Source organism: Brevibacillus fluminis (assembly GCF_052072235.1).
GTDB classification, from domain to species: domain Bacteria; phylum Bacillota; class Bacilli; order Brevibacillales; family Brevibacillaceae; genus Brevibacillus_D; species Brevibacillus_D fluminis_A.
In genome coordinates this window covers 2,365,344-2,596,029 of sequence record NZ_CM125436.1, presented here as the reverse complement: position 1 = coordinate 2,596,029, position 230,686 = coordinate 2,365,344, and the positions used below count along the sequence as shown (strand labels likewise).

The 230,686-nt window shown below is 52.6% G+C and carries 236 protein-coding genes, 1 other RNA gene, 1 pseudogene and 4 riboswitches (2 of these 242 only partly in view); of the genes and pseudogenes, 57 read left to right on the top strand and 181 right to left on the bottom strand.

The window, feature by feature from the left end; all coding sequences use genetic code 11:
* The 27 genes from recN to ACTID9_RS12720 form a co-directional block, all read right to left on the bottom strand.
* Positions 1–1,192, bottom strand: the 5' portion of a protein-coding gene (gene recN / locus ACTID9_RS12850; RefSeq protein ID WP_441071708.1) for a DNA repair protein RecN. 539 nt of this gene lie to the left of the window's left edge; only the first 1,192 of its 1,731 coding nucleotides appear in the window; it begins with the start codon at positions 1,190–1,192; its stop codon lies off the left edge, out of view.
* 18 nt (positions 1,193–1,210) lie between these two features.
* A complete protein-coding gene (gene ahrC / locus ACTID9_RS12845) occupies positions 1,211–1,660 on the bottom strand; it encodes a transcriptional regulator AhrC/ArgR (protein ID WP_441071706.1) in 450 nt (149 codons plus the stop codon).
* A 3-nt stretch (positions 1,661–1,663) separates the two neighbouring features.
* The gene (locus ACTID9_RS12840) at positions 1,664–2,521 is read right to left on the bottom strand and encodes an NAD(+)/NADH kinase (RefSeq protein ID WP_441071705.1); all 858 of its coding nucleotides are present in this window, start codon (positions 2,519–2,521) and stop codon (positions 1,664–1,666) included.
* 231 nt (positions 2,522–2,752) lie between these two features.
* Positions 2,753–3,565: a TlyA family RNA methyltransferase gene (locus ACTID9_RS12835; protein ID WP_441071703.1), complete on the bottom strand. Its 813-nt coding sequence runs from the start codon at positions 3,563–3,565 to the stop codon at positions 2,753–2,755.
* Between the two features lie 7 nt (positions 3,566–3,572).
* A complete protein-coding gene (dxs, locus tag ACTID9_RS12830; protein WP_441071701.1) occupies positions 3,573–5,456 on the bottom strand; it encodes a 1-deoxy-D-xylulose-5-phosphate synthase in 1,884 nt (627 codons plus the stop codon).
* Positions 5,457–5,631: 175 nt separating this feature from the next.
* Positions 5,632–6,528, bottom strand: a complete 897-nt coding sequence (locus ACTID9_RS12825) for a polyprenyl synthetase family protein (RefSeq protein WP_441072573.1) — start codon at positions 6,526–6,528, stop codon at positions 5,632–5,634.
* Complete coding sequence (gene xseB, locus ACTID9_RS12820; protein WP_441071699.1) at positions 6,528–6,782, bottom strand: exodeoxyribonuclease VII small subunit; 255 nt, start codon at positions 6,780–6,782, stop codon at positions 6,528–6,530. Before xseB ends, ACTID9_RS12825 begins: the two co-directional genes overlap by 1 nt.
* The gene (gene xseA / locus ACTID9_RS12815; protein WP_441071697.1) at positions 6,763–8,127 is read right to left on the bottom strand and encodes an exodeoxyribonuclease VII large subunit; all 1,365 of its coding nucleotides are present in this window, start codon (positions 8,125–8,127) and stop codon (positions 6,763–6,765) included. Before xseA ends, xseB begins: the two co-directional genes overlap by 20 nt.
* Before the next feature lie 18 nt (positions 8,128–8,145).
* Positions 8,146–9,003, bottom strand: coding sequence for a bifunctional methylenetetrahydrofolate dehydrogenase/methenyltetrahydrofolate cyclohydrolase FolD (gene folD, locus ACTID9_RS12810; RefSeq protein WP_441071695.1), 858 nt, complete (start codon positions 9,001–9,003; stop codon positions 8,146–8,148).
* Between the two features lie 90 nt (positions 9,004–9,093).
* Positions 9,094–10,056 (bottom strand): Kae1-like domain-containing protein, encoded by a 963-nt coding sequence (locus ACTID9_RS12805; protein ID WP_441071693.1) that lies wholly within the window; start codon positions 10,054–10,056, stop codon positions 9,094–9,096.
* Positions 10,057–10,074: 18 nt separating this feature from the next.
* A complete protein-coding gene (gene nusB / locus ACTID9_RS12800) occupies positions 10,075–10,473 on the bottom strand; it encodes a transcription antitermination factor NusB (protein ID WP_441071691.1) in 399 nt (132 codons plus the stop codon).
* A 16-nt stretch (positions 10,474–10,489) separates the two neighbouring features.
* Positions 10,490–10,702: a DUF2273 domain-containing protein gene (locus ACTID9_RS12795; RefSeq protein ID WP_441071689.1), complete on the bottom strand. Its 213-nt coding sequence runs from the start codon at positions 10,700–10,702 to the stop codon at positions 10,490–10,492.
* Positions 10,703–10,714: 12 nt separating this feature from the next.
* A complete protein-coding gene (gene amaP / locus ACTID9_RS12790) occupies positions 10,715–11,284 on the bottom strand; it encodes an alkaline shock response membrane anchor protein AmaP (protein ID WP_441071687.1) in 570 nt (189 codons plus the stop codon).
* Positions 11,285–11,338: 54 nt separating this feature from the next.
* Complete coding sequence (locus ACTID9_RS12785) at positions 11,339–11,764, bottom strand: Asp23/Gls24 family envelope stress response protein (protein ID WP_441071685.1); 426 nt, start codon at positions 11,762–11,764, stop codon at positions 11,339–11,341.
* A 62-nt stretch (positions 11,765–11,826) separates the two neighbouring features.
* Entirely contained in the window at positions 11,827–13,185 is a 1,359-nt protein-coding gene (gene accC / locus ACTID9_RS12780) for an acetyl-CoA carboxylase biotin carboxylase subunit (RefSeq protein ID WP_441071683.1), read from the bottom strand.
* A 22-nt stretch (positions 13,186–13,207) separates the two neighbouring features.
* Complete coding sequence (gene accB / locus ACTID9_RS12775; RefSeq protein ID WP_441071681.1) at positions 13,208–13,723, bottom strand: acetyl-CoA carboxylase biotin carboxyl carrier protein; 516 nt, start codon at positions 13,721–13,723, stop codon at positions 13,208–13,210.
* 245 nt (positions 13,724–13,968) lie between these two features.
* Complete coding sequence (locus tag ACTID9_RS12770; RefSeq protein ID WP_441071679.1) at positions 13,969–14,700, bottom strand: SpoIIIAH-like family protein; 732 nt, start codon at positions 14,698–14,700, stop codon at positions 13,969–13,971.
* 13 nt (positions 14,701–14,713) lie between these two features.
* Positions 14,714–15,322, bottom strand: a complete 609-nt coding sequence (gene spoIIIAG / locus ACTID9_RS12765) for a stage III sporulation protein AG (RefSeq protein WP_441071677.1) — start codon at positions 15,320–15,322, stop codon at positions 14,714–14,716.
* A 52-nt stretch (positions 15,323–15,374) separates the two neighbouring features.
* Positions 15,375–16,043, bottom strand: a complete 669-nt coding sequence (gene spoIIIAF, locus ACTID9_RS12760) for a stage III sporulation protein AF (RefSeq protein WP_441071675.1) — start codon at positions 16,041–16,043, stop codon at positions 15,375–15,377.
* 10 nt (positions 16,044–16,053) lie between these two features.
* The gene (gene spoIIIAE / locus ACTID9_RS12755) at positions 16,054–17,247 is read right to left on the bottom strand and encodes a stage III sporulation protein AE (protein ID WP_441071673.1); all 1,194 of its coding nucleotides are present in this window, start codon (positions 17,245–17,247) and stop codon (positions 16,054–16,056) included.
* Between the two features lie 21 nt (positions 17,248–17,268).
* Positions 17,269–17,658 carry a stage III sporulation protein AD gene (gene spoIIIAD / locus ACTID9_RS12750; protein ID WP_122920831.1) on the bottom strand — a complete coding sequence of 130 codons (390 nt, stop codon included), beginning with the start codon at positions 17,656–17,658 and terminating at the stop codon, positions 17,269–17,271.
* 18 nt (positions 17,659–17,676) lie between these two features.
* The gene (gene spoIIIAC, locus ACTID9_RS12745) at positions 17,677–17,880 is read right to left on the bottom strand and encodes a stage III sporulation protein AC (RefSeq protein WP_122920832.1); all 204 of its coding nucleotides are present in this window, start codon (positions 17,878–17,880) and stop codon (positions 17,677–17,679) included.
* Positions 17,881–17,895: 15 nt separating this feature from the next.
* Positions 17,896–18,417, bottom strand: a complete 522-nt coding sequence (gene spoIIIAB / locus ACTID9_RS12740; protein ID WP_441071669.1) for a stage III sporulation protein SpoIIIAB — start codon at positions 18,415–18,417, stop codon at positions 17,896–17,898.
* Entirely contained in the window at positions 18,405–19,367 is a 963-nt protein-coding gene (gene spoIIIAA, locus ACTID9_RS12735) for a stage III sporulation protein AA (protein WP_441071667.1), read from the bottom strand. The genes spoIIIAB and spoIIIAA overlap by 13 nt, the downstream gene beginning before the upstream one ends.
* Before the next feature lie 180 nt (positions 19,368–19,547).
* Positions 19,548–19,913 carry a CD1247 N-terminal domain-containing protein gene (locus ACTID9_RS12730; protein WP_441071665.1) on the bottom strand — a complete coding sequence of 122 codons (366 nt, stop codon included), beginning with the start codon at positions 19,911–19,913 and terminating at the stop codon, positions 19,548–19,550.
* Positions 19,914–19,977: 64 nt separating this feature from the next.
* Positions 19,978–20,319, bottom strand: a complete 342-nt coding sequence (locus ACTID9_RS12725; RefSeq protein ID WP_441071663.1) for an oxidoreductase — start codon at positions 20,317–20,319, stop codon at positions 19,978–19,980.
* A 90-nt stretch (positions 20,320–20,409) separates the two neighbouring features.
* Positions 20,410–20,673 carry a YqhV family protein gene (locus ACTID9_RS12720; protein ID WP_441071661.1) on the bottom strand — a complete coding sequence of 88 codons (264 nt, stop codon included), beginning with the start codon at positions 20,671–20,673 and terminating at the stop codon, positions 20,410–20,412.
* 149 nt (positions 20,674–20,822) lie between these two features.
* Here ACTID9_RS12720 and ACTID9_RS12715 point away from each other — a divergent pair, with 149 nt between their 5' ends.
* Genes ACTID9_RS12715 through ACTID9_RS12705 form a run of 3 tightly spaced genes read left to right on the top strand, consistent with a single transcriptional unit; the run spans position 20,823 to position 22,851 of the window.
* Positions 20,823–21,632 carry a phosphosulfolactate synthase gene (locus ACTID9_RS12715; RefSeq protein WP_441071659.1) on the top strand — a complete coding sequence of 270 codons (810 nt, stop codon included), beginning with the start codon at positions 20,823–20,825 and terminating at the stop codon, positions 21,630–21,632.
* 5 nt (positions 21,633–21,637) lie between these two features.
* Complete coding sequence (locus tag ACTID9_RS12710) at positions 21,638–22,354, top strand: 2-phosphosulfolactate phosphatase (protein WP_441071657.1); 717 nt, start codon at positions 21,638–21,640, stop codon at positions 22,352–22,354.
* Positions 22,355–22,389: 35 nt separating this feature from the next.
* A complete protein-coding gene (locus ACTID9_RS12705; RefSeq protein ID WP_441071655.1) occupies positions 22,390–22,851 on the top strand; it encodes a DUF441 domain-containing protein in 462 nt (153 codons plus the stop codon).
* Between the two features lie 43 nt (positions 22,852–22,894).
* On the opposite strand, the gene efp is transcribed toward ACTID9_RS12705, so the two are convergent.
* The 4 genes from efp to ACTID9_RS12685 form a co-directional block, all read right to left on the bottom strand.
* Positions 22,895–23,452, bottom strand: a complete 558-nt coding sequence (efp, locus tag ACTID9_RS12700) for an elongation factor P (protein WP_441071653.1) — start codon at positions 23,450–23,452, stop codon at positions 22,895–22,897.
* A 39-nt stretch (positions 23,453–23,491) separates the two neighbouring features.
* A complete protein-coding gene (locus ACTID9_RS12695) occupies positions 23,492–24,565 on the bottom strand; it encodes a M24 family metallopeptidase (protein WP_441071650.1) in 1,074 nt (357 codons plus the stop codon).
* Between the two features lie 14 nt (positions 24,566–24,579).
* Entirely contained in the window at positions 24,580–25,029 is a 450-nt protein-coding gene (gene aroQ / locus ACTID9_RS12690) for a type II 3-dehydroquinate dehydratase (protein ID WP_354092230.1), read from the bottom strand.
* Positions 25,030–25,098: 69 nt separating this feature from the next.
* Positions 25,099–25,533 carry a YqhR family membrane protein gene (locus ACTID9_RS12685; protein WP_441071648.1) on the bottom strand — a complete coding sequence of 145 codons (435 nt, stop codon included), beginning with the start codon at positions 25,531–25,533 and terminating at the stop codon, positions 25,099–25,101.
* 162 nt (positions 25,534–25,695) lie between these two features.
* Between ACTID9_RS12685 and ACTID9_RS12680 the strand changes: the two genes are divergently transcribed.
* Entirely contained in the window at positions 25,696–26,634 is a 939-nt protein-coding gene (locus ACTID9_RS12680) for a DUF1385 domain-containing protein (protein ID WP_441072571.1), read from the top strand.
* Positions 26,635–26,662: 28 nt separating this feature from the next.
* Positions 26,663–26,998 carry a hypothetical protein gene (locus tag ACTID9_RS12675; RefSeq protein WP_441071646.1) on the top strand — a complete coding sequence of 112 codons (336 nt, stop codon included), beginning with the start codon at positions 26,663–26,665 and terminating at the stop codon, positions 26,996–26,998.
* 125 nt (positions 26,999–27,123) lie between these two features.
* Here ACTID9_RS12675 and ACTID9_RS12670 read toward each other — a convergent pair whose 3' ends face one another.
* Both ACTID9_RS12670 and mntR read right to left on the bottom strand, forming a co-directional pair.
* The gene (locus tag ACTID9_RS12670; RefSeq protein WP_441071644.1) at positions 27,124–28,038 is read right to left on the bottom strand and encodes a patatin-like phospholipase family protein; all 915 of its coding nucleotides are present in this window, start codon (positions 28,036–28,038) and stop codon (positions 27,124–27,126) included.
* Between the two features lie 188 nt (positions 28,039–28,226).
* Positions 28,227–28,661: a transcriptional regulator MntR gene (gene mntR, locus ACTID9_RS12665; RefSeq protein ID WP_441071642.1), complete on the bottom strand. Its 435-nt coding sequence runs from the start codon at positions 28,659–28,661 to the stop codon at positions 28,227–28,229.
* Between the two features lie 163 nt (positions 28,662–28,824).
* Between mntR and ACTID9_RS12660 the strand changes: the two genes are divergently transcribed.
* On the top strand, positions 28,825–29,859 hold the full coding sequence (locus ACTID9_RS12660; protein ID WP_441071640.1) for a hypothetical protein: 1,035 nt from the start codon (positions 28,825–28,827) through the stop codon (positions 29,857–29,859).
* 48 nt (positions 29,860–29,907) lie between these two features.
* On the opposite strand, the gene ACTID9_RS12655 is transcribed toward ACTID9_RS12660, so the two are convergent.
* The 9 genes from ACTID9_RS12655 to ACTID9_RS12615 all read right to left on the bottom strand — a co-directional run bounded on the left by ACTID9_RS12655 (position 29,908) and on the right by ACTID9_RS12615 (position 39,390).
* Complete coding sequence (locus tag ACTID9_RS12655; protein WP_441071638.1) at positions 29,908–30,699, bottom strand: aminoglycoside adenylyltransferase domain-containing protein; 792 nt, start codon at positions 30,697–30,699, stop codon at positions 29,908–29,910.
* A 109-nt stretch (positions 30,700–30,808) separates the two neighbouring features.
* On the bottom strand, positions 30,809–32,143 hold the full coding sequence (locus ACTID9_RS12650; protein ID WP_441072569.1) for an Nramp family divalent metal transporter: 1,335 nt from the start codon (positions 32,141–32,143) through the stop codon (positions 30,809–30,811).
* 302 nt (positions 32,144–32,445) lie between these two features.
* Positions 32,446–34,110: an AMP-binding protein gene (locus ACTID9_RS12645; protein ID WP_441071636.1), complete on the bottom strand. Its 1,665-nt coding sequence runs from the start codon at positions 34,108–34,110 to the stop codon at positions 32,446–32,448.
* Positions 34,111–34,322: 212 nt separating this feature from the next.
* Complete coding sequence (locus ACTID9_RS12640; RefSeq protein WP_441071634.1) at positions 34,323–34,748, bottom strand: RDD family protein; 426 nt, start codon at positions 34,746–34,748, stop codon at positions 34,323–34,325.
* A gap of 40 nt (positions 34,749–34,788) precedes the next feature.
* On the bottom strand, positions 34,789–35,580 hold the full coding sequence (locus ACTID9_RS12635) for a M48 family metallopeptidase (protein WP_441071632.1): 792 nt from the start codon (positions 35,578–35,580) through the stop codon (positions 34,789–34,791).
* A 170-nt stretch (positions 35,581–35,750) separates the two neighbouring features.
* On the bottom strand, positions 35,751–36,053 hold the full coding sequence (locus ACTID9_RS12630; protein WP_441071630.1) for a DUF4870 domain-containing protein: 303 nt from the start codon (positions 36,051–36,053) through the stop codon (positions 35,751–35,753).
* Between the two features lie 125 nt (positions 36,054–36,178).
* Positions 36,179–36,379 (bottom strand): hypothetical protein, encoded by a 201-nt coding sequence (locus ACTID9_RS12625; RefSeq protein ID WP_441071629.1) that lies wholly within the window; start codon positions 36,377–36,379, stop codon positions 36,179–36,181.
* Positions 36,380–36,542: 163 nt separating this feature from the next.
* On the bottom strand, positions 36,543–37,373 hold the full coding sequence (locus ACTID9_RS12620) for a VanW family protein (RefSeq protein ID WP_441071627.1): 831 nt from the start codon (positions 37,371–37,373) through the stop codon (positions 36,543–36,545).
* Positions 37,374–37,572: 199 nt separating this feature from the next.
* Positions 37,573–39,390 carry an APC family permease gene (locus ACTID9_RS12615; protein WP_441071625.1) on the bottom strand — a complete coding sequence of 606 codons (1,818 nt, stop codon included), beginning with the start codon at positions 39,388–39,390 and terminating at the stop codon, positions 37,573–37,575.
* A gap of 98 nt (positions 39,391–39,488) precedes the next feature.
* Positions 39,489–39,614: riboswitch (cyclic di-AMP (ydaO/yuaA leader) on the bottom strand.
* Between the two features lie 255 nt (positions 39,615–39,869).
* On the opposite strand from ACTID9_RS12615, the gene ACTID9_RS12610 reads away from it, so the two are divergent.
* The 3 genes from ACTID9_RS12610 to ACTID9_RS12600 all read left to right on the top strand — a co-directional run bounded on the left by ACTID9_RS12610 (position 39,870) and on the right by ACTID9_RS12600 (position 41,268).
* Positions 39,870–40,304, top strand: coding sequence for a hypothetical protein (locus tag ACTID9_RS12610; RefSeq protein ID WP_441071623.1), 435 nt, complete (start codon positions 39,870–39,872; stop codon positions 40,302–40,304).
* A complete protein-coding gene (locus tag ACTID9_RS12605) occupies positions 40,292–40,588 on the top strand; it encodes a YxcD family protein (RefSeq protein WP_441071621.1) in 297 nt (98 codons plus the stop codon). The genes ACTID9_RS12610 and ACTID9_RS12605 overlap by 13 nt, the downstream gene beginning before the upstream one ends.
* A 146-nt stretch (positions 40,589–40,734) precedes the next feature.
* Positions 40,735–41,268, top strand: coding sequence for a peroxiredoxin (locus ACTID9_RS12600; RefSeq protein WP_441071620.1), 534 nt, complete (start codon positions 40,735–40,737; stop codon positions 41,266–41,268).
* A gap of 63 nt (positions 41,269–41,331) precedes the next feature.
* On the opposite strand, the gene ACTID9_RS12595 is transcribed toward ACTID9_RS12600, so the two are convergent.
* From ACTID9_RS12595 to ACTID9_RS12560, 8 genes are all read right to left on the bottom strand, one after another.
* Positions 41,332–42,282: a D-2-hydroxyacid dehydrogenase gene (locus tag ACTID9_RS12595; protein ID WP_441071618.1), complete on the bottom strand. Its 951-nt coding sequence runs from the start codon at positions 42,280–42,282 to the stop codon at positions 41,332–41,334.
* Between the two features lie 135 nt (positions 42,283–42,417).
* Complete coding sequence (locus ACTID9_RS12590) at positions 42,418–43,581, bottom strand: aminotransferase A (RefSeq protein ID WP_441072567.1); 1,164 nt, start codon at positions 43,579–43,581, stop codon at positions 42,418–42,420.
* A gap of 142 nt (positions 43,582–43,723) precedes the next feature.
* Positions 43,724–44,179 (bottom strand): hypothetical protein, encoded by a 456-nt coding sequence (locus tag ACTID9_RS12585; RefSeq protein ID WP_441071616.1) that lies wholly within the window; start codon positions 44,177–44,179, stop codon positions 43,724–43,726.
* A 95-nt stretch (positions 44,180–44,274) separates the two neighbouring features.
* Positions 44,275–44,601: a GlpM family protein gene (locus ACTID9_RS12580; protein ID WP_441071614.1), complete on the bottom strand. Its 327-nt coding sequence runs from the start codon at positions 44,599–44,601 to the stop codon at positions 44,275–44,277.
* A gap of 166 nt (positions 44,602–44,767) precedes the next feature.
* Positions 44,768–45,742 carry an aldo/keto reductase gene (locus tag ACTID9_RS12575; RefSeq protein WP_441071612.1) on the bottom strand — a complete coding sequence of 325 codons (975 nt, stop codon included), beginning with the start codon at positions 45,740–45,742 and terminating at the stop codon, positions 44,768–44,770.
* A gap of 86 nt (positions 45,743–45,828) precedes the next feature.
* A complete protein-coding gene (locus ACTID9_RS12570) occupies positions 45,829–47,328 on the bottom strand; it encodes a long-chain-fatty-acid--CoA ligase (protein ID WP_441071610.1) in 1,500 nt (499 codons plus the stop codon).
* A gap of 115 nt (positions 47,329–47,443) precedes the next feature.
* Positions 47,444–48,058 (bottom strand): PadR family transcriptional regulator, encoded by a 615-nt coding sequence (locus tag ACTID9_RS12565; protein WP_441071609.1) that lies wholly within the window; start codon positions 48,056–48,058, stop codon positions 47,444–47,446.
* Between the two features lie 143 nt (positions 48,059–48,201).
* Positions 48,202–49,074, bottom strand: a complete 873-nt coding sequence (locus ACTID9_RS12560; protein WP_441071606.1) for a deoxyribonuclease IV — start codon at positions 49,072–49,074, stop codon at positions 48,202–48,204.
* A gap of 149 nt (positions 49,075–49,223) precedes the next feature.
* Between ACTID9_RS12560 and ACTID9_RS12555 the strand changes: the two genes are divergently transcribed.
* A complete protein-coding gene (locus ACTID9_RS12555) occupies positions 49,224–50,150 on the top strand; it encodes an aldo/keto reductase (RefSeq protein ID WP_441071604.1) in 927 nt (308 codons plus the stop codon).
* A 94-nt stretch (positions 50,151–50,244) separates the two neighbouring features.
* On the opposite strand, the gene ACTID9_RS12550 is transcribed toward ACTID9_RS12555, so the two are convergent.
* A complete protein-coding gene (locus tag ACTID9_RS12550; protein ID WP_441071602.1) occupies positions 50,245–51,336 on the bottom strand; it encodes a LuxR C-terminal-related transcriptional regulator in 1,092 nt (363 codons plus the stop codon).
* A gap of 153 nt (positions 51,337–51,489) precedes the next feature.
* On the opposite strand from ACTID9_RS12550, the gene ACTID9_RS12545 reads away from it, so the two are divergent.
* Positions 51,490–52,962 carry an amidase gene (locus tag ACTID9_RS12545; protein WP_441071600.1) on the top strand — a complete coding sequence of 491 codons (1,473 nt, stop codon included), beginning with the start codon at positions 51,490–51,492 and terminating at the stop codon, positions 52,960–52,962.
* Between the two features lie 67 nt (positions 52,963–53,029).
* Here ACTID9_RS12545 and ACTID9_RS12540 read toward each other — a convergent pair whose 3' ends face one another.
* The 8 genes from ACTID9_RS12540 to ACTID9_RS12505 form a co-directional block, all read right to left on the bottom strand.
* On the bottom strand, positions 53,030–54,193 hold the full coding sequence (locus ACTID9_RS12540; RefSeq protein WP_441071598.1) for a sulfite reductase subunit alpha: 1,164 nt from the start codon (positions 54,191–54,193) through the stop codon (positions 53,030–53,032).
* Positions 54,194–54,351: 158 nt separating this feature from the next.
* The gene (locus ACTID9_RS12535) at positions 54,352–54,867 is read right to left on the bottom strand and encodes a pyridoxamine 5'-phosphate oxidase (RefSeq protein WP_441071597.1); all 516 of its coding nucleotides are present in this window, start codon (positions 54,865–54,867) and stop codon (positions 54,352–54,354) included.
* A gap of 62 nt (positions 54,868–54,929) precedes the next feature.
* A complete protein-coding gene (locus tag ACTID9_RS12530) occupies positions 54,930–56,501 on the bottom strand; it encodes a phytoene desaturase family protein (RefSeq protein WP_441071595.1) in 1,572 nt (523 codons plus the stop codon).
* A gap of 32 nt (positions 56,502–56,533) precedes the next feature.
* Complete coding sequence (locus ACTID9_RS12525; protein ID WP_441071594.1) at positions 56,534–58,111, bottom strand: phytoene desaturase family protein; 1,578 nt, start codon at positions 58,109–58,111, stop codon at positions 56,534–56,536.
* A gap of 96 nt (positions 58,112–58,207) precedes the next feature.
* Entirely contained in the window at positions 58,208–58,840 is a 633-nt protein-coding gene (locus ACTID9_RS12520; protein WP_441071592.1) for a Crp/Fnr family transcriptional regulator, read from the bottom strand.
* A 40-nt stretch (positions 58,841–58,880) separates the two neighbouring features.
* A complete protein-coding gene (locus ACTID9_RS12515) occupies positions 58,881–59,285 on the bottom strand; it encodes a hypothetical protein (protein WP_441071590.1) in 405 nt (134 codons plus the stop codon).
* Positions 59,286–59,387: 102 nt separating this feature from the next.
* Positions 59,388–60,437 (bottom strand): LLM class flavin-dependent oxidoreductase, encoded by a 1,050-nt coding sequence (locus tag ACTID9_RS12510; protein WP_441071588.1) that lies wholly within the window; start codon positions 60,435–60,437, stop codon positions 59,388–59,390.
* A gap of 206 nt (positions 60,438–60,643) precedes the next feature.
* Complete coding sequence (locus tag ACTID9_RS12505) at positions 60,644–61,303, bottom strand: response regulator (protein WP_441071586.1); 660 nt, start codon at positions 61,301–61,303, stop codon at positions 60,644–60,646.
* Between the two features lie 60 nt (positions 61,304–61,363).
* On the opposite strand from ACTID9_RS12505, the gene ACTID9_RS12500 reads away from it, so the two are divergent.
* The gene (locus tag ACTID9_RS12500) at positions 61,364–63,715 is read left to right on the top strand and encodes an ATP-binding protein (RefSeq protein WP_441071585.1); all 2,352 of its coding nucleotides are present in this window, start codon (positions 61,364–61,366) and stop codon (positions 63,713–63,715) included.
* A 78-nt stretch (positions 63,716–63,793) separates the two neighbouring features.
* Here the strand turns inward: ACTID9_RS12500 and ACTID9_RS12495 are convergent, their stop codons facing one another.
* The 8 genes from ACTID9_RS12495 to ACTID9_RS12460 form a co-directional block, all read right to left on the bottom strand.
* Positions 63,794–64,294, bottom strand: a complete 501-nt coding sequence (locus tag ACTID9_RS12495; RefSeq protein WP_441071583.1) for a flavin reductase family protein — start codon at positions 64,292–64,294, stop codon at positions 63,794–63,796.
* 80 nt (positions 64,295–64,374) lie between these two features.
* Entirely contained in the window at positions 64,375–65,823 is a 1,449-nt protein-coding gene (locus tag ACTID9_RS12490; protein ID WP_441071581.1) for a purine-cytosine permease family protein, read from the bottom strand.
* A 36-nt stretch (positions 65,824–65,859) separates the two neighbouring features.
* Positions 65,860–66,657: a cyclase family protein gene (locus ACTID9_RS12485; protein WP_441071579.1), complete on the bottom strand. Its 798-nt coding sequence runs from the start codon at positions 66,655–66,657 to the stop codon at positions 65,860–65,862.
* 1 nt (position 66,658) lies between these two features.
* On the bottom strand, positions 66,659–66,949 hold the full coding sequence (locus ACTID9_RS12480) for a hypothetical protein (protein WP_441071578.1): 291 nt from the start codon (positions 66,947–66,949) through the stop codon (positions 66,659–66,661).
* Positions 66,934–67,959, bottom strand: a complete 1,026-nt coding sequence (locus ACTID9_RS12475) for a thiamine pyrophosphate-dependent enzyme (protein WP_441072565.1) — start codon at positions 67,957–67,959, stop codon at positions 66,934–66,936. The genes ACTID9_RS12480 and ACTID9_RS12475 overlap by 16 nt, the downstream gene beginning before the upstream one ends.
* Positions 67,959–69,212, bottom strand: a complete 1,254-nt coding sequence (locus ACTID9_RS12470; protein WP_441071577.1) for a phenylglyoxylate dehydrogenase — start codon at positions 69,210–69,212, stop codon at positions 67,959–67,961. Before ACTID9_RS12470 ends, ACTID9_RS12475 begins: the two co-directional genes overlap by 1 nt.
* A complete protein-coding gene (locus ACTID9_RS12465; RefSeq protein WP_441071575.1) occupies positions 69,212–69,505 on the bottom strand; it encodes a 4Fe-4S binding protein in 294 nt (97 codons plus the stop codon). The genes ACTID9_RS12470 and ACTID9_RS12465 overlap by 1 nt, the downstream gene beginning before the upstream one ends.
* A 3-nt stretch (positions 69,506–69,508) precedes the next feature.
* Positions 69,509–70,087: a 2-oxoacid:acceptor oxidoreductase family protein gene (locus ACTID9_RS12460; protein WP_441071573.1), complete on the bottom strand. Its 579-nt coding sequence runs from the start codon at positions 70,085–70,087 to the stop codon at positions 69,509–69,511.
* 259 nt (positions 70,088–70,346) lie between these two features.
* Here ACTID9_RS12460 and ACTID9_RS12455 point away from each other — a divergent pair, with 259 nt between their 5' ends.
* The gene (locus ACTID9_RS12455) at positions 70,347–70,988 is read left to right on the top strand and encodes a Crp/Fnr family transcriptional regulator (protein WP_441071571.1); all 642 of its coding nucleotides are present in this window, start codon (positions 70,347–70,349) and stop codon (positions 70,986–70,988) included.
* A 90-nt stretch (positions 70,989–71,078) separates the two neighbouring features.
* On the opposite strand, the gene ACTID9_RS12450 is transcribed toward ACTID9_RS12455, so the two are convergent.
* From ACTID9_RS12450 to ACTID9_RS12405, 10 genes are all read right to left on the bottom strand, one after another.
* Entirely contained in the window at positions 71,079–71,504 is a 426-nt protein-coding gene (locus ACTID9_RS12450) for an acyl-CoA thioesterase (protein WP_441071569.1), read from the bottom strand.
* An 88-nt stretch (positions 71,505–71,592) separates the two neighbouring features.
* Positions 71,593–73,071, bottom strand: coding sequence for a 4-hydroxyphenylacetate 3-hydroxylase family protein (locus tag ACTID9_RS12445; protein WP_441071567.1), 1,479 nt, complete (start codon positions 73,069–73,071; stop codon positions 71,593–71,595).
* A 441-nt stretch (positions 73,072–73,512) separates the two neighbouring features.
* Positions 73,513–74,511 carry a succinylglutamate desuccinylase/aspartoacylase family protein gene (locus ACTID9_RS12440; RefSeq protein ID WP_441071566.1) on the bottom strand — a complete coding sequence of 333 codons (999 nt, stop codon included), beginning with the start codon at positions 74,509–74,511 and terminating at the stop codon, positions 73,513–73,515.
* A 38-nt stretch (positions 74,512–74,549) separates the two neighbouring features.
* Positions 74,550–75,983, bottom strand: coding sequence for a sodium:solute symporter family protein (locus ACTID9_RS12435; protein WP_441071564.1), 1,434 nt, complete (start codon positions 75,981–75,983; stop codon positions 74,550–74,552).
* 265 nt (positions 75,984–76,248) lie between these two features.
* A complete protein-coding gene (locus ACTID9_RS12430) occupies positions 76,249–77,100 on the bottom strand; it encodes an ABC transporter substrate-binding protein (RefSeq protein ID WP_441071562.1) in 852 nt (283 codons plus the stop codon).
* A 134-nt stretch (positions 77,101–77,234) separates the two neighbouring features.
* Complete coding sequence (locus ACTID9_RS12425; protein ID WP_441071560.1) at positions 77,235–78,620, bottom strand: sigma-54-dependent transcriptional regulator; 1,386 nt, start codon at positions 78,618–78,620, stop codon at positions 77,235–77,237.
* The gene (locus ACTID9_RS12420) at positions 78,589–80,787 is read right to left on the bottom strand and encodes a sensor histidine kinase (RefSeq protein ID WP_441071557.1); all 2,199 of its coding nucleotides are present in this window, start codon (positions 80,785–80,787) and stop codon (positions 78,589–78,591) included. The genes ACTID9_RS12425 and ACTID9_RS12420 overlap by 32 nt, the downstream gene beginning before the upstream one ends.
* Positions 80,788–81,242: 455 nt before the next feature.
* Positions 81,243–81,611 carry a VOC family protein gene (locus ACTID9_RS12415; RefSeq protein WP_441071555.1) on the bottom strand — a complete coding sequence of 123 codons (369 nt, stop codon included), beginning with the start codon at positions 81,609–81,611 and terminating at the stop codon, positions 81,243–81,245.
* A 71-nt stretch (positions 81,612–81,682) separates the two neighbouring features.
* Complete coding sequence (locus ACTID9_RS12410; protein ID WP_441071554.1) at positions 81,683–82,666, bottom strand: sigma-70 family RNA polymerase sigma factor; 984 nt, start codon at positions 82,664–82,666, stop codon at positions 81,683–81,685.
* Positions 82,667–82,853: 187 nt separating this feature from the next.
* Entirely contained in the window at positions 82,854–85,409 is a 2,556-nt protein-coding gene (locus ACTID9_RS12405; protein ID WP_441071552.1) for an adenosylcobalamin-dependent ribonucleoside-diphosphate reductase, read from the bottom strand.
* 362 nt (positions 85,410–85,771) lie between these two features.
* On the opposite strand from ACTID9_RS12405, the gene ACTID9_RS12400 reads away from it, so the two are divergent.
* Positions 85,772–86,275 (top strand): DinB family protein, encoded by a 504-nt coding sequence (locus ACTID9_RS12400; RefSeq protein ID WP_441071550.1) that lies wholly within the window; start codon positions 85,772–85,774, stop codon positions 86,273–86,275.
* A gap of 78 nt (positions 86,276–86,353) precedes the next feature.
* Here ACTID9_RS12400 and ACTID9_RS12395 read toward each other — a convergent pair whose 3' ends face one another.
* Positions 86,354–86,938 (bottom strand): LysE family translocator, encoded by a 585-nt coding sequence (locus ACTID9_RS12395; protein WP_441071549.1) that lies wholly within the window; start codon positions 86,936–86,938, stop codon positions 86,354–86,356.
* A gap of 110 nt (positions 86,939–87,048) precedes the next feature.
* On the opposite strand from ACTID9_RS12395, the gene ACTID9_RS12390 reads away from it, so the two are divergent.
* Positions 87,049–87,603: a helix-turn-helix domain-containing protein gene (locus ACTID9_RS12390; protein ID WP_441071548.1), complete on the top strand. Its 555-nt coding sequence runs from the start codon at positions 87,049–87,051 to the stop codon at positions 87,601–87,603.
* 196 nt (positions 87,604–87,799) lie between these two features.
* Here ACTID9_RS12390 and ACTID9_RS12385 read toward each other — a convergent pair whose 3' ends face one another.
* The 4 genes from ACTID9_RS12385 to gcvT form a co-directional block, all read right to left on the bottom strand.
* Positions 87,800–88,630, bottom strand: a complete 831-nt coding sequence (locus ACTID9_RS12385) for a lipoate--protein ligase family protein (protein ID WP_441071547.1) — start codon at positions 88,628–88,630, stop codon at positions 87,800–87,802.
* 121 nt (positions 88,631–88,751) lie between these two features.
* Positions 88,752–90,215 carry an aminomethyl-transferring glycine dehydrogenase subunit GcvPB gene (gene gcvPB / locus ACTID9_RS12380; protein ID WP_441071546.1) on the bottom strand — a complete coding sequence of 488 codons (1,464 nt, stop codon included), beginning with the start codon at positions 90,213–90,215 and terminating at the stop codon, positions 88,752–88,754.
* Positions 90,208–91,563: an aminomethyl-transferring glycine dehydrogenase subunit GcvPA gene (gene gcvPA, locus ACTID9_RS12375; protein WP_441071545.1), complete on the bottom strand. Its 1,356-nt coding sequence runs from the start codon at positions 91,561–91,563 to the stop codon at positions 90,208–90,210. The genes gcvPB and gcvPA overlap by 8 nt, the downstream gene beginning before the upstream one ends.
* Before the next feature lie 14 nt (positions 91,564–91,577).
* Entirely contained in the window at positions 91,578–92,678 is a 1,101-nt protein-coding gene (gene gcvT / locus ACTID9_RS12370) for a glycine cleavage system aminomethyltransferase GcvT (protein WP_441071544.1), read from the bottom strand.
* Positions 92,679–92,852: 174 nt separating this feature from the next.
* A riboswitch (glycine riboswitch) is annotated at positions 92,853–92,941 on the bottom strand.
* A riboswitch (glycine riboswitch) is annotated at positions 92,942–93,034 on the bottom strand.
* 225 nt (positions 93,035–93,259) lie between these two features.
* Between gcvT and ACTID9_RS12365 the strand changes: the two genes are divergently transcribed.
* The 3 genes from ACTID9_RS12365 to ACTID9_RS12355 all read left to right on the top strand — a co-directional run bounded on the left by ACTID9_RS12365 (position 93,260) and on the right by ACTID9_RS12355 (position 97,071).
* Positions 93,260–94,960, top strand: coding sequence for a DEAD/DEAH box helicase (locus ACTID9_RS12365; protein ID WP_441071543.1), 1,701 nt, complete (start codon positions 93,260–93,262; stop codon positions 94,958–94,960).
* 24 nt (positions 94,961–94,984) lie between these two features.
* Positions 94,985–96,079: a YqhG family protein gene (locus tag ACTID9_RS12360; RefSeq protein ID WP_441071542.1), complete on the top strand. Its 1,095-nt coding sequence runs from the start codon at positions 94,985–94,987 to the stop codon at positions 96,077–96,079.
* A 119-nt stretch (positions 96,080–96,198) separates the two neighbouring features.
* Positions 96,199–97,071 carry a hypothetical protein gene (locus ACTID9_RS12355; protein ID WP_441071541.1) on the top strand — a complete coding sequence of 291 codons (873 nt, stop codon included), beginning with the start codon at positions 96,199–96,201 and terminating at the stop codon, positions 97,069–97,071.
* A gap of 28 nt (positions 97,072–97,099) precedes the next feature.
* On the opposite strand, the gene ACTID9_RS12350 is transcribed toward ACTID9_RS12355, so the two are convergent.
* The 8 genes from ACTID9_RS12350 to ACTID9_RS12315 all read right to left on the bottom strand — a co-directional run bounded on the left by ACTID9_RS12350 (position 97,100) and on the right by ACTID9_RS12315 (position 103,987).
* Entirely contained in the window at positions 97,100–97,354 is a 255-nt protein-coding gene (locus ACTID9_RS12350; RefSeq protein ID WP_441071540.1) for a YkuS family protein, read from the bottom strand.
* 23 nt (positions 97,355–97,377) lie between these two features.
* Positions 97,378–97,545, bottom strand: coding sequence for a YqzE family protein (locus tag ACTID9_RS12345; RefSeq protein WP_441071539.1), 168 nt, complete (start codon positions 97,543–97,545; stop codon positions 97,378–97,380).
* Between the two features lie 39 nt (positions 97,546–97,584).
* Complete coding sequence (locus ACTID9_RS12340) at positions 97,585–98,106, bottom strand: shikimate kinase (protein WP_441071538.1); 522 nt, start codon at positions 98,104–98,106, stop codon at positions 97,585–97,587.
* Positions 98,107–98,124: 18 nt separating this feature from the next.
* Positions 98,125–99,972, bottom strand: coding sequence for a stalk domain-containing protein (locus ACTID9_RS12335; RefSeq protein ID WP_441071537.1), 1,848 nt, complete (start codon positions 99,970–99,972; stop codon positions 98,125–98,127).
* A gap of 93 nt (positions 99,973–100,065) precedes the next feature.
* Positions 100,066–100,824, bottom strand: a complete 759-nt coding sequence (locus ACTID9_RS12330; RefSeq protein ID WP_441071536.1) for a 5-oxoprolinase subunit PxpA — start codon at positions 100,822–100,824, stop codon at positions 100,066–100,068.
* A 104-nt stretch (positions 100,825–100,928) separates the two neighbouring features.
* Positions 100,929–101,303 (bottom strand): YlbG family protein, encoded by a 375-nt coding sequence (locus ACTID9_RS12325; RefSeq protein WP_122921563.1) that lies wholly within the window; start codon positions 101,301–101,303, stop codon positions 100,929–100,931.
* Between the two features lie 211 nt (positions 101,304–101,514).
* Positions 101,515–101,970, bottom strand: coding sequence for a YlbF family regulator (locus ACTID9_RS12320; RefSeq protein WP_441072563.1), 456 nt, complete (start codon positions 101,968–101,970; stop codon positions 101,515–101,517).
* A gap of 109 nt (positions 101,971–102,079) precedes the next feature.
* Positions 102,080–103,987, bottom strand: a complete 1,908-nt coding sequence (locus ACTID9_RS12315; RefSeq protein ID WP_441071535.1) for a hypothetical protein — start codon at positions 103,985–103,987, stop codon at positions 102,080–102,082.
* Positions 103,988–104,122: 135 nt separating this feature from the next.
* On the opposite strand from ACTID9_RS12315, the gene ACTID9_RS12310 reads away from it, so the two are divergent.
* On the top strand, positions 104,123–104,491 hold the full coding sequence (locus ACTID9_RS12310) for a protease complex subunit PrcB family protein (RefSeq protein WP_441071534.1): 369 nt from the start codon (positions 104,123–104,125) through the stop codon (positions 104,489–104,491).
* Positions 104,492–104,561: 70 nt separating this feature from the next.
* Here ACTID9_RS12310 and ACTID9_RS12305 read toward each other — a convergent pair whose 3' ends face one another.
* Positions 104,562–105,002 (bottom strand): hypothetical protein, encoded by a 441-nt coding sequence (locus tag ACTID9_RS12305; protein ID WP_441071533.1) that lies wholly within the window; start codon positions 105,000–105,002, stop codon positions 104,562–104,564.
* 469 nt (positions 105,003–105,471) lie between these two features.
* On the bottom strand, positions 105,472–105,915 hold the full coding sequence (locus ACTID9_RS12300) for a CBS domain-containing protein (protein WP_441071532.1): 444 nt from the start codon (positions 105,913–105,915) through the stop codon (positions 105,472–105,474).
* 183 nt (positions 105,916–106,098) lie between these two features.
* Between ACTID9_RS12300 and ACTID9_RS12295 the strand changes: the two genes are divergently transcribed.
* Both ACTID9_RS12295 and ftsW read left to right on the top strand, forming a co-directional pair.
* Positions 106,099–106,443: a YugN family protein gene (locus ACTID9_RS12295; protein WP_441071531.1), complete on the top strand. Its 345-nt coding sequence runs from the start codon at positions 106,099–106,101 to the stop codon at positions 106,441–106,443.
* Between the two features lie 81 nt (positions 106,444–106,524).
* Entirely contained in the window at positions 106,525–107,679 is a 1,155-nt protein-coding gene (ftsW, locus tag ACTID9_RS12290; RefSeq protein ID WP_441071530.1) for a putative lipid II flippase FtsW, read from the top strand.
* Positions 107,680–107,894: 215 nt separating this feature from the next.
* Here the strand turns inward: ftsW and ACTID9_RS12285 are convergent, their stop codons facing one another.
* Both ACTID9_RS12285 and ACTID9_RS12280 read right to left on the bottom strand, forming a co-directional pair.
* Positions 107,895–108,239: an Asp23/Gls24 family envelope stress response protein gene (locus tag ACTID9_RS12285; protein WP_441071529.1), complete on the bottom strand. Its 345-nt coding sequence runs from the start codon at positions 108,237–108,239 to the stop codon at positions 107,895–107,897.
* 39 nt (positions 108,240–108,278) lie between these two features.
* A complete protein-coding gene (locus tag ACTID9_RS12280; protein ID WP_441071528.1) occupies positions 108,279–109,940 on the bottom strand; it encodes a thiamine pyrophosphate-binding protein in 1,662 nt (553 codons plus the stop codon).
* A gap of 146 nt (positions 109,941–110,086) precedes the next feature.
* Between ACTID9_RS12280 and sleB the strand changes: the two genes are divergently transcribed.
* Entirely contained in the window at positions 110,087–110,872 is a 786-nt protein-coding gene (sleB, locus tag ACTID9_RS12275; RefSeq protein ID WP_441071527.1) for a spore cortex-lytic enzyme, read from the top strand.
* Between the two features lie 51 nt (positions 110,873–110,923).
* On the opposite strand, the gene ACTID9_RS12270 is transcribed toward sleB, so the two are convergent.
* On the bottom strand, positions 110,924–111,175 hold the full coding sequence (locus tag ACTID9_RS12270) for a hypothetical protein (RefSeq protein WP_441071526.1): 252 nt from the start codon (positions 111,173–111,175) through the stop codon (positions 110,924–110,926).
* Positions 111,176–111,337: 162 nt separating this feature from the next.
* On the opposite strand from ACTID9_RS12270, the gene cax reads away from it, so the two are divergent.
* Positions 111,338–112,381, top strand: coding sequence for a calcium/proton exchanger (gene cax, locus ACTID9_RS12265; protein ID WP_441071525.1), 1,044 nt, complete (start codon positions 111,338–111,340; stop codon positions 112,379–112,381).
* A gap of 40 nt (positions 112,382–112,421) precedes the next feature.
* Here cax and ACTID9_RS12260 read toward each other — a convergent pair whose 3' ends face one another.
* The gene (locus tag ACTID9_RS12260; protein WP_441071524.1) at positions 112,422–112,706 is read right to left on the bottom strand and encodes a DUF1507 family protein; all 285 of its coding nucleotides are present in this window, start codon (positions 112,704–112,706) and stop codon (positions 112,422–112,424) included.
* Between the two features lie 177 nt (positions 112,707–112,883).
* Between ACTID9_RS12260 and ACTID9_RS12255 the strand changes: the two genes are divergently transcribed.
* On the top strand, positions 112,884–113,381 hold the full coding sequence (locus tag ACTID9_RS12255) for a hypothetical protein (protein ID WP_441071523.1): 498 nt from the start codon (positions 112,884–112,886) through the stop codon (positions 113,379–113,381).
* 75 nt (positions 113,382–113,456) lie between these two features.
* On the opposite strand, the gene ACTID9_RS12250 is transcribed toward ACTID9_RS12255, so the two are convergent.
* Together ACTID9_RS12250 and ACTID9_RS12245 are read right to left on the bottom strand one after the other, a co-directional pair.
* The gene (locus ACTID9_RS12250) at positions 113,457–113,594 is read right to left on the bottom strand and encodes a sporulation histidine kinase inhibitor Sda (protein ID WP_441071522.1); all 138 of its coding nucleotides are present in this window, start codon (positions 113,592–113,594) and stop codon (positions 113,457–113,459) included.
* Between the two features lie 492 nt (positions 113,595–114,086).
* Positions 114,087–115,289 carry an MDR family MFS transporter gene (locus ACTID9_RS12245; protein WP_441071521.1) on the bottom strand — a complete coding sequence of 401 codons (1,203 nt, stop codon included), beginning with the start codon at positions 115,287–115,289 and terminating at the stop codon, positions 114,087–114,089.
* 124 nt (positions 115,290–115,413) lie between these two features.
* Here ACTID9_RS12245 and ACTID9_RS12240 point away from each other — a divergent pair, with 124 nt between their 5' ends.
* Positions 115,414–116,295: a LysR family transcriptional regulator gene (locus tag ACTID9_RS12240; protein ID WP_441071520.1), complete on the top strand. Its 882-nt coding sequence runs from the start codon at positions 115,414–115,416 to the stop codon at positions 116,293–116,295.
* On the opposite strand, the gene ACTID9_RS12235 is transcribed toward ACTID9_RS12240, so the two are convergent.
* A complete protein-coding gene (locus ACTID9_RS12235; RefSeq protein WP_441071519.1) occupies positions 116,279–116,956 on the bottom strand; it encodes a phosphatase PAP2 family protein in 678 nt (225 codons plus the stop codon). The two genes, ACTID9_RS12240 and ACTID9_RS12235, sit on opposite strands and share 17 nt — an antisense overlap.
* A gap of 3 nt (positions 116,957–116,959) precedes the next feature.
* Positions 116,960–117,412, bottom strand: a complete 453-nt coding sequence (locus ACTID9_RS12230; RefSeq protein WP_441071518.1) for a YaiI/YqxD family protein — start codon at positions 117,410–117,412, stop codon at positions 116,960–116,962.
* 94 nt (positions 117,413–117,506) lie between these two features.
* Here ACTID9_RS12230 and ACTID9_RS12225 point away from each other — a divergent pair, with 94 nt between their 5' ends.
* Entirely contained in the window at positions 117,507–117,824 is a 318-nt protein-coding gene (locus ACTID9_RS12225; protein WP_441071517.1) for a hypothetical protein, read from the top strand.
* 2 nt (positions 117,825–117,826) lie between these two features.
* Here ACTID9_RS12225 and ACTID9_RS12220 read toward each other — a convergent pair whose 3' ends face one another.
* From ACTID9_RS12220 to rnz, 3 genes are all read right to left on the bottom strand, one after another.
* Positions 117,827–118,483 carry a YczE/YyaS/YitT family protein gene (locus tag ACTID9_RS12220; RefSeq protein ID WP_441071516.1) on the bottom strand — a complete coding sequence of 219 codons (657 nt, stop codon included), beginning with the start codon at positions 118,481–118,483 and terminating at the stop codon, positions 117,827–117,829.
* Positions 118,484–118,586: 103 nt separating this feature from the next.
* Complete coding sequence (locus ACTID9_RS12215; protein WP_441071515.1) at positions 118,587–118,820, bottom strand: hypothetical protein; 234 nt, start codon at positions 118,818–118,820, stop codon at positions 118,587–118,589.
* On the bottom strand, positions 118,817–119,794 hold the full coding sequence (rnz, locus tag ACTID9_RS12210) for a ribonuclease Z (protein ID WP_441071514.1): 978 nt from the start codon (positions 119,792–119,794) through the stop codon (positions 118,817–118,819). Before rnz ends, ACTID9_RS12215 begins: the two co-directional genes overlap by 4 nt.
* Positions 119,795–119,936: 142 nt before the next feature.
* On the opposite strand from rnz, the gene ACTID9_RS12205 reads away from it, so the two are divergent.
* From ACTID9_RS12205 to ACTID9_RS12195, 3 genes are read left to right on the top strand one after another with little or no spacing between them, the layout of a single operon-like run.
* Complete coding sequence (locus ACTID9_RS12205) at positions 119,937–121,025, top strand: GerAB/ArcD/ProY family transporter (RefSeq protein ID WP_441071513.1); 1,089 nt, start codon at positions 119,937–119,939, stop codon at positions 121,023–121,025.
* A complete protein-coding gene (locus ACTID9_RS12200; RefSeq protein ID WP_441071512.1) occupies positions 121,022–122,500 on the top strand; it encodes a spore germination protein in 1,479 nt (492 codons plus the stop codon). The genes ACTID9_RS12205 and ACTID9_RS12200 overlap by 4 nt, the downstream gene beginning before the upstream one ends.
* Entirely contained in the window at positions 122,497–123,663 is a 1,167-nt protein-coding gene (locus ACTID9_RS12195) for a Ger(x)C family spore germination protein (protein ID WP_441071511.1), read from the top strand. The genes ACTID9_RS12200 and ACTID9_RS12195 overlap by 4 nt, the downstream gene beginning before the upstream one ends.
* 37 nt (positions 123,664–123,700) lie before the next feature.
* Here ACTID9_RS12195 and ACTID9_RS12190 read toward each other — a convergent pair whose 3' ends face one another.
* The 3 genes from ACTID9_RS12190 to ACTID9_RS12180 form a co-directional block, all read right to left on the bottom strand.
* Positions 123,701–125,572, bottom strand: coding sequence for an ABC transporter ATP-binding protein (locus ACTID9_RS12190; RefSeq protein WP_441071510.1), 1,872 nt, complete (start codon positions 125,570–125,572; stop codon positions 123,701–123,703).
* A gap of 1 nt (position 125,573) precedes the next feature.
* Positions 125,574–127,310 (bottom strand): ABC transporter ATP-binding protein, encoded by a 1,737-nt coding sequence (locus ACTID9_RS12185; protein WP_441071509.1) that lies wholly within the window; start codon positions 127,308–127,310, stop codon positions 125,574–125,576.
* A 113-nt stretch (positions 127,311–127,423) separates the two neighbouring features.
* On the bottom strand, positions 127,424–128,890 hold the full coding sequence (locus ACTID9_RS12180; protein WP_441071508.1) for a PLP-dependent aminotransferase family protein: 1,467 nt from the start codon (positions 128,888–128,890) through the stop codon (positions 127,424–127,426).
* Between the two features lie 210 nt (positions 128,891–129,100).
* Here ACTID9_RS12180 and ACTID9_RS12175 point away from each other — a divergent pair, with 210 nt between their 5' ends.
* On the top strand, positions 129,101–129,715 hold the full coding sequence (locus ACTID9_RS12175; protein WP_441071507.1) for a LysE/ArgO family amino acid transporter: 615 nt from the start codon (positions 129,101–129,103) through the stop codon (positions 129,713–129,715).
* 58 nt (positions 129,716–129,773) lie between these two features.
* Here ACTID9_RS12175 and ACTID9_RS12170 read toward each other — a convergent pair whose 3' ends face one another.
* Complete coding sequence (locus ACTID9_RS12170) at positions 129,774–130,934, bottom strand: iron-containing alcohol dehydrogenase (RefSeq protein ID WP_441071506.1); 1,161 nt, start codon at positions 130,932–130,934, stop codon at positions 129,774–129,776.
* Positions 130,935–130,974: 40 nt separating this feature from the next.
* Positions 130,975–131,718, bottom strand: coding sequence for an oxygen-insensitive NADPH nitroreductase (gene nfsA / locus ACTID9_RS12165; RefSeq protein ID WP_441071505.1), 744 nt, complete (start codon positions 131,716–131,718; stop codon positions 130,975–130,977).
* A gap of 174 nt (positions 131,719–131,892) precedes the next feature.
* On the opposite strand from nfsA, the gene ACTID9_RS12160 reads away from it, so the two are divergent.
* On the top strand, positions 131,893–132,606 hold the full coding sequence (locus tag ACTID9_RS12160) for a DUF421 domain-containing protein (protein ID WP_441071504.1): 714 nt from the start codon (positions 131,893–131,895) through the stop codon (positions 132,604–132,606).
* A gap of 90 nt (positions 132,607–132,696) precedes the next feature.
* On the opposite strand, the gene ACTID9_RS12155 is transcribed toward ACTID9_RS12160, so the two are convergent.
* Positions 132,697–134,976: a heavy metal translocating P-type ATPase gene (locus tag ACTID9_RS12155; protein WP_441071503.1), complete on the bottom strand. Its 2,280-nt coding sequence runs from the start codon at positions 134,974–134,976 to the stop codon at positions 132,697–132,699.
* 348 nt (positions 134,977–135,324) lie between these two features.
* Here ACTID9_RS12155 and ACTID9_RS12150 point away from each other — a divergent pair, with 348 nt between their 5' ends.
* Positions 135,325–135,684, top strand: coding sequence for an ArsR/SmtB family transcription factor (locus ACTID9_RS12150; protein WP_441071502.1), 360 nt, complete (start codon positions 135,325–135,327; stop codon positions 135,682–135,684).
* A 143-nt stretch (positions 135,685–135,827) separates the two neighbouring features.
* On the opposite strand, the gene ACTID9_RS12145 is transcribed toward ACTID9_RS12150, so the two are convergent.
* From ACTID9_RS12145 to ACTID9_RS12090, 12 genes and pseudogenes are all read right to left on the bottom strand, one after another.
* Positions 135,828–136,091 carry an HPr family phosphocarrier protein gene (locus ACTID9_RS12145; protein WP_441071501.1) on the bottom strand — a complete coding sequence of 88 codons (264 nt, stop codon included), beginning with the start codon at positions 136,089–136,091 and terminating at the stop codon, positions 135,828–135,830.
* 233 nt (positions 136,092–136,324) lie between these two features.
* Complete coding sequence (gene spoIIP / locus ACTID9_RS12140) at positions 136,325–138,025, bottom strand: stage II sporulation protein P (protein WP_441071500.1); 1,701 nt, start codon at positions 138,023–138,025, stop codon at positions 136,325–136,327.
* Positions 138,026–138,519: 494 nt separating this feature from the next.
* Positions 138,520–139,257, bottom strand: a complete 738-nt coding sequence (locus ACTID9_RS12135; protein ID WP_441071499.1) for a hypothetical protein — start codon at positions 139,255–139,257, stop codon at positions 138,520–138,522.
* Between the two features lie 236 nt (positions 139,258–139,493).
* Positions 139,494–139,871, bottom strand: a complete 378-nt coding sequence (locus tag ACTID9_RS12130; protein ID WP_441071498.1) for an epimerase — start codon at positions 139,869–139,871, stop codon at positions 139,494–139,496.
* A gap of 22 nt (positions 139,872–139,893) precedes the next feature.
* Complete coding sequence (locus ACTID9_RS12125) at positions 139,894–140,439, bottom strand: hypothetical protein (RefSeq protein WP_441071497.1); 546 nt, start codon at positions 140,437–140,439, stop codon at positions 139,894–139,896.
* Between the two features lie 278 nt (positions 140,440–140,717).
* Positions 140,718–141,065: a hypothetical protein gene (locus ACTID9_RS12120; protein ID WP_441071496.1), complete on the bottom strand. Its 348-nt coding sequence runs from the start codon at positions 141,063–141,065 to the stop codon at positions 140,718–140,720.
* 1,051 nt (positions 141,066–142,116) lie between these two features.
* Positions 142,117–142,236: pseudogene (locus ACTID9_RS12115) on the bottom strand (RHS repeat-associated core domain-containing protein); the annotation flags it as partial.
* A gap of 236 nt (positions 142,237–142,472) precedes the next feature.
* Positions 142,473–142,844 carry a hypothetical protein gene (locus tag ACTID9_RS12110; RefSeq protein WP_441071495.1) on the bottom strand — a complete coding sequence of 124 codons (372 nt, stop codon included), beginning with the start codon at positions 142,842–142,844 and terminating at the stop codon, positions 142,473–142,475.
* A gap of 19 nt (positions 142,845–142,863) precedes the next feature.
* Positions 142,864–144,219 carry an RHS repeat-associated core domain-containing protein gene (locus tag ACTID9_RS12105; protein ID WP_441071494.1) on the bottom strand — a complete coding sequence of 452 codons (1,356 nt, stop codon included), beginning with the start codon at positions 144,217–144,219 and terminating at the stop codon, positions 142,864–142,866.
* Positions 144,220–144,249: 30 nt separating this feature from the next.
* A complete protein-coding gene (locus tag ACTID9_RS12100) occupies positions 144,250–145,725 on the bottom strand; it encodes a hypothetical protein (RefSeq protein WP_441071493.1) in 1,476 nt (491 codons plus the stop codon).
* A 145-nt stretch (positions 145,726–145,870) separates the two neighbouring features.
* The gene (locus ACTID9_RS12095; RefSeq protein WP_441071492.1) at positions 145,871–146,428 is read right to left on the bottom strand and encodes a DUF2062 domain-containing protein; all 558 of its coding nucleotides are present in this window, start codon (positions 146,426–146,428) and stop codon (positions 145,871–145,873) included.
* Between the two features lie 139 nt (positions 146,429–146,567).
* Positions 146,568–148,277 (bottom strand): PAS domain-containing sensor histidine kinase, encoded by a 1,710-nt coding sequence (locus tag ACTID9_RS12090; protein ID WP_441071491.1) that lies wholly within the window; start codon positions 148,275–148,277, stop codon positions 146,568–146,570.
* Positions 148,278–148,570: 293 nt separating this feature from the next.
* On the opposite strand from ACTID9_RS12090, the gene ACTID9_RS12085 reads away from it, so the two are divergent.
* Positions 148,571–150,094: an HD-GYP domain-containing protein gene (locus tag ACTID9_RS12085; protein WP_441071490.1), complete on the top strand. Its 1,524-nt coding sequence runs from the start codon at positions 148,571–148,573 to the stop codon at positions 150,092–150,094.
* Between the two features lie 118 nt (positions 150,095–150,212).
* On the opposite strand, the gene kynB is transcribed toward ACTID9_RS12085, so the two are convergent.
* The 6 genes from kynB to ACTID9_RS12055 all read right to left on the bottom strand — a co-directional run bounded on the left by kynB (position 150,213) and on the right by ACTID9_RS12055 (position 155,014).
* On the bottom strand, positions 150,213–150,848 hold the full coding sequence (gene kynB / locus ACTID9_RS12080; RefSeq protein WP_441071489.1) for an arylformamidase: 636 nt from the start codon (positions 150,846–150,848) through the stop codon (positions 150,213–150,215).
* Between the two features lie 14 nt (positions 150,849–150,862).
* Positions 150,863–151,726 carry a tryptophan 2,3-dioxygenase gene (kynA, locus tag ACTID9_RS12075; RefSeq protein ID WP_441071488.1) on the bottom strand — a complete coding sequence of 288 codons (864 nt, stop codon included), beginning with the start codon at positions 151,724–151,726 and terminating at the stop codon, positions 150,863–150,865.
* 29 nt (positions 151,727–151,755) lie between these two features.
* A complete protein-coding gene (kynU, locus tag ACTID9_RS12070; protein ID WP_441071487.1) occupies positions 151,756–153,042 on the bottom strand; it encodes a kynureninase in 1,287 nt (428 codons plus the stop codon).
* A gap of 247 nt (positions 153,043–153,289) precedes the next feature.
* The gene (locus ACTID9_RS12065; RefSeq protein WP_441071486.1) at positions 153,290–154,072 is read right to left on the bottom strand and encodes a YhfC family intramembrane metalloprotease; all 783 of its coding nucleotides are present in this window, start codon (positions 154,070–154,072) and stop codon (positions 153,290–153,292) included.
* 28 nt (positions 154,073–154,100) lie between these two features.
* Positions 154,101–154,739 (bottom strand): SdpI family protein, encoded by a 639-nt coding sequence (locus ACTID9_RS12060; protein ID WP_441071485.1) that lies wholly within the window; start codon positions 154,737–154,739, stop codon positions 154,101–154,103.
* Positions 154,736–155,014, bottom strand: coding sequence for an autorepressor SdpR family transcription factor (locus ACTID9_RS12055; protein ID WP_441071484.1), 279 nt, complete (start codon positions 155,012–155,014; stop codon positions 154,736–154,738). Before ACTID9_RS12055 ends, ACTID9_RS12060 begins: the two co-directional genes overlap by 4 nt.
* A gap of 182 nt (positions 155,015–155,196) precedes the next feature.
* Between ACTID9_RS12055 and ACTID9_RS12050 the strand changes: the two genes are divergently transcribed.
* The 3 genes from ACTID9_RS12050 to ACTID9_RS12040 are packed head-to-tail and all read left to right on the top strand — an operon-like array spanning position 155,197 to position 157,800.
* Positions 155,197–156,192 carry an ABC transporter substrate-binding protein gene (locus ACTID9_RS12050; RefSeq protein ID WP_441071483.1) on the top strand — a complete coding sequence of 332 codons (996 nt, stop codon included), beginning with the start codon at positions 155,197–155,199 and terminating at the stop codon, positions 156,190–156,192.
* A 5-nt stretch (positions 156,193–156,197) separates the two neighbouring features.
* Positions 156,198–156,995 (top strand): ABC transporter ATP-binding protein, encoded by a 798-nt coding sequence (locus tag ACTID9_RS12045; RefSeq protein WP_441071482.1) that lies wholly within the window; start codon positions 156,198–156,200, stop codon positions 156,993–156,995.
* 55 nt (positions 156,996–157,050) lie between these two features.
* Positions 157,051–157,800 carry an ABC transporter permease gene (locus ACTID9_RS12040; protein ID WP_441072561.1) on the top strand — a complete coding sequence of 250 codons (750 nt, stop codon included), beginning with the start codon at positions 157,051–157,053 and terminating at the stop codon, positions 157,798–157,800.
* Between the two features lie 91 nt (positions 157,801–157,891).
* Here ACTID9_RS12040 and ACTID9_RS12035 read toward each other — a convergent pair whose 3' ends face one another.
* From ACTID9_RS12035 to ACTID9_RS12000, 8 genes are all read right to left on the bottom strand, one after another.
* A complete protein-coding gene (locus ACTID9_RS12035; protein WP_441071481.1) occupies positions 157,892–159,070 on the bottom strand; it encodes a CaiB/BaiF CoA transferase family protein in 1,179 nt (392 codons plus the stop codon).
* A gap of 227 nt (positions 159,071–159,297) precedes the next feature.
* The gene (locus ACTID9_RS12030) at positions 159,298–160,851 is read right to left on the bottom strand and encodes a DHA2 family efflux MFS transporter permease subunit (protein WP_441071480.1); all 1,554 of its coding nucleotides are present in this window, start codon (positions 160,849–160,851) and stop codon (positions 159,298–159,300) included.
* On the bottom strand, positions 160,838–161,494 hold the full coding sequence (locus ACTID9_RS12025; protein ID WP_441071479.1) for an HlyD family secretion protein: 657 nt from the start codon (positions 161,492–161,494) through the stop codon (positions 160,838–160,840). The genes ACTID9_RS12030 and ACTID9_RS12025 overlap by 14 nt, the downstream gene beginning before the upstream one ends.
* A 4-nt stretch (positions 161,495–161,498) precedes the next feature.
* The gene (locus ACTID9_RS12020) at positions 161,499–162,152 is read right to left on the bottom strand and encodes an HlyD family secretion protein (protein ID WP_441071478.1); all 654 of its coding nucleotides are present in this window, start codon (positions 162,150–162,152) and stop codon (positions 161,499–161,501) included.
* Positions 162,149–163,411: an efflux RND transporter periplasmic adaptor subunit gene (locus tag ACTID9_RS12015; protein WP_441072559.1), complete on the bottom strand. Its 1,263-nt coding sequence runs from the start codon at positions 163,409–163,411 to the stop codon at positions 162,149–162,151. The genes ACTID9_RS12020 and ACTID9_RS12015 overlap by 4 nt, the downstream gene beginning before the upstream one ends.
* 2 nt (positions 163,412–163,413) lie before the next feature.
* Entirely contained in the window at positions 163,414–164,013 is a 600-nt protein-coding gene (locus ACTID9_RS12010; protein WP_441071477.1) for a TetR/AcrR family transcriptional regulator, read from the bottom strand.
* A 182-nt stretch (positions 164,014–164,195) separates the two neighbouring features.
* Positions 164,196–165,158: a tetratricopeptide repeat protein gene (locus ACTID9_RS12005; RefSeq protein ID WP_441071476.1), complete on the bottom strand. Its 963-nt coding sequence runs from the start codon at positions 165,156–165,158 to the stop codon at positions 164,196–164,198.
* A gap of 171 nt (positions 165,159–165,329) precedes the next feature.
* The gene (locus ACTID9_RS12000; protein WP_441071475.1) at positions 165,330–165,707 is read right to left on the bottom strand and encodes an ATPase; all 378 of its coding nucleotides are present in this window, start codon (positions 165,705–165,707) and stop codon (positions 165,330–165,332) included.
* A 184-nt stretch (positions 165,708–165,891) separates the two neighbouring features.
* On the opposite strand from ACTID9_RS12000, the gene ACTID9_RS11995 reads away from it, so the two are divergent.
* Positions 165,892–166,320, top strand: a complete 429-nt coding sequence (locus ACTID9_RS11995) for a DUF2621 family protein (protein WP_441071474.1) — start codon at positions 165,892–165,894, stop codon at positions 166,318–166,320.
* A gap of 71 nt (positions 166,321–166,391) precedes the next feature.
* A complete protein-coding gene (locus ACTID9_RS11990) occupies positions 166,392–166,613 on the top strand; it encodes a hypothetical protein (protein ID WP_441071473.1) in 222 nt (73 codons plus the stop codon).
* Between the two features lie 77 nt (positions 166,614–166,690).
* Here ACTID9_RS11990 and ACTID9_RS11985 read toward each other — a convergent pair whose 3' ends face one another.
* The gene (locus tag ACTID9_RS11985) at positions 166,691–167,233 is read right to left on the bottom strand and encodes a DUF502 domain-containing protein (RefSeq protein WP_441071472.1); all 543 of its coding nucleotides are present in this window, start codon (positions 167,231–167,233) and stop codon (positions 166,691–166,693) included.
* Between the two features lie 114 nt (positions 167,234–167,347).
* Between ACTID9_RS11985 and ACTID9_RS11980 the strand changes: the two genes are divergently transcribed.
* A complete protein-coding gene (locus ACTID9_RS11980; RefSeq protein ID WP_441071471.1) occupies positions 167,348–168,187 on the top strand; it encodes a sulfurtransferase in 840 nt (279 codons plus the stop codon).
* Between the two features lie 98 nt (positions 168,188–168,285).
* Here ACTID9_RS11980 and ACTID9_RS11975 read toward each other — a convergent pair whose 3' ends face one another.
* A complete protein-coding gene (locus ACTID9_RS11975) occupies positions 168,286–168,804 on the bottom strand; it encodes an NUDIX domain-containing protein (RefSeq protein ID WP_441071470.1) in 519 nt (172 codons plus the stop codon).
* Between the two features lie 167 nt (positions 168,805–168,971).
* Between ACTID9_RS11975 and ACTID9_RS11970 the strand changes: the two genes are divergently transcribed.
* The 3 genes from ACTID9_RS11970 (at position 168,972) to ACTID9_RS11960 (ending at position 170,467) form a co-directional block, all read left to right on the top strand.
* A complete protein-coding gene (locus ACTID9_RS11970) occupies positions 168,972–169,448 on the top strand; it encodes an NUDIX hydrolase (RefSeq protein ID WP_441071469.1) in 477 nt (158 codons plus the stop codon).
* Positions 169,449–169,472: 24 nt separating this feature from the next.
* On the top strand, positions 169,473–169,916 hold the full coding sequence (locus ACTID9_RS11965; protein WP_441071468.1) for a hypothetical protein: 444 nt from the start codon (positions 169,473–169,475) through the stop codon (positions 169,914–169,916).
* Between the two features lie 203 nt (positions 169,917–170,119).
* Entirely contained in the window at positions 170,120–170,467 is a 348-nt protein-coding gene (locus ACTID9_RS11960) for a VOC family protein (RefSeq protein WP_441071467.1), read from the top strand.
* A 93-nt stretch (positions 170,468–170,560) separates the two neighbouring features.
* On the opposite strand, the gene ACTID9_RS11955 is transcribed toward ACTID9_RS11960, so the two are convergent.
* On the bottom strand, positions 170,561–171,103 hold the full coding sequence (locus ACTID9_RS11955) for a hypothetical protein (protein WP_441071466.1): 543 nt from the start codon (positions 171,101–171,103) through the stop codon (positions 170,561–170,563).
* A gap of 176 nt (positions 171,104–171,279) precedes the next feature.
* Here ACTID9_RS11955 and ACTID9_RS11950 point away from each other — a divergent pair, with 176 nt between their 5' ends.
* Positions 171,280–172,080: a DUF817 domain-containing protein gene (locus tag ACTID9_RS11950; protein WP_441071465.1), complete on the top strand. Its 801-nt coding sequence runs from the start codon at positions 171,280–171,282 to the stop codon at positions 172,078–172,080.
* Here the strand turns inward: ACTID9_RS11950 and ACTID9_RS11945 are convergent.
* The 6 genes from ACTID9_RS11945 to ACTID9_RS11920 all read right to left on the bottom strand — a co-directional run bounded on the left by ACTID9_RS11945 (position 172,067) and on the right by ACTID9_RS11920 (position 177,410).
* Positions 172,067–173,023, bottom strand: coding sequence for a LiaI-LiaF-like domain-containing protein (locus ACTID9_RS11945; RefSeq protein WP_441071464.1), 957 nt, complete (start codon positions 173,021–173,023; stop codon positions 172,067–172,069). The genes ACTID9_RS11950 and ACTID9_RS11945 overlap by 14 nt on opposite strands.
* A 3-nt stretch (positions 173,024–173,026) precedes the next feature.
* Positions 173,027–174,106 (bottom strand): hypothetical protein, encoded by a 1,080-nt coding sequence (locus tag ACTID9_RS11940; RefSeq protein ID WP_441071463.1) that lies wholly within the window; start codon positions 174,104–174,106, stop codon positions 173,027–173,029.
* Positions 174,099–174,539, bottom strand: coding sequence for a hypothetical protein (locus tag ACTID9_RS11935; protein WP_441071462.1), 441 nt, complete (start codon positions 174,537–174,539; stop codon positions 174,099–174,101). The genes ACTID9_RS11940 and ACTID9_RS11935 overlap by 8 nt, the downstream gene beginning before the upstream one ends.
* Positions 174,536–175,099: an RNA polymerase sigma factor gene (locus ACTID9_RS11930; protein WP_441071461.1), complete on the bottom strand. Its 564-nt coding sequence runs from the start codon at positions 175,097–175,099 to the stop codon at positions 174,536–174,538. The genes ACTID9_RS11935 and ACTID9_RS11930 overlap by 4 nt, the downstream gene beginning before the upstream one ends.
* 519 nt (positions 175,100–175,618) lie before the next feature.
* On the bottom strand, positions 175,619–176,455 hold the full coding sequence (locus tag ACTID9_RS11925) for a DUF421 domain-containing protein (RefSeq protein ID WP_441071460.1): 837 nt from the start codon (positions 176,453–176,455) through the stop codon (positions 175,619–175,621).
* A complete protein-coding gene (locus tag ACTID9_RS11920) occupies positions 176,448–177,410 on the bottom strand; it encodes a proline dehydrogenase family protein (RefSeq protein WP_441071459.1) in 963 nt (320 codons plus the stop codon). The genes ACTID9_RS11925 and ACTID9_RS11920 overlap by 8 nt, the downstream gene beginning before the upstream one ends.
* Positions 177,411–177,523: 113 nt before the next feature.
* Here ACTID9_RS11920 and pdxR point away from each other — a divergent pair, with 113 nt between their 5' ends.
* Positions 177,524–178,921, top strand: coding sequence for a MocR-like pyridoxine biosynthesis transcription factor PdxR (pdxR, locus tag ACTID9_RS11915; RefSeq protein ID WP_441071458.1), 1,398 nt, complete (start codon positions 177,524–177,526; stop codon positions 178,919–178,921).
* 64 nt (positions 178,922–178,985) lie between these two features.
* On the opposite strand, the gene ACTID9_RS11910 is transcribed toward pdxR, so the two are convergent.
* Positions 178,986–180,074: a quinone-dependent dihydroorotate dehydrogenase gene (locus ACTID9_RS11910; protein WP_441071457.1), complete on the bottom strand. Its 1,089-nt coding sequence runs from the start codon at positions 180,072–180,074 to the stop codon at positions 178,986–178,988.
* A gap of 129 nt (positions 180,075–180,203) precedes the next feature.
* Positions 180,204–181,808, bottom strand: a complete 1,605-nt coding sequence (locus ACTID9_RS11905) for a peptide chain release factor 3 (RefSeq protein WP_441071456.1) — start codon at positions 181,806–181,808, stop codon at positions 180,204–180,206.
* 158 nt (positions 181,809–181,966) lie between these two features.
* On the opposite strand from ACTID9_RS11905, the gene ACTID9_RS11900 reads away from it, so the two are divergent.
* The gene (locus tag ACTID9_RS11900) at positions 181,967–183,484 is read left to right on the top strand and encodes a carboxypeptidase M32 (protein ID WP_441071455.1); all 1,518 of its coding nucleotides are present in this window, start codon (positions 181,967–181,969) and stop codon (positions 183,482–183,484) included.
* A 127-nt stretch (positions 183,485–183,611) separates the two neighbouring features.
* The gene (locus tag ACTID9_RS11895) at positions 183,612–184,109 is read left to right on the top strand and encodes an N-acetyltransferase family protein (RefSeq protein ID WP_441071454.1); all 498 of its coding nucleotides are present in this window, start codon (positions 183,612–183,614) and stop codon (positions 184,107–184,109) included.
* Between the two features lie 66 nt (positions 184,110–184,175).
* Here the strand turns inward: ACTID9_RS11895 and yunB are convergent, their stop codons facing one another.
* Both yunB and ACTID9_RS11885 read right to left on the bottom strand, forming a co-directional pair.
* Entirely contained in the window at positions 184,176–184,889 is a 714-nt protein-coding gene (yunB, locus tag ACTID9_RS11890; RefSeq protein WP_441071453.1) for a sporulation protein YunB, read from the bottom strand.
* 79 nt (positions 184,890–184,968) lie between these two features.
* Complete coding sequence (locus ACTID9_RS11885; RefSeq protein WP_441071452.1) at positions 184,969–185,463, bottom strand: DinB family protein; 495 nt, start codon at positions 185,461–185,463, stop codon at positions 184,969–184,971.
* Between the two features lie 161 nt (positions 185,464–185,624).
* On the opposite strand from ACTID9_RS11885, the gene ACTID9_RS11880 reads away from it, so the two are divergent.
* Positions 185,625–186,164, top strand: a complete 540-nt coding sequence (locus ACTID9_RS11880) for a CGNR zinc finger domain-containing protein (RefSeq protein WP_441071451.1) — start codon at positions 185,625–185,627, stop codon at positions 186,162–186,164.
* A 110-nt stretch (positions 186,165–186,274) separates the two neighbouring features.
* On the opposite strand, the gene ACTID9_RS11875 is transcribed toward ACTID9_RS11880, so the two are convergent.
* On the bottom strand, positions 186,275–188,125 hold the full coding sequence (locus ACTID9_RS11875) for a bifunctional homocysteine S-methyltransferase/methylenetetrahydrofolate reductase (protein WP_441071450.1): 1,851 nt from the start codon (positions 188,123–188,125) through the stop codon (positions 186,275–186,277).
* A gap of 30 nt (positions 188,126–188,155) precedes the next feature.
* Complete coding sequence (metH, locus tag ACTID9_RS11870; RefSeq protein ID WP_441071449.1) at positions 188,156–191,611, bottom strand: methionine synthase; 3,456 nt, start codon at positions 191,609–191,611, stop codon at positions 188,156–188,158.
* 95 nt (positions 191,612–191,706) lie between these two features.
* Positions 191,707–191,812: riboswitch (SAM riboswitch) on the bottom strand.
* 226 nt (positions 191,813–192,038) lie between these two features.
* Between metH and ACTID9_RS11865 the strand changes: the two genes are divergently transcribed.
* The 4 genes from ACTID9_RS11865 to argS all read left to right on the top strand — a co-directional run bounded on the left by ACTID9_RS11865 (position 192,039) and on the right by argS (position 194,899).
* Positions 192,039–192,137, top strand: a complete 99-nt coding sequence (locus tag ACTID9_RS11865; protein WP_354092433.1) for a YjcZ family sporulation protein — start codon at positions 192,039–192,041, stop codon at positions 192,135–192,137.
* A 184-nt stretch (positions 192,138–192,321) separates the two neighbouring features.
* On the top strand, positions 192,322–192,795 hold the full coding sequence (locus ACTID9_RS11860; RefSeq protein WP_441071448.1) for a hypothetical protein: 474 nt from the start codon (positions 192,322–192,324) through the stop codon (positions 192,793–192,795).
* Between the two features lie 79 nt (positions 192,796–192,874).
* Positions 192,875–193,075 carry a hypothetical protein gene (locus ACTID9_RS11855; RefSeq protein WP_441071447.1) on the top strand — a complete coding sequence of 67 codons (201 nt, stop codon included), beginning with the start codon at positions 192,875–192,877 and terminating at the stop codon, positions 193,073–193,075.
* Positions 193,076–193,183: 108 nt separating this feature from the next.
* A complete protein-coding gene (gene argS, locus ACTID9_RS11850) occupies positions 193,184–194,899 on the top strand; it encodes an arginine--tRNA ligase (RefSeq protein WP_441071446.1) in 1,716 nt (571 codons plus the stop codon).
* Positions 194,900–194,966: 67 nt separating this feature from the next.
* Here the strand turns inward: argS and ACTID9_RS11845 are convergent, their stop codons facing one another.
* From ACTID9_RS11845 to ACTID9_RS11760, 18 genes are all read right to left on the bottom strand, one after another.
* Positions 194,967–195,365 carry a hypothetical protein gene (locus ACTID9_RS11845; protein ID WP_441071445.1) on the bottom strand — a complete coding sequence of 133 codons (399 nt, stop codon included), beginning with the start codon at positions 195,363–195,365 and terminating at the stop codon, positions 194,967–194,969.
* A 113-nt stretch (positions 195,366–195,478) separates the two neighbouring features.
* Positions 195,479–196,636: a Ger(x)C family spore germination protein gene (locus ACTID9_RS11840; protein WP_441071444.1), complete on the bottom strand. Its 1,158-nt coding sequence runs from the start codon at positions 196,634–196,636 to the stop codon at positions 195,479–195,481.
* Entirely contained in the window at positions 196,617–197,723 is a 1,107-nt protein-coding gene (locus ACTID9_RS11835) for a GerAB/ArcD/ProY family transporter (protein WP_441071443.1), read from the bottom strand. The genes ACTID9_RS11840 and ACTID9_RS11835 overlap by 20 nt, the downstream gene beginning before the upstream one ends.
* Positions 197,723–199,201, bottom strand: a complete 1,479-nt coding sequence (locus tag ACTID9_RS11830) for a spore germination protein (RefSeq protein ID WP_441071442.1) — start codon at positions 199,199–199,201, stop codon at positions 197,723–197,725. Before ACTID9_RS11830 ends, ACTID9_RS11835 begins: the two co-directional genes overlap by 1 nt.
* A gap of 245 nt (positions 199,202–199,446) precedes the next feature.
* A complete protein-coding gene (locus tag ACTID9_RS11825) occupies positions 199,447–199,932 on the bottom strand; it encodes a hypothetical protein (RefSeq protein ID WP_441071441.1) in 486 nt (161 codons plus the stop codon).
* A gap of 105 nt (positions 199,933–200,037) precedes the next feature.
* The gene (locus ACTID9_RS11820; protein ID WP_441071440.1) at positions 200,038–200,340 is read right to left on the bottom strand and encodes a hypothetical protein; all 303 of its coding nucleotides are present in this window, start codon (positions 200,338–200,340) and stop codon (positions 200,038–200,040) included.
* A gap of 30 nt (positions 200,341–200,370) precedes the next feature.
* A complete protein-coding gene (locus tag ACTID9_RS11815; RefSeq protein ID WP_441071439.1) occupies positions 200,371–200,805 on the bottom strand; it encodes a hypothetical protein in 435 nt (144 codons plus the stop codon).
* A gap of 57 nt (positions 200,806–200,862) precedes the next feature.
* On the bottom strand, positions 200,863–201,183 hold the full coding sequence (locus ACTID9_RS11810; protein WP_441071438.1) for a hypothetical protein: 321 nt from the start codon (positions 201,181–201,183) through the stop codon (positions 200,863–200,865).
* A 135-nt stretch (positions 201,184–201,318) separates the two neighbouring features.
* Positions 201,319–202,308: a CotS family spore coat protein gene (locus tag ACTID9_RS11805; RefSeq protein WP_441071437.1), complete on the bottom strand. Its 990-nt coding sequence runs from the start codon at positions 202,306–202,308 to the stop codon at positions 201,319–201,321.
* Between the two features lie 79 nt (positions 202,309–202,387).
* Positions 202,388–203,080, bottom strand: a complete 693-nt coding sequence (locus tag ACTID9_RS11800; protein WP_441071436.1) for a hypothetical protein — start codon at positions 203,078–203,080, stop codon at positions 202,388–202,390.
* 114 nt (positions 203,081–203,194) lie between these two features.
* A complete protein-coding gene (locus ACTID9_RS11795; RefSeq protein WP_441071435.1) occupies positions 203,195–204,736 on the bottom strand; it encodes a solute symporter family protein in 1,542 nt (513 codons plus the stop codon).
* A gap of 109 nt (positions 204,737–204,845) precedes the next feature.
* The gene (locus ACTID9_RS11790) at positions 204,846–206,387 is read right to left on the bottom strand and encodes a solute symporter family protein (protein ID WP_441071434.1); all 1,542 of its coding nucleotides are present in this window, start codon (positions 206,385–206,387) and stop codon (positions 204,846–204,848) included.
* Entirely contained in the window at positions 206,384–206,746 is a 363-nt protein-coding gene (locus tag ACTID9_RS11785; protein ID WP_441071433.1) for a DUF485 domain-containing protein, read from the bottom strand. The genes ACTID9_RS11790 and ACTID9_RS11785 overlap by 4 nt, the downstream gene beginning before the upstream one ends.
* A 141-nt stretch (positions 206,747–206,887) precedes the next feature.
* The gene (locus tag ACTID9_RS11780; protein WP_441071432.1) at positions 206,888–207,640 is read right to left on the bottom strand and encodes a LytR/AlgR family response regulator transcription factor; all 753 of its coding nucleotides are present in this window, start codon (positions 207,638–207,640) and stop codon (positions 206,888–206,890) included.
* Positions 207,641–207,642: 2 nt separating this feature from the next.
* Complete coding sequence (locus ACTID9_RS11775) at positions 207,643–209,397, bottom strand: LytS/YhcK type 5TM receptor domain-containing protein (RefSeq protein WP_441071431.1); 1,755 nt, start codon at positions 209,395–209,397, stop codon at positions 207,643–207,645.
* Positions 209,398–209,790: 393 nt separating this feature from the next.
* Entirely contained in the window at positions 209,791–210,801 is a 1,011-nt protein-coding gene (locus tag ACTID9_RS11770) for an aliphatic sulfonate ABC transporter substrate-binding protein (RefSeq protein WP_441071430.1), read from the bottom strand.
* Positions 210,802–210,826: 25 nt separating this feature from the next.
* Positions 210,827–211,609: an ABC transporter permease gene (locus ACTID9_RS11765; protein WP_441071429.1), complete on the bottom strand. Its 783-nt coding sequence runs from the start codon at positions 211,607–211,609 to the stop codon at positions 210,827–210,829.
* Entirely contained in the window at positions 211,542–212,384 is an 843-nt protein-coding gene (locus ACTID9_RS11760) for an ABC transporter ATP-binding protein (RefSeq protein WP_441071428.1), read from the bottom strand. Before ACTID9_RS11760 ends, ACTID9_RS11765 begins: the two co-directional genes overlap by 68 nt.
* Before the next feature lie 218 nt (positions 212,385–212,602).
* On the opposite strand from ACTID9_RS11760, the gene asnB reads away from it, so the two are divergent.
* Positions 212,603–214,450: an asparagine synthase (glutamine-hydrolyzing) gene (gene asnB / locus ACTID9_RS11755; protein WP_441071427.1), complete on the top strand. Its 1,848-nt coding sequence runs from the start codon at positions 212,603–212,605 to the stop codon at positions 214,448–214,450.
* A gap of 43 nt (positions 214,451–214,493) precedes the next feature.
* On the opposite strand, the gene ACTID9_RS11750 is transcribed toward asnB, so the two are convergent.
* From ACTID9_RS11750 to rnpB, 7 genes are all read right to left on the bottom strand, one after another.
* Complete coding sequence (locus tag ACTID9_RS11750; RefSeq protein WP_441071426.1) at positions 214,494–215,009, bottom strand: GDYXXLXY domain-containing protein; 516 nt, start codon at positions 215,007–215,009, stop codon at positions 214,494–214,496.
* Entirely contained in the window at positions 215,006–216,259 is a 1,254-nt protein-coding gene (locus ACTID9_RS11745) for a DUF2157 domain-containing protein (protein ID WP_441071425.1), read from the bottom strand. The genes ACTID9_RS11750 and ACTID9_RS11745 overlap by 4 nt, the downstream gene beginning before the upstream one ends.
* 241 nt (positions 216,260–216,500) lie before the next feature.
* Positions 216,501–218,117 (bottom strand): amidohydrolase, encoded by a 1,617-nt coding sequence (locus tag ACTID9_RS11740; RefSeq protein ID WP_441071424.1) that lies wholly within the window; start codon positions 218,115–218,117, stop codon positions 216,501–216,503.
* An 18-nt stretch (positions 218,118–218,135) separates the two neighbouring features.
* On the bottom strand, positions 218,136–219,506 hold the full coding sequence (locus tag ACTID9_RS11735; protein WP_441071423.1) for an APC family permease: 1,371 nt from the start codon (positions 219,504–219,506) through the stop codon (positions 218,136–218,138).
* A gap of 273 nt (positions 219,507–219,779) precedes the next feature.
* Positions 219,780–220,376 (bottom strand): TetR/AcrR family transcriptional regulator, encoded by a 597-nt coding sequence (locus tag ACTID9_RS11730; RefSeq protein WP_441071422.1) that lies wholly within the window; start codon positions 220,374–220,376, stop codon positions 219,780–219,782.
* A 179-nt stretch (positions 220,377–220,555) separates the two neighbouring features.
* Positions 220,556–220,639, bottom strand: a complete 84-nt coding sequence (locus tag ACTID9_RS11725; protein ID WP_122919582.1) for a YjcZ family sporulation protein — start codon at positions 220,637–220,639, stop codon at positions 220,556–220,558.
* A gap of 158 nt (positions 220,640–220,797) precedes the next feature.
* Positions 220,798–221,184: RNase P RNA component class B (gene rnpB / locus ACTID9_RS11720), an RNA gene on the bottom strand.
* A 181-nt stretch (positions 221,185–221,365) separates the two neighbouring features.
* Between rnpB and ACTID9_RS11715 the strand changes: the two genes are divergently transcribed.
* Both ACTID9_RS11715 and ACTID9_RS11710 read left to right on the top strand, forming a co-directional pair.
* A complete protein-coding gene (locus ACTID9_RS11715) occupies positions 221,366–221,671 on the top strand; it encodes a HesB/IscA family protein (protein ID WP_441071421.1) in 306 nt (101 codons plus the stop codon).
* 47 nt (positions 221,672–221,718) lie between these two features.
* Positions 221,719–222,264, top strand: a complete 546-nt coding sequence (locus ACTID9_RS11710; protein ID WP_441071420.1) for a gamma carbonic anhydrase — start codon at positions 221,719–221,721, stop codon at positions 222,262–222,264.
* A 129-nt stretch (positions 222,265–222,393) separates the two neighbouring features.
* On the opposite strand, the gene ACTID9_RS11705 is transcribed toward ACTID9_RS11710, so the two are convergent.
* The gene (locus ACTID9_RS11705; protein WP_441071419.1) at positions 222,394–223,065 is read right to left on the bottom strand and encodes a DUF1385 domain-containing protein; all 672 of its coding nucleotides are present in this window, start codon (positions 223,063–223,065) and stop codon (positions 222,394–222,396) included.
* Positions 223,066–223,139: 74 nt separating this feature from the next.
* On the opposite strand from ACTID9_RS11705, the gene yfkAB reads away from it, so the two are divergent.
* Positions 223,140–224,255 carry a radical SAM/CxCxxxxC motif protein YfkAB gene (yfkAB, locus tag ACTID9_RS11700; RefSeq protein ID WP_441071418.1) on the top strand — a complete coding sequence of 372 codons (1,116 nt, stop codon included), beginning with the start codon at positions 223,140–223,142 and terminating at the stop codon, positions 224,253–224,255.
* Positions 224,256–224,342: 87 nt separating this feature from the next.
* On the opposite strand, the gene ACTID9_RS11695 is transcribed toward yfkAB, so the two are convergent.
* The 5 genes from ACTID9_RS11695 to ACTID9_RS11675 all read right to left on the bottom strand — a co-directional run bounded on the left by ACTID9_RS11695 (position 224,343) and on the right by ACTID9_RS11675 (position 228,649).
* Entirely contained in the window at positions 224,343–225,587 is a 1,245-nt protein-coding gene (locus ACTID9_RS11695) for an MFS transporter (RefSeq protein WP_441071417.1), read from the bottom strand.
* The gene (locus ACTID9_RS11690; protein WP_441071416.1) at positions 225,584–225,976 is read right to left on the bottom strand and encodes a GIY-YIG nuclease family protein; all 393 of its coding nucleotides are present in this window, start codon (positions 225,974–225,976) and stop codon (positions 225,584–225,586) included. The genes ACTID9_RS11695 and ACTID9_RS11690 overlap by 4 nt, the downstream gene beginning before the upstream one ends.
* Positions 225,977–226,004: 28 nt before the next feature.
* Complete coding sequence (locus ACTID9_RS11685) at positions 226,005–226,766, bottom strand: DUF2087 domain-containing protein (protein ID WP_441071415.1); 762 nt, start codon at positions 226,764–226,766, stop codon at positions 226,005–226,007.
* A gap of 229 nt (positions 226,767–226,995) precedes the next feature.
* A complete protein-coding gene (locus ACTID9_RS11680) occupies positions 226,996–227,181 on the bottom strand; it encodes a hypothetical protein (protein ID WP_441071414.1) in 186 nt (61 codons plus the stop codon).
* A gap of 94 nt (positions 227,182–227,275) precedes the next feature.
* A complete protein-coding gene (locus tag ACTID9_RS11675) occupies positions 227,276–228,649 on the bottom strand; it encodes a sigma-54 interaction domain-containing protein (protein WP_441071413.1) in 1,374 nt (457 codons plus the stop codon).
* 253 nt (positions 228,650–228,902) lie between these two features.
* Here ACTID9_RS11675 and ahlS point away from each other — a divergent pair, with 253 nt between their 5' ends.
* Together ahlS and ACTID9_RS11665 are read left to right on the top strand one after the other, a co-directional pair.
* Positions 228,903–229,751: an AhlS family quorum-quenching N-acyl homoserine lactonase gene (gene ahlS / locus ACTID9_RS11670; RefSeq protein WP_441071412.1), complete on the top strand. Its 849-nt coding sequence runs from the start codon at positions 228,903–228,905 to the stop codon at positions 229,749–229,751.
* 18 nt (positions 229,752–229,769) lie between these two features.
* A protein-coding gene (locus ACTID9_RS11665; protein WP_441071411.1) for an iron-containing alcohol dehydrogenase crosses the window boundary here: on the top strand, positions 229,770–230,686 show its 5' portion. 265 nt of this gene lie beyond the right edge of the window; 917 of the gene's 1,182 nt are visible here — the first part of the coding sequence; its start codon is at positions 229,770–229,772; the stop codon falls past the right edge of the window.

Genomic DNA, 230,686 nt, shown 5'->3' with positions numbered 1-230,686 from the left:
CAATCGCGAATCGCGCCCGATCCATGAACAGCTCCTTGAGCTGCTGTTCGATCTCGCAAGCCAGCTTGGCAGCGCATTCACGGCGGACCATGGACAGCTCCATCGCTTCGATCGACAGATCAGCCTCCAGCTCCTGCAGCCGTTTGCCGAGCTGCGACAAACGCTCCTCGTAATGCTGCATTTCATCCAGTTCGTCGGAAATGGTTGCGGCATATTCCAGAATCTCATCGACGTTTTTGCCATACTTGCGCTTCAGCATTTGCAAAAGGTCCAATCGCTGCTCCAATTCCTCGAGCTGACGCGGATCGAAATCGAGATGATTCCCGAATTGCCGCAAGAGTCCAACCGCATCTTCCACCTGGTAGTAAGCGGCTTGCACCGCCTCGATAATCGGACCGAGCGATTCGTCATACTGCTGCAGCCGCTCCAGCTCGCCCATCGCATGACCGAGCCAGTCCATGCCCCTCTGATCGCCAGAGAGCGCTGTATAAGCCGACTGGACGCCTTTGGAGACCTTTTCGACATGAAGCCACTTCTTGCGCTGTGCGGCAAGCTTTTCATCCTCTCCCGGCTGCAGGGAGGCGTTCTCAATCTCGCTCAGCTGATAGCTCAGCAAATCGATGCGCTGCACCAGCTCGCGTTCGTTCTTGGCCATTCGCTCCATATCCTGCTTGAGCTTGCGGTAGGACGAATAGAGCGTCCCGTATTCCTTCTTTACACTGGCAAGCGCCTGCTCACCGTATGCATCGAGCCAATTGATATGCTTTTCTGCATGCATCAGGTCATGCGTATCGTGCTGGCCGTGAACGGTGACCAGCCACGGCCCCAGCTCGCGCAGCATCGCAAGCGTAATCAGCTGTCCATTGACGCGGATAATGCTTTTTCCCTGCGCGGAAATATCGCGCCGCACCACCAGCATGCCATCGGCTTCAATGTAAACGCCAAAACTTTCGCAAATGGCGATAGCCGGATGGTTCGCGGGCAGTTCAAACAGCCCTTCCACCTCTGCCCGTTTTTCGCCGTAGCGGACGAAATCGGCAGAAGCGCGCTCACCCAGCAACAAGCCGAGTGAATCAATGATGATCGATTTACCGGCACCCGTCTCGCCCGTCAAGATGTTCAAGCCTTTCCGGAACGAAATGGCCACCTGTTTGATGATCGCAAAATTACGAATGGTGAGTTCGAGCAGCATAATGGTTACAACCTCACTTTAAAGCATTTCCAGCAGTCGCTCTGTCACGTCTTGGCTGAATTGTTTGGAACGGCAAATGATCAAAATCGTGTCATCGCCGCAGATCGTGCCCATCACTTCAGGCCACTGGATGTTGTCGATCAACACCGCAACCGCATTGGCATTGCCTGGCATCGTCTTCATGACGACGAAATGGTCCGCATGGTCGATGTTGATGAAGCACTCCGTCAACACGCGCTTCAGCTTTTGCAGCGGATTGAACTTTTGATCTGCCGGCAGCGAGTATTTGTACCGTCCATCCATCAGCGGCACTTTTACCAGATGCAGCTCTTTGATGTCGCGGGAAACAGTCGCCTGCGTCACATTGAAGCCAGCCTCGCACAGACGGTCAACCAATTCGTCCTGTGTCTCTATTTCATAATTCGTAATGATTTCGCGAATTCGAATATGCCTTTGTCCTTTGTTCATACATTACTCCCATTCACCGTGTAATTTCCGTCGAATTGTCTCAAAAAAGTTACCTGTCTTCCATTTCACCAGCGGCGTAATGTACGGTGATTTTTTGACAAAAATCTGATCGCCGCCCTCAAGCTCATAGCCGAGCTGTCCATCAATGGAAAGTCCCATGTCCTTGTGCTTGGCGTCCACCTCGATGCGGATCAGCTGATCTCCCGAGCAAACGATCGGTCGTGCAGTCAACGAATGCGGCGCCACCGGCGTCAAAAGCAGCATGTTGACATTCGGCGCAACGATCGGCCCCCCTGCTGCGAGGGAATAGGCGGTAGAGCCGGTTGGACTCGATACGATCAGACCGTCCCCATTGAAAGTAACGACATAATGCTCGTCCACAAAGACGGCGCATTGGATAATGCGGCAAAAAGCGCCTTTGGCGATGCCGATATCGTTCATCGCGGTGAACGTGGCCAATACCTCGCCATCGCGCACCAGCTTAGCTTCCAGCATGCTTCTCTCTTCAATATCATATCTCCCGGATAAAAGGTTATCCACGGCAAGCGGAAGATCATCCGGCTCCGCTTCGGACAAAAAGCCGAGCGTCCCCAGGTTGATCCCCAAAATCGGCAGCGAATGGCCTGCCAGCATCCGAGCGATGCCGAGCAACGTGCCGTCTCCGCCCAAAACGCAAACCAGCTCTACCCGATCCGCAAACGCGCTTACAGGCAATGCCGATTCCGGACGTCCCATCTTTTTGGCGATGCTTTCCTCCAAAAATACATGGATGCCCCTCTGTTCAAGCAAATAAACCAAATCGCGCGCTACGATGAGCGCTTCCGGTTTTCCTTTGATAGCAACGATCCCTATTGTGTTCATCTGCCACCCCGAAACGGTTGAAATCCTTATACAATTATACAATGTTTCATACATAAAAGACAGCAAGCCGTCTGTTCATTGGGACAAAAAAGAAAAACTCCCGTTGCAAAAAGCCCATGTCAAACTCTGGTGCTTCTGCAACGGGATGCTTCTTTTTTGTGCATATACACGACATGAAGCGAAAAGGAGCCGACGGCGTCTGTCACGCGCAAGCTCCCTTTCGCCTGGTGCTTATTTCAAACTGGCGTGAGCCTGCTCCACAATCCGTTCGATCTCGGGGAACCATGCCGTCAGATCGTCGGCTTGCGCGGTTTTGCGCAGATGGAGCAAAAATTCGATATTGCCTTCTCCGCCTGTGATCGGCGAGAAATGGAGACCTTTCGCGGCAAATCCGATCGACTGGGCAAACTGGATGATCGTCTGCAGCACCTCGCGATGAATGCCCGGGTCGCGCACGATGCCGTTCTTTCCGACATTCTCCCGCCCTGCCTCAAACTGCGGTTTGACCAGCGCGAGCACGTCCCCCTCTTCCTTCAAGAAGCGGTACAGGACAGGCAGGATGATTTTCAGCGAAATGAAGGAGACATCGATGGAGGCGATATCCGGCTTTTCGTGCGCAAACGCATCGGGGTCCAAATGTCGGAAATTGGTTCGCTCCATGACCACGACACGCTCGTCCTTTCTCAGCGACCAGTCGAGCTGTCCATAGCCTACGTCGATGGCATACACTTTTCGCGCGCCTTTTTGCAAGGCACAGTCGGTGAAGCCACCGGTAGAGGCACCGATGTCCATCATCACCCGGTCCGTCATGTCGATCCCGAATACCTCGATCGCTTTTTCCAGCTTCAGGCCGCCCCGGCTGACGTACGGATGCAGGTCCCCTTTCACGGTAAAGACCGCATCGACCGGCACTTTGGTTCCCGCCTTGTCGCATCGTTCCTGACCGACCAGTACCAGTCCGGCCATGATCGCCGCTTTTGCTTTTTCCCGGGTGGCAAAATACCCTTGCTCGACCAACAGGATGTCCAAACGTTCTTTCTTCATATGGTTGTTATGCCCTTTGCTTGTGTAGTGGAATAAGTGAACGGACACGGGAAACGATCGCTTCCGCCGTCAACCCGATTTCCTGGCGTTGCTCTTTTACCGTGCCATGTTCCACGAAATAATCAGGCACGCCCATGATCGTCACATTGATGTCATGGTAGCCTTCTGCTGCATAAAATTCCTGAACCGCACTGCCGAATCCGCCCATGGCGCATCCTTCTTCCACCGTGATGATGTCATACCCTTCGTTGCCCAGACGGCGCAGAAGATCTTCATCGAGCGGCTTGCAGAAGCGCGCGTTGACCAGCATCGGCGCGATCCCGTCGCGACCCAGCTGTGCCACAGCCTGCTCGGCAATTTCAAAAATATGCCCGAACGATAAAATCGCGACATTTTTGCCTTCCTGCACGATTTCCGCTTTGCCGATCGGCAGGACGTGCATCTCTTCATCCATTTTCACGCCGCGCACATTCAAGCGCGGGTAACGGTACGAAATCGGCCCATCGTCGTAAACGGCCGCTGTTTTCATCATGTGGCGCAGCTCGTTTTCATCCTTCGGCGCCATGATCACCATGTTGGGAATCGCGCGCATGAAGGCGATGTCATAGACGCCCTGGTGGGTTTCCCCGTCTGCTCCGACAAGACCTGCACGGTCAACGGCAAAAATCACGTTTGCCTTCTGGCGTGCAATATCGTGGATCAGCTGGTCATAGGCGCGCTGCAAAAATGTCGAATAGACCGCATACACCGGCTTCAAGCCTTGCAGCGCAAGCCCGGCGCAAAATGTGGCCGCATGCTGCTCGGCGATCCCCACATCAAACATCCGTTTCGGGAAAACCTGTGCGAACTTGAGCAGCCCCGAGCCAGCCGGCATCGCTGGCGTTACGGCCACAAGCCGATTTTCTTCGCGCGCCAGCTCGATCATCGTGTCCGCGAACACCGATGTGTACGTCGCTGCCGATTTCGATGCGGATTCGCCGGACTCGATTTTGTACGTACCGACGCCGTGCCAGGTGACGGAGTCCGCTTCAGCCGGTGCATAGCCTTTTCCTTTTTTCGTAATCGCGTGAACCAGGACGGGCCCTTTCGTATTGGCTGCCGTTTTCAGCGTCTCCAGCAGCAAATCGAGATTATGTCCGTCGATCGGTCCGATATAGGTAAAGCCGAGCTCTTCAAACAAAACGCCGGAGACCAGCAAATACTTCATGCTGTCCTTGACTCGTTCGGCCAGCTGTGCAAGCTTGCCGCCGACAGCCGGAATCGATTTGAGCAAATGCTCCATCTCGTCTTTTGCCCATCTGTAGCTCGAGTCGGTGCGCAGCTTGCCCAAATAATTGTGGAGCGCCCCCACGTTAGGAGCAATCGACATTTCGTTGTCGTTGAGCACGACGATTACATTTTTCTTTTCATGGCCAATATGATTGAGCGCCTCGAAGGCCATGCCGCCGGTCAGCGCGCCATCACCGATGACGGCAACCACATGGTTTTTTTCGCCCTTGAGATCGCGCGCGCAAGCCATGCCCATCGCACCGGAAAGAGACGTGCTGCTATGGCCTGTCTCCCAGACATCATGCGGGCTCTCCGCCATTTTCGGGAATCCGCACAAGCCTTTGTACTGCCGCAGCGTCGGAAATTGATCCCGACGACCCGTCAACATCTTATGCACATAGGCTTGATGCCCTACGTCCCAAATCAGTTTATCGGTAGGACTGTTAAACAGGTAGTGCAGCGCTAACGTCAACTCCACTACGCCTAGATTCGGGGCAAGATGCCCGCCTGTTTTCGCCAGATTTTCTATCAGAAACGTCCGGATTTCTTCAGCCAATCTTGATAACTGCGGGATTGTAAGTTTTTTCAGGTCCTTCGGGCTATTTATGTTGTCGAGTAACATATAACCCCTCACTTTCAAGATGAATACCAGGTAAATACTTGCTTCATTATAATCGTTTTGTCGAGAAAACTCCACTTTGTTAGGAAAAATCGCCCGGAAACGCATCGGAACGAACGTATATTCCCTAAAAAACAAAAAGACCTTAACGATGTGCTAAGGTCTTCTCCTGCCATCCCTATTTGTTGCGTGACACGACGTAATCTGCGAGCAAATGCAAAGCCGAGTTCGCCATCCCTGCACGGGTGAGCGCATCTTTCGCGTCCGCTACCAAGCGGTGCAGACGCTCGCGCGAAGCGTCCATGCCGAGCAAGGAAGGGTAGGTGGCTTTTTGCTTTTGTGCATCCGATCCGACAGCTTTGCCGAGCGTAGCCGCGTCGCCTTCCACATTCAAAATGTCGTCCTGGATCTGGAACGCGAGCCCGATCGATACGCCATAGGTGTGCAAGGCTGCAAGCTGCTCTTCATTCGCTTCCGCCAAATACCCGCCGCCGAGCAACGCCGCCACAAGCAAATCACCTGTCTTGTGGTGATGAATGTACTCAAGCTCGTCTAGCGTCAACTGCCGTCCTTCCCCTTGCATATCCGCCATTTGCCCGCCTACCATCCCCGTCGCCCCTGCGCGCTTGCCCAGCTCGGCGATCAGCTTGACCGCAGTGACAGCGCTCACGTCGGAGTGAGACAGGTACGACTGTGCGATATGGGCAAATGCGCGCGTCAACAGCGCGTCGCCTGCCAAAATGGCTGTCGCCTCGTCAAACATTTTATGGTTTGTCGGTTTGCCGCGGCGCAAATCGTCATCGTCCATTGCCGGCAAATCGTCGTGAATCAGCGAATACGTGTGGATCATTTCCAGCGCAACCGCATACGGAACCCCACGCTCGGCTGGTTTGCCCAACGCTTCGAGCACGGCCAACACCAGGATCGGACGAAGCCGTTTTCCACCTGCCATCAATGAATATTTCATCGATTCATACAAACGTGCCGGTACGCCCGCTTCTTCCAAAGCCAGCGGCAGCTGTTGCTCGACAAGGGTGATTTTTTCTTCGAGGTAAGAAGTGAGCGTCACCGTCATCATGCTTCACCTTCCAGCATAAACGGCTTTTCCTTCAGCTCCCCGTTCTCTTCCAGCAAAAGCGTGATTTGCGCTTCGATGAGATCAAGCTTTCTGCCGCAAAGACGAGCCAGCTGAACGCCCTCCTGATAAAGACCGATCGCCTCTTCCAGCGGGACGTCCCCTTCCTCCAGCCGGCGAACGACATCTTCTAACCGTTTCATCGCTTCTTCGTACGGTACTTCCAATTCCTGCTCAACTTTCTTGCGAGCCATCCGTTTTCCCCTCCTCGATTGTCAGCGCTTCCGCCAAAATCGTTCCATCCGTTAATCGTATCATGAGCTTGTCCCCGCTTGCAATTTGCTGTACCGATTTCACCAGCTGCTCTTCCTTGTACAGGAGCGAAAAGCCGCGCGACATGACTTTCAGCGGGCTGAGCGCATCAAGCTGGGCCACGGAAGAGGACCAGGCGAGCCGCGACTCCGCCACCTTTCGCCCGATCAATTGGGCAAGCTGGTTTTGCAAATGGGCGACCGTTTTCCGTTCTTTTTGCACAGTCTGCGTGATCGGACTGCGAGCGAGCAGCTGTTCTTGATGTGTCAGCCGGTTTTGCTCGCGTTTCAACTGCTGTTTCATCGCGCTGGTCGCACGCATCTGCGCATCGGCGAGCCGCTGTCTCGCATCATCGAGCCTGCGCTGCGGCCGTCGCAGTGCGTAGGAATTTTGCAGCTGTTCCAACCGTTTGCGGTGATCCGCAAGCTTGATGCGCAGGAGTCGATGCAGACGCTGCTCCTGCTTTTGCAGACGCTCCCGCCACTCCAGATGATGCGGCACCGCCAATTCTGCCGCAGCCGTCGGCGTTGCCGCCCGCATATCGGCGACGAAATCCGCGATCGTCACATCGGTCTCGTGACCAACAGCCGAGATGACAGGAATGCGTGAACCAACGATGGCACGCGCCACGCCTTCATCGTTGAACGCCCACAGCTCTTCGATCGAACCGCCGCCGCGGCCGACGATGAGCACATCGACATCATCCCGCCGATTGATTCGCGCGATTGCCGCCACGATCGAGGCTGGCGCTTCCGTCCCCTGAACCGTCGCAGGAACGATCAGGATCTGTGTCTGCGGGAAGCGGCGCCGGATGGTCGTGCAAATATCGCGGACAGCCGCACCCGTAGGCGAGGTGACAACGCCAACGGTGCGGGGAAAAGCGGGCAGCGGGCGCTTCCGTTCCGGTGCAAACAGTCCTTCTTGCGCCAGTTTCGCTTTCAGCTGCTCAAACGCCAAATAAAGCGAGCCCAGTCCGTCCGGCTGCATCTCGCGGGCATACAGCTGATAGGCGCCGTCCCGTTCATAGACAGAAATGGAACCACGGACGAGTGCCTTGGTTCCATCCTTCGGGACGAATTTGAGGAATCGGTTATAGCCTTGAAACATGACAGCCTTGATGCGGCTTTCCCCATCTTTTAAGGTGAAGTACATGTGTCCGCTGGAGTGGCGGGTAAAATTGGAGATTTCTCCGCGTATCCAGATGTCGGACACAATTTCGTCGCGCTCCAGCTTTTGCTTGATGTAGCGATTCACATCGCTGACCGACCAGATTTCCTGTCCTCTCATTTGCATCCCTTCATTTCATTAACGGCGTTCCAGCTCTCTTTCTGCCGAACGCACGGTATTTTTCAACAGCATGGTGATGGTCATCGGGCCAACGCCGCCTGGGACTGGCGTAATGTAGCTGGCGATTTCCTTCACTTCATCAAATTTGACGTCGCCGACCAGTTTTCCTGTCTCGATCCGGTTTACGCCGACGTCGATGACGACCGTACCCGGCTTCACATGCTCTGCCCCGATCATATGGGCTTTGCCTACCGCCACGACCAAAATGTCCGCTTGCTTTGTGATCGCAGCGAGGTCAGGGGTGCGCGAGTGGCAAATCGTCACGGTCGCGTTTTCTTGCAAGAGCAGCATCGCGACCGGCTTGCCGACGATATTGCTCCGCCCCACAACAACCGCGTGCTTGCCGGAGATTTCCGTCCCGGTCCGTTTGATCAGCTCGATTACGCCATGCGGGGTGCAAGGCAAAAACGTTTCATTCCCGATCAGCATGTTGCCGACGCTAATCGGGTGGAAGCCGTCCACGTCTTTTTCAGGGCTGATCGCATCGATCACCGCGCTCTCCGCAATATGCTTCGGCAGCGGAAGCTGGACCAAAATGCCGTGAACGTTCGGATTTTGGTTCAATTTCTCGATTTCGGCCAAAAGCTCTTCCTGCGTGACGGTCGGTTCCATGCGAATCAACTCCGAATGGATGCCCACCTCGGCACAGCCTTTGATTTTCCCTTTTACATACGACTCGGAAGCCGGATCATTTCCGACCAAAATAACCGTCAAACCTGGAACAATCCCTTTTTCCGCCAACGCTTTTGCTTCTATCGCCAGTTCTTCACGAATCGTCTTTGCTGTTTCTTTTCCGTCAATCACCATAGCTGTCATCAGTGTAGCCTCCTCTTCCAATTCAACTACTCATAGTTTATCCAGAGAAGGAAGTTATGTAAAGGCGAATTTTCAATTGCTACAAAACCTTCATCGTTCGGATTTTAGCATTTTCCAACCGATTTGTGCGACCCCGTACGCGTTATCGCCCGAATAAACCGGATCGCAAAAAAACAGCTTCGCCTTGACCGACGGATGCTCCAGCCGTTTGATCAGCCGTTCGCGCACGTATTGATTGGCAGCCACGCCGCCAACGATCAGGATTTCGCGCGGGTAGCCTTCTTCAACTGCGGTACGCAGCACCTTTTCCAGCGTATTGGCGACGCACTGTTCGGTCGCCCGGGCGATTTCGGCATGCGCGACATCCCCCTGCTCAATCGCGCGCAGCAAAGCCGCCTCCGCTCCGGAAAAATGAAACGTGAAGCCATTTACGGTCGATGGCACGCGAAACGTCCCTTCGGCTTGCCTGGCTACCTGCTCAAGGCTCGGTCCCGCCGGAAACGGCAATCCGAGCGCGACCCCGATGCGATCCACCAGCTGCCCTGCGTGAAGGTCAACCGTACCGCCGAGCTTGTCGATCTGGTAGCCGGTCGCGGTCCGCGTGCAATCCAACAGCTCGCTCGTTCCGCCCGATAAGTGCACCGCAAGAAACCGCTCCTGTGTCGGCCGCTCGTCTGACGTGTACTCTCCTGCAGCAATGTGCCCTTCCTGGTGACTGGTCATATAGATCGGCACATTGTGAAAGATCGCCAAGGATTTGCCCAAGCCTTCCCCGACCTTGAACACAGGCATATAGCTGCCTTCTACAGAACGCGGTCGTGAGCTTACGCAAATCCCAATCAATTGCTGATCGGACAGCCCCAGCTGCTCACTTAATTCAGGCAGGTTCATCACATGCTGAAAGACGGCTTCCGATTGCTGCAGCCCGCGCTCCCCCGCTTTCACTTTGAGGAGCCGCTTCGCCTCTGCAACAATCTCGCCGTCTTCACCAACCAAACAAAGTGACGTACGGTAATTGCTCGTATCGATCCCAAGAAGTACCTGCTTGCTCATTGTTTTCACCTGTCTTTATTACGCGAACTGGCGCGATTGCAAATAAGCGGACAAAACGCCGTTAATGAACTTGCTCGACTGCTCATCGCTAAACGTTTTCGCCAGCTCAATCGCTTCGTTCAGCACGACTCTTGGCGGTGTTTCGGTTTCAAACATCAATTCATAAAATGCCAGTCGCAAAACAGCACGGTCCACGTTGGCGATCCGATCCAGCTGCCATCCTCGCAAATACTTTTTAATTTCCTCGTCAATCGCATCCTGGTTGGATAGCGTCGCTTCCACCAAATGGCGGAGATATGTCGGGTCTTCCGCTGTGTTTTCCAGCACAAATGCATACGCATCGCCGAGATTTGTTTCTGCCATATCGATTTGAAACAAACATTGTACTGCCTTTTCCCTTGCTGTTCTACGTTTCATCACTTTCGTTCACCTACTATTTAAATTTCCCCGGTAAAATCTTGTCCAAAATGTCGCGCAGGTCTTCCTTTTGATCAAGCTTCCGGCCAATGTAATAACCCGTACCGACAAACACGATGAAGACGAGCGTATTCCAAAAACCAACGATCAAGTAAATGCAGCCAAACAGTAACCCCGCAAGAACGCCAAGCGCTTTCCCCTTATGCTCCCACAACAGCTCCCATAACATCAAAATCACCCTCTACTCTATCCGCCTTGTGCGCAGCGGGAGGTTTTCTTGCGTCAGCACCTCGGCTACCGTTACCCGTACTTCCGTGATCTCCACACCGGCGATCGCTTCCACCGTCGTTTTCACATCGGTTTGCAGCTTTTGGGTAATGTCGGGAATCGGCGTTTCGCCGTCAATGGAGACGCGCAGCTCAATCAAGTTGCCGCTTTCGAGCGATTTGACATATGTTTTCAGATCGCGCACGCCTTTTACCTTGCGCGCTGCACGCTCCGCGATCGTCTGGATCGTCACCATGGAGATCGTCACATCACCGAACTCGCCGCGCTGGCGAATGCCGCGCTCCTGCTTCGTCGGTTTGCCGAATACAAAGCTGCCGATGAAAAAACGAACGCTGATGATCAAAAAGATCAGCGCTACGATGAGATAAGGCAGCGCGCCCAGCGGATTGCCATACAGCGCAACCAGCGGCTCCTGTACCAGCTCAAGCGGCACAAGCCCGACGAACAAGCCGATGGTGAATATCGAGACGACGATCAGCGCCAGGCTGTAAATGGTCAAAATAAAGCGATCAAACAAGTTCACGAGCTTCCCTCCTTGGGTGAAGAAAATGCCTCCGCAATGGAGGCATAAGTCGTGTTATCGAACCCTGTGATATTCGTCGGCGACACCCGGGGTCGGAACCGGCTGCGCTTTCTCTTCGGATTTCAATTCAACATCCACGATATGTACGTTAACCTCAACTACGGATAGCCCTGTCATGGTTTCGATCGCATTGCGGACGCTGTCTTGAATCAGGCGGGCAACCTCCGGAATGCGGTGTCCGTACTTCACGATAATGGAGACATCTACCGCAGCTTCTCTGGTTCCAACCTCGACGCGCACCCCGCGCGCGATGTTTTTGCGTCCCAGTCTTTCAGCGATATCGCCAACCAAGCCACCGCTCATTTGGGCAACGCCTTCGACTTCCGATGCGGCCATGCCTGCGATTACTTCCAAAACCTCGGGAGCGATCTGAATTTTTCCAAGTTCAGTTCTGTCTGTATCTGTCAGAAACTCTTCCATATTTCGCACCTCCCCTAATTTACCTTTCATTATAGCAACAAAGCCCAGTATTTACAAATTGATTACTCCTGGTCTTCCAGGTGCAGATCGTACGTTTCCAGGAATTTCGTATCGAAATGACCGCTGCGGAACACTTCGTGATCCATCATTTTCAGATGGAACGGAATCGTGGAATGAATCCCTTCCACCATGAACTCGGAGAGCGCGCGCTTCATCCGCTCGATCGCTTCTTCCCGCGTTTTTCCCCAGACGATCAGCTTGGCGATCATCGAATCGTAGTAAGGCGGAATTTGGTAGCCGCTGTAAGCTGCGCTGTCCACCCGTACGCCATAGCCGCCTGGAGGCAGGTAGTTGACGATGCGGCCTGGCGACGGCATGAAGTTTTTCACCGGATTTTCTGCGTTGATCCGGCACTCGATCGACCAGCCGTTCAGTTTCACATCAGCTTGCGTAAAGGAGAGCTTTTCGCCGCTTGCCACCAGGATTTGCTCCTTGATCAGATCAAAGCCTGTGACCATCTCCGTTACCGGATGTTCCACCTGGATGCGCGTGTTCATTTCCATGAAATAAAACTTTCCGTGCTTGTCGAGCAAAAACTCGACCGTTCCGGCGCCATGGTAATTCACCGCTTTCGCAGCCGCGACAGCCGCTTCCCCCATCTCCTGGCGCAGCTTTTTGCCAAGCGCCGGCGATGGCGCTTCCTCGATCAGTTTTTGGTGGCGACGCTGGATCGAGCAGTCGCGTTCGCCCAAGTACACGACATTGCCGTGCTTGTCGGCCATGACCTGAATCTCGACATGGCGCGGGCCTTCCACGAATTTTTCCAGATAGACGCCCGGATTGCCGAACGCGGTTTTGGCTTCATTTTGCGCAAGCCCGATCGCTTTTTCCAGCTCTTCGGCGCTGTTGGCCACGCGCATGCCGCGGCCGCCTCCGCCCGCCGTCGCCTTGACGATGACCGGATAACCGATTTGGGAGGCGATCGCAAGCGCCTCCTCGATGCTTTCAATCAGGCCGTCCGTACCTGGGACCGTCGGTACGCCCGCTTTTTTCATCGTATCCTTCGCAGTCGACTTGTCACCCATTTTGGTGATTGCTTCCGGGTCCGGACCGATGAATGTGATGTTGCAGGCCGCACAGATTTCGGCAAAGTCCGCATTCTCCGCCAAAAAGCCGTAGCCAGGGTGAATCGCGTCCGCCCCGACTTTCGTCGCCACGCTCATGATGCTCGCCATGTTCAGGTAGCTGTCCTTCGAGGCGGTCGGCCCGATGCAGTACGCCTCATCCGCCATCTTGACATGCAGCGATTCGCGGTCGGCCTCGGAATAAACGGCAACGGTCGCGATGCCCATCTCATGGCAGGCGCGAATGATCCGGACGGCGATTTCTCCACGGTTGGCAATAACGATTTTTTGAAACATGGTACTCCTCCTTTGAGCCTTCCTACGGTTTCACCAGGAAAAGCGGTTGTCCGTATTCCACGAGCTGGCCATCTTCCACCAGAACTTTCACGATCTCGCCGCTCACTTCCGCTTCGATTTCGTTGAACAGCTTCATCGCTTCCACGATGCATACCACTTTGCTCGGAGTTACTTGATCACCCACTTGGACATAGGCAGGCTTGCCCGGTTCAGAAGCGCGGTAAAACGTCCCAACCATTGGCGAAACCACTTGCAGCAAGGAAGCTTCGTCCACTGCCGCTGCGGATGCCGCAGGCTTTTCCACCGCAACCGGTGCCGGTGCAGCTTGTGCTGCTGTGACAGGTGCCGCTTCAACCACAGGTGCCGCGACTGCTGCTGGCGCTTGCGCAGGCTGCGCATATACAACGGGTGCTGCTTGCACGGCCGCACCTGTTTTTTTGATGCTCACCTTCGTTCCTTCGCTTTCCAACTCAAACTCCTGGATGGTGGACTGATCCACCAGCTTGATGATTTCTCTTATTTCATGCATTTTAAACACGCATACCACTCCTTTACAATATCAATTCCATGAGACACCGTTTCGTATCCTCAATGATTCTGTCGACTTTTCCAGTTCGCGGGTATGTACAGTCACATGTATCATGGTAGCTTTTCACATGGACAACGTCAAGAAAAAACCCACCCGGCATCAGCTTTTGCCATGCCTGGCGGGCGGGTTTTATGAAGCGGCCGGAACTGCCCCAAAAGAGAGGTTTCGGATTCGCACAACTGCGAATTGTCCGATTATGGTTTGGACTGGACGATCACGTTGTTGCCGGATACATTCATTTGCGTCTTCACGGTCGCGATGATGTCGACCACTTCTTTATTTGTCAGTTTGTCCGCCTGGACGATGACTTGCACTTTATCATTTTGCGGCAATACGACCGCATCTTTGTAGCCGCTGCCTTTCAGCAATTCTTCCAATGCGGCGGTATTGCTTTCCAGCGTGGAGAGTTCCTCATGCTTTTTCTTCGCGTCTGCATACGCTTGCGGGGACGATTTGTCGCTGCTCATGATGCTGAACTGCTCATCTTTCTGTTTAGACAGCATCGCATCGCGCTGCATTTTGTAGCCTTGGAAGAAATCGCTGGTCGTCACGCCTTGCTGCTGTGCGGCTGTCGGAGTGGAGGAAGAATCCGGCTGTGTCGCATCAGGTGTTGCTTGCGCATTCGGTGCAGTATTTCCGTTTTGCGTCGCTGTCGCGTCAGGTGCAGTCGCATCCGGCGTCGGCAGGGCAGCTGCGCCCGCGCCCGAGGCATCGATTGTCGTCGGGAGCTGGGCAGGCGTTGTTTGCGGATCTGCCGTTTGGGTATTTACATCCACGCCGAGCATCGCATCAGGCGATGTCGTCTTTTGCTCGTTCCCAAGCGCTGGCAGCTGCTCATTTGGCCCTTTCACCAAGTAATACCCGGAGAGAACCACCATCACTGCAAGCATCGTCAACAGCCATACGGTTTGTTTGCGCAACATCATTTTTCATGACCCCCTATCCCTTTTTGGGCAAAATTGAAATTTTGTATGCGGGTACATCTAGCACCTTCTGGACCGCTTCCAGAATCCAGGCCTTGATCTGGACGTTTTCTGCTCCTTTTGCAACCACCAGCACCCCCCTTACCTTAGGCTTCAATGTTTTGAGCACTACTGGCTGCTCCTGCTTGGAGTCCTTCACAACGAGGGCCTGCTCTTGCAGCGTTTGCTCGCTTTGGTTACGTGTCGCACGTTCTTTGTCGGTTTCTTGGGTTGAGGTTGTGCGGGAATCCCGGTTTTTTTCGATGACGATTTCAGGTGTCGAATCCAGATTGACCATGACCTGTACCTGGCCTACTCCGATCACCGTTTCCAAAATTTCGGCGAGCTGTGTCTCGTAGTTGTTCTCGTATTCTTTGATCCAGTCATTGCTGGCTGAACTGCCTGCTGCGACGCTCCCGGCGTGATCCTGGCCCGCTGCCGGAAGTGTTTCTTGCTGCTGCATGCTCCCCAGCCCGAGCGGTTTGTCTTTATCTGAGCCGAGAAAATCGGTGAGAATCATCAATACAGCACCGACGCCCAGCAAAATAAACAGATAGCGCATCGACGGTTTCCATTTGGCAAACATCCGGCTCCACCCCCTTTCTTCTTCTGTTTCGCCTCTATGCTGGACCCAGTCGTTACTTTTCCTCGCGGGCTTGTTCGCCTGTCACCTCCACCTGCTTGGGTGCCAGTGCCCACGACTGGGCAACGGTATCGCGAATCTGGAGGTAAAGCGGATTGGTTTGCGGTTCGGCTGCCTCTGTTTTCGGCGTCTGTGCGGCTGTAGCCGCCTGCTCTTTTCCGACCTCGATGCGCACCGGTTCGATCGGCTTGATGACCGGCGTCGACCGTTCGGCCGAGGGCTTCTCGCCTTGTTCGGCCACCACGAGATCGATGCTTGCGATCCGCGCGGCCTGGTCCTTTTTCTCGATGTTGACGGTCACTTGCGCCAGCTCGACGCCGTAGCTTTCTTTCACTTGTTCCCGGATCATGGCTTCCATCTGCTCCTGCACGTAGTGATGGGCTTGTTCATCCTGCGTGGACAAGATCCGGTTTGTCAGTCCCTTTATGTCCGAATCCGTCGCGTTGGTCATCTCCTGCTGATACCGGCTCATTTTAAGAGCGAGCTGGTCTTGTGACAGGTTGAAGATGGTAAACAGCGGAGACATGATCGTAAGCAAAATGATCAAGCCCATCACCATTTTGACGTATCGCTGCAGGTTGGTATTCGGCAGAATCAAATCCAGGAAGGCGGCGAGCAAAACGAGCAGAATGATTTTTTTCAACCAAAGCGAGAGCCACTCCACGTTTGTTCACCTACCGTATCATCATGGAAATGTTGCCTGCCGCAATCATGATCGTGATCGCCAGAAAAAACATCAGACAGACGGTTGCCAATGCGGCAAAGACAAAGAGCAAGCTTTTGCCGATCGTGCCGAGCGCCGTGATGATCGGACTGTTGCCCAGCGGCTGCAAAACCGCGGACGAAATGTTGTAAATGATCGCCAGCACCAGTATTTTCAAGGCGGGGAATGCGCAGATGATCAAGAGGATGATGACCCCGGCTAGTCCAACCGCATTTTTTACCAAAAGCGATGCGCTGATGACGGTATCGGCGGCATCCGAGAACATCCGGCCGACGACCGGGATGAAGTTGCCGGTGACGTACTTGGCCGTACGGATCGTCACGCCGTCCGTGATGGCGGAGGTTGCTCCCTGGATGCTGATCACGGCCAGAAAGATGGTCAAAAAGGAACCGAGCGCGCCCATCGCGATGTTGCGCAGCAGCGTCGCCAGCTGTGTGACCTTGTACCTGTCGGAGAACAGGCTGGCGATCGAGAGGAGCGCGGAAAAGAACAACAGCGGAAAAATGACCGTCGAGATGATCGTGCCGCTGATGTTGACCATGAAGATGATCAGCGGGTGGAACATCGCGGCAGACGCGATGTTTCCCATCGATGCGAGCAGCGCGATCACAAGCGGGATCATCGCCAGCATGAAGCCGGACATGTCGGTGATGGCGTCTTTTGCGTAGCTGATCGCGACATGGAAGCTGTTGATGGCGAGCACCATGAGCACCAAATAAGCGATCGCATAGGCGACGGTGGTGACCGTGTTGCGCTCGAAGGCATTTTGCATCGTCTCCAGTATCATCGCGAATACCGTGATGATGATGATCGAGGAGAGCAATTTGCCATTCATCAAAATTTCGTGGAAGACAAACTTGAGCATCCCTTTGGCGATGCCGGAGAAGGAGATTTGCCCATCCTGCATCAGCAGCTGGACCAAGCCTGGCGATTTGATGTCTGGCAAATAGCCCTGGTATTCCTGCAGCGTTTTTTGCCAAAACTGCTCGATTTTCTCTGTCTGGAGGTGGTCTACCTGCTCGCGAACGAGGTTCTCGACGGGATTGGCTGTGAGTGGAGCTGCAAGAGCTAGATTGCTGGGCAAGAAGAGCAAGAACAGCAAGAAGAGCAACTGGAAGATGAGAAGCCTCCCCCAACGAGACACACGTATTCCTCCTTTCGCGGGTTATGCAGGCAAGAGGCCGACAACGGTTTCGATGATGATTTGGATGATCGGAACCGCCATGACCAGAATGAGAATTTTGCCAGCCAGCTCGATCTTGGAAGCGATCGCCCCTTGTCCGGCATCGCGCGTCATCTGGGCGCCGAATTCAGCGATATAGGCGATTCCGATGATTTTGAGAATCGTTTCAAGGAATACCATGTTGAGATCGGCCTGTACGGCCAACCGTTCCAGAATGCGGATCACCACCGAAATCTTGTCGATCAGGAAGTAAAAGATGATGACGCCGCTTGCAACCGCGAGCAGAAAGGCAAACATGGGCTTCTGTTCTTTTATGACCAGCGACAGGACCGTTGCAACAAGCCCCAGTCCGACAATTTGGACGATTTCCATCCGGGCGTCCTCCTTATGCTAATTGAACAGGAATACGCGTTTGACCTCAGAGAACAGATCCCCCAGATAGTGAGCGACCATATACAGCACAATGATGAACCCGACCAGCGTCGCCCAGTGGGCAATCTCTTCCTTTCCGGACGCTTTGAGCACCGTATGGATGATCGCCGCGATAAATCCGACTCCGGCAATTTGAAAGACGGGAGTCAAGTCGAAATCCACGCTTACGCACCTCGCTTACAGCATCAAGATGACTACCAAGAGCCCGCCCAAAAAGCCAAGGCTTTTGTACATTTTTTCATACCGTTCCTTATCGCTGCGCGCCTCCTCTTCCAGCCCCTGCAAGTGGGTGATGGCCAATCGCAGATGCTTTTGCTGATCGTCGCGGTCCGAGTTGCCAAGGACCATGCCCAGTGTCAGCAAAACGTCTTTTTCCGACTTGCGCATCGCGGTCTGGCTCCAGTTTTTTTCGATGGCCTGACGCCACGATTCACTCGTGCTTTGCGGCTCATCCTCTTGCATGAGCAGCTCGGATGCGGTCAGGAACATGCGGCCGATTCCCGCGCGCATCCGCTCGCCGATCTTGGCCATCGCGCGGTGCAGCGGAGTGGCGCCATAGACGATCTCCGTCTCGAGCATCTGCAAGGAAATGATCATGGTGCGAATATCCAGCGGACGAAACGCGTAATAGCGCCCCATCTGCCAGCCTACCATCGAGCAGGAAAAGAGAATGACAGCGGCTCCAATCAGCTTGAGCATACCAGTTTCTCCTTGCTGATTTTTTCCAGGTCCCGGTTGTAGATGCCTTTGACCGTACCGGCGCCATTCGAGCGATCGAGCACGATGTAGCGGGAGAAGGCACGGTGTGTGATCAGCTTGCCGATCGTCGGCCGCTGCGCCGCTTCGGCTACGTCATGACCATGGGCCGAGCAGACGACAGCGACGCCCGCGTGAATCGCTTCCCAAATGGCTTCCGCATCTTCCGCCCTGCCGATCTCGTCGACGACCAGCACATCCGGAGACATCGAGCGGATCATCATCATCATGCCGATCGCCTTCGGGCACGCATCCAGCACATCGGTTCGCGGCCCGACATCGCGCTGCGGAATCCCTTGCAGGCAACCGGCCAGCTCCGAACGCTCGTCCACGATGCCGACTTTGCGGCTCGATGCCCATTCGCTCCCGTAGCTGAAGGCCCGGGCCAAATCACGCAAGAGCGTGGTCTTTCCGCATTGCGGCGGCGAGAGGATCAACGTGTTCTGGATTTGCCCTCCCTCAAACAAAAACGGCAGCAGCTTCTGCGAGATCCCCTTCTTCTCCCGGGCAATCCGAATATTGAAGCTGGTGATCTCCTTGATGGCCTTCACTTCCCCGTGATCCAGCACCACCTTGCCCGCGATGCCGACCCGATGCCCGCCCGTAACCGTGATGTAGCCGCGTCTAAGCTCCTCTTCCAATGCATATAGCGAGTGCTGGGTCAGCTGGTTCATCAGCTTCACGACCAGCTCTTCTGTCACGAGAAACCCGTGCCGCGAATTGGCTGTAAGCTGACCTGCCGGCGTGATATAGCTGGCCTGCTGCCCAAAGCGAATTTCCAGCGGCTGCTGCTGTCGCAATCGTATCTCTTCCAGGTGTTCACGGACGGCAGGGGGCAGAGAAGACAAGAGTGTACGGATGGGACCTGGCATGAGCCCTACGATTTCTTTCATAGATTCACCCCTTTGTCCACTTTGACTTACCACAATCCTATGCTCGGCCTATTCTGTTTTATGCCAAAAAAGAAGAGATGGGACGCAGCCGCTTTTGCTAGGGAACAGAGGGGGAGGAAATGAAAAAACGCCTGGCCGCACCGGATGCGATTCCGGTGAAACCAGGCGTGCTGTGTAACGTTAAGACGGGTTGATTGCGGGAGCTTGGCGCATATTTTGCGCGTATATGTAGGAATCCTCGCTATCATCGAGATCATAGTAGTCTTGGTCGCGTCCCTCTATGACAAAATCATCGTCATCGACATCCTCATACAAGTCTTCATCATCGTAGACGAACCATTCCAGATTGCCCAAATCGCAATCGACAGCCTCGACATAGGATTCCGCTTCTTCCATTCGCAGCTGCAAGGTTTTCAGCTCGACGTGAAGCTCATCGAGAAGCGTAACCATCTCGCTGATAATGCGCCCCTCCTTGCTGTTCTCTCCAACCTCCAGCCCATCTGTCAAGCCTTGAAGATACGCAATGCGTTTTGCCAACGACTCCATCGTGATCCTCCTTCCATGCTGTCTTTCGTAGTGTGTCCGTTTCAGGAAGGAATATCATCGCAAATCAGGTAAACGCACGAGCATATTGCACCAAGACCGGTTGCTCAGCCCGCAGCGTTTTCGCCGCATGAAGCGGCCAGTACGGATTGCGCAGCAGCTCCCGTCCGAGAAAGACCAAATCCGCCTGCTCCAGGCTGACGACCGCTTCCGCAAGCTCCGGCGTGGTGATTTTGCCGACAGCGCCGGTCGCGATGCCGGCCTCCTTGCGAATCCGCGCCGCCAAAGGAACCTGGTAGCCGGGAAAATCGCGAATCGGGAAGGGGACGACCGCTCCGGAAGACGCGTCAACCAGTGTGACGCATCCGGCTTGTGCAGCGCGCTCGCCCGCTTCCCGAAATTTGTCCACGATTCCCTGCAGCTCTGGAACCGAGAGTGCGCGCGGCTGGGCGTATTTTTCCGAAAGGAGCATTTGCAAAGCCGAAGCATGGTCGAAGCGTCATTTTCGCACGCCGACGAAGATGAGGGTAATTCCTGCAAAAATCCACACCATTTTCCACAGATTCAATCGATCCGCCATGCCAAGCAAGCCGATGGCCGTCGTCGAAAGCAGGATGAGCGGCCCGACGATCGCCAAACCGGAATTGATCACCAGCGCTTTTTCCACCTGGTTTACCTTTAAGATGAGCAAGGCTGCCACGATTTCGATCGATCCCGATAAGATCCGCAGTGCCGCCATCCCGAGAACGGCTTTTTCCCACATGCGCGTCCCTCCTTTAGGACAACTCTATGACCAGGGATCACGTAATAGTCCTTTCTGCTGTTGGGCAAAGGCCCACCCTGCCGTTCTTCACTCCCAAGGCTCGTTCGGCATAGACTAAAGCGAATGCCTAGCAGAAATGGGGAGACCGCATGAAAGGAAACGAAACACCATTCTGGCCAGCCAGCTGGCTTGACCCCTCGGGGATTCGCGCTGATAAGCCGCGCACAACCGGCATTACGATGGTGATTGACAAAGGACTAGGGCTCCGGGCTGCGCATGACTGCATCCAAACCGCAAGTCCCTATATGGATGTGTATAAAATCGGCTTTGGCACCTCGGTGCTGTATCCGTTTGAACAGCTTCAGCAAAAAGTGGAGCTGGCGAAAGCAAACCAGCTCCACGTCATGCCCGGCGGCACTTTTTTTGAAATATGCTGCGCGCAGGCGCCGCTGGAAAGCTACCTGGCCCGCATGAAAGCGATCGGCTTCAACGCGCTGGAAATATCGGACGGTACCCTTCCGCTCACCAAAGACCAGCGCCACCGCGCCATCTCATTTGCCGCGGAGGCAGGCTTCACCGTATATTCCGAATTCGGTAAAAAAACGAGCGATTACAAAGCCGACATCAATCAACTGCTGGAGACATTGGAAGCCGATCTGTATGCAGGCGCTTCCTACGTGATCGTCGAAGCGCGCGAAAGCGGCAATGTCGGCGTTTTTTCCGAATCGGGCGAAATGGACACGGATTTTTTGCACCAAGTGACCGGACTTGCGGGAGAACAAGCGAAGCGGCTCATTTGGGAAGCGCCGCAAAAACATCAGCAAGTCGCCATGCTGCAAGAACTCGGTCTGGATGTGAATCTGGGAAACATCGCCCCTGCTGAAATTCTGTCGCTGGAGGCTCTGCGCCGTGGACTGCGCGGTGATACGACGGTCTGCGTATTGACTGGGAGGAGATGAATTCCATGAAGCTTGAGGTGGTCAGCACCGTAGAAGAAATCCGCAGCGACCAGATCAACAATCGAACGGTGATTGTCATCGATGTCTTGCGGGCGTCCACGACAATCGTCACGGCGTTGGCGAACGGTTTCCCTTCTGTGATCCCTGTCGAGACGATCGGTCAGGCGAATTTGCTGAAAGGCAGCCGGACGATCTTGGTCGGCGAACGCCATTGCAAAAAAATCGCGGACTTCGATTATAACAACTCCCCTACCGCCCTTTGCCAAGCGGAGAAAAAAGACGCCGATGTCATTCTGACCACCACGAACGGCACGAGGGCCATCCAGAAAGCGGAACGGGCACAGCCGCTGTTGATCGGATGCTTCCTCAATGCAACGGCTTGCATCCGCCACGCACTATCCTTCCATCAAGACATCACGCTGTTTTGTGCCGGCACTCGCCAGGAATTCGCGCTAGAAGACGGGCTGGCCGCAGGATTGATGGCGCATTTGGCCAAACGCATCACCCCGGCGCTGCACACGAACGATCTCGCCGAATTGATGCACCTCGCCTATTTGCAGACTGCCCCCGCGCTCGCGCAGTGTCTGCGAACCACCACGACCGGCAAACGGCTGGTGCAGCACAACTTTGCCAATGACATCGACTTCTGCGCACAGGTCGACCACTATCAATTGGTACCCATTGTCAAGGAGGGGCGCATACTTCCGTACCTTGTCTCATAAAAATGATAGAAAAACGGGACAGGGGTTTGATGCACATGCAGTGGTTGTCGGGTGAAATCATGCTCGTGATCTTAATAATCGTGGGACTGATCGGGCGTTCACCCATTATCGCCACGGCCGCCAGCATCCTGCTTGTGATGAAGCTCACCTCATTGGAACGATTCTTTCCAACCATGGAACGGCGCGGACTTGAGCTGGGTCTGTTGTTTCTGACGGTGGCCGTACTGGTTCCATTCGCCTCGGAAAAGATCAGCTGGAAAGACATCACGCCGCTGTTCACGACGGTTGTCGGGATTCTTGCATTGGCAGGAGGGGCGCTCGCCACCTATATGAATGGCAAAGGGCTGGATATGCTGCGGAGCGAGCCGCACCTCATCGTCGGTTTGGTGATCGGCTCGATCATCGGGATTGTTTTTTTTCGGGGCATACCGGTGGGGCCACTGATGGCAGCTGGAATTACCGCTTTTCTGTTTAAGCTGTTTTATTTGTTCAAGTAAAAACCCCGGCTGATCGCCAGGGTTTTTTTGCTGCCATGTTGAATTATGCGCGAGAAACGTAAGCTTCTGTACGGGTATCGATGATCAGGACGTCGTCGATTTCCACGAAGAGCGGAACGTTGACAACGAAGCCGGTTTCCAATGTCGCTTTTTTGGTTGCGCCTGTTGCTGTATCGCCTTTAATGCCTGGCTCACATTCAACAACTTTCAACTCAACGCTGTTTGGCAATTGAATCCCGATCACTTCGCCATTGTAGGACATGATTTGCACGTTCATGTTTTCTTTCAGGAACTGCAATTCACGCTCGATTTGCTTGCGGGTAAACGTGATTTGCTCATACGTTTCCGTGTTCATGAACGTATATTCGTCGCCGCTGCCATACAGGTATTGCATCTTATCGTTCTCAATACGCGCCGGGCTAACTTTTTCGCCGCCGCGGAAAGTCATTTCCGTCACGTTGCCGTTACGCATGTTGCGCAGTTTGGAACGCACGAACGCTGCGCCCTTACCAGGTTTTACATGCTGAAATTCCAGAACTTGGAAAATGTTGCCTTCCACTTCAATTGTCAAACCGGTGCGAAAATCGTTTACAGAAATCATCGTAGGCCCCCTAACAATCTATAACACAAGTATTATAAATTACACTGGTAAAATGAGCAACTCTTTCGTGGACTTGGTGATGATTTCACAACCAGTCTCCGTAATCAGCACATCATCCTCGATGCGGACGCCGCCCAGATCGGACACATAGATGCCCGGTTCCACCGTCACCATCATGCCTGGCTTCAGCACCATGTCGCTTACTTTCGACAGCGAAGGCTGCTCATGTACCTCAAGGCCAATGCCATGGCCGGTCGAGTGTCCGTACGCTTCACCGTATCCAGCCGCTTCGATAATATCGCGCGTCAACGCATCCGCTTCTTTTCCGGTCATGCCGGCGCGAATGTTCTGCACGCCGTTGAGCTGTGCGCGCAGGACGATCTCATAGATTTCCTTCATTTTATCGCTCGGCTCGCCAACGGCAAGCGTGCGTGTAATGTCGGACACATAGCCTTTGTACAGCGCGCCGAAATCGAGCGTGACCATATCGCCCTTCTCGATCACTTTGGAACTCGCGACGCCATGCGGCAGGGCGCCGCGCACGCCGGATGCGACGATGATGTCAAACGACGAGGAGGTGGCACCCTGCTTGCGCATGTAGAACTCCAGCTCCATCGCAACCTGCAGCTCGCTGATGCCCGGCTTGATGAACGTGGCGATGTGCGCGTAAGCATCATCTGCAATGCACGCAGCGGTGCGGATCATGGACACTTCCTGCTCGGTTTTGATCATGCGCATTTCTTCGACAATCCCTGCTGTCGGTACAAGCTCGACGCCTTCCAGCGCCTTGGACCAGTCATCAAACGTCCCGTACGAAACGTGTTGCTTTTCAAAGCCCAGCCGCTTGATGCCAAGCTCCTTGACTTGCGCGGCAATCGCCTTGATCATCGAACGATCGTTGTTGACGATCTCAAAGCCTGCAGCCTGCTCTGTCGCTTGATCGATGTAGCGGAAATCGGTGATGAATTTGGCTGCTTTGCCCGAAACGAGCACGGTTCCGGTCGATCCGGTAAATCCGCTGAGATAGCGGCGGTTTGCTGTATGATCGGTGAGGAAACCATCGATGTGATGCTTGGAAAACGATTCACGCAATTGTTCAAGACGCTGTGTCATTCGTGCCCTCTCCCTTATTTCTTTTTATTTTTTTCTAAACGGCGGACCATCGCGCGCAGCGCCCACTCGTATCCGTCGCTTCCCAGACCGACGATTTGGCCAACCGTTACAGCGGAAATAACGGAATGATGGCGAAATTCTTCTCTGGCATGAACGTTTGAAATATGTACCTCAATCGTCGGGAGCTGCACCGTAGCGATCGCATCGCGGATTGCATAACTATAATGTGTGAACGCCCCCGGATTGATGATGATTCCGTCATGGACGCCCCAAGCGGAATGAATCGCGTCAATGATAACGCCTTCATGATTGGACTGGACATGTGTAAGCGTCCCCCCCAACTCAGCCATCACCTTTTCCGCGTGCCCCACAATGTCGGATAGTGTCTCGCTGCCGTATATATGCGGCTCACGCTTGCCCAGCATGTTCAAGTTGGGCCCGTTAATCAGCAGAACGGATGCCATAATGCCCCTCCAATAAAAAGTTTTTATTGGGGTTTATTTTACCATAGCCAGGAAACCATTGAACAGGCTTCATTCCATATCCAGTTTTTCTGCTGATACGCTCATCCCGATGAACATGCCCAGCGATAAAAACCATGTCAGCTCCGTGCTGAGCGTGTTGACGGTCCAATGCGCCAGATGAAAGAAAAAACCGAACAAAATGAACCAGAGAAGTCCGTACAGGATTCCGCCCCACCACAAATGCACGCGGGAAAACACCACCGCATACAACAGCGTGGCAACCAGAGAAAACACGACCAAGACGATAAAGCCGACCAGTATGCCTGGCAACGAATTTTCGGACCCCATGCCGACAATCACGCGGGAAAAAGCGCGTACACCATATGGCGTGAAGGAAAAATAGTTGGCGACCATGCGGGCGAATCCCCAGATGACGGCGCCCCAGAAGGCAATCTCCGCCATTTTTAGCCACCCAATCGGTTTTGTTTCCACATGCTGTCTCAAATCATCCACCTCCGTAACGAATCAGGGGCTGTTACGTTAGTAGTATGTTCCTCCTTTTCCCTTTCAAAACCACAAAACCGCCTTTCTGGGTTCACTGGCATCTGTCGGTAGCAGGCGGCGCAAATTTGCGCTACAATAGGAAGAGAAGGAAGGTGAATGTTCTTGTCCCAACAAAACGTCCCCAGCTACGGAGGCCAAGCCGTCATCGAAGGTGTCATGTTCGGCGGGAAAAGCATTACGGTCACGGCTGTCCGTAAAAAGAACCAGGAGATTGAGTATTTTGAAGCACCTCGCACATCGAAAGCGTGGCTAACCCCTCTGAAAAAAATCCCGTTTATTCGCGGCATCGTCGGATTGATTGAAGCCAGCGCAAACGGTGCAAAGCATATGAACTTTGCCTCCGAGCGCTACAGCATGGAATCGGATGAACCCCAGGAGAATAAAGGCCCTTCCAAGCTGACTCTGATTCTTGGCGTAGCGGTCGTCGGCGTCCTGTCGTTTCTATTTGGCAAACTGGCCTTTACGGTCTTGCCCGCGATCATCGCCGACTTTTTGTTCGGCAAGTGGGTGCCTTCCGGATTTTATCAAAACCTCGTGGAAGGCGGCATCAAGATCGTTCTGCTGCTTGGCTATATCCTCGCCATCGCGCAAGCTCCTTTGATCAAACGGCTGTTTCAATATCACGGTGCTGAGCATAAAGTGATTAACGCGTTTGAAGCCGGGGTAGAATTGACAGTAAAAAACGTACAAAAATTTTCCGCCCTGCACTATCGTTGCGGAAGCAGCTTTCTTATCTTTACGGTGCTGGTCGGGGTGGTCGTTTACTCGCTATTCGACTACACAACACTATGGGAACGCGTGATTCAGCGGATCATCCTTTTGCCGGCAGTAATCGGCCTTTCCTATGAGGTGCTGCAGCTGACCAACAAGGTGAGAGACATCCCGGTTTTGCGTTTCCTTGGTTACCCGGGGCTGTGGCTGCAAAAAATCACAACCCGCGAGCCGGATGACAGCCAGGTCGAGGTGGCCATCGCCGCCTTTGACGCGATGCGTGAACGTGACCAGCAAGTTGCTTCAGGAAATGTAGCCACGACTGGTTAAATCGATATTACACATTGAGGTGAAGCCCATGCCGAAGCGTTTTCTCCCATATTCTCTTATGGTAGTGCTGCTGTTGCTTGCAGCGTTTGGATTTGCTTTCAGGCTGTATACAAACCCGATCAACACGCTTCTCGTCATCGGGTTGGCCGCGATCGTCCTGTTCTTTGTGAATCAGTATCTCAAGACAGGCCGTTTTCTGCCGAACGCACGTACGCCCAAAAAACCGGCTGAAAAAGCAGCATCGAAAACAGCAAAACGGCATTCGCACACCCCTAGAAAACAATATCCTTTCCAAGTGATTGAAGGACAAAAAGGCAAGGCGAAAAACAAAGAGAAAGTAAAGGATGGCAACTTTCCTCAATAAACGTTAGAAAACCTGGCTACGCCAAGCTTTTTGGCGGGGCCGCGGTTGCACTTATACTGGATAAGAATTTTATAAATTCTTATCTGTATAAAAAAAGAGCTACCTCGACGATCGGGGTAGCTCTTTTACTGATGGTTGCGATACTGTTTGCAATACTCTTCGAAATCCCATGTCAGAAAAAACGCTTTCGTCGCGGCCTTTCCCGACTCGTACAGCAGTTCCTTCTGTTCCTGGCTAATCTGGAACTGGGTGGCCTTGATCTTGAAGGTGGGGATGAAAATCGTCCGTACCGCGTCCGGCTTTTTTACGTACACCTGGTCTTGCGCATCGAGCATGGTGGTCACCACCGCTTTCGTATAGCTGATCAACCCCCTGATCGGCTGCGGATCAGCGAGTGACTGCTCATCGCCAAAGCGGAAGCCGAACGTGGGCCAGCGCGGCGTACCCGGCACGTCGAACAACCAGATCGGGTAATTGCTGAGCAGACCGCCGTCTACGATATAGTGGGTCACGCCTTCTGCAGCCAGCTTCACCGGCTCGAAATAATACGGGATGCTGCAGCTCATCTGCACGGCTTTGGCAATCGGCAGCTTCTGGGGTTCGATGCCAAACTGGGCGATATCGTCGGGAAATATTAGCATCTTGCCGGAAGTGACGTCCGAAGCGATAATTCGCAGCTTGTCGCGCGGCAAATCGCCAAACGTTTGCATGCCTTTTAGCTTGAGCAGCTGTCCGATGAACGCTTCGATCCGGCTGCTTGGATGCATCCCTTTTGTCAATAGCAGCTGAAGACCAGCCCCAACCAACGGAATTTTGGCCAATCCCCTTCGAGCGACGAGCATCAGGTAATTCAGCTTGAAGAAAATCGGCACCATTTCTTCACTTCGGTATCCGGCGGCAAGCAATGCGGCCACTATGGAACCCGCAGAGGTGCCGGCAAGCTTTTCCCAACTGTATCCCCTTGCTTCCATCTCCGCGATCGCGCCGAGAAACCCAAGCGCCTTGACGCCTCCCCCTTCAAAAACACCATCGGCTTTCATGACGGCGCCCCCTCCCTTTCCTACATATATAGAAGGAGGACATTTTGTTTTAGAACAAAAACCATGTCGTTCGCAGCCATCGTTTCCGCGAAAAGCAAAATCCCCTCCGACCGCCGTATCAAGTGCACGCACCATGTTTCCATGAATGCGTCTTGCAACAGCAGCGTGAGGGGAAATCCGTCCTGCTTTTACGCTTCCTCTTCTTTTTGCTCATCTTCTTGTTTAATGCGCAGCAGCTCAACCGATCGCTGCGGGTCCTGATCGAAATACGCCATCAAATATTCAATGCAGGTGATCGATTCCCAGCTGAGATGGTGCTCGATTCCTTCAACATCTTTATAGATGTGCTCTTCATCAACGCCGATCAGGCGCAAAAATTCTTCCAAGAGCGTATGGCGATGAACCAGACGCTTCCCGATCTTTTTCCCTTTTGGCGTTAAGACAAGTCCACGATATTTCTCATAAACCGAATATTTATCTTTGTCCAGTTTTTGGACCATTTTAGTAACCGATGAGGGGTGTACGGCCAAGGCTTCCGCAATGTCTGAAACACGAGCATAGCCTTTTTCTTCAATTAAACTGTATATTTTCTCTAAATAATCTTCCATGCTTGGAGTTGGCACATTAAATCCCTCGTTTCAGCCTTCAAAATGCAGACAAATCCATAATACCGTGAAAAAAGAAAAAGATGCAAGGAAAACTCCAAATTTTTCTTTCTCGCATCGGTTCTGAAAAGCGATCGCTGCCACATAGATTGGTACTAGCTCTTGTGAAGGATGATGCCAAATGAACCGAACGGCTTGGCAGATCGCCGTCATTTCTGCTGCCTCTGCACTAGGGGGAACCTACCTGTTCGGCGGAGAGTGGCTGCGATTTTTTTCCTATTTCGGATCGTGGGGGACGATCGGCATCGTGCTTGTCACCCTCGGATTCGTCTGGTTGACAGCAAAAATAGTCCTGCTCATTCGCGATACAGGCTTGCAATCCCATCGACAGTTTTTGTTCCATCTGTTTGGCGAACGAGCGGCACCGGCGCTTTCGTCCACGCTGGCGCTCTTGCTCCTCCTCTACGTTGGATCGCTCATGCAGGAATACGCAAAGGCTGCGCAAGGTACCCTGTCTCTTCCGATGCAGGCAGGAATTGTGGTCTGTGCCGCACTATCGTTCGTTTTCCTTCGCTCAAAAGGGGCTACCGTGTTTGCCGGTTCAATCATTGCGCTTGCCGCGAGCGTTCTTTTGCTCGGTCTCGTCTTTTCCTTACAGCACTATGTACCGCTTCCCCCGCTCAGCTATCAATTGAATATTTCCTGGCTTTGGCATGCGATGTTCTTTGTTTGCCTGCATGCGCTGCTCCTCTTCTCGGCTTTCCTTCCCAACCATGCGACCGAGGATACAAGCGTCAGCACCCCGGTCGTTTATTTGGGGGCAGCGTTCGGGGGGATGATCATTCTCACCATCAGCCTGATCGGGCACTTTGCTATTTTGGCTCATTGGCATGACGCGCATTCCTTGGAAAATCCGCTGCTCGAAATTTTGACCAACCGTTCCCCCTTGCTGTTGTACCCGTACCTGCTTGTGGCGCTTTGGCAAGTGAGTCTGGTGGCTTCCATGCTGATCCGTTCGGTTTGCGAACCGCTTCTGGAGTCTTCTGAACTGCGTCCGTTACCGTTCCAGCTGCTCTTTTTGGGACTGGTGGTCCTGATCGCCTTTGGCGGCAGCATCGTCCCGCATTTTTCGGTGTACATCGAGTTCGTGCTGCGACTGATCGGATTCACCGTCCTGGTCCGGCTCATTCAACAAAAATTCGTAAAACGCCCATGACCACTCCGCTTGGTCGTCGGGCGTTTTGCATGTTTTCTTTTTGGAAGGTTATACAAGCCGTGACTGGCAGATCGGGATCAACTCACGGATAAACGCACATGTTTCCATGGCACGCTCCATCCGATTCATGGGCGCCTGGCTTCCTTCATACGAATGGCGCAGCCTCAGCGCCTCTTTGATCAACGGATGCCAGCGCTGCGGAAGTGCCGCCAAAGCTTCCTCCGCCGCCTTCGTTTTGGTGACGATACGCTGACGGGTGATTGTATCGTAAATGCGGCACATCGTCAGCACAGCGAATTCCACCCATTCGTCCTCGAGAAACAGCTGCAGCTGGCTTGATTTGTGCGCCCAATACCGTGTCAAGTTGTCCTGCATCGTCGCCATGACATCACCCCAGCTACCCCCGATCGCAAGCGCCGCGCGGTCTTTCCCTGCGATGGTCAGCCCGTGATGATGAAGCAGCCACCATGTCACATGATTGAGATCCCAATGGCCTGAAGCATGGAACACCCCTTCCGCACAGTACGGGTACGGCCGCAGCTCCGCATTTGTTTTCCCCACATCCGCTTCCGTCACATAAACGCCGTCAAGCTTCGCAGCCAGCGGCAGTTCATCTGTCAACTTGCGATGAAGCTCTCCGATCGCAAGACACTCCGCCGTTGCAAGCTCCATCGTCAGGATCGCCACAAAATCAATGTCACTCTTCCCTTCCTCATACCCGCCCAGTGAAATGGAGCCATATAAATAGACGCCCACGAGCTTTTGGGGCAAAAGCTCCCGCAGCTGTTCCGCGTATGTCTGCACAACATGGGAAATGGATTTCGGCAATTCGTTTTTCATCGCTACCTCGTCATGTGTTTATTGGGTAAGACGCAGCCTGTACCGATTTGGTTACCGCACCAAAACAAAAAAAGCGGCCCCATTGCGCAAATGGTAACCGCTTTTTTGCTTAACCGAAAATGGTCTGGAACAGGAGGTACGCATTCAGCACCATGATGATGCCCGCTACGATCCATGCAAGGATTTTCAACCACAGCGGGTTGACGAACTCGCCCATTTTGTTTTTGTCGTTCGTAAATTTGACGAGTGGCACGACCGCGAACGAAAGCTGCAGGGACAAAATGACTTGGCTCAAAATCAGCAGCTGCGCGGTTCCGCTTTCCCCGTACATCGCCGTCACGATCACGGCCGGAATGATCGCGATCAAGCGGGTGAGCAAGCGGCGAATCCACGGCTTCATGCGGATATTGAGGAAGCCTTCCATGACGATCTGCCCTGCCAGCGTACCCGTCAGCGTGGAGTTTTGCCCCGATGCTAAGAGCGCCACCCCGAAAAGGATGCTGCCTAACGTCGTGCCCAAAAGCGGTGTGAGCAGGTGATACGCGTCATTGATATCCGCGACATCCGTCATCCCGGCCCGATGGAACGTAGCCGCCGAGAGAATCAAAATTCCCGCATTGATGAAGAGCGCAAACAAGAGCGCGATGGTCGAATCCATCGTGGCATAGCGGATCGCCTCACGTTTGCCACGGCTGGTCAAGCTGAACTGGCGGGTTTGGACGATCGATGAATGCAAATACAGATTGTGCGGCATTACCGTTGCGCCTAATATCCCGATCGCGATATAAAGCATTTCGGGGTTGCTCAAAATTTCCGCATTCGGAACAAACCCTTTGGCGATCCCGAGCATATCCGGTTTGGACAAAAACATCTCGACCGCAAAGCAGCCGCCGATCGTGACGATCAGAATGATGACCAATGCTTCGATGTAACGGAAGCCTTTGTTTTGCAAGAACAGAATCAGCACAACGTCAATCGCGGTCAAAATCACGCCGTACAACAGCGGGATTCCAAACAGCAGGTTGAGCGCGACCGCCGCCCCGATCACTTCAGCCAAATCGCATGCTGCGATAGCAAGCTCGCATAAAAACCAAAGCCCCAGATTGACCGGCTTGCTGTAGTGATCCCGGCACGCTTGCGCGAGGTCTCTTCCGGTGGCAATGCCCAATTTTCCCGCCAACGCTTGCAGCAGGATGGCCATCAGGTTGGACAGCATCACGACGGACAAGAGCGTGTAGCCAAACAGCGATCCGCCCGCGATGTCGGTCGCCCAGTTGCCCGGGTCCATATAGCCGACCGCGACCAGGTAGCCCGGACCGACAAATGCCAGAAACTTGCGAAACCAGGAGCCGGTCGTTGGCACCTTCAGCGAACGATGCACCTCTTGCAAGGACGGCTGCTTCCGATCCTGCTTCCAGCCGTCCGAACGTTCTTCTATCGGCATTGCTTTTGCATATTCTTTTGCCATATTGTTCACCACTCTCTTTATGTCATCTCTATTATGTGGAATGGACTAATTTTTTTGCCTATAGGCAACATATGCATAAAAAAAATTTATGTGATCGATTTGTTGTGGATAGCAACATTTTTTGCACCAGGGAAACTTTCTGACTTCAGTATACAAAGATCAGTTCTGAATGTAAATAGCAATTGCTTGAATTGTGGCAATAAATGGGCCGATTCCACGCTGTTTTGATCTGCACAACGAAAAAAGCATCCGCGATGGATGCTTTTTCTCAAGGAACGTTACGCCGTCGTGCCGGCATCGGCTTTTGCCAGCCCATACTGGGCAACCGCCATTTCCCGCAGCTTGTATTTCTGGATTTTGCCGGATGCGGTCATCGGATATTCGGTCACGATCGCGACGTAATGAGGGATTTTGTAACGGGCAATTTTCCCTTCGCAGTACGCCTTGACTTCCTCCGGTGTAATGGTGTGGCCTTCCTTCACCTTCACGTATGCTGCCACTTGCTCGCCGTATTTTTCATCCGGGACGCCAAAGACTTGCACGTCAAAAATGCTCGGGTGCGTATACAGGAATTGCTCGACTTCCAGCGGGTAAATGTTTTCTCCGCCGCGAATGATCATGTCCTTGAGCCTTCCGGTAATTTTCACATAGCCTTCCTCATCCATCGTCGCAAGGTCGCCGGTGTGCAGCCATCCTTCTGCGTCGATCGCTTTCGCGGTTGCCTCAGGCATTTTGTAATATCCTTTCATCGTATGGATGCCGCGCGAGCACAATTCGCCTTGCACATCCGGCCCAACCTCGTCGCCGGTCACAGGATCGATGATTTTTACCTCTGTATTGGCAAGCACTCTGCCGACTGTCGTCACGCGCCGCTCAATGCTGTCGTCCACACGCGTTTGGGTAATGACGGGCGATGATTCCGTCTGGCCATAGGCGATCGTGATTTCGCGAATGCCCATGCTGTCCACCACTTTTTTCATGACTTCAATCGGGCAAGGGGAACCGGCCATGATTCCCGTCCGCAGCGAGGTCAGGTCAAACTCGGCAAACCTCGGATGATTCAATTCGGCGATGAACATGGTCGGCACTCCATACAATGCGGTGCATTTTTCTTGCTGCACCGCCTCCAGCACTCGCAGCGGGTCAAAGGTAATCAGCGGCACCATCGCAGCGCCGGTGGCGACTGCGGCCAACGTTCCCATCGAGCAGCCGAAGCAATGGAAAAACGGCACCGGGATGCAAATTTTATCGTCATTCGTGATGTTTTGCGCGCCCGCGACATTCACGGCGTTATTCACGAGGTTTTGGTGTGTGAGCATGACGCCCTTCGGGAAACCGGTGGTTCCGGATGTGTACTGCATGTTGATGACTTCATCAGGTGTCAAGCTGCGCTGTCTTGCCAGCAGCTCTTCATCGGACACGGCATCGCCCAGCCGAATCAAATCTTGCCAGCTGAGCATGCCCGCACGCGGCTGATCGCCGATATAGATGACATTTTTCAATAGCGGCAGCCGTTCGGCACAGAGCTTGCCCGGTTCCGCTTCCGAAAGCTCCGGACAAATTTCTTGCAGCATGTCCACATAGTTGGCATCGCGATACCCTTCAATCAAAAGGATCGTCGTTGCATCGGAATTGCGCAGCAAATACTCCAGCTCGTGCGTGCGGTAATTGGTATTGACCGTCACAAGCACGGCACCCATTTTGGCCGATGCGAATTGAGCGATGACCCATTCCGGTACGTTGGTCGCCCAAATCGCGATGTTTTCGCCTTTTTGGATTCCCAGCTGCATGAGCCCTTTTGCCGCCTGGTCGCATTCAGCCTGAAATTGCTTGTACGTATACCGCAGGTTGCGCTCAGGATAAATGACCGCTTCTTTCTCCGGGTACAGCCGGGTCGTTTCGTCGAGCAGATCGCCTATTGTCGAGGTAATGATTGTTGCCATACACGTCCTCCTGTCACCATGATCTTGGGGAAAACCTTTTGCATGACTCACCGGGATGCACTGGATGAAAACGTTATGATTACAAATATTCTGCGAAAAAGGAGTCTCCCCCTTCTTTTTAGAATAATCTGACAAGGTTACAAATTCGTTTCGAAAACGCGGAAAAGCCCTCATGGGAACGTCCCACAGGGCTTTGTCTCCAGGCCATGCGATTATGGTTTGTCGCTCGTTACATACGTTCCTGCGATGAAATCGTGGATCGACCGTTTATCCTGGCGCACGCCTACCATGATCGCGCTGACGATCAACCCGATCCCGAGCGTAATCACGTACACGAGCGAGGCCACAAGCAAGCGAAGCAGCATCGTGCCGACCCCGACCTTTTCACCATTCATCTTCGCGATCCGGATGCCCGCAATCCTTTTGCCGATGGTGTATCCGCTCCACAGCACAGGGATGAGCAACGAATATAAGAACGAGAGCGCATTCGTGAACGGTTCATCCTTCTGCCAATCGCCTGTAATCAGGTACGAGATAAGTGAAAGCGGAACACCAATGATGATCCCGTCTAACAAATTCGCGCCGAGTCGACGCCAGAATCCAACCGGGTTGCTCGGAATCTGAGGCAAGCTTTCCATATGATGATCACTCTCCACTCATCTGATTTGAAGCCCTCTACTATCCATTTAATGGATAAGCGGTTTTGGATATGACTTGTTCACGGAATAAAAAGTGAATTTCTTGCATCCGGTTCGGTAAAGCGGGATGCGTGGACAGCTTTTCCGCCAGCCACACAAAGAAACCGCGTTCTTGCTGCGTCTGATGCAAATACTCCTCCCGATCCACTTGCCGGTAGAGCGCCTTGCCGATCGCCAAAATGGTCAAACCATTGATCGCAGCTTCAGGATTTCCTGTATAATAGGCTGCCATCCGGTCGCACGTATATTCGCATGCGCGAGAATACGCCTCCCCGACAAACGGAATCCACATGGCCGGTAAAATGAAGAGGTGCTTGCCGATATGGTTTCGTTTGATGTGCGCCAGCTCGTGTGCGATCACATAATCGAGTTCATCGTCTCCACCCGAATTGATCAAGTCGAACATATCCGAATAGAGCACGACCATGTTTCTCCCGAAAAAGCGCGTGGCGAATGCGTTGAGCTGACCACCCGACTCCAGCACATACACATCGGGCATGACGGTTAGCCCCATGCGCGCTGCCAGATTTTTCGTCCGCTCATAGACCTCGGGAAACTGGCGCGCTGTGAGTCGTACGCCATTTTTGCGGATCGTTGCCATACTGATCGCATGGTAAAACAATGGCAGCAAAAACAAAACCGCCAGCACCGCGATCCCGACGATGGAAATGATCAGATACAAATAACCGATGACGCTCACGATCGCACAGAGGATGAAATAACTTTTTTCATTTCGGTGCATGAGCCGTTTTTCTTTTTCCGCTCCATTCACTTGGTACTGACACCTCCTTTCACGTAAACAGGCCTTTACATACATGTAACTTCACGCCAAGCACGATCTATTTTCCGTTTATTTCCGAATCTTGTCAATCTCTTATCCGACAAATGAAAAAACCCGTCTGCACATGCAGACAGGCTTTTGCCGCTTTCGCTTGCCGTTCCTTACACGCCGCCGAGGAACGGGTAGTGGAAACGTCGTCCCGACAACGAATAAATGATCCCTTTGATCGGATAGTAAATTCCCATCAAGCCGAAAACGATCAAGAACGGAATTCCGATGATAATATAGGAAAACATCACCGAAATCCCAATCAATACGCTCATGATAATGTGGAACAGCAGCGCTTGCAGTGCCATGCTTTTCACCGTACGATCGCTCATCAACAACCAGACGATCAGCGGAACCAGGATTGGCGCAAAAAATGCACTCGCATGCGTAATCGCCTTCACCCCGTTATGATCCATAAAACTTCCTCCTTGGCTAACTCAATCTGTTGGTACAATCATAGCATGCCATTCTGTATGGAGCATACCGACAATCGATTGATTGCAAGCTCCGTCTTGAGGAGGAGAGCGATCGGCCCATGCACCTAGAAATACCAGCGATTGACGAAATAATAGCTAACGAAAAAAACGACGACCGAAACGCTCATGAGCGTCACGCCCATACGCACACGCCCTTGGAAAATCCGCATGAAGCCTAAGCAAAAGACAGAACCAAGTCCAAGAAAAATGAATACGCCGTACAAAAACAACTCCCAGGGAAGTACCTTAAAGTCAACCTCTCCCACGATTCCTTGCTCCTTTCCGATTGCGGCGCTAGTGGGCAAGCATGGGCAAAACCTGCTTGTACCAACAATGAAACCGCTTCCTGCCAACTTTTTGCAACAAGGTAATCATACACGAATCAGGCCCTTTTCATCTACCTATCCTTGATTTTGTCACATTCTTCGCTTACGTGCGCCCGCTATCCTCCGCCAGATTTGCATGTTCCTCAAAAAGAACCGGGTACTTGACCTCCGCCTTGTTTTTCATCAGATGCTCCACCTTGACGGTTTTTCCCGTCCGTTTATCCACCATGTGTCGCCACAGCTCATTTGTCCGGTACGTTTTATCCTGTTCCCGCAAAAAATGGTGATTCCGCTCTTCGATGTGGTACGCATACGGCCACTCGCGGTCGGAAACAATTCTTCCTTTTAAATGCTGATCCGTCATCCAGACCACAAGCTGGAATGTTTGATCGGTCGGATTGTAGAAACGCAAGTCTACATAATTATAGAAGACACTAGCCCCACTTCCGAATGGCAGCACACGCTGATCGTCGGGGAACGGGTCAAAGTGGTGATGATGGCGCTCGCTGATCTGCAATGGCGTATGCAACGCCATCCAGTACAGCAAATTGGCCATCTGGCAGAGTCCGCCGCCAACTCCGGTGATGACCTTGCCTTGGGACAAAAGCATTCCTTCGATAAACCCTCTTCGTCTGGTCGGCTTCCCGACGCGCCGCCAGAAGGAAAACGTCTCTCCCGGCCTGATGAGCAGCCCGTCGAGCCGCTCGATCGCCAGCTTGAGGTTGACGATCTTGTTTTCCTGCAATTGTGGATCGGCATTGCCCAGCTTGCGGCGCAACAGCGACTGATGTTTTTTGCAGGAATGCGGAAGCAGCGCGTGCGAGACGCTTTCGGCAAATTTGGTCCGGCGCACCAGGTCGCTGCATCTGCGCGCAAGCTGCTTTTGTTTGATGCGAGCGTGATAAAAAATGGGATGGACTTGCGATAGTTTCAATGGGACTCCCGCCTTTACCAAATAAATGGCTTCTCACCTACATAGACGTTTTCAAAATTCCACACGTTTCGCGAATGGGTCCACTTTCTTCTCCATCCTTTTTACACGTCTGCAAGCAATCTCCTGCTACCGGTACTGCCTTGCACAGGTAGCGCAAAAGAGGCATCCGCCCATCGCGAATGCCTCCGGTTTCCATTCTTTATTTTTCCAGTCGATAAGGTACCGTCGCGATGGTGATGTCGCGGCGAGCGAACAAATACGCCCGGATTTGCAAGCTGGTCTGGTTGTGCAGGAAGTGGTGCCACCATTTTTTCACGATGAATTGCGGGATCATGATCGTGACATGATCGGTGGCCGCCCGTTTCCATTCGACGGTGTCGATGAACTTGACCAACGGGCGGATGATGCTGCGGTAGCGCGAGCGCAATACGATCAGACGTACACCCGGATTCCACTCTTCCCATCGCTGCTCCATCTTTTCGACAGATTCATCGTCAAAGCCGACATAGACGGCCACAACGTTATTGGTGAGCGATTTGGCATACCCGATGGTTTCCGACACGACCTTCGTGATCCCTGCCACCGGAATCACGATCACGCTGCCGCCCACGACCGGCTTCTCCGTCGCGATATCGAGCTTGAGTTGCTGCGCAATGTCCTGGTAGTGCCGGTTGATTTTAAGGAAAATGAAGATGACGGCAGGCAGAAAAAGAAAGACCATCCACACCTGCGAAAACTTCGTCACGATGAAAATCAGCGTGATCGTGAGCGTCGTCAGCATGCCCAGCGTGTTGATGCAGAATGGCAGCACCCAGCCCGCCGGCTTTTTCGTAAACCACCGTTTCATCATCCCGGCCTGTGACAGCGTAAACGGAATGAACACGCCGACGGCATAGAGCGGAATCAAATTCTCCGTATCCCCTTCAAACAGGATGATCAAGATCGCGGAGAAAATGCCCAGGACAATGATGCCGTTGGAAAAGCCCAGACGGTCGCCGCGCACTTTGAACATGTGCGGCATGAACTTGTCTTTTGCCAGCATGAACGAAAGGAGCGGAAACGCGGCAAACGCCGTGTTGGCCGCCAAAAAGAGAATCAAGGCCGTCACGCCCTGGATCGCGTAGTAGGCGAACCCTCTGCCGAACGTGGCCTCGGCGATTTTGGATACCACCGTCTCTTTTGGATCAGGGGCGATGCCGAAATAATAGGCCATCAAACTGATTCCGATAAACATCGCACCCAGGATCAAGCCCATCATCACCAGCGTCCGCGCGGCATTTTTTTCAGCAGGCGCCTTGAAATTCGGGATCGCGTTGGAAACCGCTTCGACCCCTGTCAATGCGGAACAGCCGGAGCTAAACGCCTTTAGGAGCATGAACAGACCGATGCCGTGAACAGACAGGCCGTACGTTGGGGCCGCCGCCGGGACAGAACCGGTGAGAATCCGATACGTGCCGCCGATGATCAAAACGAAAATAGCAAATACAAACAGATAGACAGGCAGCGCCAAAATCGAAGCCGATTCCGTAATCCCGCGCAAATTCAGCAACGTGAGACCCGCAATCATCAATAGCGCGATGAGGACGCGGTCGTCATGCAATACGGGAAAAGCAGATGTGATCGCATCCGTCCCCGCTGACGAACTGACGGCAACGGTCAAAATGTAATCGACCAAAAGCGAACCGCCAGCCACGAGCCCGACTGGTGTGCCGAGATTTTCTTTTGCGACGATATAGGCGCCGCCCCCTGTTGGATACGTATAGATCGTTTGCCGGTACGACAAGACGAGGACGGTCAGCAGTCCCAACACCGCCAGTGAAATCGGAATCGAATACCACAGCGCGGAAAACCCTGCTGCCATCAGCACAATCAAAATTTGTTCGGTACCGTACGCTACGGACGAAAGCGCGTCAGACGATAGCACAGCCAACGCCTTTAATTTGGTAAGCTTTTCTTCAGCCAACTCTGTCGACTTCATTGGTCGTCCGATGAAAATGCGCTTTAATTTTGCAACCACTCGAATCTTTCCCCACTTCATCTTCATGTTGTCTATTTACAAGGCAAATCGAGACATGAGCACGAATGAGAGGATCAAGTCGTATTACAGCACATGATAAACCTCCTCACCTACGCTTACGAGGTTAGCTGTCGGATTCGGACGGACGAGTCGCCCTACTCATTGCTGAGATTCACCCCGATCAATTGGTTCCCCCGCTCTTTACGATTCAGCGTTAACAACGACATCAGAACGATAATACGCTACTCCTCTTTTCCCAAAACTGCAACGGTTGCAAACTACCAAAAAAGCGCTTACATTTTATACGATCTGATGCGCACGCACTCGCGCTACACGGCTTGTGGCAGGGCATTTTCCGGTTTAGCAGATACTTGCTGGAATATCGCGGGTAAATGTGACGTTTCTGTCATTTGCTTTTCATTCACACGTATATTAGAATATGATTATATAATCAAAAATAAAGGTAGGATCTGACGACTATGAAAAAACTGATTATGTTGGTAATTGCGTTCGTCCTTGTGCTCGCCCCAGCTGGTCTCGGCTACGATTCTGTCGATGCAAAAGGCTACAAATCGGGGAAAAAGTCGTTTAACTCCAACACGACAACCACGACACCGAACAAAACGGTCACCAATGAAAATTCGACCGTGAACAAAAGCAACACCACGACGCCGACGAATTCCCCTTCCGTCGCACAGCCAAGCAAAGGCGGCTTCATGAAAGGCTTGTTGGTCGGTGGTCTGGCAGGTATGCTGTTTGGCAGCCTGTTTGGAAATATGGGTGCAATGGGTGCCATCTTTGGCTTCCTGATCAACATGATGGCGATCGTGGCGGTTCTCTTCCTGATCCGCAAAGCGTTCCTGTACTTCAAGGCGAAGCAAGTCAAGCGAGAGGTTAACCCATGGAGAAAATAAAGTTTTCCGAGCAGGATGTCATCAATGCGATCTGCCTGCATGTCGCATCCAAAAAAGGACTGCAGCCAACGGACGTCAGCGTCGAATTGATGTGGGATGAAGACCACGGCTTTTCCGCTGAAGTGGAAGCCCACTCCCGGCAGCAAATCTTCATCGAAGCGAACATGATTGAGGCGATCCGCTTTTGGCTGGAGTCCCGCATGCAGCGCAATCCGTATGCGGCGGCGATCGAACTGGTCCTCGATGATGAGGAAGGCATTATCGCTTTCGCAACCTATCAGTAAAGAAACAGCAAGCAACCGCTCTCGCATTTTGCAGACGGTTGCTTTTTTCTATCATCCCCAGCTAGTTTATAATTATTTTAAAAAGATATTGATTTTAACAATTCTGCATGCTATTTTAGTACCATAATGTTCTAGGAGGGGTTCCCATGACAGCTCGGATCGGACTTCCGGCACCTTCATTCACACTTGATACGATCACGTATGACAGCGGTTTTCCCGTTCCCAAAAGCCTCGATGATTACCTTGGGAAATGGCTGCTGCTGTTCTTTTACCCGTTTGATTTTTCCCGCGTCTGCCCGACGGAGATCGTGAGTCTGAATCGGCGGATCGGCGAATTTTCCGACTTGAATGTGGAAATACTCGGCGTCAGCACGGACAGCATACATACCCACAAAGCATGGCTGCGTACAGGAGACGGCATCGGCCCGCTTTCGTTCCCGCTTGCCTCCGATTTCAGCAAAGAAGTGACGACGCTGTACGGCGTGCTGGATGAAGCGACCAAAGCTCCGCTTCGGGCCAGCTTTTTGATCGATCCCCAAGGGATTGTCCAATATTATGTCGTCTCCAATTCCAAGGTGGGCCGCAGCGTAGATGAAACGCTGCGCGTCCTCGGAGCTTTGCAATCCGGCGGCTTGTGCCCGATGGATTGGAAGCCGGGCGAAAAAACGATTTCGTCTTGATCAATGGTTGCAAAAGAGCGAGCCCTGCATGGTGGGCTCGCTCTTTTGGCATTTTTGGCATGTTTAATAACCGAGCTGGCGATCAACCGCTCCCATTAGCGGCTCGTTTTGCACATATCGCTTGAGGTTTTCGGAAAAATACCGGCAAATCCGCTCGTCGGTATTCATTCCGGACAGATGCGGCGTTACCCGCACCTGCGGCAACTTCCAAAGCTCGCTGTCCGCTGGGAGCGGTTCATGTTCGAACACATCGAGAACAGCCGCCCGCAAATGGCCCTCGCGCAGCACGTCGATGAGGTCGTGCTCGACGATCAGCTTGCCGCGCCCTACGTTGACAAGGCAGGCGTCCGGCTTCATGGCACGCAGCAGCTCACGGTTGACGACCTGTGCGGTCGCGGCCGTAAGCGGCAATACCAGCACCAGACAATCCAGCGGCCGGACAAACGCGTCCCACTCTGACGGACCGTAATGGCGATCGACCAGGTGCGCCTGCTTGCCCGAATAGCTGAGGCCATGCACCGTCATGTCAAATGCACGCGCCTTGCGAACCATTTCGCTGCCGATCGAGCCGAGACCGGCGATGCCGATCGTTTTACCAGCCAAAAGCTCCGGCACGAATGGGCGCCATTCTTTGTTTTGCTGGGACTTCTTCATCTGGTTCAGATTTTGATACTCGGCCAGCAGGTGGGCGAACACATACTCGGCCATCGGTGCGCTGTATTGACCGACGACGCGGGAAATCCGAACATGCGGGGCGATGTGCGGGGATCGGACCAGATCATCAACGCCAGCTCCCATCGATTGAATCCAGCGCACGGAAGCCGCAGCAGGGCTGGCCAACAGCTCCAGCGGGATTTTCCAGCCGAGGATCACCTCTGTCCCGTCCAGCTTTTCTGCCGCTTCCTCGGGGGTGGATGCTGCGTGCACATGTACCACGCCGAGCTGATTGCCCAGCATATCAGCGTACACTGCAGCATCGTTCGGGCTGTATATCATGATTTTCGGTTGCCGCATGTCGATCGACACTTCCTTTTTTTTCTGAAAATGATAATCGGGTACTGGCTAGGAGTCAACCCTTGTGCCGTCTGAGCCCAACTGGTTTCGCACGAAAAAAAGCACCACCTTCACAAACCCTGTGGTGCTGGTTCGTTATGCTCGCTGGCATGTTTGCACAAACCGCTCAAGCCGGTTCAAGCCTTCTTCCAGCTGCTCCATCGATGCTGCATACGATAGCCGGATATAGCCTTCCCCAAACCGGGAAAACGCCTCGCCGGGCACGACCGCGACTTTTTCATCATCGATCAGGTTCATGACGAAATCACTTGCTGGCATGCCCAGATGCGCAATGGAGGCAAACGCGTAAAAAGCCCCTTCCGGCTTCGTGCAGGCAAGCCCCATGGCCGTGAGCCGCGCGTATACGTAATCTCGGCGTTTGCGGTATTCCGCTTTCATCGCTTCCTCGTCATCCAGACAGGAAGTCACTGCTTCTAATGCGGCGTACTGGCTGATCGTGCTGGCACAGACCGTCTGATACAGATGCAGCTTGAGCATTTCGGCGGTAATGGGCGCGGGGGCAAGTGTGAAGCCGATGCGCCAGCCCGTCATCGCATGCGATTTCGACAGCCCGTTGATCACGATGCTTTTTTCTTTCATGCCGGGAATCGCAGCGATGGAGAAATGGTCGCCATCATAGGTCAGGCGGCTGTAAATCTCATCGGACACGACAAAAATCTCCTTGTCTACAAGCAAGTCGGCGATTTCGCGCACCTCTTTTTCGTCCAGCGTGCAGCCGATCGGGTTGGACGGATACGGCAGCACGACACATCGGGTGTTTTCGGTGATGGCTGCCGCAATCATCGCTGCGTTCACTTTAAAGCCGGTTTCACGCGTATCAATCAGGACAGGCACGCCGCCGCACAACCGGATCAATGGCTCATACCCCGGATAAATCGGGGCGGGCAAAATGACTTCAACCCCCGGCTCCAAAATCGTTTGAAACGTGATCGCAAGCGCTTCGCTGGCGCCATTCGTCACGATGATTTCATCTTCCGCACGATAGGACAGCCCGTACAGCTTGTCCATATAGGCGCTGATCGCTTCGCGCAGCGCTAGCATGCCCGCATTGTGCGTATAGGACGATTTATTTTCCGCGATCGCCTGCTGGGCCGCCCGCTTGATTTTATCCGGCGTGGGAAAATCCGGCTGTCCCAGCGTCAAGTTTATAATTGCAGGGTCGTTCATGATGCGGTTGCTGATTTTGCGGATGCCGGAGATTTGCAAGTCTTTCACCTGGCTGTTCAACAGATGGTACAATGGTTTCACCTTCCCGTACATGGTTGACGCTGCGGCCGCGATGCCGTTGCGCTCTTTTCGTGTGGGTCCATTATAATACAAGACACCCCTGCGAAAAACAGGGGTGTCTTTCTTGATCGGCTGCGCACGCGATGTCACCGCGTCATTGTGCTTTTTGTTCAGCAGCGTCCTCCGCTTTTTTCAATTGCTCCTGAAAGAGGTGCCCCAGCTGCCCGATGTCTACGTCCCACTTCTCCTCTTTGTAGTACACGGTTGCCTTTGATTCACCTTTTTTGCCGGTAATCCGGATGCTCGCTGTCTTCATTTCATAGCTGCCATCCGGCTGGAACGTAATGTCGGCGTCCTTTAATTCGTTATGTAACAGTGGCGTGATCGTCTGCTGCACGACTTTCTCGGTGTTTTTCACTGCCGTACGCCCCATGTTGATCACTTGATCCGAACTGAATTGGAAAAACACGACCAGGATGACGCCCACAACGGCCAGAATCGCTACCAGGCGAAACAGGCTGCGAACGATCCATTGAAACGCGACTATGACCAGCAAGCCGACCAGCGCGATCGGCCAGTAATCTTTTGCGAGTTGCACAATCTGCTCCATCTTCAACACTCCTTTCCCACTCATTCTAGCCAATAAAATGAAATCTCTAACCTTAGTACGTTACGGGAATGAGATCGTTGCAAAAAAGCAAATCCTTACGCAAAAAAATACTTGCATCCGGCCATATAAAGAATATAGATGACAACTGCACTGATCACAGCTTCGGAAGGCTTCATCCATTTTGTCAGCAAATAGATGCTGCTAATGAAAATCACAGCCCCAAAAGCTCCCATGATCGCATTTTTTTGCGTGATGCGAAAATCGGCCATGCTCATGTTTTTGCTCTGCAAGCTAACGTTGATCAAAGTCATGATCGGGAGCAATGTGATGACGCCCGACAAAAACAAGTATTTCGATTTGCTTAAAAGCGATGCGCACACCAAAATGGTCCCGCCAATGATAAACTGTACAATATACCCCACTTTTTCTCCCACCTGACCGATGACAATCTGTTGCTGTAAGTCCCCTCTTTTTTATAGTCTAATTAAACTTATGTGTAAAGAGTTTCATACAAGGAAAATGGAATCAGCAGATTAGGGAAAAAGCAAAAAGCGGCTGTGCGAGTGTTTCTCTGCACAGCCGCCCTGATTACGGCAACCGGTAAAAGGCGAATGGCTCCCCGTACCGGAATGGATCACTGATCTCATCCAATGTGTTGATGACGTCCGCATCGAGCGTAATCGATGCGCTCCGCAAATTATCCTCCAGCTGCTCAACGCGCGTCGCCCCGACGATGACCGTCGACACGGCCGGACGCTCCATCAGCCACGCGAGCGAAAGCACGCTTGGGGTATAGCCGCATTCCGCAGCGATTTTGCTGACTTTTTCGCCGAGCGACACGTTGCGCTCACCGAGGAACCGCTGGAACCCTGGGTCGGTATTGGCTCTCGACTCGGCCGGAGCTTCGTTGGTCAGACTGTATTTCCCGCTCAAAATGCCGCCGGCCAGCGGAAAATACGGGATGATGCCCACGCCCTGGTCAAGGCACATCGGCACCAGCTCCGCCTCTGGCGTACGGTCGGCAAGCGAATAGCTGATCTGTGTGGAAACATAGCGGACGTATCCTTTGTTGTCGCTGATCCCTAACGCTTTCATGATCTCCCAGGCTACATAGTTGGACGCCCCGATATAGCGCACCTTCCCTGCGCGCACCAGATCATCGAGCGCCCGCAGCGTCTCATCAAGCGGGGTATGCGGATCAAACGTATGGATCTGGAAAAGATCGACATAATCGGTTTTCAGGCGGCGCAGGCTGTTTTCCAGCTCTTGCATCACATGGTAGCGGGAAGAGCCTCTCGCATTCGGCCCTTGCCCGCGTACCAAACCGGCTTTTGTCGCCAGCACCACTTCATGCCGTCGTCCTTCCAGCGCTTGTCCGATGATCCGTTCCGATTCCGTGCCTGCATAAATGTTCGCAGTGTCGATGAAGTTGATTCCATTGTCCAGCGCATGATGGATAATGCGCGTCGAGGTGGCTTCGTCCGCGCGTTTGCCAAACGAATTCGTGCCAAGGCCCAAAGCCGACACGTGCAGGCCACTGTTCCCAAGGCGATGATAGTTCAACTGCTTCCTCTCCTTTGCGGCGGTATGTCCGCTTCCATTATAGCCGCTCTTGCCAAAGGCTGCCAGCCCGCTCACAGCCTGCCGCTCTAGCTCCGCAATGCTCGGCGCAAAATTTTCCCCGTCCGATTTTTGGGCAGCTCGGGCAAAAACTCGATTTGTCTCGGCAGCTTGTATTTGGCCAGCTTGTCTTGGCAAAATTCCATGATCTCGCGGTCCGTCAGCTGTTCATCCTGCTTCACGATGAACGCCTTGACAATCTCGCCATACTCCTGATCCGGCAGGCCGATCACAGCCGCTTCCACCACAGCGGGATGCTGATACAAAACCTCCTCCACCTCACGCGGGTACACGTTATAGCCGCCGACCAAAATGATGTCTTTTTTCCGGTCGACGATAAACAGGAACCCGTCCTCATCCATCGTCGCCATATCGCCTGTGTACAGCCAGCCATCCTTGATCGCCGCTGCCGTCGCTTCCGGCATTCCCAAGTATCCTTTCATCACGCCAGGGCCGTAGATGATCAGTTCGCCGACCTCACCCGTCGGGACGTCGCGGCCATCCTGATCGACGACGCGGATTTTGACGCCGGGTATTGCCACTCCGATCGAACCTGGCTTGCGCACCCCGGTCAGCGTATGGAATGCGGCCACCGGTGACGACTCGGACAGCCCGTACCCTTCCAGAATCGGCGTCTTGTACTTGTCTTCAAATTTTTTCAGAAGCTCGACCGGCATCGCCGCTCCTCCGGACACACACAGGCGCAGCGAACGGAAATCATCGGCCGTCGCCTGCGGGAGCTGCAGCATAAAGCTGTACATCGTGGGAACGCCGCAAAAGACCGTCGCCTTTTCATCGCGGATCATGTCCACGACGGCCGCCGGGCTGAACCTGGGCAGCATCAGCATCGTGGCACCGCATGCAATGGATGCGTTCATGCAGGTTGTCATGCTGAATACATGAAAAACGGGCAGAACCACCACAACCCGATCCGTATGCGTCAAATCGAACAGCTGGCAAACTGCCTCCGCATTCGAAGCCAAGTTCCGGTGCGTCAGCATCGCGCCTTTTGGATCGCCCGTCGTGCCGGATGTATACAAAATAACCGCGAGATCGTCCTCCGTAGCGGAAGCGCTTTCAAACGATTCGCTTCCTTCCTGCATGAACTGCTCGAATGACCATTCGCCTTGGGCGGCCTCCGTCTCTATCACCAGCTCCAGCGTACCGCTCTGCTGCTTCCAGTCAGCCAAAATTTTGCTTGCGGCCGGGCCTGCAATTGCGGCTTTTGCCTGGCTGTTCGTGAGGATATAGGCGATCTCCCTCGCCGTATAGATCGGGTTCATCGGAACCACCGCTGCGCCTGTGCGGAGGATGCCGTAGTAAGCGATGACGAATTGTAAGCAGTTATCGAGCAGCAGCGCCACTGTGTCGCCTTTTCCAATTCCTTGTTTGGCGAGTGCGGAGGCGAACCGATCGGCAAAGAGATCAAGCTGTTCATACGAGGTACGCTGGCCGTCAAACAGACAGGCTGTCTGCTGCGGGTATTGTTTCGCGGCGTTTTTGAGATTCTCATTCAAAATCCAAGCCATGTGCCAATTCCTCCTCATCATACGGTACGATTTGTGCGGCAAACAACCGCGCACACTATGTAATCAGTGCTGTTTCAATCGTGCTGCCTTCCGGAAAGGGTGCATCTTGACGGTATCACTCGGTTGATTTTGAAATTTCAGAATACAGCGTGCGTTTGCAACCAGCTTCGCCCTGTCTATCTTCCATCCGTTTCAGCTCGGTAATCGTCTCCTCACACCATGCCAACAGCGCTTCGCTGTAATAGAGCCCAAACCGGATGGCCATCCGTTGATAGCGCGCGCGTTCGCCCCCCTCCTTCATCAGCGCTTCCCCTTCCCGCTCCTGGGCTTTATAATCTGCAAACGTTTTTTCCATTTCCTGTTGAAACCGTTTCACATGCTGGATGCTGATGGCTGGATCGGCATGATGGGCAAAAAACAGCTTGAGCAGCACCTCGATGCGCATCGGATACTGGCCGATCGGTTCGGTCAGCCATCGCATGAATACCGCTCTGCCTGTTTCGGTGATGGTGTACACTTTGCGATCCGGCTTCCCTTCCTGCCGCTCCACTTCACAGATCGCCAGCCCTTCTTCCTCCAGCTGCTTTAAAATCGGATAAATTTGCGCATAGCCTTCACTCCAGAAGTTGCCGATCCCTTTTTCGATTTGCTTCTTAATGTCATAGCCGGACATCGAATGGACGCTCAACATCCCCAGCACCGCGTACCGGCTCTTGTTCTCCCTCGGCATTCGCTCCCCCCTTATATCGAAACTATATATATCTTTTTTATGTATTGTAGATGTCGAATGACGCGGTGTCAATGTGTGATTTTGGTGAAAATTCAAATAAAATAAACGAGCAGCCGTCACATCTGGCTGATGATCGCACCACCCTACCGCCGCTGCCTTCCCTTTTTGGCACTACCCTCGTTTTTCGCTTCTGCCAGTGCCTGGACGTAGGCAATCTCCTCTTGATGCGTATACGAAGCCGAACTGGGCGTCTCCAAAATCACCGGCAGCTCCCGGATCACCGGTGATTGCAAAAACTCCCGCATGCTCGCTTCCCCGATGTACCCTTTGCCGACGTTCGCGTGGCGATCGCGGTACGAGCTGGTCTCATGCATGGAATCGTTCAAATGCACCGCCTTCAAGTGGGGGAAGTAGTCCAACTCCGTCCCTTTTTCCACGAGCGCCGGCCAATTGCTTCCGTTCCATAGCCCGCTGACAAATGCGTGGCACGTATCGAGGCAAAACCCGATCTTCTCCGGATACGCGGAAAGCTTGCGGATTTGGACAAGCTCTTCGAACGTGATCCCCATTTTTGCGCCTTGCCCGGCATTGTTTTCAAGCAACACGAGGGCGGAGCCTTCCCAATCGCGTAACAGTTGATTCAACATATTGATCATCAGCGTATACCCTGCCAGCGGGTCGGCCCCTTTGTATTTGCCAAAATGAACGACAACCCCGATCGATCCGCACGCTTCCGCAATCTCCAGATCGTTCGCGATGGATGCCATCATCACGCGCCGCATCGCCTCGTCAGCCTCCGATAAATTGGTAGGGTAAGCCGAGTGGGCGATCGAGACCAGACCATGCTCTCGGCAAAAACGAGCGCAGTTGTTCGCATCCTGGTGATCAAACGGCTTCACCGTCAAGCTGCGCGGGTTTTTGGGGAAATACTGAAACGACTTCCCCCCCAGACGGACAGTCTGCTGGGCTGCCCCCAAATACCCGTTTCTCGTGCTCACATGGCTGCCAATTTTCATCTTTCATCCCCCTACCCAATCGTGCAGCTGTTTGGTTCATTTTTCCCTCCCCTGTTGCAAGTATGCGGGGCGAACGTTTTCTCCCTATTAACATGGGCAGGCGCCCGGTGTTATTCTACTGATAACGATGCGCAGAGGAGGAATTCCGATTGAAATACTTCCGATTGAACCATACCGACCTTACTGTTTCCAACCTGATTATGGGCAACATGCGGCTCGTCCAACTTTCACGGCGTGAAGCAGAAACGCTGATTCGCACCGCCATGGACGAAGGGATCAATTTCTTCGATCATGCCGACATTTACGGCCAAGGCCGGTGTGAGGAGCTGTTTGCAGAAGCGGTCCAAATGAATCCGGGCATTCGCGAAAAGATGATATTGCAAAGCAAATGCGGGATTCGGTCGAAAGAAAACTACTACGACTTTTCAAAAGAACATATTGTTCGATCGGTCGACGGCATTTTGCAGCGACTCAACACCGACTATCTGGATATTCTTCTCCTCCATCGCCCCGATCCATTGGTGGAGCCAACAGAGGTTGCAGAGGCGTTCGATGTCCTCCATCGCAGCGGAAAAGTGCGGTATTTTGGCGTATCCAACCACAATCCGGCGCAAATCGAGCTTTTGCAAAAATACATCCCCCACAAAATCGTCGCGAACCAATTCCAATTCAGCATCGCGCATACGCCCGCCATCGACTCTGGCATCGCATTGAACATGGGGATCGACCAGTCGATCAACCGCGACAGCAGCCTGCTGGATTACTGCCGTCTGCATGACATATCGATGCAAGCATGGTCGCCGTTTCAGCATGGAAGCTTTGAAGGACCTTTTCTCGGGAATTTCGAAAAATTCCCGGAGCTGAACCAAGCGATTCAAAGCATCGCCGAAACGTATGCCGTCGCGGACACGGCCATCGCGACCGCATGGATCACGCGCCATCCGGCCAATATCCACGTGGTGCTCGGCACGACAAATCCGCAGCGGATAAAAGATGCCTGCAAAGGTTCCGAACTGCCGTTGACCCGAGAGGAATGGTATCGGCTTTATAAGGCGGCAGGGAATATTGTGCCATAGACAACGAAAAAGACCCCGTGGCGAGTTATCCAAGCTTCACCGGAACCCATTGAAAGAGTCATGATAAAAAGAGCGGAGAGAATTCCGCTCTTTTTCATGTGGTCGTATAGCTTTTTAGTTGATAACATAATTGCGTTCGATTCGTTACCCCTATTTTCCGGTAAATGCTTTGCAAGTGCCGTTTAACCGTATTAACGCTGATAAACAATTCATTTGCAATTTCCGGATTGGTAAGGCCTTTGGAGACGCATGCCAAGACTTCTCTTTCTTTTTGCGTTAATGACTTTGCCTCTACCATCTCTTCCGTCCATTTCGGTTTCAGAAAGTGTGGTTTCATTTGAGCAATATACAGGTTTGGATGGAGAGCATTTGCTTCCATTCCGATATATGGTGCAATCTGCAAAGAGAGGGCACGGTTACATGGAAGTTCGATCGTCTTCTCAATTCCACACTCCCAATCCATTCCTTGTACGACACATTGAATGAAACGGCCAACGGAATCGCCTCCTTTTTCAGTCGTACTTGCCAGCCACTCCTCAGAAAGCTGCGTTGCGGCTGGATTGGCGTAATGGATATGAAAGCTCGTGTCAAAAAACACGATTCCATGTGTGGACCGATCTACGAATGATGCCAACAGTTTTTGCTTATGTACGATTTCTGCATGAAGAGAATGTTGAACGAACGCGCTGGAAATATATCTCGAAATGGTTTCCAGGCGAAGAATATCGAGAGCGCTGAAATCCTTCTCGCCTTTTGATCGCGTTAAACCGATTACGCCAACCGTTTTGTTTCCATCCGTAAGGTAAACGCCCAGTTCATGGTACATTTCAAATGGCTGCATCAAACATTTATAATATTCCGTCTTCTCATAGTCTTTTCTGGCGATGACGTCTTTTGTCCGAAGCACCTTATGGTGGGAACAACGGTGTGGAATGCGATTGGGGGACAAAATGTCACGTTGACGGAAATGCAGCAAATAAAGCTCAATCGCTCGATGATCGATGTTCAATGCGGCAGGCTGGTTCAGTCGTCCGCTCTCATCGACTTTCCAAAAAACACATTTGTGGTAGCCAAAAATAGTGGACAGCGAATGTAACACACGATCGCGTGAGAATTCGGCGGTAGCGGTAATTTCCGCAATAAATCGTTGGACATTCCGGTAATCTGCGAGGGAAAGCGCACACATCGTTTCCACCTCCACTTGCACACGGGCGATGTTTTTGATTTGACATGATTATAGTATATTTGTTCTCTACAAACCATCTGTAGAATGATGAAAAATGACCCGATTGGGTAATTTACGGCATTCTGCTTCTTCTGGAATAATGGAGCCATCACGATGGTAGAGGAGGAAATACACATGTTATTAACCGAATATTCAAACTACGATGGGCTGGGTCTCGCTGAATTAGTCAGGAAAAAAGAGGTTTCTCCCAAAGAACTGCTGCAGGCTGCCATCCAGGCGATCGAACTGGTAAACCCTTCTTTGCATGCCGTGCATACGCTCCTATCCAAGGAAGCCGAACAAGAAATCGACCGCTTGCCGGACGGTCCTTTTACAGGGGTTCCGTTTCTGATCAAGGAAATGGCACTCCACGCCGCCAATATTCCGTCCAATTACGGAAGCCGTCTCGCAGAGGGCATGGTCGTGCCGTATGATACCGAGCTAATGGCACGCTTTCGCAAGGCTGGATTGGTCACCGTCGGCACAACCACAACGCCAGAATTCGGTTATAACGCAACGACAGAGTCTATCTTTTTTGGCCCAACGAGAAATCCATGGAATCCGGAAAGAAGCCCAGGTGGTTCCAGTGGAGGTTCATCTGCGGCGATTGCATCGGGCATGGTCCCTCTTGCCCACGGCAATGATGGGGGCGGGTCTTTGCGGATCCCGGCGTCGTGCTGCGGACTTGTCGGACTGAAACCAACTCGAGGAAGGATTCCTACCGGCCCCGATTATGGAGAACTCTTAAGCGGTTTGGCGATTGAATTTGCCATCACGCGTACCGTGCGAGATACCGCCGCTTTACTGGATGCTGTATCCGGTCCTGATGCAGGTTGTTATGCTTGGGCTGAAAGACCGGGCCGGCCATACGCTGAAGACTCCCTTAGACCTCCCGGGAAGCTACGGATCGCTTGGATGGAAAAGCCCTTTTCGGGAGCCGCGATTGATCCAGAATGCAAGCGAGTGCTTCAGGATACCGTGAAGCTATGCGAAGAGTTTGGCCATGAAGTCGTGGAAGCTTCCCCTCAAGTCAACCATGAGCTTCACGCATTGGCTACCCTCCGTTTTTGGACCGCAGGGCTTGCCAATATGATGGATGGGATCGCAAAATATATGAACCGTACGCCTTCAAAGGACAACCTGGAAACATCAAGCTGGGCTTGCTATCAATACGGCAAATCCATGACAGCTACCGAGTATTTGGAAGCTGTCGATATCAGAACAATGATTTCGCGAGCAGTTGGAAGCTTTTTCGAGGAATATGATGTTTTGCTCACGCCGACTCTTTCTCAACCCCCACTGCCGCTTGGTATCCTGAATGCAAATGCCCCCGGGATCGATGCACGCCAATGGACGGAACAAATTTTTACGTATGCACCATTCACCAATATCTGCAACACGACCGGCCAACCTGCTATTTCCCTCCCGTTAGGCTGGAGTACCGACAATATGCCGATTGGAATGCAATTCATCGGCCGATTTGCAGATGAAGCCACACTGTTACAACTAGCTGCTCAATTGGAGGAAGCACGTCCATGGAAAATCAAACGTCCTTCTATTCATGTTCAATCTTGTAGTCAAGCATGAAACTGCATTTGCATCTGCCAAAAAAGGATGAGAGCGTTCGTACGCCCTCATCCTTTCCGCACTCGGATTAATACACATCACGTTGGTAACGCCCTTGCTCTTGCAAATCGTTGAGATAGGCTTCAGCTGCTTCGCGCGTCATTCCGCCTTCTTTTTCAATGATGTCAATCAACGCGTTATGGACATCCTTCGCCATATATTGCTTGTCTCCGCAAACGTAGAAGTACGCTCCCTTTTCGAGCCAGTCAAACAATTCTTTGCTGTTTTCCAGCATTTTGTGTTGTACATATACTTTTTGGGCCGTATCACGGGAGAACGCAGTCGTTACTCGGGTCAGTCCCCCATCTTTTTGATATTGTTCGAATTCGTCCTGATAAAGGAAATCGGTAGCGGAATGCTGGTCGCCAAAGAAGAGCCATGATCTGCCAGCTGCATTAGTCGCGACACGCTCCTGGATAAAGGAACGGAATGGCGCAATGCCTGTCCCTGGACCAACCATGATGATATCTTTGTCCTGCGACTCTGGCAAACGAAAATGTTTGTTGGGCTGAATAAAGACGGGAATCGTGTCCCCTTCAGGCAGTCGTTCCGCACATAAAATGGAACATACCCCTTTGCGTGCGCGTCCGTGTGATTCGTATCGAACAGCACCGATGGTCAAATGTACTTCGTCAGGATGAGCAGTCAGGCTGCTTGCAATGGAATAGAGGCGTGGTGGCATTTTTCTTAATAAAGAGACGATTTCTTGTGCGGATGCTTTCCACGGACCAAAATCACGCAATAAATCCAACAAATCTCGTCCATCGATATATTCTTTCAGTTGATTTACGTTCTCTTCTGATGCAAGCTTGCGCAGCTCCTCGTTTTCTGACAATTCCGCCGCCTGCACGACAATTTTTTTCGTCAGTAACGTGATTTCAAAGTGTGTTGTGAGGGCTTCCTTCAGCGGGAGGGTATCGCCCTGTTTCGAGATGATAACGGGAACTTCCGGATCCCAGTTCATTTCTTCCAGCAAAGCAGCAACTAATTCGGGGTCATTTTCAGGGATCATCCCAAGGGCATCACCAGGAACATAGGAGAGGCCTGATCCTTGCAAGGATAACTCGATATGTCTTGTTTCTTTGTTCGATCCAGCTCCATTTAAATTCACATTTTTAAGAACTTTCGCTTGAAACGGATGTAATCGTGAAAAAGTTGGTTGCACCTTATTGTCGACAGTCGTACTTTGCACAAATATTCACCTCAAATTGTAGTATATCCCTATTATAATACAGTCATCCTAAAAACTCGAATTCCTGTGCTAAAATACTCCAGCGGGCATTTCCTTTTCATTTTGAAGATCAAAATGCTCTGGCCGCCATAACGGTCAGAGCATCCATTCCTCTTTCCCTATTCTTGCTTCTCATTTCCTCGCTCAACGGTTTCCCGCGAATCACTTCTCGTACAGGCTTCCCTCTCATGCGTATGTAACAACTCATACACTTCTTGATCTAATTTTTTTGCCAGATTCGCATCATAATTTTTTTCGAATTCAGGCAATACGGTAAGTTTTCCTCCATAAAAAATAACGTCTTCCACTTCTTCAACATCCACCGTAATGATTCTGTATTTCATCGTACCGGCAAATATATCTGAAACCGAAGCCTGTCCCTTGATGGAATAACAGGTTTCAGGGCCGATCGTACCCAACACAACATTTGGATTGGCTTTGATATTATCAATGGAACTGCCTTTGTGACCTGTAGCAATTTTCACCTGTTTTCCATCATCCGTAGCCCATACCCAAGACACTACGCTTAGTTTCGGCAAGTTTGTTTCTGCATCAGACGTAATTAATGAAACGATGCACTCGTTTCTTAACCATTCAACAATTTCCGGTTTGAGTTTGGTTTCCAATTTCGCCATTATTTCGTTTCCCCCTTTGTCATTTCAACCTTTGTACCTGGTTTTGCATTCTATTCCCTCGATCAGCCCTTCATCGCTTTCACCGCCAAATAGCCGGAGGTTCCGCCAAGACCTGCCCCCGGATGCGTGGAGGCACCGATGTGATACAGGTTTTTGATCGGTGTCTCATGTCGCTTGTAGCCTGTACCTGGTCTCCAGAACAGGAATTGATCCACGGACGACGAGCCAGAGTATGGATCTCCACCTACAAGATTGGGGTTGTATCGCTCCAATTCCACAGGCGATATGGCGACACGCTTCAAAATCGATTCCTTGAAATGCGTGACATGCCGGCTGATTCGTTCCTCGATCCGCTCTACATAAGCATTGACCACCTGATCGGTATAACCGCCCGCTGTATCGATCTGTCCTGCGGCATCCCCTGCCAGATTGCGCGGCATCTCCTGCAATTGAATCCACAGCGTATGTTGTCCTTGCGGCGCACGGCTCGGATCATAGGAAGTGTGCTGACCCAGCACGATCGTTCCCGCTTTTGGCAGCAAACCATTGGCGGCTTCTGTGACGGATTGGCTGACTCCATTCATTCCGCCCGTCAGGTGAATGATTGCTGCCCGCCTCAATTCCTCGTCCTTCCAGTCGAGCGGTCGGTCCAATGCGTAGTGGATTTGCATATCAGCCCGCCCGTACTGATAATTTTGCGCGTTCTTGCGCACCTGTGCCGGTACCTGATCCGGTGTGAGCAGCTTGTCGTAGAGCTGCTGCGGCGTCACATTTGCCAGCACGTACTGCGCGTGATAGTCGGTCTTGTCCAGTGTGCGAACCCCTTTGACCCGTCCGTTTTCTACCAGGATTTGTTCCACCTGTGCCTTGGTGAAAAATTCTCCGCCGTTGTCCGTGACGATTTTCATGATCGCCTTGACCAGCTCGCTTCCCCCACCTTTGGGAATCGGCATACTCGCGGCTTCCAGCGTAAAGACGATCAGCTGGGCCATGATGCTGCCCGCCGCGTCGTCCGGTCCGATTCCCGTATGCAAAATCCACGGTGCGATCAGCGCTTTAATGGCATCGCTTTGAAAATGCAGGTCCAGCCATTTTCGCGCAGGGGCAACCATGCTGCCCACGTGGCGGGTAAATTCCGTTATCCCTTTGCTGCGAAAGGATGTAAACACGGACTGGATCGCGGCCCAGGACATTGGCTCGTTGCCGAACAGCGTAAAGATCATTTCGGAGTTGGCTTCAAAATATTTCATCGCCTCGTGATACCGATCACCATCACCTGGCATCAGGCGGTTGAAATGCTCGATGTTCTTCTGGCGATTATTGTAGAGCACGGCGCTGCGCTGATCAGGCAGGATCACACCTGTTGGCACATCCGTATTCACGTACTCCAGCCCGTTTTTGTGAAGCTCGTCCTTTAGCTCGCCGTAAGCAGGCCCGGTCACAAACAGCGGATGCCACCCGGAGAACACATCATGCTTAAAGCCAGGCAGCGTGATCTCGTCCGTGCGAATGCAGCCGCCAATCCAGGAGTTTCTCTCCAGCACCGCTACCTTTTGGCCTCTTTTCGCCAGCATCGCCGCTGCCGTCAGCGAGTTGATCCCGCTGCCAATTATCACTGAATCATATCGTTTCATCCATTGCCCCCCACGCATACGTTGCTGCCCAATCAAGCTTTTTTCAATAATTGCTTTGCCAGCAGATAGCCGGAAGTTGCATTCAAGCCTCCACCCGGCCAGGTCGATGCCCCGATGAGAAACAGCCCGTCCACTGGCGTTTTGTAACGCGACCAGCCTGGCACGGGTCGGAACAAAAAGTTTTGATCCAGATGGTGGCTTCCCGACACACTGTCCCCGCCCACCAGATTAGGGTTGGCGACTTCCAGATCGCGTGGGGAATAGACGGTGCGGCCGATGATCTGCCGGGTCACATTTGGCGCATAGACCTCCAGCTTTTTCAGCACGCGATCCGCATAGGCTTCCTTCATCTGATCCCAGGTGCCGATTCCGATTTCATGTAAAGAATCTCGCCGCGGCTTGGCCGGGAGGGCGCGCACCTGTACCCACAAGGTGTGCTTCCCTGCTGGCGCTCGTGTCTGATCAAAGGCGCTTTGCTGCCCGACTACCAACAAGGGACTGGCAGGAAGCTCTCCGTTCAAGGCATCTGAATACGTACGTGCTACATCTTCCACGTACGGTCCGATATGCACATAGGCAAACTTGGCATAGTCTTCACCCGCATTCCAAGAGAGCGGGCCATCCAGTGCCAAATGAATCATCATCGTCCCGGGTCCATAGCGGAACTTTCGGTACCGCTCCACATATGCCGAAGGAAGGGTCTCTCGATCGAGCAGCCTGGTGATCAGCTGTGTCGGTGTAATGTTTCCAATCACGGCTTTTCTCGCATGCAGCTTGTTTCCGTTCGCCAGTTGCACCCCGACTGCCCGATTGTTTTGGACCAGCACTTTTTCTACCGGATGCCGGGTCAGCACCTGCCCTCCCCGCATTTCCAATGTCTTGACCATGCTTTGAATGAGGTTGCTGATCCCGCCCTTGGCAATCGCCATGCCATTCCGATGATCCAAAGGCGGTTCTACAAACGGAAATTGCGCCCCTCCAGACACATCGGGCCCAAAGTCCAGGTGGAACGCCCAAGGGATGAACAGCGATTGCACCTTCTCGTTCTCAAACCAATACTCCGCAAATTGTCGCGGACTTTTGAGGATCATGCTGCCTAGCTCCACTGTCTTGGCAAATCCGAGGGCTCTCCACATCCGGTAGAGCTGACGCGCAGCGGGCCAGGACGGCAGCGGCATTTGCAGCAGCGGCAAGAAATGTGGGGCTGTTTCATCAAAAAATTTCAGCAGCGCCTGCCAGGAATCGGCATCGTTGCCAGAATGGCGTTGAAACTGCGCGATCGTTTTTTGTGCATCTGTATACACGCCGATTCCATCCCCATCTGGAAACACGCTGGCAAACGGCTGGTCGCTCACAGCAATAGCAAAACCGTTCTGCTGAAATTCTGTCTTCATCTCCTGGTAGATCTGCGAACCGAGAAACAGGCCGATATTCGTTGCGTACAAGTCATGCGTGAAGCCTGGCAACGTTACTTCTCCACTTTTCGACGCTCCGCCCGCTTGATCCGCCTGTTCCAGCACGAGTACCTTGTGGCCGGCCTGCGCCAGCTTCAATGCACAAGTCAGCCCGTTATGACCTGAACCAATGACGATATAATCTGAATCATTCATAGCATCACCTCATCGACAATTACGTACTGCGCATATTTCAACCGGTACAGAACCATAGAAGGTAACTGCGGTTTATAACCAAAAAATCCGTTTGGTTCAGACATACAACCTGCTTAGCTTCTCGCGTTCCTTGATCACGATCATGCGATTTTGGATATCGATCAGATCATCCTCTTTCCATTTTTTCAGGATCTTGTACACCGTAATGCGCGTCAATCCCGTACAGTTTGCAATGTCCTGCTGCGTGATGGAGATTCTGTCAGAGCGGTACGTCCTGCAAAACTTGGCGAGCGAATACGCGATATACTGCTCGGATGTAAACGCTTTCAAAAGAATGTCTTCGCTTAATATCCTCATTTTTTGAGCAATGGAATCGATAAAACAGGAAAGGAAATCCGGACAGGCCTGCACCATCTCCCTGAACGCTTCTCTTGAAAAATAGTAGAGGACCGTGTTCTCGACAGCTACCGCCGTGGAGAAGTAAGCCAGCTGATCGATTGCCTGCTCCCCAAACAGTTTGCCTTCTCCATGAATATCGAGTATTTTCCGGTTTCCTTCCGGCTTCACCGTCATGATTTTGACAAGCCCTGAATGCAAGTAGTAAAAACCGTTTCCTACCTCGCCTTGTGAATAAATAATCGCCTTCTGTTTCTTGAACTGTCTTTCTCCATATTTGAGGTAGGGCTGCCAGGATACACTCTGTTCTTGGTGCTTGTGGTTTAAAATCATTGATAAGATGCCCCCCTAATTTAGAAAGAATGAAGAAATGCTAGTATTTCTTGCACATGCTCGTAAATGCGTCCAGCTTCTTCACCAGACCCCCGTGACCGAACTTGAAGCTCGATTTTTTGTTCAGGTTGGCCTGACTGGTCCCGATCGATTGCAGAAAAGAGAGGATCATTTGGCGTCGGGCAACGATATCCTTGTTTCCCTTTTGATAGAAGTAAGAATCAATGGTGTTGTAGATCCCCCGATTTACCCCGTACACGGTTTCGCATACCTTGCAGAACGAAATGTCAGGCAAATGGATTTTTTCTTCAACTGCATTCGCCATTTCAACTCCTCCGTTGCTGACACCTTGGTACTCACCATAGAGAACGGTTTCGGTAAAGAGTACCACGATTTCGCTTGCGGGGATGTTAACTGCTTCACAATTTTGCCATATTTTCATCATGCTTCCCCCGAAAAATTTGGTAAAGAACGTGGACGAAAAGGGGTAATCCCTGAATTCAGAAATTACCCCTTTCGCTTTGTTGCCATGTACGGGAGCCTGCGCTTATTTGAAGTTCGGCATCACCTGCTTGCTGATCAGCTCTTGCTGCTTGATCACTTTCCAATGATCCATTCCGCCGTAATTGGTCAAGAAATCGATCTCCGTCAAGCCTTCTACCTCACGCTTCACGCGTTCCACTTTTTCACAGATTTCTTCTGGCGTCCCGATCCAAACCACATCGCCCTCGGTGATTTCCTCATACGTCATGCTTGCCAATTTCTCCAGAATGCCTTTGGTGTAGAAGTTGAAGCCGCCATTGATCATGCGGTCACGGTTTGGCAAGGCGATGGTTGGCGCACTGTTTCCCGCGAGGAAGTTTTTGAAGTGCTGTTCGGATTCCTTGCGAATTTGCGCTGCGTCATCGTCCATGTAGACCGCATGCAGCCAGACAACCTGCGGCTGATTGCCATGCTTGTAGCAAGCGTCGCGATAAATATTGAGCTGTTCCTTGAGATTTTCCAATGGCAGCAATGGCGGTACAAAAATGCCCCAGCCCTTGATACCAGCTTGTTCGTAAGTATGGTTGCTGGTCCCACCTGTGTAGTAAGGCATTTTGTCTTGCAATGGGCCTGGTACGATATCGACGTTTTTTGCTGTATAGTATTTGCCTTCGAAATTGACGCAACCTTTGCTCAATCCCTGCTCCAGAATCGCCAATGCCTCTTCAAATCTCGGTTTGGCTTCTTCGATCGGCACGATGCCCTCGTCCGGAAATACCCAAGCGTGGCCGCGCCCTACTCCGACCTCGATCCGGCCATTCGTCAAAATGTCTGCAACGGCAATTTCTCCAGCCATGCGCAGCGGGTTTACTTGTGGCAAAATGTGCAAGGCTGTGCGGAAGCGAATATGCTGTGTCTGATGCGCCACAGCCGTATAGACCGCCAGCGGATTGGCAGAGATGGAGAACCTGGAGAAATGATGGTGATCGATCAGTGAGTATACATCAAAGCCTGCCTGATCCGCATGAATAATCTGCTTGATCACTTCATCGTACAATTGCTTTTCGGTTTTGCCGTTTGACAGCTGCATTTCGGAATAAAGTCCAAATTTCATTCGTCAACTCTCCTTTGTACATGCAATAGCGAATATTTGGTATATTCAGTTTACTTCTCTACTATATTTGACATATCCCCGAAATGTATATGTGTAGTCCCGTAACTTCGGGATTCCCCCCACTACTGGATCGGGTTCTCTACGATTTCCACGCGGCATTGCTTGCTCCCACGCGTTCTGTACACCATCATCCAACGTAAGCTTTGCTATGTATCCGTGTGCGCTGCACCGATTTTCCCGTACTTCTCGATCGCCTCTGCTCTTGATTTCACATCCAGTTTTTGATAAATATGAGTTAAATAATATTCGATCGAACGTGTGGTCATGTACAGCTCTTTGGCGATCTGCTTGTTGGTAAACCCTTGCCCCACTCGCGTTAAAATATAGCTTTCCTTTTCCGTAAGCGGCTGATCTTTTGGACTGGCCTTGCTCTTGGTCTTCTGAAAATCGATCTGGCGAAACAGGCTGAGCGGGATGACCGTTTCGCCGCCCTGTACAGCCGCAATCATGCGAATCACCTGTTCCGGTGTAGCTTCCTTGGTTAGAACGCCACTGATCCCGATGGCAATCAGTTTTTGCAGGATGGGAAGATAATTCATCCCGGTGAAAATAACGATGTGGACATCAGGGTTGTGTTCCTTCATTCTTTTCGCTACTTCGATTCCTTCCATATCGGGAAGCATCAAATCCAGGAGAACGACGTGCGGGTTACATTGCCGAAACATTTCGACCGCTAATGCTCCCCGGTCAGCGACCCCGACTACCTCATATTTCTCGACGCCTTCCAAAATCAATCTTGTCCCGAAGCTCACCGTAGGATGATCATCCACAATTAACACTTTGCATCGGTTGGATGTACAGCTCATTTCATTCATCCTTTCTTTTTTGCACACTTGTTCATAAAACATGCAAGGTGGTCATGATGCTTGAAGAACAGACAAATGCAATCTGATACCCTGTCATCACAAGTCCAGAACAAAATGAGACAAACCTTACAAAACCTGCAAAACGTAGTCTTCACTTATACCAAGCGGGAAGATGGCGTTTTCATCTATACCTTGTATGAGGGCAAAATTGCAGAAGAGCTTGGTTTGACTACAGATACGATCTTCGGAAAAACGCTGCACCAGGTCTTCACTGCTAAGAAAGCGGACTACCTGACCCGATTTTACAAGGAAGCGTACAAAGGGATACCCGTTACCTATGAATTCGAGTATGCCGGAAAGATGTTTCACAACGTCCTCTCCCCGATCATCGAGCATGGAGAGGTTGTAGAAGTCGTAGGCTCTGCCATTGACATCTCCGACCGCAAAAAGATGGAGCTGCAATTGGCAAAAGCCAGAGACCAGGCGTTGTTGTCTTCCCAGCTGAAGTCGGAATTTTTGTCTACGATGAGTCACGAGATCCGCACGCCCATGAATGGCATTATCGGGATGATCGATCTCCTGTTACAATCGCCGCTGAACGACGAACAGCAACGGTACGCCAACATCGTCAAGACATCGGCCCACTCCCTTCTGGCCATCATCAATGACATCCTGGATTTCTCCAAAATGGAAGCGGGTAAAATGCAGTTGGAAATCATCGATTTTGACCTCCAGGCATTGATGGAGGACACCGTAGAGCTGATGGCGGCCAAAGCATCCGCCAAACAACTCCCGCTCTATTTGTATGTGGACCCGTCCCTCCCACCTGTTTGGCGGGGAGATAGCGGACGAATCCGTCAAGTGCTGCTCAATCTGATCGGAAACGCGATCAAGTTCACCCATTCAGGGGAAATCGCCATTCGAGTGACAGCCAATCCCGATACTGCCCAGACATCGACTCTCTCCTTTTCGGTGCGAGACACGGGAATTGGCATTCCGAAAGAAGAAGCACATCGCCTGTTTCAGCCTTTTACCCAGATTGATGGCTCCGCTTCACGCCAATTCGCCGGCACAGGCCTGGGCTTGTCGATTTGCAAACACATCGCGCAATTGATGGATGGCGAGATCTCGTTTGAGAGTGAGGTCAACAAAGGGGCTACCTTTACGTTTACAATCCCGCTTGAAAGGGTGCAGGATCAGGATCAGCAGGCAGCGTCCAGACAGGTGTTTGCCCTCCCACCCGAGCTGCGAATTTTATGTATCCTACATAATCCAAGAGATTACGAGCATATCCGCGAGTATCTCTCCAGCCTGGGGGTGCAGAGCAACTATGCGCAAAACGTGGAGCAAACCGCCAGCTTGTTTTTGCCAAGCAAGCGCATGCCTTATGATTTCCTTATCGTCGATTGTGAAGAGAATGATCTTCTTCCATTATACGCAACGATCAATCGTTCGAAAAATTTGAAAATAATAAAAATTCATCCCTCTCTTCCTTTTGCAAAAGAGACCAAGCCCGCTTCTGCCCAACCGATTCTCTTTGACAGCTATTTATCCAGACCGATCAAACAGTCTCAGCTGCTCTACCTGCTGAGTGACCAAAAGAAGCAGACACACCAGCTCCCGCATTGGCCGGAAGAACCGCAGCCAGGGAATGCATGGGCGGACAAAGCCAATTTTCAACTATTACTCACGGAAGATAACGAAATCAATGCGGAAATCGTCACGCTCCAATTAAAACAGCTTGGCCTCCACCCTCATCTGGCTAAAAACGGTCTGGAAGCTCTCGGATACGCAGCCAAGCACCGTTACGACCTGATTTTTATGGACTGCCAGATGCCCGAGATGAACGGCTTTGAGGCGACCCGGCGAATCCGGCAAAGCGAACTGAGCACAGGTCTGCACGTCCCGATTATCGCACTGACAGCCAATGCCATGCGCGAGGATCGTGACTTGTGCCTCGAGGCAGGGATGGATGATTACCTGAGCAAGCCGTTTACCTTCGAACAGCTCCAGGCCATACTGGAAAAATGGTTGCCGGGTACGATTCCGCACAAGGTTCCGTTCGACGAGCAAAAAGTGATTCATCTGTTTCGCCGTGGTGCGCATCCAGATGGACAGGAAAAATGGCATGCCTTTCTCCAAACCTTTGAGCGGCAAAATACGAAAGCCCTGGCCCAGCTGAAAGAGGCCATCTTACAAAAGGACCAGCCATTCTTTACCCGAATCCTTCATTCTACCAAATCAGGTTGCGCATTTATCGGAGCCATCAGTCTCGTTGAACTCCTTGCCCAAATGGAGGAAATGCACTGCAAGCCCAATTATCGTCAAACAGAGGTTCTCGCCCATCTATCGGTCGTTCAGCGAGAGTTTGGGAGAGTCCATGAATATTTGCGGGGGCTTCAACCCTCCTAATTCATAAGCAAGGGGGAAAAAGCCAGAATTCTGTGCGACGGAGAATTCTGGCTTTCATGTATGGCATTCTGGAGTAAACTAGGTAAACCAACGATCCGGGATGCTGCCGACCTTGCGTTTGAAGTACAGTAAGGGCCCCTTGTCCGCTTTTTCAATATGCATCACTTCACCAATAAAGATCGTATGATCCCCGGCTTCCACAACCTGGACTGTTCTGCACTCCATCAGCCCCAGCGGTTCAGGCAGAACAGGAAGTCTTCCTATCGACCAGCTCCACTCGACGTCGTCAAACTTGTTGGGCTCTCTGCTTGCAAAGCGCCAGCAAACCTCGTTCTGATCCTCTGCCAAAATGTGTATGGCGAACTTGCCAGCCTGTTTAAAAGCAGGCAAGGAGCCCGCCTTGCTGTCTGCACAGAAGAGTACCAGAAGATGGTTGATGGAGACGGATACGAAGGAGTTCGTCGTCAGACCAACCGGATTCCCTTCGGCATCCTCTGTCGTAATAATGGTTACACCGGTTGGATAGCTGCCCATGATCGCCTTGAACGTATCGACGTTCGTGTTCACAAGTGTTTGCATTCGTGTGACTCCCCTTCTCCTATCCGTTGTTTCTGTTCTCTCTTTTGATGATGCGGGAACGGCGATTTGCTTTTCATGAATCATTTCATGTGCAAGGTACGCAAATTCGGTTCTTCCACCGCATGCTTGGACTTGAATACATACAAACGAAGAATCGGATAGACGACACCAGACACGACCAGTGATGTAAAGAACTCAATCGGCACGACGGTATTCAGGACGTAGTGCGCCAGGGTTACCCCAACGATTGTAGACACGACGCCTGACCAGTTGACTTCCTCTGCTCCGAATTTGGCTGTATCCTGCTGGCCCAGCTTTGGACGAACAATGAAATAGTCTGCGATCATGATACCGGCAAAACAGGTCGTAATCACGCCCAGAATCGTGATCCAGGCGTTGACCAAGGCGAGTATTTGCCCGTACAGCATGATCAGACCGATGACGTTCCCCATCACGACAAAGACAAAGCGTCCCGGCTTCCAGTTCAGACTGGAGAAGAGATTGGACAAGGCGAGCGAGCCGCTGTACGTATTGAGCACCTGTCCCTTGAACTGCGCCAGTACCATTAAAATAAAGCCGATCACTCCACCGAAAATGATAAAGGCGGCTGCAATACTATCCGGGCTTTGCAATGCCGTCTGAGCTGCTGTCGCCGCATCCATGCCCTGTACTTTCATATAGTAGTCCGTAATCGTCTGCATCCCGGCAAACATCACCAGTCCGCCAATGGTCAGCATGAAAATATCCATCGCGATGTTCCCCAGGAATGCTGCGATCCCGATATCCCGCGATCGTTTCGCATAGCGCCCAAAGTCTGCATCGACCAGCGCCAAAGCTCCCGCAGACCCGATCAGCACGTTGATCCCGAAGATCAGCTTGTCCGTCTCGCTCGTCACGCCCATCGAAGCGAGAACCTCCGGCGGGAATTGCGCTCCGAATGTGAGGACGGCGCTCCAGGACTGCCCCGACACCGCGATAATGTCAAAGAGCATGTACAGTAATACGGCAAAAAACGCGATCAGGGTATAGGAAGATACCTTCGCTACCAATTTGAAGCCGAATGTCGTAATCACAATCCATAATATCGTTAAGATGCCGTAAATCACGATCTTCGCTGTCAGCGTATCCTCGATCGCAAGGAAGAACAGAAAGCCCTTGTACAACAACGCGTTCTCAATCGCTAGAAAACCAAGTATCATAAAGCCATAAATCGCTGAAGCAATGATCGAGCCTTTGATGCCGAAGCCGTATATTCGTGACATGACCGTACTTGAAAGGCCCGATTTAAAGGCGATGTGCCCAACGGCCCAACCTAGCGCTCCGCCCACGACCGTCACGATCAGCCCCGCGATGATTCCGATTTTAATCCCTGCCACAAATGTGACCAGCGCCCCGAAAAACAGCTGAATGAGTGTAGTTGCGATCCCCGCCGTATTCCAGGAGAGACTCAGCCAGCCTTGTCGCTCTGACTCCGGAACGCTCTCCAGCGCATGGTCTTCAATGACAGACTGCATATCTTTTTCGCTCATACTCACAACCACCCTTTATGGATAAAATGAATAATCTTACTTAGCAGTTGGAACCAATGCGATCGGACGAATCGGACTGCCGCTGCCGTCGGTAATTTTCAGTGGTGTCGCGATGATAATCGCACCTCTTGGCGGCAATTTGTCGACGTTCGCCAAGGAAGCCATGCCGTAGCGATTGGCCTCGTGCATGTAGTAATGACTGGGGAAAGCAGGCTCAAACGTCGCTGCGATTCCTGCGTCTGTTCCTACCGTCTCTACCCCAACCCCCAGGATTTTCCTCTCCTTGGCCAAAAACTCGGAAGCTTCCGGGGCAAAGCCAGGAGTATGCGGCATACCATCTGCTCCCACGTTGAAGAATTTTTCATGATTGTCGTTGTATGCCGCCCAGCCCGTATGCAGAATCAGGTAGGCGTGCTCCGGAATCTTGCCGTGCACACTCTCGAATTCCAGAATGTCTGCGACCGTCAACAAATAATCCGGGTTTTCCTGGCACTTCTGCCTCACATCAATCACACAGGCTTCCCCAATCATGTTCTTCATCGGGATCGTGTCGACGCCATCCTGTCCTTTTCCACTGATCCAGTGACGCGGAGCATCGAAGTGCGTGCCGACGTGCTCACCTGTGGTGAAATCGTTCCAGTACCACGCTGGACCGTTCTCATCGTAGTTGGAAAGACGGTTGTAGCGGAAATGTCCCGTATTGACGAACGGCTCCGGCAATTGCATGACCGGTGTGTTTTCGTTCAATGGTTGAGCCAAATCGACGACTTCAATGCCACCATTGATAATGCCGGCAAGCAGATCACCCAGTAAATCTTTTGTGGACGTACTCATTTTATTTGCCTCCCTTTACCCATTTTTCAAATTCCGTTGCATTCATTTCTTTCATCTTCTGCTCAATTTCCAGTTGCCGGTACCACGCTGCTTTTCTGCTTTTTCCGTAATACTCCTGATGAATGACGCTCCCCTTCGCATCCTTTACGTACAGGGTCGTCTTGCCCAAACGTACTGCATCGCCTGCTCGGAACAGTTTTTCAAAGATCCAGACGAACGGCATCCTCCATGCATGGGCCGTTGCGTCGATTTCCACCTGATACGGCAGATCCGCCTTTACGTGATTTTGCATAGGTCTTTGAGCCTTTTGTAGTTTTGGTCCACCGAATATTGCAGGTTGCGGATTTCTACATCCGTCAAGTGAGCATACTTTTGCATGGAACGCGTATACTCCTGGATCGGTGTACGCTTCTTCACTTCATAGGTCATTCTAAACTTGCCTTCCACACACTCCCAAAGCGGATACAGGTTGGTCTCCACGGCCAGCTTGCCTACCTCGATAGTTTTCTCCGTTGGGAACTTCCAGCCTGTCGGACAGCCCGAGTAGAGGTGAATGTAGGACATGCCGTTCTTTACCTGCATGGCTTTTTTCAATTTGTCGATGTAGTCAGGCAGGAACGAAGGGTTCGCTGTCGCCACGTAAGGGATGTTGTGTGCTGCCATAATCATCGGCATATCTTTTCCCTTTTGCGACTTGCCTTGGCTCTTATCCCCTACAGGCGTGGTTTGGGTCCACGACCATTTCGGTGTCGTTCCGCTGCGTTGAACCCCTGTGTTCATGTAGGCTTCATTGTCGTAGCAGATGTAGATGATGTTCTCTCCGCGCTCGGCTGCTCCGGACAAGGACTGGAAGCCCGCATCCGCTGTACCGCCGTCACCGGCAAAGGCCACCACATTCACATCGCGGCCTTCCCGCTGATACTGCCGCTTGATCCCGGCCAGCATCGCTGCCGTATTGTCCAGCAGCGGGAAAAAGACAGGGATTTTGGTACCCGATCCGCCTTGGAAGCCGACGACACCGATCCCGCCCATGCAGCCTGGAGGAATCGCCAGAATCGTATTTGGCCCCAGAATGCGCAGGGTCGTACGCAGTGCCAGCTCTGCATGGCATCCGAGACAAGCAGAGTTACCTGGTGACAGCAGATCCTCATGACGGGTCACATCGTAATACGCTTCCTTGATTTTCTTTTCTTCCCTGAAAATAAAGCCGAATCTCTTCTTGGTAAAAAAGGAGTCATCCTTTACCAGCGTTGCCTTGGCGCCTTTCGGACGCGTCGAATAGTTATGGTTGTTGCTCTCCATCACACGATCCCCTCCTTTACCTCGTGATCTGCTTGGCCGGCTTCATCGGCATGGGTAAACAACTGATCTTCGTCCACTTCATCCAGCCCAAACCAGGTCACGTCGCGATACTGGCCGCCATTGGCTACGTACTGGGTAATCACGATGGCTTGCCTGATTTGCTCCAGCGTGACATCGGAGCCGCCCAGCCCGCCGATAAAGTCGATCATCGGCGGCATTCTCTTGCCGCCAAACGCCGTGCGCAACTCGAGGTAGCTCGTGCCGTAGCCTGCCCCAAAGGAGACGTTGCGATCGATCGTGCCAATCGCTTTTACCCCGGATAACAACGCTTGCATCTCGTCTACCGGGAATGGACGCAGGACGCGAATCCGCACCATCCCTGCTTTGATGCCAAGCTCCCGCATCTCGTCAATCGCCACGCGCGCAGTTCCCGCCGGACTTCCCATACAGACGATGGCAATGTCGGCATCCTCCATGCGATACACATCTACCATACCGCCGTGATCTCGACCGAAAAGCTGCAACCACTCTTGACGGACTTCCTCGATGACTACCCTGGCGTATTTCATCGCCGTCACCTGTTTATGCCTAAATTCCGTCAGCATCGGACCTGCCGTCAACGGGTCGACAGACATCGGTTTGTCCGGGTCCAGCTTCACATGCGTGATATCCGGCTTCGGCAGGAAACGGTCCACTTTCTCCTGTTCGGGAATGTCTACACGCTCCGCCATATGGGACAGGGAGAAGCCGTCGTAACAGACGTTTACAGGGAGAAGAACGCCTTTGTTCTCCGCGATCTTGTAAGCTTGCAAGACCGTGTCCAAGACCTCCTGGTTGCTCTCACACCAGATCTGAATCCATCCTGCTTCACGCACGGTGACGGCATCCTGCTGACCGCCCCAGACCGTTTGCGGCGAAATGACTTCACGGGTGACCAGCGCCATGACGATCGGCAGACGCATCGTACTGGTGCGGATGTACGGCTCATACATCAGGGCAAGACCTTGTGAGCTGGTTCCCGTAAAAGTACGTGCTCCTGCAAATACCCCGCCCTGCAAAACGCTCAGTGCCGTATGTTCACTCTCTACTTCTACAAGGTCGGCATCGATTTCACCCTCAGCTACGAATGTGGCCAAATATTCGACCAGCGGCGTTTGCGGTGTGATCGGATAGGCTGCCAGCAAGGAGACACGCGCCAGCTTGGCTCCCCATGCCGCAGCTTTGTTTCCATTTAATACGTCAATTTTGCCCACTATTCCTCACCTACCTCTTCATACATCGTAATGGCATTGGCCGGACAGACTTCTGCGCAAATGCCGCAGCCCTTGCACCAATCCAGATTCGTATCGTAATGGGTGTTCAACTCAAGCTTGCATCCGACGGGACAGTACATGTAGCAAGCAGAGCATCGCTTGCAAAGATCCGGATCTGTCACCGGACGCTGATACCGCCAAAGACCGGTATTGACCACATACAGTCCTTTCCCGACGGAGGCAACATCGTCCCCTGTCAGTCGATACAACTTGTCAGGTACTTTTGTGCTCATCTCTTATCCCTCTGCCTTCTGTAACTGGCCGCTGCGCGTGACAACCAGCACTTCATTGAATCCACGAGCAACGGCGACCAGATTTTTTTCTACGATTTTCTTCGGAAAGTTACTCTCGATACATTCGCACAACGACTGTAGAGAAACCAGCTTGGTCGCCTGAGCAAAAGCGCCAAGCATAATGGTGTTGGTAATCGGTGCCTTGAATACTTCCAGCGCTATGCGTACAGCATCAATCGTTGCAAGCGTTTCCACATTTTCCGGAACATCGTCCAGCGTCATTTTTTTACGAGCGTTAAGAATCGCAAATCCATTCGGCTTCACACCAGTAAAGATCGGGAGTTGTACGATGAGAGCGGAGTCCAGCACTATGATGCCATCAGGCTCATACACCTGTGTTCGTTCCCGGATCGGTTTGCTATCCAGCTTCACAAACGCTTCAAGCGGTGCGCCGCGGCGTTCGAAGCCGTAAGCCGGGATGGATTGACCGTAATTGCCCTCATGCACCAGTGCATGGCACAGCAACTCGGATGCCATCACAGCGCCCTGCCCGCCTCGACCGTGAAATCGAATTTGTTTCATCTCCTTCACCTCATTCAAGTAGTTGTAACCTGTTTCACCATGATAGACTATTTCGAAAATTTCGTATGCTAAGCATTTTACACTTGCCGAGGAAAGCTGATGATTCGACACTTCCCCCTATTTGACACAAGAGAGGGAACAATTCTTTACAAGAGAACGGGTTCAATTTATGATTTGTATTACTATTAGGAATTGTGTAAATATTACTTGTAGTAACAATGTAACACTCCTATCGATAATTTGGTTGAGGGGGATAGATATGACTCATCACAAGTATGCATGGGAGCCTTATCTGTCAAAGGGAATCCAAAAAACGTTTCCTCAAAAGGCGATCTTGTTTCATCAAGGCGAGGTCGGAAAAGGCTTTTACTATCTGTTTGACGGCGAGGTAAAGATCAAATTGACCTCCAGCAAGGGCGACGAACGCATCATCGATATCGTTACACCAGGAGAGCTTTTTGGTGAAGCCGGCATAAAAAAGGAGCCGTATTTTTCAACGGCTCATGTGACGAAGCAATCTGTCCTCTACTATTTTTCCACTGAAACATTCCAAAGCATTTGCAGGGACAATCCGGCAGCCATCGATATTTTCTTGCAATCCCTAATCCGCAAAGAACGACTGCTGGCTGAGATTGTGACGCAGGAAAACCGCTCGTTTGAGCAAAAGCTGGCCTTTTTCTTGCTGAAAATGTATAACAAGAGCAAAGAAACGAGCATCTCGATCAATCAGATTTCGTTGTCCAGTTACATCGGCACTTCCCGCATTACGGTCTATAAAATTCTTCAGCAATGGGAAAAGAAAGAGATTGTCACGGTATCCAACCGCTCCATTCATATCAATGACATGAATCGGCTGCGGGCGATTTTAAATGAAAATATTATGATTCCTTCTGAGAACTGAGCATGATTCAAACGGCCCCTCCGACCTATCTCACAGGTCGAAGGGGCCGTTTTTTTTCAGGCCGCGCCCCGTTTGTCGCGGGCGGTTCGATTACACATTCAACAGCTTATCCTGCAAAAACAGCTCCCGTACCTCGTCAGGGATCGGGACAGCTTTCAGATTTCCTTTGTCATCGAACTGTACCCAGCCGCGCAGTTCGTGTCCGTTGGCGACCAGCTCTTCGCCGCGATACACTTCGTGCTCCAGACGGAACGTCTTGTTGTTGACTTCCGTGACGCGGGAGACGACGCGCACAGCATCGTTGTACAGAAGCGGCTTGCGGCAGGTCACACCTGCATCCAGGAGCGGCAAGCCGATTTTTTCGTTGTGAAACAAGTCGAGCACAGATACGCCCATTTCATTGACCAAGGTCAGCATCCCCATATCAAACCACTTCATGTAGGTGGGATAGTAAATGATGCCGGCCATATCGGTATCTCCCCACTGGACTTTTATATGTACCGTATTCTGAACCATGAGAATCCCTCCTCTGCTCCTTCGGGTCTAGTTGCAGGTGAAGGAGACGCTTCCCCCTGCGGCCTTCCTCTCGTTCCGTCCCGGATTCTTAGACAGTCGCTTTCGATTTGTGAAAATCAGGCAGGTTCAAAGCCTCGTCTACCAGCTCAAATTTGTTGTTGCGCTTACATTGATTGTAGAAAATCGCTCTCTTGCGGATCGGATCGCCTGTGTAGTAGCGCTCATACTGGAGCAAGCGCTGTCCAAAGGCTTCACCGCACAGATCCCATGCGAGCTTGAACAGTCTTACGCGGTGTTCGCCCGTGATGCCTTCGCGGCCCAAATAGTATCTCTCCATGTCCCCTGCAATTTCCGGTGCTTCGAAGTCTGCACCGGTCGGGGACATCAGGAGACCGCCAGCGCCGATGATCTGCATGACCTCGATCGCACGCGGATACATGGTCGGCATCAAGCCGCGGATGGTTTCCAGCGAGACACCGCCAGGCATGACTTCGCCAGACGGCAAGGTTTCAAATTCGTATTCCGCCACTCGCAGGAGCGCGCGGATGGTTTCGACAGATTGAAGCAGTTCTCCAAGCTGGTCCTGTACGTTCAGGAAAACATCGACACCGATGGAGTCTGCTACACGGCAAGCCACTTCTGCCGCAAACTGGAGCTTGATCAATCCGCGTACACCTGATTGGTGAGCAGGCTGCTGGGCGATCCCTGTCTTCGGATACAGCAGGTTGGCCGCTTCTACGTTGTTGTAGAGGAATACGCGATCCCACGGTACCAATACATCGTCGAAGACCAGGACTGCATCCATTTCCTCGTAGCGGGAAGCCAGCGGATGGTCGAAGAGCGGCCGTGTGCCGTCTTGCATAGGCTCACGGCAAAGCATGCGAAGTCCGGGTGTGTCGACTGGCAGGGCAAAGGCCAGTGCGTAGCGCTCATCCCCCGGCTTGAAGCCTGGGAACGAATAGATGATGACTTCATCGGTGATCGGTGCCAGTGTAGCCAGCATTTTCGCGCCACGAACGATCAAGCCTTCCGCTGTTTCCCTGACGGCACCCAGGTGTGTAAACATGTCGTTTTGCTCATGGGAGCTTTTGCTGCGGTCGTTTTGCAGATTGATGATCGCATGGGTCAGGAACAGGTCATGATCGCGAATATAACGGTAGTAATTTTTGATATTTACGGCCCAGTTCGGGTTGTACTTGTCGAGGAAGTCTGCATTGCTGTACATCGAAGTCACCACGACGTTCAGGAAGTCTGGCGTCCTGCCCATCAGACCGAAAGTCGCCTTGGCAAAAACCTCAAATACCGCTCTGCGCTTTTGCAGATCATCGTAATTTCGCGGCACCAGGAAAGCGTTGTTCGTGCGCTCCCCTGTCTCTTCACAGATGTGTGTGATCTGATCCTGGTACTTGGGATCATGCTGCAAGTCATACAGATTGGCCATTTCCAGAATCGGACGTGTAAATACTGGCTCATCGAATACGTTGGTGATTTTGCGGCCCGACATCCATACCTCTGGCTGGCGAGATTTCACCGCCTCGATATATTGACCGCCTGTGCGAATACCCATTTCATTTTCCTCCCTTTTATCCATGGATCTTGCTCATCTTTTTAAAAGACGACAACTTGTTAAGCTTCGCGCCTCCCCATCCTCTCTCTTTTCGCTAGCGCATGGTTTGCTCTTGGTAAGGATTATAAACGTCATGTGTAAAACGAATTGTATTGTAGTTAACGTTTTGTTAAATTAGAAACGAATCTGTCGAAATCTTCTCAAAAGAAAACCGGTTGCTGTTTGTCAAGCATTTCGTCTTGGTCAAGAAATGACGGATTGTACGATGAAGTGCGACACCTAACGAAAGGCAAAAAAAAGCCCATGATTGATTCGTGTAAAATGAAGTCACCACAACATCGTTTACACGGGAGAATCAATCATGGGTTATTCACATCGCAGCGTAGCCGAACGCAGTCAGCTGGTATTCCTTCATCGCTTGGGTCGGTCTACCTGTAGCTGTCAGGGGTTCGTCACGTAAGATTTTAATTCACCGGCTGCGATCCCGAAAAGGTCCGTTTCCGATGTGACGATTGCATGGGTGCACCGCCAGAGTACAATTCCTGTAACAGGAGCAATGACATCATACATCTTTGACCCGTTGAAATCGTTAACGGATGCGATCGATTGCCCGTTTTCTACGAGATCACCAGGCTCCACAGCATAGCGGCACCAACCGTCTCTCTCTGCTTTCAGCCAATGGTATTCCGTAGCAATATACGGTTGTTTTTCGTTTCTCCTTGCCTGTCCCTCGATCATGCCAAGCAGACTTGCCACACGCAACACGCCCTCCCTATGGAAAGACACGCTGTTCTCATCGAGAAGACCGTTTCCGCCTGCTTCAGCGAACGCTGCGAACTTTCGCTGTCTCGCCCTGCCGCTGCAGCTTCGCCCCGGCTTCATCAGCAGCTCGGGTGGGATTTGTACGATAATGTCCGACTCAAAGGCTGCCGCCACAGCAAAAGCAAACTCGTCGAACGATTTGTCTCCGATCATTGGCGCCACTGAAAATCGGGCGACCCTCTCGCATAAATCTCCACCGTGTAGATCAATCAGAACGACAGCATCTGCGGCCCATTCGTTTAAGAGCGCATCGGCAAGCGCTTCGCTAAAAGTGCCCTGACTTGACCCTGGAAAAGAAAAATTGATATTTTTGCCGTCGATGGGGCATACGTGTTGCGTGCGATCCTTCAATGCTGGCAGGTTTACAATCGGCATGATCGATACAGTTCCGCAGCGAAGTTCCCTTCGAAATCGTTCAACAAGCTGGAATGTTGCTTCAATACCATCAACTTCATTCACGTGGATACCGGCCATGACACAAAGCAGTGGTCCCGGATTCGGGGCCGTGATTTCATGGACGGTCCACTTCCAGCCTTCCAGCACGGGAGAACGAAAAGTCAATTGTCTTGTCGCGTATTGAATTGGTCTGTCATGTTCATGAATCTGTTCTTCTTTCATTTCGACACTCCCCTTTTTCATAAATTGTGGCCGATCTGTTACCCGACCAAATCCTCTTGATTACGCGATCCAACATGAATTCCCGTCTTGTTGGGGAAAAGGACGGAGACTATGACAAGAACCAAGATCCCCACAATATAAGCAGGAATGATCGGCCTCCAGCCAAGTGGATTGTCATTGAAGAGCCAAACCATTCCCGTTAGCGCCCCTGTCAGCATACTGGAAATTGCTCCGGCTGCACTTGCCTTCTTCCACAGTAACCCGGCAATCAACGGAATAAATGCACCACACGAGAGAGCAGTCCAGGCCAATTCCATGTTGCCCATCGCTTTGTCATAGAATGACGCGATCGCCCAGCTTATCACGCCAAGGGACAGTGTCAGCCATATATTGATTGAAAGCTTTCGTTTTTCTCCCAGCTTTTCAAAGTTTATAAAGTACTTGCAAATGTCGTTCGTAATAACGGCAGATGCTGCGATCAGGCAAGCAGATGCGGACGACATCAATGTGGCTAGTACAGCAGATATTGCTAAACCTTTTAACCCGATCGGAAGAATGGTTCCGATGAGTAACGGTGTTATCATTTCCGGGTTTTCAACATTGGGACCGAGAATATGGTAGCCCAAGATCCCGATTAACGGCATCGTAATGGCGAAGAATACAACCCCCGCGGCTGCCCAATAACAGGAATTTCTCGCGACCTGTGGACTTTTTGCGCTCATTATTTTTTGAATGATATCAAATGAACAGAATATAGCTGGAATCGCATAAAGTATTTGAGCAATCACGGTAGAAATTTGACCGTCTTTTACCAATGTGAAATATCCCTCTGGTGAAGTTTTGATTAAATTGGTGATGCCCCCAGTATCCATGACACCTACGGCTATTAATGCGGTTACACCTGCAAACATCACGAACATTTGGACAAAATCTGTAATAAAAACAGCCCATAGACCACCGAGTACCGTATAGGTTACGACAATGATTGAGAAAGCAAATATCCCAATCTTGGGATCCCAACCAAGCAATACGGAAAAGAGCAATCCTCCACCTACGATTTGTCCAGCCGTAAAAGCGATTTCCGCAATCGCGATTGTTATCGAGGTAAACAGCCTGCTTTTTTCGTTGTACCTGTTTCCAAACCATTCAGGGAGCGTTTTACTTCCGATCGCTTCTCGCAATGGTTTAGCGCCGATTAATCCAAGAACGATAAAGGTCACGATATTGGAGATAATCCACCAGCCTCCCGAATACCCGATCGAGTAGCTCAGCCCAACAAATCCGATGATGGAGCCTGCTCCGATTTGTGTTGTCAAAAGACCAGGGGCTAGGTAGTGTGTGGGTACTTGCCTTCCCGATAAAATATGATCTTCATAGCCTTTCAGCTTTCTTCCAGCAAACAAACCAATTGCAACCATCCCGAGCATGTATGCCGCAATCACAATCCAGTCTAAAGAACCAATCGTGAACATTCTTTTTCCATCCCCTTCGCTCCAATTTTTTATCCTTACAACATGTTTGCCTCCTCCCTATTTGCTTTCCACTGACAGATCATATAAGTGGACTCATTTTTATGAACTGTGCAAATTTGATACCAACCGGATTAACGGTGTCAGCTTGCTTGAAAACAGGTTAAAACTACGTATTTTCCGATCATTGTTAAAAAATTCAAACAACAAAAGAGAAAAAATTCTACAAATTGTAGAATTTTCACACAAGTTTTCCTGTTTGACGTTCTTACTCGTTTTGCTGAATCAATCCCTCGCCGATTAAATACGCATTTGCCACTTGGGCAACATCCCTATGCAAGGCGTCAACTTGATAAGTGAGTTCGGCGAATTTTTCTTTCGTGAGGCTGTCGTTTAATTGATTTAGAAGACCTTTGAGGCTTGGGTAATCGGCAAGTGTTTTTGCTCGTATCACAGGCACTGCCTGATAGGGTGGAAAAGCGTGCTGATCATCTTCCAGAACTGTCAAATGATATTCTCTGATTCGACCGTCAAATGCAATGCCAACCCCTACCTGAACTCGTGCATCTTTGACGGCCTGAAAAACAAGTGCATTTTCTGATTGGAACCAATCTTCAGGCCGGATGGCAAGACCGTATACCTCATCCAACCTTGCCTTACCATCATCTCTTTGCATAAATTCAGCATAGGCGGCTGCCTTCAACTTGACACTCGGCTGGCTGGCGTAGTTTGCCAACTGGCTTATCGTGTAGATATTGTGTTTTTCCGCTAGCTCCTTTGACATGAGTACCACCCATGGGCTGAGAAACTGGCTGGGATTTAGCCAGATAAGTCCCCTTTTTTCATCTTCCGCAGCTACCGTTCGATATGCCTCACCAGCGTCCATAATTGGAGGTTGATGATGATAAAAGATTCGTGCCGTGTTGGTGTACTCCCAACATAAGTTGATCACGCCTGATTCCAATGCTTTCCGAATCGGTTGACTGTCTTTAAAAACCATTTCCTTTACTTGAAATCCATGATTGCGCAATAAAAACGCTGTTAATTTTCCATAAAGGATTTGTTCCGTGGTGAAGGACTTTGATCCAATGGTTATCAATGGTTGTTCATCGATTTCCATTTGCTCCTTACTTGCTGGGATATTCGATTGACTACTGGTACAGCCAGTCAATGTCCCTATCAACAGCGTACATAATAAAGCCAAAAGCAGCGTACTCTTTTTCATATGTGTGCATGAATTATCGTGGATACTCATCATTCTGAGCCCTTTCTTGCACTCTCTTTTTGCTTTTTCAGCTTGTAGATCAATGTATGGCGGGAGATACCCAGCTGTTCCGCTGCTTTTGTCTGGTTTCCTCCGGCTTTGGCAAGGGCCTGTTGAATTAATGTTCCCTCTACTTTTTCTAGTAACTGATGAAGACCTTCTTCTCCTTCAGGCACAATTGGAAGCGACTGTTGTTCCCGTGGCTCGATTGGGCGGTTGTTTTTTATCGAGTTTAGATGTGTAACCAGATCCGTTTTTTCTAGGACACCGGCTCGTTTCAGAATGTGCAAACGTTCCAATACGTTTATCAACTCACGGATATTCCCCGGCCAAGCGTAAGAAGAGAGAGCTTCACAAGCATCCTTAGAAATCGCAATCTCTTTGTGATACTTGTTGTTTAGTTTGTGCAGATAGTGCTGCACGAGCAAGGGAATGTCTTCGACACGTTCACGCAATGGCGGAATGACTACTTCAACCACACTCAATCGATAATACAAGTCTTCGCGAAAAGACTTTTCCTTTACAAGCTCCTTGAGCGCCTTGTTGGTGGCGGCAATAATCCGTACATCGACCGATTCATAAGCAGTGGAGCCCAGCTTCATGAAGCGTTTCTCCTCGATCACGTGAAGCAGTTTGGCTTGCGTGCTGATTGGAATTTCACCAATTTCATCGAGGAAAATGCTGCCTTTATCCGCCAATGCAAATTTGCCTCCTCTTGTTTCCAATGCACCGGTAAATGCCCCTTTTCGATAGCCGAACAGTTCACTTTCCATCAAGGATTCCGGGATCGCAGCACAATTTATTGAAACAAATGGCTTGTCTGATCGATTGCTTTGGTTGTGAATCCACCTGGCCACAGCTGTTTTCCCGACTCCACTTTCCCCCAATAGTAAAATATTTGCGTCGGTCTCCATTACTTTTTGCAAGACATCGACGATTTCTTTCATTTTGCAACTCGTGAAAACAATATCAGAAAAAGCGGTGGGGTCCTGCACATTCTTTCTTCCTCTTGTGGGGATCGCCAATTTGACCGCATCGACCAAAATCTTCAGCTCCACCGGTTTGCAGAGATAATCGACAGCCCCTATTTTCATTGCTTGCACAGCGTTCTCCACATTTCCATACGCGGTCAAAATGATGGCGGGAATGTCAGGCTTGATCTCTTTTAATTTGTGTAGCAGCTCGATTCCCGTCATGTCCGGCAACATATAATCAACCAGTATCACATCGATTGTCTTACTGGTCAAAGCTTGGATGGCATCGTGTCCATTATGGACCTGAATGGTTCCAAACCCTTCTTTTTTTAGCTTGTGCGAAATAATCCGACACAGCTGCTCCTCATCATCAATAATCAAGACCGTGTGTAGTGTTGACATGCCCGTTTCCACCTCCATGACTGTTTTTGGGAAATTTGCACCACACGATCGTACCTTCTGCTTCCCGACTTTCGATTGACATGCACCCTTTGTGCTCAATGACAATGTCTCGAGCAATGGTCAGACCAAGACCGGAACCATTCTCTTTCGTTGTAAAGAATGGATTGAACAACCATTCAAGCTGGTTCGCCGAAATACCTTCCCCCGTATCACGGATTACTACGACGATCCATTCTACATTCTCTTGCAGTTCGCGCTGCCATTGTATCGTTAAGCTACCTCCATTTGGCATCGCGTCGATGCTGTTCAGTACAATGTTCAGAAAAACCTGCATCAGCTTGTCTTTCTTCCCCATTATTACAGGATATTCAGCTTGCTCCTCCTTGCAGACACGAATATTACATTCCTTCAATTTTATTCGCAGGAGATGAAGTACCTTATCCAACAATTCATCAAGGCTAACCGCTTCCCACTCGTCATTACTGTTTTTCGTAAATTGAAGGAAATCGTTGGCGATACCGTTCATTCGCCCCACGACCTGAAAAATGTCGTCGGTTAGCTCACGGATCATCTGGTCAACATACTGTTTTTCTTGTACTTCTTCCTTTAGCAATTCGGATGCTCCTGAAAGAATCGCTAACGGGTTTTTTATTTCATGTGCAATGCCGGCGGTGATTTGTCCAATTGACGCGAGTTTTTCCCTCTGTTTCGCGTACGCTTCCAGCAATTTTTGTTGGGAAACATCATGCAGTACGATCAGAATACCCGCAATATCCCCCCGCTCATTAATAAACCGGGTCATGATCACCTTGATCATATGCTTATTCCCCTGCACGTCCACAAGAGTGCTCTCCGTTTCGTGTGACGAATCCGTTGAATGGAAATCAATCACAATGCGTTCATCCTGCGCTTGATTGATTGACAGATCGGCCCAATTTATACCGATCCCCTGCTGGGCAGATATACCCGTCAACTTTTCAAATTGACGATTGAAATAAGTGATAACGCCATTATTATCTAACGTAACAATCGCAAAAGGGATTCCTTCGATGATGTTTCGCAAATACTGCTCCTTTTCTGTCAGCATCCGCTGCTTTTCCAAATTGCTTACTCCCACCCGAATAAAGGTCCTCATCAGCAATCCCAGCTCATCCGACGAGTGGTACCTCTTCAGACGAGAAATTTCTCGTAAAGACGCCTCCACCGTATAATTCTGAGCAAGATGTGTAAGTCGGACAACGGGGGAAAGTAGATAGCGCATTCCCAGTCCAATGAGACAAAGTGAAAAAAGGAGAATTCCGATGAAACTGAGCGTCAGTAATCTTGACTGGCGTACAACCGGTTCAAAGGCGATTCGCTCCGGCACACCAATAATTACCCCCCATCCATCCTTCAACAGTTTGTAGGATAAAATACTTGCCTCCCCTTGGTACGCTTCTCTTGCGGTCCCATAAGATTCAATCAGCAGATTCCTCACATATCCAAAGCCAGCATAATCCCGATCCCATTCATTGGCGTCGGTAGATGCGATGACCTTTCCATGGCGATCCACAATATACCCGAACCCACCGCTTGACATGCTGTGTATTTTTAATACTTCTGACAAGTATTCGCGACTTAATTCGGCAACAAGTACCCCGGTGAAACGGTTACTTTCAAGTAAAACAGGTACAGCAACCGTGATGACCGACTCGTTGCGAACATTTTTATGTAGATCGGATACTGTGTAGTTTTGTGTCCATCGCGCTTCCTCAAACATCGGATAAGGAACTATCTGTTCGCTTGTGCTTTCCATAAACGGTAATTCAAAGCGGATCCGGCTCTGTTCATCCAGATAATAGATTGCGTGGACAAATGAACTTCTTGCGAGTATTTCGCGACTGTTCGTATACATCGAGTAAAGATCAAGTTCACCTTTTGCATGATTGCTCACAAGCTGCAGTTGAAGCACAACATCGCTCAATTCCGTATTAAAGCGCTTCGCCAAGGCATCCGCACCCAAGGCATTGTTCGTGATAATATTGGTTTCGAGTATTCGATGGGAGTTACTCATGATGACTTGATAGAGCAGTATAACAGGAATAACCAGAATAATGCAATAAATCAAAATATACTTCATCGTAATGCTTGAAACGACTGATTTCAGCAATGGCCGTTGCAAACTCATGCGATCCCACCCTGAATGCGACATGACCAGTGAAGATATTTGGTGAACACACAAATAGGAAACCTCATTTATGTCCTATCATCATAAAGCTTTTTCATCGTGAAATCATCAACCAATTCAGTAATTACCAAATGGTTAGCACCATGTATACTGATGTTGCCACATGAATTGTCACTTTGTTCCCGCTGTGCTTTGTAATGCGTTGACATAAAATCCAGTAATCTGATCGAAACCGAGATTGTCTCCTACATTCCGAACCTCAGTTGAAAAAGCCTTAGTCTCCATAGGCAATAGGTTCTATTCGTGGCAATGTAAAATGCAAACTCGATTTTCTACTGCTTTACTTTCACATATGATACAGTTCCCCGGGCTGTCTGTAACGGCAAGTTAAAAGGCCATCCTTGGCGGGATGGCCTTTTCTTGTGAGATGTCCCGGCTTTCCGGAATTGATTGCCTTATAAATGTTGAAGACCGATGCGGTTGCCTTCGCTGTCGATAAACATCCCCAAATAGCCTGCGTGTGGGCCTGCATAGGTTTTCTCCATGATCACCTGTCCGCCTGCTTCAGGAACCCTTGAGAGAATCGTGGCCAGATCCGGCTTTCCATCAAGATATACCGTAACCCCATCAGCAAAGGGCTTATGATGGGGGCCTTTCACTAATGCCCCTCCGTTGGTCTGTTCCTGAACCGGGAAAAATGTGTATTCGGAATCCCCGGTGACCATCGACTGCATTTCAACCTGGAAAATCTGCTCATAGAACGTTTTCGCCCGTTCCATATTCGACACCGGAATCTCCACCCAAATAAACAAACGTTGCAACATGTTCAAATCTCCGCCTTTCCGATCAATTGATTTTGTCGTACAGTACGAAAGACGAACAAGCGGCCGTAAAATCATCGGTTTGCGGTAAAATCTTTCCTCCCATGTTCAACTTTGTCGGGCAACCCAAACCGTGCGAATAAGCCGGTGTCAACGAACTGATGGATATGCGCGATCTTTCCGTTTTGAATCTCGAGGAGATGAATCGACCACGGGCGTAAACCCCCGTCGGGTCCGATTGGCACGTACTGGGCATAGGCAGGGCTGTTGCCGTTGGCGCGGACCGGCATCAAGCGGGAACCTGCGCAATGACTGCGTGTTGTATCGTAGAATGATGCCATATTCATTTTTCCGCATACCCACATCACAAAAGGCGGCATCGACAAACTGCCGTTCTCGTGGAAAAGCGCCAGCAGTTGATCGATATCGTAATTTTCAAATGCTTCAACGTAACTTGCTAAAAGCCGTTGGTCTGCTTCCGCGTCCAGCTCTCGAAGCGAATCGGATCTAAGTTTCGCTTGGGCCAACGTCGCCCTTGAGCGCTGCAAAGCACTGTTGACGGCAGTTGTGGTCATACCCATTGCCTCGGCCGTCTCTTTGGCCGACCACCGGAATACTTCATGCAGAATAAGAACGGCGCGTTGCCGGGGTGGCAAAGTTTGCAGCATCGCGATGAACGATAATCGAATCGATTCCCTGCTGAGCGCAATATCGGCCGGGTCGCCAGCAAAATCGGGGGCGGGCCATACCCAGGCGGTTCGCGGCAAGCTGTCCTTCGGTTCTGCGATAAATCCGGCAGGATCGGACAAATCCATAGGCAGCGCCCGACGCTTTGCGTGCCTGAGCTTGTCCAGGCAAACATTCGTGGCAATGCGATAAATCCAGGCTTTTCGTGAAGTCTCTTCCCGAAGTCCGTCCCAATTTTTCCAGGCTAGCATCATGGTATCCTGCACCACATCTTCCGCCTCAAAAATAGACCCCATCATTCTGTAACAGTATCCGATGAGTTCGACACGCAATTTCTCGACGATGCCCCACGCCTCGTGGTTTTGGTTCATTTTTGAGTCCCCTCCTGCTCTGGTACGATGCGTTCATGGTTTGAATGGAAGTTAGAAAAACCTGGCTACGCCAAGCTTTTTGGCAAAGCCGCGGTTGCCCTTATACAAAAAAAGGGTGGGGACTTCATTACGTCCTCACCCAGATGGATAAACCTCATTCCTTTGAATACATCACTCTATTTATCTGTCAACTGCACTTCGAATACCCGCAGCTCGTGCACGTCTTGCACCCTTCCGCCGGCATCAGCGTAGCCGAACCGCACGATGGGCACAAATCCGGCGAGTCAAGCGAAGTGTACTCATCCTCGTAGTCGCTCGCATGATGGCTTTCGCTATGTGCGGGAGCGGTCGGATATGCCGCTGCTGCGACGGATTGGCTTTCATCTTCGCCGTCGAGGTGCATTTCCAGCGCCTTGGCCACAGCATCCGGGATCGACTCGACGCGATTCGCACCGAATCCGACTGCACCTGAACCGCCGATGCCCTTCAAGTGCTTGATCAACAGACGCGCCTTGTTGCCATCCGGCAGCTCGCCAAAACGCAGGAACAGTGTGGATACGCGGCCGAGCGCCTCCGACATGGCGAACACGTCACTTCCCGCTTTGCCGACGTTGACGATCACTTCAAACGGCGCCTTATCGACATCGTTCACAGTGATGTACGCTTTTCCCAGCGGGGTTTTCATTTTGTACGTCGCGCCGCTCAGCTTCATCGGGCGCTTGTTGTAGTTTTTGGCGACTTTGACGGCTGGCGGCACTTGCTTGTCCGCCTGCGGCTCCGCTTTTTCTGCTTTTTCCGCTTTGCCGCTTGCTTTCTCCTTGTCATCGGACACGCTCAGCACCTGGACATCGCGGCTGCCGTCACGGTAGATGGTGACGCCTTTGCAGCCCAAATCAAACGCCAGATTGTACAGATTCATCGTATCTTCCACGGTAAAGTCATGCGGCGCATTGGCCGTTTTGCTGATGGACGAATCGATCCAGCGCTGAATCGCAGCCTGGACACGAACGTGGTCTTCAGCGGACAGGCTCATCGAGGTCACGAAGTAGTCTGGCAACTGCTCGCCCGGATGCGCTTCCAGCCACGCCTTGGCAATCGGGACGTATTGTTTGTCCATACCCAACCGGCTTTGGCGGAAGTATTCAAAGGCATAGAACGGCTCGATACCGGTAGACGTACCGACCATGGTGCCTGTAGAACCGGTTGGCGCCTGCGTCAGCAAGGTGACGTTCCGGATGCCTTTTTCATAAACGGAATTGCGCACTTCGTCGTCAAACTGCTTCATGAAGCCGCTCATCAGGAATTTGTCGCGGTCAAATTGCGGGAAGCTGCCTTTTTCAGCGGCGATTTCCGCCGATGCCAAATACGCTTCACGCGCGATGAAATGATACAATTTATCCAGGAATTCCAGCGATTCCGGGCTTCCGTAGCGGATTTTGAGATCGATCATCAGCTCGGCCAAGCCCATGGACCCCAAGCCGACACGGCGCTCGCCTTGCTGGTTTTTCTTATTTTCTTCAAAGTGGTATGGTGTCGCATCGATCACGTTGTCGAGGAAGCGTACGGAATGCCGCACGGCCGTCGCCAGCTCATCCCACGCCACATCGCCGTCCTTGGAAAACTTGGACAGGTTGAGCGCCGACAGGTTGCAGACGCCCCATGCCGGCAGCCCTTGCTCGCCGCACGGATTCGTGCAAATGATCGGGTTGAAATACCAGCTGTTGGACATGTCGTTGTAATGCTCGAGGAATACGACACCCGGCTCCGCCGATTTCCACGCAGATTCAATAATGGTCTGCCACACTTCGCGCGCACGCACGGTTTTGTACGTAATGACCGGAAGTCCAAGCTCTTCGCGCCATTTTTTCAAGTTGCCGTCCCACAGCTCGTCATAGTTTTCGACGCTTGTATCCGGGAACACCAGATCCCACTCCAAATCTTCCTTGACGGCTTTCATGAAGCCATTGGAAATGCATACGGAAAGATTGGCATTCGTGACAAGCCCCATCGTCTGCTTGACGGTGATGAATTCCATCAGGTCAGGGTGCCAGTCGTTGATCATGAGCATCAGGGCGCCGCGACGGGAACCGCCCTGCTCGATCAGCCCGGTCGTATAGCTGAACAGACCTCCCCACGACACCGAACCGGAAGACGATCCGTTAACGCCGCGCACCAAGGAGCGGCGCGGGCGCAAGCTGGACAGGTTGATCCCTACTCCGCCGCCGCGCGACATGATTTCCGTCATTTGGGAGAGCGTATCCATGATTCCGCCGCGGGAATCCTTTGGCGATGGAATCACGTAGCAGTTGAAAAGTGTCAGTTCATCGCTCGCGCCTGCACCCGCAGCGATGCGTCCTCCTGGTACCAGCTTCCAATCATCCAGCAGCGTACGGAATTTATCCGTCCATTCCGCTTGCTTTTCGGGTGTCTTTTCCACCGAGGCGATCGCTTGTGCGAGCCTGTCCCACATCGCGGAAGGCGTTGTCTCGATCGGGCGCGTCGTGCGTTCGATCGGAACTTCCACGGTTTCGCCGCTGCGCAGCAAAATGCTCGCCTTGTTTCCTTCGAGCGCGATGACCTCTCCGACTTCCTTTTGCGGGAAACGCGGATCATCCTTGGTCAAGACGAGCACCGTATCCCCGACTTTTGTGTTTTTATAATCAAGATCCTTCATCGCATAGCGATCCAAGAAGATTTTCTCACTCAATCCTTCCAAACGTGCAGGCTCAACCGATACCGACATGCTTCTCCCTCCAACTAATGCAAGATTCTTATTTGCTTATGACTCTCTTATTTGCTATCGTTAATTCGATAATGCTAACGTTTACTACGATACCATATCCTGTTACCGTTATTCAATATCTAGTTTATATTTTGACTTTTTCGCGAATTTGAACACTATATATTGTGTTTTGTCGAAATTTATTGTTTGCCCGAGGGATTGACAATTGAAGATTCTCCATCGGAAGTCCTCCACATCATCGTTTTGTTGTGAGGACTTTTTTCATCGTTTTTTTCACTGACAGCTTTTGTCAGCGGACTCGTGCTACGCTGATAACAGAAGCGAACCTTGCTCCGGAAAATCAAATCAGGGAGGTCATTCCTTTGAAACATGCTGCGATCGAAATGTTCGACTTTCATACTTGGGCCAATCTCAAAATGCTTAGCCATTTACAGGAACTGCCTGCGGGCATGTATGAGCAGGAGCTGACAAGCGTCTTCCCGACGATCTCGTCCGTGATGCCGCACATTTATGTCACCGATCAATGCTGGCTTGAGATTATGAATGGCACCAGCATGAGGGAAGCGCTCGAACATTCGAACCTTGTAAAAGAAGAAATCGCGAAGGCAAGCATCGCTGATTTGAAGCACCTTTTCTCGCAATCCGCAGAAAAATACCGTGAGTTTTTTGCAGCGCATGAAAATATGGATGCGACGATCGTGGTTGACAACCCTTATGCAGGCATCCGCGAGACGAGTTATGCGCAAATCGTGCTGCAGGTCGTCAATCACGCGACGTATCACCGCGGCAACATTACGGCGATGCTGCGCCAATTGGGCCACCCATCGACCATGACGGAGTATGCGTTGTATTGGTATGCGAATTAGAATGATGCAAAAAGGAGCTGGCTATCCCTGCCAGCTCTGTTATGCCCTCACGTCCCCCCTTTTTTACGTTTCCTATTTTCACTCCATGAACAGCAGTGCGGCACTGTATAAGAGCAACAGCGCCATCGCGATTGAAAACAGCCGATCATGCTTGGCAAGGAAGGTTTGAAACATTGCGCCAAATAAGGCCCAGCTGGAGGTCGATACAAAACCGATGAACCCGAGAAAAAGCGCGAAGAGGACAAGGCTAGTGCTTGACTCCGTATAAGGGATAACAAAGGTCGAAATGACCGTTATCGCGTACAAAATCACTTTCGGGTTGATGAACTGCAGCATGAAGCCTGATAAAAAAGAGCTGCCGCTTTCCTGATCATTCTTTTTCCCTCCTGGCTTTTTGTACAAGATGACGATCGCCAGATAAATCATGTAAAGTGCTCCAAATATGCTCATCCACAGCTTGACCGTGGGTATGAATCGATAGAGTGCAAGATTGAAGTAACAGCTTGCAAGCGAAATGATCCCAGTTCCCGCTGCTACTCCCATGATGAAAGCGAGCGTCTTTCGGTAGCCATGTTTGGTCGCATACACCATTGACATGATGTTGTTTGGTCCCGGCGTGAATGATGTGACGAATACATACAGCAAAAACGGTACCCATTGCATGTGAAACAACCCCTTTTGTGTGTTATAATGATCAAAACGTTCTTTTTAACGTACGATCGTTATGATTATACATTACGGTCGTTATAAAGCACAATAGGAGGTGCGTTTCTTTGGATACGATCAATATCGTGCTTGCAGAAAACTTGAAAACGCTGCGAGCGGAAAAAAAGCTGAGCTTGGACAAGGTTGCGGAAATGACCGGCGTTAGCAAAACGATGCTGGGTCAAATCGAGCGTGGAGAATCGAACCCAACCATCAACACGGTATGGAAAATCGCCACCGGCTTGAAGGTTTCCTTCACTTCCCTCATCAATCAACCTCAGCCGGATACATTGCTTGTGACACAGCAAGACATTCACCCGCTGCTTGAAGACAACGGTCGCTACCGCATCTATCCGTTTTTTCCTTTTGATGAAAGCAGGCGTTTCGAAATGTATGCTGTGGAGATCGATAAGGGCGGCTATTTGAGCGCCGATGCGCATAGCGAGGGAACGGAGGAGTTCCTTACCGTTTTTGCGGGAGAGCTGACGGTCCGGGTCAATCAAGAGGAGTATACGGTGAAAAGCGGCGAGTCCATTCGCTTCAAAGCAGACCGACCGCATGTTTATCACAATTCAGGCGATTCCGATGCGCGGATTAGCATGGTCATTCACTATCCGGAGTAACGCCAATGGTAAAAAGACCTGAACTTCCACCATGGGAATGATTCAGGTCTTGTTAGAAAACCTGGCTACGCCATGCATTTTGGCTTAAGCCGCGGTTGCACTTATACTGGATAAGAATTTTATAAATTCTTATCTATACAAAAAAGAGCGTGCCCTCCGGCCAACCATGACCGTCGCCGCCCTTCCCTTCTATTACTTAACGACGCAAATTCCATTCGTCCGTTCCGTAGCGGGTACGCGCCAGCTCGCGGGCCATTTCGGTTTCCTCGCGTGTCAAAGGTTCCGTCACCAGCTGTACGCCAAGCCCTGTCGCAAAACCGATATGGAATGCTTCAATCGCTTCTGCCAGCGAAATGTGGCGCCCGCTCACCTCGTTGATCGTCACTGCTTTTTGGCGGAAGCTTTCCATCATTCTCTCCCGCACGCGGTCCGACGGGAAGTTGAGCAGCGAAAACAGCAGATCGACATCCATATCGATCAAAATGGAGCCATGCTGCAAAATCACGCCCTTTTGCCTGGTTTGTGCGCTGCCAGCCACTTTTTTCCCTTCGACGACCAGCTCATACCAGGAAGGAGAGTCAAAACAGGCGGAAGAACCTGGAGAGCTGTATTTCTCTTTTTCTTCTTCCGATGCGAGCGACACCATTTCCGCTTTGAGCCCCAGCTGCTGAAAGCCGTGCAGCAGCCCCAGGCTGATGATTTTGTACGCTTCCGTGACGCTTGACGGCATTTTGGGATGGTCTTCGGAAACGATGACGCTGTACGTCAGTTCGGCATCGTGCAAAACCGCGCGTCCGCCTGTCGCTCTGCGGACGAAGCCGAGATTGTTGGCTCTCACCGCGTCAAAGTTGATCTCTTTCTCCGCTTTTTGAAAATAACCGATCGACAAGGTTGCCGGGTCCCATGTATAAAACCGAACCGTTGGCGGCACTTTGCCTTCGCTGTGCGCGACCAGAATCGCCTCGTCCACTGCCATGTTCATCGCGGGCGACATCGGCTCTGTCAATACATATCGCCATTGTTCCATGCTATCGTTCCTCTCCTCTATCACACGTTTGCTTGTCCATTGTACGCCGCTTGGTGCCTTCGATGCAATGATTCGGTATGTAAAAGAGAGCTGCCCTTAGCGGTGACAGCCCTCTTTTCTCTTATTCGGGTTGGTAACGCAGAACCGGCTTCCGTGCAGCGGTCGCTTCATCCAGACGTTTGACCACGGTGGTGTGCGGCGCTTCCTGGACGATTTCCGGCGTTTCTTCGCATTCGCGCGCAATCTGCAGCATGACATCGATGAATTCATCGAGCGTCTCTTTGCTTTCGGTTTCGGTTGGCTCGATCATCAAGCACTCGTCGACGATCAACGGGAAGTAGATCGTTGGCGGATGGTAGCCGAAATCGAGCAGGCGCTTCGCGATGTCCAGCGTACGCACGCCGAGCTTCTTCTGACGGCTGCCGGACAGGACGAATTCGTGTTTGCACACGCGATCGTATGGCAGTTCATACGCTTCGGAAAGACGGCGCATCATGTAGTTGGCGTTCAGCACGGCATTTTGCGAAACTTGCAGCAGCCCTTCGCCGCCCATGCTGCGGATGTAGCTGTATGCGCGCAGCAGGATACCGAAGTTGCCGTTGTAGCCTTTGACACGGCCCATCGATTGCGGGCGGTCGGTTTCCATGTAGAACGTGCCGTCTTCGCGTTTTGCCGCGATCGGCGCTGGCAGGAACGGTTCCAAAATCTTTTTCACACCGACCGGACCTGCACCTGGTCCGCCACCGCCATGCGGGCCGGTAAATGTTTTGTGCAAATTCAAGTGAACGACGTCAAAGCCCATGTCGCCAGGGCGTGCGATCCCGAGAATCGCATTGGCGTTCGCACCATCGTAATAGAGCAGGCCGCCGGCTTCGTGCACGATGGTCGCCATCTCCACGATGTTTTCCTCAAACAGGCCCAGTGTGTTCGGATTGGTCAGCATCAATGCCGCTGTGTCAGGACCGACAGCAGCGCGCAGCGCCTCGATGTCAACCAGACCGCGCTCATCCGACGGGATTGTTACGGTTTCCAGACCTGCGATGGTCGCGGAAGCCGGGTTGGTTCCGTGTGCGGAGTTCGGCACGATTACTTTTGTGCGGTTTTCGCCGCGGCTTTCATGGTAGGCGCGGATCATCATCAGACCGGTCCACTCGCCTGCTGCACCTGCAGCTGGCTGCAGCGTAACCGCATCCATTCCGGTAATATCCGCGAGGTCGTTTTGCAGATTGTAGAGCACTTCCAGCACGCCTTGCACCGACTCGTCAGCCTGGTACGGGTGGGTTTGGGCGAAGCCTGGAATGCGTGCGATATCTTCATTGATTTTCGGGTTGTACTTCATCGTGCAAGAGCCGAGCGGATAAAATCCGTTGTCGATCCCGTGATTGCGGCGGGACAGTTCGGTATAGTGGCGCACCACTTGCAACTCCGATACTTCCGGCAGAGCCGCAGGCGTTTCGCGGATCAGGTGTGCAGGCAGCAAGCTCGCCACGTCCACCTCTGGCACATCCAGCGCAGGCAGGCTGTAACCGATGCGACCCGGCTTGTTCATTTCAAAAATCAGTTCTTTCTGTTTGTCATTACGCACTGAGAATCGCCTCCAGTTCTTGCGCGAAAGCATCGATTTCTTGTTTGGTGCGCAGCTCTGTGACAGCGACCAGCATATGTCCAGCCAATTCCGGATAAGCCTTGCCGAGGTCATAGCCGCCGATAATTCCCGCAGCGAGCAGCGCTTTGTTGACGTCTGCTACCGGCTTTGTCAGCTTGATGACGAATTCATTGAAGAATGGCGCGTTGAATACCGCTTCCACGCCCTTTGCGTTAGTCAGCGCCTGTTTGGCGTAATGCGATTTTTGCAGGTTCATCATCGCCATCTCCTGCACGCCGACCTTGCCGAGTGCCGAGAGCGTGATCGATGCTGCCAACGCCAGCAGCGCCTGGTTGGAGCAAATGTTGGAGGTCGCTTTTTCACGGCGAATATGCTGTTCGCGCGCTTGCAGCGTCAGCACGAAGCCGCGTTTGCCTTCCTCATCTTTTGTTTGGCCAACGATACGGCCCGGCATTTTGCGCATCAGCTTGGAAGTTGTGGCAAAGTATCCACAGTGTGGACCGCCGTAGGAAGCCGGGATGCCAAATGGCTGCATATCCCCTACCACAATGTCTGCGCCCAGTTTGCCCGGAGCTTCAAGCACGCCCAGTGCAACAGGATTGGAGGACACGATCAAAAGCGCGCCTTTGCCGTGCACGATCTGTTCGATCGCTTTCAGATCCTCGACATGGCCGAAAAAGTTCGGATACTGCACGATAACAGCGCCTGTTCCTTCCGTGATCGCCGCTTCCAGTTGAACCAGATCCGTCAAGCCTTCTGCCGAATAACCGGTTTCCTGCAGCTCTACGCTTTGGCCTTTTGCATAAGTAGCGAGCACCTCGCGAGACTCCGGATGTACCGCACCAGAAACCACCACGCGCGGTTTATTTGTGTGCCCTGCAGCCATCATCGCCGCTTCGGCAAGCGAGGTCGCGCCATCGTACATGGAGGAGTTGGCCACTTCCATGCCGGTCAATTCGCAAACCATCGTCTGGAATTCAAAAATGGCCTGCAGTTCACCTTGGCTGATTTCCGGCTGGTACGGTGTATAAGCGGTGAAAAATTCGCCGCGCAAAAGCATGTGGTTCACGACGGTTGGCGCATAGTGCTGGTAGACGCCTGCACCGAGAAAGCTTGCATGGGTGGAGAAGTTTGCGTTTTTCTTGGCGAGTCCCTGGAAGTAGGCAACCAGTTCTGTTTCAGACAATGCTTCCGACACGTTCAGGCCGCGATTCAGGCGCACCTCGGCCGGGATATCGGAAAACAGCTCCTCATAGCTTTTGATGCCGAGCGTTTCCATCATTTCGCGTTTATCTTGATCCGTTTGTGGCAGGTAACGGTGTTTCACTCAGGGCTTCCTCCTTATTTGCTCCGTTTGTAGAAAGGTGAAGCGACAATTTGCGCTTTGAGGCGCTTGCCGCGGATTTCCACGTCAACTTCCGTGCCGATCGCCGCATGCTCGGCTTTGAGCAGCGCGAGGCCGACGTTCTTTTTCAGTGTAGGCGATTGTGTACCGGTCGTGACTTCCCCGATTTGCTCATCGCCGATGAACACCGGATAATGGGTGCGCGGGATGCCGCGGTCGATCATTTCGATGCCGACCAGCTTGCGCGGCGCGCCTTTCGTTTTTTGCTCTTTCAGCACGTCATGGCCGATGCAAGGAACCTCTTTGTCGACTTTGACAGCGAAACCGATTCCCGCTTCGATCGGTGTGATGTCTTTCGACAGCTCTTGCCCATAAAGAGGCAGCCTGGCTTCAAAACGCAAGGTATCACGCGCGCCCAAACCGCACGGCAGCAACCCGTCTTCTTTACCAACCTCGAGCAGTTTATCCCACAGCTGCACGGCATGCCCGCTCGGCACGTAAATTTCAAAGCCGTCTTCGCCGGTATAGCCGGTGCGCGATACGAGAGCGGCGATGCCGTCCACTTCAACGTCACGGGCGAATTTGAACACGCCGATTTGCGACAGATCATAGGAAGTCAATTTTTGCAAAATTTGTTCAGCAAGAGGTCCCTGGATCGCAAGCTGCGCCACCTGCGGGGAAATGTTTTCGATCTCCACGTTTTCAGTGAGGTTCTCCTGCATCCAGGCGAAGTCTTTGTCGATGTTGCCTGCATTGATCACCAGCAAGTAATGGTCATCCGCGTATTTGTACACCAGCAGGTCGTCGACCGTACCGCCGTCCGGATAGCACATGGCGCCGTATTGCGCCTGGCCAGCCGCTAGCTTGGAGACGTCGTTTGTCGTCAAGCGCTGCAAGTAAGTAAGCGCTCCGCTTCCTTTTACGTCGACCTCGCCCATGTGCGATACATCGAACAAACCTGCTTTCGTCCGCACCGCTTCATGCTCGGCGCTGATGCTGGAAAATTGCACAGGCAAATCCCACCCGCCAAAATCGATGGTCTTGGCTCCATACTTCGCGTACACCGGGTACAGCGGGGTGCGTTTCAAATCCGACATCCACATCTCCTCCTATGATCATCCATCTTGTCAAGCGAAAACCTTCAGCCTTCACAGCATCGTGTACCCGACTATTTTTCGCCTGCGCGCCGATTCGTACCACCGTTTTTGCCAAAAGAAAAGACAGGGAAAGAAGACCAGGGAACAACAGAATAGACCTGCTGAATTCCCTACTCTTCCTTCTCTGTCCTTTTTACCTGAGAGTTACCTCACATGGCGGTGAGTTTCCCCTTTGGTGGCCCTAAAAGCTCTCTCCAGAGATGCGTCCGGTAAAGGTACTTTTGCCTGAGAGATTCACCGTTTCCGGCTTGCTCCTTCGGCGCCGCACTGAAGCGGTCTCTCCCTGCTACCATCATTCGCCTTTCCATATTGAATTGATACATAACTTTCCCGGCAAATCCCATACTAGAAGTACGAATCGCGCTAACAAGATTATCCTACCATTTATCGCCTGACTTGAAAATAGATTTTTCAAAACAAGCGAACAAAACCTTAACATTCTTCTCGTTATTGATTATAACGTTTGTGTTTTGTTCATTTCAACAGAAATTTTCGAGATAATCTCGGCTGGAGGTAATGACATGCCGAATATTCCCGTATCATTTGACCTGTCCTGGACCGAGCCGTTTCACCAATTGCTGCGTGAGGACGGCCCCTGGAACAAATGGGAGCTGTTTCAGCTTGCCCTGGAAGCCGAGGAAGCGCTCGCCGTCGAGAGCTTTGACCAGCTGCAGTGCCTGAAATATCTCCCGAACTTGAAGCCGTTTCCCCATCAGCTGGCGGCAGCGAACCGCGTGCTTAACGAAATGCATGGCAGAGCGATCCTGGCCGACGAGGTGGGCCTCGGCAAAACGATCGAGGCCGGTCTGATCATGAAAGAATACATGGTTCGCGGGCTGGCGAAAAAAATCTTGATCCTGGTCCCTGCCTCACTGGTCATCCAATGGACGAAAGAGCTGAACCAAAAGTTCGGGATACCGGCTGTGGCGCAAAAAAAGGAATACATGTGGCGGCAGTACGATGTCGTCGTCGCTTCCATCGATACGGCCAAGCGCGCGCCACACCGCCAGCATGTACTCTCGATCGACTACGACATGCTGATCATCGACGAGGCGCACAAGCTGAAAAACAAGCGGACGCGCAACTATCAGTTCGTCAAGGAAATCAAGAAAAAATACAGCCTGCTCCTGACCGCCACGCCCGTGCAAAACGAGATGGATGAGCTGTTCAACCTGGTCACGCTGCTCAAGCCGGGCCACCTTGGTCATACCGGCTCATTCGCGTCCAATTATGTCGAGGGCAAGCGGCAGGCCAAAAACAGCGAGAAGCTGCGCGGCGAAATGGAGAAAGTCATGATCCGCAACAAGCGCAGCGACGGCGGCATCCAGTTTACCCCGCGCCGCGTGCAGTCGGTTCCGATCCAGCTGTCACCGCAGGAAGCGGAGTTGTACCAAGGCGTGACCGATTTCGTGCGCGAGCATTATCACCAAGGACTCGGGCGCTTCAATTCGCTCGCCTTGATCACGCTGCAGCGCGAGGTCTGTTCCAGCCGCGAAGCGGCTTTCATGACGTTATACAATATGCACCAACGCTTGCCAGAAGAATCTCCCGAGCGGGCGCAAATTCTTGCGCTTGTCGAGATGATCAAACGGATCGAGACGCATTCCAAGGCAGCCAAAACGATCGAGCTGCTCAAGGAAATCAACGATAAAGTCATCATCTTCACGGAATACCGGGCGACGCAAAATTATTTGCAAAAGTATTTGAGCGAGCATGGCGTCACGTCCGTCCCGTTCCGCGGCGGCTTCAAACGGTCGAAAAAAGACTGGATGACCGATCTGTTCCAAAACCGGGCACAAGTGCTGATCGCGACGGAAGCCGGCGGCGAGGGGATCAACCTGCAGTTTTGCAACCAGATTATCAACTACGACATGCCGTGGAACCCGATGCGTGTCGAACAGCGCATCGGACGCGTGCACCGGCTGGGCCAGCAGCGCGATGTCCACATCTACAATTTGTCGACGACAGGCACCATCGAGGAACATATTCTCAACCTGCTCTATGAAAAAATCGACTTGTTCGAAATGGTGATCGGCGAACTGGATGCAATCGTCACGCGCATGGCCTTGAATGACTCGCTGGAAAAAAATCTGATCGACATCATCATGGACTCTCGCTCGGAAAAAGAGATGGCGCTGAAAATGGACAACATCGGACATGTGATCCGCACGTTGCGGGGCCAGAACCAGGGCCAGCCGGCGGCAGATCTGGCTTTATCATAATCTTTGTAGGAGGCTGTGCGCTGCATGGAACAGACAGCGGTTCGTCGGTATATCGAGCGTTACTTTCAGGCATTCGCCACACACGTGATGGAGTCGCATCCCGACTATCTCAGTGTGACGCTCCCCGTGGAGGTCGACAAAGATATTGGCAACAGGCCGTTTTATTGGACATGGGTGGAGAAAATGAATTTGCCTTACCAGCCGCTTACGCTCACCTTCTTTTTCAATGACCAGGTTCCCCAAGGGTTGCGCGGGGAACCGCTTCATTTTGGCTCGGCGCGGCTGGCCCAAATCTTCCAGTCTGCCCGCAACCATGGCCGCTTCGTTTGCATGTACGAGCAAACGCCGTTTTTGCAGAGCATGGCCTCCCCCCTTCGCGGCAAACGCTCCGTCCCGCTCGTCCCTTGGCTGGGGCTTAACGTAAAACTATCGTTCATCTGCGACAAGAAGAAGGATGTGCTCTGCTATTTCGGCGTTAATCTGCACCAACCGCGGCTCGTGCACGATTTTTACCCGTTTTTGAAGCGTCTCACCCTCTCCCCCAGCATTCCCGACTATCATTTTACGCTCGATCGACGTTTATCGCTGGATGATGCGGTAATACTGATGAAACAGGAGACAGAGCGGATTGTGGCCGCGCACGATGCCAGCTGGGCGGAAAAGGCGCGCGAACGATTGCAGGAAGAAATCGAGATTTTGGAGGCGTACTATGATTCGCTTTCCGAAAAAGTACGGGAGGACGAGTCGGAAGATGATGAGGAGGCAAGCGCGGATGTGGAACCGTTTGTGAGCGAGGAAGAGCAGCAGCCGGTGGCAAGCGGCGGGCAAGCAAATGACATTTCGCTGAACCAAGAGCGCTCTCCAAGCTCTCCGGCATCTGCGACAGAACCTGCCGTTCCGGCCGGCCCTATGCGCATCCTCGACTTTTTGCGCATGAACGGCATTCAGGAGACGCCGAAAGAGGCCATCGTGCAGGAGGATTGGCAGGCCAGTTCGCCAACGGAAGAAAAAGAACGGCGCATCGCCGAGCTGAAGTGGCAATATGAGCCACGAATCGAGCTGACTTTTATCAATGGCGGTATTTTTTATCTACAAAATCAGCCCCCGTTCCACCAGTAGGCTGTAGAAAGATCACGAGAAAAAGTGGGAAAGCCACTGACAATTAGTAACAAATTGCGCTTTCCCCAGAAGTTAAAATAAGAAAAAACGGTGAAATCTTGCCAGGAGGTGCCTGATCGTTGATCAAGATTCGTCGAAGCCGCTTCTTACCATGCATGCTGCTCGTGTGCATGATCGTTTATGCCAACTTTCACTCGCCACTTCCCGCAAAAGCGGAACCATCCCATAACTGGAGCCAGCTGATGGACAAACAGGTTTCCGACTGGATTCATGAACTCGGCGAAAAAGACCCTGCTTTCGCCGATTGGGGGCGTGCGCATACAACGATGGAGACGTTAGGTTCCGGAATGCGCCAATGGCTCGTCCACCTGACAAAAGCGAACCGTCCTGTCGGGTATCTGGTGGTCGGCGAGGTTCCCGGGAAATCGGATGAGCCGCATTTTGCCTTGCTGGAATACGGGCTTGGGGAATATACTCTTTTTGATCCGGCACAGGCGCCCGCTGACGATGCGCTCGCTGTCTACGACGGGTTGTCCTCCCGCTGGGAATTTACAGGCGACGAGAAACAGCCACAGAGCGCCAACGCCATGACGGGGGAGCATTATCCTCCAGGCTTTGTCGATTCTGCCGCGATTTTTACCTCGCTTCAGACGGACGATCTGATCAGCGAAAAGCCGATTCTGTTGGAGAGCAAGTATTTTCAGCTGTCTTCCGACGAAATCGACCCATTTGCCCGAATCGACTGGCTGACGCGTCAGGAGTCGGAGCGGAATTATGATAGGACGGCTTCACAGCTGCTTGAAAAAGATGAAAGCGAACGCATCGTGCTGACCACTTCACAATACGACGGGAAGGTGCTCGCCCCCTATACGGTGGGCGCGGTTCATCTCTGGGGGAACAATATCACGTATGTCGGGGTTTGGGACCAAGGATTGCGTTTCCTCCCGGCCGCCTATGTCGAAAAAGTCGGGCAATTCAACGAATCGGAGTAAAAAAAACAGCCGGGGATCCTCTCCCCGGCTATCGGTGTTCGGTCGGCGCCAACCGCTTGTTCACTTCATGAAACACTTCATTCGCGCTCAAACCTTCGGCGCTGATCACCGGCGCGCCCGTGATTGTTTTGCTTTCATCACCCAATACGTTTAGGTCCTGGCCCGTAATCACAACGGCGTCAACCGTCTGCTGCCAGTTGCCCAATTGCACGACATCGTATCCGTTCTCTCGCAGCATTTTGCTAATATGGCTCAGCGATTGTTCCACAGCAACTTTCGGCATGCTCTACCTCCTGGATGACTGTCTTATCGGCCGCGCATAAAAATCATTTTGATCGCCATCGGGATTACGCCAAACCACCGGGAAGACCAGGTTTCACGCACAAGAGCTGGTTTTTTGCGCTCCGCTTGCGGTGTTTCCACGTATTGGACAAACAGCTTGGTCAAATACTTGAGGTACTCTTGAAACGACATGGTACCGCCTCCTCGTCGAAGGACACTGATCTACACCTGTCAGTTTCCCCAAGAAAGCCGATTCGTAACCATCTGGTCCGAAATCTCCGCGAGAATCGCTTCTACCGATTTGCCGGTGGTGTCGATTTGAATCGGAGCGAACTGATACAGACCCGCGCGCTCCTTCTTCAACGTGCGCACCCGTTCCGCGGGATCGCCTGCCAACAGCGGACGGTCCGGATCATGTTTCACGCGCTTGACGATCTCTTCCTCTGTCGCGTCCAAAGCGATGACCAGCCCGCTTTGGGCCATCAGCTCCCGGTTTGCCGGTCGCAGAACGACGCCTCCGCCCGTCGTGATCACCAGCTTGTCTTGCTGGAGCAGCTCGGCGAGCACCTCGCTTTCCACGTCGCGAAAATACGCTTCTCCTTTTTCGCGGAACAAGTCTGCGATCGTGCATCCTTCCCGCTGTTCGATGGACGCATCCATATCGACCTGAGTCATCCCCAGCTTTTCCGCCAGCGCGCGTCCGACCGTCGTTTTTCCTGTTCCCATAAACCCGATTAAAATGATCGTCTGCATGGCGTTCCCCCTTATTCTTTACTTGAGCGGCACGGTTATGCGCACCGTTTTCGTCTTGGCGTCAATGCTCACCTCGTAGCCGAGCACGTTGTCGAACAAACTGACAGGCACCATCGTTTTGTTGGCGATTTCCTGCAGCGGCTTTTGCATCGCGACGGTGCGTCCATTTACGACCGCTTTTGGCGAGTTTTTCTGCAGCTCGACTTCCGTTCGGCCTGCTACAAGCGTAATTTTCCCTTTCGCTTCGTCGTAGCTGACGAGATAGCCGAATTTCTCCATAATTTCCCGCATGGGCAGGTAGATCGTTCCGTTGCGCTCCCGCACCGGGCTTGTCGGATAATAGCTGACCCCGTTGAGCACGGTATGATAGTAATACTCAATCCGCGGAGGCACAAAGCCGACACTGTTCACCTGCTGCACATTCGGAACGAAATAATGCACGTCACCGCCCAGCACTTCCCCAAGCGCCCAATCGAGATGCTCCGGCCCGATGATCGAACCATGGTACGTTTGCTGTACTTTTTTCAAAAACGCCAGGAATGCATCGTCCCCGATCGCTTGCCGCAAATGGTGGTACAGCATGGCCCCTTTTGAATACCATGTCCAAAGAAATTCGTCATTGGTTTCAAACTGGTTAAGCCGTTTCGCAAGTTTGCCGTATGGATAGCGCTGTTTCAGCTTGTCCACGTCGTTTGCATAGCCCTGCAAAACTTCATCGGCGGCAGCTTGTCCGTACCGTTTTTGCTTGTAGTAGTAGACGCTTGCCTCCACCATGCCTTCATCCACCCAGCCGTAAGCGGCTTCCATCGTGGCGACGCTGTTGTACCACCACATGTGGGCGATTTCGTGCGGAAGCCAATGGTCTACCATGTTGTTCCAATACAAATCCTTTTTAAAGATGGCCATATTCGCATACTCCATCGCGAACACCGTATGCTCGGCCGTCTCTGCGATCGCGACGTGCGGATAAGGCAGCGGACCGAACTTGTCGATATAAACCGGATAGACGGATTGCGCAATCGCTTTGATCCGCTGGATGTCTGCCGGATCAACCGAAGCGATGTCGACGGTTAAGCCTGGCGCAAAGGAGATCGTCTCGATTTTGTAGTTCGGACTGCCGACCAGGCAGAAATTGATCAGCTGTTTGGCGCTGTAATGAATCTCTTGGCGGTTTTGCGGCAATTTTTTCGCTGTGCCTTGGCCCCATGACGTTACCCAGCGGTATGATTCAGGCGAAGTAAAGTACACCTCGTAATCGGCATAATGGTAAATGAACGGATCGCCGTAGCCAATGCGGGTCGGCGGCTCGTACCAGCGGTTTTGCTGATCCATTGCGCCGAGCATCGGAAACCAGTTGGACAGCGTCCAGATCGAATCCTTCACGCCGAAACGGGACTCGCCTCGCGGTACCGGCGTCTGGAACTGAATGTTCAGCACGGCGCGATCTTTTTTGGCAAACGGGTTGGCAAACGACACCGTTCCGCCTTTTCGCTCAAAGGACAGCGGCCGATTGTCTGCCGTGACCGACTTGATGACCATCGGATTCCAGGTGTAATCAAATAAGTAGAGCACCACCTGCGGCGTTTTCGGGTTGTCAAACGCGAGCTGGATTTGCCCATCGATCCTGGCCTGGTTTTCATCCAGTGACGCATGAATCGTGTAAACCGGATGAAGATTCTTGACATAAGAAGGGACAGGCGGCACAACCGCAAATGGGTCGGCGCCTGTCGGCATTGTTTGCGCTGCTTTGCTGCCGAGCGGTAACCATTGGCTGATCAACGGCCATTTTACCACGATACCCACGGAAGAAAAGAGTACCAGGATCGTCAGACAAATCAGCAAGCTGGTTTTATGCATCGCTTTCATCTTCTATGTACGTCTCCTGACAATGGCAATAATCTTTCCATTGTAACAAATGCTTGGCAAGGTGAATAGAGCGAGTGATGTTTTTCTGGCATGTTACCGGATCGGTTCGATCGCCACGTCATTTTCATGTGCCCACAGATGCAGGTCGCGCAAAAACGAAATCGTATTGACATTTTCGCGGTAGATGCAGAGCGTATCCGCCGCCACTTCAATCGTTCCGCCATCGATGGTCTGCACCTGTTGCTCCAGGATCAGCTGGGTCGCCTGCTTGAAAATATCCTCTTGCTTGAGCAGGACGCTTCCTTCCATTTCACGGGGCGCGAGTCGCCCGTTCGGCAAATAGACGCGATCGGCAAACACCTCTTCCGCGACCTGCAAGCCGTGCTCCAAGGCAACCTGCACGAGCGAGCTGCCGGAAAACGCGTACAGAATCAAATCTTCATTGATGTCCATGATTGCCCGCACCACCGCTTCCGACAAATCCGGCCGCTCCGCAGCCTCCATATAAAACGCGCCGTGCAGCTTCACATGGTTCAGTTCGCCCCCGAGCGCCCGGGCCATTCCTTCCACGGCTGCAACCTGGTACAAGACGATCTCATACGCTTCCTTCATCGAAAGATTCATCGAGCGGCGGCCAAACGACTGCGGGTCCGGATAACCGGGATGCGCCCCCACGTTGATTTGATGATTCATGGCAATTTCCAGAATGCGACTGATGGTGTGCGGATTGCCTGCATGGAACCCGCACGGAATATTGATGGAGGTCAAGTAATTCAAAATCTCCTCCTGCTCGGTCAAGCGATCAAAGCGCAATGCTTCTTCCATGTCGCAATTGATATCGATGCTTACCATACTCATCTCCTCTTTCTCATCTAAAATAAATTCGTAAGCGCCTTCACAATCCGTTTGGCTATATAAAGAAACTACCCTTTCATGTGGGGTAGCCTGGATGGTCGTCAGGAAGGCTGCATGTGCACGCTTTCGCTCTTGTCTCTGTTCTCATGAACGGGTTCGCCCAACATCATTTCCGTCAAAGCGATCAGCTGTGTTTTCTCCAGATGATAATCGAATTCCTTCGCCTTATCCGGCTTTGCGTTGTTATAGGTTGTCGGAATTTCATGCCGATGGGAACGCTCGATCCGGGTGACAAACGGCAGTTTTTCCATTTGTCGGACCGTATTCTCAAAGACATCAGCCCCTACATACATCGAAACGTAATTCAGACGTTTGGAAACGTAATGGATCGAGCCGAATTTACGTAAATGTTTGGCTACCCTTGGATTCTTGATCCAGACGGCGAGGCCGAGGCGCTTTTCGCGATTGCTTTCCATGCGTATCTTCTTCTCCAATCCGTTCATAATCGTTTTGCCACCATTGTATCAAAGGAGAGGACATCTTTGACAGGTCCTTTGGCGCCATTTTCCAATTCATACGATTGTTTATGTATCCCTGCCATCCGCTCCCGCCTGAACGGGCGGTGCGGATGGCGCGTTAACTGGCATGGCTTCACGTGGCTCTATGTCGGGCAAAGCGGCGCTGCCGCTACTTCTTTTTCTTGGTACTGCATCCGCAGCTGCCGCCTGTACCGCAGCCGCTCGCTTTCGCTTCGAGAAACGGATTGTTGCTCGGCACCTTGATCGTGTCGGATACGGCATCTGCGATCGTCCGGCCGACATGGTAAAGCAGTTCATCAAGGTCGTTTTCCGCCCGCTTGAACGCTTGCACGGTATCGAGCATCTCGACGGAACGCTTCAGCTCGCGCATTTCGGCCGATACCCGGGAAAAATCCGGATGGTATTTGCCAAAGCGCTGCACTTCTTCGTATTCCGTTTTCTTTTTGGTGAAGGCAGGCAGCAGCCGACGGTATTCGGGATCTTGATCCAATGCGGATTTGGCCTGCAGATAGGTTTCCACTTCCAACGATTGGTTGATCATAGCCGACAAGTCGGACGCTTCAATAATCAATTGAGCCATATCAACGGATTCCATCGCTTCAATCATCCGATGCCCACACCCCTTTCAAAGTTCATTATTCACCTAGTATTGTATCATGAACCGCCCTATCTTGGTGGCATTTCCAAGAAAATTCACAGGTCGCTTACACTTTCTACAGCTGCGGGAGGAGAATCCGCGCCCGCGCAATCGCATCGATCGGGTGGCGATGCAGTTTTTTGCCTACCAGCATCGTCACCCACCAGTAGCCGTTTTCCACCTGGACGTTTTGCACAATCCCCTCCAGCTCGCCATCACGCGTCTCGATCAGGATCGGCAGCTCCAGCTCGCGCGCCCGCTGCAGCAAATCGCGGAGCGTGGTTGCATGGTACGACTGGTAGTGCTGCGTCCACAGCTTGGGAATTTGCGCGAGCTGCGGAATCGCTTCTTTATAATCGGGAAACACGTTTTCGATGTGGTACTCGTGCCAGCTGGGACGAATATCGAACAGACCGGATTGCAGCTGGCTTTTCGCCCCTTGTTGGCCGCTCGGCTCGGCAGGAGCAAGCACGCCCCCACCGGTCGGCTGGTACCCGTATTCCTTCAGCAAACGCAAAAGCTCGCCTTCTTGCTTGGGCTGGATCAAAAATGCCGTATCGGAAATCCGCTCGGTTAAAAACGGCGCCAGCGAAGGCAGCTCCATCAGCTCGGCCAAAACGCGCCGGTCGGCGGTGCGAACGCAGATGACCGGTTCCAGACGAATTTGCTTCGCCCCTCTCGCCCATTGATCGAGCTGATCCTGCACCGAGGGTGGTAGCGGATGAAAACAGTGCTTCTGCAAAAACTGCAAGATTTCGCTCTCTTGCCCCCCGCGAGCCAGCACACCCTGGATTTTGCCCATGGACAGCGTTCCTTTGACCAACCCGCCTTCAAAAGACAGGTCGGCAAACCGCGACAGCTCCCACAGCAAGGACAATGGAGCAAGCGAGGGGATCAATACGTCTCCTGTCGGCTCCATGTACCAGCCCGGGTGCGCTGTATGCGAATCGATCGGATTCCATTTGACATAAAGGTCCCCTTCCGGATCGCTGCCCAGCTGGATGTAGCCCATCCCAAGCAGCGGATGCAGCCAGCGATCGCAAAGCTGCTGCATCGCATCGTCCGGCAGCGCATACCCGCTTTGGCGAAGCCGTTCCAGCAATTCGCTTGCCCGGTTCCAGCCCGCTTTCTCATCCTTTGACAATTCAAAATGAACAGCAGCGAGCCATGGCTCTGGCGGCAAATACGTATCGACAACCGCTTGCAAAAGTCCGCCTACCTGCTCGGCATGAGGCAGTGCAAGCCAGGAATCGGCACGCTCGCGAACGATCGACAAGCGCGAGCCGTCTGATTCAAGGAAGCCAAGGCGCATCCCTAAGTCCAGAAGAAAGGCGAGTTGAGACGGGTATGGCGGATGGTTTTTTGCATCAGGCAGCAATGACTGGAGCCATCGGTCTGTATGAATATCCTGCAGGGAAAGCAGGCTTGTCAGCTTGGGAAGCAACCGCGCATGTATCGTGCCCTTTTTTGTCAGCAGCAGCTCTTCATTGTAAATATGAGCAAGCAGGGCAAACATATCCAGATGAATTCCACGGCCAGCCGGTATATAATAAGATAGTGATTTCGTCAAGATGTCATTACGACTATTTTCTACATCGGCATATGCGACACGATGCAGCGACTCACGCACTTCGTGCGGCATGATATAGCCGATCTCGCTCCAAAGCTTGCGCACTGTGACGATCATGCCTAACCTGCGCAGCCTGGTCAACGCAGCGAGCCAAGTGGCGCTTCCTGCCTTTGTCAGCTGGTCCCAATCGCGCTTTTTCAAAAAGCCTTGTGGCGCTTTCTGCAAAAAAAGCATGGCGGCCTCTTTTTCTTTACGGGACAGCCGTTCCCACAGACTCGTTATAAAATCGGGGTCAGCCAACCGTTCCGTCGGATCGTTTGACGCTTTCGCCCGGGTTACCATTTGGTTTTGCTCGGCCAAGATCGACTGCTTGGTCGCTTCTGACAGCAAGGAAAAGCCTGCTTGCAGTCGCATCGATTACTCACCTCTTTTTCGCTTACACATGCTAACCATGAACTATCATACTACCATCAGGAGGCTTGCGAAATGAATACACTTTTTGGCCTACTGCTTTCCGTTTCATTATTTGCGTTTGGAGGTATGTCCACCATGCCTGAACAACAACAACCACCACAACCAGCCGCAATCGCCCAGCATGCGATCGCCTATGAACCGCTCAAAATGCCATATCCTGCCGCAGCGAAAACCGCTTGGGAATCGATCCGCAAGCAAGGCGGATACAAAATCGGCAGCGATGCGCAAAAAACGTATGTAGCCATCGGTCTTGGCCAACGTTCCACAGGCGGCTATCGCGTTGAAGTGTCCGGTGTTTCACAAGGAGCCAATGGCGAAATCGTCATTAAAGCGAAGGAAATCGGTCCAAAGCCAGGCGCGATGACGACACAGGCGCTGACGTATCCATCGATCGTCATTTCAATGCCGAAAACGGCGAAGCCGGTCAAAGTCATCTTCGAATAAACGGCAAAAGCAGAGGGAGTCATCCTCTGCTTTTTTGCTGTACGTTTTCATGGCGTGCCGTAGCCCATGGTTATTCTTTCACATCGACCTTAAACTCCTGTTTCACCCCGTAGGAATCGTGGTTATTGTGCGCCAGCTCCACTGTGACCAAATGCTGGCCGGGCTGCAGATCCTTCCATACATAGCTTGTGCCGAACAGCTTCATCACTTTTTTCCCATCGATATACAGATGCACGTGCCCTTCGCCGTCCTTGTTTTCTTTCCCCATGTTTTCCAGCGAGAAGGTGAAATTGGTGACCTTCAAATCAAGATGCAGATCGCGTTTTTCCAGTCGGTGGCTGACTGCGAGCGTTGGAGCTGCCTGAAGAGGTGCGTTCGCGTTCGTTTCGGCATCTGCCGTTTCTACGTTTACCGATGCCATCGGCTCACTGGTTGATTTGTACGCGTACACTAGACCGACTGCAGCCACTACGGTCAGCAAGCTGTACAACATTCGTCTGAATGCCATCATGATGGGACCACTCCTTTTTTTATACAGGCAGGGATGCGGTCTTCCTGCCTGAAGCACCACTGTGTTCGGGCCAAGATTGTCTGGCGTCTTTCTCACAATACTTTCCAATCCGCAGTATGTCCCAACCGAGCGCATTTGATTCACTCTCTTGACGAAAATTTGGGCTCATCTCCCGTTGGCATTCGCCCTTGCTCGCGCATAGGCTGTAGCGTGACGGAAAGGAGGATCCGGATGGGCTTTTTGGACGGTTTATTTGAGGACAACGAAGAACTGCTCTGGATCATAATCGTGGTTGTGGTGCTGCTGTTCTTTTTTTCAGACCGGGATTAGCGTACGGGCAGGCGGCTTATGATCAAACGACCTTATCGTCAATTAGGTCGTTTTTTGCCGTTTTTTGCCGTAGATGTAAGGGCGCAAAAAAAAAGAACGGCCTGCCTCGTTGGCAGGCCGTTCTTTTGCCTATTGACGATCAGTGGCGCGGTGCCGATTCGGAGATTTCGTACAAAGCCTCGCTCGCTTCATCGTGGTGCACTTGGCGGACGGCCATATCCGCGATCGCCACGATGCCTACCAGTTTGCCGTTTTCCACAACCGGCAGCCGGCGGATTTGGTATTTCGCCATCAGCTTGGCTGCATCATCAACAGTCATGCCTGGCTGCCCAAACACGATGTCACGCGTCATCACTTGTTCGATTTTCGCAGAACCTTCATGCTTTTCAGCCAGTCCGCGGATAACGATGTCGCGATCGGTGATCACCCCGATGCAATCGTTCTTCTCGTCCACGACCGGGATCACCCCGACGTTCCAATCGCGCATTTTGACCGCCGCTTCATATACGTTATCCTGCAGCGTTACCGTCGCTACATCTTTCGTCATAATTTCGCGCAACGTACGGTTTTCCAAGGTTGCCATACCCCGCATTCCTCCTTTCATCATTACAACGGTAGTCTTTCCTGCCGCGTTTTTTTTCATGCAAGGACAAGCGAATCGAAAGCAGCGGAATGCCGCTTTCCGCTTTCTTCATTACGCAATTGCACTTCTTACCAAAACCTACTATCATAGGAGTGTGAATACTAGTTAGGAGGAATACTTTTCATGGTCATTAAGGATACTGGGCTGAACGGAAAAGAAGCGCTGTTGGCCGACATGGATACGTATATGCACGAGACAGGCTTCGTCCGTTGGGCCTGGGATTATCTGCACGCTACATACGATTACAAACTGGTAGAAAAAGGTGTTACATACTATCTGCGCATCCAGGCTCACGCGATTGAAGGCCGTTTGGAAGATTCCCACGCGCTGCTCCGCCTCGAAGAGCCGTTCATCGGTAAGCACCTGTTCCCGCATGGCGTTGATTATGATGCGGTCATTCCTGACAACGTACTGAAAAATGCCAAAGCGGCCCTGAAAACATTGGGCGACAAGCTGGCTAACCACTAATTTTTACCAATAATGAAAGCACTGAGCTGACAGAGAGGGACTACACCTCTCTGTTTCGCGTCAGGGAGGTGTTTTGCGGCAATGAAATCGCGCGGCGTTCCCGACTTCTTCCTGTTGTTTCTCGCTATCCTGCTCGTCGGCTTCGGCATCCTCATGGTGCTAAGCGCCAGCTCGATTTATGCGCACACCGGGATTTACACGAGCAAAGGCTGCGACTACTGCAAGGGCGATGAGCTGTATTTTGTGAAAAGGCAAGTGATGTTCCTTGGGGTTGGCATCATCGGGATGCTCTTCGCGATGAACATGCCATTTGCGTTTTACAAACGCAACTTTCTGCTGATTTGTTTCGTTTGTCTCTTTCTTCTGGTGATTGTGTTGATTCCGGGGATTGGCAAGCTTGCCAACGGGGCACGCTCCTGGATTCCTTTGGGCGGCTTCAATATGCAGCCTTCCGAATTCGCCAAAATCGGCTTAACCATTTATTTGGCCGCGATCATCTCGAAAAAAGGAGACCGGTTCCTCTCCTTCAAGACCGGACTCTTCCCTGCTCTGGTTGTCATCGGCATCTTTTTCCTGTTGATCGCCATCGAGCCGGATATGGGGGGAGCTGCCATCCTGCTGGGGACGGCAGGGGTTGTGCTGATTTGCGGCGGCGCCAACCTCGCCCACCTGTTCATGCTTACCGTGCCTCCGTTCACGCTGTTCTTCATCGGCTATATCATGACCAAAGGACATGCGCTCGACAGGCTGTTAAGCTATCGCGATCCATGGTCCGACCCGCTGTACAAAGGCTATCAGCTGACACAGTCGTTCATGGCAATCGCCCGCGGCGGGATGAACGGGACAGGCTACGGAAAAGGCATCCAAAAATATTTGTATTTGCCTGAAGCGCATACCGATTTCATCTTTTCCGTGATCGCGGAAGAGTTCGGTTTCATCGGAACATCGCTGTTTCTGCTCGTTTTTCTCGCATTCATTTTGCGTGGCGTACACATTTGTTTGCGTTCCAAAGATATGTTCGCCAGCCTTGCCGGAATCGGGGTCATCACCATGATCACCATCCAGGCGGTGATCAATATCGGCGGTGCAACGGGCGCTTTGCCGATTTCGGGCGTACCGCTTCCGTTCATCAGCTATGGCGGATCTTCTCTATTAGTCTGCATGATCGGCACCGGCATCCTGCTCAATGTCTCGCGTGAAGTGAACCGGCAAAAAAATCTCGACAATCATGGGTAAGAAAAACTTCTTTCAGAAGTCCTTTCAAGAAGCAGGTTCTTCGGTCAAAGGAAGTTTTTACCGATGCTTATGCTGGAAGTGACGCTGAGGTACTCTGTCTTCCGCTCCAGAATTTATAAGCGCGAGCACTTATAAATTCTTACACGACAACGCAAAAAGACCGATTCCCAAGCCTTCTCCAGCTTGAGAATCGGTCTTTTTTTGTTTTTCACCGGTCAGGTGCCCATCTCGATGCTTTCCACCCGTACATTTACCTCGCGCACTTCCAAGCCTGTGAAGTTCTCAACCAGTTCTTTCACCTTTTGCTGCAGCTTGCCGCATACCGCGTGGATGATCGTCCCATACTGTACAGCTACGCGCAGCTCAATCCGGGTGCTCTCCTCATCGATCATCACAATCACACCTTTGGCCGCATTTTTGCCGCTGATCCGTTTCGACATTTCGTCGTAAAGACCGCTCGCTTTCGTCACGATTCCGGGTATGTCCTGAGCTGCCAATCCGGCGATAACCGCTACAACGTGATCCGCAATCTTCACTTCTCCCCGTCTCCAACCCTCCATGTACAGCCCACCTTTCCTCACATGCGGACGCAAGTATTTCTACTTCTTATTATAGCTGGGCACTGCTTGGGTTTGGAAGAATATTTCAGGCATAATTTTTGAAAAAGTTGGTGCCTGGCAGCGCGCGTCAATCAGGCTCGGTCTATCGCCCGCAAGCGCCTCATCAAGCACCGGCCCCAATTGATGCAATGTCGCAGCTTGGTACGCACGCAAACCGAACGCCTCCGCCAATTTGACAAAATTCGGGTTGGGTACATCTATGCCAAACGGCTGGTAGCCGCTCGCAATCATGTTCCTCTCTTCCAGGCCGAGCGTGCGGTTGTTGATGACGATGACGGTGATTGCGAGCTTTTGTTCTGCAAGTGTCGCCAGCTCGCCCGTCGACATCAGGAGGCAGCCGTCTCCGATGATCGCGACGACCTGCCGCGCGGGCTGTGTCAGCTTGGCTGCGATTGCCGCAGGCAGTCCGTAGCCCATCGTGCGCCATTTGCCGGAGAAAACCGGGAGCTGGGCACGTGCCGGAAACACCCGGTTAAACCAGATCGCGTGTTCCCCCGTATCCACCGCGACGATCGCATCCGGCATGACCCGCTTGGCCAGTTCTGCGATGAGAATCTCGCTGCGCAAAAGCCCATTTTCATCGGGGCGCGTCCATTCATCCATCTCCTGGAGATAATGGGCATGCAGCGTTTGCAGCTGTTGCTTCCATGCGGTGCGGTCCGGATGCAGCTGCGGCTGCTCCAACCGCGACTGCCAGAGCGCAAGCGTTTCCTCCACGCGACTTGCGACAGGGCTCAGATTCGCATACGCGTGAAACGAGCCGAGACGTTCGTCAACCTGGATGATCGGCAGCTGGCTTGGCAAATACTCGCGCGGGTACCATGCAGCACCAAAGATGACCAGCAAATCCGCCTGCGCCATCGCTTCCACTGTCGCCGTGCTGCCGCCGTCTCCAAGACCGCCAAGCATCTGCGGATGCGCGGCATCGATTGCCCCTTTTGCGCCAAGCGTGAGAATAATCCCGGCATCCATTGTCTCTGCCAGCTGCTGCACTACTTGTGCTGCCTTGCGCGCTCCGGTCCCCAGCAAAAACAGCGGTTTTTTGGCCTGCAGCAAACGCTCAGCGGTCGCCATCGCACTCGCGCGGTCAGCCTGCACATTCGGTGCTGCCGGCAGCTGGGTCAGGATTGCAGCAGTCGTTTCCAACTCCCATAAATCTTGACAGACCGCCAGATGAGCCACGTTTTGCTGCCCGGCCGCCGTCAAAAAGACGCGGTGCATCGCCTCTCCGATTGCCTCGGGATGTGTAAGCAGCTCAGAATGGGCAGACACTACGGATAACAGGCGCTGCTGGTCAATGAATTGCTTGTGAAAGCCGCCCAGCTTGTACGTCTCAACCTGTCCCGTCAGCGCAATCACCGGAACACAATCCATGTGGGCATCTGCCAAGCCGTTCAAAAGCTGTGCCGCGCCCGGCCCGGAAGTTGCGATACATACCGCCGGCCGGCCTGTCAGCTTGGCTTCTGTCGATGCCATCAGCGCCGCTGCCGTTTCATGCCTGCAGGGAATGTAGAGAATCTCGGCTTGCTGGCCCAACTCGTGCAGAAAGGGCAAGATAGCGTCACCCGCAACGCCGTAAATCCGTTTCACGCCCCATTGCACCAGCTGCTTGATGATGTACTGACTGACCGTTTGTTGCATGGCTCACGACCTCCCGAACGTCTATCTTGAACATTCACTAGTGTTGACCAAGCATCCATCATTTTACACTTCGGCTGGCTATTGGATGTAAACGCTTTTTGGACAAACTACTCCCAAATGAGAGGCATCATTCAAGGAGGCACACCATGAAAGTGAAACGACCGCTATTGATCGTAGGCTCGCTGGTTTTAGCCGCAACCATCGTGGGCACGACCCCGATGACCATCAATGCTTTCAGCAAAACGACGATTGAGGTTGGTGCGAGCGGCTCGGATGTCAGGGAGATGCAAGCGCGCCTGAAATTTCTCGGCTTTTACACCGGGGCGATCGACGGCCAATTCGGCTGGCGCTCCTATTGGGCGCTCCGCAACTTCCAATATGAATTCGGGATGAAAATCGACGGCGTCCTCGGCCCGAAAACAAAGCTGAAGTTATACAATGCAACCAAAGACTGGCGCCCGACCAGACCGGAGGAGTCGCTCGGCGCTCCGTCAGCATCGGCTCCTTCCGCTCCTTCGGCTCCTTCCGCTTCGGCTCCGCCGCCCGCTCCATCGACGAACAAAAAAGCGTCGACCATCTCGGACAACGACCTCAAGCTGATGGCGAATGCCGTGTACGGCGAATCGCGCGGGGAGCCATACATTGGGCAGGTGGCAGTTGCTGCCGTCATCCTGAACCGGACACGCAACCCTGCATTTCCCAATACGCCAGCGGCAGTGATCTTCGAACCGCGGGCTTTCACTGCGGTCGCCGATGGCCAAATTTACCTGACGCCGAATGAAGTAGCGAAAAAAGCGGTGAGGGACGCATTAAACGGCTGGGACCCGACGGGCGGCGCCATTTATTACTTCAATCCGGAAACGGCGACTTCCGCCTGGATTTGGAGCCGCCCGCAGATCAAAAAGATCGGCAAGCACATTTTTTGCCGCTGATGTACAAAGAAAGGCGCGCCATCGCATATGGCGCGCCTTTCTTTCCGAACGTTATCTGGTTTGCATATGCTGGGCCATCTTTACGAATCGCTCTTCACTCTCCGTCGTCCCGCACACGCCGCACTGGACCAAAAACTGATCGCCCCGGTATGGCTGGTGAAACGCGTCGAGTTCCTCTTGCGCCAGCATGTTCACAACCTCGCCTGTCTGCGGATGCAGCCGCACGTATTGGGGTTGCTGCTGAATGATCGTGAAGCGCATGCGGTTTGACTTGCAGGTCGGACACATATAGGGTTGAGTCATTTGTTTTTCCTCCCCTTTTCATAGTTGCGACTCTTCCCTATTGTGCCTACCTGCCGATGACGTATTCCTGCGCGTCGCTTTCACGTTTTACGTGACAATCTGGTAAGGTTTGGGTAGACTAAATCATGTTATCGCTCTACTTTTTTCTGTCTGGAGGCCATTATGAATCAAAAGCTGTTCTTCACGCTAGTCGGCGCAAGCTTCGCGCTAGCGGCTTATGCGCACTATGGAACAGACATGGATCTGTTCAAATTCATCACCGCATCGCTTGCCGTCGTTTTTCTCGCCGCCTGGCTTGGCAAAGCGACCGAAAGCGTGGCGCATTACGCAGGCGACCGGATCGGCGGATTTTTGAATGCGACGTTCGGCAATGCCGCCGAGCTGATCATCGCTTTTTTCCTGGTCAAATCCGGCTATTTTGACATGGTAAAAGCATCGATCACCGGATCGATCATCGGTAACATGCTGCTCGTGCTTGGATTGAGCGTGCTGTTGGGCGGGCTTTTGTATAAGGAGCAGAAATTCAACAGCCTGCTGGCCGGTCATAATGCTTCGCTAATGCTTTTAGCGGTGATCGCCCTGTTCGTCCCGGCCGTCTTCATGCAGCAGCTGCCCGTGCCCAAAATCAATACCTTGAGCGTCGTCATTGCGATAATTTTGATCGTCGCATACGTGCTCTGGCTCATCTTCTCGATGGTGACCCACAAAGATTTCTTGTCCGACATCGAGCCGCACGACGGCGAGCCTTCCTGGTCAAAAGGCGTCTCGATCATCATGCTCCTGGTCGCAACGTTCTTCGTCGCCCTCGTTTCCGAATGGCTGGTGCACAGCGTGGAGGTGGTGACCAAAGCGTTCGGCTGGTCGGAAATCTTCGTCGGCGCATTCGTCATCGCCATTATCGGGAATGCTGCGGAGCATAGCGCGGCGATCTTGCTCGCCATGAAAAACCGGATCGGCGCAGCCGTCGAGATCGCCATCGGCTCCAGCTTGCAAATCGCCTTGTTCGTCGCACCAACATTGGTATTGATGTCCCTGTTCCTTGGCCAACCGATGAACATCGTCTTTTCGCCATTCGAATTGGCGGCGATCGGCACGAGCGCATTCATCGCGATCAGCATTTCGCGGGACGGAGCTACCAACTGGTTCGAAGGCGTATTGCTGCTTGCCGTCTACATCATCCTGGGAACCGCGTTCTTTTTTGTCTAAATCCAAGAAATAAAAAAAAGCGAGGGCTTCGTACCCTCGCTTATTTTTTCGAATTAAACAGCTCGTGCAAATCAGCCAGACGCTTCTCCAGCTCATCCATGATGCTTCGCCCAAGTTCTTCTTCAATCAGACCGAGCCTGACTGCAAATTCCACTTCACGGGAAAGTCCAAACATCTGCGTGTCCAAAACTTCTTCATAAAGCGGACATTGTGGCATGGTCAGGTTTTCCATCTGTACGTCGATTAATTTATATATCTTATCAGCATCCGCACGCAGCAGAGCCATCGCCTTATCAGCCATATCTGGAATCCTAACCTCTGTCAAAACGTATCCCTCCGTTTGCCTCCAACCTTACCATACATAGTACGCCATTCCAAAGCATTTGAAAAGGGGAGAATGCAGTTTCCCCGTGACGGTTTGCGCAAATGCTAGATGTCCATGTACAATTGAAAGGCGAGAACAATCGTAATTGCTTCATTTTTTTCAAGGAGGATATGCATCATGGCTGATATTATTACGGTGACAGGCGCTGTCTCCCACCGCATCACGATCGATCCCAGCGTCTGGATTTTTGATGACCGCAAAATTGATTTGGCGCATTTTACCGGCGATTTGGATGAGGTCCAGGACGATGTTCCGGCTTATTTGAAAGGGACCGGCGCCCAATGGGACAAGGAATTGAAAGAAGGGTCGCTCCCTCCATCGGAATCGCGCAGCATGATTGAGGAACGCAAAGCATTGACCGGCGATTACGCGATGCGCTTAAGCTGGTTCCTCGACAATGCCCAGCCTGACCCTGCGGCAGTCTCTCTTAAGCTGCACCGCGAGGAAGGCGAGCCGATCACGTTGCCGCTTGCACAAGCGCGCCGCGCCATCCTGCAGTTTTCCAAAGATGGCAAGCCGATCCGCGAAAACGGCCCTGTTCTGCTCTACTTGCCGGATATGTGGAAGCAGAAGGAGGCGCCGATCGATCGGATCGTTTCGTTTGAGTTGATCTGATCCATAACCCCTTTTCGCCGCTGCAAAACAAAGGCCATCCAGTTGATTTGGATGGCTGTTTTTAATAAATAATCCTTAAGCGGTTACCAGAGCATCGACCAGGCTTCTCCGCTCCAGCTCTTCATAGATCAAGTTGATAAAGTCTGTTTCCAACTGGAGAGAGACAGCACGCCGATAGACTTCGAGTAACATTTGATCGCTTAAATATCTCACGTTTGTCACCTCCTCTTTCTATTTGGGATTCTATCATTATTTGGAAGAGCGAACAATTGCAGCTACATCCACAGTTGCTGTGGAAATCGTGTGGGTATCTTGTTGATTCTTTGTGAACAAGACAAAAATATCCATCCTTGCTTATGTGGATTTACCCCATGCTTTTATCCACAACGCGTCGAAATTTGTCGAGAAAAAAATACCTGCAAGCATGTGCGCTTACAGGCATTTTTCACAAAAGCTCTATTCGGTCCCTTATGTGTGAACGGAAATTCGTACAATCTCAGTGACAACCACGAGCGCAAAGACGAAAAACCCGATGGAGCTAGTAAAAAACAACATCCGTTTCAATTTTGCCTTGTCTTCCATTTTTTCTACCTCGCCTTCTTTTTTCACGCTCTTTTTCATGTAAAATCGTTTCTCTACTAAATTGTACGAAAGAACCCGCCCAAAGGTTTCATTTTTTGCAGTTATTTTTTGGCAATTGTGTGTCTAAAACTCTGCCTGCAGCCCTACCCCTACTTTTTGTTCGAGCTGATAGAGCAGCCAGGCGACGACGATGCCGACCAAGAGGCAGATCGACCACGCGAGCCATGGCAGCTGTTGGTGAACGCCAAGGTCGTAGACCCATCCGCCGATGAATGTCCCAAGCGACCCGCCGAATGCCAGCGAATACCCGTTGAAGCCGTAATACGCGCCGATCTGCTCTTTCGGCGCAAACAGCGGAACCATCTCGATCAAGTACGGCATCGAAATCATCGTGCCCAACGCGAAAATCACGGAATCGAGCATGATCGCCCACAAGCTGTCGGCAAAGGTGAAAAAAAACATGCCGATGCCCATCAAGAGCGCACCCAAACCGATCAACGTAAACCTTTGCTGAAAATGGGCCAGCCACTGGATGATTTTCATCTGGAACAGAATGGTCGCGACCGAGACCGTTGACAGCACGATCCCGACAAACGTCTTGCTGCCCAGCGTATCCTCGACGAATTGCGGTATTGTCAAAAAGATTTGCATGTACAAATAGTAATACCCGATTAAAATAAGCGTATAGAGCATAAATGGTTTGTCCTTGATCACATGGATGATACTTTGCATGAGCGACTGCCTTGTGTTTCGCATCGTTGCCGCCGGCAGGCATAGGAACCCAACGATGGACAATAAATAGTAGAGCGCACCGGCAAAGATCGAGAGCCAGAAGAAATCGAAGGACGACAAGGCTGTGCCGACGATTTGTGAGCCGACCACGCCTACGTTGCCGAGCACGTTGCGAAAAGCAAATACGTCCTTGCGAATCGGCTCCGGCGTCAAAATCGCATACGCTGCGGAACCTGCCGGCTCGAACAGCGAGCCGCCTAAACCGGACAACACGGCTGCCAGGAAAAAATGCCATGTCTCGGTACAGAATGCAAACGCGCAAAACCCCGTGGCTCTGATCAAAAGCCCGAGGACCATCGTTCCTTTGTAGCCGAATTTGTCTGAAACCAAACCACCCAAAAACGAAAAGCCTTGCTGTGAAAACTGCCGCACCGACAGCACCAAACCGGCCATGGCCAGCGTCCACCCGATGCTGCCTGTCATGTAGAGCGTCAAATACGGGATCAGTGCATAAAAGCCAATATTCATGATAAATGACATCAAGAGCAGTAATTTTACCGAGCCCGGCGTTTCGCGCCATATCTCTTTCCTCAAGCCAAACGGCCTCCTTTTCATTGACCACTCAAGGGATATGAACAGATTACAGAATGCGGTATGATTTGAGAAACGATCATTTTTGTTTAGAGTAATCAAAAATACACATAAGAGGACGTTGTCTATGGATTTTGAACAATTGCGCGCTTTCCATACGGTTGCGCAGACGAAAAACTTTACCAAAGCAGCAGAAATCCTGCATTTGGTGCAATCGACCGTAACCATGCGCATCAAGCAGCTGGAAGAGAGAATCGGAAAGCCACTGTTCATTCGTGATAAACGAAATGTGGAGATTACCCAGGCGGGGCTCTCTCTGCTTCCCTATGCCGAACGGATTTTGAAGCTGGCGCAGGAAGGGATCAGCGAAGTCGCTTCCTTGCAGCCCTATGAAGATCGGCTGACCATCGGCAGCTTGATGTCCGTCTGGAGCTATACGCTCGAACCCGTTTTGAAAGAATACCATTACCGCTATCCCAACATCGCGGTCAAAACGAAGACAGGGCATTCCGGCGACGTCATCCAATACTTGCTCGACAACATCATCCAGATCGGGATCGTCTATATCCCGCCTTCTTTGCCCAACTTTGAGGTCATCCCCTGTTTTGAGGATGAAATCGTGCTTGTCGGCCCACCCGACCATCCGATCACCCGGGAAGGCACCGTGACGGTGAAAGACATCGCCTCGCTCCCGCTTCTTTACGTCAACTGGGGGTCGCCTTTCCATGAATGGATTCACAACAATCTGCCGCGCAGCTTCGTGCCCAAGCTGCAGGTTGACCAGGCGGGCCTCGCGCTCGATTTGATCAAGGAAGGCGTCGGGATCAGCCTGATGACCCGCTCCTGTGTGAAGCAGGAGCTGATGGAAGGCACCCTGAAGGAGATCGTGATCCAGGGCAGCAAGCCGCCGAAACGCTCCGCCTACATCGTGCTTCCCCACGAGAAAAAAAATAGGCCCAGCGTGGAAAAATGGCTGAGCCTCATGCGTGAATTCAATTATATGACCTAGGTACGTAAATGCGGGGCGGTCGTCTGAACGCGCGGTAGCGGGAAACCGCCCCTTCGTACCACTGCCAGGTGACAAAGAGCCACACAAGCCCGAATAAAAGACCTGTCAGGACATCGCTTGCGTAATGCACGCCGAGATAAACCCGGCTGAAACAGACCGCTGCCATCATGATGCCGGTCACAAGGCCGGACAAAAATGCCGGCAATGCGGTGACACGGCTGATCAACATGACCGCGAGCATGTAAAAGCACGTTCCGACCATCGCGTGTCCGCTCGGAAACGATGCCGATTCCGGCATTTCAATCAACCCGAAGCCCGGCGGTCTCGGACGATCAAATGCTGCCTTAAGCCCTTCGTTCGCGATCTCTACCCCAACAACCCCCACAAGGAGAAAAATCGCTTCCAACCGATCGCCGCGTATCCAGAATAAAAGCGCCACCACAAGCGCGATTGGCGCCAGGACGACACCGTTGCCCAAATACGTAAGTGCTTTCAGCAACGCTGTCAGCCCGTCCATGTGGATCGTACCTGCCCAGGAAAAGACGGCTCCGTCGATTTCCTGCGTGCGCCCCGACACAACCAGCATCGTCAGCAGCACTCCTGCCACGAACAACCCAGCGGCCCAAAACAGAAGCCGCCCCCTACTCCCATATGTACGCATCTCTTACTGTTCTCCCCCACTCAGCAGCAGTTGTAACGATTCGGCGAATTTCCGATCGTCCTCACCCGTCCGCGCCGCCGGCCCTTTTGTCCGGCCGCCGCCGCGGCGAAACCGTGCTTTTTCATTTCGTTCCTCCAGCATGAAGCCGATTTTGTCCGGATAAAATATGGTGCCGTGCGGTGATACGGCAAGACCTTGCTTGCCCAAAATCATCGCTGCGAGCCCGATATCCTGTGTCACGACGACATCGCCCGGGCGCACCGCATTCGTCAGCTTCAAGTCGACAGCCTGCGGACCCGCGTCCACCATGACATGATGAGGATGGTCCATCTGATGGTTGTAGCTGGCATAAGTAATGCACTGCCAGCCGTACCGTTCACTAAGCGTCCTCACGATGGCGAGCGCTTGCTTCGGGCAGGCATCCGCGTCGACCAACACCCGTTTCTGCTCGGCCATTTTGCATTCCTCCTGTTCGCGTATGCGATCGACACTCCCATTCTCGTGTTTTTTTTGATAAGATATGATTCAAGTAAGAGGAGAGTGAACAACCTTGCGCTACGAATTTGTCCTGGATGAACGACTTGGTATCCCTTTGCCTGCGCTTGCTCTCGATTGGGAGATGTATACAGCGGAAGAACGTTCCGACATCCTCCTTCAGTGGGAAGAAATCCGCGCGAAAATTCCCGACCGGATCATTCAGCTGGAAACCGTGATCAATCGAAAGCAAACACAGCTGTCAGAAGAGGAGAATTTCGCCGTCTCCTGCGAGCTGAACAGCGAAATCCATGAATTGGCCAGCGTCATCAACGACCTGAACATCTGGTTCCGCGTTCAGCAGGAGCACCAGACAGGCCACGCCCACCTGTAATATCAGACGTGGGCTTGTTCCTTGGGAGCGGCAATGCCATACGGTTTGCGCATCAGCCGCTCCCACATCGGAATAAAGCGCTGGATCAGCGGCCCGATCGACAGCGCTGTGACCAGTGTGCCGATCGAGACCGGCCCCCCCAGCGCAAACCCCAAAATCGTCACCGTGATTTCAATCCCGAGCCTCACCTTCTGGATGCTCCAACCCAGCCGATCGTTCAGCGCGAGCATAAAGCTGTCGCGCGGCCCCGCCCCCAGCCTCGGGGAAAGATACATTCCTGTCCCGCATGTGTAAATCAACAGTCCCGCACCAAAGCAGATGGCACGCTGGATCAGCGTTTCCCCCTTCGGCACCCACTCGAGCCACATGAACATATCGATGAACAGCCCGAAAAAAAACATGTTCAGGAACATACCGATCGTCGGCTTGATTTTCCCGATGGCATAGGACGAAAAAATGATCACGAGGCCCACGATTTGCGACCACATGCCAATCGTCAATCCAAACGTTTTTTGCAAGCCGATATGAAAGGTATCCCAGGGCGCCACCCCCATATTGGCCTCAATCATCATCGCGATGCCGAACCCCATGACCAAAAGCCCCAGCATAAACATCGTGTAGCGGATCGTCAAAGGATGCAACGCTTTTTCTTTCCCCATGCCTCTCGATCTCCCATCGTTACGTCGCTTCAAGCCTTCTCTTCATTATACAGAAAGCAGCGCATTCGCCAAGAATAACGGAAAAAAACCCTGCACAACATCGTCAGGGTTTCACCAGCCATTCCGGTTTGATTTCGTAAAACAGCTTGTCTTTCCGAAAGTACGCCATCACGTCCCGCTGCCCAAAGTAGCCGGCGAGATCGCCCAGCGCATCGCCTTTCAGCGTCACTTGCCGCTGTTTTCCTTGCTCGTCACGGTATTCGATGATGAGCGCGACCTCCTCAGCCATGCAGTAGGCCGTCAATTCTTCCGGTGTAGCAAATGCAAGTCGTTTCATGAGGTTCCCCCGTTTGGATCATCTCGATCTAGTATACCACGGGGACGTTTTACTTCATATTGCCAAAAATCGTGGGCAAGCTCCGTGTCGGGAAATGTTTGCCGCGCTTCGTCCAGCACCTGTACGGCCGTCCACTCGCCATCGGGGTCGTCGTAGCGCGGGCTGATATGGGTTAAAATCAGCTGTTTCACCTTTGCCGCCCTGGCGATCTCTGCCGCTTGCCGTGCGGTGGAATGACCGCTACGCACCGCAAGCTCCAGGTGCACATGCGCATAGGTCGATTCATGAATCAGCACATCGGCGTCGCGCGCCAGCTGCAGCAGCGCTTCACAGGGCATCGTATCGCCGCTTAGCACAACCTTTCGCCCTGCTTGCATCGGGCCTACAAGCGTTTTTCCCTCAATCGTCCGCCCATCTTCCAGCACAACCGTGTCACCGCGTTTCAAGGCGCCGAACAAAGGCCCCGGCGGAATGCCCAGCGCTTTTGCCTTTTCGGCCTGAAAAGCGCCGCTGACCGGTTTCTCCTCGATCGCATAGGCGAATGCCGGCACACGGTGCTGCACCGGCGCGCAAGTCACCGTCACTTCATCCGTGTCCAGAATCATCCCTGGCTCAATGGTATGAAAAAAAAGCGGGTAGCCGATATGCATGGGACTCACCGCTTGCACCGCCTGCACGTAGTCAAACAAGCCGGATGGCCCGTATACGTCGATTCTCGTCTCTACGCGAGCCGACAACGAGCGGCTTGCCAGTAACCCAAGCAGTCCAAATATATGATCGCCGTGCAGGTGCGTAATGAATATTTTTTCCAGCTGGCTGATTTTGAGCGGGCTTTTCAGCAGCTGATGCTGCGTTCCTTCGCCGCAATCGAACAGCCACCACTTCCCGGTCTTGCGAAAGCTGAGGGCCATCGCGCTGACATTGCGCTTTGTCGATGGCACGCCAGAACCGGTGCCCAAAAAGGATAGTATCATGATCGAATCTTCACCTCCCTTTCATTATGGCTGATTTTTCCCGTAACTACAATTCGCGGGCGGTTTGCTACCTTCATAAAATCCCTGAACTGGTACATTCTAACAACGTAACCGAATGAGACAATTTCCCGGGAGTGTAGGTATGATTCAAAAGCGAATTTCACCGATGCTGCTGTATTGCACGATCATGCTCTCCATCGGCATTTCCAACCATGTGTTGCTCATTCCCCTCCTGCTTCACGTCGCTAAGCGTGATGCATGGGTTGGCGCCTTGCTCGCATTTATCCCGCTGCTCCTCTGGGGTATGCTTTTGCTGAGTATGCTAAAAAGACTGCGTGGCCGAAACCTGATGGAATGGATCAAGATCCGTTACGGACCATTTCTGTGGCTGATCATCACGGGTTTAATGGCCTGCGAATTTTCGCTCATGGCCTTGATTTGCTTCCGCGATCTGGTTACCTGGTCGCAAGTCACCTATCTTCCCCGAACCCCCCGGATTATTGTGGCGCTGACGTTCATCGGCATCTGTTTTTTTGCGGCCCGAAAAGGGATTCGCGCAATCGCGCTTTCCGCCGGCCTGCTGCTCCCGGCCGTCATCGTATTCGGCGATTTTGTTGCGGCCGCCAATTTCCAGGTGAAGGATTATTCGCTCTTGCTGCCCGTGTTCACACATGGCTACAGGCCGACGATCACTGCGATGTTGTACACGATGAGCGGCTTGTTTGAAATCATGTTTATCCTGTTTATCCAGCATCACGTGTCCAAACCGCTCAAGCCGCTTGCCCTGTTTCTTTTATCGTTTATTCTGGTCATGCTCACCATCGGTCCCCTGACCGGTGCGATCGCGATCTTCGGACCATTCGAGGCAGCCATGATGCGGTATCCTGCGTTTGAACAATGGCGCATGGTGACACTGGGAAAATTCATCTCCCATCTCGATTTTTTTTCCATTTACCAATGGATTTCCGGCGCCTTTATCCGAACCTCGCTCATGCTGTATCTCACGCTCGACATCATCGGTCTCGCGAGCAAGCGAGCGAAAACCTGCACATTGACCGCGATCTGTGCACTTTTTCTGGTCTTCATCATGATTCCGGACAGCGACAGCTATTTTTTGAAGCGGCTGGAGTACCTGTACTTTCCCATTTCATTCGGCTTGATTCTTTTCGTCGGGCTGCTTTTATTCGCGCTGGTGATGCTGGCAAAAGGAACGGAGGAACACAAGTCATGAAGATGCTCTCACTCCACGATCTCGATGAGCAAACATTCCGCTCCATGTTTGCCAATGCCGCCGATGTCAACATTTCCTCGTTTCGATTCGAGACGGATACCGCACCGCAAAAGATCGTGCTGTTGTATTGCGAAGGGATGGCGCAATCGGAAAAAATCGATGAATTCGTGCTGCCCCGCTTGCATGACATGATGGCAGCGCTCGAGCGGGTTGACAGTGCCTCATTCAACAAGCACCGCACGCTGCAGCTCAGCGAAATCCAGGACGGCCCAGGCATGCTTGAAACCGCCACCTTGAAGCTCTATTCCGGCGAACTGCTGCTGTTCTTCGAAGGGCCACAGCTCCTATATGCGCTCGACATCGCCAATCCGCCGAACCGTGCCCCTGAGGAGTCGAATTCAGAGGTCTCGGTGAAAGGCCCGCGGGATGCCTTGACGGAAAGCATCGTGACCAATGTTGCACTCATCCGCAAACGGCTGAAAACGCAATCGCTGAGCTATGAAAAATTCATCATCGGCACGCGCTCCCACACGAATGTTGCGCTTCTGTACATCCATGACATCATTCGGATGGAGATCGTCGAAGAAGCAAGAAAGCGGCTCTTGGCGCTCGATGTCGACAGCTTGCTCTCCAGCGGACAGCTGGAGGAAGGCTTGTCGGATCATCCGTCCTCGCTTTTACCGCTGTTCGAATACATCGGCCGACCCGATTTTGTCGTCGACGCCTTGCTGCGCGGCCGTTTTGCCATCATTGTGGAAGGCTCGCCGATGGCCATCATCGCGCCAGCAAACCTGACGTTGCTGCTTAAATCGCCCGAGGATGCGCATTTCCCCTTTTATTACGTCCTTTTTGAGCGTCTGATGCGGTTTATGGGTTTGATCGTTTCGATTTTTTTGCCTGGTTTCTGGATCGCGGTGTCGGCTTTCCATTTGGATCAGCTCCCCTTCCCTTTACTCGCAACCATTGCGTCCGTACGCCTAGGGCTCCCGTTTTCCGGGCCGATAGATTTTTTTCTGATGCTCGGCCTGTTTGAATTGTTCCGCGAAGCCGGGATGCGGCTGCCGAAGGCCGTTGGGCAGACTGTGACGGTCGTTGGCGGTCTGATCGTGGGCGATGCCGCCATTCGCTCCGGGATTACAAGCCCGGTGACCGTCGTAATCACGTCCATTTCGACCATATCCATGTTCACACTGGTCAATCAATCGCTTACCGGCTCCATATCCGTCTTGCGGATCATCATTCTCGTCACGTCGGCCATTTTTGGCATGTACGGCTTTATGCTGGCGCTGATGGGGCTGGCACTTTATTTATCATCTGTTGAATCATTCGGTATGCCCTACCTCGCTCCGCTCTCCCCGATCAAATTCAGGGACATCATAACGTCCTTGTTCGGGAAACCATGGACGAAACGCGATCGCCGTCCTTCCTTTTTGCATACGCAAGACCCGACCAGCCGAGGTGATGGTTCGCGATGAAACGCTGGCTGCGCATGGCTTTTCTTTTGACCTTGCTCGCGCCCGTGCTCTGCGGCTGCTGGGATATGAAGTCGATCCAGTTTTCCAATTATATTACTGCGCTCGGCTTCGATTATCGGGACGGACATTACGTCGTCTATGGACAAGTGCTGGACTTCTCCAATATCGCCAAGCAGGAAGGCGGGAAAATGAGCGAGACCGCCGCCCCTGTCTGGACGGGCCATGAAGAAGGCGACACCGTTAACACCGCCTTAACCAATCTGTACAAGACTTCGCAGCAGCGAATTTATTGGGGGCACACCAATGCCATCGTGTTCACAGAGGCAGCGCTTGCCAAAGGCATGAGCGATTTTTTAGACGGGCTGACTCGATTCGGGGAAACCCGTCTGACCCAATGGGTCTATGGTACGAAGGAACCACTCGACCAGCTTTTTACGGTGACACCGTTTTTCAATCTGTCGCCCTTGGCCTCGATACTCCATCAACCGGAAGATAGCTACCGCCAGGATTCCTACATTCGCCCGATTCGGCTGTACAAGGTGCTTGCTCAGCAAAAGGAGCCCGGGTACACGATTCTTTTGCCCTCCCTGCACATCAATGCTCACACATGGAAACGCCAGGGAGAGGCGGATACCAAATTGGAGCTTGACGGGATCTTCGCCCTGTACCAAGACAAGCTTGGCAAGTGGATTGCCAAATCGCATGTATCCGGTCTGCGCTGGCTCCAAAAAGGATCGACGTCGTCCCATCTTACGCTGAAAAAGAACGGCAAACCCATCGCCGTCATCACCGTCGAGCATGTCAAAGGGCACATCAAACCAGTGAACAAACCAGGCGCCCCGCGATTTACCATCACCATCAAAGGCAAAGCAGTGGTATCGGAAGTCATTCAGGAGCTTGGGGCCGCTGCGTTCCAGGAGGAAGCCGCGAAAGACATCCGTGAGGCAATCGAACAAACCGTTCTGTTGGGAAAGAAGGACGGCGTTGATCTGTTGAGCTTGGAGCATACGCTTTACCATGACGCCTTTGCACAGTGGAGCAAGCTGACTGCCAACGGGAAGAAGCGCTTGGCTGATTATGCCCTGGATACGATCGAGGTGGATGTGAAGATCGTCAACTCAGGCATGCTGCGTGACAAGGAAGAACCGAAGCGAGAGTATTGACCACAGACCGAAAATGTGCAAAACGAAAAGCTGCCCATCATGTGGCAGCTTTTCGTTCCGTTTGCTGGAGCTGTTTGTAATACATGTCGTAATAAACACCTTTTTTTGCCATCAACTGCTCATGGCTGCCCTGCTCCACGATTTCACCGCCATCGATGACCATGATCGTATCCGCCTCGCGGATCGTGTTCAGTCGATGTGCAATGATGAAGCTCGTGCGGCCTTGCATCATTCGCAGCAGCGCCTCCTGAATATGCACCTCTGTCCGCGTATCGATGCTGCTCGTCGCCTCGTCGAGAATCAGAATGGACGGCTGGGCCAACATCACGCGGGCGATCGCCAAAAGCTGCCGCTGCCCTTGGCTCAGGTTGCCCCCGTTTTCGGACAGCATGGTGTCATACGTGCGCGGCAGCCGCTTGATGAACGCATCGGCATTCGCCAGTACCGCCGCTGCCTCCACTTCTTCATCGGTGGCATCCTGCCTGCCGTACTTGATGTTTTCTTTGATCGTGCCGGAAAACAGGTACGTGTCCTGAAGCACGATCCCGAAGCCTTTCCGCAAGCTGTCGCGCGAATAGCGGCGAATATCTACGCCGTCGATCGTGATGTGCCCCTCGGTTACATCGTAAAACCGGGTCAACAGATTGATGATGGTCGTTTTGCCGGCGCCGGTCGGGCCGACAAATGCCGTGCTTGTGCCTTCCCGGGCCACAAAGCTGATGTTTTTCAAGATCGGAGCGTCCGGACGATAACCGAAAGATACACGGTCAAAAACGACTTCTCCTTTCGGCTCGCACATTTCTTTTGCGTTCGGGACATCTGCCGTCTCCTCGCTCTCATCGAGCACTTCAAAAACCCGCTCCGCGCCCGCTACCCCTGATTGGAGCACATTGTAAATATTCGCAATGTCGTTGAGCGGCCGGACGAACTGGCGCGAATAACTGATAAAGCTCGCGATTACGCCGACGGTAATCATGCCGTTCGCCGCCATCGCTCCGCCCGCAAGCGCGATGGCGGCAAACCCGATGTTGTTGATGACGCCCATGATCGGCATGAGAAAGCCGGACCAAATCTGCGCCTTCACGCCAACGCGGTACAGTTTTTCGTTCACGTCCTCGAACTCGTGGATCGCTTTCTCTTCATGATTGAATGCCTTCACCATTTCCATCCCGGAAATCGTTTCCTCGACATGGCCATTCAGTTGGCCAAGCTGCACCTGCTGCTCCTTGAACAAAATGCTGGTCCGCTTTGTAATCGTACGTGCCAGCAGCATGACCAGCGGCACGGTGATCAAGCTCGCCAGCGTCAAGAGAGGGCTTAACCAGATCATCATCGCGAGCGAACCGCCGATCGCCACCACGCCTGACATCAGCTGGGCGGTCGCCTGTGATAGCGTTTGGCTGACATTGTCAATATCGTTGGAAAGCCGGCTCATCACTTCACCGTGCCTGCGGGTGTCAAAGTAGGAGAGCGGCAGCTTTTGCAGCTTGGCGTACAGAGCGTGCCGCAGCTTCGCTACGATCCGCTGCGACACGCCAGCCATCATCCAGCCTTGGCCAAACGTGAGAATGGCATCGCCGACATAGACACAGACAAGCCCGATCAACAGCATGTGCAGCAGTCCGAACTGTACGTGACCCGCTTTTCCCCCGATCGCGTCGACTGCCAGCCCGATCAGGAATGGGCCAAATAACGTCAGGACCGAATCGATCAGGATGACGCCAAAAATGACGGAAAGCCAGCGCTTTTCCGTGCCAATGTAAAGCCACAGACGCCTGAGCGTCCCTTTCAAATTTTTTGGTTTTTGCACCGGTCCCCCGCGTCCCATACGGGCGAAGCCGGGTCGGCCCAAGCCGCTAGGCATCGGCGGCGGTGGAGGTGTGTTTGTACTCTGATGGTTTGCTGCCATACTACGATACCTCCCGTCCGATTTGCGACCGGTACATTTCCTGGTACACGGTGCACGCCTTCATCAGCTCATCATGCGTGCCCATGCCGACAACCTGCCCCTGGTCGAGCACGATGATGTTGTCCGCGTCCATCACCGAGGTGATGCGCTGGGCGATCATGATGCATGTAAGCCCTTTTGCATACGACTTAAGCGCCGACTTGATCCGCGCCTCGGTCGCCGCATCCAGCGCGCTGGTACAGTCGTCGAGAATCAAAATGTCCGGCTTGCGCACCAATGCCCGCGCGATGGACAGACGCTGCTTTTGACCGCCGGAGAAGTTGACACCGCCTTGGCCAATCCGGGTTTGATACCCTTCCGGCGAGGAGGCGATAAACGGATGAGCTTCCGCGATTTCGGCAGCCTGCCTGATTTCATCCTCCGTGGCGTCTTCTTTCCCCCAGCGTATGTTCTCCGTGACCGTTCCGGTGAACAAAATTGTTTTTTGCGGTACGACCGCGATTTTCTCGCGCAAGCTGCCCGTATCCATCTGCGCGACGTCAACGCCGTCCACCAGAATCCGTCCCTCGCTTGCCTTGTAAAAACGCGGGATCAAGCTGATCAGACTGCTTTTCCCTGAACCGGTCGAACCGATCAGGCCGATCGTCTGGCCTGGCAGACATGTAAAGCTGACATTGCGCACAACCGGGGATTCAGGCGAATCCGCATAGGCGAAAAAAACGTTTTGGAAATCGATCCGCCCGCGTGTCCCTTCCGCAAGAGCTTGTGCTTGCACGCCCCCTTCCGTCCGGTCGCTCGCCTGTTGGGCAAAAACCTCGCCGATCCGGCCAGCGGAGGCCCGGGCGCGCACGAACATGGTGAACACCATCGAGATGACCATCAGCGAAAAAAGGATTTGGGTCATGTAGTTGATGAACGCGACGATATGCCCCACCTGCATGTGACCCGAATCTACGCGCAATGCACCCATCCACAGGATGGCGATGATGCCGAAATTCACGGTCAGCATGATCGCCGGGCTGAACACATTCATCACCCGCATGGAATTCACCGAGCGCGAACGGAACTCTTCATTGTATCCCGCGAATTTTTGCACCTCATAATCAAACCGGTTGAACGCTTTGACCACGCGCACGCCTGACAAGTATTCCCGCGTGACGCGATTGAGCTGGTCCAAGGCCGCCTGCACTTTCAAAAAGCGCGGAAAGCCGACCTTCATGTTGATTGCGATCAGGACTGCCACAACCGGCACAACGACAGCCAGCACGGTTGCCAGATGCGGATTGAGCCGTGTCGCCATGATCAGGCTGCCGATGCAGATGATCGGCGACTTGACGAAAATCCGCATCAGCCCGTTGGCGAAGTTTTGCACCTGTGTCACGTCATTGGTCAGTCGTGTCACCAATGAAGCCCGATCCAGCTTATCCATGCTCTCAAACGGCAAGCTGAGGATTTTGCGGTACAGGTCGGCGCGCAGCTCATTGCCGAACCGCTGTGACACGATGCTTGAGATGAAGTTGCGCCCGCTTGCCATCACCGCGCTGCCCGCTGTAATCAAAAGCATCAAGCCGCCCATTTTCAGCACGTAATCGGTGCGCTGCTGGGCGATGCCCACATCGATGATTTGTGACATGATGGTCGGCAGCAAAAGATCTGCCAGCGCCTCCATGGTCACGAACAGAACCGCGAGCAGAAACCGCCCGCCGTATTTGCCCGCATATTTACGCAAGTATCCCATCCATACGCTCTCCTTCTCCGTCAGCGAATGCGCCGTATCAGTCGTTCCTCTCTACTTACCCATCATAATGCAAAAATCCGCGATTATCACATAAAGAAGTACGCATCTGTCGGCTATGTCCTCCCGAAAGCGCCGAGCGACCGGATGATAGCGGCAAGGGCAGCGATCCCCCGCTGCATCTCTTCCAGCGAGGCGTAGGCATAGGATAAGCGAAGCGCGCCGAATTCTTGACGATCGTACAGATGGCCGGGGTTGAGCAGGATGCCGTCCGAAAGCGCCCGATCAAACAGCGTCTTCATCGGAATCGCCGCATGCATCCGCAGCCATATATAAAACCCGCCTGTCGGGTAATCCCAGCAGGCAAGCTCGCGGCAATGCCGCTCCAACGCCGTCAGCATGCACGCCCGGCGCACGCGCAGCTGTTCGCGGATGACGGCAAGCCGCTGGTCGTATGCTCCGCTCGCAATCCATTCGCCCGCTGCCCATTGGGAGAGAGAGCTTGCACCGTAATCGATCTGCATTTTGATGTCCGCCAACCGTTCAATGACGGGCTGGGGGCCGACGAGCCAGCCGATCCGCAGACCCGGGCTCACCGATTTGGACATGCTGCCGAGGTAGAGCACATTGCCGTTTTTGTCGCCAGCCTTGATCGGTCGTGGCGGCCTTTCATCCAGCCACAGGTCGCGGTACACGTCATCCTCGATGATCGGCAGACTCTGCTCGTCACATATGCGCAAAAGCTCCTCCCTCCGCTTTGCAGGCATGACGATCCCGGTCGGATTGTGGAAGGTCGGGATGGAGTAAAGGATCGCGCCTTTGAACTGCTTTTGGTAGGCAGGCAAGAGTTCAGCCTGCAAACCGTCCGCATCCATCGGCACACCCTGCAGCTTCATGCCAGCAGATTGGAACACATGGAGCGAATGCAGGTACGACGGGTTTTCCAGCAGAACCGTCGAGCCTTTTTTCAGCAAGCCGATGGCGATCAGTTGCAGCGCCTGCAGTGCTCCCGACACGATCAGCACGCTGTCGGGCGAGGTCGCGATCCCCTCTTTTTTCAGACGCTGGACAATCTGTTCGCGCAAAAACAAATCGCCTTTTGCCTCCTGGTAGCCAAGCGGGATCGGCCGTGCCGCTTGACGGGCAAACAGCTGCTGCATGTGTTCGCTTGCAGGCAGGAGGCTGGGGGAAAGCTCCCCGGTGCCGAGCCGGATGATGCCTGAACGGAATTCGGCGTGGTTGATCTCCTGAATGGTCGGCAAATTGGGCGGATGGATGCCCAGTTCCACATTCGCATTCCAGTTGGTTGGCGAGACGGAGGCTAGCAGGCTCCACGTCGTGTTGATGACACGCGTCCCGCCTCCGGTATTGCCCGCAAGCAAGCCTGCCGCCGTCAGTTCATCCAATGCCGCCACGACTGTGCTCCGGTTCACGCCAAACGCTTGCGCCAGCGCACGCTGCGACGGCAGCCTGGTCCCGATCGTCCATTCGCCGTTGACAATCTTGTCTTTGACGAAGTGCTCGATCTGTTTTTGGATCGGGACGGGCGAAAAGCGGTTTGGTTTCCAGTCGACGGTAATCATCAGCGATACTCCCTTCTCTTGTCGGTGTCTTTCAGACCATTGCGCTTCGTTGACTCGCTTGCGTACGATTTCAGCAAGCTTTTTTATCGCACATATACTCCTTTCGATTATAGCAAACATGGTTGGGTGAGAAACCATCCATTTGGTCGGAGACAAACGGCCGGTTTTTTTCTACACTTAAGACCAAACGAACAGGAGGTTTGATTTACCGTGTGGACGATACTTTTTCACGGCGTCATTTTATCTTTCGGCCTTATTTTGCCGCTGGGCGTGCAAAACGTTTTCATCTTTCAGCAAGGAGCTTATCAGCGCTCGTACTGGCGCGCGTTACCTGTCATTGTGACAGCGTCGCTGTGCGATACGCTTTTGATTACACTGGCGATCACCGGCGTGTCGGTGCTGGTTCTCGCCAGCACCTGGGTAAAGACCATCCTGCTCTTGGCCGGTTTTGTGTTTCTGGTTTATATGGGGTGGGTCACGTGGAACAGCAAGCCCCGCATGATCCAGGAGGAAAAGGAAGTCTACTCATGGAAAAAGCAGATCGCCTTCGCAGCATCCGTCTCGCTGCTCAATCCGCATGCGATTCTCGACACCATCGGCGTCATCGGCACCAGCTCGCTGCAGTATGCGGGGACGGATCGCTGGGCCTTCGCCATGTCCTGCATCGCGGTGTCATGGATCTGGTTTTTTTCGCTGGCATTGGCAGGACGTTTGGTCGGCCGGATCGATTCGTCGGGGAAACTGATGATCGTGCTGAACAAATGCTCGGCAGTCATCATATGGGCGGTTTCGCTGATGATGCTGTGGACGCTCTTTGCGTCATAAGCGAAAAAAAAGGCCGGCTTCTCTCAGCTTGGGAGAAGCCGGCCTTTTAAGTTACCACTCATTGCTTGTACGCGTTTTGCAAAATCATCCTATAATCATCCGCCGTAATCGTTCTGACATTGCTCGGCGTCGAGCCGTTCTGCATGGAAAGCTCGACGATTCTAGGAAAGTCCGCTTCGCATACGCCTGGCAGTTCGCGCAACGACGGAATTTGCAAGCCTTTCGTCCATCCCTCAATCCCTGCGATCAGCTTGTCCACTGCCGTCTGTTCATCATCTTGGTCTTGGGCAAAGCTCATGATGCGCGCGAGCCCTGCATGCATCGGCTTGTTTTCCTCGGCGTTGAAACGCAGAACGTGCGGCAAAAAGACAGCATTGGCGACGCCATGTGGCGTATCGTACAAGCCGCCCAACGCTTCCGCGAGACAATGGACAGCGGCCACGTCCGCTGAGCCGAAGCACAAGCCGGCAAGCAAGCTCCCTTCCATCATCGCATAGCGCGCTTGCACATTGCCGCCATCCTGAAAAACAAGCGGAAGAGCGGGTACGATCGTCTGCATCGCACGGGCGCCAAGCGCTTGGGAGATCGGGTTGGTCACCTTGCACGTATAGCCTTCAATCGCATGGACCAAGGCATCGACGCCGGTTGCCGCCGTGACGGAAGCGGGCACGCTGAACGTGAGCTCCGGATCGAGCACGGCCAAAAGCGGGCGCAGCGCCGCGTGCTTCAGCGTCATTTTGCGGTGAGTCGCTTCTTCGGTAATCACCGCCGAGCGGGTGACCTCCGATCCGGTACCGGCTGTCGTCGGCACGCAAATGATCGGGGCTACCTTAGCATAGGCGCGCTGTCCATCCGCGTACTCGGCTGGGGTGCCGCCATTGGGCCCGCACAGCGCGATCGTTTTCCCCGTGTCCATCGCGCTGCCCCCGCCGATAGCCACCACGGCCTCTGCACCACATTCGCGGAACAGTTCCGCACCTGCCAGGCAATCCGTATCGCGTGGATTTTGTTTGAGCGCATCAAAGACGGCAACGCGGTAGCCCGCCTGTACAAGCGCAGCCTGGATCGGCTCTACCAGGCCGGCGCGGATCACGCCGGGGTCGCTTACCAGCAGCAGGGACTTGCCGATTGACAGAGCCTCCAAAAGCGCTGGCAGCTCTTTCGCTTTTCCCAGTCCCATTTCAATTTGAGTCGCGCAATGATAACGATAGGAATTCATCCGAACCTCTCCCTTGTTTGCATGGCTTGCTGGCCATTTTTTATTTGCGCATAAAGCCTTTGCCTTCCAAAAACGATTTCATGTGCATGCGTGTCGGTTTTGCCAAACGATCCGCCATAATTTCGGACCACGGGGTCGACTTCTCGCCGCCGGTCCGCTCGCGCAAATACGCGACCATCGTTTCATCGTAGCGTTTCACCTGCTCAACGGTTTTGGCTGCGTCATAAGCATCGCGGTGCAGCACAGCTTCTTGCGGGAGCCGCGGCCGCTGGCCAGGCTGCTGGTCCGGATAGCCTACGCACATGCCAAATACCGGATAAACCAGCTCCGGCAATTCCAGCAGCCGAGACACCTGGGCAATTTGGTTGCGGACGCCGCCGATATACACGATGCCAAGCCCCATGGACTCCGCTGCCACAGCTGCATTTTGCGCGGCGAGGGCCGCGTCCATCGAGGCGACGAGGAAGTTTTCCGTCGAATCTTCATACGTTTCTTTGCCTTCCGTATAGGCAGCGGTGCTCGCTTTCAACCGATACAAGTCGGCACACCAAACGAGAAAAACCGGACACTCCTCGATGTACGCCTGATTGCCAGCCAATTGGGCCAATTGCTGTTTTTTCGCCGGATCGGTCACGGCGATGACGCTGTATGCCTGGACGTTGCTGGAGGTGGATGCCATTTGCGCAGCCGCGATCATCGTTTGGAGCTGTTCCTCGGTCAGTTGCTGTGCGCTGTATTTGCGGATGGAACGATGGTTCATCAACAGCGAGATCGTTTCGTTCATCTGGTTCTCTCCTATCGGGATGCTTGTCTTTCTTCTCATGATAGCAGAGTAGATGAGGAGGCTACAATTGCGAGGGTGTATATACGGGCAGCTTCACTATTCCCATCGCTCACCGGAAGTAATCTTGAGTGAAATGGTCATACTAACAGCAGACTTCCAATTGGAGGGAAACGGATGGGACCCGATTTCAATTTCCTGGAAATCACCATGAAAACACTCTGTGGATTCGTCGTTATTTTGGTTCTAACAAGAATTCTCGGGAAGAAACAGCTTAGCAATGTGACTTTCTTTACCTACGTAACGGGCATCACCATTGGTTCCATTACAGGTGCGATGGTGATCGAACAAAATATCAATTTTTTTGAAGGTCTTATTTCCCTTTCCCTATGGGTGCTCCTGACCATTCTCGTCGAAACTATCAGCCTCAAATCGAGCAAAGCAAGAGTTTTACTGGATGGACAGCCGACAATCGTCATCAAAAAAGGGGAAATCTTGGAAGAAGCGATGGCTCAATGCAGGCTTAACATGGATGACTTGAGCATGATGCTGCGGAAAGAAAACGTTTTTTCGCTAAAAGATGTTGCCTATGCGATTCTTGAACCGAATGGCCAACTCAGCATCATGAAAACAAAAGGCGCCGAGAGTGTAACAAGAGATGACTTACAGATCAAAAAACCGGCCGTGACCGTTTTTCCATCTGAACTCATTGTGGATAGCCAAATCGTTGAGAAAAATCTCAAAGAATTTAACCTGAGCAAGAAGTGGCTTTACCAGGAGCTTGCCAAACATGGTGTTCATTCATTAGAGGAAGTCTTTTATGCTGAACTGCAAGAAGACGGATCGTTGACTGTCGATAAAAAAGGAAATTCTCGTGAGTATCATCATTAAGTTGTAACGATATCGAAAGCACGGTCGGGATTTGGGATGGAAAAAGAATAAAACATGAAAAAGCATAAGAAGAGGGCGCTATCCCTCTTTTTATGCTTTCATGCGGAGCAATCGCATGCTGTTCAGGATGACGATCAAAGCTGCGCCCGTGTCGCTTAAGACGGCGATCCAGAGTGTGAGGTAGCCGGGGAAAATCAGGATGAGCGCGAGCAGTTTGATGATGATGGAGAACCAGATGTTTTCCTTGATGATGCGGATCGCTTTGCGGCTTAGCTTGATCGTGTGCGGCAGTCGTTCGAGATTGTCTGCCATCAGGACGATGTCTGCGGTTTCCATCGCGGTGTCGGTGCCTGCCCCGCCCATGGCGATGCCGATGTCCGCCGTTGCCAGCGCCGGCGCGTCGTTGATGCCGTCCCCCACCATCGCGACGATGTTTCCTTCGCGCTGCAGCGACTTGACCGCATTCACCTTGTCCTGCGGCAAAAGCTCCGCCATATAACGTGTGACACCGGTTTGCGACGCAACTTTTTGCGCGGTCCCCCGATTGTCGCCAGTCAGCATGACCGTCTGCTCGATGCCGACTTCCTTCAGCTTGCGGAGCGCCTCGACAGTGATTTCGCGTACCTTATCGGCAACGGCGATGACGCCTGCCAGTTTGGCCGCGGTACCGATGAGAATGATCGTGTTCCCCTCTTGTTGCAGTCTGCCGATCTGTGCCTCGACGCCAGCTGTCGAGACACCCATTTCCGTAAACAAGGCAGGTTTGCCCGCATAATAGACTTCCCCATCGATCGTGGCCATCGCACCTTTTCCGGCAATGGCCTGCGCCTCTCGCGCCTGTGCGGGGGCGATGTTGTTCGCCGCTGCATACGCATTGATCGCGACTGCCACCGGATGAGTGGAATAACGCTCGATCGCAGCCGCGATGGAAAGAACGTCAGCCTCTGTGCCGTCCAACGCGATCACATGCGTGACGCCCGGTTTCCCTTCCGTGAGCGTTCCCGTCTTGTCAAAGGCGATTGCCGTCAGCTTGCCTGCTGTTTCGAGGAACGTCCCCCCTTTGATCAGCACGCCGTTTTTCGCTGCGTTGCCGATTGCCGATACGATCGCCACCGGCGTGGAGATCACCAGTGCGCATGGACAGGCGACGACAAGCAATTCCAAGCCTTTATAGAACCAGTCCAGCCATGCGCCAACCCCGATCAAAGGCGGCACGATCATAACGGCTGCCGCCATTACAAACACGACCGGCGTATACACGTGCGCGAAGCGGTCGACGAACGCTTGCGTCGGCGCCTTTTTCTCCTGGGCCTCCTCCACCAGCTGGATGATCCGCGCGATCGCCGTATCTTCCACCAGCTTGGTCACGCGGATGTCCAGCGTGCCGCTTTCGTTGATCGTGCCGGCAAACACCGCATCCCCCGCCTTCTTGTCGACCGGAATCGACTCGCCCGTAATCGGCGCCTGGTTGATGCTGGAGCTGCCCTCGATAATTTCCCCATCGAGCGGCACCTTGTCGCCCGGCCGCACGACGATGATGGAACCGATGCCTACTTCTTCAACAGGCTTGGCGACGATCCGCCCGTTTTGTTTGACTTGTGCCTCTGTCGGGGTCAAATTCATCAGGTTGCGGATCGACTCCCGCGTTTTTTCAATGGAACGGGTCTGAAGCGTGTTGCCCAACGCAAACAGCCAGACGACCGTCGCCGCCTCGAGCCATTCCCCGATGCAAACCGCGCCAATCGCTGCCACTGTCATCAAGACATTCATGTCGAGCGATTTGCTCCGAATCCCGTAAAAAGCGCTGCGCGCCGGCTTCACCCCCGCGATCAAGAGCGATACCGCATAGAGCAGCGTGCTGACCAGCGGGGCCATACTTGTATAAGAAAGAAGGAACCCAATCACCAAAAAAACGCCCGAGATGATCGTGGTCGTCTGGGAAGCGGCTGGTTTGGCAGCGTTCTGCTGGTGCGCCCTGTTTGTGAGTGGGCTTGCCTGATAGCCAGCTTTGGACACTTCCTTCACGATTTCCCCGTCTGTCACCCCATCTGCGACGAGCTGCATTTTTCCCGTCGAAAAATTGACGCTGATCTGTTGGACGAAAGGCAATGCTCTCATATGTTTTTCAAGCGTCAGCGCACACGAGCTGCAATCCATTCCCTCGACGCGATAAACCAAAACCCGGTCCGCCTGGAGCTTGACGTCAGCTTGCGGCGCGGCATCGCCGTGACAATGCCCGTCATGGCAGCAATCATGCGCGCCTGAATGATGAAGCTCTCCTTCTGCATGCGAGTGCTGGTGCCCGGTTGTCGAATGGTCCTCGTCTGTGCAGCACGAATCGTGGTGATGTTGCTTATGCTGATGAGACATCACGTAATCAACCCTTTCATTCCCAACAGTAGCCATCGGTCCGATATGGATACGAATGAGATCATCTAAGAAAACTTCTTTCAGAAGTCCTTACGAGAAGCAGGTCCTTCGATCTGTGGAAGTTTTTACCGATGCTTATGCTGGAAGTAACGCTGAGGTACTCCGTCTTACGCTCCAGAATTGATAAGCGCATGCACTTATACATTCTTATACGATCAAATAATCAAATACTCTTTTGAATATAATAACAGTATAGCAAACGGCTACGAATTGTTTCCAGCTTTTGTTTTCCGATCGAACTGTTTATAATTTACGGTAGAGACGTCCTGTGTGAGAGAGGTGAGTTTGTTGGCTGAAGAGCATCTTGACATCTGTGAAATCCAGCGTTTTGACGAAGAAAAGGTAAATCGGCTGCGCCCGCGTGTCAGTGAAGCGGACGGCGTAGCAAAAATGTTCAAGGCGCTGGCTGACGATACCCGCGCCAAAATCATCTACGCGCTTGCCCTCGAAAATGAGCTGTGCGTCTGTGATGTCGCTACTGTGATCGGTACCACCATTGCGAACGCCTCCCATCATCTGCGCCTGCTGCGCAACATGGGTTTGGCCAAATACCGCAAAGACGGAAAGCTCGTCTTTTACTCACTGGATGATAATCACGTCCGCCACCTGATCATGACCGGTGTTGAACATGCGAATGAACGGAAATAAAACCTTGAGCCCTTCGCTTGGAAGGAATCGAGGTTTTTTCTTTTTCTTCCGTATTCTTTTCGATCTGCAAGAATTTATGAGCGGCACCGGCTCCGTCTGTGAAAAATAAAAAACCCTCTTTACGAGGATTTTTTCTCTCGTGCTTATCTTTCTTCCGGATCGGTGAGCAGCTTTTCCAAAGCGGAAATGGCTTCCTTTTCGTCTTGACCGTCAGCTGTCAGGGTCACTTCTTCCCCTTTGCCGATGGCGGCGGACATGATGCCCATGATGCTCTTTCCGTTGAACGTTTTTTCGTTTTTCACCAGTTGGATTTCACTTGTGAACGATGTGGCAACTTTGACAAAATTGGCTGCCGGTCTCGCATGCAAGCCATGGGCCAACTGGACGATCACTTTTTTCTCGGTCATGCATGTTCCCTCCTACACGAACTGGTGCAGCTTGAATCACCATCATGTTGCCCAGGTTCAGCCATTCGGATACCACCTGAACAGCTGGCTTGCGTAAAAAGATGGCGATCAATTTGCTTCCTTTCACTGTAGCATGATTGACTGATCATCACAATTGCGCAGCCATCCACCTGGGTGTCCCGCAGAAAAAACGCCCGACTCTCTCCGCATGTGCTGCGAAAAGAATCGAGCTCTCACTTGATCGCGATCTGCGATTCCAGCATGTAATTGATGAAGACGTTTGCGAACGCCTCTGCCGTATTGTAGCATTCCTCCAGCGTGTTGTTGGTTCCGCCGAACTCCAGAAGCAAAGCCCCTTCCGAAATCGACTGATTGTACACGCCATTTCCTTCGTTCGTACCTTTCAGAATAATTCCACGTGACAAACCGGGATACAACGCCTCCAGCCTTGCGTGCAAGTTTTCCGCCAGCTTTTTGTTTTCCAGATAGGACGGATTGGCCGTGCCGATGACGAACAAGATCCGCGAGTAGGTCTTCCCGTTGATGGTCAGCGCCACGGTGCTGCGCGGCTCGTCGCTGTCGCGGTGAATATCGAAAAAATACTGCAGGTTCGGGCTTGCAGATGCCGCCGCACTAACCGCCTTGTAGGATTCCGTATAGGACATGGAGAAGCTTTTCTTTTGCTCCGCCAGCTTTTGGGCGAAATCGTCCTGGTTGACCATCGTCTGGATTCCGCTCGCTTGCAACAGCTCCCCTAACCGTTTTCCGACCAGCGTGATGTTGGTGACCGGATCGTCCACTGATGTGCCCTTGGTGTTGCTTGCGACATTCCGCCATGACTCACGGTTGTGCGTATGGTAAATGTACACTTTCTCATTGCCGACCATGCCGTTGTTATACCCGACTCCTGAACTGGTGGCCCCTGGTGTCGGCTGACCTGCCGGCTGCACCCGCTCGACGACCCAGCTTGCGATATAGGCAGTCGATTGATCGGCGAGCCTGATCACATACCAGTCCCCGACGGTTTGCACAATCGGAAACACTTGTCCCGGCTGAACGGTGCCGACCACTTGATAATTCGTCCCGGGTCCGACGCGCAGATTCGTGTCGGCATTGAGAATGCGGATCGATGCCTCAGCTTGTCCCGTGCCCGGGTTCGGTGTACCCGGAAAATCGGCCGGCTGCTCTTGTCCCGGTTCAGGTTGCACGACAGGCTTGAAAATATAGGCGTACGAACCGTTAAAGCTGATTTTGTACCACCCGTTTGCATAGCCATACTGATTGATCGTCGTGCCGCCGTTCAGTTGGCCGATGACGGTGCTTAAAATATTGGGCTCAACATAAACTTCATACCCTTCCGGCAGGAGTATCGTGCCAACCGGTTGTCCGTTCCCTGCAACAGGCGGCTTAGGGGCAACCGGCACTGTCGGCGTCGGAGTTGGCGCTGGTTTCGGCGCAGGAGCCGCGGTTTCCGTCACATAGCGCGCATTCACCCAGCCATTCACCTTGTCTGACAGCTTGAGCTGCACCCAGTCGCCTTGTTTTTTCACTTGCAAGAATACGCCATTTTTATCGATAATCTGCAAGATTTGGGCAGTTGCGTTCGGTTCAGCCCGAACATTCAGCATGTCCACATTGCTCTTGACGTATTTGATCTGCGGAATGTCCAACATTTTGACGTACTTATTTAACACCCAGCCCGTTTTCCCGTTCGTGAGCTTCACCTGTGTCCACTCTTTCTGCTGCGCGATTACCGGCAGCCGCGTGGATTTGGCAATCGTCCCCACGATCTGGGAGGTGGTGCCCGGTGCACTGCGAATGTTCAGTTGATCAACCGATACCTCGATGTGCGTCGCCGCCTCGGCAAACGATTGGGGCATCAACAAAAGCAGGAAACATACAGCTACCACGATCGTATTTACGCGAAAAAGCAAGAACCTCGTTCCCCCCTGTTCGAAAAGTCATACTGGAAAATCCAGCCTGTTATTCATTTCTCGATTCATCTACATTTTCCTTCACTGTGCGACAGCTTTTGCTATGACGAATTGTCAAGTCTAGTGCGACAGAGCTTCCATGAATGATTCGTGAGCCGTCTTCCAGCCCAAACATTTTCTTGGTCGGTCCCGTTCTTGCTGAAGTAAACACGTTGGTTCTCGGACTCGGAATGTCAAATGCGACATCACAGCGAACAAACCATATCGAACTTGCGTTTTGACTCGGTGATACCGTAGTAATCGCAGATGTTACGTACATCCCATTTAATGAAACTATGTATGGGTAGCACGAGGGTTACGTTTTCTATTGTTAGATATACGGTTCATTCGGCACTGGGTGGGGTCTGTCTCAATCGTCGCCCCGACGGTTACTAGAGCAAAAAAACCCCAGACGAGTATTGAATACTCGAATGAGGATTTGAGTTGACTTACTCTTACAATAATCTATTTACTGCCTTTGCATATCTTGGACACCAATGAAACGCATCGACATTCGGATATGCTTGTTGAAACTCTTCTTCTCGTTGAAACCAAGGTAACTCTGGTTTACGATTCTCAACATCTCGTAAACAATACCAACCATGCCTCAATTCTTCTCCACCAGTTGACCTAAAATCAGCATTTGAGCAGAATGCACAGATACTAAAGTTTATGTCCATTTTCGTTTGAAGTGCTTGTAAAGCAATAGAAAAGTCCTCAACAGATTCAGATGTAAAAGTTTTACCACCATGGTGACATAAGAGGTTGTATCTCAACTGTGGCTCGTCAGGGGCGTAATCAAACGTAACAGATACAAGTTCCTCTACATTGATTACTTCTATTGCATCCATATTTTCAATTTGGAAGCTATTCGAGAATTTTAGCTGATAACCTTCTGGTAGTTTTGTCATCAACGCAAGTAGGCTTTGAACATAATTAGATTCTTCACTCTCAAAGTCCACAGCCCTGCCAATAAGAGTTAGATTTACTGTACCGGCTTCTGTAAAACCTATATAAAGGTTTGTCTCCTGAGTGTGTCCCTCATGGTCAATTAGCTCTGCAAAAACGACTTTCTCATTCATACTCTCCCTCCTTTCATTATCTTTCTTATTATAGAAATAGGCCTCAGAACGGTAGTCAGGTAATAAGGATTTGACTCGGCGTTTGGACTGAACTTCTTCCCATTTTAACATTTATTACTCTCTCCTCTCGGGACTCGCTTGATTTCCTGATCATATGATATCTAGCAGAGCCCAAAGTTACGAATCGGGGAATTTTTCGTGGAGAGGCGCGCAGTTTTTTGTGAGAAATTTCCTCGTTCTTCATTTACCGAGTTTCCCCGTTCTATTTGTTCTACTTTTTGTGCCTATCAGAAAATGAACCCCAGACGATTGATTTCGTTTGGGGTTCATAACTATCAAATTCTTGTCTACTTCAATTCTTCATAACGCTCCTTACTAAAACGCTCAAACCATCCATCTTCCGTGTAAAGTTCACCAGCTAATCCATCACTAACCTCTCGGATACTTTCCACAACTTCTGAGTCAAGTTTTACTGCAACTTCAATCGCCTCTTCTTGTTCTAGCATCCAAAGCAGATAATGTAATGTTGTATTAACAACCTTAGGAATCATTCTATGAAACAGTTCACGTTGCTCTGGAGTGAATTCTGAAAGCTGTTTATAAATTTGTTCTGAATCCTCACTTTTCATTCTTCCACTGGTAACATAATCCCAATGAATTATTGCTTCATCTCGAACTTTAGTCATCAGTGCTTCTCCAAAAAAATCAAGTGCATTCTTGCTCATTTAGATTCCTCCCAAATTTCGGTTAATCTCCCCACGGTATTCTCGTAGGGTCTTTAACAAGCTGTTCACGTAGATTTAAGAGTGACTGCGTAACCAAGTACCTTGCCTCGTCACGAGTAGCTTTACCAGCAATTAATGCTTCAACAGCAATTCTAGTATGTTCCACTAAGGTATTGGGTCTTCCGCTTTTAGCTAACTCTTTGAATAGTCGTCTTTGTTCATTAGTCATGAGTTGATGATCCCATCCCATGTCTCTCATGAATTGCTGACTAATCGCAAAACCTTCATCTGGACTATACGTCGCATGTCCTCTAAATCCTGCTTTCGCATGAATGTGATGTCCTCCCGCATTCTTATATTCACCAAGTTCTTTGAGTAAATCTTTTCTAATTTGATTGCTTAGTGCCTTTCCAGCATTAGTCATCAGACTATCTAGTGATGACATTAGCTGGATGTTATAAACCACATGGTCTACCTCTTTGGCAACACTATACATGTATTGATCTCTTAAAGCATCGGCAGACATTTCTGCGATTATCTTCGTACCTTTATCACCATTTTCCCACATCTTGGTGTAGACCCTGATCTGGTCCCTAATGTTTTCAGGCAATAATTCGTCGTCTTTCTTCCAGTGACCAGTCGGCTCAGTATACCTTATCGGGTTATTCTCAACATACGTTTTCCGATTCAAACTCAGCGGATTATCCACTTGCCCCTTATACGTATCCTCCAAAATAAAACCATAAGACTAAGATTAAATAAGTCCTTAATAAACAATAAAAGAAACCCCAGACGAGTTGTTGATTACTCGTTTGGGGTCAACTGCTTTTGCACTAAATCTAATACTTATTTATCAAAAATCCATTTTTCTTCTAAAGTTTTTGAAGAGGGATGGTGTATGTCTAATGGATTGTTAATTGCTCTGTACCATGCAATCATTTGTTTTCCATCCTTTGAGTAAGTAATTTTATAGATAGTATTTGCCCCCCGACTATCACTCTCAAAGGGACTTTCGTTTACATTGACTGACTCAAAATCAACTATGCTACCCCCTACTGATGTAATTTTGCTCTTAATTTCTTCTGAGTGTTTACTCTTTAACACAACAGATGAGATTCCAAACAAGATAGCAAAAACAATTACAAAAATACCTCCTAAAATAATTATTAGTCTAAACTTCTTATTCTGAAGCACACTATTCAGCACCTTTCTCATTCTCGAACAAGCCAGCTTTTCTAAAAATCAACAGGAAGAAGATTGCTATAGGTATACTGATTAACTCATTAATAAGGTGACTCAGTAGGTAGTTATGAAAATATTCTTGAACAAAATATGTGTTTATCAGCAGTGAGACAATTGCATCAATAAAAAATGCTATGACTAGAGAAGTATTACGTTTACTATCCTTCTTTAGGGCTTGGTGATGCTTAGAAAAAAAGTCACCCAAACAAGGATAGCCATTTCCACTGCGTGTGGCAATATAATGTTGATTGGAACAAATCGTATGAATTTGATATACAAACTTGTTCAACTCCTTAGAAAAATAGTGGAAAACTAGAAGTTTTCCACTATTAATAAATTACCATCCGTTTCCTTTAAACATATTCATCCATTCGCTGTAGTTAGGTGAGCCGTTATATTTAGGAATTAGCCCCCCTTGACGATTAAGGTTGAATGGCATTGGAATTAAAATTTTCCCTTCCCTCTCAAAGTTTGCATCAATAGGTATTAGGGCAACCTCTGCGGCTGCTCCGACTCCTCCTCCATACGATAATTCAATGTATTTGCCGTCAGTTTTATAGCTACCCTCAGCAATAATAACCTCTCCAAATCCTCCACCAATATTGCTAGTTGTACTGCTCATGTTACCGTTCAAATCATTAGTCATCTTAAGACCTGTAGTAAAACCAAGTGAGCCGCCTATTTTGCCAGATACATTACCTTTAGCAATTAGTTGCAGAGCATCTCCGCTTAATTCAATCTCTAAGCCTCCACCAGCGAAAAGTGATGCAGATGCTCCTCCTTTTACATAAAGAGTAGAAGAAACCATAACTACACTTCTTTGTTTCTCTGCCCAAGCGTGCATACTTGATTGATAACTTTTCCATTTTTGACTTTCTGCCGTTGATTTAGCTTTGTTTATATTTCCTTGAGCCCATTGCCATTTCTGTTGTGCTTCTTTGATGATTCTTGCCGTTCCATTAGGGTCAGTTGAAATATCTAAGGTTGCTCCAAAACTGTCTTTAATGTGTCCACTTGGGTCACGATAACGTAAAGGATTTTTCTCAACATACGCATACCGATTCAAACTTAGCGGATTATCCACTTGCCCCTTATACGTATCCTCCATGATAAAGCGGTCAATGGATAAAGGTAAGGTGGCAACTCGTTAAAGCTACCACCCTTGCTTTCTACGCCGCCCGTTCTGGTAGGACTGGCATTTTGTATTAGGTATTACGAGGGTTATGTTGCTTATGTGGAGATAAAGCTGTTTATTCGGCACTGGGTGGGGGTTACATCAATTGCCCCTATTTCTGTGCAAGTTACTAGGGCAAAAAATAACCCCAAACAAGTAATTAACTACTCGTCTGGGGTAAAATTTCATCCAAAAATATCTTTATTTTTACTTTTAATTACGTCTATAATTTTGTCCATTTCCTTCACATCAAACAATCCTTCATTTTTTCCTGCCAAAAAGTATAGCTTTAACCAATAAGCGTCATCTTCTAAATAGGTCTTAATTGCTTTTTCTATTACTTCTTTTGAAAGATTCTTTACGATGACCTCTGGAGGTGCAGCAGGAATAAAGTCTACCCCCTCTTTATCCATGTACGAAAATAAGTATTTTGGAGTTGTTATGACTAAGGTATACGTTAATCCATCTTCTGCTTCAATAAAAACATCAATATTATCGTTTTCAATGTCCTCAATTTCATCAAAATATGGAGGATATTTTATCACATAATTATCCAATTACTTCTCCCCCTCTAGGTTATTTGCCGTAAAGGTCTCTCAGTACTTTAATAACATCAGCCTGATTTGCCTTATTAGATTTACCCACAATCTCGATTCCACTTTCAACATTCTTAAAGTATACCCTAGCCCCGTTTGCACCACGCATTTCATATATCCCTCCAAAACCAAGAGATTTTGAGCCTTTACCCGGATTTGTGTTTCCACTTAGAAAACTCTTAACTAAATTATCTGCCTCAGATTGGACTCGTGGGTCTTTACCCATTTCCATAGCTGCCCTCACAAGACGCTTATCGTTTTTTATTACTGATGTGGCTGTCCTAACAATTTTGAGACTCCCTGCAAAAGCACCACCTAGAGGAGCGTATTGAATAGCATCTGCTGAATGAACGAATAAACCGAAGCCGTATGGGTCACTTTCAATTTTTTTGATTGTGACATCCCAAGCAATCTTATTTACTACATCTTCTGGTATCATGTAGTCAGAACCTTGCATAATATCCGATTCAGCATAACCTGCGGCTCTCAATCTGTCACGAAGTGATTCCGCCTGATTAGCCCAATATTTTCTGTCAGAATCAGTTTTAGCCTTGTCATACTGCCACTTCATTTCATTAATTGTCCAGTTAGCAGTAACACCCGTACTCCAATGCCCTGTTGGGTCTATAAACTTCAACGGATTATTCTCCACATACGCATACCGATTCAAACTCAACGGATTATCCACTTGCCCCTTATACGTATCCTCCGAAATAAAGCGCCCTACACTCGGATCATAATATCTCGCCCGCAGATAATACAATCCCGTCTTTGCATCATACACCTCTCCAGAATAGGTAAACGGATTCGACATCCCCTCTGTCTTAGAAAGTATGTTCCCCCACGCATCATACGCATATGTGTTCAATGCTGCGCCTTTCTCGTTCACAATGGAAACAACATCGCCATGGCTGTTAAAGAGATAGTAACCTGCATTTTGGGAAGCATAATCTTTTCTAAGAATGAGCTGGTTCCCCCAAATATTGCGGGCTTTCACCGTCCCATTCTCATCAATTTCTTCAATGACTTTTCCGTTCAGGTACACATAATTCGTTTCTTTTCCGTTCTCCAGCTTGGTTGCCAGCAATCCGTCACCAAAATACTTATACGATGCGGAATCACCAGCCTTATTCGAGAACGATTGCAGACGATTACGACCGTCATAAGTTAAATTTGCATCCGTAATTGCCGGTACGTTCCCCGTCAATGTCTTCCGGTTCCCTCTCGGATCATACGTATAGTTTTTCGTTCCGGTAGGAGTTCCTTCCTCTATCAATCGGTCAATCTTATCGTAGCGATAATGCAACAATGTCCCATTTTGGTCGACTTCTGTCATATTCCCAAACGAATATTGGCTCGTTTGGTTTCAAACCGAAACACCATCTTTCTTATGCGCCAGGTTGTCAACCTGGCCGAAACTGTTCTGATGCTGCTCTTGTACGTATCCATTCGGATAGGTAACCGAATCGGTTTGTCCATCATTCCCGATGGTATAATCGTAGGTCACGGTACCAGTAAGTGAGCTGCGCACTTCTTTCAACCGATCTGCCGTATCGTACGCATACGTAACCCTCGAACCATCTGGGTATACCAATTCATCCATGAGATCATCTGCGTCATTCTGATTCACTTCGTACGAGCGTCCAAAAGCCGTAAATTCTTTCAGTCGCTGATACGGATCATAGCTATACGAAATCTCCCGGCGATTCGGGCTGGTATAAGACGTGTCTGCACCATTACTGTTTGCATCGTTTGCCAACAGTGACGTATTTGGAACATACGTTTTGGTTTCCTTATTGACGATCGTTCCTGCACTGTTGCGCGTTGTATACGTGGCCAAATCATGGAATGGGGTATATCCCGATTCATGACTGTTCCCAGCGTTGTCTTTATACAGAGTGACTTTCCCTGTAGCGTCATAATTGTATGTCTCTGTTTTTCCGGACGGGACATCTTTTTCACTCAACTTCCACGATAGACCGTTGTAATGGTTCTGTGTCGTTACTGTCCCGTTCTCGGTGACAGTAATCAGGTTGCCGAGTGCATCGTAGCCATATTGGTAGACATTGTTCTCAGGATCGTGGAAATACAACAGCTGTCCATCCGGACTGTACCGGTAATCCCAAGTCCTTTTCTCACCCGTTTGATCCGTTACGTCTTTTCGAATGAGCTGTCCAAACGCATCTTGCTCATATGCCACATTGAGCTTTTGGGAACCGTCTTCTGTCTGATTCGTCTCTTTTTCCGCTTCCCCATACCGATTTCCGAACGCGGTCGTTTCTTTTCCGTTCGGGGAAATTGTCTGTATCGCCTGCACAGGTAAAAAGGCTTGTCCATCTTGCATCGCGTTTGCTCGTGCGTATTCTGTCGTCCCGACAGGGTCACTCATTTCCGTAAGCGACCCATCTTCATTGTATCGATACGTAATTTGGTGGTCGACACGCGCAAACGGGTAACTTGCTGTTACCTGCCTTCCATCTGTCCCATATACGTTGTACACGAGAGCCCTGGTTCCTGAACCATCTGCCGCATGTTGCTCTTGATATTCGATGTCGCCATACGGGGTATACACGGTGGCTTCCTGTAAACCATCCGGCATTATTTTGGTTACCCGTCGATCTCCATCTGTGTAGAGAAAACGCACGGTTCGGGTTTCGCCTTGATTGGAATAGCTTTCTTCCGTTTCGCGCCCCAATGTATCGTATACATAGGTTGCCTCACTGCCATCCGGGTAGGTTTGACGAATTTTTCGCCCGAATGGATCATACTGATACGAAACCTCCAGATTTTTATGCCCCTGGCACGAAACTAGCGTTGAACTTGCCGATGCAATAAAGCACATCTGCACAAACATCATCGTTACCGTTCGTTATAAAGTCCCCCTATTCTTCCCCTTCGAAGCTGAATTTATTGATTCACCTGATTGATCGCGAGCAAATCAAAAGCCCCAACGAGAACAAGAACTCGTTTGGGGCTTCGTGTGATCGCTATACGCGAGAAATTTCGAGATTGATCGCTTTCTTTCGTTGCTGTCTCTTGAGGAGACGATGCTCTCTGCGCTTTTCATACAGCTTGTAAATCACAAAATAGGACACAAACCCCAACACCGCGCCAATGACCGACATGCCGATTAACACGTGGAGCCCTCCATAAAGAATATCTTGAATGACCTGAAAATTTCCGGACAACAGCGCTTTGAACGCGTGGTGGGGCATTCGGACTCCTTCGATTTGGACAGGGTAAATGAATCTGCCCAGCCTGTGGGCAACGGGTAACAAGAGAACTGGCAAAAACGTCAGCTTGCCGATCACGTTCCCGATAATGGCAGCGGGAAGCGAGCCGCGGCATAGGCGGACGATCGGATAAAATAACACGTAAATCAGGGACGCGGTCGAGATCACAATCATCTCTAAACCAAATCCGAGGGCAAACCCGAGTGAAACTTTCTTTGCCCCGCCAGGAGAACGGAATAGCTTGATAAAATTCAAGCGGAAAGCGCGAACGATTCTTTGATAGAAATTGTATTTTTTCTTAATGTTCCCCATGCCGTCACCTCTTCTTAGCAAACATACCTTGATTATAGCTGATCTTACGCGAAAAATGGTACTCATGAATAAAATTACAGCAAACGCCGGCGTGGACATGCACAGGCAGCTGCTTTTTGGATTTTTTTGTTTTCCTTGATCAGGCGAACACCTGAACGCGCTGTAATGGCAAAAAGATCGCGACCGCGGTCCCTTTTCCTACCTCGCTTTTGATTTCGATCCGCCCTTGATGGTTTTGGATAATTTTATAACTGACCATAAGTCCAAGCCCTGTTCCTTTTTCCTTCGTGGTATAAAACGGCTCGCCAATATAACGCAGTCTCTCTTCCGAAATGCCGCATCCGTTGTCGCTGATGGTAATCTGCAGCACCCCGTCCTCCCACTCCCGCGACTCAATCCGGATTTCTCCTCCCTGCGGCATGGAATCGATGGCGTTTTTCATGATGTTAATGAACACTTGCTTCAGGCTGTTTTCCTCGCACATGACCAGCATGCCTTCCGTTTCAAGCGCATGCTTGACGGTGATATTGTGAAGCAGGCAATCCGGCTCCAGCAGCAGAACGATCTGCTGCAAAATGCCGTGAATGTCTTTGCTGACAAAGCTTGCGACAGTGGGCTTGGCCAAGACCAAAAACTCGCCTACAATCGCGTTGATCCGATTGATTTCCGACAGCATGATGTCCGTGTAAATGCGATTTTCCCGTCCCTGCTGCTTTTGCATGAGCTGCACGAAGCCGCGAAGGGAGGTAAGCGGATTGCGGATCTCATGGGCAATCCCCGCTGCCAATTCCCCCAAGACCGCGAGTTTTTCGGACTTGATCAAAAGCTCTTCGTTCAGGCGCAAATTGGTGATGTCCTCGGCGATGCCCACAATGCGGTGCAAGACGCCATCCACATAGACAGGATACCCGCGGTCCTTGATCCAGCGAACTGTGCCATCTGTCCGGATGATCCGGTATTCATGGTCGAAGTAGCCGGTCTGCATATCATCCTGCGCCCGGATGATGCGTTCGCGGTCTTCAGGGTGGATCACCTTGAACATTTGGGCCGGATCGCGAAAAAACTCTTCGCGGGAAAACCCCCATACCCGCTCATAGGCAGGACTCAAGTAGAGAAACTTTTTTGTGGCCGGGTCTACGATCCAGAACACTTCCTCGATATGCTCCGCGATTTGGCGAAACCGTTCTTCACTCTCGTTTAACGCCTGCATCGTCTTTTTTAACATGGTGATATCGACGCACGACGAAATGACTTCCACGACCTCGCCGTTTTTGATGACCGGGCGCAGCGTGGCCAAATAGACGACATCGTTGGAGCAGCCTTCATAGACGACATCCTCTTCGCCGTCCCATGCGCGCTGGTAATACGTTTCTTTCTTTTTCGCCATGTCCTCGGGATAAAAATCGCGCAGCTCTTTTCCCACGACTGCTTCCGGAGTCAGCCCCAGCTTATGCAGCAATCTGCCGTCACAGAGCGTATGAATGAACCTCCCGTCCACTTTCACGAACTTGAACGTCATCCCTTGCTGCTGGCGCAAGATATTGGTATAGTCTTCCTTCGTCACTTCCAGCACAGCCTTCGTCTTCAGGTAAGCCAGTGACTGCTCCGCGCTCATAAGCGGACAGGCGGACGTTTGATTTTCGAAAAAGCGGGGGTATCTTTTTTTCCCCCACCCGATCAGCCCGATAGCCAAAACTGTGACGAAAAGCATGACCAGAAATTCGATGACATACGCGATTGCCTTGTTCTTTACTCCATCTACGGATGAAATAAAAAAGCTGACGGAATGAATGGAAGCAACATATGCGAGCAGAACAAGCAATGGTACGAAGTATGCCTTTATCTTCATAAACTGCCCCCAGTATAAGAGAATATAGTCCTACATATTCTCAGTAAACTTTTGAACTCCTGTTACATCTATTGAAATGTTGCGTATATTCCCACTCCTGCGAAAATTGAAGGAAACGTTTCCAGTTGTGACGAGAACACCGTTTCCATGTTCAGGGCATTGCGGAAGCAGCAAAGAGTAACGGCGACGAAACAACCGTAAGAATGGATGTGCACGGGGGGCATGCTGGATCTGAATCAAGCAAGAAGAAGCATACAGGGGGCTATTTGCACAATGGGCAGCAAGAGCCTGATATGGCCGATATGGTTGAACGAATGCGAGCAGGATTTGACACTTTTGCTGTCGAATCCTGCACTTATTGCCAGAAAGTTAGCTTACATTGGAAAGTGGGAATGATGATGCCACGTTCACCTCGCTCTTTATTCATCACCATGTCAATTACCACTATCGTTCTTCTTCTCGGGTATGCGTATCTGGAAACGTTTCATGGACACAGCACCATGTGGGATCTCCCCCGCTTTCACTTTTATGTGATTTCGCCAACACTTCTTGCCTTGGCCATCAGTGCCGTTGCCGTTGGCTGGACGGGGATTCGCCTTCGGGATATGAATGTGCTCATGCTGGCATTGGCGCTCTTATCGCTTAACGGTTTTTTTCTCATTCACGCCCTTTCGACCCCCGGGTTCATTATTGCTGATCAATGCCACTTGGCGGGTGTTTCCTCACAAATCGCGATGACGACGTGCGCAGTCTGGATTTTTCTCTCGTCCCTCTCATCAGACCACGCTTTGATCCGCATCGTGTCGAAGCATCGGAGAAGGATTGTCGTTGGTTGGGTAATCGTGATCATCCTGACGAATAGCGCAGCTCTTCTTGATCCCGACTTGTCCAACTTCATTCCCATCGATTTTGCGCCATTGAATTATCTCCTGGCGTTTCTCACGGTCTTCCTGTATCTTTGGGCCGCAAAGCGATACTTTCAGCAATTTCGGTTAGTCAAATTTCCTTTGCATGCGGCGATCGTATTTGGTTCCGTTCTGCTTTCCATCACAGAATGCGTCATGGTCACAACCATGATGTGGACGTTGGCCTGGTGGCTGTATCATGTAGTCCTCGCAGCGTCGGCCTTGATGCTGTTGTACGGTATTATCGCGCAGTATCGATCGAACCTGTCTGTAACGCAACCATTTCATCAGGTGAACGGGTATCCCTCTTTGGATCACCTCCGCATTCGCATCTCCCGCAGCATGCATAATCTGATTGCCGCCACGGAAACCAAAGATGCCTATACGGCCGGTCACAATTACCGTGTAGCCATGTACGGTTTGCAACTGGCCCAGGCCATGAACCTGAACGCCGAACAATTGCGAGCCCTGGTTCGGGGCGGTCTCATTCACGATGTAGGGAAAATACAGATTCCTACCGAGATTCTGAATAAACCGGGAAAGCTGGATCAGGACGAGAGAAAAGTGATCGAGCAACATCCTGTAATCGCTTACGAGATGTGCAAATATATTGGCTTCATGAGCGAAGAGCTGTCCGTCATCCGGCACCATCACGAAAAATGGGACGGGACGGGGTATCCGGACAAGCTGAAAGGCACAGAAATCTCACTGCTCGCCAGAATTCTTGCCATTGCGGACGTGTACGATGCGTTGACCTCGCAACGATCCTATCGCGAGCCATGGTCTCAGGAACGCGCGCTGCAAGTGATCGTTGAGGGCAGCGGCACCCACTTTGATCCCGAATGCGTCTTTGCTTTTGTTCAACTCTGCAACAGAGGTGAACTGGTTGTTCCGGCGTCCATGCCATCCTGATGTACAAGCGTTGGCCTGGCAGCAGTCTTAACTGTACAAAAAAAAAATCAGCCAGAAAACGTCTGGCTGACTGCAGCAATACGAGATTGGGTGAATGACTTGTCATTCGCCCTTTTGCTTACGTTGTTTCGGTCAATTCGCGCAAAACCGCCCGCACAGGGCTTCCGTCTGCCTGCGTCAATGGCAGCGGCAGCGCGATCAGCTCATACTCTCCGGCGTCAATGTGGTCGAGCACGATCCCTTCCAGGATGTGAACGCCATGTTCGGCCAACGCGTGGTGCGCAAGCAATTCCTTGCTATCGAGCGGATCAACCGACGGCAGATCGAGGCCCAGAAGCCGCACCCCTTTTGCCGCCAGGTACGCTGCAAGCTCTGGCTCGACCGGCGGAATCTGCTTGGGAAAAACCGACCTGTCCGGCCAAGCGCCCGTACGCACGAGCAGCCGCGTGACTCCTTCCAGATCGACACCTTCCAACGATGCGATACCGATCGATCGGCAGTCATGAAGATGAATGACGCGCGCCGCTCCGACGTACAGCTCCGGGTCAAGGTCGATCACCCGTTTCCCTTCGCTGTCAAAATGATAAGGCGCATCGATATGGGTACCGATATGCGTGCTCATGGTGATCTTCCCTACGTTGACCGAGCCGCTCTCGGCTTTGGTCCACGCCAGAGAATAGGTGAACGGCGTATCTCCCGGCCACCCGGCTGTCCGGTTGTCAAGACGCTGGGAGATGTCAAGCAAACGTCCCATTGAGAAAGCCCTCCTTACAATTGTGTCCGCAGGCTCCACAGCTCGGGGAAAAAGCGATGATCCAGCGCGCGGCGCAAATAGCCGACGCCAGATGAGCCTCCCGTCCCCGGCTTTTGCCCGATGATCCGCTCTACCGTGGTCATATGGTTAAAGCGCCACTGCTGCTGCTGGCTCGCGATATCGACCAGCTTTTCCGCCAGTTCGTACAAGTCCCAATATTGGTTCACATCACGATACACCGTCAGCCATGCGTTCTCGACGCTTTCATTCGCCACATATGGCTCTGCCCAATCCCGGTTGAGGCACACGTCATCGACGGGAAGCCCGCGCTCGGCCATCGCCTTGATCGCGGCGTCGTAAATGCTCGGCGCTTCCAGCGTCCGCTTGAGCAGCCCGTGCAGTTCCGGCTGATGCTCATACACGGCCAGCACGTGGCTGTTTTTATATCCGAGCGTAAATTCGATCAGCCGGTTTTGGTACGATTGAAAGCCGGAGGAATGGCCCAGCTTGTGGCGGAACTGCATATACTCCGCTGGCGTCAGCGTGGACAGCACATCCCACGATTTGATCAATTGCTGCTGAATCCGCGATACGCGGGAAAACATTTTGAAGGCTGGCTCCAGCTGTCCCGCCTGAATGGAAGCCATCGCGGCGGACAGCTCATGCAAAATCTGTTTCATCCACAGCTCGCTCACCTGGTGGATGATGATGAACAGCATTTCATCATGATGGTCCGACAATCGGGTCTGGCTGGACAGCACTTTGTCCAATTGCAAATAATCGCCGTAGGTCATGTCCTGCTTGAAATCGGTATGAATCGTCTGTTCAAGCTGGCCCTGTCCGCTCGCGTGCTTTTGTTGATCGGATGGATTCGTCATTTTGTCCGTGCTCCCTTCGCGTTTGGCGCTTATGCAACGACATTGCGCTGATTTTCAAATTTTTCGTACTGCCGCTCCGCCATGATCGCCTTTAGCCGCTGCACCACTTCCCACACGTCGGTGAAGCTGGAGTAAAGGGCGACGGGCGCCAAACGGATCATATTGGGCGCACGGAAATCCGGAATCACTTTGTTTTCCTTTAGCGCTTTGCAAATGCGGGCCGCTTCCGGATGCTCCAGACCGACGTGTCCGCCGCGGCGTTTTTCGTCTGTCGGATTGCCGATCGTAAAGCCGAAGCCGTCCAGCTCGTGGGCGATCAAATCCATCAAATAGGTGGTGAGCAGCAACGATTTGCGGCGAATCCGCTCGATTCCCGCCTCAGCAAAGATCGAAAGCGAACCGAGAAGCGGCGCTGCGCTCAGCACGTGCGGCGTGCCGATCTGGTATGCCCCCGCAGTCTCGGCTGGCGTCATCTGATGCTCCAGATCGAATTGCTTCGATTTGTCTGATCCGAACCAGCCCGCCAAGCCGGGAAGCGTGCCGAAATGCTTCCGGTTCACATACAAGCCGCCGACGGCACCCGGCCCGCCGTTCAGATGCTTATAATTGCACCAGTAGGCAAAATCGACATCCCATTCATCGAATGCGTGCGGAATTGCCCCGACGGAATGGCAGCCGTCAAAACCGATGAGGATGCCGCGGGCATGAGCCTCCGCCGTCAGCCGCTCCATGTCGAGAATTTGACCGCTGCGATACAGGATCGTCGGCAGCACGACCATCGCGACTTCATCCGTCATGGCGGCGATGATGTCCTCCTCGTCGAGGAATCGGCCATCACGGCTTGCCACACGGATCAGATGCTCCTCTGGCGAATACCCGTGAATTCGCAGCTGGCTTTGCAGCGCATAAATGTCGGACGGGAAGTTCAGCTCGTCCGCTACGATTTTGGTCCGCTTTCCTTCAGGCTGGTAAAAGGTCGCCACCAGCTGATGCAGGTTGACGGTTGTCGAACCGGTTACGATCACCTGATCCGGCTCTGCGCCGACCAGCGGTGCGACAAGCGCGCCCAATCGCTCCGACAGCGTATACCACGGATGCTGTCCTGCAGTCCAGCCATCGATGGCGTGCTCGCGCCAATCTTGCAGCGATTCGAGCACGGCCTGCTCGGCGCGTTTGGACAAAAGGCCAAGGGAATTTCCATCCATATAAATCATCGACGGGTTTACATAAAACTCGTTGCGGTAAACCGCAAGCTCATCGTGCTCATCCAGCTGTACGGCGAGCGAGCGCTCGGGTGAAAAGGAATACGTACGCATACGACCTCCTGCAATATGAATTGGTGGGCAACTGTCAGTTGCTTGGCAACTATCCGTTGCTGGGCAAAGCGGACTGATTCTTTCATTCTAATAGGAAAACGCTTTCTTGTTAATGCTTCTTCGGAAAAAACATGACATCGCGTCGTACTTTTTTTATTTGCTGCAGACCGAAGCGAGCAAGGCAACCCCCATTCGCGTCCGTGCCGCTTGGGGATTGCCTTGCTGATGAAAAAGATTCGTACTTCCCTTATTTCTGTTCCCAACCGCTCCAAAACCGGGAATTGCGGATGAACCACACCGCCGCAATGCCAAACAACAAGACAACCGTTTCCGCAACCCAAATGTTGAAGTCACCTTTATATCCTTGGTAGAGTCCCGGGACAAAATTAATCAAGCCATGCAAGAGAATGGCAATGAGAACAAATTCCTTTCGCCGCGTATTCACTGCATGCAATACGATGAGCGACAACGCGATTTGGATGAAAATCGCCGGAATTCGTTCGAAGCCGGCCAATAGAAATTCATAGGATGACATCGAAAGCAGCTGATCCTGGAGAGCGGCAGCCATGTTCGCAGGCATACTTGAGCCGACTGTCGACAGGAACCTGCCTTCCTGAATCAACATCGCGAATACAAATGATTGGACGGAAGAAATCGCACCGATAAAAATGGCTTCGATCCCACCGTGGCCAAGTCCATAAGCCAGGCCGTCTTTTCGCTCCCGATTTGATTTCAGCAGCCAGCGAAAACCGATATATCGCCCCGCTTCCTCAAAGATTCCAGCAGCCAATGCCCCATATACCGCGAACATAACCGGATGATTTTGCATGCCAGGATTCCCCTGAAGAACGACCAGATGCAGCACTTTTTCAAAAACCTGTGTAAAAATCAGAAAGATTGCCGCTCCAACCCATACAGGCCGCATGCGAAATCTTTCTCTTTTGCGCATATACAAAAACAACCCAAGCGGAAACAGGATCGAGATCAAACCTTGCATCACGATGCTGACCAGCGTGGCGCTTGCAATCATATCGCCATCCCCCCTTCATTTTCAAAATTCATGATCTGCGCTTGAATATCATGTAGGAGTAAATGAAAGGCACGAAAACGATACATGCCAGCGTCCCGAAAAAAATCATGATGGACAAGGGATCTGGCAAAAACGTGGAGACGAGAATGACCAAGCCGCCGACCATCATCAACGGTCCACCCATTCGATGCGTTTTGCGCCAGTTTTCCTCATCAAGCAAGGCCCACGGTGTGCGAAACCCCATAAAATAGTTCGGTTTACTGATGCCAAGGTAATTTCCGGTAACAAGAAACAGGATTCCGATCGCAATGAACACGATTCGGCGAATATCCATCGTGTACCCAAGGTTGTAGAGGAGAATGGACCATTCCGCGATCGCCATAATGAGCGCAATACAATACCGGCTTACTTGAATGGAGAATGCAAACTTCGCGTCGTTACTTTTTTGCCCGCGCATCCTTTTGGCGAATGGAAGCAAAAATGGTACAAACCCAAGCAGGACGAAAAGGAGAATGGTCGTTTGTTTGGTTGAGGTACCATTCACTTCGTTATTGATGCCAAAATGGGTAGCCATCGTATCGGGTAACTCATTATAGAACACGACCGCACCGATGATCGATGATAAAACAATCAAAACTAACAGTATTTCTCTGACCAGCGTCCTCATCTGTTTTCCTCCTGATCTTGTTTGCCTAAAATGCTGAACATCCAGCCTAAAACATCTTCCATCACCGTCGTATGTAACGAATAAACGATGTTTTGTCCTTTTCGTTCATCACTGACCAGTCCAGCTTGTTTTAACAAACTCAAATGATGTGAAATGCTTGGCTTGCTGATTTGAAAATGCTCTGCAATTTCACCGGCAGTCAAATTCTGATCACGCAGCAGTTTTATGATTTGACGACGTGTTGGATCGGCCAGCGCTTTGAACGCGTCATTCACTTGACTCGCCTCCATGGTCCTATTAGATATTTAGAAAATCATCTAAATATCTAACTACAATGTACCTCTTGCCCGTTCCTCCTGTCAATCGTTTTTCATCACGACTTTCGTTTGATCCCCCATTCACCTTTTCGCCCATGGGCGCATATCCTGCATCAAACTCTAGTCGAGGAGGAACCAGCATGAAAAGATGGCTCTCGCTTTCGCTCGCCATCGGCCTCGGTACCATGGCGCTTCTCTCCGGATGCGCATCGCAGACGCCCGCCAAAATCCGGATCGGAGAAGTAACGCGTTCGCTCTTTTACGCGCCGCAATATGTGGCGCTGTCCAAAGGCTTTTTCAAGGATGCAGGTCTGGATGTCGAGCTGACCACAACGTCCGGCGGCGACAAAACGATGACCGCTCTGCTCTCTGACGGTATCGATGTCGCATTGGTCGGAGCGGAAACGAGCATTTACGTCAATCAGCAGGGAGCGCAGGACCCCGTCATCAATTTCGCCCAGCTCACCAATACGGATGGCACCTTCCTGGTCTCCCGGAACAAGGTCGACAACTTCTCCTGGGATCAGCTGAAAGGCAAGGTCTTTCTCGGTCAGCGCAAAGGCGGGATGCCGCAAATGGCCGGAGAATTCGTCTTGAAAAAACACAGTATCGACCCGCATAAAGATTTGAATCTGATCCAAAACATCGAATTCCAAAACATTGCGACGGCGTTCGCTTCCGGCACCGGCGAATATGTGCAGCTGTTTGAGCCAACCGCGTCGCAGATGGAGAAAGAAGGCATCGGCCACGTGGTCGCCTCGTTTGGCAAGGAGAGCGGCAGCGTTCCGTACACCGATTACATGGCGAAGCAAAGCTACCTGGAGAAAAACAAAGAGTCGATCCAAAAGTTCACCAGCGCCATTTACAAGGCACAGCAATGGGTCGCCACCCATACGCCAAAGGAAACGGCAGAAGCGATCGCTCCGTTCTTCCCGAATATCGATGCCGCTATCCTGGAAAGCTCGGTGAAGCGTTATCTGGAACAAGGCTCCTACGCAGCCGACCCGATTTTGAAGGAGGACGCGTGGAACAATCTGCAAGCCATCATGGAGTCAGCAGGTGAACTGAAACAGCGCGCCGATTACGCCAAATTGGTCGATACTTCATTTGCCAAGGCGGCGACAGAAGGGAGATAACCGCTTTGTCAAACCACCGCCCGTCACCATCCAAGATCGAGCTTTGCCAACTGACCCACCTCTATCTGTCTGACAAAGCTAGCTTCCTGGCTGTCAAAGAGATCGACTTGCGGGTAGCGGAGGGGGAATTCGTCTGTCTGGTCGGCCCGAGCGGCTGCGGCAAGACGACGCTTTTGTCACTGATTGCCGGATTGGAGCGGCCATCGGCAGGCAGCATCAAAATTGACGGCACCACCATCACCGGAACCAGCCCGCGCATCGGCTACATGCTGCAGCAGGATTACTTGTTCGGCTGGCGGACGATCGAGCAAAACGTCATGCTCGGGCTGGAGATCCAGGGCATTCGCACCAAAGAGTCAGAGGAATACACGCTTCATCTGCTTGCGGAAATGGAGCTGGCTGATTTTCGCCATTCCTACCCTGCACAGCTGTCGGGAGGAATGCGGCAGCGGGTGGCATTGGTCCGCACGCTCGCCTGCAAGCCGGAAATCTTGCTGTTGGATGAACCGTTTTCGGCGCTCGACCACCAGACCAAATTAAAGCTGGAGGATCTGGTAGTCTCGACGCTGCGCCGGCAGCAAAAGACCGCCATTTTGGTGACCCATGACTTGACAGAGGCTGTCGCCATGGCAGATCGCATTTTCATTTTGGCAAAAAATCCGGGCCGGATTCACAAAGAGTTTGTGGTTCCCGAGGAATTGCGATTGGCCCTACCGTTTGCGGCGCGCAACCATGAAAGCTTTTCCGCATTGTTTCACCAGGTCTGGAAAGAGATGGAGGCGATCAACCATGTCCATGAATGACAGCAAACAGGTTGATGCCGGCAAGCTGCACGCTGACTATTTGCGCCAAAAGCGCATGCAGCGTTGGCTGGTCTTCTTCACCCAGCTGGTGATCCTCGTCCTCTTCCTCGGAGGCTGGGAATGGCTTTCGCGGACCAATCGCATCAATGTGTTGATTTTTAGCGCACCGTCCAAAATATGGCAGCTGTTCGTCGATCAGCTGACCAATGGCACCCTCCTGCCGCACGTCACCGCAACCGTGATCGAGACGGTCATCGGCTTTGTGCTCGGGACGCTGCTCGGCACCCTGCTTGCGACATTGATCTGGTGGTCACCGTTTCTATCCCGCGTGCTTGATCCGTATCTGGTCGTTGCCAACAGCATGCCAAAGGTCGCAATCGGCCCGCTCTTTATCGTCGGCTTTGGCCCGGGCTACCTGTCGATCATCGCCATGGGCGCGACGATTTCCGTGGTCATCACGACGATTGTGATCTACACCAGCTTTCGCGAGGTCAATCCCAACTACATCAAGGTGATGCAGACGCTGGGCGCCGACAAAAAGCAAATTTTCCGCATGGCGATCCTGCCTGCCACGATTCCCACCATCGTCTCGACGCTGAAGGTCAACGTAGGGCTTTCGTGGGTCGGGGTCATCGTCGGAGAGTTTCTCGTCTCGCAGAAAGGCTTGGGCTACTTGATCATCTACGGCTTCCAGGTGTTCAATTTCACCCTCGTCCTGATGAGCCTGGGTGTCATCGCCATCGTCGCCACGCTGATGTACCAGGCGGTTGCCTATTTGGAAAAAAAAATTAACCGGCCCGTTTAAATAGAGGAGCAAGACAGAAAGAAACCAGCCTGCTGCAAGGCTGGTTTCTTCACGTTTGTTCGCTGCTGCATACTCGCATTCAGCGCCGTACCTAGACGATAACCCCTTCCTCCCGCAATCGCGCCACCTCGCACTCACCCATTCCAAGCTCCCGCAGCACCTCGTCGGTATGCTCCCCCAGCCTCGCGCCGATATGCCGATACTGTGCCGTATGGACCGATGATTTGATCGGGCTTGCGATCTGTTTTTGCATTCGTCCGTCCGGCATGGGCACATCGGCAATCATCCCCCGCGCCACCAGCTGCGGGTGCCCGCACGCTTCCGAAAACGAAAGCACGGGCTCCACGCACGCCGGAACGGCAGCAAACACCTCCTGCCATTCCGCAAAATTTTTGCTGCGAAAAATGTCCCGCAATGCCGCAGCGAACAGCCGACTGCCGTCCGGCGAGTCATCGAGAGCCGCTGCCAGCAAATCCGGCCTGCCAAGCGCCTCGCACAACACCTTGCGAAACGGCGGTTCGAAGCTGCCAACCGAAAAATAACGACCGTCTTTCGTTTGGTAAAAATCGTAAAAACTGCCTCCGTTGAGCATCGTCGCCTCAGGCAACGGCTCGATCCCGCAGGTCAGCGCGCCGGGCCCAAACATCGCATGCAAGGCAAAACAGCCGTCGGTCATGCTGATGTCCAAATGCTGACCTTCGCCAGTCCGATCCCGATAAATCACGGCTGCCAGCATCGCGACCGCCGCTTGCAACGCGCCTCCTGCCAAATCGCCCACCTGAACCCCGAGCAAGCTGGGGCCGCTTTCGTTTCGTCCCGAATAACCCATCACTCCGCTCATCGCCAAAAAATTGATGTCATGCCCGGGCCTGTCGCGATACGGCCCGGTTTGTCCGAATCCGGTCAGCGAACAATAGATCAGCCTGGGGTTTTCCCGTTTCAGCTGCTCGTAGCCGACTCCCAGTCGCTCCATCACGCCCGGGCGGAATTGCTCCAGAACGATGTCGTACTCCCGAACGAGACGCTTGACCAGCTCGACTGCCTGCGGCTTTTTCAGGTCAAGGGAGAGCGACCGTTTGGAGCGGTTCAGGTGAGCGTGCACGGCAGACGTTTCACCGTCCATCGGCGGGAAATGTCGAATCTCGTCGGTGCGCACATGGGATTCTACACGCAAAATATCTGCCCCAAGGTCGGCCAGCATCATCGAAGCGTACGGGCCGGGGAGCAGACAGGAAAAATCAAGGATTTTGAGTCCGGTTAGCAGTGCCATTTTCGTACATCTCCTTTCCTGACATGCTTATTGGTTTTTTGCAACTTGTATACCAGCAACGGAGGCAGGATAACGGCTTGGTGAATGTGGCGGGACTGTTTGCTTTTGGGACGGCTTGTCGTACGAGGTGTTTGGTTTTCGGACGGTTTTTTCAGTAACACAAAAACAGCCTGGGACATGTTTCCCAGGCTGTTTTTCGTTTCTTTCAAGTTGCCAGCTTAATGCGTTTACTCCGCAAACACGGGCTGCTCACCCTCGCGCTTCTCCTTTTTCTTGAACAGGAGTGCGAGCGGAAAGATGCAGAGAATGAAGGTCGCGAAGATGAGGAAGACGTCGCCGAATGACCAGGCAGCCGCTTGCGCCATCACTTGGCCGTTCATCATGCTGAGCGTGGCGGCAGGTACGGCGCTCGTGTCCCCGGCTGTCGCGAGCAGTCCTGTCGTCGATTGCTGCATCGCCCCCCAGCTTGGCGAAAACAGGCTCAAGTCTTCTGCCATCCGGTGCAAATGAAAAAACTGGCGGTTTTCCAGCAAGACGGTCGTCAGCGCGATGCCGATGGAGCCCGCTACGTTTCGCACCAGCGTGCTCATTGTGGACGCGGCGCCCGCTTTCATCGGCGGCACCGCTGCCACCCCTGCCGTATTGATCGGCATGAAGGACAGACCCATGCCGAGCCCGCGAATGACCATGTAAAAGCTGATCAGGCTGTCCGGCGTATCCGTCGACAGCGTATGCAGCTGGTACGTACTGAATAAAATCAGCGGTATCCCGACCAAAATCAGCGGCCGTGCGCCAACCTTGTCGTACAGCCGGCCGGATAGCGCCATCGAAAAGCCCATCGCCAGCGCTTGCGGCATCATGACCAGACCGGTCTGAATCGCGGAATAGCCGCGCAGCGATTGCAGGTAGATCGGCAGCAAAATGACCGCGGCGATCATGGAAATGAACAGCCCGCAGCCAAGCAGCACGCTGTAGGAAAACTCCTTGTGCAAAAAGATGCGCATGTCGAGAAGCGGCTCGGGATGGTTCAATTCCACGATGATCAACAGCGCAAGCGCAATGGTCGCCGAGAACAGCAGCATGACGATCTCATACGATGTCCACCCCCAGCTCTCCCCTTCCGCCAATGCCAACAGAAACAAAAAGGCGCTGCCTGATCCAAGGATGAAGCCCCACAGATCGAATTTGCCCATTTTCCGCGTCGGCGTTTCCGGCAGGACAAAATGGGTGAGAAAGACGCTGATGATCCCGATCGGCACATTGATCATAAACAGCCAGCGCCAGCTGTAGTGCTCGACGATCAAGCCGCCGAGCGTCGGGCCGATCGACGGAGCGACCGCCATGGAGAGGCCGAACAGTCCCATCGCCGCGCCCATTTTTTGTTTCGGAATAAAGCGGAACATCATCGCCATCCCGACCGGCATGATCAGTCCCCCGCCGATGCCTTGAATGACGCGGAATACGATGAGCGACGGGTTGTTCCAGGCGAGCCCGCACAAAAGCGAACCGATCGTGAAGCTGGCCATCGCCCATACATAGGTGGTCCGGTAGCCGAAGCGATCGCCCAGGTACGAGGTGATCGGGATGATCGCCCCTGACACGAGCATGTAGGCGGTCAACACCCATTCGATCTGCTTCGTATCGACGCTGAACAATACCATCAGCTTGGGCAAGGCGACGTTTAAGATGGATGAGTCGAGCAATGCCATAAAGGTTCCCATTACAATGATCAGTGTAATGGTCATGACGCCGGGGAGCTTTTTTTCCTCAGAAGAGCCCATTGGAATCCCCCCCTACTTTGATTTTGACCGAGGTGTGCGTGCCGGGGATGAGCCGTGCCCCCTGCACCTGGATGCGAATCGGCACGAGCTGATCCTCGCGCGGTGTCTGCCGCGGCGGGGTGAGCGAGATAATCGGCCACACTTCGTTTTCCGTCACGTGCTCGATCATGGAAACGATGCCGGGATACACGCTGCCGCCTGCACTGTCGAGTGTGACGTCAACGGTTTGACCGACGCGGATGCGCGTCGCTTCCTGCTCCGTCAGCCTTGCCTGCACGTATGCGGTGCCGAGATCGGCGATTGCCAGCAAATTTTGCCCGTTCGTCACGACCTCCCCTTCATGGGCGCCGATGCGCAGCACTCGCCCGCCGACCGGCGCCACCAACGGCAGCCGCGCGCCATTTCCTTGCGCAGACTGCACGAAGCCGATGACCTCGTTTGCCTTCACTTCCTGATTTTCGCGAATGTCAAAAGATTGCAGCCGGCCGGTACCCGGAGCTTTGATGACAGCCAGATCGACCATTGTCCGCGAATCATCCGTCACGATATAGTTTTGCTGCTGGTACCGGTAATACCAGGAGATGAGCGCGCTCCCGACCAGGTAGAAAGCGATCAGCATGATGATCAGCCGCTTGGCTTTCATAGCGTCAACCCCTTGTGGTGATATCAACCGTGGTATTCATCCCCGGCAGCAGCCGCAGCCCTTGGTTATCCAAAATTTTAATTTTGATCGGAATCCGCTGTGTCACCTTGATGAAGTTGCCTGACGCATTGGAAGTCGGCAAGAGCGAATACGTGCTGTCCGCCGCAAGCCCGATCTGCTCAACCACGCCCCTAAGCTCTGCGTTCGGGAACGCATCGACATGCAGCGAGACGGTATCGCCGACCGCAACGCGCTCGATCTTGGTCTCATCGATGCGCGCAGACACGTACAACTCATCCATGTTGGCGAGCAAAAAGACGCGCTGGCCCGGGGCCACGTTTTCCCCCACCGTAACGAATTCCTTCAAGATCATGCCGGCAGCCGGCGCTTTGACCAATGCAGCGTCACGCGTGGTCAGCGAAGTGTTTTTCTCATCCAGCCGCGCCAGCGTTTCGCCTGCTTCCACCGTATCGCCTTCCTTGATGCGGACTTCGGTGACGCGCCCGGCGATTTCCGGACTGACTTTGACCAGCGCGCCGTCGATGCGAGCATCATCGGTTGTAATATGGTTCATCGAATCGACATAGGCTTTCACGCCGTAGCCGCCGCCGCCGAGAACGACGAGGAGGAGGACCAATAAGCCGATCTTCTTCTTCATTTGCCGCCCTCCTTCTTCTCCCAGAGGACTTCAACCGGGTCGCCATCCTTCACCTGATCCTGGCCGACGACGATCAGCTTTTCGCCTGCTTTCAACCCTTCAAGAATCTGGACGTTCGCCCCGTCAGACGTGCCGGTAATGACCGGATGGGCAATCGCCTTGGTGCCATCGGTCACCATGACGATCCGTTCGCTGCCCCGCTTGACGATCGCGTCACGCGGGACGGCAATGGTTGCATCTGCTGCATCGGGCAACGTGATCTCTGCGTACATGCCGGATTTCCATTGGTTCGGATCGCCCGGCAGGCTCAATTTCACCGGATATTCCTTGCTCGCGGGATTGGCGATCGGCGAAATCGTCAACACTTTGGCATCAAACGGCTGGGAGGACACTTGCTCGATGCGCACCTTGAGCGTCTGGCCCACTTTGATCGAATTGATTTGCTCCTCCGGAATCGACGCTTCGACCGCAGGCTGGCGGCTCACGATCGTCAGCAGCGTGGAGCTGGTCGAAACCGTTTCACCGGGCTGAATGTTTTTGGCAGCGATTTTTCCCGTCAAAGGACTGACAATGATGGCATTGGAAATATTTAAACGGGCGCTGTCAACCGTCGCTTTCGCAGCCGCCACCGCCGCCTGCAGGTTCGCGAGCGTTTCTTTCGTCGCCCCTTCATTCGCGAGGCTTTGGTCCTGCAATGCCGCCTGGTACGCGGCCTGCGCCTGCGTATAGGCCAAATTCGCCGCATCGAGCTGGGATTGCGATACTGCCCCGGAAGCCTTCAACGAAACGGTCCGGTCCAAATTGATTTTTGCGTTATCCAAGGTTGCTTTGGCCGACTGTATTTTTTCCTGCAATTGCAGCTTCAGCTGTGTGCGGGTGCCGTTGCGGGAATCGGCCAGCCGTGCCTGCGCACCTTGCAAAGATGCTTGCGCCTGCGCCAGCACCACCTTGTAGTCGCTGTCATCCAAATAGACGAGCGGCTGACCCGCTTTGACTTCCTGCCCCACTTCGCCGGCCACGCGCAAGACACGCCCCGGGATCTTGGACATGACCGCAGATTCCGTGTCGCCCATGACGCGGCCGACAGCCATTTTGGCTTTTTTCAACGTATCCTGGCCGATCGTTTCCACGACAACGCGCTGCACGCCCGGTTTCGCGCTCGCTTCCTGGCTTGCACAGCCTGCTAGCGAAAGTGCCGCGCACAGAGATGCCGCAGTCACCGCCAGCGCGGTTGCGACCGTTTTTCGCTTTTTATGCATGATCACTCTGTTTCCACCTGTCCTCTCCAACCATCTAGCATTGTCCGAACGCTTGCGCGAATGAACTCTTCGTTCAGCTCGGGCACGATCGGAATTTGCAATTGTTCCTTGTGAATAAAACTCGTCAAAAAATGACTGACAAAAATGTTCAGAATGATTTGGGTGTTCGCCCGGCTCATTTCCTTTGTTTCCATCTTCATTTCGACGTATTTGCCCAACGCTTCTCTCGCCTCGACCAGCATCCGCGAAAAAATCTCATGGACCGCTGGGTTTTTCACACATTCCCCGACGAGAATCACCATGAAGTTTTGCTGCTTCCGCCACTTTTCAATCAGGCGGGACGCGATGAAGACAAGCCCATCCTCAAGCGGGAGCTGCTTGACCATCGGGATGATCGACTCCCATTCCGAGCAATAGCCGCGCAGCGCCTCGTCAAAAAGCTCTTCCTTGCTGGAAAAATAATGATAAATGACGCCGACAGTCACATCGCATCGCTTGGCGATCTTCTTGATGCTCGTTCTGTCGTAGCCGTGCTGGCTGATGAGTTCGATGGCCGCATCCTTCAGCATCTGACGCCGATTCACCACCTGGCCTTCTGACAATATGCCACCCCCTTCCGCCTAAATGAACGTTTAGTTAGACTCGGTAATATTGTCACAACGGGTAAATATTGTCAATCTTATAAAATCTTTGTTATTCTTTTACTTCGTTAACATTGCATTTTGTTAATTGATGGGCAAAAAGAAAGAGCCGCACCTGTGTCGGCGCGACTCGTTTGCTTTTTTTACTTCCAGAACTTCCAACGGCTTTTTTTCTGATTGCTGTTCGTTTCTTCCGCGGCCTGCTCCGCTTGCGGCTGGCTTGCGGCTTTGGCCAAAAGCTCCTGCGGCAGTCGTTCCATGAACTGCTCCACCGTATGCTTGTACGGCTCCGCAATCGACTCCTTCATCTCGCAAAGAACGGCAATCGCCTTCTCCCCCTGTTCGGTTGCAAGGAGGGCGTTGGCGTAGTTGAACCCGGTAAACGGATGGGCGAACGTCGGCTTCCAGTATTGCTCCGCGATCTGGATCAGCTGGTATACGTAGCCGGCTTGTCCCAGTTCCCCCGTCACATTCATGATGACTTCTTCACTTTCGCCCGCTTTTTTGATCGCTTCACGGTAGGCTTGCAGGGCGACAAGCAAATTGCCGTCCTCCAGGGTCAAGCGGCCCAGCACCATGTGCGGGCGCCATGCCCCCTCGATTTCCCCGAGTTCCTTCAACCGTTCCAGCAACAGCTCTCGTTGCTCCAGCTCCAAAAAGCTGTGGACGTACAAATCCATCGCAGATTCCTGATTCGGGTCGTACACAAGCCCTTGCTGCAGCGCTTCGAACGCCTTGTTCCCTTCCCCTTCGTAGGCGAGGATTTTGGCGATGTTGGTGAACGCTGCTCCCGATTCCGGATATTTCTCGATGCATTCGATGAGCACTTTTTTCGCCTCATCCAGTTCGCCCGCCTGCATGTGGGCAACCGCGCGGAAGTTCAGCGCAGGCTCGATCCGGCCGTACAGCTCCAGCAGCCGGTCCGCCGCTTTCCCTCCTTGCAGGCCAAAGCCATCGCGCACCAATTCCATCGCAAACTGGCGCAGCATCTCCGGATTGTCCCAGTACAGCTCCAGATTTTGCGGGATGATCTTTTTCTCATACTCTTCGCGCGCAATTTGCACACACTGTCCATGCTCATTGGTAAACTCGATAAAATCAGACATGCGATAGCCTCACTCTCTTCGACCTTTTCCTCTATCCCCAACAAAACCCGCCAGCAACGCCATGCGAGATGGCAGAGCCGCTGATGCCAATCAAAATGTTTGCTTGAATCAAAAATATCTGATCGGCCGCGTATATTCAACAGACTTTTTCAGGCAAGCCTGCAAGTGCCGTCAGATCCACGCTTTCATATTCACTTTGCGGATAAACTCCTCCGGCGATTCTTTGCGCGCTGCCTCATCCCCCTCTTCGGCTGGCTCCTCAATTCCCATCACCTGGCGAAACAGCGCTTCATTGCGCGTCGCAAGCGCATGCTCCAGCAGCGCCTCGCGCGAGATGCGTTCCGCCTCCTGCGCAAGCAACGTCTCCTCCAACGCGATGTCTGACTCGACAATCGCATAATGTTTATCGACTTTCGGCACGCGGATGACCCATTCAAATGCGCTGTCCGGGTTTCGGTCGCGTCCGATGATATATGCATGTTCGCCTATGGGGAGAGATTGCTCAAAGCTGTCAGCCACGATTATCACTCTCTGACCAAGTTTGAACATTCTTGTCAACTCCTCTTGTTTCAACCGTTCTGTCTTGCCTGGAAGTTCAGATTACTTCTACTATACTCATTGTGGCGATCGGTGGAAAGTAAAATGTTTCACAGCTTGTTGACAAGCCGGAAATAGGCTAAACTTCTTACAAGAAGCATATTATGGGAAAACAAATGAGGTGCTAGCAGTGGGGATGTCTACCACTTTTTCTTGGTTTGTGCTGGGCTGGTCCGTGCTCCTGGTGGGCTTGCTTGCCATCGGCGGCTTTTTCATGTTCCGCAAGTTTTTGAAATCCATGCCGAAGCAAGACGGCAAATCCGATCTCGACTGGCAGGATCATTTCATCGAACAGACGCGCGACATGTGGACGGATGAGACGCGAAACCTTCTGGAGGAGTTGATCGAGCCGGTACCGCAAATTTTCCGGGATGCGGCCCGCCGTACAATCGCCGGCAAAATCGGTCAGCTCGCCATCGAGGAACAGGCACGTACGATCACGACCGAGCTGTTGGTCAAAGGGTACATCATGGCAACGCCGAAACGCGACCACAAGTTTTTGATCAAGCGGCTGGAAGAAAAGCAAATCAATTACGAGCCGTTCCAAAAATATTTGAAAGCATAATCTGAAACTTTGTCCGGCATGCCTCGTACTACATAGTACCATTTTCGTCGCCTGAAAGGGGCATTACGCACATGTTGAAATTGCTGCTTATCGTGATGGTTGTCGGTCTGCTTCTTCTGCTCGGCATCATCGCGGTCGTCATTTATGTCGTGAAAAAAGGAGCCCGCTTCATCACGCACGGCGGTACTCGCAAGTTTAGCTCCAGCGATTACAAGTATCGCGGCGGACACGGCTCCTATGGTCACGGCCATTATCGTCACAAGCATTCCAGCCGCAGTTTTTTCAGCAGCTGACATCTTGTTTTTTGCAATAGTTTGGCTGTAGAACAAAAGGGTGTGATGATCACAGATCACACCCTTTTTTCTATGCTCTACTTGCCGGATACGCCGCCGGAAACAAGAAACGCCATCACCTCGGCGGAGTCGGTTTCGATCGGCACAACCCGGTCTGTCGGGAACAGCAGCAGGTTGCCCGCGAAATTGTAGGACTGGGGCAAATAGACCGCCACATGATCGGCAATGCCGAAGCTGTCCATCGACTCCCGCGTGATGAAGCCGATCGCTTTGGCGCTGCCATCGGCGGACAGCGTCACCAGCACCGGCTTGTCAAAGCTTTTTTTGTCCCCGACAAAGGCGCTCATCACGTCTTTGATCGAGGTATAGATCAGCTTGATGAACGGCAGCTTCTCAAACAGCGTGTCGACGAGCGAGAGCAAGCCTTTCGTCAGCACATTCGAAGCCAAAAACCCGATGACCAAAATAACCAGCATGGTAATCAAAAAGCCTACGCCCGGGATCGGCAAGCCAAGCCACCCGTCGACGGTTTCAAACACCTTGTACAGCACGTATATCGTTACCGCGAGCGGTGCGGTGTACAGCAAACCTTGCAAAAAATAACGGACCAATCGTTTCATGCCAGCTCGTTGTCTCCTTACACTTTTTCCTCTTATAGTACCGCATTTTGTCCATTTTCTGCTATGATGGAAAAGGTTGAATTTCCGCACAGATTCCAAAGGAGGAATTTCCCGATGTCCCAACAGCATCTCGTCTCTCGCGAATGGCTGCAATCGCACCTTGATGACGCCAACCTGGTAGTGGTCGACTGCCGCTTTACTTTGGGCAAGCCAGGCGTGGGCCTGAATGAATATGTGGAAGCGCATATTCCAGGTGCCTTGTATTTTGACTTGGAGCATGATTTGTCCGGACCGAAAGCCGCACATGGCGGACGCCACCCGCTGCCTTCCGTCGAGCAGCTGCAAACGCTGTTTTCCAACGCGGGCATCGATCAAGATACGTTTGTCGTGGCCTATGATGAGCAGGATTTGGCCCATGCTTCCCGCCTGTGGTGGCTCTTGCGCTACCTCGGTCACGAAAAAGTGGCGGTGCTGAACGGAGGGTTTGCCGGATGGCGCCAGGCCGGGTTACCGACTACCGCAGAGGTTAAACCCGCTCCTGCTGCCAAAACGTTCATCCCGAACGTTCAGCCGCATATGCTGGTCGGGATGGAAGATGTCAAGCAGCGCGACGAAAAAACCGCACTCCTCGATTCACGCGCCCCTGAGCGCTACCGTGGCGAGGTGGAGCCGCTCGATCCGAAGGCAGGCCATATTCCAGGCGCGGCCAATTATTTTTACAAGCATAATTTTGCTCCTGATGGCGAGCTGCTGCCGACCGAAGCGCTGCAGGAACGCTTCCGTGCCGTCAGCGGCAAAGACGAAATCATCGCCTACTGCGGCTCCGGCGTGACGGGTTGCGTCAATGTGCTGGCCCTGTACCAGGCGGGCCGGACGGATGCCAAGCTGTATGCGGGCAGCTGGAGCGATTGGACGAGCTATGCGGACAATCCGGTGGCGACGGGGGAAGAATAAAAAGACGCATCAGCTCCCGCCGGCGGGCTTGCTGATGCGTTTTTCCATTTTTTTGATCTCACCCTTCTTGTTACGGTCTTTTACGCTGGCGAGTGCCGTCAAGATGGCGGAAACGATTCCGCTCCAATTTGAGCATCCGCTTTTGCAAACAGCGCCTTTTGGGCAAGCATGGTCGCCTTTTTGAAAATGCCGGGCGGATACTTGTTGGCGATCGGTGGCAGTTCATTTTCGGAAAAATAGCGCAACTCCCCCATCTCCCCGGTCTGCGTCTGCAAAGCGCCCCCCTTGACTGTACAGGAAAAGACGATCGTCAGGTACTCGACCTGGTGTCCGTTCGGATAAGTAAAACGCTGCTCTTCCCCGCCAAAAACCCCGATGATGCTCTCCGGTATCACCTGCAAGCCGGTTTCCTCCGCAACCTCCCGGCACACAGCTTCGGCTGGTGTTTCCCCGATCTCGATCGCCCCGGCGATGAGGCCCCACTGTTCCTCGTTGTGCTTGCGGCCAAACAAAATGTCATCGTTTTCATTGCGAATGATAGCAGCGACGGCGGGCACGAAAATCAATTGGTTCCCGAGCTTTTGGCGCAGGTCGCGATAATAGGGTGACATGGACATGGTCAACAACTCCTTTGGCTTGGCTATTTTTTTGAAAGATTGAAGAAATTTTGCAAGTCTAGCGATTATCGCCGTTGCCCAGCAAAATCCATTGTCTGTTCTTACTAGTAATTTATGGTATAGTAAACATTACTGCAAAACAATCCGGAATCGGTGGTGAAACGGCAATGGAATATGTAAAAGAAATGCGCAAGCTCATCGGAACGAAGCCGCTTTTGATCTGCGGCGCAGGCGTACTCTTTTTCGATGAAGCAGGGCGCGTGCTGATGTTGCAAAGAAGCGATAACCTTTGCTGGTGTTTCCCTGGCGGTACGATGGATTTGGGCGAACAGCTCGAACAAACCGCACGGCGCGAAGCGCTGGAAGAGACCGGATTGACGGTGCAAGAGATGACCTTGTTCGGTGTTTTCTCGGGCAAGGAGATGCATTACGTGTATCCGCACGGCGATGAGGTGTATGTCGTGGATGTGATTTTCACATGCAACCGGTATGAGGGAACGGTCCAGCTCAATGACGAGAGCATCGGTTATGCTTTTTTCGAGATCGAGCGCCTCCCGGACGAGATCAGTCCCCCCGTCAGGCCGATCGTGCGGGAATTGGTCAACCGATTCGGAAAATCGCGGATGCAAAAAAGCGTTCGCTAACAAGTCAGATCAGGAGGGCGCGTTATGATCGTTGCGGGCTGGTTCGTCGTGACAAGCAGTTATTTCCTCACGTTGTTTTTGGCTTCATGGCTGTATACATGGATCTCCGGATGGCCGACTGACGTGCACCGGGATGTCTCCGGCCTTGTACTTGGTATCGTGATGGTCGTCGTCCCGTACGTCATAGGCGGGATTTACGCCGGGAAAACCGGTCGCACCCGCATGTCAAAAGCTGCGCTGTGGATCAGCCTCGTACCTGCCGTCATGGAAAAAGCGCTGATTCTCCTATTCGGGTCCTGGTTCGTCGTCCTCGGTGGCAGCCCTGTTACCTTGTCCAACATCCTCATGTTTGTCAGCGCAGAGGCGCTCCCGTATTTCACCGTCCCTTACCTGCTGACATTCCCGCTTTCCGTCCTTGTGACCGTTGTCTCGGCGAAAGCAACGGCGGTGAGCGTCGGGAAAATCTGACTCCCGAACAGCTGGAACGGGTCGGGGAGTATCCCGCTGGGGCGCGGCGCACGTGCAAAGAACCGCTGGAATTGCGCGTCCAGCATGTCCGTGACCATCTCCCCCAGATCGAGCGCGGAAGTCCAAGACTTTGTCGCCGTTTTCGCTTTTTGGCTGTATAATCGGATCGCTGCATATTTGCTGACAGACAGGAGGTAGATACGATGATAAAAGGTTTCGGAGGAGTTTTTTGGCGAACGAAGAATCTTGAGGTTGTTAAAAAATGGTATAGCGATGTGCTGAAGATTGACATAGAAAATTGGAATGGGACTGTGATAAAACCCGAATTCGGAAATGAGACGATCTTTTCTTTCTTTACCGAGAATGACCCTTACTTTCCAACCGAACAACAAGTGATGTTAAATTTCCAAGTACATAATCTCGACGAAACGATTGCGCATCTTGAACAAATCGGTGTACCGCTTGCAAAGAAAAAAGAGGTTACTGAATTTGGAAAGTTTATTTGGATTGAAGATCCTGAAGGCCGACTGATCGAGCTTTGGGAGAAATAATGCCGAACCGTGGTGGACGAGTGAGTCAAACAGCAAGCCGCATGTGCAAGCACCCTCGCTTCACACATGCGGCTTCGAAATAACGCCCCGTCTTTATTGCTTCAGCGCTCCGTAGACCACCATGCCGGATACGCTGCCTTTTTTCTCCGCATCCGCTGTAATCGTCACGCTGAGCGAAAAACCATCTTTTTCACCGGACAGCATCGACAGGTCGGCCATTTTCGTTTCGGTGGTATTGGCATACCCGCTGGACTGGAGATAGCCCTGATACAGCTTGGTGACATCCTCGATGGACTGTTCCGCTTCAAACGTCACCGTATAGCTCTTCTGCCCGTTGTTTTCCGTTGCCATGGAAGCGGTGATCACCGCGTTGTCGGGAAACGGGATTTCTTTGGGCAAACCGTCCGGAAGCGAACCTGCCTCCCCGATCTGCAAGCTGGATGTATTCCCCTGCGCGTCCGTCCCCTGGAACGTGACGCCTTTCTGATCGCCATTTACCGTCACAGTGCCTTGCCCGCCATCCGCTGTGGTCACATTCACGCTGCTGCCGTCATTCGCTACCTTCACTTTGCCGCCGTCGCCGGTCGGGATGCTGACGGATGAACATCCGCCCGCGACCATCAGTGCTCCTGCCAACCAAAAGGCCCACATCATTCTCCCGTTCATCGCTGGTACCGTTCCTTTCCGGTGTCGTCAGAGACCATGTAATAAAATGGTAATTTTTCACACAACTAGAGTCAATATCCTTTTTCAATTGACATCAGAACCGTCTTGTATGAAAATGGCAAAGACATTTTCTGCAGGAGGATTTTATGAAGCGCGCATTTGTGCTGTTGCTCCATTTTGGTTATCAGGAAGCGATGTCCTGTTTGTTTCCGGTCAGCATTTTCCTTGCGCTGGCGCTGACGCACCTGATCGATAACCCTGTCATTCCCCGGTACGATCTGCTTTTGCTCTGGTGTCTCGCCATGCAAATTTTCATGGTGAAAAGCGGCCTGGAAACAAAGGACGAGCTGAAAGTGATCACACTGTTTCACGTGATTGGCTTGCTGTTGGAACTGTTCAAGACGCACATGGGCTCATGGAGCTATCCGGATGCGGGCTACAGCAAAATCGCCGGCGTCCCGCTCTACAGCGGCTTTATGTACGCGAGCGTGGCCAGCTACCTGTGCCAGGCATGGCGGCGTCTTGACGTGTCGATTACCGGATGGCCGCGCGCCTGGTTCACCGTTCCTTTGGGCGCGGCGATTTACTTGAATTTTTTCACGCATCACTTTATCGGCGATTTTCGCTGGATTTTGACAGCGCTGATGTTTGTCATTTTTCTGCGCACGCGCGTTCATTTTATCGTACGCGGCGAACCGTTCCGTATGCCGCTCGCGCTGTCCTTCTTTTTGATCGGGTTCTTCATCTGGATCGCCGAAAACATCGCGACGCTGTTCGGCGCCTGGACGTATCCCAACCAGCATGAAGGCTGGCAGCTGGTGTCCCTGAGCAAAATCAGCTCCTGGTTTCTGCTGATCATCGTCAGCTTCATCATCGTCGCCCAGCTCAAGCATGTGAAAGGCAAGCTCTCCGAAGAGAAGAAGGGGCACGGCATTACAGCTGATTGACGGTGACGTCGTTGGCATGGATCACCTGCAAACGGTGCGTGCCTTTCCCGAGGATCGCCTCGCTCACAAACGCGCGGGGCGCTTCCGGCTCGCTGGCGTTTTCCTGATCGGGCGCTTCCGGTTTTGCAGGCGGATCCTGCGTGACGCTGGCCCACTTCAGATTGCCGGCTTCCGGCTGCAGCGCCGAGATCGCGGTGATTCGCACATCGGCTTGCTGCGCCACCTGGACCTTTACGGAGCTGTCGGTGTCAATCGCCCAATTGCTTTGCAATCGCCCGGTCGCTACCTCAATGTCATTGTGCTCACCCCGAATCTCCACATCGATGGATTGCGGCAGCACGATGGTCACGTCTTCATTTGGGTCTGTCCCATTGATTCCGGTTTTGCGCGGCAAATCGTGGAGGTTCACATACATGACCTCCCCGATTGTCTGCACAGACGCATACGCCAACTCGCCCTGTTTGCCCGCTTCCGCCGGTACATTCACCCGCTCCCGGTACTCGCCGAACAAACGCACATTCCGCTCCGCATTCCCTTCCACTCTGATCGGTCTGGCTGCCGTCTGCACCACGATTTTGCTCACGTTTTGCGGCACCGCTTGCTGGATCGTCGGCAATGGCTTGGTCATTTCCACCGACCCGATCGTTTCCTGAACTTCTGCAAGCAGCCCGACGGACGCGAACAAGGTTGTGCCGATGCACATGGTGCCGATAAAGCCGACGAACAAAATGCTGAATACGTCATAGTGCACCGTGACTTTTTCGCTTTTGGACAAAAACACGTACAGCAAGATTTCAACGCCGAGCAAAATGAACACAACCGGCCACCAGCTCATCAGCAGGTTGGTCATGATTTTGGCATCCGTTCGTGAAAAGAAAAACAGCAAGCCGAGCAAGATGAGGGAGACCCCCATCGAGACGGACCCGACACGCCACTTCGTCATTTGCTACACTCCTTTTTTCGGCTTTGAACCGAGCAGTAGTTTGATCCCGCCGCCAATCAGCAAGGTGGAGACGATGAAGGTTTGGAAATACATCTCGATCCACTGGGCAAGCCGGGACGCTTTCGGATAAAATTGCCCCAAAATGTCAAACAACACTTGATCCAGCAAATAATAGCCGCCAAGAATCAGCAGGACGATTCCCAACCAGCGCTGATGGTTGGGCAGCCATTTGACCACAGGCACATCCTGGGCTTCCCCCCGGTTGTAACGGGCCAGCTGCTGCAGCGCGTCAAAGAAGCTGTAAAACCAGATCAGCGGAATCAAAAAGAGAAACAGGGACAGCCGCAGCACATCCAACACATAAATGGACAACAGAAAGCCGACCATCAGCTGGAAGCCGCGCTTTTGCAAGCCCAAATACATATGGCCTGCGCCAGGAAAAGCGGAGAGAAAAATCGCCAGGATACGGCTTTTTTTGCCTTCCTCCCGATTTTGCTCGAAATCCTCGAAAACGGTCCGGTCAACCAGCGCCTCGCCGCGATGTTTGCGATTCACCAGTTGCACCGCATCGAACAGCGCATACAGCCAAATCACCGGCAATACGCCGAGAAAGACCAGGAAGCCGGATTGGTGTGTGAGCGCCGTCACGAACAAAATCATCACCAAGGTGCCGAAAAAGCCGACGAGGAACGTGACGCCCCGGTTCATCAGGCCCAGCTGAAAATGAGCGAGTCCTGGAACCGGCGACAGCAGGATCGTGTAAAAGCGCTCGCGCTGCTCGACTGCGCCTTGTCCGGGCATCTTCCCAAGCCCAAGCTCGCTCGACTGCGCTGCTGCAACCGCTGGCCGCCTCGCCAAAAACACGAGCACATCGATGACATTGATGATCCATGTCACGATCGAAATGATCCCGAGCACCATCGGCTTGCCGTCGTTCATCGCGAACGAGAGCATGATGCCGAGAAACAATGGTCCAAAAAAGCAAAGCGCGTAGACAAGCGCACGCACATTGCGCTGCAAATAGAGATGGGCTGCCCCCGGAATGGCGGACAGGAAAAAGGCGATAATCCCATTTTTATTCACCCGTTTTGCCTCCTTTAGTTATGGGATGTAGTTGGTCAAGAAACGCTGTCGTCTTCTGCATCAATTGATCGGTCACGGAACGATGCTGCTTCGCGCCTGCGATGCTGTTCCACTGGTTTGAGTGGGCGAGCAGCTGGGAAAACAGGCCTGTCGTCATGAGCAAGAGCGTGATACATGCCGCCAGACCGTAATGGAACAACGTCTGCCGGTAAAACGGCTTGGCCGCCGGTTTGTGTGCGGGAATCGCTTCTGCTACTTCCGGCACGCTCGGTGCAGCTGGCTGGGCAAGCTCATCCAGGCACGCCATGTACACTTCAAGGCATTCGTCACACGAATAGAGATGATCTTCATAACGCTCCCTCTCCTGATCCGAAAGCTGATTCAAAATGAACTGCTGCCACTGGCTTCGCGTCATATGGTTGGTTTGCGTCATGGTTCCTCCCTCCAGTTCTTGCGCATCAGCTGCTTGGCGCGATATAAGGCTGACTCGACGGTTTTGGTTGCGACACCCGTCTCCGCCGCGATTTCCTTGTACGATTTCCCCTCAAAATAGTAGGCATAGACGGCGCGGCGATGGCTGGGCGACAGCTCCTGCAAGCAATCGTGCAGCTGGAGCTGTTTTTCCTTCTGCAAGAGCGGGGCCTCGGCATCTTCGGCGATTGCATCGCTGGACACGACCTCTTCCATCCGCTCCTCCAACTCTTCATTTCTGCGCCGCTGCTTCCGTTTCGCATCAATCGCCTTGTTGACGGCGATACGGGTGATCCACGTTTTAAACCCTTGTGACCGATAGTGAGGGAGAGACAGATAGATTTGGATGAAAACTTCTTGTGTCACATCTTCCGCATCTTTGGCGTGATGAAGCACGGAGTAGACAACCTGGTACAAATATGTGCGGTACGTTTCGACAAACAGCCGAAAAGCCGCTTCATCGCCTTCGATCATTTTTTCGATGTGCTGATCAGCAAAAATCGGTCTCCCCTCCTCTCTCACTTCAATAGACGCACGCCCTGCAAAAAACCCTGCATGCTGCGCTAAAAAATTTTTTCATTCGGTTTACTTGCCTAGTAGAGGACTGATTTCCCTTGCAAAACGTCACATTCTTTCAAGGAGCACGTCTGAATTCTGTGGTAAAAAGTAGAAAAAAGAATCGATAAAGGAGCCAATGCGATTTTGTTTTATCAAGATCGGCTTGATCGCGCGGAAACCAGCTCTCCTTGCATTACTCTTTCGTATCTGGCTCAAATTGCCAGAGTTGAAAAAAGAAAAAATGACTTCAGTGAGTTTGTCGCCCTTGGATATGGTCGAACTACTTCTCAAGGAGCGGGTAAAGGAGAAGACCGGGACTCCTTGTACGAAAGGGGTTCCGGTCTTCTACCTGATTATCACTGAACAACTGCTTCAAGGCCGTCCTTTTCGGCTTGTATACTTGATCCAAAAATTGGTAACATTCATGAAAAATCCAATGAATAAACAAATGGTGTATTCCGCTCCCATACTTCCATCCGGCATTTATTGCAGCGGATCTTGTTCTTGCACCTTATCTGCTTGGATAAAGAGATCCTTTTCAGGATTCGCTGAGGGGGTGGTATATTGTACAGAAGCGTTTACTCGACTGCCGATCAATTGAATTGCTTGTTTCAGTTCTTCAATGTCTTTTTTTGTAGCGGCAGCGTATGCAGGGTCCATGTCCAAGCCGAGTCTACCACTCGCTTCAAGTGTGGCAAACCGTATTTGGGATATATCCGTGATCTTTTCAACACGTATGCGCATTTTCAGCTCATCCACTGTCATTCGAGCGCGTTTTAAATTTTGGTGATTAATTACTCCATTCTTGATCAGAACGATAGGCTCTCCCATCACCCACCGTTTCAACTTGGGAAAAAAGATTTCCAAATAAGTCATGCTTAACATCAGCAATATCAGAACGGCTCCCACATAGATGCAGATCCACAAATTTTTTGATTTAAGGGGCTCAACTAATACGGAAGCAAGCCCGATCATAATGACCACCTCATCCACTCTCATGGATGAAATTGATTGTTTTCCACTGATTCGAAACAAAACGTTTGCCGCCAAAAACAAGATGATAGCCTGCAACCAATAGGGCACGTTTATCCCTCCTTTTTCAACCCTTTTTCGACTATTATTACGTTTTCGTAACAATTTTATCCAGAGATCATCGCGCCCCGCCAAGTCTATCCCTTCCACCAAACAGCAACAGAAAGCAAACGTGGTAGCATCGCATTTTTCAAAGAAGTTTCTAGCATTCCCTGCTGCAAAAGCAAACCCGCCAGGCAGCGCATCCTGACGGGTTTTTGTTATACTGACTCCTCTTTTTCTACACATACGGCAGCCGCTCGGTCCGTTCGGGATGAACCAGATCGGCGACGGCATCGTACAGATTCGGCGGGTATTCCGCCAACCGGTGGCACAGGTACAGATACCATTCCACGCCATACGGCACATACACCCGAGTCTTGCAGCCGTTGAGCTTTTGCGCCAGTAACCGCTCCGCCGCGATCCCGTAGAGCATTTCCAGCTCGACATGCGGCTCTTTCAGCAGGTTTGCCGCATTCAGGCGATCAAGCGCTCGCTGGTCATGCGTTGCGATCGAGACAGGCTTCCCTGCCTTGATAAGCCGTTTCGCGAAATCCACGTACCGTTCAAGCAACGCTTCCGAACGCGGCAGCGCCACCTCCGCAGGCTCAAGAAACGCGCCTTTGACAAGCCGGATGCGTCCGGGAACCGCCAGCAGCTTGTGCAAATCGTCTGCGCTTCGGTGCTGATGGGCCTGGATCGTGATCCCCAGCACATCCGGGTAGGCAGCCGCCGCTTCCGTATACAGCTCCAAAATCGCCCCGGTTTTCTCCGCCTCCTCCATGCTGACCATCAAGACGATGCCTCGCTTGCTCGCTTCTTCCGCCAATTCATGGAGGTGCCTAGCAGCCAGCCGTCGGTCGACGCTAAGCCCGATATGCGAAAGGTCAAACGAGACGGTCGTTTCTTTTGACAGCTTCTCACCCCGACGGATCAGCTGCAGAAACTCCGCTTTTGCCGCCATGCATGCTTCCGGCGAATCCGTATTTTCCCCGATGAACTCGAGCGAGACCGCATATTCATGTGCGACGATCGCAACCGCTACGGTGAGCGCATCCTCGATCGTCTCGGCCGGAACGTATCGCTTGGCAGCCCGCCGCAGCAGCGGGAACCATTCGGACTGCTGGACATACGCTTTCAACTGCGAATTGCGGGCGATCTCCTTTAAAGCTGCCGCCGCTTGTGCTCCCTCTTTTATCATCATGTACACTTCCTTTTTTTCACTGTTTGTCTGTACAATACAGGAAGAAAGTGGCCGCCAGTAGATCCACTGTTCATGAAAAATGATGGTGCCACTTATAAAGGAGCGATGGACGTTTGTTTCTGACCGTCGACCGGACATCGGAACTTCCGCTGATCCGGCAAATTTTTGAACAAATTCGGGGTAACATTTTAAGCGGGGCATGGAAAGCCGGCGAAAAGCTGCCCTCCACGCGGGAGCTGTCCAAATCGCTGCACGTGTCGCGCAACGTGGTGCTGGAAGCGTATGAGCTGCTTTTTGCGGAAGGGTTTATCCACGGGCATCACGGCTCCGGCACGTATGTGAGCGAGGGGGCTTGCTTGCCCCATTACCAGTCACCTCTTCCCGCTGCTTCCGCTCCTGCTGCAGCGCTAGCCCAGCCAGCGATCGATTTTCGCTCCGGCATCCCGGATCTCACGCTTTTTCCCCGGCGTCGTTGGGGCCGCCTGTTGCAAGAGGTGTCGCTCACGGCAGATGCGGACGCGTTTGGCTACGGCAAGCCGGAGGGGCGCCCGGAGCTGCGGGAGGAGTTGGCCCGCTATCTCGGCAGGGTGCGCGGCGTAACGTGCAGCCCGGAAGAGATCGTGATTACGTCCGGCACGACACAGGCGCTCGCGCTCGCCGCCCGGCTGCTTCTGCAGCCAGGCGATGAAGCTGTCATCGAGGACCCGATCACACGCGACATTCAGGCGATCATCAGCGCTACCGGCTGCGTGCTGCATCCGGTTCCGGTGGATGCGCAAGGGATGCGCACCGATCTGCTGCCGGATGCGACTGGACCTAAGCTGGTGTTCGTGACGCCGTCCCACCAGTTTCCACTGGGCGGGACACTCCCCATCCAGCGCCGCATTCAACTGCTTCAATACGCACAACAAGCGGGAGCGTATGTGGTCGAGGACGATTATGACAGCGAATTTCGCCATGCGGGTCCGCCGATCAGCTCCTTGCAAGGATTGGCCCCCGAACGCGTGATTTATGTCGGCACCTTCAGCAAAATTCTCTCGCCTGCCTTGCGCATCGGCTATCTCGTGCTGCCGACCGCATTGGTGACGCGGTGCCGCGAGCTGAAATGGTTTGCCGATCTGCATACCGCCTCGTTTACACAGCTGGCTTTGGCCCGCTTCCTCGCCGAGGGGGATCTTGCCCGCCATATCAACCGGATGAAAAAGCTGTACCGCAAGCGGCGCGATTGTCTCATCAGCGCCTTGCGCCATCAATTCGGGGAGCGCGTGGCGATCAGCGGCGAATCGACGGGGATGCATTTGATCGCCACGTTTGCCGGACACTGCTTCGCCCCCGCTTTTTTTGAGCGGGCAGCCCGCGCCGGTGTGCTGGTGTATCCGGTGGAAGCACATGCCATCGTTTCCGGGCGGCACGATGGGCGGTTGATTTTGGGCTATGGTCATTTGCAGGAAGAGCAGATCGCGGAGGGAATCCGAAGGCTGGGGGAAGCAATCTCGCTTGGGGATCAATAAAAACAAGCCGGTATGCATGCAAAAAACCGATGATTCCCGTCTACACGAAATCATCGGTTTTCCATTAGGTGGCGTCCACGCCAACCGCTTCGCTGATGTGCTGAAACCCGTCTCTTGCCAGCAGCTTGATAAGCTCCTTGTTGATTTGTTTGGCAATTCCCGGCCCTTGATAAATCATCCCGGTATAGACTTGCACAAGACTCGCGCCAGCGCGAATTTTGCTGTAGGCGTCCGCTCCGGTAAAAATCCCGCCAACGCCGACAATCGGCACTTGACCGCCCACTTCCTGATAAATCGCCTTGATCCACTGTGTGGAACGGTCCGTCAGCGGTCTTCCGCTCAAGCCTCCTGCCTCCCCGGCTTTCGGATGGTTCCCGACCGCTTCGCGCGACACCGTCGTATTGGTCGCAATGAGGCCCGAAATGCCTTCCTCGACAGCGGCATGGACGACATCATGCATCTGCTCGTCTGCCATGTCTGGCGCTACTTTCAAAAGAATCGGCTTTTTCTTCATGCCGCGCCCTTCCAGTTCCGCCGCTTTTTCGCGCACCGCACGAATGAGCGCGCGCAGGTTTTCCGTTTCCTGCAGATCGCGCAGGTTCGGTGTGTTCGGCGAGCTGATGTTGATGACGAAATAATGGCCGTACGCATACAGCATGTCCATGCATTTGCTGTAGTCGCTGACGGCTTCCTCGTTTGGCGTCAGTTTGTTTTTCCCGATGTTGATGCCGATCGGCACATCGGAATACGCATAGTCGACCAGTCGTTGAGAAGCGAGATAGGCCCCCTGATTATTGAAGCCCATCCGGTTGATCAAGGCTTGGTGCTCGGGCAGGCGAAACACGCGCGGCTTCGGATTGCCCGGCTGTCCTTGCGGGGTGAGCGTCCCGACCTCGACAAACCCGAAGCCAAGCGCCCCAAGCGCGTGGTACACTTCTGCATTTTTGTCAAAACCCGCTGCCAATCCGACCGGATTCGGAAAGGTGATGCCCCACAGCTTCGTCTCCAGCCGTTCGTCGCGAATTTGGTAGATCATTTTCAATATGGCTTTGCCCGGAGCAGAATCTTCTACCAGTCTCAGGGAATGAATCGTCTTCTCATGAATCTCTTCAGGTTCCTGCTGAAACAGATACTTTCGTATAAGCTGATACATCTTGGCTGCACTCCTTACTCCGTTTTTCTCATAGTAGGATACCATACTTTCATAGAATGGGTAGTGATAGAACAGAAAAAAGGCCCCTCCAAAAAGAGGGACCTTGCCTCGATTGCTGCCGTATTTGTCCTAGACGGTTGTCTGGCGCAAGCCGAGCGAGCTTTCGTGGAAATTGAGTTTTGGATATTTGTCGACTGCCATGCGGAGCTGGTATTCGCTTTCGAACAGCATAACCGGGCGATCGTAACGGTCGCGCACGATTTGACTGCGGGAACGCAATTGGTCGATGGTCGCCTTGTCGCCGTCGACCCAGCGAGCGATTTGATACGGCAGGCGCTGCAGCATGATGTCCACGCCGTATTCCGCTTTCAGCCGGTATTCCAGTACCTCGAACTGCAGAACGCCGACCACGCCGAGGATCAGATCGTCCATCGGGAAGGTACGGAACAATTGAACCGTTCCTTCCTCCGTGAGCTGCATGATCCCTTTTTGGAACTGCTTGTGCTTCATCGCGTCTTTCACCGTCACCTTGGAGAAAAACTCCGGCGAGAAGTGCGGCATTTCCTCAAACTCAAACGATTCGCCCAGACAGAGCGTGTCGCCAATTTGGAAAATGCCCGGGTCGAACAGCCCGATGACATCCCCTGCGAACGATTCTTCGACGATCGCGCGGTCCTGCGCCATGAACTGCAGCGGCTGCGCCAGCTTGACTTCCTTGTTCAGACGGACGTGTTTGACCGCCATCCCGCGCTCGAAGCGTCCGGAGCAAATCCTCAGGAATGCCACGCGGTCGCGGTGCGCCGGGTTCATGTTCGCCTGGATTTTGAAAACAAAACCGGAGAACGGGCGCGTATACGGGTCGATTTCCCCGATATTGCTCTTTTTCGCTGTTGGCGCCGGCGCCATCTCCAGGAAGTTGTCCAGGAAAGTCTGCACGCCGAAGTTGTTGATCGCGCTGCCGAAAAAGACCGGCGTCAACTGCCCTTTGGCAATCAGCTCTTCGTTGAAATCATCGCCTGCCACATCGAGCAGCGAGACCTCGTCTTGCAACTGCTGCCACAAGTCCGCGCCCGCACGCTCGCCGATCAGCGGATCATCCGCGCCGGATACGTCCACGAACTTGATTTCGCTATGGTCGCTGCCTTGCACATACAGCTCGACGCGCGATTTATGCCGGTCATAAACGCCGCAGAAATGGCTGCCCATCCCGATCGGCCAGTTCATCGGATACGAGCGGATGCCCAGCACGCGCTCGATTTCCTCCAACAGCTCAAACGGATCTTTCCCGTGACGGTCGAGCTTGTTGACGAACGTAAAAATCGGAATCCCGCGCATCCGGCACACTTTAAACAGCTTGATCGTCTGCGCCTCCACGCCTTTCGCCACGTCGATGATCATCACGGCCGCGTCCGCCGCGGTCAGCGTCCGGTATGTATCTTCACTGAAGTCCTGGTGACCCGGCGTATCCAGAATGTTGATATGGTGTCCCTCATATTCGAAGTCCATTGCACTGGAGGTGACGGAGATTCCGCGCTTTTTTTCGATCTCCATCCAGTCAGATGTCGCATGCTTCGAGTTTTTCCGTCCTTTGACCACGCCCGCTTCCCGGATGGCTCCGCCGAAATAGAGCAGTTTTTCGGTCATGGTTGTTTTCCCTGCGTCCGGGTGGGAAATAATAGCAAACGTGCGCCGTTTGGCAATTTCCTCTGCCCATTTGGGATTCATCTGGCTCATTTACATTTCTCCTAGGCTCAAAAGTGGTTCTTCCATCAGTACGATTATACAGACAAATGGGGCAGCATGAAAGTAGGTAGCAAAAGATGTAGGTTATGGTATAATCGGAATTAATAAAATTTTTTTTACTACATAACCGCAAGGAGGTATTTCCCGCAATGTCTACAACCCAGGAAACATTGGTCAAATCGTTTCGTGAGTATGTCAACAAGCTGGTCACGTACTCGCAAGCCATCGCTGTCTTGAGCTGGGACCTGCGCACCAAAGCGCCCCGCAAAGGAACGGAAGCCCGCTCCCATGTCATCGGCATGCTGTCCGGCGAGCATTTCAAGCTGGCGACATCTCCGCAGATGGAGGAATACTTGCTTGCTTTGGAGGAGCCGGCGGTATTTTCGACCCTCGATCCGATTTTGGCGAAAACCGTTCAGGAATGCCGCAAAGAGTTTGACCGTTCCAAAAAGCTGCCTGCGGACCGCTATCAAGAGTATGTCGTGCTGACCGCAACGTCCGGCTCGGTTTGGGAGGAAGCTCGTCCGAAAAACGATTTCGCCGCCTTCCGCCCATACCTGGAAAAAATCGTCGCTTTCCAGCAAGAATTCATCGGCTATTGGGGCTACACCGGCCACAAATACAACGCGCTGCTCGATATGTATGAACCAGGCATGACCGTCGCCCAGCTCGATCCGATGTTTGCGACGCTGCGGGCCAAAACGGTCGATCTCGTCGCCGCCATCGCGGCATCGCCCAACCAGCCTGACACCAGCTTCCTGACCAAGCATTACGAGCCAAGCGAGCAGGAGAAATTCAACCGCTTCATCGTCGAGCAGATCGGCTACGATTTCGCTGCCGGCCGCCTCGATGTCAGCGCGCATCCGTTCTGCACCACGTTTGCGCCGACCGATGTGCGTATCACCACCCGCTTCGTGCCAAACGATCTGCGCACCGCCCTGTTCGGCAGCATTCACGAGACCGGGCACGCGATTTACGAGCAAAACATCTCGATGGACCTGTTCGGCACGCCGCTGTGCGACGGCACATCGATGGGCATCCATGAATCCCAGTCCCGCTATTGGGAAAACATGGTCGGCCGCAGCCTGCCGTTCTGGAACCATTTCTACGGCGCGCTGACCAAGCAGTTCCCAACTCAGCTCGAAGGCGTCAGCGTAGAGAGCTTCTACCGCGCCGTCAACCAGGTGACACCGTCGCTCATCCGCATCGAAGCCGATGAGGTTACCTACAACCTGCACATCATGATCCGCTACGAGCTGGAAAAAGGCTTGATCGAAGGCTCGCTCGCGGTGGAAGACTTGCCGCACCTGTGGAACGAAAAAATGCAGGAATATCTCGGCGTCACGCCGGATTCCGACGCAAACGGCTGCATGCAGGACGTGCACTGGTCCGAGGGCTTGTTCGGCTACTTCCCGACCTATTCCTTGGGCAACGTATATGCCGCGCAAATCACCAACACGCTCAAAAAAGAGATCAGCAACTACGACGAGCTGATCGCCTCCGGCCAATTCGCGCCGATCCGCAGCTGGCTGAAGGAAAACATTCATCGTCACGGCAAAATGAAAAGCCCGAACGAGCTTTTGCAAGACATTACGGGCGAGCTGACCAATGCCAACTATCTGGTCGACTATCTGGAGGGCAAATACAAAGCGATCTACCAGCTGTAAACGAACGAAATCTTTTACGCAAGTCCCCGATCACGCCAAACCGGTGCGAACGGGGATTTTTTTCTGCTCTTGACGATGTGAGGAAACCTGACATAAAATATTTGTAACTACAATAGGCGGTGACTTTATGTCAGAAATCACGGTAAGACATGCACATATCTCGGATCTCCCCGCTCTGCTTGCGATCTATAATCACGTTGTACGTACGTCTGCCGCAACGTTTGACCTGGAAGAACAAACGCTGGAACAGCGCGAAAAATGGTTCCACAAGTTCACGGGCCGCTATCCGCTCATCGTAGCCGAACAGGATGGCGCGGTCATCGGCTACGCATCGATCAGCCTGTTTCGCGAAAAACAAGCGTATCAGCAAACCGGAGAATCCTCGATTTATATCCACCACGAGCATCACGGCAAGGGGCTCGGCAAGCTCCTCATGAACGAACTGATCGCACTGGCGAGAGAAAACGATTTTCACGTGCTGATCGCCGGCATTACGGAAGGCAACGATGCGAGCGTGCAGCTGCATCAACGCCTTGGCTTCGAATGGGCCGGCACCTTCCGCGAGGTCGGCTACAAATTCGACCAGTTCCAGGATGTTTCGTTTTATCAGTTGATTTTGAAGTAACCATCGCGATCGTCAAAGAGAAAAGCCGTTTGTCATCCAAACGGCTTTTTCGCATGCCCTCAAGCATCAGTTATTCAGTTGTACTTCCGACGGCCGCGGTACATCCGGCTTTCCTTCCGGGTTGTTGTACCAGTAATCCGGCACATCGCCGATGACAAGCGAGTTGGTGATCGGGATACTCGTGACAACCGTTGTCTGGTCGGTCGCGAACGGTATGACGATCCGCAGCGTCACCTCGACGCGTATGTAGACGGTCACCAGCACCATGTTGATTCCGGCCTCCGCCATTTTGGTCTCCAGGTTGGTTTTCACCGCACCGATCGGTACATACGTGACTGGCAAACTCGGCCCCACCTCGGCCAAAAAGCTGCTGCCCGTCGCCAATCCGATCGGAATGTAATTTTTCGTCGGCTCGAACTCGAACTCATCCAGCGTGTTTTTGATCCGCTCGGTCGTCTCCCCCAAAATTCGCGAATATTCTTTAAAATCCAGATTGATCGCCTTGATCTTGTTGTCCTTATCCTTTTCCATTTTGATGAAATCGTTGTTGTTGATGTTCATCTGCGCGATTTTTTTCGTCACCGCGTCGGAAATGGCGTCTTTGGCCAACTGCTCGGCTTTTTGCTTGGCAATGATCAGGACGGTCGGCTCCAATTTTTGCTCCACAAAAAATAGCGATTGAACCGTGATGACCAGAAAAAGCAAAAACGAAAAAAAATACAGCCGTTTTCGCGAAATCGGAGCCTGCATGCGTCGACGGCGAAACCGAAAAGGAGCCATCGTCCCTCCCCCCATCTCAAAAGAAGTCTATGCGGGAAGGGACAAAAATAACCCACTTGCCGAGAATCGCGGACGCGTTTTACTCAAACGCGCGGCGGGCAGGCCATGACCCTTGCAGCTTGCGGATCATCACGATCTGACCGGTATGACAAGCGTCGTGCAGCACAATGCTGGTCACCATCAAGCCGAGCGGACGGGTCGGATGAGGACGGTCGAATGCCTCCTCAGGCATGGAGGAGAGCAACGCGTGCAGTTCGCGTTGAACGGCCACAAGCCGCTCGCGTGTCGCTTGCCAGGCTGCTTCATCATCCGGCGCCGCATCGACGGCAAACGTGTCATCGTTGGTCATGCCCTGCGGGTCCGTGTAGCCTACCGTCAGCTGTTTGAGCAAGCGCTCCTTGTAAAACAGCAGATGATTGGCCGTCTCCCAGATCGTGTTGGCCGCTTCCCCCTGCGGTCTCCAGCTCGCTTGCGCTGCCGTCACCCCTTCCAAGGCAACGTGCAGCGGCGGATACCAGTCTTCCGTCTCCGTCGTGATCTCCAATTCGTGCAGCAGCAGTTCCATCCGATTCATCCCGAATCCTCCTCGCATTGTCTACTCATTTCTTTTTTTCAGCGGTATAATGGCAAAAAAGAACAATCAATCTCGTAACCATCATAAACAATATAGATCGTTACACCCAAAACGTAACACAGACTGGAAATGATTTCAAGGCATAAGCAGGAGGATTTTTCATGGAATGGATCAGCTTGGATTTTCTGAATAGCGATTGGCGGGATTGGCGCGGCTCTGGACGCCGGGAGAACCGTTTGGAGAAAGCAGAATGGGTGGAATGGTTTTTGGCAAAATGGGACTTGCCCGCCGAGCTATCCGGGATGAGAGATGTGCGTGACTTGACCTTGTTTCGCGAGCGCTTGCGCACCATCGTCGAATACACCGTCGCCGGCGAACCGCTGCGCGATGCGGACATTGTTTTTTTCAACGAAGCTTTGCAGCCGTATTCTTCGTATCCGCAGCTGTCTCGCACAGAAAACGGGTTGCAGCTTACACGAGTGAGCGCACTCAACGGCTGGCCGTACGTCACGGCCCGGATCGCACTTGATTTGGCCGAATTGCTCGCGAAAGGCGATCTGCGCCGGCTGAAAATGTGCGACAATCCGGATTGCCGCTGGTTTTTTTACGACCAAAGCCGCAATCGGGCAGCGCGCTGGTGCGACGACAAATGCTGCGGCAACTTGATGAAGGTGCGGCGTTTTCGCGAAAAAAACAGGTAGCTGCTTTATGCGAAACGTCCTTTTTTGCGATGCCAGAGTAGTTGCGTACGTGTACACAAAAAAGCCAACGGTCCTATTAAGGCGTTGGCTTTTTTGCTTGCTTTCCATTGTCAGCGCGTCGGCTGCAGCAACGCTTGCTTGCGTACGTACTGGGTCAGCTCGACGGTCATCTGGTAATAGTTGAACGGCGTGATCAAGTAAATGCCTTTGAAATAGCTCATGGCTACATCCAAAAGCTCCTTGGCCATCTGGATGCCTTCTTGGCGGGCCGCTTCTCCCTCCACGTTTTTCATGCGCTCCAAGGCCATGTCGGAAAGCTTGATTCCCGGCACTTCGTTGTGCAAAAACTGCGCATTGCGGTAGCTCGTGAGCGGCATGATGCCGATAAAAATCGGGATGTCGATGTGCTTGGTCGCATCATGGATCAATTTGATCGTCTCCGCGTCGTAAACCGGCTGCGTCATGATGTAGTCGGCGCCCGCTTCCACCTTGCGTTCCAGTCGCTGGACGGCCGCCTCGATCTGGCGCACATGCGGGTTAAACGCTGCACCGACCAGGAAATTGGCTTTTTGCTTCAGCGGCCGCCCGGAGAACGATATGCCCTCGTTAAGCTGCTTGATCATTCGGATGAGGTCGAATGACGTGACATCGAAGACGGAGCTTGCTCCCGGCAGATCGCCGAAGCGGGATGGGTCGCCTGTCACGACCAGCACCTGGTCGATTCCGAGCGCATGCAAGCCCATCAGATGCGACTGCTGGCCGATCAGATTGCGGTCGCGGCAAGCCAAATGCAAAAGCGGTTCCAGGCCGTATTGACTCTTCATCATCGCACCCAGCGCCATGTTGCTCATCCGTACGTTGGCAAGCGAGTTGTCCGCTAATGTCACGGCATCCGCACCGGCATTGTGCAATTCGCAACAGCCGTGCAAAAAGCCCTCGGCATCCAAATCTTTCGGCGGGTCAAACTCCACGATGATCGTGTGCTGCTGTTTCACCTTGTCGACGATATGCGGCGTACGGCGCAAAGCGACGGTGCCGATCTCGATGCGCGGCTCGGTTGCCGGGCTCGGATTGACCCGTTCGACCGGCGGCAAATCAGCGAGCGCGTCCGCTATCGCCCGAATATGATCCGGCGTCGTCCCGCAGCAGCCGCCGATGATGCTGACGCCTTGGTTGCGCAGCAGCAACGCGCTTTGAGCGAAATAGTCAGGTGACGATTTGTAGGCATATTCCCCATCGGAGAGGCCGAGGCGACCCGCGTTGGGGAATGCCGACAAGAGGATGTTGTCCGGCGTGACGGTTGTTTCAAACGAGCGAATGACTTCTGCCGGACCTAAGCGGCAGTTGAGACCCACGATGTCGGCGCCACTTTGCTGCAGCTGCGCGAATGCCTCGGTGAGCGTATAGCCGTCCCGTGTCCGGCCCACCTCCAGCGTCGCCAGTTGGGCGATGATCGGCAGCTCGGTCAGCGGACGAATCACCTCGACTGCCAGGCGCAATTCATCCAAATCGAGAAACGTCTCCAGCAGGATGCCATCCGCGCCTGCATGGAGGAGCGCCGTTGCCTGCTCCTCGAATTGGTCGCGGTATTCATCCAGCTGCTGGCTGCGGACGCGGCCCGCGATGATGGAGCCGATCCCGCCGATGACGTACGCATCGTCCCCGACCGCCTGGCGGGCGATCGTCACGGCAGCGCGGTTGATCCGCGTCACCTTGCTTTCCAGCCCGTAACGGCCCAGGCTGTCCCGGTTTGCGCTGAATGTGTTCGTTTCGATCAGGCGCGCACCCGCCCGATAATAGGCAGCATGCACGCTTTGCACCAGCTGCGGATTGGATAAGCACAATTCCTCGTAGCTGACGCCGACTGGCACCCCAAGCTGGTACAGCTGTGTCGCCATCGCGCCATCGCCGACCACCAGATGCTCTTTCAAATACTGTTGCAAATTCGGTTTGTTTGCCAATCTGGTTCCCTCCTTTCCTCCAAAATCGCGCTATGCCTCTACCAATGACGGGCCAGCGTTGAAGTAACGCGCCTCCGGATGGGCAAATACCATCGCGGAAACGGATGCTTCCGGGTCCATCATGAATCCTTCTGTCAATTGAATGCCGATGTCTTCCGGTTTCAGCAAGCGGAACAACTTCTCCTGGTCTTCCAGGCTTGGGCAAGCCGGATACCCAAAGGACACGCGAATCCCTTGATAGCGGGCGCCAAAACGCTCCAGCATGGTCATCTCCGTCGGGTCGGGGAAGCCCCAGTTATCGCGCATCACATGGTGGAGCCGCTCGGCAAACGCCTCGGCGCACTCCAGCGCAAGCGCCTGCATGACGTGGGAGCGGAGGTAGTCGCCGCGCTCTTTGAGTACGGTAGACCGCTCGCGGATGCCAAAACCGGCCGTAACCGCCAGGAAGCCGACATAATCCATCTCACCGCTCTCCACCGGCCGCAGGAAGTCCGACAGGCAAAGGAACGGGTCTTCCGCCTGACGCGGGAAGGTGAAGCGTTCCAACAGCTTGCTGTGATCGTTCGGATCATAGATGAGGATGTCGTCTCCGTCGGCCTGCGCCGGGAAGAATTGATACATCCCGTGCGCCTGAATGGTGTTGTCCGCCTTCGCCTCGGTGATCAGGCTGTCGACCACATCGACCAGACGCAATACTTTTTCATCGCCCTCTGCGATCATCTTCTCGACGTTGCCCCGCACGCCCAAATGCTTGCCGAGCAGCATCCGCTGGTTGATGTACGGCTGCAGATGTGCGATCGGATAGTTGCGGAGCACGTGGCGCTCGGTGTCTGGCGGCAAATAGATCGGCGTCGTGCGGCTGATCGCGGAGCGCTTCGGCTTCTGCGAAACCGCTGCCTCGATTGGCTTTTGCTCCTCCGCCTGCTGCGCTGCCTCCAATGCAGCCTGCTGCTCTGCCCACAGCTGCTTGCGTGCCTCTTCATCCTGCAGCTTGTTGGCCAGATCAAGGCCGTCCATCGCGTCTTTCGCATAGACGACGATCCCGCTGTATTCAGGCGCAATCCGATTCGATGTGAACTTGCGCGTCAGCGCAGCGCCCCCGACCATCAGCGGCACATGAATGCCGGCTTCGCGCAAATCTTGGGCGGTGATGACCATCTGCTGCGCTGATTTCACCAGCAGGCCGGACAATCCGATCGCATCCGGCTTTTCCTCGCGCGCCGAGGCGATCAGCTGCTCCGGCGTCACCTTGATGCCGAGGTTTACGACATGGTAGCCGTTGTTCGACAGGATGATCTCCACCAGGTTTTTCCCGATGTCATGCACATCCCCTTTTACCGTCGCGAGCAAAATCTTGCCCTTTGCCGCGCTTTCGCTCTTCTCCATGAACGGTTCCAAAAACGACACGGACGCCTTCATCACTTCCGCGCTCTGCAGCACTTCCGCTACGATCAGCTGGTTGGCGTTGAAGAGGCGTCCCACCTCTTCCATCCCGCGCATCAGCGGGCCGTTGATGATGTCGAGCGGCGCATATTTTTTCAGCGCCAGCTCCAGATCCGGGATCAACCCGTCTTTCGAGCCTTCCACCACATAGGCCGCCAATCGCTCCTCAAGCGTCAGGCTGGACGCTTCCACCTTCACTTCTTTTTTCTTCTGGCGGTAAAACTCTGTGAATTTGGCCAATGTTTCGTCATTGGTATTAAACAGAAGCGCTTCGGACAGCTTGCGTTCTTCCTCGGAAATCGAGGCGTAGCGCTCCAGCTTTTCCGTGTTGACGATCGCATAATCGAGACCAGCCAGCGTCGTATGGTATAAAAAGACCGCATTCAGCACCTCGCGCCCTGCATTGGGCAGGCCGAACGAAATGTTGCTGACGCCAAGGACGATTTTGCATTCGGGCATCGCTTCCTTGATGAGGCGAATTCCTTCCACGGTTTCCTTCGCTGAACCGATATATTGTTCATCCCCTGTTCCAACGGGGAACACGAGCGGGTCGAAAATGATGTCCTGCGGGTTCAGCTTGAAGTCATTGACCAGCAGATCGTAGGACCGCTTCGCGACTTCCAGCTTCCGTTCGCGGGTAACGGCCATTCCTTTCTCGTCGATCGTGCCGACAACGACAGCCGCACCGTATTTGTGGATCAGCGGCACCACTTGCTCGAAGCGCTCGAGCCCGTCCTCCAGGTTGATCGAGTTGATGATCGCTTTCCCTTGGGAAAACTTCAGCCCCAGCTCCAGTACCCTGGCGTCGGTAGAGTCGATCATCAGCGGCGCCTTCACTTTTTTGACCACAAACGAGAGGAACTGCTCCATATCGTGATATTCATCGCGGTCCGGGTCGGCCAGGCAGACGTCGATGACGTGCGCACCGCGCTTCACCTGCGCGCGGGCGATGTCTGACGCTTCCTCGTAAGAACCTGCCGCGATCAAATCTCTGAATTTTTTGGAACCGATGACATTGGTGCGCTCCCCAACCAAAAGCGGGCGGTTGTCATCCTCGACGAACACCGTCTCGATCCCGGAAACCGCTGCTGCATGGGGCCTGGCCTTGCCGCGCGGCTTGATGTGTTTCATCGCTTCTGCGATCGCGCGAATGTGTTCCGGTGTCGTCCCGCAGCAGCCGCCCGCGACGTTGAGCCAGCCTGCTTCGGCAAAAGCCGCCAGCTTGGATGCCAGCCCCTGCGGCGATTCGTGGTAATGGCCGTTCTCATCCGGCAGCCCGGCATTCGGATAACAGCTGACCGCGCATTGCGCCAGCTCCGACAACGTGCGCAGATGGTCTTTCATGAACTCGGGTCCTGTCGCACAGTTCAACCCGATGGAAATCGGTTGTAAATGTTCAATGGAAATGTAAAGCGCCTCGATATTTTGACCCGCCAGCGTCGTGCCCATCGGCTCGATTGTGCCCGAGATCATCACGGGCAATTCGCGGCCCAATTCTGAAAACGCTTTGCGAATGCCGATCCCGCCCGCCTTTACGTTCAGCGTGTCCTGGGAAGTTTCAAGCAAAAGCACATCGACGCCGCCGATGATCAGGCTTTTGGCTTGGCGATAGTAGTTTTCCACCAGCTCATCAAACGTGACGCCGCCGGTCAACGACAACGTTTTGGTCGTCGGCCCCATCGCGCCTGCGACGAAGCGCGGCCATTCCGGCGTGGAGTAATGATCCGCCGAAGCGCGGGCGATCTGCGCCGCCGCAATGTTCAGCTCCTCATCCCGCTCCGCAATGTCGTATTCGGCCAAAACGATGCTCGTCGCGCCGAACGTGTTGGTCTCGATAATGTCGGCGCCCGCCTCCAGATATGTATCATGGATATGGCGGATCACATCCGGTCTGGTGACGTTCAAAATCTCATTGCAGCCCTCCAGATCGTCCCCGCCGAAATCAGCGGCCGTCAAGTTCGCCTGCTGGAGCATCGTCCCCATCGCGCCATCCAAAACGAGGATTTTTTTCGCCAATTGCTCTTGAAATGTAGGCTTTGTCATATGGTTTCCTCTTCCCTTCCCCCATCAAAATACAAAAGAGTCCCCTTCTTATAGAAAAAAAAGAAGAGGACTCTCTACGCATATCACGCAAGTTCCTCTCATCTTTCAAAGCGCAGCGCGCTCTGCTGGAATTGGCACCTGTACACATGTACGGTTGCCGAGGTTTCATAGGGCCAGTCCCTCTACCTCTCTTGATAAGAGTTCCTTAAAGTATTCACAATGTATTACGTTGTATCTTACCATCCCTGTTTCTCATCCGTCAATGGATATTTGCCGGACAGGCAAAGCGCCCAATTTCACGTTCTATGGGCAACCGCCCACAACAGGATAGGCTATCCCGTATAGACTGTAAGCACAAGAAGCAATGAAACAACAGACTTCTTGAACAGATTCACATGATTCAACCACATGGAAGGAGGCACAATACGTGAGTACATCATTTTGCGGAAACTTCTTTGGTGACAGCTTCGCTCTGGTGCTGGTACTGTTCATTCTGCTTGTGATCGTTGGCGCAGCCGATTGCTAATCCCGCTACAAAACGCAGGGGTCTTTCATGAGAGAGCTGAAGCATGTGAGAAAAACATGACATAACATAATTTGCGAATGACGTGTCCTGGTTAACGGGGAGGAGCACGTCATTTTTCTTTTGCAGCGATACCCTTATTGATGAGATAATGAAAGTTACGACCCAACGAAAGGTGTGATCGTCTTTGGAAGACAAAGAGCCATTGTCCAAATCAGCGTTTATCGGCAAGCTGGACAAAATCAAAGAGCTGCATGCAACGGAATCGGAAACGTACGCGATCGCCAAATACCGCACATCCGGTCAGCATTACCTCTGGTATTCGCTGTTCCATATGAATCTGTCCGAGGGCAGAAACGACCAGTTCGAACACTTCCTGCCGCTCGATTCCGACGACGTGCTCGGCTTCATGTTCGGCGAGGAGCCGTACGTATACCCGATCAACTGGCAAAAGCCGTACTTGCGCACCGGAACGGACGACCGCCTGATGTGGTTTGACCCGACGGAAAACTTCAATTTGGAGCAGGAGGCCGAAGAAGAGCACGCCTTGCTCGACCGCCTGCTGCAATACAAGCAGCAGTGGCTGGAAGCCACAGACAAGGAAGAGCTGACCCGCAAGTTTTTCGCTGACCTCGACGACCTGAAACCGGATAAGGAGTAATTGGGGCTGAACCGGCAACCAGACGTTGCATCTGGCGGGACAGTCCGTTATAATGGCGGATAGTACGATAGTTGGTTCGATGAAAAGGAAAGTAGTCTTGTTGCTGCAGCAAAGCGAGTCGGGGACGGTGGAAGCCCGGCATGCACTCTTGATGAAACGCCCCTTGGAGAAACCTCCCGAACGCCACAGCTGGCTGCGTAGGGAGCGTCGGGTCTGCCCGTTACAGCAGTCAAGCGGTTTCGTCAAGCGGACGGCATGGGAAATCCATGCTGATTCGTGATGAAACAAGTAAGAGTGGCACCGCGGGAGTTATACAACCTCTCGTCTCTTTCCCAATTCATTGTGAAGAGACGCGGGGTTTTTCTATTTTTTGAAAGGATGAATGGATATGGATCACAAATTGCAAGTCGCAACCAAAATTACAGAAGCGTTAGCGAGGCTTGGCGTGCAAGATTTTCCGCTGGAGAAAGTGAGCAGCATGCTGGAAACGCCGCCGAATCCGGCGATGGGCGACATCGCCTTCCCTTGTTTCCAACTGGCAAAAGCGCTGCGCAAAGCACCGCCGGCAATCGCAGCCGAGTTGGCCGGCGCCATTTCCGGAGCGCCGCTCAAAGAGGTGCAAGTAGCAGGACCATACATCAACCTGTTTTTGGATCAGCACATTGTCGGCACCGCTATTATTTCCGCTGTCCTCACCCAAGGCAGCGCATACGGCAGCACGGAGGAAGGGCAAGGACGCAACGTTCCGATCGACCTCTCCTCGCCAAACATCGCCAAGCCTTTCTCCATGGGTCATCTGCGCTCCACCTGCATCGGGAACGCGATTGCCAACATCATGGAAAAGAAAGGCTACACCCCGGTGCGCATCAACCATATCGGGGACTGGGGCACCCAGTTCGGCAAGCTGATCGTCGCCTACCAAAAATGGGGTGACGAAGCGAAAGTAAAAGCGGAGCCGATCAAAGAGCTGCTGAAGCTGTACGTGAAGTTCCATGATGAAGCGGCCAACGACCCGACGCTGGAAGACCAGGGCCGCGAATGGTTCAAAAAGCTCGAGGATGGCGACGCGCAGGCGCAGCATCTGTGGCAATGGTTCCGTGAAGAATCGCTGAAAGAGTTCATGAAAATTTATGAGCTGATGGACATCCAGTTCGATTCCACAAACGGCGAAGCTTTCTACAATGACAAAATGGACCGCGTCGTCGCGATGCTTGAAGAGCGCAACCTGTTGACCGAATCCGACGGTGCGATGGTGGTGATGCTTGATGAATTCGACCTGCCGCCTTGCCTGATCAAGAAGTCCGATGGCGCGACGCTATATGCGACCCGCGACCTGGCAGCGGCCTTGTACCGCCACGAGACGTACGATTTCGCCAAAGCGCTGTATGTCGTCGGCGGCGAGCAGCGCCTGCACTTCCAGCAGCTGTACAAAGTGCTGCAAAAAATGGGCTTCGACTGGGCGTATGAAATGTACCACATCCCGTTCGGCATGATGCTCAAGGATGGCAAAAAAATGTCCACCCGCAAAGGCAAAGTCGTTTTGCTCGAAGAAGTGCTGGCACAAGCGATCGAAGACGTGAAAAAAGTCATCGAGGAGAAAAATCCGACGCTCGCTAACAAAGATGAAGTGGCTCGCCAGGTCGGTGTGGGCGCCGTCATGTTCCACGACCTGAAAAACTACCGCCTCAACGACATCAACTTCTCCTGGGAAGAGATGCTGACATTCGAAGGCGAAACCGGTCCTTATGTGCAATATACGCATGCGCGAGCGTGCTCGCTGTTGCGCAAGGGCAACTACCAGCCAACGGGCGAACTGATGCTGGCGGAAGGCGCGCTGGACAGCAAGGAAGCGTGGGCCGTCATCACCGCATTGAGCCAATTCCCGGACATCGTCGACCGTGCCGCTGCCGGCTTCGATCCATCCCTCATCGGGAAATTCGTCATCGATTTGGCGCAGTTGTTCAATAAATTTTATGCCAATGTCCGCATTTTGGCTGAGGAAGAAGATGTCAAGCAGACGCGCCTGCAGCTGGTTGCCGCTGTCGTCATCGTTCTGAAGGAAGGCTTGCGCCTGCTCGGCTTGAAAGCGCCGGAAGAAATGTAAAAAGGGAAAAGAAAAAACAGCAGAATCGCTCTGCTGTTTTTTTCTTTTATTGGGCCGCAGCCGCAGGTTACTCCACTTTCGCCTTTTCCTTGGCGAACCACCCTTTGTATAGCTGCATGATCAGCTGCTTGTTGATCGATTGCGGCTCTGCAACCACATTGCCCACCCCATCGATTCCACGGTACAAGAGCGCGCGATCGTCTGCAGGATCGGACATGGTTTCAATGATCATATCCCCTTGCTTGCCAACCACTTTCCACTCCGGAATCATCAGCTCATACTCGTTTGGGGCAAGCTCAATATACTCTTCATCGTTCAAATCGATCACGGCGTAATCGTCATGCTCGATGACGGCTTCATACAGTTTGCCATTGGCTGAGTGATACAGCTCGATCTCTTTCGCATCATTCAGATGCTGTTCAATTTTACTAAAATCATGGATGGTTACCTTGATTAAGCGCTTCATGTGACTCTCCTCTATCTTTCATTCTTTGCCCATGAGGGGGCGCATTGCTTTTCATGGCATGGGAACGATTTCACTGTATCATGGTTTTTCCGCAATTACCAGCGACACACCTGTTACACTTTTCGGCCGGCCGAGCCGTAATCGCGGATAAATACCTTGACATCGACGATGATCTCGCTCTTGCTGAACACATCATCCCAATTGTTCTTCCACTTTTTCCAACTGGCGTAGTCAGCGATCCGGAATTTGTCTTCATAGCCCAGCACATCCACTTTCAGCTGCTTCTGCAGCACCGCGAGCGCCGCCTTTGTATCCTGAAGCACTTTTTGCTCGAATTGCTTTGTTCGTTCGCGTAAATACGATTCTTTGAAGGCATTGCCCGGATACGTCCAGTCCTCGTTCAGCCTGCCCTCCAGCCGGATTTGCGCGGTGAACACAATCTTGCCATTCGACTGATTGACCGAAACCCTTCGGTTCACATTGCGCACATCGAACACCAGCGGTTTTTTCGTTTTCGGATCGGTGATGCGGATCGCACCGCCTGAGCTGCCCATTCCTTTGAGCAGCAGCAGGGAAAGCCCGGACATTTGTTCCAGATTTTCAATCGTGCCGATCAGCTTTTTGGTTTTGCCGCTGATGACCGCAACGCCGGACAGCCGGAATCCTCCCTTTTCCATCCGGATGTACTGGATCACAAAGCTGTTATGGTCGGAAAGATGGATGGAGATGTCGCCCAATGTCACAACATGCGGGATATACATGGATTTGTAATCGTTCCCCGTCATTCCCCAAATCTCCAGCGAGGGAATCTCCTGTTTTCGCGTATGCGCGCCGAGCAAATCGCTGGCCTTCCCTTTTACGACCAGCATTTGCACGGTGCGCCGGATCTCATGGTCGCGCATCAGCAGGTTGGTGAGCTCGAACATGTTATACTGCCTGGCGATCTCATCGCTGATCAGCACGACTTTCAAGTGGGTAAAATACGGCGTGCGGTCCGTTTTGCTCGCCATCTGGCGGATCATTACCAGCATCGCCGTCCCTGTCGCGTCCACGTTATAGTAGCTATGCACCTGGGTGACGTCCTTGTTGTTGCCAGCGACCGTATTGACGAATTGGGTGGTCAAATGCAGCATATTCGCTTTCGGCCCCTTGTCGATCGCCATTCCGACCGCCATGCCAATGTCCTCAATCTCCCGGCGGTCCCAGCATCCGCTGAGCAGAAGTGCGGGGATGAGCAGCGCGCACAACAGGCTACGTCGTCTTCTCTTCATGGCGCCCTCCCCGCAAATAGCTGACCGATAAGAGTACAATCGGAATGACAGCCGAGGTGAAATAAGCCATGTTTGACAGGAAATCCCCCAGGCGTGCGACTCCATTGACATCGGCCGGATACCAGGCGAGAAAAAACACCACGGGCAAAAAAAGATAGTCAAACAGCTTGATCTCTTTCTGAAAAACTTTACTGAAGCCGAGGCTGGCGAAATAGAAGCCAAGTGTGTAGGTCGTAAAGATTTCGATCACCCAGACGACGATGAACAGAATCTCAAAATTGGCGAAAAACGAACCGGGAAACTCGATTTCTTTGATCACTTCAACCGTAGGCCAGGCGAGCGTCTTGACCTCCGCCGGAGAAAGGATGCCGATGACCATCACCAGCGTCACCACGTAAATCACCATCGGCACGCAAACGCCAATGATGGCCGCTTTCGTGATCTTCCTTTTGTCCTGCGTGCTTGCGGCCAGGATGAGAATGGCTTCAAAGCCCAGATACAGCAGAACCGAGCTGGGAATCCCTTTAAAAACAGGCGCAATTCCTTCACGCAGCAAGGGACGGAAATTATCGATGTCAAAATTGTTGGAGCCGAGCAGCATGATCGTCAGGATCGCGATGGTTGTGATCGGAAAAAACATTTGGCAGAGGCGCACGAGCGGGCTTTGCCCTTTGACAATGGAAAACTGGGCGACCAGCATGAAACAGACGATCGTCACCTCGATCGGCGTCTGCTCCAGAAGCAAAAAACGGATGACCTCTGCATTCATCCGCACTTCATAGGAAACCAGCACGAGCCAGTACACAGCAAAGAACAGGCTCAGAAAACGGCCGAGAAATTTGCCTACAATCAGCTCATTGAACTCGTAAAACGTTTGGCCCGGGTAACGCTGCGTCAATTTCCCGCAAATGTAGACCAGGCCGAGGGCGATCAGTCCGGACAAAAGAAACGTGATCCAGACATCGGGCGTCCCGACTGCTTCGACTGCGGTCCGCGGCAGCGTGACGATCCCGACCGCCACAATGACGGAGGCGATGCTGACGGCAAGCTGGGATGTGGACATGTTTTCATCCAGATACCGAAACATCACGATCCCTTCCTTCCGTTGGAGCTGCGGCGACGATCGAGCGTCCCCAATATCTTCGGCCGCAGCTTCATGACGTACTGCGGCGCTTTGAAAAACGTGTCCTTCAAATCGGAAAACTGATAGTGGGCAAACGTACCCGCGTAATTGACGCCAAAGCTTTTCAGCCCCGCAATATGGCCCGCGATCAACAGGAAAGCCAAAACGATGCCATAGAGCCCGAGAAAAGCGCTCGCCAGCATCATCCCGAAGCGTAAAATCCGCAACGCAATCGCCTCGCTGTACTGCGGGATCGCGAACGAAGAAATGGCCGTCAATGCGACGACGATGACCATAATGGGACTGACGATGCCTGCTTGCACCGCCGATTGCCCGATCACCAGACCGCCGACGATCCCGACCGCCTGTCCGATCGGCTTGGGCAGCCGGATCCCTGCTTCACGCAAAATCTCGATGGTCGTCTCCATAATCAGCGCTTCAATTAATGTGGGAAACGGTACACCTTCACGGCTTTCCGCCATCGAGATTGCGAGTTTGGTCGGGATCAAGCCTTGATGGTAGGACACAAGCGCGATATAAAGCGACGGCAAAAACAAGGCGAACACAAGAACCATGTAGCGCAAAAGCCGCAGCAGCAGGCCGGAATACCAGCGCTCGGAGTAATCTTCGATCGTCTGGAGCAGCATGTTTAACGTGACAGGGGCCAGAAGAGCAAACGGCGTGCCATCGAGCAAGATGGCCACTCGTCCTTCCATCAAGGCGGAATTGACCTTATCCGGACGTTCCGTATTTTGAATTTGCGGAAAAGGCGACCAGTGATCATCTTCGATCAACTGTTCGATGATCCCGGATTCCTGCGCATCGTCGATGTCGATTCGACCCAGCCGCTGCTTGACTTCCTCGATCAGCCGCGGATTGGCAATATTGCTCAAATACAAGAGCGCCAGATTCCGCCTGGATTGCCTGCCGATGATATAGGGGACGATGGTGAAAAACGGATTTTTGATTTGCTTGCGCAGCAAGGTCAGATTGGTTTCCAAATTTTCGACAAACCCTTCCCGCGAGCCTCGAACCGCTGATTCTGTGATCGGTTCCGTTACATTTCTCGCTTCCGGCGCGCAGATGCCCATCATCAGAACCCTGTCGGCGCCATCGATCAGCAAGGCCGCGCTTCCGGCGAGGATGCCGCTGATGCAGTCATCGATCGTCGTAGAATGCATGATCTCCCCCAGCTGCAGCACGCGCAATCGCACTTCATCAACGACGTCCATGGAAGGGGTTTGCGTTTGGAAGGAATGCTCCAGCAACGGCCGGATCACGGCTGTGGCCAAAATATCTTTGTTCACCAAATATTTACTATAGATGAGCGCCGCTCGTATATTTGACTCTCCTAGCAGCATTTCACGGTAGATGACGTCGGGATTATGGCCGATCACTTGCATGACTTGCTCGACATTCGCTGCCAAATCGTTCGTAAGCATAGATTCCGACTCTCCTAAAAGGGGCTTTTAGCGTGTCCCTATTTTTCCCAGTTCGGTATGTTTTATGTAATTAGAGCCGCTGGCATCGCCTGGTGCTTCTTGTAGCAGCTTTGTTAGGTGCATGCTGCCAAAAGGTGCCGCAAGGGCCGGAAACGTTCTCTCATGCTTGCCATATAAAAAAGGGCAGGTATCCCTGCCCTCTTCCCATGCACAAAGCCTCGATCTTCTTACCAGCAGCACCCCATTTAATGAGATTTTGCCTTCGGTTTTGCATTGGCTTTGATTTTGGCTTTCGCATCTCCTCCAGCCGCATTGCCGCCATTCGACTGATGGGAAGCATTACCGCCTGCGCCGCCAATGCCGCCTGTCGTGTTGGAAGAAGCGTCGCCTCCGATTGCAAGCCCGTTAATTCCGCCAGATATAGGACCACTGTTGATCGCTTGCGTGGTGGTCGTAGCGGCAGTAGTGGTGTTGACGCTATTATTTTGATTGTTAACGGTGTTAACACTGCCCACATTCATAACAGCTGCAGCGAAACCGCCTAAACTGTTTTTCGAAAGAATGTTGAGAACCTCGATATTTTCTCCTTCTCCACCTGTGCTGACCGCTACTCCGTCAGTGCCGCCTGTGGCGGTACCGCCTGCACCCGCCACGACATTTCCGCTTCTTCTGATTTCTGCAATGTTTGTGCGAAATACTCTTGTTCTTGAATGTCTGCGCCGACAACTCATATGTTTCACTCCTTTCTTTCGTTCTTTTATAGTTATATTTTTTGATTGGACAGCTTGTAACGGCCAATGAAGGAAGGCAAGCACCTATTTTCCTATCAAAGCCGTTTATTTTTTCAAAGATTCAACCGCATCCAAAAAGGCTTGCCGATACTTCTTCTCTTCTTCCATGACCGACTTGAGCAGCGGCGTCAATTCGCTCGCGGCCTGGCTCAGATTGGCACCTTGACCCGCTTGGCTGCCGAGAAGGGACAAAAATGAATAGACGAGCATCAATGTTGAATAATTATCGACGTACGTCAAATTGTACGCTTGACCACCTAAGCCTCCGAGGGCGTTTGCGGTAGCGTTGGCCGTGGATTGCTGCCCTGCAGGAAGGGTATCTTCATTTTCCACTAATTCCTGACTCACTGTGATCACCCCTTTTCTCGATCCGGCTACTCAACACTCACCTTTAATCTTTGCGTCTGCCTCGGCGGTTCCGCCATTTGCCAGACCGCCGTTTGCGCTGCCGGTCGATGCGCCGCCAGTGCCGCCGCTTCCGCCCACACCATTCGAGTCGGCGCTTCCTCCCGTGGAGATTGCACCGTTTCCACCAACTGACGCAGCACTTGAAGATGCGGTTGTCAAGTTTCCGTTGCCAATGCTCGAAGCGGTCGCGGTGGCTGTAGCTGTAGCTGCTCCTCCAGTGTTTCCGATCGACGTTGTAGATCCGCCGGTTGCCATGCCGCCTGATCCCGAGCCACCATTTCCTCCGAGTGATATGGGGTTGACATCACCGCCGCTCGCCGTTCCACCATTCCCTGCCTGGGCATTCCCACTGCTCTCGATTTCTTTAAAAATCTCAAGTTCATCCTCTCTTCTCCGGGACCCCATCTCGTTCACCTCCCATTAAGCTCGATTTTGCGCTGTTTCATTGATGGCAGAAGCCGCTTATTCAATCGTTTTCCCATTGATTACGGTGTGTGTGGTTACATGGCTTTCCGGTTCGCCTTGTTCGACGCTGCCCTCGGCATTGTTAGCGACAGCTTGTTTCGCCAGTTCCAGGCTGGCATTGATGATGTCTTGAATCTTGGTATTCAAGTTGTTCAAGAAGTTTTCTCCCAATCCCGGCAAGCCATCGACCCCTACTCTCACATTCTTCATGGCATCAGTTGGAAGACTTTTTACCATTTCTCTGATGCTGTTCTCTAACGTATTGCGAAATTGGGCCATCGATTCTTGCATGGATTCCTGAATTTCATTCCGATTCATACAGCTCACCATATCCTTTCTTCTTGTGATACGTTATATATATCAATTTCGGGTACTAGCTGTGACGGCACTTGCAGGAGGACAATCACATATTTTGGTAGAAAGCAAATATAGAGAAAGCAAACGCCCTGGTTCTCACCGCTCCAATGTCTGCAAGAGAAAGCGCGTCTTTTCCTCTTCCCGCTGCAAAAATTGCCGGATCTCGCCTGTTGTAAACTCTTCAAACCAGTTCTTGCGCAAAAATCTTTCAAATTGATGCGGAAAGGCAAGATCGAGGTAGAGCAGCTCCATCTGCTTTTCGCTGAGCGGGTTTTGTTCGAGATAGCCGGACAAGAGCGCAGAAAAGCTGGCCTGATCCCAACGTTTGGATTGGCGCATAATGATAGAAAGCAGCCTCCCCAAATCGACGGAAGGAAAATCAAAGCGGGTAAACTCCCAATCGATGATGCTAAATCGCTGCGCCTGCTCATTCCACAGCACATTCCCTGTATGGAAGTCGCCGTGACACAAAAACTGGCGTTCCACCGGCTCCGCTTGCACCTCTGCAAAATACTGATTTTGGGTGAGCAGCCGCAAAAGGTGTGCGCCTGTCCGCAAGAAGAAATCGACCGATCGCATCACGAGTTGATGCCTTTTTTCTGTTGAAAACCGGTATTGCTCGCGCCAGTCGCTGATCGTTTGGAGCCCCTTCTGGTAATTTGCTTCCCATTCCAAAATCCCCATGCTCGGCTTGACATCCTCTGCGCGAAACCCAAGCGAACACGCATGGAAGTGTCCAAGCAACCGGCCGCGTTCATGACAAGCGCTTTTGGAGGTGATGAAGAGCGGTCTTCCCTCTACGTACTCTTGCACGGTGTAAGGAGTGCCGTTGCAAAAGAAAAGGAAAGCGCCGTTTTCCATCGGGATGGTTCGTGGAATGGCTACTCCTCTTCCCCGTAAATAATGTTCGACTGCCAAAATGAAGTCCATCCGGTCGCGATCCGCAAAGATAGATTTGACGACAAACGGCCCGTCATCGGTCTGAATTCGCAACACGAACGTTCTTGTTGTATAGTGAAGCAATTCTGCCCGGCGGATATTGAATCGGTAGTTTTTCGCAACCATCGGTAGTAACTCTTCTTCCATGCTGCTCACTCCGCTAAGAAGATAAAAGACCTCTCCCAACAGTGTGGAAGAGGTCATTGGGCCATTCTTTACCAGCAAATTAACGGCAGCGCTTGCGAGACGTGCTGCGAACTTTGCGCTTGCATACGCATTTGCAAGGTCTGCAGGGACGACGGCGGCGACGGCGACGATGGTCAGAAGAACTGGAGCTTTCATTGCGACGACGCTCAACCTCCGCCTCAAGCACGACTGGTCCGGTAACGACAGCAACGTCGCCTGGTTCTACTGCACGCGCTGTCAAGATATACGTGGTGCCGCGATCGAACGGGAATCCGGGGATGTTGCCCATCCCGCTCATGACACTGCCTCCTGCAAAAGGAAAGCGTGCATCTACCGTAGTGAATGCCGTTGTAACAAAGCGTGCACCCACATCTGTGGTGTCGATGATGGCAGCAGAATCCAGCGTGCTGAAGATCAGGTTGTTGCTATCAACGACGTTTCGGAAAATCTCGAACAGCACGGGTACGCGGTCCCCGCTCGCATCGGAAGTCGCCTGCCAGCCGACGACACCGTCAATTTTCACTGTCCCATTGCAAGGTACGAAAACCCTTGCCAGTTCCGTGCGGCTGGTGACTGTCGTTGTTCCTACCAATGTAATGTTTTCACTACCGAACGTATTCCGTCTGGCATCAAAGGCAAAGCAATTCTGATTTCTGCGACGGTGACGGCGGCGACGACGATTTTCTTGATGATCGCTGCTGGAACTCGATTGTTGGTGATGAGAAGACGACATGTAAATCACCTCCTAACTTGCTTTCTCATCATCAAGATATTGCTTGTTTTCTATTATTGTCACAGCATCTATCTTGATGGATCTGTCCCATTTTTGCGGAAAATGGGAGATTTCTTATTGTTCAGGCTCCTGCCAGCGAATCCCCGTATGAGCCTGCAGCAGCACCGCATCGAACCGTTTTTCGTCGCGTTGACGGGGGGAACAGTACGTGCCGATCACCGCACCGAGAAAACCGAGCGGAATGCTCACAATGCCGGGATTGGTCAGCGGAAACCACGGTTCCGCCCGGATCAGCCCATGAACCGGGTCCATCACATTCGGGCTGACAATCACGAGAAACAATGAGGAAAGCAGGCCGCAGAACACGCCGCAGATCGCGCCCCCGGCCGTAAACCGCCGCCAGTAGAGCGTGAACAAAATCAGTGGAAGATTGGCCGACGCCGCTACAGCAAACGTGAGGGCGACCAAAATCGCCACGTTCATCTTTTGACCGCCGATGGCAATCAGGATGGAGATGACGCCGACAGCGACGGCTGAGCATTTGGCGGCCAAAAACTGCTCGCTTTCCGAAGCGCTGCCGCCACGGACGATATGGCTGTAAAAATCGTGCGCAAACGCGGATGAGGCCGACATGACAAGCCCGGTCACCACTGCCAGGATGGTGGCGAAGGCGACAGCGGAGATATACGCCATCAAAAATTCGCCGCCGAGCGCGCGTGCCAGCATCGGGACGGTCAAGTTGCCGCCGAACTCCGCTGCGCGGATCGCGTCCCACCCGACAAATGAAATCGCGCCGAACCCAAGCACAAACGTCATCAAATAGAAAGCGCCGATCATCCAGGTAGCATTCATCACCGAGCGCCGCGTTTCAATCGCATCGCGCACGGTAAAAAAACGGACCAAAATGTGGGGCAGGCCCGCCGTGCCCAAAATCAGCGCGAGATGAAGCGAGATCGTATCAAATGGATTTTCGAATTGGTTGCCGGGGTACAAAATGTTGATCCCATATGGCGTCGCACTGGTCACATGGTCAAACATGGCCACGAGGCTCCAGTCGAATCGCGCCAGCACGATCAGGCAGACGATCAGCGTGCCGGACAAGAGCAAGATCGCCTTGATGATCTGCACCCAGGAAGCGGCAATCATCCCGCCGAACAGCACGAAGGTCGTCATCAAGCTTCCAACGATAAAGACGGCTGATCGATAATCGACATCCAGCAGCAGATGGATCAGCGCGCCTGCCCCGACGAGCTGGGCGATCATGTAAAAGATCGTGATCAATATGTTGGTCATCGCGATGACGCCGCGCAATCGCTTGCTGTCGAAGCGCTGGATGATCGAATCGGCCAGCGTATACTTGCCCAGATTGTGCAGCGGCTCCGCCACCATGAACAGGATGACCAGATAGGAGACAAGGAACCCGAGCGAATAAAAAAAGCCGTCGAATCCGTAAATGCCGATCGCACCGGTGATTCCCAAAAAGGAAGCCGCGCTCATGTAATCGCCGGCGATGGCCAACCCGTTCTGCATGCCGGTCAGCCGGTTGCCCGCCGCATAAAAGTCATGCGGGGTCGAGGTTCGTTTTGCCGCCGAATACGTAATTGCCAATGTTCCGACAATAATGGCCAAAAAAAAGAAAACGGTCGTAATATCCATCGCAAGTTCCTTTTCATTAAGCTTTTCCATTATTATACACGGGGTGCAAGATCGATGGGAAAGAAAAAAGCCGGAAAACCTGCGGGTTATCCGGCGTTGTTTCTATGTGTTACACAGTTCCTTTGATCCCTGTGTTGGCCTGAACCAAAATCTCGTCGAATTTTTTCTCATCCGCAGGCGCATTGGAGGAGAACAATGTGCCCAGAAAAGCGGCCAAAAAGCCTAACGGGATGGAAACAATGCCAGGGTTGGCGAGCGGGAAGAGCGGTTCGCCGACCAAAATCGCTGCTCCTTCTTTCACCGCCCACACATTCGGGCCGGCAATCACCAGCAGCAAGGCGCTGAACAACCCGACCAGCATCCCTGTCACCGCGCCTGTCGTATTGAAACGCTTCCAGAAGATCGTGAAGATGATGACCGGAAGATTGGCGCTCGCTGCCACAGCAAACGCAAGCGAGACAAGGAACGCAACGTTCATTTTTTGTGCAAACAAGGCAAGGATGATGGAGATGATGGAAACGCCGATCGATGCCCATTTCGCGACCTTCACCTGCTCGCCTTCCGTCGCCTTTCCCTTGCGCACGATATGGCTGTAAAAATCGTGGGAGAAGGCAGAAGCGGCGGTCAGCACCAAACCTGCGACTACGGCGAGAATGGTGGCGAATGCGATGGCCGAAACGAACGCGAACAGGAAGTCGCCTCCCAACACTTTTGCCAAAAGCGGTGCGGCCATGTTCCCCGCCTTGTCGGCAGCCTTGATCGCGTCAATGCCGACGAAAGCGGCGGCGCCAAAGCCAAGGAACAGTGTCATGACATAAAAGATCCCGATGATCCAGGTTGCATACACGACCGATTTTCTCGCCGTTTGTGCGTCCTTTACGGTGAAGAAGCGAATCAGAATGTGCGGAAGCCCTGCCGTTCCAAGCACAAGCGCCATGTTCAGCGAGATCATGTCGATGCCATCCTTGTACTTGTTGCCGGGATTGAGGAACACGTCGCCAAGCGGTGTCGCCGTCTTCATATGGGCGAACATCGCATCGATGCTGAAGCCGAATTTGGCGAACACGATCAGCGAGATGATGAAGGTGCCTGCCATCAGCAGAACGGCCTTGACGATCTGCACCCAGCTTGTCGCCGTCATCCCGCCGAATACGACGTAAACAGTCATCAGCACGCCGACGATCAGAACGGACGTCGTATAGTCGAGGCCCAGCAGCAGCTTGATCAAAGCGCCCGCGCCGACCAGCTGCGCGATCATGTAAAAGATCGAGATGGTTACCGTATTGAGCGCCGCGACGCCGCGAACCTTTTTATCGTCAAATCGCGCGGCGATCATGTCAGCCATCGTATATTTGCCAAGGTTGCGCAGCGGCTCCGCCACCAGGTAAAGCACGACCAGATAGGCGACAAGGAACCCGATGCTGTAGAAGAAGCCGTCAAAGCCGACGAGCGCAATCGTTCCGGCAATCCCCAAAAACGATGCAGCGGACATGTAGTCCCCGGCGATCGCCAGCCCGTTTTGCCAGCCGGTCAAGCCGCCGCCCGCTGTATAAAACTCGCTAGCCGTCTTGGAACGCTTGGAAGCGAAATAGGTGATCACCAGTGTTACGAGCACGATTGCCAAAAAGAGAAGAAATGCGGTTACATTCATTGCGAGTCACCACCTTTTGCCCATTTCTGCTTGATTTCATCCACCATCTGGTCGAACTTCCCTGCCTTGCGGGTGTAGATCATGCAGAGCGCCCAGGTCATGATGAACTGCGCGAAGGCAAACACCCATGCCCATGTGATCGATCCGTAAAACGGGGTGTTCAGCACTTTTGAATAGGCGGTCATGAGTGGCAATGCGAAGTAAAAAATAAAGAAAAAGAGCGTAAGAGGAATGATAAAAGCTTTTTTCGCGGCAAGCAACCGCTTGAAATCTTGTGACTGCACGATCGCTGTGTACCGATCTTTCTGTTCACTGCTCCCCTTCTGCTGTGACTGTTTCCCGGCTGTCGATTGGGCCATACACACCAGCTCCTTTTTCGGAAAATTACATTTTGTAAGCGCTTTAATTTGATTATATGTTTTTTTCGGAGGGCTGGCTGGTTTCGCGTGTATGATGCGCGATTGTTTGCGTGAATCGCACAAAAAAGGGAGTGTTTGGCGTTAGCTGCCTTCCAGCAGCTTGAGCAGCTCTTTCGCATAGGAGCGCGAGACGGGCAGCTGGGTGCGTTTGGCGTCCTTTAGCGTGAGATTGTAAGCCCCGTTAAACCAGGGGGCGATTTCTGCAACATACAAAATGTTGACCAAATAACTGCGGTGAATGCGGAAAAAAGGATGCGCTTTCAATTTGTCCTCCAACTGCTGCAGCGTCATCTTTGACGTGTAGCACTGTGTGGCCGTATAAATCTGGATGACGCGGTCATCGCGCATCGCATAGAGAATCGCTTCCGGGTCGATCACGTTGAAGCGCTCCCCGTCATCAAGCAGCAGCTTGGCGACCCGCGTTGACTGCGGCAAGGTACCTTGCGGCGCTTGCGGGGCCTGCGCAGACTGCAGCCTGCCGCGCACGCGGGTCAATGTTTGCTGCAGTCGGTGCGGCTCGATCGGCTTGAGCAAATAATCGACGGCATTGACGCCGAACGCCTCCAGCGCGTAATTTTCATAGGCGGTGCAAAACACGAGGAGCGGCTGCCGCTTTCGCGCCGCCAGCATGCGTGCCGCCTGTATGCCTTCCATTTCCGGCATTTTGATATCGAGAAACACGACGTCAGGCTCATGCGCTGCCACCAATTCCACCAGCTCGCGCCCGTTCGTCGCGCTTGGCAGCAGCTCAATTTCCTCTTCCTGCGCCAAGAGATAGGTAAGCTCTTCTCTGGCCAGCCGTTCATCTTCTGCAATCATGACGCGAATGCGCATCCTTACTCATCTCCTTTATGGTGGTGGATCGGTACGGAAAAGAACACCCTCGTCCCGCCCTCCTCCCGATTGGCATAATGAAGCCGGCTTCCTGTGCCAAACAGGCTGACCAGGCGCTGATTCACATTGTACACCCCGATGCCGTTCCCTTCCGCACTGGGCAGGTTGACCGCGCCCAGCTGCTCGATTTGCTGCTCGGACAGCCCCTCTCCGTTATCTTCGATCGCGATATGGACCTCTTCCCCAACGCGGCGAAGCGAGATGAGAATCAGGCCGCCGGATGGCTTTGCCTTGAGCCCGTGCTGGATGCTGTTTTCGATCAACGGCTGGAGCGTGAGCGGCGGAATCATCGCCTCCCCGATTCCTTCCTGCGTCTCATAGACAACGCTGAACTGATCGGCGAAGCGGATTTTCACGATTTCCAGAAACGCCTGCAAATGGTCAAGCTCCTGATGAATCGGCACCAGCTGCATCGTCGTCATTTTCAGATTGAGCCGCATGAACACGGAAAGCTGAATCGTCATGTGGCGGGCCAAGGACGGATCGATGCGGATCAAGGTGACGATCGAATTGAGCGTATTGAACAAGAAGTGCGGATTGATTTGCGCTTGCAGCAGCCGCAGCTCCGCATCCTTCATCAGGCTGGTCATTTTTTCTGCAAAGGAGAGGTTCAGCTGATTGGAGATTAGATTGCCAAGCCCTTGCGCCACCACTTCCTCGATTTTGCGAATTTGTTGGGACCGCTGGTAATACAGCTTGATCAGCCCGACCACCCGTCCCGCCTCGCAAAACGGAATGATGATTCCTGCGCGGAGCGGGCAATCCGCGTGCGGGCATTGAATCTGCTCGCGGGAGTGCGCGACCTGTACCTTGCCCGTCGCCAGCGCGAGAAGCGACAGCTGCGTCTGCACCCGCTCGCCCGGCTCATGATGACCGGACCCCACGCCGCTGTGGGCCAAAATATACTGTGTATCCGTAATGGTCACAGCCGTCACCTGCATCTCCCGCTTCAGGATTTGGGCTGTCTGTTCCGCTGTCTGCTTGGTCAAGCCTCGCTTGAGATGTGGCAGGATCAGTTCGGCAATCTTGAGGGCACGCTCGGCTTCAAAAGCGGCCGACCGCTCCTCCTCCTTCAAAGCCAGACGAATCATCGTGGTGAAAATCGCGATGAACACGCTGTTGGTGATCACCATCGGAATCCCGATCGTATTGACCAGCCGGATCGCCGTGTCCGAGGGACTGGCAAAAATCAGGATCAGCCCCATCTGCAAAATCGGCGCAAACATCCCGATGAACAACGCTTTGGCTGGTGAGATGACCCGCTCATCCGAAAAGAAACGCGCGACCCAGCCGGTCAACAGCCCGGTGAGCGGAGCCGACAGCCCCATCGGCAGCGCGGCGAATCCGCCCAGCGAATAGAGATGGATTCCCGTCACAATGCCTGCGCCAAGTCCGACCAACGGCCCGCCGAGCAGGCCGCCGATGACGACCCCGACGAGGCTGGAATTGGCGATCGCCTCTTGCTCCATGAGTCTCACCATCCAGAAGGAAGGCGAAAACGTGTCTTTTGTCACCACGACGCCCGCATATGTTCCCGCGATGCCAAACAGTCCGAACATGAACGAAAAGGTAAGCGAGGTGAGCATGCTGAACTGACGGTCGAGCAGCTGCCGAATTTGCCGAATCTGGATCAGTGTGAAGGTGACAGCCAGGAGCAGCCCCATCCGCTCCAGCAGCACCAGCGTCAATGTCTCCACCTGTCATCTCCCCTTTCGTGCACGCGTAGCGAGCAGGTGCGTTTTGCGGCAATAGAAAGAGCCTCCCGCGGGAGACCCAAGGAGCTTGCTGCTAATAACTAATTTGTCTACGCTCATTTCTAAAAGTTTGTTGCTTTTAGAAAGCCGTGAGTGCCTGACGTGTTAAGTCAAGCGAAGCGTTCATTCACGGTAAGTCGAAAACCCTATAGATTTTCTATATTCATTATAGAACGTACGTTTCTGTATTCGCAATAAAAACAAGAATGTTTGGAAAAAAGCCTTTTTCTAAATATGACATGATCAGCATGATTCCTACAAACGGTTACGCCGCTTTGCTCCAGAAAAAAGGAACAGGTTGCCGCTTCAACCCGTTCCGATCGTTTCTTTGTGTCTTTATTTTCCCGTCACCTGCTTCAAATAGGAGAGGTCGATAAAGCCGCTGATGTCCGCTTTGGTGGAGTAGCCCGCCTCTTCGCTGATTTTGGCCATCTCCTCCAGCACATTCTCATGCACTTCGTACGTGGCGTTGCTTCGCGCCACCGCCGCTTTGATCTCCTCGACGTTCATCTCTTTTCCGGTCAATGCTTTCAGCTGCTTGACCAAAATCGCAACCGCTTCATCCGGATGCTCCTTGATGAACCGGACGGCCCGCACATGCGCGCGGAGCAGCTTTTTCGTCAACTCGGGATTTCCATCTGTAAACGATTTCGTCGCCAGGACGACGGTATTGGTCGTCTCCTTGCCCCAGCCGAACCGGTCCCAGTCGAGCAAAATTTTGGCTCCCGCCTTTTTTTGCAAGTTCACGCCCCACGGCTCGGGCACGGCGGCAGCATCGACGTTTTGCTGCAAAAACAGCGTTGCCATGTCAGCAGGCGACTGTGCCATCACTTCAACGGTCCCGCCAAACCCTTTGATCCCCATCCCCGCTTCCTGCAGCACCTTGCGCAGCGCGAGATCCTGCGTGTTGCCGATTCCCGGGATCGCGACGCGCTTGCCATCCAGATCCTTGACGCTTGTGATGCCGGAGTCGGGCCGAACGACGAGCACCGCACCGCCGTCAACCGCTCCCGCCAAAATGTGATGCGTCGGGTTTTTCAAGTAGTTGATGAGCGCAGGACCCGGTCCTGTATAGCCGAAATCGATCTGTCCGGTCGAGATCGCCTCCATGAACAACCCGCCGTTTGGAAATGTTTTCGGTTCCAGCTTGATCCCGGGGCCAAGCTCCTCTTGAAAATAGCCTTTGTCCAATCCGACAATCGCCGCCATATGTGTCACATTGGGAAAATAGCCGAACCGTACGGTGTCTACAGGCTTCGGCTCCTGCGAGTAGCTGGCACAGCCCGTGAGCGTCAGTACGGTTAGAAGCCCTGCCAGCCAGGCGCGAATTCCATGTATGTTTTTCATGTCTCTCTCCTCCGCTCCCATGCCGCTACAGCCGTGTGCTGATGCCCCATTTGCGCGAAATGGTTTTTTCCATGCGCATGAACACCTGGTTGTCCATCAGCGTGCCGACCACCCCGATGATGATCATGATCGACAGCACCAGATCCATCGACTGGAGCGCCCGCCCCATTTCCAGCAGCTGTCCCAGGCCGCCTCCCGTACCGAGCAGCTCGCCGGCCATGAGCGCGCGCCAAGCGAATGCCCAGGCGATGCGCAAGCCGGAGATCAAGTGGGGGATCGATGCTGGCAGCACGACCGTGCGCAGCAGGTGGAGTCCGCTCGATCCCATCGTCTTGGCTACCTTCAAGTAAAGCGGTGACACGTTTTTGAAGCCTGTGCTCGCGTTGACCGTCATCGTCCACGTCGCCCCGATCGTCACGATGAACAAAATCGCGCCCTCGCCCAGCTTGAACCAGACGATCGCGAGCGGCAGCCAGACGATGCTCGGCACCGATTGCAGCGCCGTGATCAAAAAACCGAGCGTATCGTCGACCCATTTGTAGCGGGCGATCGCATAGCCCATCAAAAGCCCCAACGTGATCGCGATGGCAAACCCGATCACGAGCCGGCGCAGCGTGATGAAGGTCGCCTCCAAAATTTGTCCGCTCACAAGCCCGTGCCACAAGGTGCCGAGCACCGTCGCTTCCCCGTGCGACGAGATCAAAATCGGCGGCCATAAAAACGATGGAAACATACCGGATTTAGATATCGCTTCCCAGATTGTATAAAGGATCCCGATGAAGATGACCCTTCTTAAAATTGTACTCATCTCCCATTTCCTCCTTCAGCACTTTTGCCATCTCTTCTTCCAGGCTGTGCAATATTTTCTGTTCCAGATGGGCAAGCAGCGCATCGCCCGGATCACGCGGGAAGGACGCCTGCACCGGATACACTTTTTTGATACAGCCTGGGCGCGTTCCGAGCAACACGATCCGCTGCGAAAGCATGACCGCCTCCCGGATGTTGTGGGTGATGAAAATGATCGTTTTTCCCGTGCGTTGCCATATTTCTTGCAGCTCGGCATGCAGCACCATGCGCGTCTGTTCGTCGAGCGCAGCAAACGGCTCGTCCATGAGCAAGATCTCCGGGTCGAGAACCAATGCCCGGGCAATGGCCACCCGCTGCTTCATTCCGCCAGACAATTCATGCGGATACGATTTGGCGAATCGGCCCAGATGTACCATGCGAAGCCCTTCCATCGCCTTTTCTTCCGCCTCTTTTTTGCTGAGCTTGCGCAGCAATAGCCCATACATCACATTTTCCAGCACGCTCATCCACGGAAACAGTCCCGATTCCTGGAAGACGACGATGCGGTCGCGCCCCGGCCCTTTGACCTGCTTTCCATTGACCAGCACTTCTCCATTCGAGGGAAACTCGAGTCCGGCAACCATGTTGAGCAAGGTAGATTTTCCACAGCCTGACGGTCCCAAAAGCGAAATAAATTCCCCTGCTCCAATCTCCAGATCGACATCGCGAAGCACTTGCAGCGTCTGATTATTGGATTTGGCAAAAAGCTTGTTGACACCTTGAAGTACGACCTGCATCCCTGTTCCCCCGTTCAACGTTCCACTTTCTTTTACCAAGTTATACACTCGGAATTATATGAATTTTATTATTGGCAATTCAGTCGATTCTGTCAATGCTTTTTTCAGTAATTCCATCGGGACATACAACAGCTACTCCGCTTTTGCATACCCTGTGCCTAGCTGAATGCATTTGAAACAACTGAACCAACAGCAGGATTTGGAAGGATGAATGAACTATGTGCGGAATTACGGGATGGATTGATTGGGACCAAAATCTTGAATTGCAGCGCCATGTCGTCGCCAGCATGACGGCGTGCCTGGCGCTGCGCGGTCCGGATACGGAAGGGTTTCATGTGAAAGGCCCTGTCGCCTTGGGCCACCGCAGGCTTGTCGTCGTCGATCCGGCTGGCGGCGGACAGCCGATGACGCGGTACAAGGGCGATCATGCTTTCACCATGGTTTACAATGGGGAGCTGTACAATACCGAGGATATTCGTCGGGATTTAAAAGCGCGCGGCTATGAATTTCAGGCTCATTCGGACACGGAAGTCTTGCTCACCGCCTATCTGGAATGGGGCAGTGACTGTCTTTCGCGGCTGAATGGCATCTTTGCCTTCGCCATCTGGGACGAGACCGCGCAAACGCTGTTTCTTGCGCGAGATCGGATGGGCGTCAAGCCGCTGTTTTATGCCCAGCAGGGACGATCGTTTTATTTCGGCTCCGAGTTGAAAGCATTGCTTGCGCATCCTGACATCAAGCCGGAAATCGACGCAGAGGGGCTTGCCGAAATATTCGCCATCTCCCCTGCTCGCACCCCCGGTCACGGCGTCTTCCGCAACATCCGCGAGGTGCGGCCCGGCCATTCGCTGACGGTTACGCGCGAGGGCGTCAAACAGGAGCGGTACTGGGCGCTTGCGAGCAAGCCGCATACGGACGATTTCGCCACCACGGTGGAGACGATCCGGACGCTTCTGCTCGACTCGATCGACCGTCAGCTGGTGGCGGATGTGCCGGTCGCTACGCTGCTCTCCGGCGGCCTCGACTCGAGCATTATCACGGTGGTTGCGTCAAAGGTGTTTGAACAACAAGGCCGGGGTACCTTGCACACGTATTCCATCGACTACAAGGACAATGACCGGCATTTTGAGGCGAACGCGTTCCAGCCCAATTCGGATGCTCCTTACGCCCGTCTGATTTCGGAATTCGCCAAGACGGAGCACCACACGATCCAGTTCGATACGCCTGAACTGATCGCCGCGCTCAAAGACGCTGTCATCGCCCGCGACCTGCCCGGCATGACCGATGTGGACGCTTCGCTCTATCTGTTTTGCCGCGAGATCAAAAAGGAAAAAACCGTGGTGCTGTCCGGCGAATGTGCGGATGAGATTTTTGGCGGATACCCGTGGTTTTACCGTGAAGAGCTGCTGAACGCGGGCACATTCCCGTGGGCATCGATGACGGCCGAGCGCGCCAGCTGGCTCTCTGCTGAACTGCGGGAGGCGATCAAGCCGGAAGCATACGTCGCCCAGCGCTATCGGGAAACGCTGGACGAAATGCCGCGGCTCGCAGGCGAGGACCCTGCGGAAGCGAAACGGCGCGAAATGTTTTACCTGAATCTGAACTGGTTCATGAACACGCTGCTCGACCGCAAAGACCGGATGAGCATGGCCGCCAGCCTGGAAGCGCGCGTGCCGTTTTGCGACCATCGGATCGTCGAGTACGTCTGGAATGTTCCGTGGTCCATGAAATTCCATGAAGGGCGGGAAAAAGGCATCTTGCGCAAGGCGATGGAAGGGATTTTGCCGGATGAGGTGCTGTACCGCAAAAAAAGCCCGTATCCGAAAACGCACCACCCCGCCTATACCGAAGCGACGCGCAGCTGGCTGAAAGAAGTGCTGCACGATCCAACGTCCCCGCTCCTTGACTTGATTGACCGCGAGCACGTCAGCCGAATCGCCGATCTCGATGCCAAAGCGTCGGGCATTCCCTGGTTCGGCCAGCTGATGAGCACGCCGCAGCTGTTCGCCTATTTGGCGTCGGTTGATTTTTGGCTGCGTGAGTACCGTGTATCCGTAAAGCTGTAGCGATCGCAAAAAGCCGTCAGACCAGCCGACGGCTTTTGTTTTTTTACTTGTACACGAGCCGCGCGATCACCGCGTCGCCGCTTCCACTGACCTTCACTTCCACCATGGTGAGCTGATCGCGCCGGTCCTCGATTTCGCGTCCGGTATTCTCCGGCACGTAATACCGTTCGATTCCGTACCCGATGCTGATCTCACCGGTCCCCCCGCTGTCGATGTACCGCAGCGTCCCTTTCAGTGCGATCTGTCCCTGGGCCAGCTTCGGCAAGCTGCGATAGACGCCGACCGCTTCGTGCCACGGGTTCGTTTTTTGCTGCAAGATGACATAGACCGGGTGATCCTGATCGTCCCTCGTCACAACATGGGGCACAGCCGTGCCATCGATCCGCGCGATTTCATAATTGAGCACGACATAATCGCCATAGAACGGGTCGACCGGATCGACGGGTGCTGTTTTGAGCAGGACGCTCTGCCCGGTGAGCGCAACATACTGGTATTTGCCGACGATCGCGAGCAAGAGCGCGATCTGCAAAACGATAATCAAGAGGAGCCGCTTGTTCATTGGCCATCCCTCCTTGCTTCGTCCACCCAGTGGCGGCGCTTTCGTTCAAGCAGAAAGCTGATCGCAAGCAGCAGCGCGCCGCCCAGCAGAAGGAATACGGATTTGTCCATAAAGTCCCAGGCGAAATTGATGTACGCCACAAAGCACGAAATCCCGAAAAAGATCGCTCCCAGATTGATCCGGTACACTTCCCGCCGCTTTTCTCCCGTCATGATCATCACGCTGGAGAAGGCAAACAGGGAGATGATCAGCGGCACGCTCCAGTCTGCCAAAAGTACACCCGCGCTTGAAAGCGCAGTCGGCGCAAACACGAGCAAGAATGCGGCATACGGAATCAAGTCGCCCAGATCGGCTTTTTTCCCGCGCATGACCGCGATGACCGCTGAAGCCGCGATCAAGACTGCCAACATCAGGCAAGGCGCCAGATACGGGCCGGCCGGATGTGTCAGCCAATCGTCGATGAAAACCTGGAAGATGGTGTAGACAAAAATCCCCACGTAGCTGAGCACTCGCATCACCTGCCCAAACGGCTCGGCTTTGCCAAAGATAAGCTGCGAGCCAACGTAGAACGTAAGCAAAAGCAGCGGGTATGTCAGCACATGCTCCCATGCGCTCACATCGATCAAGGCGAACAAAAGAAAGCTGGCGAGCGAAAAGGTTACCGTTCCTGTGCCGCGAAAACGAAACAATAACGGCAGAATTCCCAGTGCAAACAGTGCATAATACACGGCCACAGAAACACCTTCACGCATGCCGTCCATTTCGCCGTAACAGGCCGAGACGGTCAAAATCAGCTGCAGCGCCACAAACAGCGCACGTTCCTTGTAATGCCAGACAAGCGCCAATGTCCCGACAAACCATAAGTAAAAGGCATTGAGCGGATTGGCTGACAGATGGTACATTTGGCCGATCAGAAAAAATCCGGCGCCGAATATCACGGTCCCGATGAGTGTCACAGCCGTGCCCAACCGTGCGTAGCCGCGCGTGCGCAGCCGGTCCGCCCCTGCATACGCGAGCGCCATCGACGCAAAAATAATCACCAGCTTGGCAATGGGCGCAATCCCCGACCAGTTCGAGGCGATAAACGCCAGCACGCCGAGACCAAACAGGATGGCGGCCAGGATCGGCAGGACACTCACCCGGTTTACCGCTGGATACCGCTCCAGGATTCGCTCCTGCTGCTCGGGGGTAATGACGCCGTCTTTTACCCAAGCCGCCGATTCTTGCTGAATCAGAGTCCGTTTGTCCATCTCCATCACCTCCTAAGTGAAGTGGTTTCTACTTTAATAGACGTATTGTTTGGTGGTTTGTTTCGGAAAATGGGCTGTGGGGGGGTGGAGGCGAGGAATTTTTGCAAGAAAGCTCCGCGAAAGGCATTACAATGCCTGCTGGGGGGCTTTCGCTCCGCTTTCTTGCAAAAATTCCTTCGTAGCTGCTGGGAATGATAAAGAAGAATCCTCGGTTCACCGAGGATTCTTTTCGCTTGCTATATTATTCCGCAGAAAACACGATTTTACCATCCATCACGGTAAGCACGGCCTTCGTCTCCGGGATTTGTTCTACCGGTACGTCGAACAGGTTGCGGTCCAATACGGCGATGTCGGCCAGTTTGCCGGCTTCGAGCGTGCCGAGTTCGTGCTCGCGCTCCGTGCCGTATGCGCCGCCCCATGTGTAGGCGCGCAGGGCGTCGGCGAGGCTGACGCGCTGTTCCGGGTGCCATACGTTTTTTCCGCTGCTGTCGAGGCGCGTGACGGCGCGGTGGATCTGGATCATCGGGTTCAGCACGTCGATCGGGAAGTCGCTGCTGAAGGCAAGCGGTGCCCCTGCCTGCTGAAGGGAACGGGTGACGAACACGTACGGCTCACGCTCGGCGCCGATCCGCTCGGTATAGACACCCCGCTCCGACATGGCCATATGGTCAGGCTGCTGGGACGCGATGACGCCCAATTGGCCGAATCGCGCGATGTCATCCGGATGAATGACCTCGACGTGCTCCACCGCGTGGCGGCGGTCGCGCGGACCATTTACCTTGGCCGCTTGCTCGAACGCATCCAGGGCGAGTCGGATCGCCGCTTCCCCGATGGAGTGGAAACGCACGTTGAAGCCCTCTTTATCGGCTTCCTCCACCCATTTCATAATGGTCTCCACCGGGAATGCAGGCTCCCCTTCATGCCCCTCCATATCCGCATACGAGCCGATCAGCCATGCGGTCCGTCCGGTAATGACGCCGTCGATGAACTGCTTTAACCCCGATACGCGCAGCTTGTCCGACTGGTACATCTCCCGTTGGCTGCGGGCACGCTCCAAATCCCCGTCCAGTGCAGGGAACAGGTGCACGCGCGAGGTCAGCTCGCCTTTTTCTTCCGCCTCGCGGAACAACGTGAAATCATCCAGCTTTTTGCTGATGTCGGTCCCGTACAGATCGGACACGGACGTAATCCCGCATGATCTCGCTTCCTTCAAAAAATTTTGGAACAGCGCCATTTTCTTCTCGCGCGGCAAGTCAAATGCCTTGTTTGCGACAAGACCGATCGCGCCTTCATACAAAATACCGGTCGCCTCGCCCGCTTCATCACGCGCAATGATGCCAAACGGCGGATTTTCCGAATCGCGGGTGATTCCAGCCAGTTCCAGCGCTTTGCTGTTCACCCATGCATAGTGCCCTTCCGCATGGAACAACAGCACCGGGCGATCCGGAAAATCCTTGTCCAGCGAATGGCGTGTCGGCAGTTCCTGATTGTCCCAATACGCAGCGTCCCACACAAAACCGAGCACCCATTCGTCGGCCGGGACGTTTTGCGCATGTTGGCGCACCATGTCGATCGCCTCTTGCTGGGAGCGCGCCTGAAACAGCTGCACACCCTCCATCGCGATGCTGCCGAACATGATATGCAGGTGGAAGTCATGCATCCCCGGCAGAATCAGCCGATCGCCTGCGTCATATTCCTTTGTTTGCGGCCCTTTATAAGCGGCGACCTCCTCTTTGCTTCCGACCGCTGCGATCTTGTTGCCGACGATCGCGATAGCGGCCGGCTCCGGCTTGTCCGACAAGCCTGTAAACACCGCATTGCCCGATAAAATCAAATCTGCGTATGGTTGTGTATTCATATCGTACATCTCCTGTTTTTAGAAAATATCAGAGGTAGAGTTTTGCTCCGGATCATCCAGATGGATGTTCGGCGGCGGCAGGCGGAACATCTTGGTGATGTAGGCGAGATAACCGATCCCGATGACGAGCCAGGCCGTTCCCAGGATCAGCGAATGCATATCCAGCTTCGCCCAGAAAATGCCGGTAATGATGGCGCCGATCGCCGGAACAAGCAAATAGCGAATCACATTGACGCCCGAACGCTGCTTGTTGCGGATGAAGAAATGGGAAATCACAGACAGGTTGACGAAGACGAAAGCGAACAATGCGCCGTAGTTGATGAATGCGGTCGCCGTCATCAGATCGAAGAACAGCGCCGACATCGCGATCAACCCGATCAGCAGCAAATTGAGCACCGGTGTCTGGAACCTCGGCGACAAATAGCCGAAAAATTTGCGCGGCAGCACATTTTCCCGCCCCATCGCGTACAGGATGCGGGAAGCGCTCGCGCCGGACGCCATCGCCGAGGCAAAAGCAGCCGTCATGGAGATTACGAGGAACAGCGCATCGAGAAACGCATTTTTCAATACTCCGAAGATTTCGAACACAGCGGATTCAGGATCTTGAAACGTAAACGATGGATGCACAAGCTGCGCAAAATACGTATCGGCCACATAAAGCAGGCCACCGATCAACGTGATCAAAATAATGGCGGTTGGCAATGTTTTCACCGGGTTTTTCGTTTCCTCGGCAAGCGTCGTGACGGCATCAAAGCCCAAAAACGTAAAGCACAAAATCGGAATGACCGCCATCAATCCCCCCATCTGCACGTTGGGATCGTAAAACGGCGTGAGCGAGACAAGCGTGCCGGAGCCTTTGCCAGCAAGCAGCCCTTGAATCGCAAAAACGACAAACAGCACACACAAGAGCAGCTGCGCGATCACCAGGATAGCGTTTACATTCGCAGCCAGGCGAATTCCCAAAATGTTGACCGTCGTCACGATGACGATGAACGATATAATCCAGACGGCCATCGGCACACCGGGAAAATAGTTGGAGACGAAAATGCCGACAAGCAGGGAACTGATCATCGGGGAAAAAACATAGTCAAGCAAAATGGTCCAGCCGACCAAAAAGCCGAGGTGCGGGCTGATCGACCGCTGTGTGAAGGTATACGCGGAACCCGCGATCGGAAAAGCTTTCACCAGCATCCCATAGCTGATGGCGGTAAACAGCATGACGACCATCGCCATGGCATACGCGGTCGGCATCATCCCTTGCACAATTTCTCCGGCAACCCCATATGTCGCAAAAACCGTCGCCGGTGCCATAAAAGCCAACCCAAACAAGACAACATGCCGCAGCGACAGCGTCCGGTTCAACGATTGTGTTTGTGCTCCTTCTTTCATACATACGCCCCCCAATAACGTGCTTTCCTGAACGGTTCGTGGATGGATGGAAGCCGCTGTGCGCCTGCGTGCGAAAACGCTTGCAGGTTGGTTCAGTCACCAACCCATCGCATCTGAATCAAATGGTTGCGTTGCGCTTTGCGTTTTCAAGAATCAGCCTGTCAAAATCATGGAAAGCAACACGGCTACGAGAAACAATTGCTGTGGCATGGCTTCACCTCTTAACTAACTAATATTCGTTAGGTAGAGTATAAAGCGAAAGCGCGAAAATTGTCAATCAATTTGCGCATGCTTGTTTGTGATGCCAAGCCAGAAATTTTTCCACGCCGCTTCCAGACGCTGCGTCATGGCGTCTTTGCCGTAGTACGACATTTGCAGAAACACGCCATCAATCGTGCAATAATACGCTGCGATGAGAGACTCGGGTTTTTCATCGCGCACGACTCCCGCTTCGATGCCCGCGACAAAAATCTCGCGCAAAATTTGCGAGAGGCTCTCTTCTGACGTGATGAACCGCTCACGGATTTTGTCTTGCAAAAAGTCTGGCGGAAACAGCATGGTGCGTTTGAGGAACTCCGCACGCACTTCGTTTTGCAAATAAAACCGGCATGTTTCATGGAAAATCAGCGACAGCTTCTCTTCTACCGTCGCTTCTTCAATATTTTCAATGATTTGCTCCACATGGCTGACTTCCTGCCAGGATAGGTCGGCAAAAACCGAGAGAAACAAATCTTCTTTCCCTTTAAAGTGTGCAAAAATAGAAGGTGTCTTGATGCCCACCCGTTTCGCGATTTCTGCAAGGGCTGTCCCATTGTAGCCATTTTGTGCGAACAAGCACATCGCTTCGTGCTTGATTTTATCCTTCGTCATATGATCACCCATATCTCCCACGTCATTGTAGTGAGATTATAGCCGATTTCGCTAAGCCTGTCTAATAATCTGGAAACAAATGAAAAGAGTGTGAAAAGCCAGAAAAAACGGCGTTCCCCTTACCTGCTGAGACAGGGGGGCCGCCGCTTTTTCCTGATGCGAGGTTTCGCCCTGAAGAATTAGACGACGGCGGCACCTACGATGACAAGCAACACAAAGAGAACCAAAACCAATGCAAACTCATCGTTGTTAAAGAGACCCATTTCAATTCCCTCCTCCCCTACTGTTCTCAACCATTTTATGGGAAGGACACGATTCTGTGTTAGGCTATTCGCCCGTTTTTGGCGAAATGAGGCTGTTACCAAGTAAAAAACCACCCGTTCATTCGGATGGTTGACTTTGAAATAAGAAACGCAAGAAATGCTATAAGCCAGGTTCTGTCTCTCCCGTGCTGCAATCGGGGCAACCCCTCGCACAAAGAGCGGTAGCCATCTATCTATGGCAAAATTGCCATCCGTCCCTTCCGTTTGATTCCTTCAGGACGGTTCCCCTACCAAATTTGGGTTTCTCGCTCGCAGGGTTTACCGCGTTCCATCTTTTCTGTCGCCAGAAAAGCTACGTTTCTGTGGCACTTTCAGCGTACTCGGGTCTACGTGAGAACCCTTTTCGCGCCGTCAGCAAAGCGCAATGCCTCACTGCCCTGGTTTGCACCAGGTACGAACACTCCAGGCATCTCAGCCTGGGCGAGCCTGGACTTTCCTCTATCGCCCGCCGTCAAAAACGGCTGCGACAGCGACTACCCACATTTCTTGCGTATATTCTTTTTTATCGGTGCTGAATCGATCAGCAAGAAATACTTTATCACACCGAGCGTGAGAGGTCAACTACCGGATGATGGAAGGAAGACGGCATCCTGGCATGGTCAGTCTATCGCTCCTGTAGTAAAATAAAGAGAAGTCATTTTTGTTACGATCGTTGGGAGGATACACATGATTACCATAACCCCGGCCGCTTCCGCCCTGCTGCGCGACATACTTGCGGCCGAGACTGACGCTGACGCGCTTGGCATCAAAGTGCTCGTCACGACAACCGGCTGCAGCAGCTATTCGTTTTCCATCGCCATGACAGAACCGGGTGCGTCGGATCGGGTCACGTGGATCGATGGCATCCGCTTGTTGACGACAGAGAGTGAGGAAGCCTTCCTGGACGGGCTGATCATCGATCGAAATCGTGAAAACGGGCGCCTGCAAATCTTTCATCCCACACAGCTGCAAGGCGGCTGTTCGCTCCCGTAACGACCTTTCGATGTGATGCCAGCCTATCTATTGCAAGGAGGATTTTCATGTTAGTGTTACCATTTGACGGCAAACTGCCCTCGATTCACCCTTCCGTTTTTCTCGCAAACGGCGTGCTCGTCTCCGGCGATGTCACCATCGGCGAGGAATCGAATATTTGGTACAACACGGTGATCCGCGGCGACATCGCGCCGACGATGATCGGACGCCGCGTCAGTGTTCAGGATAACAGCACCTTGCACCAAAGCCCGAACAAACCGCTAATTCTCGAAGATGAGGTGACCGTGGGCCACAATGCCGTCCTGCACAGCTGCATCGTGCGCAGGGGCGCATTGATCGGTATGGGTGCGATCGTTTTGGATGGCGCCGAGATCGGCGAAGAAGCAATGGTCGGCGCAGGCGCCCTGGTTCCGCCAGGCATGAAAGTGCCGCCACGCTCGCTCGTCATCGGCTCGCCTGCCAAAGTGAAGCGCGAATTGACGGAAGCCGATTTCAAGGAATTGGTTCGCATTCGCCAGTCATATGCGGAAAAAGGGCAAATCTACAAACGCCTGGAAACGGAAGCGCGCTTGCAGGAGACGCAAACGAAATAATCTGATCGTAGATGCAAAAACAACCTCAGCCAGTACGTTGCTGGTAAAGGTTGTTTTTGCGTTTCGGAGCAAATTCGTCATCATCCCGCAACCAAAAGAAAAAAGCGGCTAGCTCGCCGCCTTTTTGCTCTATTTCCCCACTCCTTGCGTTTCTCTCATATACATCAACAGCTGATACGACCGAATCGCCGTTTCCAGATGCGCACGATCCGGTTCCTTGCAGGTCACATATTTTTGCAGCACCCCGGATAGCCAATAAACCGGCTTGAAAATGCGCCGCAAGTATCGGTCAAACACCATCGCAGCCGCCATGCCGGCAAATCCGATGAGCACGCTCCATTCCAAAGCGCCTGTAAACGGCAGGCTCGCCAGAAAGCACAGGAAAAAGTAGGTGACGGAATTGGTCGAACAGCCGGAATTGACGATGTTGGCGCGTTTGACCGCTTCCCATGCTTCCGGATGTTTCGGCCCGTTGTAGCTGAATACTTTATGTTCGGCACCATGATACTTTTTTAACTGGCGCGGAAAGATGAAATGGAAGCCTGCGGCATAGACCAAAATCCACAGCGGATCGAACCACGTTTCCGCCACACCGAACAAGACCGCGCACAACAGCATGAGATGAAACAGCTGATAATACCAGGGAAGGGTAAACGCGATGCGCACCCACATTTTGCCGATTGTCCGCAGCGTAATTTTTTCCGACCACACATGGATCACGCCATGCTTCATCTCCGCGCAAGCCAGATACGTGCGGTCATGAAAGAATACGCCGCGATTGAAGGATATTCCCATTACCATTTCAACGCTTCTCCTCCTGTCCAAATGTGAGTATAATAGGAAGAATGTATGGAGAACTTAGGAGGTTTACAATCTTGATACGTCTTGTACCAACAACGCCCCTTACGCCACAGCGCGATCCGTGGGAACCGCTTTTCAACGCGACGCCCCCTGCCTATAAACTGACCAGTGTTGAATTCACCGTCACGAATATGTGCAACCTGCGCTGCGAGCATTGCGCAGTCGGCGATACGCTGATGCTGCGCGATGACGAAATTTTGCCGATGGAGCTGATCTTGAAGCGTCTTGATGAAGCGGAAGACCTGCTTACCATCAGTATAACAGGCGGCGAACCGATGTACAGCGAGCAAACCGTCAAAAAGACGATTTTGCCGCTTCTGCAATATGCCACCCGGCGCGGTTTGCGGACCCAGATCAACTCGAACGTCTCTCTTCCGTTTTCCCGCTACGAGCTGCTGCTTCCCTTTCTGGATGTCATGCACATCTCGTGGAACTGGTCAAATGAGGAAGAATTCCATAACATCGTTTACGCAAAGGCGAAGCAAAAAGTTTCAATCAAACAAGCTGGCATGCTCTTCCAGACGATGATGGACAATGCGCGCAAGCTTTCCGATGCCGGCGTCTTCGTTTCAGCTGAGTCGATGATCAACATTCGCACGCACGACAAGCTCGATGTGCTGCACCGGCAAATCCGCGAAATGGGCTGCCAGCGCCACGAAGTGCATCCGATGTATCCGAGCGATTTTGCCCGCGATATGGAGGTGCTTTCGCTCGATCAGGTGCGCGCGGCGATCCATCACCTGCTCGATGTCCGCGATGAGAACATGTGGATGCTGTTCGGCACGCTGCCGTTCTTCGCCTGCAGCCCGAGCGAGGTGGACCGCGAGCTGATCTTGCGCCTGCGCGAAGCGAAAAACGTGACCGTGCGCAACGATCCTGACGGCCGCAATCGCTTGAACATCAACGTTTTCACGGGCGAATGCATCGTGACCGACTTCGGCGATGTGGAGCCGCTCGGCAACATCCGCCACGACAGCCTGTCTGACATGTTTGCCCGCTGGCAGGCGCACCCGATTAACCAAACGATCAGCTGCCATTGCCCGGCCGCCAAATGCGCCGGACCGAACCTTTTGGTCGCGAACGCCTATTATCCCGAAACCAATTTCCGGGAGCGGCGCGCATTGATCTAGCGCTGCGCCCCCAACACAAAACATCCCGGCTCGCGTAACATTGCGAACCGGGATGTTTTCATTTCTGTCCTGTCGGGTTGAAGCAGCTCACGCTTTTCTTGCGTCACTGTTTGCTACAATCGCTTTTCCTTTGAGCAGCGGGGCCAGGACAATGATCGCGAGCAGGAAAAAGCTGCCTGCCGTTTCGTAAATGGTAACAATGCCCACCATGTCCTTCAACCATCCTGCGGCGCTCATCATGATCACCATCATCCCCATGAACAGCGGCGTCAACACGCCGTTCACGCGTCCAACAAACGATTGCTCGCTGTTGGTCAAAATCATCGTATTGATGCCGATGTGGATGCACGGGAAAAACAAGCCGTTTAAAAATTGCATGGCGAGCGTCAGCCCCAGGCTGGTGGACAACCCCATGCCAAGCGCCGTGATGCTTGAGGCGAGTATGCCCGTTGCCATCATTTTCGCTGGTGCGATTTTTTTCGCCAGCCCCATCATTACCCCGCCACCGGCCAGCATCGCAATTCCTTGCGTCGTCAACAGCCATTGCAAATACTCTTTGGGCAATCCCAATCGCTCCACCACAAGGAACACGCCGAGCGGCTGAAGGACCCCCGACACGACCCCTGCGATGACCATAACGGCTCCAAGCAAGCGCAGCACCGGTTTTGACCAGACATAGCGCAAGCCTGCCACAAGCTCCTGCCGCACGGTAGTGGTCTGCTTCCCTGCGCTCGCTTCATCTTTTGGCAACCTTGCGAGAACGGCTGCGGACAGCAGGAAGCAAATGCCCATCGTGCCGATCGCCGGCTCGATCCCATAGCGTTGATAGATGAACCCGCCAAAAATCGGTCCGATGACCATGAACATCGCCATTGTCGTCTGGAACATGGCCATCCCCGTTGGCAGCTGCGCTTCCGCAACATGCCGCTTGAACAGTTTCAGCGCAGCAGGCTGGGAAAACTGGGAGAGCATCGCGGAAATCAAGGTTGCGAAAAAGATCGCCTTCCAGCTCCCCAGCGTAATCGCCACCAACACCATTCCGACGGAAATCGCGCTCAACAGATCGCACCAAACCATCGTCCGCTTCGGCTTCCAGCGATCCGCAAACGTTCCTCCCACCAACGAAAACAGGAAGATCGGCGCGAATTGCGCGACGGAAATCAAGCCTACCGCATACGCATTATTGTTCGTTTTCTCCATCACATACAAGAGAATGGCGAAATTGCGCACCCAGATTCCCAGCTGAAGCAAAATTTGCGACAGCATGATCGTACGGAAAATCGCGTTATGAAAAAGGGAGGGCTGCTTTTGGCGATCCGTTGCAGCTGTCACGTTCGCTCCCTCTCTTTCGTCTCGCGGTAGCCCGGTTCTTCCGTATTTTGCAATTCCAGCCGCCAGATGCGTTCCAGTTCAGCCAGTTTTTCTTGGTATTGCTTCAATACATCCGGTGTCGCGGTTTCGTTTTCCTTTGGTTCGAGCTGCTGTAAAATATCGAAGGAGAACTGTTCCTCCCCCGCTTCATTCCAATCCCGCTGCAGCGCTTTATCGATATGGCTGCCGAGCTTGAGCGTAAAACGCTGCCGATTGAAAATCGCGGGCAAATTCATGCTTCCGGCGATCAGCGCCTTCCCGTCACGCTTATTGTAAATTTGATAAATTCCCATCGGTTTTAACCCTTCTTTGTACGCGCGTATCGCGTCTTTCCGTGATTGCCGTTCCATTTTGTCCGACTCCTTTTTTTCATACTCGTTATGATTTCACCCAGTAGCTGCTGCCGTCGGCTTTGCGATCCATGAACCCGTAATCGATCAAATAGCGCCGCAGCGTCACATGATCCGCATGCGCGGTGCTCAAAATATCATTGACTTCCTTTTCGGTGTACGTCCGTTTCGGATCGAAGCGTTTGATCACATGGCGCATGATGGCAACTTTGCGCTTCTCCTTTTTCGGAAATTCCGTCATCAGGCCGTCCAATCCGTCAGGAAAATACGTGCGCAAAATCGCTTCGCTCTCCTCCTCGGTAATCGCATACCGCTCATCGAGCATCGTCGCGGTGCGGTGAATGCTGATGAACTTCGTCTGCTTGACAGGCCGCTGCTCCAGCAAGTCCATCAGCGCGAGAAAAACTTTCGCCTGCTTGGCTTTTTCCCGCAGTGCAAAGCGGTGATTGCGGATCGTCGATGTGCTCCCGCCTGTTTCCTTGACAATATCGCTGTCGCTCGTCCCTGCGTAAAAGTGGCGGAGCAGCTGCTTTTGCAGGTCGGTCAAACCTGTGACTTTTTTGTCCAGTTCAAGCAAATAGGCAAACATGGACTCATGTTCCTGTTCCAGATGCAGACGCGCGTATTTTTCCGCTTCATACAGCTTGCCGTCATGCGGATAGATGACGCCCTGTTCAAAAGTGGACCCGCAGACGAGACAGATGAATGACTCTGACTCTGTGTCAAAGCGGTAGCCGCGCTTCATCTCATCGAGCGATGCGCTCCAGAATAGATCAGACAGATTACTCACGATAGATCAACTCAACTTTCGTTTGTTTATTTTATAGACATATTACATTAATGTTTGTTATTTTGCAATAGACGAAAGGAACGTGTCTGTCCCGTTAAGCGACAAAGAGCAGCGTCTTGGTTGCACAAAAAAACCAGCCACGCTGGCTGGTCTGCTGCTGGTTTCAACGGGTGTGAACCGACTGCAGGAGCGTTAGGAACGCACGTACATACAGCTCACCCGTTTTCCTTTATTTGCTCTCAAAATAATCGGGATGATCTTCCTGTTTGGAGGATTTCAGCATCGTTTTGCTGATTTTCCCAGCCCGATCGAAGGAATCGAACATTTGGTCAATGACTTCAACCAGCTCCCTGACCTGCACAACCTTACCGCGAATCCCATCGAAATGGCGAATGATTCCGCTAATACCGGCCATGATTGCACCTCCTCGCTTTCTCTCTCTGCTTTAGCGTATGCAAAAGCGGATGGAGCGGGCAAAGTGTCATGGCATGGCGGAATGCCCATTTTTGCTACAGATCGTGATCCGCGCGTTTGGTTTTGCCGATCCGCCGCTTCATTTTTTTCAGCAGCGTGGAATGATCGACACCGAGCTGCAATGCCGCCTGGCGGATCGAAGCATGCCTCCCGATCGCTTCCTGAATGATCCGGTGCTCGAACTGCTCCACGCGTTCCTTCAGCGAAAACGAGCGGAATTCTTCCCGTTCCTGGTCAAAAATATGCGGCGGCAAATCGTAAGGCTCGATCAGGGAAGACGGGATCGAAACGACCAGATTTTCCATCGTGTTGCGCAGCTCCCTGACGTTCCCGGGCCAGTGGTAGCTGTTCAATAACTCCCGGGCTTGATCGGACAGCTGCTTGTCCACTTTGTACTGCTTGCAAAAGAATGAGAAGAAATGATGCACGAGCAAGGGAACGTCGTCCTGCCGTTCTTCCAGTGGCGGAATCTGGATTTCCACGACATTCAGCCGATAATACAGATCCTCGCGAAACTTGCCTGCGCGAACCAGCTCGCGCAAATTTTGATTCGTCGCGGAGATGATGCGGATGTCCAGGCTGCGCGGCTTGATTCCGCCGATCCGCATGATTTGCTTCTCCTGTATGACCCGCAGCAGCTTCACTTGAATCGCCATCGGCATTTCGCCGACTTCGTCGAGCATGACGGTCCCGCCGTCAGCCAGCTCCAGAAGGCCGATTTTGCCTTCGCGATTGGCACCGGTAAATGCGCCTTTTTCATAGCCAAACAATTCGGATTCGAGCAATGCCTCGGGGATCGCACCGCAGTTCACTTTGATAAATGGCTGCTGCTCCCGTTTGCTGTAATGATGAACCAGATTGGCGATCACTTCCTTGCCCGCCCCCGACGGTCCTGTCAGGAGAATTCCGGTCGGATAGGGGGCGACCTGCTGCACTTTTTCATAGATGCGCATCATTTTTTGGCTTTGAAACACGATTTGCTGCTCGGCGCCGTCGATTTCCACCGCATACCGATGATTTTGCATTTGGAAAATCGTTTTGGCTTTTTTCAATTCGCGCTTCAATTCATTCAAATAGGTAATGTCCCGGACTGAGATGACCACGAGCTGGATGGAGCCGTCCGCTGCGAAGACCGGATTGCCCGTGACCAGCACATCCTTTTTTTGTCCGCCGATTTTTTGCACCATCGTGACGCTCTTTTTTTGTTCCAATACCAAAAGCGAGACGGATTGGTCAAAAAAACCTTCCCGCGCCAGTTCGGCGACATGGCGCCCGACCATCTGCTCACGGCGGTAGCCAATCATGTCCTCATACGCCGCATTCAGCAAGACGGTGATCCCGTTGCCATCCACGACATAAATCCCGTCGATCGAGTGCTCGATGATGCTGGTAAGCAGGCTCGCCTCCATCCTGATCCCCCTTCCTGACACCTTTGTCATGCGGAATTTTTTCCTGTTCTGGTGAATTTCTTCACCAAATGAATTCGCTTACATTCGCCATTCCCCTTTTGCACCTGGTGAATTTTTTCCGCATGTTCTTTTTTTCATCCTGTGCAAAACGCACTATTCTTCTCTGGCATAAGACATGCAATAGTATGCGATCAGATGGAAGAGCTGTCATGCAGCGCTTTATCAAGCCAAAACATTATGAGGAGGCGTTATTATGTCAAACATCATCAAACCTCATCCGAAGCTGTACGTGATGGACAACGGCCGTATGCGAATGGATAAAAACTGGATGATTGCCATGCACAATCCGGCTACGCTGGCCAATCCGAACATGCCGGCGACGTTTGTGGAATTCCCGATCTATACGGTCTTGATCGATCATCCCGAAGGCAAAATCCTGTTTGACACCGCTTGCAATCCCGAATCCATGGGTCCCGAAGGTCGTTGGAGCCAAACGACCCAAAGCATGTTCCCCTGGACGCCTGGTGAAGAATGCTATTTGCATCATCGACTTGAACAGCTGCGCGTGCGTCCGGAGGAAATCAAATTCGTCGTCGCGTCCCACCTCCATCTCGACCATGCCGGCTGCCTGGAGATGTTCACCAATGCCACCATCATCGTGCACGAGGATGAACTGAACGGGACATTGCAAAGCTACGCCCGCAACCAGAAGGAAGGCGCATATGTCTGGGCCGATATCGATGCCTGGATCAAAAATAATCTGCAGTGGCGCACGGTGAAAAAAGAAGAGGACAATCTCGATTTGGCAGCAGGCATTAAAGTGCTGAACTTCGGCAGCGGCCACGCCTGGGGGTTGCTTGGCTTGCAGGTGGATTTGCCTGAGACCGGCAGCATCATCCTCGCCTCGGACGCCATTTACACAGCCGAAAGCTATGGCCCTCCCATCAAGCCGCCAGGCATCATCTATGATTCGCTCGGCTATGTCAAAACGGTGGAAAAAATCAAGCGGCTTGCCAAGCAAACGGATGCGCAAGTGTGGTTCGGGCATGACGCCGAACAGTTCAAAAACTTCCGCAAGTCAACGGAGGGCTATTACGAATAACGAAAAGGAGTTTTCGCCATGTCAACTGCCAGACTCGCCTTTGCCCCGCTCTCTTACACAGGCTGGGGCTCGCTCGACAAGCTGGTGCCGGAAGTAACCCGGTTTCATGCCGCCCGGATCTTGATTGTCACCGATCCGATCCTCGAACAAATCGGGCTGACCGATCGGGTCAAGCATCCATTGGTTGAAGCCGGTTTGGCGGTGGACGTGTACACGGGCGTCGTGCCGGAGCCACCGCTTGAAGTCGGGGAAGCATTGGTCGCCTACACCCGGGAACATCGGTTCGACCTCATCATCGGCCTCGGCGGCGGCTCCGCGCTTGATTTGACCAAGCTGGCCGCAGTGCTCGCCGTCCAGGAAGGAAGCGTTTCCGATTATTTGGCCATGACCGCGACCCGTACCTTGTCCCGAAAAGGACTGCCCAAAATTTTGATCCCGACGACGGCTGGCACTGGCTCCGAAATCACGAACATCTCGGTCCTGACCTTGCCGACGACCAAAGACGTGATCGCCCATGATTTTTTGCTGGCCGATGTCGCGATTGTAGACCCGCAGCTGACGTTGTCCATGCCGCCGCGCGTCACCGCAGCAACCGGCATCGATGCGCTGACGCATGCGATTGAAGCATACGTCTCCTTGCTCGCCAGCCCGACCACCGACGGCCTAGCGCTGCAAGCGGTCCGCATGATCAGCCAGTCCCTGCCGCGCGCCGTCCGGAATGGCTCGGACAAAGAGGCACGAACGGCGATGAGCCATGCCAGCTACATGGCGGGAATCGCTTTTTTCAACGCCGGAGTCGCGGCTGTGCACGCGCTTGCTTATCCGCTCGGGGGGCAATTCCATCTGTCCCACGGCGATTCCAATGCCGTGCTTCTCCCGTATGTGATGGGGTACATTCGAAAAAGCTGCACGAAGCGTTTGGCCGATCTCTTGAA

Coding starts and splice junctions, on each gene's coding strand:
- ACTID9_RS12720 (WP_441071661.1), bottom strand. CDS start 20,673: ATGTGGGAAAAAGCCGTTCTCGGGATGGCGGCACTGCGGATCTTATCG.
- ACTID9_RS11965 (WP_441071468.1), top strand. CDS start 169,473: ATGATCGTTGCGGGCTGGTTCGTCGTGACAAGCAGTTATTTCCTCACG.
- ACTID9_RS12515 (WP_441071590.1), bottom strand. CDS start 59,285: ATGATGAAAATATGGCAAAATTGTGAAGCAGTTAACATCCCCGCAAGC.
- sleB (WP_441071527.1), top strand. CDS start 110,087: ATGAAAGTGAAACGACCGCTATTGATCGTAGGCTCGCTGGTTTTAGCC.
- ACTID9_RS11795 (WP_441071435.1), bottom strand. CDS start 204,736: ATGGATATTACGACCGTTTTCTTTTTTTTGGCCATTATTGTCGGAACA.
- ACTID9_RS11830 (WP_441071442.1), bottom strand. CDS start 199,201: ATGCTTACGAACGATTTGGCAGCGAATGTCGAGCAAGTCATGCAAGTG.
- ACTID9_RS11880 (WP_441071451.1), top strand. CDS start 185,625: ATGGAATGGATCAGCTTGGATTTTCTGAATAGCGATTGGCGGGATTGG.
- ACTID9_RS12215 (WP_441071515.1), bottom strand. CDS start 118,820: ATGAAACGACTTGCATTTGCTACACCGGAAGAATTGACGGCCTACTGC.
- ACTID9_RS11950 (WP_441071465.1), top strand. CDS start 171,280: ATGAAGCGCGCATTTGTGCTGTTGCTCCATTTTGGTTATCAGGAAGCG.
- ACTID9_RS12560 (WP_441071606.1), bottom strand. CDS start 49,074: ATGAAAATTGGCAGCCATGTGAGCACGAGAAACGGGTATTTGGGGGCA.
- ACTID9_RS12105 (WP_441071494.1), bottom strand. CDS start 144,219: ATGACAGAAGTCGACCAAAATGGGACATTGTTGCATTATCGCTACGAT.
- ACTID9_RS12425 (WP_441071560.1), bottom strand. CDS start 78,620: ATGTCAACACTACACACGGTCTTGATTATTGATGATGAGGAGCAGCTG.
- ACTID9_RS12770 (WP_441071679.1), bottom strand. CDS start 14,700: ATGATGTTGCGCAAACAAACCGTATGGCTGTTGACGATGCTTGCAGTG.
- ACTID9_RS11680 (WP_441071414.1), bottom strand. CDS start 227,181: ATGGCCGGTATTAGCGGAATCATTCGCCATTTCGATGGGATTCGCGGT.
- ACTID9_RS12125 (WP_441071497.1), bottom strand. CDS start 140,439: ATGTGGGAAAATGGTGATAAAGGTACGAAGATAATCGCAGAAATGTCT.
- ACTID9_RS12220 (WP_441071516.1), bottom strand. CDS start 118,483: ATGGGGAAAGAAAAAGCGTTGCATCCTTTGACGATCCGCTACACGATG.
- ACTID9_RS12270 (WP_441071526.1), bottom strand. CDS start 111,175: ATGACTCAACCCTATATGTGTCCGACCTGCAAGTCAAACCGCATGCGC.
- ACTID9_RS12510 (WP_441071588.1), bottom strand. CDS start 60,437: ATGAAATTTGGACTTTATTCCGAAATGCAGCTGTCAAACGGCAAAACC.
- ACTID9_RS12715 (WP_441071659.1), top strand. CDS start 20,823: ATGAAAGGAAACGAAACACCATTCTGGCCAGCCAGCTGGCTTGACCCC.
- ACTID9_RS11995 (WP_441071474.1), top strand. CDS start 165,892: ATGTCTACCACTTTTTCTTGGTTTGTGCTGGGCTGGTCCGTGCTCCTG.
- ACTID9_RS12475 (WP_441072565.1), bottom strand. CDS start 67,959: ATGGAGAGCAACAACCATAACTATTCGACGCGTCCGAAAGGCGCCAAG.
- ACTID9_RS11905 (WP_441071456.1), bottom strand. CDS start 181,808: ATGAGCCAGATGAATCCCAAATGGGCAGAGGAAATTGCCAAACGGCGC.
- ACTID9_RS12305 (WP_441071533.1), bottom strand. CDS start 105,002: ATGATGGCATTCAGACGAATGTTGTACAGCTTGCTGACCGTAGTGGCT.
- xseA (WP_441071697.1), bottom strand. CDS start 8,127: ATGAGAGGACAGGAAATCTGGTCGGTCAGCGATGTGAATCGCTACATC.
- ACTID9_RS11895 (WP_441071454.1), top strand. CDS start 183,612: ATGTCAGAAATCACGGTAAGACATGCACATATCTCGGATCTCCCCGCT.
- ACTID9_RS12595 (WP_441071618.1), bottom strand. CDS start 42,282: ATGCGGCAACCGAAAATCATGATATACAGCCCGAACGATGCTGCAGTG.
- ACTID9_RS11675 (WP_441071413.1), bottom strand. CDS start 228,649: ATGGAGGCGAGCCTGCTTACCAGCATCATCGAGCACTCGATCGACGGG.
- ACTID9_RS12605 (WP_441071621.1), top strand. CDS start 40,292: ATGGAGAAAATAAAGTTTTCCGAGCAGGATGTCATCAATGCGATCTGC.
- ACTID9_RS12730 (WP_441071665.1), bottom strand. CDS start 19,913: ATGGAGTCGTTGGCAAAACGCATTGCGTATCTTCAAGGCTTGACAGAT.
- ACTID9_RS11770 (WP_441071430.1), bottom strand. CDS start 210,801: ATGAAAAACATACATGGAATTCGCGCCTGGCTGGCAGGGCTTCTAACC.
- ACTID9_RS12675 (WP_441071646.1), top strand. CDS start 26,663: ATGCCGAAGCGTTTTCTCCCATATTCTCTTATGGTAGTGCTGCTGTTG.
- ACTID9_RS12065 (WP_441071486.1), bottom strand. CDS start 154,072: ATGATTGCAAGCGCCACGCTGGTCAGCATCGTGATGCAAGGTTTGATC.
- ACTID9_RS12185 (WP_441071509.1), bottom strand. CDS start 127,310: ATGGGATACTTGCGTAAATATGCGGGCAAATACGGCGGGCGGTTTCTG.
- yunB (WP_441071453.1), bottom strand. CDS start 184,889: ATGGCTCCTTTTCGGTTTCGCCGTCGACGCATGCAGGCTCCGATTTCG.
- ACTID9_RS12230 (WP_441071518.1), bottom strand. CDS start 117,412: ATGGCCGAGCAGAAACGGGTGTTGGTCGACGCGGATGCCTGCCCGAAG.
- ACTID9_RS11725 (WP_122919582.1), bottom strand. CDS start 220,639: ATGGGTCTCTTTAACAACGATGAGTTTGCATTGGTTTTGGTTCTCTTT.
- spoIIIAA (WP_441071667.1), bottom strand. CDS start 19,367: ATGAAAGAAATCGTAGGGCTCATGCCAGGTCCCATCCGTACACTCTTG.
- ACTID9_RS12520 (WP_441071592.1), bottom strand. CDS start 58,840: ATGATTTTAAACCACAAGCACCAAGAACAGAGTGTATCCTGGCAGCCC.
- ACTID9_RS12155 (WP_441071503.1), bottom strand. CDS start 134,976: ATGTCTCATCAGCATAAGCAACATCACCACGATTCGTGCTGCACAGAC.
- ACTID9_RS12405 (WP_441071552.1), bottom strand. CDS start 85,409: ATGTCGGTATCGGTTGAGCCTGCACGTTTGGAAGGATTGAGTGAGAAA.
- ACTID9_RS11980 (WP_441071471.1), top strand. CDS start 167,348: ATGTCCCAACAGCATCTCGTCTCTCGCGAATGGCTGCAATCGCACCTT.
- ACTID9_RS12195 (WP_441071511.1), top strand. CDS start 122,497: ATGAAACGCTGGCTGCGCATGGCTTTTCTTTTGACCTTGCTCGCGCCC.
- ACTID9_RS12545 (WP_441071600.1), top strand. CDS start 51,490: ATGGTAGAGGAGGAAATACACATGTTATTAACCGAATATTCAAACTAC.
- ACTID9_RS12645 (WP_441071636.1), bottom strand. CDS start 34,110: ATGGCAACAATCATTACCTCGACAATAGGCGATCTGCTCGACGAAACG.
- ACTID9_RS11785 (WP_441071433.1), bottom strand. CDS start 206,746: ATGGCCCAATCGACAGCCGGGAAACAGTCACAGCAGAAGGGGAGCAGT.
- ACTID9_RS12090 (WP_441071491.1), bottom strand. CDS start 148,277: ATGAAGATAAAGGCATACTTCGTACCATTGCTTGTTCTGCTCGCATAT.
- ACTID9_RS11765 (WP_441071429.1), bottom strand. CDS start 211,609: ATGAGTACAATTTTAAGAAGGGTCATCTTCATCGGGATCCTTTATACA.
- folD (WP_441071695.1), bottom strand. CDS start 9,003: ATGACAGCTATGGTGATTGACGGAAAAGAAACAGCAAAGACGATTCGT.
- ACTID9_RS12480 (WP_441071578.1), bottom strand. CDS start 66,949: ATGCAAAATCACGTAAAGGCGGATCTGCCGTATCAGGTGGAAATCGAC.
- ACTID9_RS12495 (WP_441071583.1), bottom strand. CDS start 64,294: ATGCAAACACTTGTGAACACGAACGTCGATACGTTCAAGGCGATCATG.
- ACTID9_RS12655 (WP_441071638.1), bottom strand. CDS start 30,699: ATGAAAAACGAATTGCCGAAATCCATTTCCCATGTTGTGCAGACATAC.
- ftsW (WP_441071530.1), top strand. CDS start 106,525: ATGAAATCGCGCGGCGTTCCCGACTTCTTCCTGTTGTTTCTCGCTATC.
- ACTID9_RS12205 (WP_441071513.1), top strand. CDS start 119,937: ATGATTCAAAAGCGAATTTCACCGATGCTGCTGTATTGCACGATCATG.
- ACTID9_RS11805 (WP_441071437.1), bottom strand. CDS start 202,308: ATGGAAGAAGAGTTACTACCGATGGTTGCGAAAAACTACCGATTCAAT.
- ACTID9_RS11715 (WP_441071421.1), top strand. CDS start 221,366: ATGATTACCATAACCCCGGCCGCTTCCGCCCTGCTGCGCGACATACTT.
- ACTID9_RS11690 (WP_441071416.1), bottom strand. CDS start 225,976: ATGGAACGGCAATCACGGAAAGACGCGATACGCGCGTACAAAGAAGGG.
- ACTID9_RS11825 (WP_441071441.1), bottom strand. CDS start 199,932: ATGAGTTGTCGGCGCAGACATTCAAGAACAAGAGTATTTCGCACAAAC.
- ACTID9_RS11815 (WP_441071439.1), bottom strand. CDS start 200,805: ATGGGGTCCCGGAGAAGAGAGGATGAACTTGAGATTTTTAAAGAAATC.
- dxs (WP_441071701.1), bottom strand. CDS start 5,456: ATGTTACTCGACAACATAAATAGCCCGAAGGACCTGAAAAAACTTACA.
- ACTID9_RS12310 (WP_441071534.1), top strand. CDS start 104,123: ATGCCTGAACAACAACAACCACCACAACCAGCCGCAATCGCCCAGCAT.
- ACTID9_RS12295 (WP_441071531.1), top strand. CDS start 106,099: ATGGTCATTAAGGATACTGGGCTGAACGGAAAAGAAGCGCTGTTGGCC.
- ACTID9_RS12240 (WP_441071520.1), top strand. CDS start 115,414: ATGGATTTTGAACAATTGCGCGCTTTCCATACGGTTGCGCAGACGAAA.
- ACTID9_RS12610 (WP_441071623.1), top strand. CDS start 39,870: ATGAAAAAACTGATTATGTTGGTAATTGCGTTCGTCCTTGTGCTCGCC.
- ACTID9_RS12100 (WP_441071493.1), bottom strand. CDS start 145,725: ATGTGCTTTATTGCATCGGCAAGTTCAACGCTAGTTTCGTGCCAGGGG.
- kynU (WP_441071487.1), bottom strand. CDS start 153,042: ATGCGTACGTATTCCTTTTCACCCGAGCGCTCGCTCGCCGTACAGCTG.
- ACTID9_RS12030 (WP_441071480.1), bottom strand. CDS start 160,851: ATGGGCTCTTCTGAGGAAAAAAAGCTCCCCGGCGTCATGACCATTACA.
- ACTID9_RS12440 (WP_441071566.1), bottom strand. CDS start 74,511: ATGAAAGAAGAACAGATTCATGAACATGACAGACCAATTCAATACGCG.
- ACTID9_RS12420 (WP_441071557.1), bottom strand. CDS start 80,787: ATGAGTTTGCAACGGCCATTGCTGAAATCAGTCGTTTCAAGCATTACG.
- ACTID9_RS12085 (WP_441071490.1), top strand. CDS start 148,571: ATGGCCGATATGGTTGAACGAATGCGAGCAGGATTTGACACTTTTGCT.
- ACTID9_RS12450 (WP_441071569.1), bottom strand. CDS start 71,504: ATGGTTCAGAATACGGTACATATAAAAGTCCAGTGGGGAGATACCGAT.
- ACTID9_RS12345 (WP_441071539.1), bottom strand. CDS start 97,545: ATGTCGTTTCAAGAGTACCTCAAGTATTTGACCAAGCTGTTTGTCCAA.
- ACTID9_RS12395 (WP_441071549.1), bottom strand. CDS start 86,938: ATGCAATGGGTACCGTTTTTGCTGTATGTATTCGTCACATCATTCACG.
- spoIIIAD (WP_122920831.1), bottom strand. CDS start 17,658: ATGGAAATCGTCCAAATTGTCGGACTGGGGCTTGTTGCAACGGTCCTG.
- ACTID9_RS11730 (WP_441071422.1), bottom strand. CDS start 220,376: ATGACGAAGGATAAAATCAAGCACGAAGCGATGTGCTTGTTCGCACAA.
- ACTID9_RS12460 (WP_441071573.1), bottom strand. CDS start 70,087: ATGAAACAAATTCGATTTCACGGTCGAGGCGGGCAGGGCGCTGTGATG.
- ACTID9_RS12550 (WP_441071602.1), bottom strand. CDS start 51,336: ATGTGTGCGCTTTCCCTCGCAGATTACCGGAATGTCCAACGATTTATT.
- ACTID9_RS12435 (WP_441071564.1), bottom strand. CDS start 75,983: ATGTTCACGATTGGTTCTTTAGACTGGATTGTGATTGCGGCATACATG.
- ACTID9_RS12640 (WP_441071634.1), bottom strand. CDS start 34,748: ATGGAAAGCTTGCCTCAGATTCCGAGCAACCCGGTTGGATTCTGGCGT.
- ACTID9_RS12325 (WP_122921563.1), bottom strand. CDS start 101,303: ATGGAAAGCAATCGCGAAAAGCGCCTCGGCCTCGCCGTCTGGATCAAG.
- ACTID9_RS11760 (WP_441071428.1), bottom strand. CDS start 212,384: ATGCAGGTCGTACTTCAAGGTGTCAACAAGCTTTTTGCCAAATCCAAT.
- ACTID9_RS11885 (WP_441071452.1), bottom strand. CDS start 185,463: ATGAATCGGATGGAACTGCTGCTGCACGAATTGGAGATCACGACGGAG.
- ACTID9_RS12530 (WP_441071595.1), bottom strand. CDS start 56,501: ATGAAACGATATGATTCAGTGATAATTGGCAGCGGGATCAACTCGCTG.
- ACTID9_RS12805 (WP_441071693.1), bottom strand. CDS start 10,056: ATGAGCAAGCAGGTACTTCTTGGGATCGATACGAGCAATTACCGTACG.
- ACTID9_RS11910 (WP_441071457.1), bottom strand. CDS start 180,074: ATGTATCAGCTTATACGAAAGTATCTGTTTCAGCAGGAACCTGAAGAG.
- ACTID9_RS12410 (WP_441071554.1), bottom strand. CDS start 82,666: ATGAACCAAAACCACGAGGCGTGGGGCATCGTCGAGAAATTGCGTGTC.
- ahrC (WP_441071706.1), bottom strand. CDS start 1,660: ATGAACAAAGGACAAAGGCATATTCGAATTCGCGAAATCATTACGAAT.
- ACTID9_RS11740 (WP_441071424.1), bottom strand. CDS start 218,117: ATGAATACACAACCATACGCAGATTTGATTTTATCGGGCAATGCGGTG.
- ACTID9_RS12285 (WP_441071529.1), bottom strand. CDS start 108,239: ATGGAGGGTTGGAGACGGGGAGAAGTGAAGATTGCGGATCACGTTGTA.
- ACTID9_RS12035 (WP_441071481.1), bottom strand. CDS start 159,070: ATGGCACTGCTAACCGGACTCAAAATCCTTGATTTTTCCTGTCTGCTC.
- ahlS (WP_441071412.1), top strand. CDS start 228,903: ATGTCAAACATCATCAAACCTCATCCGAAGCTGTACGTGATGGACAAC.
- ACTID9_RS12280 (WP_441071528.1), bottom strand. CDS start 109,940: ATGCAACAAACGGTCAGTCAGTACATCATCAAGCAGCTGGTGCAATGG.
- accC (WP_441071683.1), bottom strand. CDS start 13,185: ATGTTTCAAAAAATCGTTATTGCCAACCGTGGAGAAATCGCCGTCCGG.
- ACTID9_RS12015 (WP_441072559.1), bottom strand. CDS start 163,411: ATGCATAAAAAGCGAAAAACGGTCGCAACCGCGCTGGCGGTGACTGCG.
- ACTID9_RS12385 (WP_441071547.1), bottom strand. CDS start 88,630: ATGGAACAATGGCGATATGTATTGACAGAGCCGATGTCGCCCGCGATG.
- ACTID9_RS12130 (WP_441071498.1), bottom strand. CDS start 139,871: ATGAGCAAGAATGCACTTGATTTTTTTGGAGAAGCACTGATGACTAAA.
- ACTID9_RS12180 (WP_441071508.1), bottom strand. CDS start 128,890: ATGATTACCGTCGACTGGAAACCAAACCGCTTTTCGCCCGTCCCGATC.
- ACTID9_RS12570 (WP_441071610.1), bottom strand. CDS start 47,328: ATGGCTTGGATTTTGAATGAGAATCTCAAAAACGCCGCGAAACAATAC.
- ACTID9_RS12705 (WP_441071655.1), top strand. CDS start 22,390: ATGCAGTGGTTGTCGGGTGAAATCATGCTCGTGATCTTAATAATCGTG.
- ACTID9_RS11900 (WP_441071455.1), top strand. CDS start 181,967: ATGTCTACAACCCAGGAAACATTGGTCAAATCGTTTCGTGAGTATGTC.
- gcvT (WP_441071544.1), bottom strand. CDS start 92,678: ATGTCGGATTTGAAACGCACCCCGCTGTACCCGGTGTACGCGAAGTAT.
- ACTID9_RS12060 (WP_441071485.1), bottom strand. CDS start 154,739: ATGAGGACGCTGGTCAGAGAAATACTGTTAGTTTTGATTGTTTTATCA.
- ACTID9_RS12430 (WP_441071562.1), bottom strand. CDS start 77,100: ATGGAAATCGATGAACAACCATTGATAACCATTGGATCAAAGTCCTTC.
- ACTID9_RS12040 (WP_441072561.1), top strand. CDS start 157,051: ATGCAGCGTTGGCTGGTCTTCTTCACCCAGCTGGTGATCCTCGTCCTC.
- ACTID9_RS12300 (WP_441071532.1), bottom strand. CDS start 105,915: ATGGCAACCTTGGAAAACCGTACGTTGCGCGAAATTATGACGAAAGAT.
- efp (WP_441071653.1), bottom strand. CDS start 23,452: ATGATTTCTGTAAACGATTTTCGCACCGGTTTGACAATTGAAGTGGAA.
- ACTID9_RS12095 (WP_441071492.1), bottom strand. CDS start 146,428: ATGGGGAACATTAAGAAAAAATACAATTTCTATCAAAGAATCGTTCGC.
- xseB (WP_441071699.1), bottom strand. CDS start 6,782: ATGGCTCGCAAGAAAGTTGAGCAGGAATTGGAAGTACCGTACGAAGAA.
- spoIIIAB (WP_441071669.1), bottom strand. CDS start 18,417: ATGCTCAAGCTGATTGGAGCCGCTGTCATTCTCTTTTCCTGCTCGATG.
- ACTID9_RS12160 (WP_441071504.1), top strand. CDS start 131,893: ATGGGACCCGATTTCAATTTCCTGGAAATCACCATGAAAACACTCTGT.
- ACTID9_RS11710 (WP_441071420.1), top strand. CDS start 221,719: ATGTTAGTGTTACCATTTGACGGCAAACTGCCCTCGATTCACCCTTCC.
- ACTID9_RS12025 (WP_441071479.1), bottom strand. CDS start 161,494: ATGAAAGCCAAGCGGCTGATCATCATGCTGATCGCTTTCTACCTGGTC.
- aroQ (WP_354092230.1), bottom strand. CDS start 25,029: ATGGCATCCGTTCTGCTGATTAACGGGCCCAACTTGAACATGCTGGGC.
- argS (WP_441071446.1), top strand. CDS start 193,184: ATGGATCACAAATTGCAAGTCGCAACCAAAATTACAGAAGCGTTAGCG.
- ACTID9_RS12340 (WP_441071538.1), bottom strand. CDS start 98,106: ATGCAGACGATCATTTTAATCGGGTTTATGGGAACAGGAAAAACGACG.
- ACTID9_RS12825 (WP_441072573.1), bottom strand. CDS start 6,528: ATGACGGTGACGCTCACTTCTTACCTCGAAGAAAAAATCACCCTTGTC.
- nusB (WP_441071691.1), bottom strand. CDS start 10,473: ATGAAACGTAGAACAGCAAGGGAAAAGGCAGTACAATGTTTGTTTCAA.
- ACTID9_RS12455 (WP_441071571.1), top strand. CDS start 70,347: ATGACTCATCACAAGTATGCATGGGAGCCTTATCTGTCAAAGGGAATC.
- ACTID9_RS11810 (WP_441071438.1), bottom strand. CDS start 201,183: ATGAATCGGAATGAAATTCAGGAATCCATGCAAGAATCGATGGCCCAA.
- nfsA (WP_441071505.1), bottom strand. CDS start 131,718: ATGAACGAAACGATCTCGCTGTTGATGAACCATCGTTCCATCCGCAAA.
- ACTID9_RS12020 (WP_441071478.1), bottom strand. CDS start 162,152: ATGAAGAAGAAGATCGGCTTATTGGTCCTCCTCCTCGTCGTTCTCGGC.
- metH (WP_441071449.1), bottom strand. CDS start 191,611: ATGACAAAGCCTACATTTCAAGAGCAATTGGCGAAAAAAATCCTCGTT.
- ACTID9_RS12585 (WP_441071616.1), bottom strand. CDS start 44,179: ATGGAGCAGATTGTGCAACTCGCAAAAGATTACTGGCCGATCGCGCTG.
- ACTID9_RS12835 (WP_441071703.1), bottom strand. CDS start 3,565: ATGAAGAAAGAACGTTTGGACATCCTGTTGGTCGAGCAAGGGTATTTT.
- ACTID9_RS12840 (WP_441071705.1), bottom strand. CDS start 2,521: ATGAACACAATAGGGATCGTTGCTATCAAAGGAAAACCGGAAGCGCTC.
- ACTID9_RS11750 (WP_441071426.1), bottom strand. CDS start 215,009: ATGAACAAGCGGCTCCTCTTGATTATCGTTTTGCAGATCGCGCTCTTG.
- ACTID9_RS12795 (WP_441071689.1), bottom strand. CDS start 10,702: ATGTTATGGGAGCTGTTGTGGGAGCATAAGGGGAAAGCGCTTGGCGTT.
- ACTID9_RS12190 (WP_441071510.1), bottom strand. CDS start 125,572: ATGGCAGCAAACCATCAGAGTACAAACACACCTCCACCGCCGCCGATG.
- asnB (WP_441071427.1), top strand. CDS start 212,603: ATGTGCGGAATTACGGGATGGATTGATTGGGACCAAAATCTTGAATTG.
- ACTID9_RS12600 (WP_441071620.1), top strand. CDS start 40,735: ATGACAGCTCGGATCGGACTTCCGGCACCTTCATTCACACTTGATACG.
- ACTID9_RS11975 (WP_441071470.1), bottom strand. CDS start 168,804: ATGTCCATGTCACCCTATTATCGCGACCTGCGCCAAAAGCTCGGGAAC.
- ACTID9_RS12695 (WP_441071650.1), bottom strand. CDS start 24,565: ATGACACAGCGTCTTGAACAATTGCGTGAATCGTTTTCCAAGCATCAC.
- ACTID9_RS11790 (WP_441071434.1), bottom strand. CDS start 206,387: ATGAATGTAACCGCATTTCTTCTCTTTTTGGCAATCGTGCTCGTAACA.
- ACTID9_RS11935 (WP_441071462.1), bottom strand. CDS start 174,539: ATGACGCAAACCAACCATATGACGCGAAGCCAGTGGCAGCAGTTCATT.
- ACTID9_RS12365 (WP_441071543.1), top strand. CDS start 93,260: ATGCCGAATATTCCCGTATCATTTGACCTGTCCTGGACCGAGCCGTTT.
- ACTID9_RS11960 (WP_441071467.1), top strand. CDS start 170,120: ATGATAAAAGGTTTCGGAGGAGTTTTTTGGCGAACGAAGAATCTTGAG.
- spoIIIAG (WP_441071677.1), bottom strand. CDS start 15,322: ATGTTTGCCAAATGGAAACCGTCGATGCGCTATCTGTTTATTTTGCTG.
- ACTID9_RS12525 (WP_441071594.1), bottom strand. CDS start 58,111: ATGAATGATTCAGATTATATCGTCATTGGTTCAGGTCATAACGGGCTG.
- ACTID9_RS12330 (WP_441071536.1), bottom strand. CDS start 100,824: ATGGTAAGCATCGATATCAATTGCGACATGGAAGAAGCATTGCGCTTT.
- rnz (WP_441071514.1), bottom strand. CDS start 119,794: ATGATACTATCCTTTTTGGGCACCGGTTCTGGCGTGCCATCGACAAAG.
- cax (WP_441071525.1), top strand. CDS start 111,338: ATGAATCAAAAGCTGTTCTTCACGCTAGTCGGCGCAAGCTTCGCGCTA.
- ACTID9_RS12255 (WP_441071523.1), top strand. CDS start 112,884: ATGGCTGATATTATTACGGTGACAGGCGCTGTCTCCCACCGCATCACG.
- ACTID9_RS12000 (WP_441071475.1), bottom strand. CDS start 165,707: ATGTTCAAACTTGGTCAGAGAGTGATAATCGTGGCTGACAGCTTTGAG.
- ACTID9_RS12660 (WP_441071640.1), top strand. CDS start 28,825: ATGAACCGAACGGCTTGGCAGATCGCCGTCATTTCTGCTGCCTCTGCA.
- ACTID9_RS11735 (WP_441071423.1), bottom strand. CDS start 219,506: ATGAAAGAAGGAGCACAAACACAATCGTTGAACCGGACGCTGTCGCTG.
- ACTID9_RS12490 (WP_441071581.1), bottom strand. CDS start 65,823: ATGAGCGAAAAAGATATGCAGTCTGTCATTGAAGACCATGCGCTGGAG.
- ACTID9_RS12785 (WP_441071685.1), bottom strand. CDS start 11,764: ATGGAAGAGTTTCTGACAGATACAGACAGAACTGAACTTGGAAAAATT.
- ACTID9_RS12135 (WP_441071499.1), bottom strand. CDS start 139,257: ATGTTAAAATGGGAAGAAGTTCAGTCCAAACGCCGAGTCAAATCCTTA.
- ACTID9_RS12235 (WP_441071519.1), bottom strand. CDS start 116,956: ATGCGTACATATGGGAGTAGGGGGCGGCTTCTGTTTTGGGCCGCTGGG.
- ACTID9_RS12350 (WP_441071540.1), bottom strand. CDS start 97,354: ATGCCGAAAGTTGCTGTGGAACAATCGCTGAGCCATATTAGCAAAATG.
- ACTID9_RS12650 (WP_441072569.1), bottom strand. CDS start 32,143: ATGCCGATAGAAGAACGTTCGGACGGCTGGAAGCAGGATCGGAAGCAG.
- ACTID9_RS12170 (WP_441071506.1), bottom strand. CDS start 130,934: ATGAATTCCTATCGTTATCATTGCGCGACTCAAATTGAAATGGGACTG.
- ACTID9_RS12445 (WP_441071567.1), bottom strand. CDS start 73,071: ATGGGTATTCGCACAGGCGGTCAATATATCGAGGCGGTGAAATCTCGC.
- ACTID9_RS12415 (WP_441071555.1), bottom strand. CDS start 81,611: ATGTTGCAACGTTTGTTTATTTGGGTGGAGATTCCGGTGTCGAATATG.
- ACTID9_RS11800 (WP_441071436.1), bottom strand. CDS start 203,080: ATGTCGTCTTCTCATCACCAACAATCGAGTTCCAGCAGCGATCATCAA.
- ACTID9_RS12050 (WP_441071483.1), top strand. CDS start 155,197: ATGAAAAGATGGCTCTCGCTTTCGCTCGCCATCGGCCTCGGTACCATG.
- ACTID9_RS11920 (WP_441071459.1), bottom strand. CDS start 177,410: ATGATGATAAAAGAGGGAGCACAAGCGGCGGCAGCTTTAAAGGAGATC.
- ACTID9_RS11985 (WP_441071472.1), bottom strand. CDS start 167,233: ATGAAACGATTGGTCCGTTATTTTTTGCAAGGTTTGCTGTACACCGCA.
- ACTID9_RS11705 (WP_441071419.1), bottom strand. CDS start 223,065: ATGGTAATGGGAATATCCTTCAATCGCGGCGTATTCTTTCATGACCGC.
- ACTID9_RS11745 (WP_441071425.1), bottom strand. CDS start 216,259: ATGGACAAACGGACTCTGATTCAGCAAGAATCGGCGGCTTGGGTAAAA.
- ACTID9_RS12315 (WP_441071535.1), bottom strand. CDS start 103,987: ATGCGACTGCAAGCAGGCTTTTCCTTGCTGTCAGAAGCGACCAAGCAG.
- ACTID9_RS12005 (WP_441071476.1), bottom strand. CDS start 165,158: ATGTCTGATTTTATCGAGTTTACCAATGAGCATGGACAGTGTGTGCAA.
- ACTID9_RS11990 (WP_441071473.1), top strand. CDS start 166,392: ATGTTGAAATTGCTGCTTATCGTGATGGTTGTCGGTCTGCTTCTTCTG.
- kynB (WP_441071489.1), bottom strand. CDS start 150,848: ATGGGACGTTTGCTTGACATCTCCCAGCGTCTTGACAACCGGACAGCC.
- ACTID9_RS12505 (WP_441071586.1), bottom strand. CDS start 61,303: ATGAGCTGTACATCCAACCGATGCAAAGTGTTAATTGTGGATGATCAT.
- ACTID9_RS12630 (WP_441071630.1), bottom strand. CDS start 36,053: ATGGATCATAACGGGGTGAAGGCGATTACGCATGCGAGTGCATTTTTT.
- ACTID9_RS12200 (WP_441071512.1), top strand. CDS start 121,022: ATGAAGATGCTCTCACTCCACGATCTCGATGAGCAAACATTCCGCTCC.
- ACTID9_RS12535 (WP_441071597.1), bottom strand. CDS start 54,867: ATGGCGAAATTGGAAACCAAACTCAAACCGGAAATTGTTGAATGGTTA.
- ACTID9_RS11845 (WP_441071445.1), bottom strand. CDS start 195,365: ATGAAGCGCTTAATCAAGGTAACCATCCATGATTTTAGTAAAATTGAA.
- ACTID9_RS11780 (WP_441071432.1), bottom strand. CDS start 207,640: ATGCGCATTCGCGTCATGATTGCAGAAGATGAACGGCTGGCCAGAGAA.
- ACTID9_RS11840 (WP_441071444.1), bottom strand. CDS start 196,636: ATGAAGAGAAGACGACGTAGCCTGTTGTGCGCGCTGCTCATCCCCGCA.
- ACTID9_RS12145 (WP_441071501.1), bottom strand. CDS start 136,091: ATGACCGAGAAAAAAGTGATCGTCCAGTTGGCCCATGGCTTGCATGCG.
- ACTID9_RS12710 (WP_441071657.1), top strand. CDS start 21,638: ATGAAGCTTGAGGTGGTCAGCACCGTAGAAGAAATCCGCAGCGACCAG.
- ACTID9_RS11945 (WP_441071464.1), bottom strand. CDS start 173,023: ATGACGAAGTGGCGTGTCGGGTCCGTCTCGATGGGGGTCTCCCTCATC.
- ACTID9_RS12485 (WP_441071579.1), bottom strand. CDS start 66,657: ATGAGTACGTCCACAAAAGATTTACTGGGTGATCTGCTTGCCGGCATT.
- ACTID9_RS12670 (WP_441071644.1), bottom strand. CDS start 28,038: ATGAAAGCCGATGGTGTTTTTGAAGGGGGAGGCGTCAAGGCGCTTGGG.
- ACTID9_RS12465 (WP_441071575.1), bottom strand. CDS start 69,505: ATGAGCACAAAAGTACCTGACAAGTTGTATCGACTGACAGGGGACGAT.
- ACTID9_RS12360 (WP_441071542.1), top strand. CDS start 94,985: ATGGAACAGACAGCGGTTCGTCGGTATATCGAGCGTTACTTTCAGGCA.
- ACTID9_RS11855 (WP_441071447.1), top strand. CDS start 192,875: ATGAAAAGGAAAGTAGTCTTGTTGCTGCAGCAAAGCGAGTCGGGGACG.
- ACTID9_RS12335 (WP_441071537.1), bottom strand. CDS start 99,972: ATGAAAGCGATGCATAAAACCAGCTTGCTGATTTGTCTGACGATCCTG.
- ACTID9_RS11835 (WP_441071443.1), bottom strand. CDS start 197,723: ATGTTTCGGTATCTGGATGAAAACATGTCCACATCCCAGCTTGCCGTC.
- ACTID9_RS11925 (WP_441071460.1), bottom strand. CDS start 176,455: ATGTGTAGAAAAAGAGGAGTCAGTATAACAAAAACCCGTCAGGATGCG.
- ACTID9_RS12565 (WP_441071609.1), bottom strand. CDS start 48,058: ATGCCGAGGGAGAACAAGAGCCGGTACGCGGTGCTGGGGATGTTGAGC.
- ACTID9_RS11970 (WP_441071469.1), top strand. CDS start 168,972: ATGGAATATGTAAAAGAAATGCGCAAGCTCATCGGAACGAAGCCGCTT.
- kynA (WP_441071488.1), bottom strand. CDS start 151,726: ATGACGAATCCATCCGATCAACAAAAGCACGCGAGCGGACAGGGCCAG.